The sequence below is a fragment of the Rhizobium sp. Leaf306 genome (assembly GCF_001423425.1).
GTDB classification, from domain to species: domain Bacteria; phylum Pseudomonadota; class Alphaproteobacteria; order Rhizobiales; family Rhizobiaceae; genus Neorhizobium; species Neorhizobium soli.
On sequence record NZ_LMNX01000001.1, the window covers coordinates 397,190 to 624,180 of the forward strand.

Consider the following 226,991-nt stretch of genomic DNA (forward strand, 5'->3'; position numbering starts at 1 on the left):
GGTTGCGAGAGCCGACCAACACCCGCATCCTGCAGAACCACGATGGCATCCCACTGCCCGCACACTGTCCGAAGACTGAAACCTACCCCTAAGTTTCGCGCGCGAAGCCGATCATAAATACCACCGGACATTGTTTACTTCGGACAATTCCCGCATAGGCACACAATTCTGAGACGTATTGTGCATTTTACACGAGAAATAATCCGCAAGAGAACAATTTCAGGGTTCTACTGCACCTGAATTAGCATCCGGACCCCCAAAATCCAACTGCGAAATCTAGTAATGCCGATCGAATTCTGATGGTAAAGCCGGGGGAAGACCTGATAACTGATAGTGTATCGAAAAAAGACGCCTTTATGACGGGCTTATAGCTCGAACTGCGGCCTCTATATTGATTCTTCGTGCGCTTTCATCTCATCGTGGAGCGAATGTTCGCTCATCGGATAGCCGGCGCGGCGGGCAGCGACGGCCAGAAGATGCGCCGAAACCGGGGCCGTCAGGACGAAGAACAGAAAGCCTGCAATTGCGCGGGCAAGGACCGGCAGATCCCCGGCATAGACCCCGACAGCGAGCAGCAGCAGACCCGAACCGACCGTGCCGGCCTTCGAGGCTGCGTGCATGCGGGTATAGAGATCCGGCAGCCGGTTGATGCCGATCGCGGCAATCAGCGAAAAGCAGGCGCCGGCGAGGACGAGGACGGAGACGACAAGCGCGACGACGAGATCCATCAGCGTTTCCTCCTTTGCACGCGTGTCTTGCCGGATGTCGCTGGATCTTTTGCGGCATCGGTGACGCGCGGCATGATGAAGCGGGCAAAGGCGACGGTCGACAGGAAGCCGACGAGGCCGAGCGCGATGGCGATATCGATATAGAGGTTGAAGCCGGTTCGGATGGCAATCAGCGCGATAAAGCCGATGACGATGCCGACCAGCATGTCGAGCGCAAGCACACGGTCCGGCAGCGTCGGTCCCGCCACCACCCGCCGGATGGTCAACAGGAACGCGACCGACAGGACCGCCATGGCAAGCCAGGTGGAGACAGACAGGATCGTCGCGGCCATTGACGGATCGGACACGGTCATTCGAATGCCTCCAGGATCTTGCGCTCGAAACCGTCCGCGATTTCCCGCTTGGTCGCGTCGATATCGGAGGCGTCAAGCGCGTGCACGAAGAGGAACTTGCGGTCGGCCGAGACATCCACCGACAGCGTGCCCGGCGTGAGCGTGATGAGGTTGGCAAGCAGCGTGATCTCGAAATCGCGGCTGACCGTCAACGGAAAGGCGAAAATTCCGGGTTTGACGTCGAGCCTCGGCCTCGTGACAAGGACCGCGACCTTCCAGGCCGACATCGCCAGTTCCCTGATAAACAGGACGAGGAGCGAGAGCATCCGGCCTATCCGCATCTTACGGCTGGCGCGGTCGATCTCGCCACGCACGACCCAGAGCGCGAGCGCTGCGACGGCAAAGCCGAACACAAGGTTGAGGATGGTGGCGCTGCCCGTGATCGCCACCCAGATGACGGCAAAGACGCAAGCGCGGATGAATGACGTCATCTTATGCCTCCCGACGGCAGGGCGTCCGGAAAGACCGAACGGATATAGGCGGACGGGCCGGCAAGTCCCTCGGCGGCCGATTGTGTGAGCGACAGGAGACGTTCCGGAAACAGGCCGAAACCGGCGAGCAGCAGAACAAGCGCGCCAAGCGGTAGCGAAAGACGCCAGTCGCCGCGAACTGCGGTCTGTCGCTCAAGGCCGGCTTCCGGTTCGAGCCCCTGCCGCCAGTAGGCGAGAAGCACGATCCGGCCAAGCGTGAGGGTGACGAGAAAGGAAGAGACGAGAATGGCGGCGGCAAGCCACCATGCGTTGATGTCCATCGCGGCTTTCAGAAGCATGATCTTCGGCCACAGACCCGACAGCGGCGGCAGGCCGGCGACGGCGAGGAACACGAGAAGCGACACCGCCGTGAAACCCGGCGACGACCGGTAGAGCCCGCCGAGCGTATGCAGCGACCAGCGGTTTGCTTGGTTTTCGTCCCCGGAAAGCAGGCTTGCGCGGCGGGCCGCCTCGCCGACCACGAGATAGAGCGCCGTCATCGCCACCATCGAATGCAGCGCGTAGAAGATGGCGCCGGAAATGGCGGCCGGAGACCCGATCGCCACGCCCGCCAGGATGTTGCCGATGCCGGCGATGACAAGGTAGCCGGCAAGTTTGCGGATATCGCTCTGCGCCAGCGCACCCAGGGCACCCGTTATCAGGGTCAGAATGGCGAGTGTGGCGATGGCGGGGCTCAGCACCTCTCGCTCCACCGGCAGAAGCATGACCGTGACGCGGATCAGCGCGTAGATGCCGACCTTGGTGAGGAGCGCGCCGAACAGGGCAGACACCACGATGCGCGGCGTGTGATAGGAGGCGGGAAGCCAGAAGTTGAGCGGAAAGGCCGCCGCCTTCATGGCAAAGGCAAAGGTAAACAGCGCCGTCAGCGTGACGAGCGGTGCCGTGCCCGAGAGGTCGCCGGCCTTCAGCGCAATATCGGCCATGTTGAGCGTGCCGAACAGCGAATAAAGATACCCGACCGAGATCAGGAACAGCGTCGTGGCGATCAGGTTCAGGACCGCGTATTTGAGCGCGCCATCGATCTGTTCGGGTCGTGATCCCAGGATCAGAAGGCCGAACGAGGAAATCAGCAGGACCTCGAACCAGACATAGAGGTTGAAGATATCACCGGTGAGGAAGGCACCCGAGACGCCCGCCATCAGCAGCATCAGAAAGGGATAGAAACCGTAGCGTCGTCCGGAGCCATCGATATCCCTGAGCGCGAAGATGCCGGCGGCGAGTGCCACGAGCGAGGCCGTCAGTGCCATCGTGGCACCGAACAGATCGGCCGTGAAGGCGATGCCGAACGGTGGCAGCCAGCGGCCCATGACCATCGTCACCGGGCCGTTTTCGATCACCCGCAAAAGCAGGCTTCCATTGACGAGGACGAGCAGAAGCAGCGCTGCAATGGCGATCCCGCCGTGGAGGCGGACGGACTTGCGCACCATCAGGAGAATTGCGCCGGCGCCGATCATCAGCACGACGGGCAGGATCACCAGCCAGTCGCCGAGCGGCGGCGGGGTGAGGACCAGGGCGGCTGCGAGATCAACGGGGGATGTTGCGGGGGATGCCATCAAACGTCCTCAATATCCCATCGGCGGCGATGGTTCGTCGCGGGGTTCCGCCAGTCGCATCTCGTCGGAATTGTCGCTGCCGAGATCCTGAAAAGCGCGGTAGGTGAGCACGAGGAGAAAAGCGAAGAACGAAAACGAAATCACGATAGCCGTCAGGATCAGCGCCTGCGGCAGCGGGTTGGCGGCGGTATGGGACAGCGTGTCTGCGCCCGCCGGAATGATCGCCGGGACCGAACGCGTCAGGCCGCCGGCGGTAAACAGCAGCAGGTTGACGCCATTGCCGAGCAGCACGACGCCAAGGAGAATACGGACGGTGAATTTCGACAGCATGAGATAGATCGCGGCCGAAAAGAAGAGGCCGATCAGGATCGCGAGCGGCGTTTCCATCAGCGTTTTCCTCCCGATTTGCGGCGCTTCTTCTTCGTTACCGGATCTGGCGCGCCCTCTCTTGCGAACGCAGCCGTTTCGGCGCGCCGCGACGTCGTGCCGCGCAATGCCGGAGCGGGAAACTCAGGACCGGGTTCCTGTTCCAGCGCCAGCACGATCGAGGTGATGGCGCCGAGCACGACGAGGTAAACGCCGACATCGAAGGATATGACCGTCGACAGCGGAATGTCCGTGCCGAACAGGCTCGGCGTGATCCACAGCCCGGTCATGAAGGGCACGCCGGCAAAGATCGACACGAGGCCCGACAGCATGGCGATCAGTAGTCCTGCCCCGGCGATTGCCATCGGATGAAAGCGCAAGGCCCGGCGCACCGCACCGGTTCCGAACGCAATCCCGTAGATCGCCAGACCCGACACAGCGATCAGACCGCCGATAAATCCGCCGCCCGGCTCGTTATGGCCGCGCAACAGAACAAAGACCGAAAAGAGCAGCGTCAGTGCAGTGACGACCGGGGCGACGGTGCGAAGAATGATGGTGTTCATGGCAGGGCCACCTGTTCGAAGCTTTCTGTCACCCGCCGCTCGTTCCTGTGGTTCAGCCTTGCCGTATTCCCGTGGCCCAGCCGTCCAGCACGACTGCGCTCCGCCCTGCCAGCGCGACGTTGCTCCACACTCCCCTCATCTCTGTGCTTGTCACAGAAATCCAGCGCACCCAAGTCCTTGGGTGCGGGAGAGGCGGTCGCGCGAGACGCGTCATTCACGGCGCAGACGCGCCGGGGCTGGGTTCCTGTGACAAGCACAGGAATGAGGGACGTTGGGGGAAGTGTCCGGGCTTTGATCATCGGTCTGGTCTCCCGGTCGATGGTTTGGCCTGCGGGGCTTTGGTGGTCGGGGCTTTGGCCGCTGTCTTTCCAATTGGGATAGCTGTCGCCGTCCGTTTCGCGCCCCCTGCCCCAAGTTCCGTCTTCGTCCCGGCCCGGACCCGGACGAGCGCCAGAACCGCGAGGCCGGTGATCATGACGACGGCGATTTCGCCCAGCGTGTCGACGCCGCGGAAGTCGACGATGATGACGTTCACGACGTTGGCGCCGTGGGCGATGACCTTGGAATAGGCGTTGAAGAAATCCGTCAGCGCGTTGTCGAACGGCGTCTCCACGGATTTCAGCAGCAGCAGCGTAAAGCCGGTGCCGCAGGCGAGCGCTATCGTGCCGTCGAACAGGCGCTGGAGGAGCGGCCGGTGATCGGACGGCGTCAGACGGAGGCGCGTCATGACCAGCGCCAGAATGACGACCGAGAGCGTTTCGACCATGAACTGGGTGAACGACAGATCCGGCGCGCCAAACAGGAGGAAGAGAACGGCGATGGCAAAGCCCTGGATGCCGAGCGCGACGATTGCCGTCAGCCGGTCGGCCGCGCGCAGCACCGCCGCAACACCGATCACGGCAATGCCGAGAAACACCCATTCGTGCAGGGCAACGGTCTGCGGGAACGCCGGCATGGCAGGGAATTCATTGAACAGGAAGGGCGGCACCAGCAGGGTAAGCGCCAAAAGGATGAAGGTGGCGGTGACATAGATTTCCAGCCGGCCGGGCTGGAGAATGCGGGTCAAGACGACTGACAGGCGGATGAGGCCTTGAACCGCATGGTCGAAACCGCGATCGGGCCCGGGACCGAGCGCATCGAACAGTCTTCGCATCAACCCGCGTGCCGTCTCCAACTGCAACAGGACCAGACCCGCAAGAATCAGGGTGAGGACCGAGAGGAGAAGCGGCAGGCCGAGATGCGGCACGGTGGAGATGTCGATGACCGTGTTTTCATGCAGCACGGCGCTTGCCATGGGCGTCGAAAAATACTGGTGCGCGGTGCCCGAGAAAACGCCCGCTAAAAGTCCGAGCAGCGCGAGAACGACGGGGCCGAGCCACAGACCCCATGGCCCTTCATGGACGGGCCCAAGATCCGGGCGGTTTGGACCGAGAAAAGGTTTGAAACCGATCGCCAGCGCCAGCGCTCCCATCAGCGCGTTGCCGATGACGGCGAGGCAGAGAAAGAAGATCGCTCGCGGATTGCCGTCGACGAGCGCCAGATAGATTTCTTCCTTGGCGAGAAATCCGAAGAACAGCGGCAGGCCGGCCATGGAGAGGGCCGCAAGCGCTGCCGCTGCAAAGGTGACGGGCATCGCCTTGCGCAGGCCGCCCAGTTTCGAGATCTCGCGCGTGCCCGTCTCGTGGTCGATGGCGCCGGCCACCATGAACAGCGCGCCTTTGAACAGCGAATGGGCGATGAGATAAAGCACCGCGGCCTCGATCGCATGGTCGGAGCCGAACCCGGTCAGCATCACCATGAGGCCGAGCGAGGCCATCGTCGTATAGGCGAGCATCATCTTGAGGTCGGTCTGCCTCAACCCGAGAAGCGCGCCGGAGATCAGCGTGATGCCGCCGAAGAAGGGAAGCAGGATTTCCCAGGCGGGCGTATCGCCGAGAACCGGCTGCAGCCGCATCAGGAGATAGACGCCGGCCTTTACCATGGTTGCCGAATGCAGATAGGCCGAGACGGGCGTCGGCGCCTGCATGGCGTTGGGCAGCCAGAAATGGAACGGAAACTGAGCCGATTTGGTAAAGCAGCCGGCGAGAACCAGAAGAAGAATGGCGAAATACTGGGGGCTGGCGCTGAGCGGTAGGCCCGAATGCAGAAGAAGCGACAGTTGGGTGATGCCAGTGACGTTCCAGAGGAGAACGAGGCCCGCCAGAAGCGCCAACCCGCCGCCGCCGGTGACGACCAGCGCCTGCAGCGCAGCCCTTCGTGCCTCTGCCCGGTCGTGATCGAAGCCGATCAGCAGGAAGGAGGCGATCGAGGTCAGTTCCCAATAGACGAACAGCATGAGAAAACTGTCGGAGACGACCAATCCCAGCATGGCACCCATGAAGAACAGGATGAAGGCGAGGAAGCGGCCCTGCTGTGGGTGGCCCTTCATGTAGGCGCCGGAATACAGCACGATCAGCGTGCCGATGCCGGTGATCAGCAGCGCGAAGGTGAGCGACAGGCCGTCGAGAAACCAAGAGAAGGACAGGTTGAAACTCGGCACCCAGACATAGCCGCCCGTGGCAGATTCTCCGGCGGCAATTTCCGGAAGGAAGCTCAGGAAATGCAGGCAGGCCAAGGCGGGTGCAAGTGCGAGAACAAGCGCTGCGCGATGGCCCATCAGGCGCGAGAGCATGGGGGCAAGAAGTGCTGCAAGAAACGGCAGCATGAGTGCCGCGAAGGTCAATGCCGGCGTGGTGGCGGCCATGGTCCCCTCCCGTTGAGTATCCTCGCAAATCCCTGCCGAGCGGCAGCGCCCCACGGTTTCTAAGGGAAACCCGTCTGTCCCTCAAGCATTGACGGGCAAGAAACACGGCACCGTGACCTTTATCGACAGGCTGAACGCACCTATCTATGGCTTACAATGAAAGGATGGTTCAGATGTCCGACGTCATCACCAAGAAAGTCCAGAAGACAGATGCAGAATGGCGCGAAGAGCTGACGCCCGAGCAGTATCAGATCTTGCGCCAGGCGGGCACGGAGCGTCCCTTTACCGGGCCGTACTGGAACGCCAAGGATAAAGGCATCTACAGCTGCGCCGGTTGCGGCACGGATCTGTTCGTGTCGGATACCAAGTTCGACAGCGGCTGCGGCTGGCCGAGCTACTTTGAGGCTGTCAGCCCCGATGCGGTGACCGAACTGCGTGATACCACGCACGGCATGGTGCGCACCGAAGTCCGCTGCGCCACCTGCAACGGCCATCTCGGGCACGTCTTTCCAGACGGCCCACCGCCGACCGGCCTGCGCTACTGCATCAACGGCCACTCGATGAATTTCCGCCCGGCAGATTAGTCAGCGGGACGGCTGTCACCAAAGTACCGACTTGAAATTGACAGCGGCCCCATCCGGGCCGCTGTTTTCGTTTGGCTTACCCCGGCAACTCGACCGTGAATGCAAATCGCGCGGTTTGCCCTGCGGGCAGCATGACGGTGTAGGGACGCGATTCGAGATCGGCACTGGTCCCGTTCTGGGCGGCCGTTCCGTGCCAGGGCTCGATGCAGAGGAAAGGGCCGTTGAGCTTTTGCCAGAGCGCGAGGTTTGGCAGGTTGTCGAAGGAAAACTTCAGCTCCAAGCCGCCTTCCGCCGCATAGGTCAGGCCCGTTCCGGCACCTTCTGCGAAAATCATCGCGTCTTCATCGAACATGTCGTGCGACAGCGTCAGCTTGCCGGACGTGAACGGCGAGGCAAGTGGCGTGGGGTCGATCAGCCCGCCGGACAGGCGCGTCATCGCCGGTTCGCCACCGTTGTCGAGCGTAATCGTATGGGCGTGGCCTTCTCCACCCGGCAGCGGCCAGAGGAAGGCGGTGTGGAAACCGAGGCCGAAGGGCATGGGCCGGTCGCTGCGGTTTTCCACCTCCGCCGAAATCGTGAGTTTCGAACCGTCGACCGAATGGGTGACGGCGAGGCGGAAATCGAACGGGTAGACGCTGCGGGTGGTATCGGATGATGCAAGCTCGAAGCGGCAGCTGGTCTCCTCGGACGCGGCGAGCGTGAAGGTCGAGCGGCGGGCAAAACCGTGCTGCGCCATCGGATAGGGTTTGCCTTCGATCATCACGGTATCGGAGGGCGCCTTGCCGACGATCGGGAAGAGGATCGGCGAGCGGCCGGCCCAGAAGGCGGGATCACCGTTCCAGAGAAAGTTGCGGCCATCCGCCGTCTTCAGCGACTGCATTTCCGCACCGAGGGGGGAGATTTCAACGGAGATACGATCGTTGGCGATGCGGGTCACGGTATCATCTGATGCAGCGGACATGCGGCTCTCCTGGCAAATTTTAGGCTTGAGGCGCAGGATTGCCTGCCCTGCGCGTCGGTTAGATGACGATCAGACGGTTTCCGGGGGAATCGCATATTGATCGTCGCTGACAGCCTCCATCCAGTCGGCGGTCTTGCCGTCGAGCGCTTCCCCGATGGCAATATGGGTCATGGCCGTCTGCGACGATGCGCCGTGCCAGTGCTTTTCGCCCGGCGGAAACCAGACGACGTCACCGGCGCGGATTACCCGGACCGGGCCACCCCAGGTCTGGGTGAGGCCGGAACCCGAGGTGACAACCAGCGTCTGGCCGAGCGGATGGGTGTGCCAGTTGGTGCGGGCGCCGGGTTCGAACGTGACCGATGCTGCAACAACGCGGGCCGGTGCCGGTGCGGAATTCAGTGGATCGAGGCGGACTGTGCCGGTGAAATACTCTGCCGGCTGCTTCTTGGAGGCCTGCGAGCCAACACGCTTGATATCCATGGAAAGATCCTTCGTCGTCATGCGATTGATGCGAATGCGATGTCAGCCAGCATATAGGCCGTTCGGACGGAAGTGCCATGAGAAAGCGAAGGACGTCAGCCCGCGACCCTGAGCTCCATGCAGGCAAGATCGAGCCAGCGGCCGAACTTGATGCCGACTTCGGAAAACGTGCCGGTCAGGCGGAAACCGAGCCTTTCATGCAGACGGATGGAGGCGGCGTTGCCCGCTTCGACGCAGGCGATCATCACATGAATGCCATTCGACGCGGCGCGGGTGATCAGCTCGCGCATCAGCAGACGGCCGATGCCCTCGCCGCGGGCCTCGCGGTGCACATAGACGGAATGTTCCACCGTATGACGGAAGCCCTCGAAGGCGCGCCAGTCGCCGTAGGAAGCGTAGCCTTTGACGACCCCGTCCTCGTCGGCGACCAGAACCGGAAAGCCCCTTGCCCGGCGTGCAGCAAACCAGTCGCGACGGTTGGCGAGATCGACCAGCGTCTCGTTCCAGATCGCCGTCGTATTGGCGACGGCGTCGTTATAGATCTCGAGGATCGCCGGCAGGTCGGCTTCGGTGGCATCGCGGATCAAAGGGGGCACTGGCTATCGTCCATTATAGTGATTGCCCGTCCACTTTATCAGACGGCCGCAGTGTGTAAAGCGGGCTGGCGTCTTGTGGACACGATCGGTCAGGCGCTGGCCGACAGGCTGAAGCAGGTCATGACTGCACTATAGTGGACGGCAGCCGCCGCGACGACGAAGGAATGCCAGATGGCATTCTGGAAGCGCAGTCTTTCCCACACGTGGAAGATGACGCCGAGCGAATAGATCAGGCCGCCTATAACGATCAGCAATGCGGAGATCGGCGGCAGGTAGGCCGAGACAGGTTCGGCAACCATCAACCCGCTCCAGCCCATGGCAAGATAGAGGAGGATGGTCAGCCGGTCGAACCGGCCGGGGAAAAAGCATTTGATCAGAATGCCGAAAATCGCTGTCGCCCAGATCGCGATCAGCATCCCGAAGATCCACGGGTCGGAGGCGCCGCGCTGGAGGAATGGCGTATAGGTGGCGGCGATCAGGATGAAGATCGCCGAATGGTCGAACCGCCGCAGCAGCCACTTGGTCGGCGAGTGCGGCCATATATTGTAGGTAAACGAGATCGACAGGCAGAGGATCAGCCCGATCCCGTAAATCCAGGCGGCAACGATCTCGCCATGGCTCGACCACATGGTAGCGTAAAAGATCAGGGCCGTGGCACCGATCAGGGCGAAGACCAGTCCGATGCCATGGACAATCCCATCCGCGACGATCTCGTGAAAATCGTAGTTTCTGCCAAATTTGAAGAGATCGCTCATTACCCACCTTCCATACCGGTCCCAAGAATGGGGCCGAGCGGAAAGCTTGGCAAGACTGCGCGATTCACAATAAATTTCCGATGGTTTCAACTCTTGGTCATGAGCCTAAAACTGTGGCCGCACGAGCCGGTTCCGGATGGTGCGGGAACGGCGGCAATCAAGCCTGTACGGCTAGAGGCCGCCGCCCGAGCGTCAATAAATCGAGAACAATCTATCGCCGAACCACTCACTAGCGTGAACGATCGAGGGCGCGCATAACATGTGGAAAGATTGCGCATGGCGCGTCGTCATTTCGATCCCGTTGAAAGCTGGAGGACAGATCATGACAGAACAGCAGCAGCCGTTTGCACTCAGCCGCCCGCTGCATGTCGGGCGGGCGCATCTCGTCGTCAACGATCTTGCTCGCGTCTCCGGTTTCTACCAGAAAATCATCGGGCTTTCGGTGCTTGAAAAGACGCCGAGCGGTGAGGTTCTGGGCGTCGCCGGCGTGCCGCTTCTGACGCTGACGACGGGCGGCAACGTGGCCCGCGCGCCGCGCAATGCGGCCGGCCTCTTTCACACGGCCTTTCTGGTGCCCGGTCGCCTTGAGCTTGCCCAATGGCTGGCCCATGCAGCGCATAACAATATCCAGCTCGAAGGCGCATCGGATCATCTGGTGAGCGAGGCGCTCTATCTTTCCGATCCCGAAGGCAACGGCATCGAGATCTACCGCGACCGCACGCCCACGGAATGGACCTACCATCAGGACGGCACCGTGGCGATGGCGACCGACCGGCTGAACCTTCAGGAGCTTTATAACAGCGCGCCCCAGGCGGCATTTGCCGGAATGGCTGAGGGTACAGCGCTCGGTCATATCCATCTTCAGGTCGGCGACATTCCGCAGGCGGACGCCTTTTACCGCGACGTGCTGGGCCTGAAGATCATGGCGCGGTATCCCGGTGCGAGCTTTTTCGCGACCGGCGACTACCATCACCATATCGCTGCCAACGTTTGGAACAGCCGCGGCGCCACGACCCGGCTTGAAAACATGACCGGGCTTTCCGATTACACCGTGAAGTTCAACGATCAGTCGGCCCTGGCGAACGCGCTTTCCGCACTGGAAAAGCATGAAATCGCGACAACCAAAACCGCCGAGGGCTGGGCTCTCAGAGACCCGTGGGGCATCGGCCTGACGCTTGCTGCGTAACGCGCGCTGAATTCCTGATCGTTGCGATCGTAAACCTGAGCAGTATTCCGGAACCGGAACACTGTTTTTGCGTTGATCGCGACAACGAGGACATCAGACAATTCATGGCCATGACGAGCACGCGCGCAGCCAATCCTAAAAAACGGCTGATCGACTTTGCCGCCAACCGGTCTGCGCATCGCAAGGATGCCGTCATTTCCGGCCTGGAGAGCGAAGACGCCGATGAGAGCCTCGTGCTGGGGCGCGAGGCGCTGGAAGTCGCCAAGGCCTGGGCCGTGATCGGCATTTTCGCGATCGTGTTCTTCGCCATCGTCCACATGATGTCGCTGGTGCTTATCCCTGTCACGCTTGCCGTCGTCGTCGGACTGATTCTCGGTCTGGTCGCGGACAAGCTTGGCCGCCTGGGCGTACCCAAATTCGGCATTGCGATCATCCTCTCCAGCGCTGTGTTCGCCGCGGTCTTTCTGGTCGTCAACGCGCTGGCCGAACCGTTTGCCATGATGATCCAGGAAGGTCCGAGCTTTCTGCAACGCATGATCGACCGGATGATGCCATTTCTGCAGCGCCAGGAATGGCTGAACATCTCGCCGGCCACGTTCGAAACCGGGCCGATGTCGATGCAGGCGCTGTTGGAGAATTCCGGCAACATCCTCAGCGTCGTTACCGCCAATCTGACGCCGGCCGTCGTGCAGGGCATGATCTTCTTTGCGGCGCTGCTTCTGTTTCTCTACGGCAGGCTCAGACTTCGCCGTACCCTCATCCTCGCCTTTCCGCGGCGTCACCAGAGGCTGATTGCGATCCGTGTGCTGAACGCAATCGATCAGGTTCTCGGCTATTATTTTGCGACTGCGAGCGTGCTCTATCTCGGTCTCGGCATCGTGATGATCGCAATCGCCTATTTCGGCGGCCTCAGCATGCCGCTTCTCTGGGGTCTGTTCGCATTCCTATCGAGCTTCATCCCGTTTCTCGGGATCACGATCATGACCCTCGCGGTTGCAGCAGGTGGCATCATCACGCACGATACCCTTCTCCTTGGACTGCTGCCCGCGATCGTGTTCTTCTCGGTGCACTTGCTGATGGAAAACCTGATCTTCCCCGCGATCATGGGCCGGCAATGGGAGATCAATCCCTTTGTCGTTTTCGTCGCCATCCTGTTCTGGACATGGATGTGGGGCGCCGTTGGCGCCATGCTGGCGCTGCCCCTGTCGCTGATCATGATGACCGTGCTGTCGGAACTGTTTCCAGAAAAGAAGACCGTTCCGCATCTGCCGGGCTAAAGCCCGGCGATGTCAGCGACCCGTCAGTCGTAAAGGTAGTACTTGTCCCATTCCTCACGCGGTATCTTCGATCCGACCTTGTAGTCGAAGGCGGTGACGCTGAGCCCTTCAGCGTTGGTCTCGCACTTGAATTTCAGCTTGAACCAGTCACCGCCGCTGCGGAACGCTGCGCCGGTTGCCTTGAGGCCGTTGTCGTTCCCGACCGGGTCTGAAAACGTGTAGGCGATCACCTTGTCGGGGCGGAAATCGCCTTCCTTGCGCAGGCGATCCATCGCCTCGAGATCGCAGCGCTGTTCGACTCTTTCTTCCGGTGCAAGGGCGTTCAGCTGGCGAACAATGCGGCCGTCGAGCGCGTGGGCAGGCAGGGTGGAGGCGGCGCAAATCAGGAGAGCGCCTGTCATGGATGCCCGGGCGGGCAGCAGTATCGTCATGGAATCCTATCCAAAGTGACTCGGACGGGGCGGAAACTAGAAGACGGATTCGTCATTGACCACCTACCAGAGCGGGAATTATCCTGACGAGTATTCTTTAGGTGGTCGGGACCGGAATCGGCATCATGCAAAGCGGACTGAACAGATGACAGCCGAACTGGCGATGGTATTCCTGATGAGTGGCATTGGGCTATCACTGGTCGTCGCCTTCATATTCTGGCAGCAGCACCGTGACCTCGCACCTCTCGCCAAGTCCCGCGAGCCTGAGAAGAAGTAGGCTCACGCGGCTTGCCCGCTTGCCTCATGGTCCGGCCGCCCCTATCTCTGGCACTCCTTTCATGACTTCGGAGTGCTTCCTTGGCCCCCTCCCCGAAAATGCCGTTCGAAAATCTGCCCACGCCTCCGGTCGCGGCCAAGAAGCCGGTGACGGATACCCGTCACGGCATCACCCGCACCGACGACTATGCCTGGTTCCGGGCCGACAACTGGCAGCAGATGTTCAAGGATCCGTCGATCCTCGACCCCGAGATCCGCACCCATCTGGAGGGCGAGAACGCCTATATGGAAGCGGCGATGGGCGACACGGCCGCATTGCAGAAGACGCTGTTTGCCGAAATGCGCGGTCGCATCAAGGAAGACGATTCCTCCGTGCCGATGAAGGACGGACCGTTTGCCTACGGATCGCTGTTTGTGACCGGCGGCGAGCAGCCAAAATATTTCCGCACCCCGCGCGACGGCGGCGATCAGACGATCCTTCTCGACGGCGACAAGGAAGCGACGGGCAAGGATTATTTCCGTCTGGCCGGAATCGACCATGCGACGGACCATTCCAAGGGCATCTGGGGTTACGACGACAAGGGTTCGGAATATTTTACCCTGCGGGTTCGCGATCTCTCGACCGGCGAGGACATGTCAGACCTCCTGGAAAACACCGCCGGTGGCGGCGTCTGGGCGCCCGATGGCAAGAGCTTCTTCTATACGCTGCAGGACGAGAACCACCGCCCCTCCAAGGTCTTCCACCACATTCTCGGTACGCCGCAGTCGGATGACCGGCTGGTGTTTGAGGAAAAGGATCCGGGCTTCTTCATGGGCGTCGGCGGATCGCTGCTGGACGACGTGATCTATCTCGACATTCACGATCACGAAACGTCGGAATACCGCCTCATCCCGACCTCGGACCTGACCGCCGAGCCGAAGCTGGTGGCGGCGCGCGAGGAGGGCATCGAGTATTCGATGACCGAAGGCGGCGATGTCTTCTACATCCTGACCAATGACGGCGATGCCAAGGACTTCAAGATCGTCGAGGCGCCGTTTGCGGCACCGGGCAAGGAAAACTGGAAAGAGATCGTACCGCACGAGCCCGGCCGGCTGATCATTTCGCACATGGCCTATGAGCAGCACCTGATCTGGCTGCAGCGCAACCAGGGTCTGCCGGAGATCATCATCCGCGACCGGCGGACCGGCGAGGAACATTCGATCGCGTTTGCCGAAGAAGCCTATTCGCTGGGGCTTTCCGGCGCTGCGGAATATGACAGCACCGTTATCCGCTTTTCCTATTCGTCGATGACGACGCCGACCCAGCTCTACGACTACGATATGGTGAGCCGGACGCGCACGCTTTTGAAGACGCAGGAGATCCCCTCCGGCCACAATGCCGCAGATTACGTGACCCGCCGCGTGATGGCCCCGTCCCATGACGGCGAGCTGGTGCCGGTGTCGCTGCTTTACCGCAAGGACACGCCGCTTGATGGCACGGCGCCTTGCCTGCTCTACGGCTACGGCGCCTATGGGATGACCATCCCCGCATCGTTCTCCACCAACAACCTGTCACTGGCGGATCGTGGCTTCATCTATGCCATCGCCCATATCCGCGGCGGCAAGGACAAGGGTTTTGCCTGGTACGAAGACGGCAAGATGGAAGCCAAGGAAAACACGTTCAAGGATTTCATCGCCGCTGCCGACCACCTCGTGGCCGAGGGCTTTACGTCCTATGAGAACATCATTGCCGAAGGCGGCTCGGCCGGCGGTATGCTGATGGGCGCGATCGCCAACATGGCGCCGGAAAAGTTCGCGGGCATTATCGCGGCCGTTCCGTTCGTCGATGTGCTCAACACCATGCTCGACGATACGCTGCCGCTGACGCCGCCGGAATGGCCGGAATGGGGCAACCCGATCGAGAGCCTGGAAGAGTACCAGTGGATCGCCGCCTACTCGCCTTATGACAACGTGGGTGCAAAACCCTATCCGCCGATCCTTGCGATTTCCGGCCTCACCGATCCACGCGTGACCTACTGGGAACCGACCAAGTGGGTGGCGAAGCTTCGCGAATTCTCGACCGGCTCGGCACCGATCCTGCTCAAGACCAACATGGCTGCCGGCCATGGCGGAAAGTCGGGGCGTTTCCAGCGTCTGGAAGAGATCGCCTTCGAATATGCATTCGCGATCAAGGTGGCCGGGAAAGCCTGACCGGGCGGATCGCCGCAGAATCGGTCACCTCCAATGACAATCGCCGCAGTGCCTCGATCGGGTGCTGCGGCTTTTTTTGTGGGAAAAATCGTTTTGGATATGCGGAAACGCGCATATGCCCTGGCGGCGTTCGGTTTTCCCCTCAGATCGCTGATTTTTCGACAGAAATGGCGGCGGCGCGAATATGTCCCATGCGCGCTGTCAAGCCCCAAAACCGGCCGGAAATCTCCCAGCGCAAGCTTCGCACAAGCTTCAGGCGTTAACTCTTGCTTAACCCAAGCGAGATCGAGGCGGTGCCATGAAGATCGATAGTGGCCTCAGCGGCTACAACTACCCCCAGCGGGCGGTCGACATCGATCGCAAGCAGGACGAAACCCAGCAGCGCGACACACCTGCGTCTACCCGTTCCAGCGGTTCGCTGACCGGCAGCAGCACACTGTTTGCAAGCTCGCTGGTGAGCGCCCTGTGGGCCCTCGATGCCGGCGACGACAGCGCTTCGACCTTTGCCACCAGCGGCGGGACCGCTCCCGTGCAGCAGGCCTGGGTTCAGGACATCTACCAGGAATTCTCCTGATCAACGTCTGATCGATCATGGCCCGTCACCGCGGTGACAATCCCCGTTCAGGGTTAACATTCCCTGAAGCCGCCCTTCAAGCCAACACGCTGATCCTTGTACCTGTGGTGAATGCGTCCTATCTCAACCTCCAGACATTAGAGGTTTGAGCCTGCCATGCTATCGATCGGCGATCTTTCCAAACGAACCGGCGTCAAGGTGCCGACCATCCGCTATTACGAGCAGATGGGCCTGCTTGCCGCCGCCACGCGATCCGAAGGGAACCAGCGGCGCTACGAGCGCAGCGATCTGGACCGGCTGGCCTTCATCCGCCACGCCCGCGATCTCGGCCTCGACATTTCCGCGATCCGCGAGCTGATCGCGCTCGGTTCGCATCCGCAACAGCCCTGCGGCGATATCGACCGGATCGCAGCGGAGCATCTTTCCGGCGTGCGCGAGAAGATCGCCAAGCTGAAGAAGCTCGAAGAGGAACTCGAGCGCATCGTGTCCCACTGCGACGGCAACCACGCGATCAAGGACTGTTACGTGATCCGCTCACTCTCGGATCACGGGCTTTGCGAGGGGGAGCATTGAGGGGTTAGAGGCGGTTGCGCAGTATGTCATCGCTCACCAGACGGCCACTGAAGAAGAGACCGAGGATGATCACCTCGGAAGAGCGCACGACAAAGGCTATGCTGACACTGCGCCGATAGCCGATGATACGGATGCCCGGGACCTCGCTCTCGCGCACTGTTCCTCGCTCCGGAAAATCAGCGAGACCATTGAGAAAAGCACGCAGTTTCGTCACATAGGTCCAGGCGACGGTCGGGCCGGCACGGTCAGCGACGTAATCGTAGAACTCTGCAACTTCACGCTCGGCTTCCGGATGCAAGATGATCGCATACCGGTTCCCCATGGACCTTATCGGCCTTCGTCGGCAGATTTCGCTTCGGCGGCAAGGCGGGCGCGGTGCCTGTCTTCCAGACGCGAGAAAGCATCGTCAATCGAAACGCCGTCAGCCCTGCCGTCGAGGAGGTCATCATAGCGGCCTGGAATTTTGTTCCGGAGCCATTCCTCCAAGGGCTGCTCGTTGCATTCGAGCAATTGGAGGCCTGCATCGATGACCTCATCGGCATTCTCGTAGCGGCCGGACTCGATCTGTTTTCTGATGAAACGCTCTGCGTCCTTGCTCAACGCGATGTTCTTCATCACGGCCCTCGCTTTCAAGACAGCACTGACTGTAGCACTCCTCACGCCACCGAGACAGTCATCAACACCCGCTTGACAAGCATTTTATTCCGGCGCAGAAAGTTGTCATGATGATTACGTGCACCACCACCGCCGCAACGTATTTTTGGGCCTACCTGTAAAGGGCGGCTCGACAGTTCATCATGTCAACAAGCCGCCGTCAGGCGGCTTGGTTGTTTCTAAGGGCACCTGACGGCACGACAAGACCGAAAAGGAATGCCGGAATGCCCCCGATTTCGATCGAAGACAGCGAGATCTCACTGCCGCGCCCGGCCGTGGTGACGATCCGCGCCGCCAAACGCCATGATCTGCCGCAGTTGAAAGAGATGATCGCAGCCCTTGCCGCGCATCACAACGATCTGGCCGACATTACCCCGGAAATGCTGGAACGCGACCTGTTCGGCGACCTGCCCTGGATCACCGCACTGGTTGCGGATGCGGGCGACGCCCTGATCGGCTACGCCATTCTGGTGCCGCTCTACCGCGCGCAGGAGGGGAGCCGCGGCATGGACCTGCACCACCTGTTCGTGCGCGACGGTCACCGTGGCCACGGCATCGGCCAGCATCTCGTCTCGCGCGCCCGCGACATGGCCCGCAATGCAGGCTGCGGCTATCTCTCGGTCAGCGCCGCCACCGGCAACTTTGCCGCCCACAAGTTCTACGAACAGATGGATTTCAAGCCACGCCCGGTGACGGGCATGCGGTATATGCAGACGTTGGTGTGAGGCTGGGACACGGCAATACCCTCCGAATGAGCGGGACAGACCATACTGTCAGTGCAGCGCAACCACGTTATTCCGACGCGGGATCGATCGCGCTGACCACACGAGCGACGATGTCATCCATCGTCGCCTCGTCCAATGTCTCGATGTATTTCGCGGTCTTGGCCAGTATTCTGGCCGGTATATCGAAGCTGCGAACCTGATTACAGACGGCGATCCCCGTCGTATCGTGGCCGGTGACAACGACGGCCAGACCGACGTCCCGGGTCAAGGCGCCACCGGTGGTGATCGGCACCGTCATGCTGACTCCCAATGCGTTGATCGCCCGCGGGGTGATCACGACGAACCGATGCCTGTTCTTCATCTCCCGGCCCGCGACAGGGTTGGGATCGATCCAGAAAACATCGCCGCGATTGGGGACGTTGCTGCGGACCATCATGAAATTTCGTGCCCGACGGGGTCTCCCTCCATCACCCAGGCCATGTCCGCATTCAGGCTGGAGACGACCTCGCCGCCTTCGAGCAACTCGCTAAGCTTATAGCGCCGCTGGGTCTTTCTGATCGGCTTTACGACGAGTTCACCGTCGTGCATTTCCAGCGACAGCTGATCGCCGACCTGCAGTTCCATCGTCTTGAGAATGGCAGGCGGAATTGTCACGACGGCTGCCCCGCCCTGCCGCCTGATCGTGGTAATGATGGTCATGTCTCACCTCGTATGTGCTATAAATATAGCACAACAACGTCGTGCGGCAAGCACGCCAGCCTTACCTTGCCGGCACCGCCTTCAGATAGGCGGCGATGGCCTGCAAGTCGCTTTTCGGCAGATGCGCGATGTTCTTCTGAACCTCCACCATGGATCCGCCGACGCTGTCGAAATCGGGGGTGAAGCCGGTCGAGAGGTATTCGGTGATCTCGTCTTCACTCCAGGCGCCGATGTCCTTTGAGCCGGGGGTGATGTTGGGAATGCTGCCCTGCCCTTCCGGGTTGGGACCGCCGGCCAGCCACTGGCCTTTTTCGAAGCCGCCGAGCGCGTTGCGGGGCGTGTGGCACTCGCCGCAGTGGCCGGGGCCTTCGACGAGGAACTGGCCGCGTTTGACCTTATCATCGGCGGAAGCGAGTTCGACGCGTGGGCCGTCGTCGAAATAGAGGAGTTTCCAGCCGCCGACCGCGAGCCGCTGGTTGAACGGAAAGCCCAATTCGTGCGGCGGCGCGACATTGCTGCTGTGCGGCAGGGTCTTCATGTAGCCGTAGAGGTCGTTGACGTCGGCTGCCGACAGGCGCGCGTAGGAGCCGTAGGGAAAGGACGGGTAGAGATGCTCGCCCTTCGGGCCGACGCCTCTCGTCATCGCATCGCCGAATTGGGCAAGCGTCCAGAAACCAATGCCGGCTTTGGGATCGGGCGAGATATTGGGGACGTGGAAGGTGCCGAACGGGCTTTTCAGCGCCAGTCCGCCGGACAGGATCTTTGCGGCGTCGCCTTCGGCACCTTCAGCTGCATGACAACCGGCACAGCCGCCCGCCCAGAACAATTGTTCGCCCTTGGCAAGATCGGGCTGACCGACGCTCGACCAGTAGCCTGCCTCATGCGGCTGCGGCTTTGTCAGTGCCCAGCCGGCAACGGCACCGGCGGCGATAATGACCACGCCGATGCCCAACACTTTTGCCCATCTTGCGGCCATCGCCAACTTTCCTCCGACATTGATGCGCAACGGAACGGCTGCCTTTGCGACAGCCGTTCAAGCATGCAGGCATGCGCTACTTCTTCAGGCGGTAGGTCTCGTGGCAGGAGCCGCAATTGGCGCCGAGCGTCCCAACGGCCTTCTGGACGCCTGCGGCATCCGTCGGCATCGAAGCGAGGATCATGTCGGCATCGGAGGCGAGCTTGTTCGCTTTGGCGCGGAAATCGGCTTCGTTCTTCCAGATCGCCGGCGATGCTTCCGAATTGGCTTCGGATCCGATAGGGAACTGGTCCGGGAAGGCCTTCATATTGGTGCTGATCGTGGTCAGCGCGGTCTTGATGGCATCGGCGTCGTAGGGTTTGTCGCCTTTGGCGATGTTGCGCATGGCTGCCGTGGAGGCGGCCACCTGCTTCATCATCTGTTCGCGCTTCTCGACCACCGCATCCTGCGCAAGGACAGCGGTGAAGCCGAGACAGAGTGCCGCGGTCGTCATGGCGATAGTTCTGAATTTCATTTCCGGCTCCGATCCCTAAAACGATGTGATGTCTGCGTCTCACATCATCAACGCATTCGCGTGATGATGATGGCAAGCTTACATGACCGAAAGAAGTCACGATTTCGTAATTTAGCGCTCGATTCTAGAAGCCGTCAAACCCAATGCAAAGTCATGTTTTTCAAGCGCTTCAGATCGACCGCGCGTGGGCGGACAGCGGCGCCTGACGATAGCCAGGCTTGATCAGACATCGGTTGATCGGAAATGCAAACACCCAGCGCCTTGCGGCACCGGGTGTCTGGCAAATCAGCAATTGATTGAGCTTACTTGGAAGCGGCTTCGTAGCGTTCCAGCACGTAATCCCAGTTGATCAGGCTATCGACGAAAGCCTCGAGATACTTCGGGCGGGCGTTGCGGTAGTCGATGTAATAGGAATGTTCCCAGACGTCGACGCCGAGGATCGGCTCTGCGCCGTGGACCAGCGGGTTTTCGCCGTTCGGGGTCTTGGAGATGACGAGCTTGCCATCCTTGACCGAAAGCCAGGCCCAGCCGGAGCCGAACTGCGTGGTGCCGGCTGCAATGAAATCAGCCTTGAACTTGTCGTAGCCGCCAAGATCAGATGCGATCGCGGTTTCGAGCTTGCCCGGCAGCTTGTTTCCGCCGCCGTCCTTCTTCATCCACTTCCAGAAATGGACGTGGTTGTAATGCTGGGCAGCATTGTTGAAGAGGCCCTGGTTGGTGCCAAAGGACTTCTTGACGACGTCCTCGACCGACAGGTCAGCCATGCCGGCTTCGGCCGCAAGCTTGTTGCCGTTGTCGACATAGGCCTTGTGGTGCTTGTCGTGGTGGTATTCCAGCGTTTCCTTCGACATGAAGGGTGCAAGGGCTTCGTAATCGTATGGAAGTTCGGGAAGTTCGAAAGCCATTGGTATACTCCTTTTGGCAAACACCGTTGGTGAAGGTCGTGCTGGAACATAGGAGCGCGATGGGGAAGAGGCAACGGTGAACCTTTCAAAAACAACCGCTCAATCGACAAGAAATTGCTGAATTTTCCAAGCATTAGCGAGAGGAATCAATCGCTTTCGCACCGAATGCAGAAACCGGAGAAAATTGACGATGAAAAACTTTGTGGCACCGATCGTCCTCGTTTGCGCAACCACCGCCGTGACGGCCCACGCAGCTTCCGACGATGCGTGGACGACGTTTCAAGCTGACGTCGGCAAGGCGTGTGTGGCGGCCTCGAAAGACCTGATCGAGAAAGGAAGGGCCGTGGTCGATCCGTTCGGAAGCCAGTCCTATGGGCTTGCGGTCGTCACCGGCAAAGCCAAAGGCGCCAAGGTCAGGATCAGCACGATCTGCGCCTACGACAAGAAGACCAAAAAGGCCGAAGTGGGTGGCGAGATCTCCGCCGACATGCTGAGGGCAAAACCTAGCAAGTAACATCCGCGACCGCGCGGGCGGCAGCGTTTGGGAACTTTTCCACCACGGCAGACTTTTCCGGGCATGAAACACTGCCGGGAGGGCTGCCGTGTTTGATTTCTTGACCTTCGACTTTCTGACGTCCGATTTCGTGATCTTCGTGGCAATCGGCTTTTTCGCGCAGATCATCGATGGCGCGCTCGGCATGGCTTTCGGCGTTCTCACCACCACTAGTCTGCTTGCTTTCGGCGTTCCGCCGGCAGTCGCCAGCGCCATGACGCATGTGACCGAGTGTTTCACGACGGCTGCATCCGGCGCCTCGCATCTCTACCATCGCAACGTCGACTGGCGGCTGGTCAAACGACTGGCGCCGGCCGGCATGATCGGCGGCGCGATCGGCGCCTATCTCCTGTCCAGTATCGACGGCAAGGCGATCGAGCCGTTCGTCTCGGTCTATCTGATGCTGGTCGGATGTTACATTCTTTACAAGGCCTTCCGCCCGGCCTTCAGGCGCGACATCCATGACCGGATCGTGCCCTATGTGGGCGGTGCGGGCGGCGTGCTCGATGCCATGGGCGGCGGCGGATGGGGGCCGATCGTCACCAGCTCGCTTCTCGGCCGCGGCCATGAACCAAAGAAGGTGATCGGCTCCACGAACCTCACCGAATTTGCGGTAACGACGGTGATCTCGGCGACCTTCATCGCCACGCTCGGCTGGTCCGAACTGTCGTCGGCGCTCGGCCTCATCCTCGGCGGCGTGCTGGCGGCCCCGTTTGGAGCGCTGATCGTCAAGAGACTGCCGACCAAACCTCTGATGGTCGCGGTCTCCCTGATCATCATCGGTACGGCTGCGGTGCGGATCATCTAAGGGCGATGCTCTCTAACCTTCCAGCCCGTCGCAACATCCCACATCCGCTGCCCTGCACCTGTCCCTTTGGCGGCTGGCGCGCTAGATAACGGGTATCGCGGTTTCCTCCGGGGGCCGTAGCGGAGTGTTCTCCGACGTCTGATCCTCATCTGCAAAGGTATGTCTTCCATGGCCGAAACGAACAGCCCGAACCTTCTCGTCATCCTCTTGCACGGTGTCGGCTCCAGTGGCGACAATCTGGCGCCGCTTGGGGAGGAATGGGCGGGGACGCTTGGCGATGCCGTCTTCGTTTCGCCCGATGCGCCGGAGCCTTCAAGCTTTGGTGCCGGGTACCAGTGGTTCAGTGTTGCGGGCGTCACGCCGGAAAATCGCGGCGCGCGGATTGCGGCGGCACGGCCGGGGTTCGATGCCTTGATCAACGGTATCATCGCGGACAACGGCTTTGCCGAGAGGCTTGATCGCGTGGCGCTGGTGGGTTTCTCGCAAGGGACGATCATGGCGCTCGACGCGATCGCAAACGGACGGTTTGGCGTGGGTGCGGTGGTCGGTTTTTCCGGCCGGCTGTCTTCGCCCGAGCCGCTGTCGCCCTCCACGAAGATGCCGGTGTTTCTGGTGCATGGCACTGCCGACGACGTCATCCCGTCATGGGAAAGCGAACAGGCGGCCGACACGTTGGCAAAGCATGGTTTCGACGTGGAGACATCGATCGAGCCCGGGCTCGGTCACACGATTTCCGGCGCCGGTGCTGGCCGCGCCGTGGAATTTCTGGCGAAAGTGTTTGGATACGAAGCGCTTTAACGCGGCAGAACAAGGTTGAGGGACGGCGCCCGGACCGGGTGCCGTCCCTCGTCAATCAGACGTCTTCGCCCTTGGTCGAGCGTGCCCAGTCCATATAGAGTTCGAGCGCCTTGCGGGCGACAGGACCTTCCTGCAGGGAGCGGTCCTCGAACCGGTTCACCGGGGCGATTTTCGAGTAGTTGCCGGAGGTGAAGATTTCGTCGGCATTGGCGAAATCGGCAGCAGTCAGCGTGACTTCGCGCACGTCGAAGCCGGCGCCGCGCAACAGGGTCAGCACGCGCGAGCGGGTGATGCCGGCCAGAAACGTGCCGTTGGCGATCGGCGTCATGACCACGCCGTCCTTAACCATGAAGATGTTCGAGGATGCGGTTTCGGCGACATTGCCGTTCATGTCGAGCGCGAGCGCATTGTCGAAGCCGCGGCTCTGCGCCTCGACGATCATGCGGCCGCTGTTGGGATAAAGGCTACCGGTCTTGGCGGCCGTCATGGCCACCTCGGCGCTCGGGCGGCGGAACGGCGACACGGTGAGCGACGATGCCTTTGCCGTGTGCATCGGAGCTTCGAACAGGCAGAGCGCAAACCGGGTCGATTCCGGATCGGCGGCGACGACGCTGGTGGGAAGACCGTGTTCGGCCCAGTACATCGGCTTGATGTAGATCGCCGTCTTGCCGTCGAACTTCTTGACGCCTTCGAGCGCCAGCCGCTCGATCTCCTCGGCTGCCATGACCGGCTTCATGCCCATATTGATGGCCGAGCGGTTGACGCGCTGGCAGTGCATGTTGAGATCCGGCGAGATGCCTTCGAACCAGCGGGCGCCGTCGAACACGGTCGTGCCCAGCCACATGGCGTGCGAGGTGGGTCCGATCAGCTTCGGATTTCCTTCCACCCACTCACCATCCACGTAGGTCCAGGTGGTGGAGCGAGGGGATGTGTCGACGGCCATGATATTCTCCTTCGGGTCTTCAAAGCTTGGCGGGGGTCGCTAAAATTTGGCGTGAATGAAATCCCCGAAGCCCTCAAGGTCAAGCGACAATCCGAGATGATTCATCACAAATATTGATGGCACGCCGAATTGCCGCCGTCCGATGGTCAGGGCGCTCGCTGCGGTGCGGGTGCCGGAAGAAGCGGCGAGTCCGATGGCTGGCGCGGACTGCCCGGCGCTCCCTGCAACAGGTTATCGCTACCCAGCTGACGACTGTCGTTCTGCATCAGGGTGATTGACAAAATGACGGCCACCAGCAGGCCAAGGACAATGAGAAACAACCAGCGCATGTATCGAAAACTCCCTCTCACGCAGAATAACGCGAACATTTCCGTCTGAAACGTTGCGTGATCCCTTCGACCAGAACAGTGGGGCCACTCTGCGGCAACGCAGCAAATCCTTCACAAACGCGGCCCAAAAACGTTGACAGCAGCCGTTCAGGCTTGCAGTCTTGCGCCTCACCTCCCGTTTACGCACTCATTTTTTTACAACGCAGAGGCCATGTCCAGCTCCGGCGCCCTCACCTCAACGGCTCTCAAGTCATCGTCCATGTCGCTGACGCAGGACCTCGTCGACCTGTGTTTTCGCGACGAGATGGATCCGGGCGCGCCACCAACATGGGAGCCGCTGACGGATGCCGACTATGCCGAGATTACCGAGCGGCTGGTGGAGGAAATCGGCGATGAGCCATTGTGGATCTTTGCCTATGGCTCGCTGATCTGGAAGCCGGGCTTTGATTCGATCGCCTGCCAGCGGGCGACGGCCTATGGCTGGCATCGGTCGTTTTCGCTCCATATCGAACGGGGCCGCGGTTCGCCCGACCAGCCGGGGCTGATGATGATGCTGTCGCGCGGCGGTCGTTGCGACGGCGTGATTTACCGGGTGGCCGATACGGAAAAGCGCGAGCAGATCGACAAGGCGCTGCGCCGCGAGGTGAGCCACAAGGACAGCCTTTCGACCTTCCGTTTTCTCCCCGTGCGGACGCAAGGCGGCGAGACGATCCGGGCGCTGACTTTCTGGGCCGGCGGAAAGAGCCCGCGGATCATCAGGCCGCTTCCGCCGCTTCAGGATGTGGCGCCGGTTCTGGCGCGCGCCTGCGGCCACCGCGGTTCCTGCGCCGAATATCTCTATAATACCGTCGTACATCTGGCCGAATTCGGCATCCGCGACCGCAATCTCTGGCGGCTGCAGGAGATGGTGGCACGCGAAATCGAAGCGATTCACGCTTAAAAGCGTGATGCCGCCCGTCGGGGCCGGCAGTGCGAAATCTGGCACTCTCTCATAAAAGTTGAGGACGGCGGGCTCGATCCGTGTTTGAACGCTTTCGGGGGCGCGTGCGACCCCCATCGCGATGACCGGTACCGTGCCAGCGAGACCCATGACGACTCTAGCCACCATAGTGTACCTGACGGTAGCGACCGCGTTCTTCGGGATGACGTTGGCCGAGGGTGTGACACGACGGCTTCCCTGGAGCTTCGACAGGATCATGGGACTTTTGCTGTCGTGCCTGTGGCCGCTGATCCTGATTGCGATCGCGGTCAGCAGTCATCGCGATCGCAGAAATGCAGGATGACGCGGCTGCGCATTGCTCGACCGATCCTTGTATATTTCCCGTAGAAGCAGCGCGGTGCTGCCCTATATCCTCGATAACCGAAAAGACGAAGACTGGGGCGACTGGATCGATGCAAAGCATCCTCAACGAAGGCGACACGTGCTGGCGGATTGCCAAGGCGGACAGACTTTCCATCATCATCGATGCAGCCGATTTCTTTCGCTTCGCCAAGCGCACGATGACGAAGGCGAAAAAGTCGATCTACCTGATCGGCTGGGATTTCGACACGCGCATCCAGCTGGAGCCGGGCAAGAAGGATGGCAAGGCTGACAAGAGCGCGAAGGAGGAATGGCCCGACGAGCTTGGCAAGTTTCTGAACGCGCTCGCCGAGCGAAACAACGGGCTCGATATTCGCATTCTCAAATGGGATATCGGGCTGATCAATTCGATCACTCGCGGTGAAACGCCGTTTTATATTCTCAAATGGATGTTCGACAAGCGCATCCATCTGAAGCTCGACGGCGCGCATCCGGCGCTGTCGGCACATCACATGAAGCTTCTCGTCATCGACGACGAAGTGGCATTCTGCGGCGGGATCGACATGACCGTTGGGCGCTGGGACAGTCGCGACCATTCGGAAGACGAGCCGTTGCGCAAGTCGCCGATGGGATTTGCGCAAGGGCCCTGGCACGATGCCACCACCTGCCTTTCCGGCGAGGCCGCACGGGCGCTCGGCGAGGTCGCACGGCGGCGCTGGAAACTGGCAACCGACGAGACGCTCGATCCGCCCGACGAGAATACCGCCACGGAGAACGATCCCTGGCCGGACGAGCTGGAGGTCGGGTTTCGCGACATCTCGATCGGCATCGCCCGAACCGCGCCTGAATACGAGGGGCGCAGCCAGATCGTCGAGATCGAGACCGCCAAGCTTGCGATCATCGGTTCGGTGAAAAAGACGCTTTATGTCGAGAGCCAGTATTTCGCCTCGCGTCGTATTGCAGAGGCCATGGCGGAACGGCTGAAGGAGCCCGACGGACCGGAAATCGTGCTGATCAATCCGGAGGGCTGCGAAGGCTGGCTGGAAGCCAAGGCGATGGACAGCGCCCGCATTCGGCTGATGAAGATGGTGAAGGACGCCGATGTTCATGATCGCTTCCGGATCTACTACCCTGTCAACGAGGCCCGCACGTCGATCTATGTGCATGCCAAGATGATGTTTGCCGACGACCGGATCGTGAAAATCGGCTCGGCCAATCTTAACAACCGCTCGATGGGCTACGATACGGAATGCGACCTCATCCTCGAGGCGCAGCCGGGTGAGGACACGCTGAGCGAAAAGATCGTCAGTACCCGCGACGATCTCATCGCCGAACATCTTGGGCGCGAACCGCAGGAAGTGCGTGACGCGGTTGCAGCGCATGACGGGTCGATCATCGCGGCCATCGAGGCGTTGAACCGACAGAGCGGCCGAGGTCTGCTGCCGGTCAAGATGCGGGAGCTGAGTGCCGACGAGGAATTGCTGGCTGAATCGGACATTGCCGATCCCGAGCGACCAAGCGGCGTGCGGTACCGGACATCAAACTTTCTGAAACAGCGGTTCGGTCGAGTCGCGAGACGGGCGAAACGGGCGCGCAAAGAGACCTGACGAGGTGGATTGCGCGGCCTCCGAGGCCTTCTTCGAGCCGATTTGTCGCATCCGGTGGAGTGATCCTGGGCCGGTCTCTGCTTGATCGCCGGAATTCACGGCCCATCTAGAGTGTGCCTCTTCTTTGCCCGGCTCCCCGTCGGGCCCCCTTTTCCAAGGAGCACATGATGCAAACCGTCAACGCCAACGGCGCCCATATCCCAGCTCTCGGTTTCGGCACGTTCCGCATGCCCGATGCGGATGTTCATCGCATTCTGCCGCAAGCCCTCAAACTCGGCTTCCGCCATGTGGACACTGCGCAGATCTACAAGAACGAGCAGGCTGTCGGCGACGTCCTTCGTCAGTCGGGCATTCCGCGCGACGACATCTTTCTCACCACGAAAGTCTGGGTCGACCGCGTCGGTCACGATGCCTTTATCGCTTCGGTGGACGAAAGCCTTGCCAAGCTGAAGACAGATCACGTCGACCTTCTGCTTCTGCACTGGCCGCAGAGCGAAATGCCGCTGGCCGACCGGATGGGGGCACTGAACGAGCTGAAAACCGCGGGAAAGGTCAAGAATATCGGCGTTTCCAACTTCTCGACCGCGCTGATGGCCGAAGCGGTCAAGCTGTCCGATGCGCCAGTTGTCAACAACCAGGTGGAGTATCACCCCTATCTCGACCAGACCAAGGTGCTGATGGAAGCGCGCAAGACCGGCATGTCGGTGACCGCCTATTACCTGATGGCCGATGGCGCGGTGCCGAAGGACGAGGTGTTGAAGGAGATCGGCGCGAAGTACAAAAAGACCGACGCTCAGGTCGTGCTGCGCTGGGCCGTGCAGCAGGAGGACGTGATCGCGCTGTCGAAGACCGCGACCGAAAGCCGGCTGCCGGAGAATTACGACATCTTCGACTTCTCGCTGTCGCCGCAGGAAATGGAAGCGGTGTTTGCGCTGTCGCGGACAGACGGACGCATCGTATCGCCGGTGCATCTCGCGCCAGAATGGGACTGATCCGGTCCGAGGCTTCGGTCTCGGACAATGGTCCGTTTGGGTCGCTTCCCACACACTCCCGCCGTGGTTTGTGTGGGATCCCGCCCAATTGCCCGGCGAGCCTCCCCCACGCGGCAGCCGAGGCCACGTCTTCTCTTGCCTCTCCCAGCCAGAACCATAGGTCTTGTCACGGGCTGGAAGAGGAGGAGTTTTCATGCATTTCAGAACGATATTGATGTCCGCGGCGGCGATGGTTGTTACCGCCCTGCCCGCCAGCGCGCAGCAAAAGCCTGCGGACCCCGCGCCGAAGGACTGCCCGAGTTCGATGCCTGCCGGGACCGAGTGCTTCGCGGGCGAGGATCTGCACGGCGCCTATTACTGGATCGCCAAGCCGAAGGACTGGAACGGCACGCTCGTCGTTCATGCCCATGGCGGGCCACGCACCGCAAAGCCTACGCCGGACGATCCGGTCGAGGATCTCGAGCGTTTCGCGGTCACCGTTCAGGAGGGCTATGCCTGGGCCGGTTCCAACTATCGCCGCGAAGGCTATGGCGTGCGGATGGCGGCGTCCGATACCGACACTCTGCGCCAGATCGCGATCGCGCTTCTCGGGGAGCCGAAGCATGTCCTGCTGCACGGCCAGTCCTGGGGCGGCAATGTGGCGGCAAAGACTGCCGAACTCTACGCACTCGACTGGCGGGGCCGCAAAAATTACGACGGCGTGGTGCTGACCAGCGGCTTGCTCGCCGGCGGCGGCCATGGCTATGACTTCCGCGCCGATCTGCGGGCCGTCTACCAGTATTACTGCAAGAACCATCCGCGCGCCGACGAAGTGCAGTATCCGGTCTGGCAGGGCCTGCCCAAGGGCGCGAAGATGTCGCGCGACGAGCTGCAGCAGCGGGTCGACGAATGCACCGGCATCTCGCTTGCGAAGGACAAGCGGTCGCCAGAGCAAGCGAAGAACCTCGCCAATATCCTCGCCGTCACCAAGGTGCCGGAAAAGACGCTGGTGGCGCATCTGGCCTGGGCGACCGGGTTGTTTTCCGACATCGTCTGGCGGCGGATGGACGGAAAGAATCCGTTCGACAATTCCAACGTTCAGTACAAGGGATCGGACGACGACGCGGCGCTGAACAAGGGTGTCGAGCGGTTCAAGGCGGACCCGCAAGCGGCTCGGCTGATGGCCTATGATGCCGATCTGACCGGCCAGATCGTCGCGCCGACCATCACCCTGCACGCAAAGAACGATCCTACCGTGTTTGTCGATCACGAGGCGATCTATCGCCAAACGGTGGACAAGGCCGGCAATGGCGAGCTGCTGGTGCAGAACTTTTCGGACGAGGCGGAGCATTCCAAGCTCTCGACGCCGCAATATGCAGCGCTGTTTTCCGCCATGCTGAGCTGGATCGACAAGGGCGAGAAACCGACGCCGCAGACGGTGGCAGCCCTGTGTGAAAAGAAAGCCGAGATCTACAAGGAGCCCTGCAAGCTTCTGCCGGATTTCATGCCACAGATCCAGGAACGCTAGAGCGCGTCTTGCCGCCTAGATCAGACAAGGACGGGCGGAGCAGCCGTGCTCCGCCCGTCTTGGTTTGTGATTACAGCCAGCCCTTGCGGCGGAAGTAGAGATACGGCAGCGCCATCGAGACGATCATCAGGCAGAGTGCCAGCTGATAGCCGTAATGCCACTGCAGTTCCGGCTGGTTGGCGAAGTTCATGCCGTAGACCGATGCGACGAGCGTCGGCGGCAGGAACACGACGGACGCAACCGAGAAGATCTTGATGATCTGGTTCTGCTCCAGATTGATCAGCCCCAGCGTCGCATCGAGCAGGAAGTTGATCTTGCCGGACATGAAGGCCGAGTGATCGCCAAGCGAGGTGGCATCGCGCTGCAGCAGTTTCAGGCGCTGGCGCATTTCCTTGGGCAGCTTGCGATCGACACCATCGAGGGCGGCATAATAGGCGACGACGCGCGAGACGCTGACGAGGCTTTCGCGCACGACGGTGATGAACTCGCCCTTCTGGCCGATCGCCCGGATCAGTTCCTGCAGGTCGCGCGTCTTCTTGTTGACCTTGGAGGCCTTCGCCGCAAAGATATCGCGCGAGATCTGATCAATATCGTTGCCGAGCCGCTCCAGCGTATCCGCCATGCGGTCGATGATCGCCTCGACCAGACCGGTCATGATCAGTTCGCCGGTTGCCGAATGGAGGCCGAGCCCGTTGCCCTTGCGGGCACGCGCCATGAACGCATCGAAGGGACGCGGCTCGGAATAGCGCACGGTAACGAGAACCTGGCCCTTGACGATAAAGGTGACGGGAACCTTGTGCGGCGTACCGGCATCCGGGCGCGTCAGCACGGTCATGGTCATGAACTCGGCGCCGTCTTCCTGGTAGAGCCGGGAGGACAGTTCGATATCCTCCATCTCGTCCTGGGTGGGAATGGTAACCCCGAGGCGAGAGCCGACATCGCGCTCTTCCTTGGCCGTCGGGTTGATCAGGTCGTACCAGATCACAGGCGGCTGCGGAGCAACAGACGTCGCATCGGCGGCTGCACTGGCGATTACGGCGTCGGCCGCGACAAGGCGGTCGTGATCATAGGCATGGATACGCAGCATGACGGCTCCTATTCCGGACCATTGAGGTCCCCGGAGCGCATCACCGATATGAACGGTTCAGAGCCCCGAAGCGGCAGGTCTATCTGTTGACGTCGAACTTCGACTGTCGGGGTTCATCTCGGTTTGTCCTTTGAAAGAGCGGCACCCGAACGGGTAGCGCTTTGCGCGTGAAATGGAGCGAATACGGTGGAAAGTCAACTCCCCGGAGCGCAGCATTGACCCGTCCTTTGCGCTTCTGTAGCAAAGCCGCTCCGACCAAGAGGTATCCCCCCATGCTGCCCTGGATCCAGCTCGACCGCGCAACCATTCCCGGCGCCCTGCCCGGCGAGGAAGGCGAGCTGCGTCTGAAGCAGCGCGGCCAGGAATTTTCCATCATGCTCGGCACCAACGAGCTGATGAACAGCCGTCTCAGCGGTTCGGAAGAAGCGCTTGCAACGCTTGCGAACGAGAAGATCGGCAAGAGGGCGAAGCCGTCGATGCTGATTGGCGGGCTCGGCATGGGTTTCACGCTGAGGGCGGCACTTGCCGTTCTGCCCGAGGATGCGCAGGTAACCGTGGCCGAGCTGGTGCCGGCGGTTGTCGACTGGGCACGCGGGCCGATGGCGCCTGTCTTCAAGGGCTGCCTCGACGATCCGCGCGTGGCGATTTTCGAGGGCGATGTCAGCGAGTTGATCCGCCAGTCGACCGGTGCCTTCGATGCCATCCTGCTCGATGTCGACAATGGGCCGGACGGGTTGACCCGGGCCTCGAACGACCGGCTCTACACGATGAGTGGTCTCTACGCTGCACGTTCGGCGCTGCGGCCCGGCGGGGTTCTCGCCGTCTGGTCGTCAGGGCCCGATCAGGGCTTTACCCGGCGGCTGAAGGAAGTAGGATTTCAGGCTGATGTGGTGAACACGCGCGCCAATGGCAAGCGCGGGGCAAAGCACGTGATCTGGCTGGCCGCCAAGGGCTGACGTTCGGCCCTCATGCGGAGGCTGCGAAACCGATCTGATCGACTTGGCTCAGACGCCCGGGGGTGGGCTGCCGGCGAACTGGAAATAGAGGAATGCCAGGACCAGGCCCGCGATAATGGCGACCCAGAACAGCATGCGCTTCACACCGGGCGCCATGTTCTTGAACGGCGACTTGCGCGGTGGCTTGACCGGTTTCGGACGCTGGAACTTGATGATGTTGTCGCTCATCGCCGACCTATAGCATAGCTGATGATTTAGAAAAGCCGCCGGCGATGGAGCCAGCGGCTTTCGATTCACAAGTTGAGATCACACGAACTGGCTGAGGCCGGGCACCGATGCGATGACCGTATCGACGGTTTCGTCACCGGCGTGTTCGCGTGCTACGGCCATGGTTTCCTTGGCAAGTGCAGTGATTTCGCCCATGCCGAGGCCCTGCGACATCAGCTGCTGGCCGAGCGTCATGATGCCGCCGCCGCCGAAGCTCGACATCAGGCCGCCGAGCAGACCGCCGCCACCGGCACCTTCGCCGTTGAATTTGCCGACCAGTTCCGGTGCGCCGGGAATGGCTTCGATCATCCGCGCCACGGCAGCGTCATCCGCCTCGCGCTGCAGGAAGCCCAGCATCATGCCGATCGCCTTTTCGGCCGCATCAGGTGCAAGACCGACGCGGTCGGCAACGCGGGTAACCATCTCGTTCATCAATATCTCCTCAGTTTTGACGTTCACGTCAAGGTCATACATAGACTCGTGCCGGATGCCAACAGGCGTGTTCCAACTGGTGCCACGCAGCCCGGGTTGGCGCAACCGGCGGCTTATCAATCCTCGGCCGCAGCACCCACCGTATCGGCCATTTCAGCGCCGCGTGCCCCCATCGGCTTCGGATGGCCGGTGGTGGAATCGACCGAGGTCTGGTGCTCGAGCTCGGCATTGATCTCGGCGCCGACGACCACGATGATGACGGATACCCATGTCCAGACCATGAAGCCGATCAGCGCGCCGAGCGTGCCATAGGTGGCATTGTAATCGGCGACGTTGGCCAGATAGTAGGACACGCCGAGCGAGGCGAGAAGCCAGAAAATGGTGGAAAAGGCAGCACCCCAGGTCAGCCACTGGATCTTCGCCGGCTCGCGGCTGGGGCCGAACCGGTAGAGCGCCATGATGCCGAGCGTGACGAAGACCATCATCAACGGCCAGCGGGCGATGCGGATGATCATTTCCGACCACTGGTCGAGCCAGAAATATTTGAGCAATGCCGGCACCACGCCCATGGCAAACAGGATGACGATGGCAATCAGCATCGCGCCGAGCGTGAAGAGCAGCGACATCAGGTTGAGCTTGACGATGCCGCGCTTTTCCTGCTCGCCGTAAGCGACATTCATGGCCTCGAACAGCGCCTTCATGCCGTTGTTGGCGCTCCAGAGCGCCAGCGCCAGACCCGCGATCAGGCCGATCGACAGTGTAGCGCCGCGTTCGCTTGAAAGTGCCCGGACCTGATCGAGAAAGATGTTCAGCCCTTCGGCGGGCATGATCGTGCTCAGAAACGCGATCCGATCGGCTATCGTCACGGGATCGGCGACGAACCCGTAGATCGACACGAGCGCGCTTGCGGCGGGAAACAGCGCCAGCAGCAGGTAATAGGTGACGCCGGCGGCGATCAGCGTGATGCGGTCTTCGGTCACGCCGGCATAGACGCGCCAGAACACGTCTTTGAGGCCGCGGGCTGGAATGCCCATCGGGCCATCCGCATGGCGACCCCTCTGCGCATCGCGCACGCCTTGCGCATCGAGTGTCCGAGTTCCCGCCGGTCCGGCTGTGTCCGTCATCGTCACGTATTCACCCCTCTTCTGCCGCCTCTCGCGCCAGTTTTCACTTGGCCGATTTTCAGCCGTTGCCCGGCTCTTCAGCGCGTCCTATAAAAGCCACAGATTGAACGCGTTTAGGGAGCGCATAGTTGCATGGCGAATATTGATGCGGACGATCAGGCGAAACTCTTTATCGGCGGCAGTCGCAACCCTGACGACACGTTGAACAAGGCCGAATTCCTCGACATGAAATTCGGCAACCGCCACGGGTTGGTAACGGGCGCGACCGGCACCGGCAAGACCGTGACGCTACAGGTTCTGGCCGAGGGCTTTTCGCGGGCCGGCGTTCCCGTTTTTGCATCCGACATCAAGGGCGATCTTTCCGGCGTCGCGGCCAAGGGCGAGCCCAAGGATTTCCTCGCCAAACGCGCCGAGCAGATCGGCTTTGCCGATTACGAGTTCGAACAGTTCCCGGTGATCTTCTGGGATCTCTACGGCACCAAAGGGCATAGGGTTCGCACCACGATCGCCGAGATGGGGCCGCTCTTGCTGGCCCGTCTGATGGATGCATCCGAACCGCAGGAAGGCGTGCTGAACATCGCCTTCAAGCTGGCCGACAAGGCCGGGCTGCCGCTGCTCGACCTCAAGGACCTGACCTCGCTTCTGAATTACATGGCCGAGAACGCGTCGGAACTATCCAAGGAATTCGGCCTCATTTCCAAGGCTTCGGTCGGCTCGATCCAGCGGGCGCTGCTCGTTCTGGAACAGCAGGGTGCGGAGCATTTCTTCGGCGAGCCGGCGCTGAAAATCACCGACATCATGCGGGTGAACCCGAATTCCGGTTACGGCCAGATCTCGATCCTTGCCGCCGACAAGCTGATGATGAACCCGCGGCTCTACGCGACGTTCCTTTTGTGGCTTCTGTCGGAACTGTTCGAGGAACTGCCCGAGGTGGGCGATCCGGACAAGCCGAAGCTGGTGTTCTTCTTCGACGAGGCGCATCTTTTGTTCGACGAAGCGCCGAAGGTTCTGCTCGACCGCGTCGAGCAGGTGGTGCGGCTGATCCGCTCCAAGGGCGTCGGCGTCTATTTCGTCACCCAGAACCCGCTCGACGTGCCGGAAAGCGTTCTCGCCCAGCTCGGCAACCGGGTACAGCACGCGCTGCGCGCCTATACGCCGCGCGAGCAGAAGGCAGTGAAGACCGCCGCCGACACGTTCCGCCCGAACCCGGCCTTCGATTGCGCGACCGCGATCACCCAGCTCGGCACCGGCGAGGCTCTGGTCTCGACGCTCGGTGGCAAGGGTGCGCCGTCAATGGTGGAACGGACGCTGATCCGCCCGCCATCCGGTCGGATCGGTCCGCTGACCGATGCGGAGCGGCAATCGGTGATGGATCGCAGCCCGGTTCTCGGGATCTATGACGAGGATCTCGACCGCGAAAGCGCCTTCGAAATGCTTGGCGCCCGGGCAAAGCAGGCCGCCGATGCAGCCGCTGCCCGCAAGGCAGAGGATGAACTCGATCCCGCGCCGCCCGCAGGCTCCGGCGAGACGACCGGATGGACCCTGCCCGGCTTTGGCAACAAGGACGAAGACGAACCCAAGGGCCGCAGAACCGTTGGCCGCTCGGGCTACCAGCGCGAGACGATCATCGAGGCTGCCATGAAAAGCGTGACGCGCACCGTCGCCACCCAGGTGGGCCGGGCGATCGTGCGCGGCATTCTGGGCAGTCTGAAACGGTGACCGGGCGGATGCACAGAGCGGCAAGGACAGGGCTCTGCGCCCTCGCCCTTGTCGCGCTCGCCTTTTCCTCGACCGCGCAAGCGGCGGATGCCGGCAACGGCAAGCGCGTGTACCAGAAATGCGTCGCCTGTCATGTGGCCGACCGGGAGACCAACCGGTTCGGCCCGCATCTCAAAGGCGTCGTCGGGCGACCGGCAGCGCAAGTTCCCGACTACAAGTATTCGCAGGCGATGAAGGATGCGGCCGCTGCCGGTCTCGTCTGGGACGACGCGGCGCTTTCGGCCTTTCTCTCGAGCCCCAAAAAGAAAGTGCCGGGAACCAGCATGCGCTTCTTCGGCCTTTGGACCCAGGCCGAGATCGACGATGTCATCGCTTACCTGAAGACGACCGCGCAAGAAGAGTGACGGCCGGGAACGGTCGTCAGCCGTTCGGGTAAGCAGCCGAGACGGGCACGAATTCGTCGTCGCGGACGGATGCGACAGGGGCTGCTTGCGAGCCTGCAAGCGCCGTTTCGCGCCAGGTTTCCAGGAGCCAGGCGAGCTGGGCGAAATCGAGCCCATAGGCATCGTGCAGGCCGGAATTGCGGCCGGTCGCATCGCGGCTCATGCGGATCAGGGCGGTTTCCGGAAGCGTCAGATCGTCGAACACGACCATCTTCATCTCCAGCTTGGGCAGGAACCGCACGGAGATTGGCGTCATCGCGCCGGCCTTGAAGCCCTCGACATCCTGCCAGCGCCAGAATTTGCGACGCCCGAGCGTGACCATGGTCAAGCTCTCGCCATCCAGTTCCAGCCGCTGGCCGACGAGGACGCCCGCCATCATGACGGAGGCGCAGAGCGACAGGAAACCGACGCCCAGCCAGAGAATGGCCTGTCGCAACGCCGGCATTGGCGGTTCGGCGGGGTCGATATCCAGCAGCAGAACCAGAAGCAGGACGGCGAAGGCTGCGCAGCCGACGGCCAGCGAAAAATAGCGGACGCGGCTGGAATAGAGGGTGACCGGACCGGGAAAGCGGGCAATCAGCGTTGCGGCATCCTGCCGCCTTCGGTGGAAGGTTTGCGGCCAGAGCATATGGGCGAAGACGAAGGCGCCTGCCCCGAACAGGGCCAGCACCGGCCAGCCGCCCCTGAAACCCGTCAGGATCATGACGATGCCGGACAGGGCCAGGAATGTGCTGATGCTAAAGAATGCAAGGCTCAGCGGACGGGGCAATGGATGCATGAGTGGGTCCTCCGGCCTTATGCGTGAAGGTGCAATTAGGCCTGACGAGGACAGGTTCAAGGTTTCGGGGATCAAGAGCGCTTCGGAGCGACGAGGCAGAAGAAGGCGCCCTGAGGATCGGTGGCCTGGACGATCCAGCTTCCGCCGGGCACTTGCATCGGCCCGAACACGACACTACCGCCGCCGGCCGTGATGCGCTCGATGGCCGCGTCAATCGCCTCGACGTTGAAGTAATAGGACCAGCACGGCGCAGGCACCGTGTCCGGTTTCGTCATCATGCCACCGATCGCCTGGCCGGGATGGCCGTCATAGGCAAAGATGCGGTAGACGCCCCTCTCGCCCATGTCCATGTCATGGTCCTTCGCCCAACCGAACACGCTTCCATAGAATTCGAAAGCCTCCTCGCCGTTGCCCGCCATCAGCTCGCACCAGCCGAGATTGCCGGGATCGGCGGGGCCGAGCTGGCGGGGCGGGTTTGCCGGCGGGATCGGCGTCATGATGCAGAGAACCGCCCCATGCGGATCGGCCACAACAGCAAACCGGCCGACGCCCGGGATATCCTCCGGGTCGCGCTGGATGCGTCCGCCAAGGGAAACGAAGTCACTTGCGGTTTCATCGACATCGTCGACGGCAACATAGCCGGTCCAGTTCGGCGGCATCTTGCCTTCAAGCTCCGGCGGAAAGTGCATCATGCCGCCGATGCCGGGGCAATTCTCGCCCTCGCCCATTTCGAACAGGTAATAGGACGGCATATCAGGCATGGCGAGTTCGCGGACATTCCAGCCGACCACCGAGGCGTAGAACCTGCCCGCCGCTGACGTGTCTGACGTGATCAGTTCGCACCAGATGAATTTTCCATGCGTGTCCGAACGGGATTTCGAAACGATCTGCAGCATGCCCATCTCCCTCTTGTGTGTGTTGAACGGACCCGGCGACAAGCTCTCAATGGCAGCAGGATGACGCCTGTTGCTCGGGCTTTGCCGCATATTCGTCGTGGCGCTTGAGGAAACTCATCGTCTTGTCCTCGTTGCGGCCGAGCGGCGCGCGGTCGAGCAGCATCAGCGTGCCGATCACCTCCTCCGGGCCGCGGGCATAGGTGGAATAGGTATGGAAGATCTCGCCGGCCTCATTCCTGTAGAAGGCTGACAGGCCCGGAAGCTCCTCGAAACCTTCGCTCGCGGGCATGGCGCGGAAATTGTAGTTGATCGTCTCGCCCTGCATCTCTTCTTGCGTGAAGGAAACGCGATAGTCGTGGTTGAAATCCGTGGCGTAGGACGAGACCCAGGGAAACTGCCAGTTCATGCGGGCCTTGTAGGCCTCGATTTGCTCCAACGTGCCGCGCGAGACGGCGACCAGCGTGACGTCGTGATGATTGAGATGGGCAAGCGTGCCGTCGAAATGGTCGGCCATGAAGGAGCAACCGACACAGCCTTCGCTCCAGTCGGGTCCGAACATGAAGTGATAGATCAGCAGCTGGCTGCGACCGGCAAAAAGATCGGACAAGGCCTTGCCGCCCTCCGGCGTGTCGAAGACGTAGTCCTTGTCCACCCTCACCCAGGGCAAGGCACGGCGGGCGGCGCGGACCTTGTCACGCAACCGCGTCTCCTCCTTCTCGAGCGCCAGAAGCTCGAGCCGCGCCTTCAGCCACTCTTCTTTCGACAGGACGGCATTTGTCGGGAATGCGCTGACATCCATAAGAACCTCCCCTTTCTTGACAGAATAGGTTGATATCAACATAATATTTCCATGCTGTCAAATCCCGATTCGGTTCCGTTTTCCGCCACGCTTCATGTCCGCGACACCTGTCTTTGCCTGCATGTGCAACGGGCAGCGCGGGCCTTAGCGCGAACCTTCGATACGGCGCTGAAGCCGGTTGGATTGAACAATGGCCAGTTCTCGCTGATGATGTCGCTCAACCGCCCACAGCCGGCGACGATGAAATCCGTCTGCGACCTGCTTGCCATGGACCGCACGACGCTGACTGCGGCCCTGAAAGTTTTGCACGCTCGTGGCTGGATCGGCAGCGCCGTTGACCCGAAGGACAAGCGCGGACGGCTTTTGACGCTGACGCAGGATGGCCGCGCGGTTCTGGCGAAAGCCTTGCCGATCTGGGAAGCGACGCATGCAGAGCTTGATGCCGCGCTGCCCGGCGGCAATGCGGACCAGCTGCGGGACTCGTTGAAGGTTGTGAGCTGAACGATGTCGGCTGAAATCTCGCGCAAACAAAAAGCGGCCGAAGCCGCTTTTCGCCGTCGCGCACGGGCAGTCCGAGAACCGAACTGCCCGCCGGACCATTGTTTTAAAGCTTTACTCGACGGTCACCTGAACTTCGGTCGAGGTGCGCATCGCGTGGCTGTAAGGGCAGACGATATGCGCCTTGGCAACCAGATCTTCGAGCTGGGCGCGTTCGATGCCGGGGGCGTTGACCGACAGCGAGACTTCGATGCCGAAGCCGCCACCATCTTCGCGCGGGCCGATGCCGACCGTTGCGGTGACCTTGGCCTCGTCCGGGATCTTCACCTTTTCCTTGGCAGCAACGGCTTTCAGCGCGCCGAGGAAGCAGGCGGAATAGCCGACCGCAAACAGCTGTTCCGGATTGGTGCCGGTGGCGCCATCGCCGCCGAGTTCCTTCGGAACCGTCAGCGTGACGTCGAGCACGCCGTTGTCGGAAGCACCGTGGCCGGAGCGGCCACCGGTTGCGGAACCCTTGGTCGTGTAAAGAATGGGCATGGAGTAACTCCCTTGGTGATAGGTATAGCCAGATCATCACGCACGCATTTCACGGCACGAAACTTGAACCGGCATCAGTCCAGCGACATGGTCGCTAGGCAGGAGATAGGGCACGATGGCCCGAAGTCAGGGTCGGGGCGGGAGATAGTGAACGGGGAACGGGGAGAGAAGTCAGCCGATGGCGCCATTGCCGAGGGATGGATGGTCACCGGATGCAAAAAAGGCTGCCGTTCTCCCGCAGCCTTTTCGTCGTAGATCAAGAAGATGCTTACTGCCAGACGACGACGCGGGCCTTGTTGGGGACGCGCTCATAGAGGTCGATGATGTCCTGGTTCATCAGGCGGACGCAGCCTGAGGAGACGGCTTTGCCGATCGAGTTCCATTCCGGCGAACCGTGCAGGCGGTAGAGCGTGTCCTGGCCGTTCTGGAAGATGTAGAGCGCGCGGGCGCCGAGCGGGTTTGTGAGGCCCGGAGGCATGCCGCCGTTTGCGATCGAATACTTGACCAGTTGCGGCTGACGCGCGACCATTTCGTCCGGCGGGGTCCATTTCGGCCACTTCTGACGCCACTGGATGACACCTTCGCCGCTCCAGGCAAAGCCATCGCGACCGATGCCGACGCCGTAGCGCATGGCCGAACCGCCGGGCTCGACCAGATAGAGGAAGCGCGACGGGGTGTCGACGACGATCGTGCCCGGGCGTTCGCCTGTCGGATCGACAACGCGCTGGCGATAGTAGCGCGGATTGATCCGCTCATAGGGGATGGCCGGGATGAGATAGCCACCATCTTCGACGGCGCCGTACATCATCGCGGCTTCGGGATCGCCGCCAACCGGCGGAAGGCCGTCGTTGCGGAGGGCGACGCCGTCACGGTAGGTGACGATATTGCCGGAAGGACCCGGCGCAGTCGATGCACAGCCAGCGAGCGTCGAGGCAGCGCCGACACCCAGCATGGACAGGAAGCCCCGTCGGGAGAAAGAAGAGTTGGAAATCATGTTCGGAAAGTCACCCTAGAGGAACGCGTCACTGCAAAAGCAAATTTTAACGGCAATCGAACCGATTGGTTCCATGCCTGATGTTTTGCTCCACTATCACATAACGCGGCCAGCTTCATCGACCATTCACGAGGTTGACACACACCATCACAGGGATGCGACACAGCCTGTGTCCCCTGCGCAACAGCGTGATCACTTCACTGTGTGTGACGGCAGATACGAGGCCCGGGGGATTGACGCGCGAGATGCAAGCTTGCCGTGGGCAGTTTCACCACGCGCTAGCCGTCAGAGAACGAGGATCGGGGTGCCGTTGGGCACGCGGTCGAACAGGTCGATGACATCCTGATTGAGCATGCGCACGCAGCCGGATGAGGTTGCCCTTCCGACGGACTGCCAGTCCGGCGTGCCGTGAACGCGGTAGAGCGTATCCTTGCCGTCCTTGTAGATATAGAGCGCGCGGGCGCCGAGCGGGTTGTTCAGGCCGGGATCGGCGCCGCCGGATGCTGCTGCGAACTGGCGCAGTTCCGGCTGGCGCGAGACCATTTCGCCTGATGGCGTCCAGCGCGGCCATTTCGCCTTGCGCTGGATGACGCCGCGGCCGGACCAGGCAAAGCCCGCCTTGCCGAGACCGACGCCATAGCGGATCGCCTTGCCGCCGGGCTGCACGAGATAGAGGAAGTTGGCACGGGTATCGACCACCAGCGTGCCGGGTGCTTCATTGGTCTGGTAGGACACATCCTGGCGTAGAAAACGGTTGTCGATGCGCGAATAGGGAATGGCCGGCAGCGTGTGGCCGTCGTCGCGGATCACCTCGTACATCACCCGGTGCACGGGGTTGGAGACCGGCATGCCGTAGGTCTGGTGGAACTGCGTCTGATAAAGCTGACGCTTTTGCGGAATAGCCTCCTTCTGGGGAAGAGGCTGCGGCTGGACCGGCTCGTTATAGGCCGGCTGATAGAAGACCGGCGTGGTTTCGCGGGCAAACACGGCCGGGTCCATGCGGGTCGTATCGGTGACGAAGGGCACCTGGCAACCGGTGAGTGCCGTCGTCGCCACAAGAACGGCCGCAAGACCGGAGGTCCGGCTGAGCGATAAGGCTTTGTTTTGCATGGCAGTCCCGCTTCGGCATTGATGACGTCGGGGGCAATCTGTCAGGCAGCGCTTTCGCGAGGCTGGAGCGGTGGCGACTGGATAAGGCGGATCACGTGAACTGATTGAAGAAGCGGATGCTTTCGACCACTGCACCGGGCACGACGCCGCTGTGATTGCCGGGCAGCAGCTTTTTGTCGATCGTCACACCGGCAGACCGGGCACGATCGATCAGCAGCTGGTGGTCGGCATCGAAAGGGCGTTCTTCCGAGCCGCGCAAAAGCAGTGTCGGGCATTTGAGGCTCGGCCCGAAACAGGCAGACGAGCGCATCACGAACTCTTTCGGATCGGCCGCATCGAAGGGCACTTCGTTCGAGTATCGGGTAAAGAAGCGCCAGGAATTGACGCCGGCGGAAATTGGAACTGCGGCCCTGAACCGGCGCGTCATGCCAGATAGAAGCGACAGCGTGCCGCCATTGCTGTGGCCGGCGATGAAGATCCGGCTGCGATCGATGCCGGGCAGGTTTTCCAGATAGGTGGCGGCTGCCAGCGCATCGGAGGTTTCGTCGTAGAAGCCGGAGAAATTGCCGGCCTGGCCGTTTTCGCCGCGAAAGGATGGATGCAGGACCACGAAGCCCGCTTCCCAATAAGCTTTCATCAGTTCCCAGTGGCCGTCGCCGGTGGCATTGCCGCCGTGCAGGAAAAGCACGGCCGGTTTCGGCTTGCCCGAGGCTTCGTAATGCGAAAGCCAGGCGATCAGTTCGAGCGAGCCATCCGGACCGCCGCGATACATAACCTTTTGCGAACCCGGCGGGGTCCCGAGCGGTGGCGAGGCTTCGGGTGACGGACCATGCTTCAGAAGATGGGTTCGGAAGCGGCGCCGCGCTTCGGCATAATCTTCCTTTTCCAGCGGCAGGGTTTCGGGGACGGGAAAGGGCGCGGCCAGGGCCTGGGGTGCAGCAAGGGAACCAAGTGCACCGAGTGCCAGACCGGTCATCAGCATGCGGCGGGTGATTGACATGGAACGACCGTCTATAAGGATATGAGTAGTCTCAGATATCGGGATTGAGCGTAAACCCGACGGTTCAGAACGCAAGCGGGCCAGCGGTCACATCTTCGCGTCCGCCGTTTTGGCATCGATCATCGCGGTCAGTGTTTCCAGCCGGTCGGCATCGCGCGGCAGCTTGTCCATCCGCAGCCTTGCAATGCGGGGAAAACGCATGGCGACGCCGGACTTGTGGCGCGTCGAGCGGTTGATGCCCTCGAAGGCAACTTCCAGCACGAAGCCGAAATCCTTGTCGGCGCGCACCGCCCTCACCGGCCCGAAACGCTCCACCGTGTTGTCGCGCACGAACTTGTCGAGGACTTCCAGTTCCGCATCGGTAAAGCCAAAATAGGCCTTGCCGACGGGCACGAGATGATCGCCATCGGGGCCATCCGTCCACACACCGAAGGTGAAATCGGAATAGTAGCTGGAGCGCTTGCCGTGGCCGCGCTGGGCGTAGAGCATGACCGCATCGACGTTATAGGGGTCGCGTTTCCACTTGAACCACGGGCCTTTCAGCCGGCCGGCCTGATAGACACTGTCGCGGCGCTTGATCATGACGCCTTCGATGACCGGATCCGGCGGATCACGGCGCAGGGCTTCGAGCTCATCCCAGGTGGTGAACGGCACGAGATCGGACAGGTCGAACCGGTCATGCGGGGCGTGGCCGATCACCTCGGACAGGCGTTCGCGGCGCTCGAGGAATCCTTTTGCACGCACATCCGCCTCGCCGTCGAACAGGATATCGTAGGCGCGTACGAAGGCGGGGTAATCCTCCAGCATCTTCGCGTTCACCGTCTTGCGGTTGAGGCGCTGCTGCAGGTCGGAAAAGGTGCGGGTGGGATTGTTGGATCGCATCGTGCCGCCGACGAGAAGCTCGCCGTCGATGACGCCATCGAAATTGATCTGCTCGACGATATCGGGAAAGGCACCGGTGATATCATCGCCGGAGCGGGAATAGAGTTTCTTCGTGCCGCCATGGGCCGACATCTGGACGCGGATGCCATCCCATTTCCATTCGGCGGCGTAATCGGCGGGATCGAGCTTTTCGAGATCGCCGCTTTCGACCGGGTTGGCGAGCATGACCGAATGGAAGATCGCCGGCGTCGCCAGAACCGGCTTGTCGGCCTGGCCTTCCAGCCAGGCAAACAGCGACACATAGGGCGGCTCCAGCCCGTGCCAGAGCGTCTCGATCTCGGTCACGTCCTTGCCCGACATTTCCGACAGCGCCTGCTTTGCAAGCCTCGCCGAAACACCGATGCGCAGCGACCCGGTGACGAGCTTCAGGAACGCGAAACGGCCGGAGGGATCGAGATGATCAAGCAGTTCGCGGACGGCTGAGCGCACTTCCGTGCGGCCGAGCGAGTTCATGCGGGCGACGACTTCGGACAGAAGCGGCTGCTCGGCATCGGTGGTGTCGTCCTTTTCGAGGCCATCCCAGACCAGCGCAATGGTTTCGGCGAGATCGCCGACATAGTCATAGGAATACTGGAACAGAACCGCATCCATGCGCTCCAGCACCAGCTCGCGCAGCATGGCGGGCTTGACGCTTTTGAGATCGAGCGCGCTCGCCAGCGCTGCCAGCCCATAGCCGCGATCGGGATCGGGCGTGGTGCGGAAGTAATCGACCAGCAGGGTGATCTTGCCGTTGCGCGAGGGGGTGAGAACGAGGCGATCGAGGAGTGTGGCGAAGGGTTTCATGGGCGCAGCACTCTTCGAAAAACCCCCTCTGGCCTGCCGGCCATCTTCCCCACAAGGGGGGAGAAAACCAGCGGCACGGAACTGGTCCTGTTGTGCGACAGCGGCGCGACGAGCTCTAGCCCTCCCCCTTGTGGGGAGGGTGGGGAGGGTTGGGAGGGGCCTTTTTTCAGCAGCAAATGCATCATCGATCCCCCTCTGGCCTGCCGGCCATCTCCCCCGCAAGGGGGGAGAAAACCAGCGGCACGGAACTGGCCCTGTTGTGCGACAGCGGCGCGACGGGCTCTAGCCCTCCCCCTTGTGGGGAGGGTTGGGAGGGGTCTTTCTTCAACAATCCACGCATCATTCATTCCCCTCTGGCCTGCCGGCCATCTCCCCCGCAAGGGGGGAGAAGATCTGGGGCACGGCACAGCCCCTGGTGTGCGACAGGGGCGCGACGGGCTCTAGCCCTCCCCCTTGTGGGGAGGGTTGGGAGGGGTCTTTTTGCAGCAATCCACGCATCATCAATCCCCCTCGTCCTCATAGCCGACCAGGTGCAGCGGCCGCGCTGGAATGCCCTTCAGTTCGCACCAGCGTACCAGCGCTTCTTCGCGGCCGTGGGTGACCCAGACTTCGGAGGGAGCGACCTCGTTGATGGTTTCCAAGAGTTCGGGCCAGTCGCAGTGGTCGGAAATGACCAGCGGCAGCTCGACGCCGCTTTGTTTGGCGCGTTGGCGCACCATCATCCAGCCCGACGCAAAGGCGATCAGGGGTTCGTTGAAGCGGCGCGCCCAGCGATCCTGGAAGGCCGAGGGCGGGCCGACGACGACGGCGCCCTTGAACAGGTCGGGGCTGCTCTTGTCGATCGTGGCGGGGCGGATTTCGCCGAGCGCGATGCCCTGGCTTTCGTAATAGTCGCAGAGTTTGGCGAGCGCGCCGTGGATATAGATCGGTTCGTCATAGCCGCTGTCGCGGATCAGGCGGATGACCCGCTGCGCCTTTCCAAGCGCGTAGGCGCCGACCATGTGGCTGCGGTCGGGAAACTGCTTGAGCGAGGTCAATAGCTTGCCGATTTCCTCGCGGGGGTGGGGATGGTGGAAGACCGGAAGGCCGAAGGTTGCCTCGGTGATGAAGACATCGCAGTTGACCGGCACGAAGGGTGCGCAGGTGGGATCGACGCCGCGCTTGTAATCGCCTGATACGACGATGCGCAGTTCCTTATGCTCAAGCGCGATCTGCGCCGAGCCGAGCACATGGCCGGCTGGATGGAAGCTGACATTGACGCCGCCGACATCGATCACCTCGCCCCATGCAGCCTCCTGTTCGGAGGTGCAGAAGTCGTCGCCGTAGCGGATCTTCATGATGTCGAGCGTCTGGCGGGTGGCGAGCACATGGGTGTGGCCGGCGCGGGCATGATCGGAATGGCCATGGGTGATCAGCGCCCGCTCGACGGGGCGCACCGGATCGACATGGAAGCCGCCGACGGGGCAGAACAGGCCGGCCGGTGTGGGATGAAGCAGTGCCTCGGGTTTCATAAAACGAGAGATAGGCGGGGAAAGCCCGCTTGGAAGAGCCTTACGGGGTGGGCAGCTTGTTTTGTTGTGCGGCGGCCTGGACTTGCGCAGTCGGCAGGCGTTTGGGCTTGAGGAAAAGGGCGGCGACAAGGCCGATGGCGGCGATCACGGCGGCGGCGAAGAAGAGCGGCGTGAAGGCAGAGAAGTAGACGGATGCCACCGCCTCGCGCGAGGCTTGCGGCAGCTGGTCGAGCACTTTCGGGGTGAGTGCGCCGATATCGGCAACGCCTGGAATGACGACGCCGCTGCCCTTGACCGACGAGCCGATTATTGCGCCGTAGAGCGAAATGGCGATCGACGCGCCGCCCATCCGCATCAGCGTCACGGCACCGGTGGCAGCTCCCATATCTTCCCGCGGTGCGGAATTCTGGACGCCGATGATCGGGGCCTGCTGGCCGAAGCCGACGGCAAGACCCTGGAGCATCAGCAGAATGGCGACGAGCCAGAGCGGCGTAGCTGACGTCACCTGCGACAGAAGCAGAAGAGCGCCGATGCTCATGACCAGGCCTAAGACGGCGAACGGCTTGTAGCGGCCGGTGATGGAAATCAGCCGTCCCGCCGACATGGAGCCGACGACGATGCCGCCGGTCAGGCCGATGAAGAACAGGCCGGCCTGCGACGGCGACAGGCCCGTCGTCGTCTGCAGGAACAGCGCGTAATAGTTGACCATGCCGATACCGACGGCGCCGGAGCAGAGCGTGATGATGAGAAACAGCGAGAAGGTGCTGTCCCTGAACAGTTTGAGCGGCACAATCGGTTCGGGAACCCGGCTTTCAACGAACACCCAGAGGCCAGCGCAGGCCATGCCGAAACCGAGAAGGACAAGCGACTCGATTGCCATCAGCGAGCCGAACAGCTGGTGGCTATCGGCAAAGGTGACGAGGCTCGCAATCGTCAGCGCCAGCACGACGGCGCCGGCATAATCGATCTTCGGCTTGCGCTGCGGGCGGCGATAGGGAAGCAGCAGAGCAAGGCCGGTCACGACGATGACGCCGAGCGGCAGGTTGATCAGGAAGATCGAGCGCCAGCCGAACAGATCGCTGAGCGTGCCGCCGAGCACAGGGCCGATGCTTCCGGCGGCCATGATCATAAGGCTGGAATAGCTCTGGTACTTTGCGCGTTCGCGCGGTTCGAACAGATCGGCATTGATCGAGAAGATCGACACCATGATGCCGCCGCCGCCAAGGCCCTGGAAGACGCGGGCCGCAATCAGCGAATTCATCGACCAGGCAAAGCCGCAGAGAACCGAGCCGAGCGTGAAGAGAACGATGGCAAACAGCATCACATATTTGCGGCCGAACAGATCGCCCAGCTTGCCGTAGATCGGCATGACCGCGCTCATGGCCAGAAGAAAGGCCGAGGACACCCAGCCGAAACTCTCCATCTGGCCGAACTCGCCAACGATGGTGGGAAGCGCTGTGGAAACGATGTGATTGTCGAGCGCCGCCATAAACAGCGCCGCCATCAGGAACCAGAAAACGAACAGACGCTGTCGTTTGTCGGCAACAAGCGGGGTCTGGGCCGGGCGTGACATATCCATGGCATACTTCCTGAAGGGTCGACGAATTTATGTGACTTCAGCATATAATTGTCAACAGCAGGCAGATGCACTCTGCAACAATTTCGTTGAAACAACCCGGCACCTGCTGATAAGTTGCAGCGATGACGACCATGATTTCTGCATCAGACCCTCAGCCCTCGACCGAAACCGCCGCATTTGCGGAGGGTCTTTCGCGTGTCAGCGACAACCTGACCCGGATGCGGCATCTGATGGGGCGCCGGATGATTGCGCGCACCGCGATTGCCAACACGGTTCCGGGGCTGGAAACGGCGCATCTCGACGTGCTTGATGTGATGGGCCGGATCGAGGGCGAAATCACCGTGGGCGCGATTGCCGAGACGATGCGGATCGACCCGTCGCGCGGCAGCCGTCTGGTGACCGATCTCGTGTCGCGCGGTGTTCTCAGGCGTGATGCTTCGCAGGAGGACGGGCGGCGCTCGCTGCTGGTCAGGACCGAACTCGGCGATGCGTTGCTGACCGAGCTACAGGCGGTCAAGCGTTCGCTGCTGGTGAATGTGCTGGGCGACTGGCCGGAGGAAGAGCTTTCGGCGTTTTCGCATCTGTTCGAGAAGTTCATCTCCGGCTTCGAAGCGGTCTATCCCGGCGGCGCTGGCCGTCCCTCTCCGACCTGACCGCTCTCGCCTCCCGTCCCGAAACCACACACTTCCGCTGGCACGATAAATGCGTGTTCGAAGGGGATGATGGAGACGGCTGAATGATTTCGAGACGCAAAATGCTGGGCTGGAGCCTGAGGGGCGCTGCGGTTGCAGCACTGCCGCTGCCAGCGTTTGCAGCGCCCGCCAGTGTTTCGACCGTCGACCTCCGCGGTTCGATCGACGCGCGCGACCATGGTGTGCCGCCTGATGGCGGCGATGTTTCCAGCCGCAAGCTGCTGGCGCTGATCGAACAGGCGGCGAGGCAGAACAAGCCGGTCTATCTGCCGCCCGGCGACTACCGCGTTTCCGGCCTCGATCTTCCCGACAATACAAGGCTGGTCGGCGTATCAGGCGCTTCCAGGCTCGTCTATTCCGGCGACGGATCGTTTATCCGCGCAACCGCGGCAAGGCGGATCGAGCTTTCCAATCTGGTGATCGACGGCGGCAATCGCTGGCTGGATGATCAGACCCCTGCCCTTATCCATTTCTCCGGCATTCCCGATATCTCGATCGACAATTGCGAGATCCTCGGCGCGCGCAGATCCGCGATCCAGCTGGAGCGATGCGGCGGGCGCATCGAGCACTCGAAGATATCGGGCGCTGCGGATTACGCGGTCTATGCGGTGGAGAGCACCGGTCTTTCGGTGACCGGCAACAGCGTGTTCGATTGCGGCAATGGCGGCATCCTCATCCATCGCTGGGAAAAGGGCGTCGATGGCAGCATCGTCACGGCTAACCGCATCTTCCGGATCGGCGCCAGAAACGGTGGCACCGGGCAATATGGCAATGCGATCAACCTGTTTCGCGCAGCCAACGTGATGGTGAGCGGCAACCACATCACCGACTCTGCCTTTTCCGCGATCCGCGCCAACAGCTCCTCCAACGCGCAGATTTCCGGCAACCAGTGTTTTGGATCCGGCGAGACGGCGATCTATGCGGAATTCTCGTTCGAGGGCGCTGTTATCTCGGGCAATACGGTGGATGGCGCGGCAAACGGAATTTCCGTTGTCAATTTCAACGAAGGCGGCAGGCTTTCGACCATTTCAGGTAATATCGTCCGCAACCTTTCGGCAACCGGCCCCTACAAACTCGACGGCGCAATCTTCGGCGTCGGCATCAGCGCCGAGGCCGACACGGCGATCACAGGCAACGTGGTGGAAAACGCCGCCCTCTGGGGCCTGGCCCTCGGCTTCGGCCCCTACCTGCGCAACGTCGTCGCCGCCAACAATATCGTGCGCGGCGCCAACGTGGGTTGCGCCGTCAGTGTAGCCGAGGGCGCCGGTTCGACTGTGATCACCGGCAACGTCTTCCAGGACGTGAACGATGGCGGCGTGATCGGCTATCGCTGGACGCAGGCGGCGACGGAAGAGTTGGGCGGGTCGGGCGATGCGGCGGCGGCGTTTCCGCATTTGACGGTTATGGGGAACCGGGTGGGTTAGGTTTCGGGGTCGGGAGCTTCGGGGTCGAAGTCTATGTTGCGGCCGTGGTGGAAGATGCGCAGGATGATGACGGTGTCGCCCTTGATCATGAAAGCAATCGTCGCCTTCTTGCGGTAGCCGACAAGGCGCACGCCGAGTTTGCTTTCCAGGCGAGATCCCCGTTCCGGAAAGAGCTCGAACGAGTGGCAGTGGTCGACGATTTGGTCGACATAGCGCCGGGCAACCCGTTCTCCGGCACGTGGCAAGAGATAGGTCAAAAGTTCGATCACATCGTCTTCGGCCGCGTCAGAAAAGCGAACCGTGTAGTTCATTTTCCGTCGCCAACCATCCGGTCGATCCTGGCGTGCAAACGCTTGCGTGTCTCCTCCAGCGGACGGGTTTTAATGGTTCCCGCGTCGATGGCCTGAAGCGTCGGCACCACCTCGTCCCTCAGCCACTTCTCGATCGCCGCATCGTGTGCTGCCATCGGGCGCAGGCCCTCGGCGATCACGTCGCTTTCCGAGGCGTATTCGCCGGAGGCGACCTTGGCTTCGACCATGTCGGCGATCTCGACCGGCAGGGTGATGCTGAGCGAACGGGTGGCGCGCATGGGGTTGGCCCTTGGAAAGATCAGAATGCTGATGACTATACCGAAAACTGAAGCGGACGTCCAACCGGTCGATTTGAGGGGGCTGCATCTTCCGTTCGGGGCCGAAGCACTCTAGCGTCGCCCGCGACACACAATGGGAGATACGCATGCTGAAAATCTATGGCGTCTATCGTTCGCGCGCGACGCGGCCGCTCTGGTTGATCGAGGAACTGGGATTGCCGTTCGAGCATATTCCTGTCATCCAGGCCTATCGGCTGGATGACGCTTCGGTCGATGGCGCGCCTGTCAACACGCGGTCGCCGGAGTTTTTGAGCGTCAATCCGATGGGCTCGATCCCGTCGATGGACGATGACGGGTTCGTGCTGCACGAGTCGCTTGCCATCACGCTCTACCTTGCCCGCAAGCATGGCGGCGAGATTGCTCCAAAGACGATCGAGGAGGAAGCGCAGATGGTGCAGTGGTCGCTGTTTGCGGCAACCAGCGTCGAGACCGCGGCCCTGACGATCCAGTCGTCCAGCGCGTCGACCGACGAGGGCAAGGCGGCGATCGAGGCTGCAGCACGCACACTTTCGCGGCCGTTCGATGTGCTTGAAAAGCATCTTTCCGAAGACGGGTTCATGGTGGGCAAGCGGTTTACGGTGGCCGATATCAACGTGACGGAGATCGTGCGTTACGCGCGCAGCCATGCCGCCCTGTTCGACGGCCGCCCGGCGCTGAAAGCTTGGTATGACGGCTGCGTCGCCCGGCCCGCCTATCAGGCGATGTGGGCAAGGCGTAACGCTGAGCCGGCCTGACGATCAGGTGGCGGGTTTCGCCGCCGCTTCTTCCGCCAGCACCCTTTGCACCGCCGGGCGCATCTCGATGCGCCGGTAGTGGGCGGCGACCTTCGGGAATTCGGCCATGTCCACATGGTCGCTTTCCAGCCAGCCGGTCATGACGAAGAGATAAGCGTCGGCGACCGAAAACGTTTCGCCGAGCACGAATTGGCCTTCGACAAGACCATCCTCGATCAGAGCGAAGCTGTCGCGCATGGTCTGCGGCACCTTGGCGATCATGTCCGCATGCGAGGCGGCATTATCGGCCCAGCGCGCGCCGCGGCGGCCATGGGCGTGGTTGATGTGGACGGTGGAGGAGAGATAGGCGTTGAAGGCCTGCATTTTTGCAAACAGGAAGGGATCGTCGAGCGGTGCGAGGTTCTTTTCCGGCACAAGCTGGGCAATGTAGGGAAGCAGTGCGACGGTTTCCGTCAGCACGCCCTTGTCCGTTACCAATGCCGGCACCCGGCCCTTGGGGTTGACCTTCAGATAAGCTGGTGATCGCTGCTCGCCCTCGGCAAAGCGGATCAGCGAGACCTGATAATCGAGGCCCGACTCGGCCAGCGCGATATGGCTGGCGCGTGAGCAGGTGCCGGGCGTGATGTAGAGCGTCAGCATCGATCCGTATCCCTTCGTCGGTATCAGGCAAACAGTGCGTCGGTGACGCGGACTTCGCCGACGGTGAGGCCGTTCCAGTTCTTCATCGTGCGGTTGGCCATCGCCATCAGCTTTTCCTGCGTTTCGCCGCCCTTTTCGAAATAGCGGGCGATGAGCGCGAAGATCATCGCTTCGGCGGCGCGGGTCGTACCGTCCTCGCATTTGACCGCCATGGCAATGCCCTGATCGGGAAGTGCCGCGACGAAGACGCCTTCGGCACCGGTCTTGGCAAAGATCTTGCCCGGCGCCAGTTCCATCAGCTTGGTGCAGGCGCGGCCAGTGCCGGCGACGTAGAAGGGTTCGGCCATGCAGGCATCCATCAGCCGGCGCGATGCTTTCGCCCGTTCGTTGGACAGGCCGGTGCCGGTCAGCATTTTCGCAAAGCCGTGGGCGAGGCCCTTGAGCGGCACGGCATAGGTCGGGATCGAGCAACCGTCGATGCCGCAATTGTCTTCAGCCAGAACCGCACCCGTGAGGCTACCCATCACGTCGCGGATTTCCTTCTGCAGCGGATGGTCGTAATCGACATAGCCCTTCAAGTGCGTGCCCGAATGGACGCAGGTGCAGACGAAGCCGGAATGTTTTCCGGAGCAGTTGTTATGCAAAGCCGTTGGATATTCGATGGTGCGGGCCTGGTGGATGAGCGAGGCCTGTTCGGATGCCCAGTGGGCGCCGCATTCCATGTCGTCGACACTCTTGCCGGCCTTGGCGAGCATCGAGGCGGCCATGGCCACATGCGCGTCCTCGCCGGAATGGGAGGCGCAGGAAAATGCCAGTTCCTTGTTGCCGAACCCATAGGCATCGGCTGCACCGCTTTCGATCAGCGGCAGCGCCTGCATGGCCTTGCAGGAGGACCGCGGAAACACGCCGGCTTCCGCATCACCGAAGGAAAACAGCGTCTTGCCTTCGCCATCCACGACGACGCCGAGGCCGCGATGGCGGCTTTCGACGAGAGAGCCGCGGGTCACTTCAACGGTCACGGGATTTTGCATCGGTCAGTCCTGAATTTGCCGGCTTCTATTGCTCATTCGGCTTAAACGCCATTTCGGCGGCGTTGATAGCCGTTTCGGCGATTTGTTGCACGGGAATGTTTATGAAATCGGTAAAGCGACTGCTGCTCCTTATCTTCGTCGTCTACCTTCTTCCCACCTTCGCTTCCGCCGGCCTTTGGGCGATGCGCGAACACCCGTCCGGCTGGAGTGCCGCGCGCTGGTCGTCGGCCGGCATCCTTCCCAAGGCGAACGAAAGCAACGATGCGGCGATCTATATTTTCTCGGCGATGACGGGCGGATTGAAAGGTTCGGTGGCAAGCCATGCCTGGATCGTGACCAAGGCAAAGGGTGCGGCCACCTATACCCGCTATGACAAGGTTGGCTGGGGCAACCCGATCCGCCGCAACCACCGCGATCCGGATGCCTTCTGGTATTCGAACCCGCCGCAGCTGGTGACATCGATCACCGGATCGAAGGCGGAGCTGCTGATCCCCAAGATCGAAGGCGCGATTGCCGCCTACCCTTACGCCGAGCCCGGCGGCTACACGATCTGGCCGGGGCCGAATTCCAATACGTTCGTGGCCTATGTGCTGCGCACCGTGCCTGAGATCGGCGCGGTGCTTCCGCCGCATGCGGTGGGCCGCGACTATCTGCCGGATGGGGAATTCGTGCATCTGGACGAGGACAGCCGCGACCTGCATGTGACGCTGCGTGGACTGTTAGGCTTTTCGGTGGGGGTGCGGAGCGGCATCGAGGTCCATTTCCTCGGTCTCGTCGCGGGCCTCGATCTCGCCCGGCCGGGCATCAAGGTGCCGGCGCTCGGACGGATCGGCATCTAGCCGGGAGAGCAGTGCCGCGATGCATGGGAGCCATGCATGAAACGCAAAACGCCCGCAGACTTGCGAGCGTTTGCAAACATTCGGATTATACGATCAGAAACCGATCAGAAGCCGACGGCAGTGCGTGCGACACGACGGATATCGCTACGGTCGATACCGAGGTCGTGGAGTTCGCGCGAGGTCATACGGTCCAGTTCGGTGACCGTCTGACGATACTTGCGCCAGTTGTTGATGGTGCGTGCTACGTTCATGATGATCCCCTTTCCTGAGGCTTTCGAAGCTTCAGCTGCCAGATGCTGGCGCTTTCTCTTGCTTCGATGACCTCGTTATACGCTGCCCAAGGATGAAGCAGAAGCACTGAAGCGTCAGGCCACCCATGCGCGCCATGCATGTCTTTCCAGGGTGCATGTCAGGGAATTGGTCATCATTGCCAGGCAGGATGGAAGACCATCGAAATTTGCGACCGGCAGACATGGAAAAGGGCCGCTTGAGCGGCCCTTCCATGAGTTTGGTCCGGTTGAACGAACCCGGGCTGCAATCATGCAGTCCGAAGGAAGATGTCATTCAGGCCGAGGGCTGCCCCGTCAAGACCAACAACTTTCCATTGCCCGCTACACAGACCGAAATCTCATTAGACATTGGACCACCTTCCTTTCATTACGTTGATGATGATCAGAAGGTAGGTGCGATCTGCGGCGCTTGCAAGGCAAGTTATGTAAACAATCGAAGATATTATTTAGTTGCGGATCGGCGGCGGTTCGACCACTATTCGCGCAGCCGGCGGCGGGGTGCCTTCCGGGCGATGCCCAAGGCCACCCCTGCCCCCACGTTTCCTCACCCCAGCTTCATCACGATCTTGCCGATATGGCTGCTGGTTTCCATCAGCCGGTGCGCCTCGACCACGTCGTCAAACGGCACCACGGAATGGATGACGGGTGAGACCTTGCCGGCCTCGAGAAGCGGCCAGACCTCGCTCAGCAGTTCGTCGCGGATTGCCCGCTTTTCGTCAGCGGTGCGGGGCCGCATGGTCGATCCTGTCACCGTCAGGCGCTTGACCATGATCGGCGAGAGATTGACCTTTTCCGCCATGTTGCCGCCGAGAAACGCGATGATCGACAGGCAGCCGTCCTTGGCAAGGACCGAAAGGTTCTTCTCGAAGTAGGATGCGCCGATCATGTCGAGCACCACATCGACGCCCTTGCCGTCGGTCTCGGCCTTGATCACCTCGGCAAAGTCCTCGGTCTTGTAATTGATCGCCTTGGTCGCACCGAGCTTTTCGCAGGCCTCGCATTTATCCTTCGAGCCGGCGGTCGCATAGGCCGTCGCGCCGAATGCCTTGGCGAGCTGGATCGCGGTCGTGCCGATGCCGCTCGAGCCGCCATGGATCAGCACGGTCTCGCCTCCGGTCAGGCCTGCCATCTGGAAGAGGTTGGCCCAGACGGTGAAGAAGGTTTCCGGCACGGCTGCGGCTTTCACCGCATCATAGCCTTTCGGCCATGGCAGCGCCTGGCCAGCCGGCACGACGCAATATTCCGCATAGCCGCCGCCATTCGACAGGCCGCAGACCTTGTCGCCGATTGCAAATTCGGTCACGCCCTCGCCGAGCGCCACCACTTCACCGGCGACTTCGAGGCCAAGGATCGGGCTTGCATCCTTCGGCGCCGGGTAGTTTCCCTGGCGCTGGGCGACGTCGGGCCGGTTGACGCCGGCGGCTTCCACCTTGATCAGAATTTCGCCTGATCGGGCCGACGGGCACGGGCCGGTGGCATGGGTCATTACATCGGGCGCGCCGAAGGACGGCAGGTCGACGAAACGCATCTGGGACGGCATGGACATGGGTCTACTCCTGTCAGTATCTGACGACTGACTTAGGACAGTGCCCCCTGCTTGGAAAGGCGGAGGTTGGATGCATGCATCCGGTTGAGCCGGTGTGGCGCTACTCTGCCGCATCACCATAGCTTGCGAAGACGAGGCCTCGGTCGCTCTCCTTGGCGGCCACCTTAACCGTTGCGATCTCCGTTCCGATCCGGGCGATATCGTCGAGGATCAGGCCCTGCGGCAGATGCACGACGCCGATCGAGCAGCGCAGCAAAGGGAAATCGCGCTCCACGCCGGTGCGGTCATGGCCACGGATCCGGCCTGCCGCCCGCTCCTCTTCCGAATAGAGCGCAACGGCGTCATCGTGGAAATCCGACAGCAGACGCTCGAGGATTTCCTCCAACTCGTCGCGGGACCAGTCGCGAATGCCGATAAAGAAATCGTCGCCGCCGACATGGCCCAGAAAATGTTCGTCGGAGAAGAAGTAGCGCTTCATCAGCGCCGCAAACAGCGAGATTGCGTGGTCGCCCATCTGGAAGCCGTAATGATCGTTGAACGGCTTGAAATGGTCGAAGTCGCAATAGCAGAAGAAGCGCTGCTCGTCGTCATCGCGGCCGGCCTGGTACATGAAGTCGCGGATGGCCCGGTTGCCGGGAAGACCCGTCAGCGGGTTCTGGTCCTGGGCGATCTTCAGCTGCTTTTCGTTGACCACCTTGATCAGCGATGCCGCCGAGACGACGCCGGCATAACGCATGTTTTCGGTAAGGATGACGCAGGCGCTGTTTTCCATGTTGGCAAACAGGCTCATCAGCTCTTCCGCCTCGGCATCCAGACCGATGATCGGCGCGCGCTCGACGAAATGGGCGATGGTGCGCTCATAGACCTTGTTCTTTAGGAGATCGCGGCCGAAGGGCTGATAGATAAATTCCTTGAGGTGATATTCGTTGATGACGCCGCGCGGTTCGCCATTGGCGTTCAGCACCGGAAAGAAGGCCTGGCGCGGATTGCGGCGAAACAGTTCAAAGACGCTGTCGATGCTCTCGTTCTCGAACACGGTCGGCAGTTTTTCGATCTGCTTGCGGATGAGGATTTCGTCGAGAGACTGGCTGGAGCGGCGCGACAGACCGATTGCGGCCAGATGCGGATAGGCCGGCTGCAACTCCGTGACGAAGCTGGTGGGTCTTGCGATGAAATAGCCCTGTACCAGATCGACGCCGTATTCACGGCAGGCCAGAAATTCGGCCTCGGTCTCGATGCCTTCGGCAATCACGCGGATGCCGAGCACATGGGCAATATTGACGATGTTCTTGACGAGATGCCGTTTGCGCGGATTGACATCGATATCCGAAATGAAGTGCCGGTCGATCTTCAGGTAGTCGACCGGGTAGTCGCAGAGCAGCTTCATCTCGCCATGGCCGACGCCGAAATCGTCAATCGCCAGCTTGAAGCCTGCCTTGCGCATCTCGCTCATCAACTCGGCAAATTCCGGCACCGAGGTGTTGTCGAACCGCTCGGACAGCTCGAAGCAGACCGAGGACGGTGCGACGCCTGCCTGGCGCAGGTGCTGGACGATCTTTTCAAGGAAAAGCTGGCCGTCGCGGATCATCCGGACATCGAGATTGAGAAACAGCGTCTGGCTGGAGAAATCCGGAAGGCCAGCGAATTTGGCAAGTGCCCGGTGGGCGACCATCTGTTCGAGCGCCAGAAGCTGGCCGCCGTCATGGGCCTGGTCGATCAGTTCGAGCGGCGAGGCAAAGCCGAGACGGTCATGGCCGCGCAGCAGCGATTCATAGCCGAACACGGACCCGGTGGCGACCTCCACGATCGGCTGGAAGGCGTTCTCAATGACAAGCTTTGCCAGCGGCAAAAGCTGATCGCTGGCATAGCGACGGAAAACGCCCGGTTCCAGAACGGCCGCAGACGACATGCAATTCACCCCATTTACTGCGTGGGCGAGATCCGCCCGGCGCCTTATTCACGGGCGCCACCTTTGCCTCCATTGGTCAAAAATACCTTTCCCGCAAATGACAGTTCGATGAAACTTCCATGACAGTAATTTATGTTTCTAATACAATGAGTTGTAAATATTACATCGTCTGGCTTGGGCAGGTGCGGTCCCGCGTCAACGCCACGAGCCAAGCTTAAGCTTCCACAGGGATTTCCCCCACAGTCCCCGGCCGTGCGTTTTTGAGACAGCGCTGTTCGCAATCCCTGCTTGATTGCGCGGCCAATCGAAAATAACTCATTCTGGCGGTCTTCCTCATCTCCAAGAAAAGCAGCCCGGTCATGTCCCGTCCGAACATTCTCATCATCATGGTCGACCAGATGAACGGCACGCTGTTTCCGGATGGGCCGGCGGACTGGCTGCATGTGCCGCACCTGAAGGCGCTGGCTGCACGTTCGGCCCGCTTCCAGAACAACTACACCTCGTCGCCGCTTTGCGCGCCGGCCCGCGCCTCGTTCATGGCGGGGCAGCTGCCGAGCAGGACCGGGGTCTATGACAATGCCGCCGAATATGTCTCGTCGATCCCGACCTATGCGCATCACCTGCGCCGCGCCGGCTATTACACGGCGCTGTCGGGCAAGATGCATTTCGTCGGACCGGACCAGATGCACGGGTTCGAGGAACGGCTGACCACCGACATCTACCCGGCCGATTTCGGCTGGACGCCGGATTACCGCAAGCCGGGCGAGCGGATCGACTGGTGGTATCACAACATGGGTTCTGTCACTGGTGCTGGCGTTGCCGAGATTTCCAACCAGATGGAATATGACGACGAGGTGGCCTTCCTCGCCAACCAGAAGCTCTATCATCTCAGCCGCGACAACGACGACGAAGACCGCAGGCCCTGGGCATTAACGGTGTCGTTCACGCATCCGCACGACCCCTATGTGGCACGCCGGAAGTTCTGGGACCTGTATAACGACTGCGAACACCTGATGCCCGAGGTCGGCATGCTCGCAGAGCAGGATCCGCATTCGGCCCGCATCCTCAAGTCCTGCGACTATCCGGCTTTCGAGATCACCGACGAGCATGTGCGGCGGGCGCGCCAAGGCTATTTCGCCAACATCTCCTATATCGACGAAAAGGTCGGTGAGCTGGTCGACACGCTGACCCGGACACGGATGCTCGATAACACGTTCATCCTGTTCTGCTCCGACCATGGCGACATGCTGGGCGAGCGCGGATTGTGGTTCAAGATGAACTTCTTCGAGGGGTCATCCAGGGTGCCGCTGATGATCGCCGGTCCTCAGATCACGCCGTCGCTAAACTCCGCGCCGGTTTCCAATCTCGACATCACGCCAACGCTTTGCGATCTCGCCGGCATCTCGATGGACGAGATCATGCCCTGGACCGATGGCGAAAGCCTGAAGCCGGTGATCGATGGCGGCACCCGCACCGCGCCGGTGCTGATGGAATATGCCGCCGAAGCCTCGCATGCGCCGCTGGTGGGCATTCGCGAGGGCAAGTGGAAATACGTGCATTGCGAGCTCGATCCCGAACAGCTCTACGACCTCGATGCCGACCCCCACGAGCTCAAGAACCTGGCGCATGACCCGGCGCATGCCGCCGTCATGAACGGGTTTCGCGCCAAGCGGGCGCAAAAGTGGGACATGGCAAAATTCGACGCGGCCGTGCGCGAAAGCCAGGCGCGGCGCTGGGTGGTCTATGAAGCGCTGCGCAACGGCGCCTATTACCCGTGGGATCACCAACCCTTGCAGAAAGCCTCGGAGCGCTACATGCGCAACCATATGAACCTCGACAATCTGGAAGAGTCCAAGCGCTATCCCCGCGGGGAATAGGCGCCAAGGAACGGAGAAGACCCATGAAAGCACAACCAGTCGCCAGCCATTTCATCGACGGCGAGTATGTCGAGGATACCGATGGCAGCGTCATCGAGAGCCTTTACCCGGCGACGGGTGAAGTGATCGCAAGGTTGCATGCGGCAACGCCCGCCATCGTCGAAAAGGCGATCGCCGCCGCCAAGCGCGCCCAGCCGGAATGGGCGGCAATGAGCCCGACTGCTCGCGGCCGGATCCTGAAGCGGGCAGCCGAGATCATGCGGACCCGCAACCGAGAGCTTTCCGAGCTGGAGACGCTCGATACCGGCAAGCCGATCCAGGAGACGATCGTCGCCGACCCGACATCGGGCGCCGACAGTTTCGAGTTCTTCGGCGGCGTGATCGCGGCCGGAATGAATGGTCAGTACATCCCGCTCGGCGGCGATTTTGCCTATACGAAGCGGGTGCCACTCGGCGTCTGCGTCGGCATCGGCGCCTGGAACTATCCGCAGCAGATCGCCTGCTGGAAGGGCGCACCGGCGCTCGCCGCCGGCAATGCGATGGTGTTCAAGCCGTCCGAAAACACGCCGCTCGGCGCGCTCAAGATCGCCGAGATCCTGATCGAGGCCGGCCTGCCGAAGGGCCTCTTCAACGTTATCCAGGGCGACCGGACGACCGGACCGCTTCTGGTCGAACACCCTGATGTGGCCAAGGTGTCGCTGACCGGCTCGGTGCCGACTGGCCGCAAGGTGGCGGCGAGCGCTGCCGGCAACCTCAAGCATGTGACGATGGAACTGGGCGGCAAGTCGCCGCTGATCGTGTTCGAGGATGCCGATATCGATTCCGCCATCGGTGGGGCGATGCTCGGCAATTTCTATTCGACCGGACAGGTCTGCTCCAACGGCACCCGCGTGTTCGTGCAGAAGGCGATCCGGGACGAATTCCTGTCGCGGCTGAAGGCCCGCACCGAAAAGATGGTGATCGGCGACCCGATGGACGAGGCAACCCAGGTGGGGCCGATGGTCTCCTTCGATCAACGCCAGAAGGTGATGTCCTATATCGAAAAAGGCATCTCGGAAGGCGCGACGGTCGTCACCGGCGGCGGCATTCCCAACAATGTCTCGGGCGAAGGCTATTACATCCAGCCGACGGTGTTTGCCGACGTCACCGACGACATGACCATCGCCCGTGAAGAGATCTTCGGACCCGTCATGTGCGTGCTCGACTTCGATAACGAGGAAGAGGTGATCGCGCGCGCCAACGCGACCGAATTCGGCCTCTCCGCCGGGGTCTTTACCGCCGATCTGACACGCGGCCATCGCGTCGCCGATCTTCTCGAAGCGGGCACGCTTTGGATCAACACCTACAATCTCTGCCCGGTAGAAATCCCCTTCGGCGGATCAAAACAATCGGGCTTCGGCCGCGAAAACTCGCTTGCGGCGCTGGAGCATTATTCGGAGCTGAAGACGGTCTATGTGGGAATGGGCAAGGTCGAGGCGCCGTATTGAACTTCATCTCCCCCTTGAGGGGGGAGGTCGCAGCAAAGCTGCGGGTGGGGGTGACCTTTTTTCTACCCCACCCAATTCACCCCACCCCCCCCTCAAGGGGAGGGTAAGGTTGCCATTGGCTTCTGCTCAACATGAAAGCTCGGATATGAAAAGTGCAGATTTCGTCATCATCGGCTCGGGTTCGGCGGGTTCGGCCATGGCCTATCGGCTGTCCGAGGACGGGAAGCATTCGGTCATCGTGATCGAGGCGGGCGGTACCGATTATGGTCCGTTTATCCAGATGCCGGCGGCACTTGCCTGGCCGATGAGCATGAAGCGCTACAACTGGGGATATTATTCGGAGCCGGAACTGAACCTCGGCAACCGGCGGATTACCGCGCCGCGGGGCAAGGTGCTGGGTGGGTCTTCGTCGATCAATGGTCTCGTCTATGTGCGCGGCCATGCGGAAGACTACAACCGCTGGGAGGATCTCGGCGCGACCGGCTGGTCTTATGCGGATGTGCTGCCCTATTTCAAGCGGATGGAAACGGCCCACGGCGGCGAAGCGGGATGGCGCGGCACGGATGGGCCGATGCATGTTCAGCGCGGGCCGATGACCAATCCGCTGTTCCACGCCTTTATCCGGGCGGGCGCAGAGGCCGGTTTCGAGACCACCGACGATTATAACGGATCGAAGCAGGAAGGCTTCGGGCTGATGGAGCAGACGATCCATGACGGTCGCCGCTGGTCTGCTGCCAACGCCTATCTGCGGCCGGCGATGAAGCGGAAGAATGTCGAAGTCGTCTATGGCCTCGCGCAGAAGGTCGTGATCGAGAACGGTCGTGCGATTGGCGTCGAAGTTCTGCGGAGGGGCGTGCCGGAAGTGGTGAAGGCGAACCGCGAGGTGATCATTGCCGCCTCGTCGTTCAACTCGCCGAAACTCTTGATGCTGTCGGGGATCGGGCCGGCGGCGCATCTGAAGGAGATGGGGATCGAGGTCGTGGCCGACCGGCCGGGCGTCGGTGCCAACCTGCAGGATCACATGGAGTTCTATTTCCAGCAGATCTCGACCAAGCCTGTCTCGCTCTATTCCTGGCTGCCCTGGTTCTGGCAGGGCGTGGCGGGTGCCCAGTGGCTGATGACCAAGGGTGGCCTTGGCGCTTCCAACCAGTTCGAGGCCTGCGCCTTCCTCCGCTCGGAGCCCGGCCTGAAACAGCCGGATATCCAGTATCACTTTTTGCCTGTTGCGATTTCATACGACGGCAAGGCGGCGGCGAAGAGCCACGGGTTCCAGGTGCATGTGGGCTACAACCTGTCGAAGTCACGCGGCGCGGTAACGCTGCGATCCTCCGATCCGAAAGACGATCCTGTCATCCGCTTCAACTACATGAGCCACGAGGAAGACTGGATTAAGTTCCGCCACTGCGTGCGGTTGACGCGCGAGATCTTCAGCCAAAAGGCGTTCGACGATTATCGCGGGCCGGAGATCCAGCCGGGCGAACAGGTTGAGAGCGACGAGGAGATCGATGCCTTCCTGCGCGAGCATCTGGAAAGCGCCTATCATCCCTGCGGCACCTGCCGGATGGGCCGGGCCGATGATCCCATGGCCGTGGTCGATCCGGAATGCCGGGTGATCGGCGTCGAGGGGCTGCGGGTAGCCGACAGTTCGATCTTCCCGCATGTGACCTATGGCAACCTCAACGGCCCGTCGATCATGACCGGCGAGAAGGCGGCGGATCATATTCTGGGCAAGCAGCCCCTGCCCCGCAGCAATCAGGAACCCTGGGTCAATCCGAGAGCGGCGATGAGCGACCGCTAAGGTCGTGCGGCGTCAGTGGTAGTCGTCCTCGCGCTGGTGGCGGATGGCGAGAACGGTGACGGTTTGATCGTCAATGAGCTTGAAGAGAATGAGGTAGCCGGAAGAACCAAATGGCACGACCAACTCCCGGACGAGGGGATCTTCCCTGGAAGCACGCCTCGCCATCAGTGGAAAGTCAATCAGGATAGCAAGTGCTTTCTTTATAGCCGTAATCGCCCGGATCGCTTGATCAGGATCTCGCTCAATGAGGAAATCCGCCAGCCTGTCCATATCCTCAAAGAATGCTGCGGTGTATACCAGCCTGACGGTCATCGAGTTTCAACGGCTTTCCTCGCCCTCGCTTTTTCCAGCTTGCTTTCCAACATGTCGAGTACGTCTTGATGGCTGTAGTAAACACCGGTGCGCTCAGCTTCGGCCAGACCTGCCAGCCCCCTGGCGATGAACTCCGCCTGGGTCTTTCGGTAGTCGATCTGTCTCTTCAGCGAGTCCTCGACGAAGGCGGATAGCGTTTCGCCTTCCTTCAGCACGCTTTCGGCAGCCGCGCGGAGTTCCGGGTCGACGCGCAGCGACGGGATGGTTGCGGTTTTCATTAGCATCACCTCATGCGTTGCAAGTGCGATGCATGATGCGCCTGGAAGCTTATTCTGGCAAGTGGATCCGGATCACATCGCGGGCGACGACAAAGCCTTGATGCGGTCCACGATCAGCCGGTTGAGGGCGCGGTAGTCGCCATCGAAATGGTGGCCGCCGGGGCGTGAATGGATGAGTGTGCCGGGGGTGTCCTCGACAGCAGGACAGGCCGTGTCTTCCTCCTCCGTGCCGTAGATGCACTGGATCTTGTGCGGCTCGACCTCGGCGATGTCGTCGACCGGATCGCCCTGCTTGGCGGCCCCTGCCCAGCCGAGCCAGCCGGTGACGGCGATCTCGAAATCGGCCTGGTGCGAGAGGGCCAGAAGCGAGAGCAACGAGACGGCCTGTCTGTCTGCCTCGGGCAGCAGTCGATAGGTGGCCGGCAGGATGTTGGCGCCGAAGGAATAGCCGATCAGGACGACGTTTTTGACGTTCCAGCGCTGGCGGTAGGTGGTTATGATGCGGGAGAGATCGTCGGCCGTCTCCTGCGGTGATTTCTCTGTCCAGAAATAGCGCAGCGCATCGACGCCGACGACCGGAATGCCGTCTTCCACGAGGTAGGCGGCGAGCTTCTGGTCGATATCGCGCCAGCCGCCATCGCCGGAATAGATGATCGCCAGCGTATCATGCAGCGGCACGACCGAGGTCGGAACGATCGGCAGGCCGAGCGGCGACGATGACTGGCGAAGGCGGGCAAGCGTTGTGGAAACGGTTTGCAGCAGCAGGGTTTCCGCAGTTTCGTCCCAGGCGGTGATCTCGATTGCCGGATGAGTCTGCTTCAGTGCATCCGAGTGGGCTTCACCTGCCGGATCTGCCTGCGGCGTCAACAGAATGCGCACCGGTTCCGGAAGCGGGCCTGGCGTGAGCCCGTAGGCGACGCCGCCGTCGACCACCGTCTTTGGTGCCGGGGTGCAGAGGATCTTTTCGACGGGAATGGAGGCCAGCGGATCGATGGCGATCGTTTCTGCGATCGTGGAGGCCGGGGTCTGGGCGGCGATCGCGAGGGCCAGGGCGCCACCGCCGCCGATGCCGGCGATGACCGGCGGGAGGTAGGCGGCGATCTCCTGCTCGCGGTGGATCCGGCGGCTCAGTTCCTCGATATCGGAGACGAGATAAAGGCAGGTGCGCTCTTCTTCGCGCTCCAGCGCCTCGTAGTAGTCGGGCAGATCGACGCCGACGACCACGGCGCCGTCGGCAGCCAGTGCATCGGAGACCGTCTGTTCGCGGTCCGACCAGCCTTCGGTGCCGGACAAGAGGAGAACGATGCCGGATGCCTTTGCGTCGGGATAGGCGATGCGGTCGGTCGGCAGGCTTCGAATGCCGGGGCCGGCCCACCACTCAAACGCATTCACCGCGGCGGCGACCACGGTGATGCCGGCAACGATTGCTGGCAGAAGCTTCATCGGCGAAGGATGCCTCTCAGGCCGCCGGCAATCAGCTTGGTCACGTCGAACAGGGCCACGAGCGGCATGCCGCGGCCGGAAACGGCAAGGTAGCGCGGCTGCCATTCGGGATCGAATTTCGACTTGAAAGCATGAACGCCGCGGAAATTGTAAAAGCGTTCGCCGTTTTCGAAGATGCGGTTGCCGATATGGTTCCAGAGCGGCGCGCGGCGGTGGGTGGCAAGACCTGAAAGCGGTGCCATGCCGAGATTGAGCGTGCGATACCCTTCCGCCTTGAAGTGCTCCATGATGCGCACGAAGAGCAGATCCATCATGCCGCGATGGGTGTTGGGCACATGCCGCATCAGGTCGATAAAGGCATCGCCGTTGGAACTCGTCGCATGGATATTGGCGAAGGCGACGATGCGGCCTTCGAGACGGATGACGGCGACAGGTCCGGCGGCCACATAGGCAGGCTGGAAGGTGCCGAGCGAAAAGCCCTTTTCGGCGGCGTTATGGGCGGCAAGCCAGGCGCGGGAAACGCCAATAAGCTCGTCCATCACGCCGGGCACGGCTTCGGCCGGCAGCAGCGAGAATTCCAGCCCGTCGCGTTCGGCACGGTTGATCGAGCGGCGCAGTTTCAGCCAGGCGCCGCCTTTCAGATCGAAATCGGTCAGGTGGACAACGGCCTGTTCGCCGAGCTTGTAGGGCTTCAGACCCGCCTCGACTGCGCAGGGCAGAAACTCGGGCGAGACCTGGTAGAACACGGCGCGGCAGCCATCGCGACGCGCGGCGTTCATGAACTTGACGATCAGTCCCGGCCACGCCCTGCGGCAGCCGACCGGATCAAACAGCGCCGCCCAGGACCGGCCGGAGCGGGCATACATGACGAAGGCATTGCCGCAATCGGAAAACAGCACCTTCTTGTCGCCGAGCCGCACGAGGCCGGCGCTGGCATTGGGCTGGAGCGCCAGGATATCGAGCGCTCTCTGCAGGTCTTCGCCGGATGGAATACGGGAGACGGGCCGCGGAATGCGCAGGTGACGGCTGGCGGCGAGCGTGCCGACGAAAGCGACAGTAACGAAGCCGGCCGAGACGCGGGTCGTGACATCGCCGATGATGAGATGCCAGGCGACTGCGAGCAGGTTCTCTTCCAGAAATACGTAGAGTGACAGCGCCACGGTGAAGGCGATCAGCGCGAAATAGAAGGCAAGGCCGCGATTGCCGAGAATCTCCGCCAAGCGCTCGGCGAGAAATCTGCCGATCTGACCCGCAGCGGAGACCGCTCCACCCTCCGCAACGGCGGGGGCCATCGTTTCATGCGCAATATCTGCCATAGGGGACCTGTCGGACTATCGAACTGCGAGCTTCATAGCGCGTTTTGATTTACCGAAGCTTACGCGCGCAGGCTGCATATCAGCATCCGATGCCGCCGAAATTGATGGGGATCAATTTAAAGTTGGAAAAGCTGGTACCTAAGCGGTACCAGCCCCCCTGTCATCGGCCGAATATCTTCCAGCGGGTCGGACGGAACCTTGCTTCGGAGCCGAGCTCGATCGGTGCGTGCAGCGGCACCTCGATCTCCACATGGAATGGCTCGTGGTTGTTGCTTCCACCGGGGTTGGAGATATCGATCTCGGCGATGCGGGTGCCGGCCAGACGGCGCGAGGCGGTGACCTTGCCGAACAGCGCGTCCCGCTCCTGCGTCAGTTCCACGTCTTCGGGGCGGAAATACAGATCGCCAGAACTGTTCGCCTCTCCGGAAACGCCGATCGGCTCGCCCTGGAACAGCACGGTGCCGTCCTTTACCTCGACCGGCAGATGCGAGGATTCACCGATGAAGGAGAACACGAAGGGCGATCCCGGCCGATCATAGACGTCGTCCGCCGAGCCGACCTGCTCGATCTTGCCCTGGCTCATGACGACGACGCGGTCGGCGAGCTCCAGCGCTTCTTCCTGGTCGTGGGTGACGAAGACGGTGGTGTGGCCGGTGCGATCGTGAAACTCGCGCAGCCAGCGGCGCAGTTCCTTGCGGACTTTTGCATCGAGCGCGCCGAAGGGTTCGTCGAGCAGCAGGATGCGCGGCTCGATCGCCATGGCGCGGGCCAGTGCCACACGCTGGCGCTGGCCGCCGGAAAGCTGGTTCGGATAGCGCTTTTCGAGCCCCGAAAGCTGGACCATATCGAGGAGGTCAGAGACGCGCTTGCGGATCTCGGTCTTGGACGGGCGGCTGGCGGAGGGGCGGACCTTCAGGCCGAAGCCGATGTTTTCGGCGACCGTCATATGCCGGAACAGGGCGTAATGCTGGAACACGAAGCCGACATTTCGATCCTGCACGGAATGATGCGAGGCATCTTCGGCGCCGAAGAAGATCTGGCCGGCGGTTGGAAAATCCAGCCCGGCGATCAGCCGCAGCAGCGTCGTCTTGCCGGAACCGGACGGACCGAGCAGCGCGATCAGTTCGCCGGACGCGATTTTCAGCGACACGTCGTTCAGCGCGGCGAAGCGGTCGAATTCCTTGCGGATATTGTTGATGCTAACTTCCATAGAGCGGGAGCCTTTAATGTCTGCCGCCGGCCGAGCCGGCACCGAACCGAAGTTCGAGAAGGGTTTTGAGAGCGAGCGTGACGAGCGCCAGAAGTGCCAGCAGCGAGGCCACCGCGAAGGCTGCGACCATGTTGTACTCATTGTAGAGTATCTCCACATGCAGCGGCATCGTGTTGGTGAGCCCGCGGATGCGGCCTGATACGACCGAGACGGCACCGAATTCGCCCATGGCGCGGGCATTGCAGAGAAGCACGCCATAAAGCAGGCCCCACTTGATATTCGGCAGCGTCACATACCAGAAGGTCTGCCAGCCGGTTGCGCCGAGAGACAGCGCCGCCTCCTCGTCGCCGGTACCCTGGTCCTGCATCAGCGGGATCAGTTCGCGGGCGATAAAGGGGAAGGTGACGAACACGGTGGCGAGCACGATGCCGGGCACGGCAAACAGGATCTCGATGCCGTAGCTCTTCAGCCAGGGTCCGAGCACGCTGGCACTGCCGAACAGAAGCACATAGACGAGACCCGAGATGACCGGCGAGATCGAGAACGGCAGGTCGATCAGGGTGATCAGAAAAGCCTTGCCCTTGAATTCGAACTTGGCGATGGCCCATGCCGCCGCAAGGCCGAAGACGAGGTTGAGCGGCACGGCGATGGCAGCGACCGTCAACGTCAACCCGATCGCGGCCCAGGCATCGGGTTCGACCAGCGCTTCCTCATAAGCACCCCAGCCATCGCGAAACGCCTCGACGAAGACCGAGACGAGCGGCAGGAACAGGAAGAAGCCGAGGAAGACGAGCGACACCCCGACGAGGACCAGCTTGGTGGTGAGGCTTTCATCGGCGGGGCTGCGGAAACGTGTGATGCGGGTGGACTTAGACATAAGACAAGACCCTCTCTGCCCTGCCGGGCGACCGGGGACGAGCCACAGGTCTCGCCCCGTCCTTCGGCCCTCCCACGAGGGCGGAGAACCGACGTGGCAAGCGCTGCGTTCCTGCATCAGAAGGTGCGGCTGGGTTAAGCCCTGCCCCTTGTGGGGAGGGTTGGGAGGGGTTCTTTTTCAAGGCAGCTCTGAAAACTTCAAACATAACCATACCTCCTGCGGCTCCAGGCCTGGATGAGGTTGATCACCAGCAGCATGGCAAACGAGATCAGCAGCATGATCGTGGCGATCGCGGTGGCGCCGGCGTAGTTGAATTCTTCCAGCCGGATAACGATCAGGAGCGGCGCGATTTCCGAGACGTAGGGAATGTTGCCGGCGATGAAGATGACCGAGCCGTATTCGCCGACGCCGCGGGCAAAGGCGAGTGCGAAGCCGGTGAGGATGGCGGGCGCCAAGCCCGGCAGCAGAACCTGGAAGATGGTCTGGAACCGGTTGGCGCCGAGCGTTGCCGCCGCCTCTTCCACCTCGCGGTCGATCTCTTCCATGATCGGCTGCACGGTGCGCACGACGAAGGGAAGACCGATGAAGATCAGCGCGATGACGATGCCGTAGGGCGTAAAAGCGATGCGGAACGGCATGAACAGCGAACCGATCCAGCCATTCGGTGCATAGAGCGAGGCGAATGCGATGCCGGCGACCGCCGTCGGAAGCGCGAACGGCAGATCCACCATGGCATCGATCAGCCGGCGACCGGGAAACCGGTAGCGGGTCAGAACCCAGGCGAGCAGCGTGCCGAACACGACATTGATGAGTGCCGCCGCAAAGGCCGTGCCGAAGGAAACGGTGAGAGCCCGGATCGTTCTTTGATCCGAGAGGATGGCGAAGAAGCCTGACCAGCCGAGCTCGGCCGTGCGCCAGAGCAGGCCTGCGATCGGAATGAGGATGATAAGCGACAGGTAGGCGAGCGAAAAGCCGAGCGTCAACCCGAAACCCGGGATGATGCTCGGCTGTTTTACCCGCCATCGTGCCGACGTGGCAGCGGTGGATGAGGTCATTCTGGTTCCGACTTATTTGCCCGGCTTGTAGATCTGGTCGAAGATGCCGCCATCGCCGAAATGTTCCGGCTGGGCCTTTTTCCAACCGCCGAAGATCGGATCGTCGATGGTGACGAGCTTGATATCCGGCAGCTGTTTCAGCAATTCAGGCTTTACCACATCGCGTCTGGACGGACGATAGAAGTGCTTGGCCGCGATGTTCTGGCCTTCGTCGGAATAGAGATACTGAAGATAGGCTTCGGCGACCTTGCGGGTGCCCTTTTCATCGACCGTCGCGTCGACCACCGCAACCGGCGGCTCTGCGAGGATCGAGATCGGTGGCACGACGATGTCGAATGCGTCCTTGCCGAATTCCTCGCCGGCGAGATAGGCCTCGTTTTCCCAGGCAAGCAGCACGTCGCCGATCTGGCGCTGCGCAAACGTCACCGTGGAGCCGCGGGCGCCGGTGTCGAGGACGGGAGCGCGCTTGTAGAGATCGGCGATATAGGCCTTGATCTTGTCCTGGTCGCCCTTGAATTCTTCATTGGCCCAGGCCCAGGCTGCCAGATAGTTCCAGCGGGCGCCGCCCGAGGTCTTCGGGTTCGGGGTGACGATCGAAACGTCGCCCTTGACCAGATCGCCCCAGTTCTTGATGCCCTTCGGATTGCCCTTGCGCACCAAAAAGACGATCGTCGACGTGTAGGGCGAGGAATTGTTCGGCAGGCGGGAACGCCAGTTTTCCTTGATCTTGCCGGCCTTCTGGATGGCGTTGATATCGCTTTCCAGCGCCAGCGTCACGACATCGGCGCCGAGACCATCGATGACGGAGCGGGCCTGCGCGCCGGAACCGCCATGCGACTGGCGAATGGCGACATCATCGCCACCTTCGGCCTTCCAGTGCTTGGCAAAGGCGGCGTTGAAATCCTTGTAGAGCTCGCGCGTCGGGTCATAGGACACGTTGAGGAGCTGGGTGGCTGAAAAAGCCGGCGCCACGCTGCCGGCGGCCAGCGTCACGCCGAGCGCCAGTGCCAGAAGCCGCTTCGATATCCCATCGGTAAAACTCAGCATGAATGTCTCCCCTGTGATCTGCCCCAAACTCTACTGACCGGGTCGTCTTAGTCAATCGATGGCGAAACCAAGGCAAAACTGTTTCCCTTTCGCAGGCTGCGGCGACAAGGGCGCGCTCCCGCGAGGCCAAGAGGCGAAACGGCAGTGCTGGGAAAAGCGGAGGACGGGGTAAGGCAATCCGGGAGGTTGGTCGGGTTTGGGTGAAATCCAGACACAATCTTCGGTTGATTTCATTGTGGGGGCAGCAGAGAGTGGCATCTCGGGGCGTCAACTATACCCGCTTGATTTGATACCTTCAAAGATATATATTGGGCGAGGCCAGATGTCCTATCGTGTCACGTTTCATTCGGACTTCGTGCCGGAATGGAAGCTTCTACCGCTCGAGCTCAAGGAACTGGTCGGAGAATTATTGGACCACATCGAAGATGACGGGCCGTTCCTTGGTCGCCCTGATGTCGACACTCTCAGAGGATCGAAATACGCCAACATGAAGGAAATCAGGGTTCGATTTGCCCGGGAGGTCTGGCGGTTCGCGTTCGCATTCGATCGCAATAAGGCCGCCGTCGTCCTGTGCGGCGGCGCTAAGCAGGGAACAAACGAAACCCTGTTCTACAAGCAGTTAATCGCGAAGGCCGACGCCCGGTTTGACGCGTGGTTGAGGAGAGGAATGCAATGAGCGTTGACTGGCAAGACCTGCGCGGAGAACTGCCGGATGAGGTGCGCGCAAGGCTCGACGACAAACGAGCGGAACGCCGGCTTGGTCGAGCTCTGGCGGATATCCGCAAGGCGATGGGGCTAACCCAGCAGGATGTCGCCAGTGGCGCGACAATGACGCAGAACACCGTATCCAAGATCGAACATGCCGACGACGTACTCATCTCGTCCATCGTTCGCTACATGCATTCGATTGGCGGCGGTGTGGAACTGGTTCTCAAATCTCCGGACGGAAAGACGCAGCGCGTGGATTTCGATCCGCATCTCTACGTGAAGACCACAGGCGAGCAGTGAGGCGAAAAGGCCGGCTCAGGCCGACAGCAGTTCGCGCACCTGTTCGGCCTCGGCCTTCGCACCGTCCGCATCCACGGCGGCCACTTCGACCCCTGCCCCTTCCACCGCATCGGCGATGGTGGTGCTGAACAGAACGTCGCGGGTGGCGTCGGCGACGCGGGCGAAGACGTGGCGGATTTCGCAGAGGTGTTCGCCGTCGCAATCGTCGCATTTGCGGTAGGCGGTCTGGGACAGGCACGGCAGAGGCGCGATCGGTCCGTCGACCAGACGCAGCACTTCGCCGAAGGTGATGGCGTCGGCGGGCCGCAGGAGAAGATAGCCGCCCTGCTTGCCGCGCCGCGACACGACGATCCCCGAACGTTTGAGGTCGAGCAGGATCTGCTCCAGAAACTTTTTCGGAATGCTCTGCTGAACCGCGATCTCGGAGATCAGCATCGGTTCTTCAGGATCCGCCTGCGCCAGGGCCGTCAGGGCTCTCAACGCATATTTCGCCTTCTGGGATATCATACCGCGACCACTAACAGCAGCGCCGCCGCAAGGCCGAAATCGGTCTCACGTCGCCGCTTATTTTTCCTCTGGGCATCCACGATGAAGCCGCAACCGGCATTCGCGAGGAGCAGGCCGGCACGCGGCGATGCCGCAATGCGAAACCTGGTCCTGGGATAGCGCAAATGGCAAGAAATTACAAACCAATGGCCGCATTGGCGGGCAAAAAAGGCTCACATTTGGTTAAGGCGTCGGGTTTTCTGTGTAGGCGAAGCTTTGGAGAGATATTTGCTCCCGCAGTCCGAAGGTTGAAACGGCTTTTCCTGTCTTTCCGCAACGGGTCCGACAATAATCTTGCCATTGCTTACGGAAGATGACCGATGACCTTTCAGGACGTGGCAAGGCTTGACCATCAGGCACTTGCAGCAAATCTCGATACTCGCCTTGCAGGCCTCGACCTTGCCGGCCGTCTGTCGCTTGTGGCAGGGCTCGGCCGCGCCGTGTTCACCACGTCGCTCGGGATCGAGGATCAGGTGATTACCGCTGCGATCGGCATGCATCGTATGCCGATCGAGGTATCGACGCTGGAGACCGGCCGGCTGTTTCGCGAAACCGTCGACCTGATCGCCGAGACCGAAGCGCGCTACGACCTCGAGATCATCAGGTTCTACCCTGATAAGGACGATGTCGATGCGTTTGTCGAGACCTACGGCATCAATGGTTTCTATGACAGCGTCGAAGCCCGCCACGCCTGCTGTCGTGTGAGGAAGCTGGTGCCGCTCGCTCAGGCACTGTCCGGCGCCGAGATCTGGATCACCGGGCTTCGCCGCGGACAGTCCGGCAACAGGGCGACGACGCCGTTTGCCGAATTCGACGCCGAGCGCAACCTGATCAAGATCAATCCGCTGGCGGACTGGGACATCGACCGCATCAACGCGCATGTCGCGGCCGAGCATATTCCGATCAATCCCATGCACGCCCGCGGCTATCCGTCGATCGGCTGCGAGCCCTGTACCCGCGCCATCAAGCCGGGCGAGCCCGAACGGGCCGGCCGCTGGTGGTGGGAAAACGACGAAAAGCGCGAATGCGGTCTGCATGTTTCGGAAAGTCACGCGTCTGACGCGCAGGCCTCCGAAGACCCCGCGGCCCGCTCCTCCACCATTCAAGGGGCAAGCGCCATCGGATGATCCGTCCGGATCGCAGCGCCTGCCACCCTTGCCATCTATGTTGTGTCTTTAAGAATACCGGAGACTGAAATGCCCCTGTCAGTACAGGAAACGGAAATCAAGAACCCGCCCGTTTCCCGCCCGCCGCTTGATCCTCATCTCAAGGCCCTGGAAAACGAAGCGATCCACATCTTCCGGGAGGTGGCGGCCGAATTCGAAAACCCGGTCATGCTCTATTCGATCGGCAAGGATTCCTCCGTCCTGCTGCATCTCGCCCGCAAGGCCTTCTTCCCGGGTCGCGTGCCCTTCCCGCTTCTGCACGTGGACACGACGTGGAAGTTCAAGGAAATGATCGCGTTCCGCGACAAGGTCGCAGAGGACTACGATCTCGACCTCGTGGTCCACAGCAATGTCCGCGGCAGGCAAGAAAACATCACGCCGTTCACCCATGGTTCGTCCTTCTATACCGACGTGATGAAGACCGAGGCGCTGAGGCAGGCGCTGGATGCCGGCGGTTACGACGCAGCCTTCGGCGGCGCGCGACGCGACGAGGAAGCAAGCCGCGCCAAGGAACGGATCTATTCGTTCCGCACGCCGGACCATAAATGGGATCCGCGCAACCAGCGGCCGGAACTTTGGAACGTCTATAACGGCATGATCCGCAAGGGAGAAAGCGTGCGCGCCTTCCCGCTGTCGAACTGGACCGAAGTGGATATCTGGCGCTACATCCAGGCGGAAAACATTCCGCTGGTGCCGCTCTACTACGCTGCCGAGCGCCCTTACGTGGAGCGCGACGGAATGATGATCCTTGCCGAAGACGAGCGGCTGGAACTGCTTCCCGGCGAAGAGATAAAGCATGGCTCGATCCGGTTTCGCACACTCGGCTGCTTCCCGCTGACCGGCGCGATCCGCTCGACGGCCTCCAACCTCGAAGAAGTCATCGCCGAACTGGAAATCGCCACCGTTTCCGAACGGCAGGGCCGCGCCATCGACCGCGATCAGTCGGGTTCGATGGAAAAGAAGAAGCGTGAAGGATATTTCTGAGATGAGCGTGACAGCAACATCCACCGCCGCTTCGGCCACCATTTTACCCTTCGCGGAATCCGCTGCCAAGATCACCCGTGACGTGCGGCCGCTGCGGCTGATCACCTGCGGTTCCGTCGATGACGGCAAGTCGACCCTGATCGGCCGGCTTCTCTGGGATACCAAGGCCGTCAAGGAAGACCAAGCGGTGACGCTTGCCCGCGATAGCGGCGGCCAGAACGATCTCGGCCTGCCGGATTTCGCGCTGCTTCTCGATGGTCTCCAGGCGGAGCGCGAACAGGGCATCACGATCGACGTCGCCTATCGCTATTTCTCGACCGAGAAGCGTTCGTTCATCGTGGCCGACACGCCCGGCCACGAGCAGTATACCCGCAACATGGCAACCGGCGCCTCGACGGCCGATCTCGCCATTCTGCTTGCGGACGCCCGCGTCGGGCTTCTGGAACAGACCCGTAGGCATGCGACGATCGCATCCTTGATGGGCATCCGGCAGTTCGTTCTCGCGGTCAACAAGTTCGACCTCGTGAACTACGACCGCGAGATCTTCGACCGCATCAGCCATGAATTCCGCGAATTCGCGCTGTCGCTCGGCGTTCGCCAGATCACCGCGATCCCGATGTCGGCGCTGAAGGGCGAAAACGTCGTCTATCCCGCAACGTCCACGATGCCGTGGTATGAAGGCCCGACGCTGGTCGACGCTTTGGAACTGGCAACGACACGCTCCACGCAGACCGGTGGCTTTCGCCTTCCCGTCCAGCGTGTCTCGCGTCCCGGCGAAAGCTTTCGCGGCTATCAGGGCACGGTTGCGGGCGGCTCGATCAAGCCGGGCGACAGCGTCGTCATCCTGCCGTCTGGCACGATCGCCAACGTCAAGCAGATCGTCACCTTCGACCTCGTGCGCAACGCAGCTGTCGCCGGCGACGCGATCACGCTGGTGCTCGACCGACAGGTGGATGTCGCGCGCGGCGACGTGATCGCTTCGCTCGACGGCCAGCCGATGACCGGCGTCAGCTTCGAGGCGCAGATGGTGGCGTTGCAGCCTGGCGGCATCGAGCCCGGCAAGCGCTACTGGCTGAAAAGCGGTTCGCGCCGCCAGCGCGTGGCGGTGGAGCCGATCTCGCAGCTCGACCTGCAGTCGGGCAGCTGGGCTCCGCATGCGTCCGGCCTCGACATGAACGCGATTGGCAAGGTGCGCCTGTCGTTCGAAGAGCAGGCGGTGTTCGACACCTACGAGCAGAACCGCTCGACCGGTGCCTTCATCCTGATCGACCCGGATACGCTGAACACGGTCGCCGGCGGCATGATCACAGCCAAGCGCGGCGAACTTGGCGGCATCCGCCGCGGCGAGCCAGTGCAGGGCGACCGCGTGATTCTCTCCCTGCCGGCCGATCTTGCCGAACTGCTGATGGCAACCGACGCGTTTGCCGCCCGCCGCGACGACGTGGACATCCGCCGGGTGAGCGGCGCGGAAGCTGCCCAAATCCTGACATCGGGCGACAAAGACCGTTGATTTAAAACAGGAATTTTCAAACACTGATGGGCCGGGTGCAGAACCCGGCCCTTAGCCATCCCGGCAGGTTTGCCACACTTGGCGGCGAACCAATCGCCTAATCAAGCAGCATCGTGCACGAGACGTTTGCACAAGCGGCGGATCCACCTATATCATGCCTCCCTTCACCCTTCCGGGAGGCGCGCTGTGCAATCCAGCCTCGGGAACTGAGATCCGTTGCCGATGGAAAAACATCTACTTCGTTATATCTGGAATCATACGCGACCGCAGCAGTTATGGGTTCTCGCGATCGTTCTGATTTCGATGATTCCGTACTTCCTTGCGTTCGACCTTCCCAAGCAGATCATCAACGGGCCGATCCAGGGCGAAGGGTTCGAGATGGCGGCCGCAACCCGGCCCTTTCTCGCGTTCCAGTTCACCATTCCTTTGACGCAGTGGTCCTTCGGTTTCGAAGGCTTCGAGCTCAACCGGCTGGCGACGCTGATGGCGCTTTCGGGCGTTTTCCTGCTGCTCGTCATCGTCAACGGGTTGTTCAAGTTCTACATCAACACCTATAAGGGACGCCTGGGCGAACGGCTGCTGCGCCGTATCCGCTACGAGCTGGTGGACCGTCTTCTGCGGTTTCCGCCAAGCACGATGCGGCAGATCCGCGGTGCGGAAGTCTCCAGCATGGTCAAGGACGAGGTCGAGCCTTTCGGCGGCTTTACCGGTGACGCTTTCGTGCAGCCGGCCATGCTGGGTGGACAGGCGATCGCCGCCCTCACCTTCATTCTTTTGCAGAACCTGTGGCTTGGGCTGATCGCAGCCTTCATGGTGGCGATCCAGGTCGGCATCATTCCGAAGATGCGCCGTCGCCTGATCGATCTTGGCCGTCAGCGGCAGATCACCGCCCGGCATCTGGCCGGCAAGGTGGGCGAGATTGTCGAGGGCATGGACACGATCCACAGCTACGACACCAGCAATTACGAGCGTGCCGATATTTCCGACCGGCTGGGGCAGATCTTCCAGATCCGCTACGACCTCTATCGGTGGAAATTCATCGTCAAGTTCGTCAACAATTTCCTGTCGCAGCTGACGCCGTTTCTCTTCTATTCGATCGGCGGTTATTTTGCCTTGCGCGGCACGCTCGACGTCGGCCAGCTGGTGGCCGTCATCAACGCCTACAAGGACCTGCCGGGCCCGCTGAAGGAGCTGATCGACTGGGACCAGGCACGCCAGGACGTTCAGGTGAAATACGAACAGGTGCGTGAACAGTTTGAGCCGGGCGTCCTGATCGCGCCGACGCTGCATGCGCTCGCCCACGATGTGCCTGACCATACGCCGTCTCCCCTCGCCGCGCTCAACCTCACCATCGTCGATGGCAGCGGCGCCCATATCGCCGAAAACGTCACGCTCAAGATCGAGCCCGGCGAGCTGGTGGCGATGATAGACAATGCCGGCATCGGCGCCGAAGCGACGGCGGAAGCGTTTGGCCGCATTACCTGGCCGGCATCGGGCCGCGTGATGCTGGGCGAGGTTGACCTTCTGGAACTGCCGGAAGCGGTGACCGGGCGTCAGGTCTCCTATGCGTCGGCCGACAGCTACTTTTTCCACGGGACGCTCAAGGACAATCTTCTCTACGGGCTCAAGCACGCGCCGGCCGTGCAGGAGAAGTCCGCAGACGAACCCAAACATAAGAAGCTGCGGCGGCGCTGGAAAATGAGCGAAGCCGAACGCGCCGGAAACACGACGCACGATCCGTCCGTCGACTGGATCGACCGTCGATCCACCTCCGTATCGGAAGGCGGCGAAGACGATGTCAAGCAGTCGGTCTTGAGGGCCCTCGATGCGGTGCAGCTGACAGCCGACGTGATGGAACTGGCCTTGCATTCCTATCTCGACCCGGCCGAACACGAGGAACTGACCGGTCGTGTCGTCGAGATGCGGTTTGCCCTGCGCGAGGAACTCGCCAGTCAGGGGCTTGGCAATCTCGTCTCCTATTTCGATTTCAGCGCCTACAACACCGAAGCGACGGTGCGGGAAAACCTGCTGTTTGCGGCGACGCGCCAGTCGGCGGAACTGGATATGGAACTGGCCGAGGGAGAGTATGTCTTCGAAGTGTTGAAGACGGCCAATCTGTTCGACCTGTTCTACGACATGGGACTTTCGATCGCAGAAAACCTGTCGGAAATCTTCCAGGGCCTGCCGCCGGAACATCCGCTGTTCCAGCAGCTCGAGCATATCACCACCGACGATATCGCGTTCTACGAGCAGCTTTTGAAGCGCAAGCGCAGCCGACGGGACTTCAAGCCCAGCGAGGACGACCGGCGCGCGGTGGTCAAGCTCAGCCTCTACTATATCGAGCCACGCTACCGCTTCGGCGTCCTGACCGCCGAGATCATGAACCAGATCGTTGCCACGCGCGACATCTTCTATGCCAACCTGCCGGCATCGCTGCGCAGCCGCATCGAGCGCTACGATCCGCACAAATACATGGGCTCGGCGACGCTTCGCGAAAACATCCTGTTCGGCAAGCTGTCGCAACGCAACGCCGACGCGCCGACCAAGATCCGCAACGTGGCGGGCAAGTTGCTGCGCGAAATGGGTCTCTATGAAAGCTTTATCGGCATCGGGCTGGACTACGACATGGGCGCCAGCGGCCGGCGGCTGACACTGGTCCAGCGCCACAAGCTGAGCCTGGCCCGAGCGCTGGTGCGGCGCTCCAATTATTACATCTTCAACAAGCCCCTTCCGGGCCTCGATCGGAGGGCTCAGGAAGAAATTGTTAAGAATGTGCTTCACTTCCTCGCTCAGCAGGACAATAATCCTTCTGTGGCGTGGGTTTTGTCGAATACTGCCCTGTCACGATTGTTTCATCGTGTTATCGTATTCGACAAGGGATCCGTGGCCGAAGACGACTCTTTTGAGGCTCTGGATACAAAGAGTGGTATTTTTAAATCGTTGGTGGCATAATATCGCAGCCGCCAACAAGATGACCAAATGGTGGAAACCATGTTGCTCAACGATGAAGTGCAGTTGCTGAAGAAAGTTCCTTATTTTTGCCGGGTCGATCCGTGCAAACTTAAGCTGCTTGCCTTTACCTCCGACCGCGTTCTCTACGAACCGGGGCAGGATATTTTCTCACAGGGTGACAGCAGCGATGCTGCCTACGTGATCCTGTGCGGAAAGGTCGACATGATCAGCGGTTCGGCGAATTCCGAGACCAAGATCGGTGAGGCCGGGTGCAATTCCATTATCGGCGAGATGTGCCTTCTCTCCAATTGCTCGCAGGCCGTGACAGCACGTGCCGTGACTGAGGTCGATGTTCTGCGCATTACCAAGGATGCCTTCTTCAAGGTGATCTCCGACAATCCGCGCATGAGCATGGAAATCAGCCGGACGCTCGCCGAAACGATCCGTGGTGCCCGCATGGACGACATGCGCCGGGACCGTCAGCACGCCTGATTGCCCGTCATCGGCCGTTATCCACAGGTTATCCACAGCCTTTCCCTCGGCTCATCCGCTGGTCTTTGAGCGCGCAAACGATGCCATTTGCGCGCCTTGGACACTCGGTCAGCGATGCTGACGACAGGTTTTCTCTGACCTGATTTTGTGGCGGAACACGGGCGTGGCGCTGGTCCTCACGCCCGTTTCACGGCCTGTTTATCGCTTGCGATAATAGAAGTAGCGACCCTCTTCCACACTGGGCAGCCGCGGCAGTTCTTCAAGATCGGGGTGGTCGAGCGGCAGGCCGCTGACGGCATAGGCGCCTGACGCGAGCATGCCAGCCGCCATTTGCGGCAACCACTGCAAGGTTCTCGCATCCGCATCCGGATAGCCGGTGCCGATATCCGCATGCACGAGGGCAGCGTTCTTGCCGACATAAGCCTGGCCGGTATCCTTGATCTCTCCCAGCACGACGTCGTCTTCGGACGGCGCTTCTGTGCGGTGGGCGCCGTTGGAGCGGTCGAAGGCGAGGATGCGGCGGTCGGCGAACAGCTCGCGCAGATGGCTATAGGTGCGGCCGTTGCCGATGCCGACCTCGTAGACATCACCCGAAGCCGGCAGGCCGAGATCGTTCTTGATGTGATTGAGGATGTCGCGCTGCGCGGTCATCCGGTTGATGAAGCTGTCCAGTCTGCTCATTGCTTTCCCTTTTCCGGCGATCAAGCGTTGAGATAGGGCACGGTTACGCCTTGACGATGGTTTGCGACGTGATGCCGCGATTGGCCATCGCATTGCGGGTATCGACGACCAGCGGCGCACCATCGGCAATCGCCTGGTAGTCGAAACTGTCATGATCGGTGGCGATGACGACGGCATCGAAATCGCCGAGTTGATCGAGCGGGACGGACTTGCGACCCATCAGGTGACCGTATTCGCGGGTGCGCGGCACTTCGGAGACGTAAGGGTCGTGATAGGCCACGTCGGCACCGCGTTCCAGAAGCAGTTCCATCAGCCGCAGCGACGGGCTTTCGCGGATATCGGGCACGTTCTTCTTGTAGGCGAGACCGAGGATGAGAACCCGCGAACGGCTGAGCGCCTTGCCAAGCATGCGGTCGAGCGCTTCGGCCAGCCGGTCGACGACATAGCGCGGCATCGCCGTGTTGATCTCGCCGGCAAGTTCGATGAAGCGGGTCGGCTGGTCGTATTCGCGTGATTTCCAGGTGAGGTAGAACGGATCGATCGGGATGCAGTGACCGCCGAGGCCCGGGCCTGGATAGAACGGCATGTAGCCGAACGGCTTGGTCTTGGCGGCGGCAATCACCTCCCAGACGTCGATCCCCATCCGCTCGTAGACGATCTTCAACTCATTCACGAGCGCGATATTGACGGCGCGGAACACGTTTTCCGTGAGCTTCACCGCTTCCGCCGTGCGGGTGCCGGAGACCGGAACGATGGTTTCGACGACGGCGCCATAGAATGCGGAGACCATGGCGGAGGCCGCTTCGCCATCGCCGGCAACGACCTTCGGAATGGTCGAGGTCTGGAAATCGCGGTTGCCGGGGTCTTCGCGTTCCGGCGAATAGCCGAGGAAGAAATCCTCGCCCGCAACCAGCCCGGTCTTTTCGAGGATCGGCTTCATCACCTCTTCGGTGGTGCCGGGATAAGTGGTGGATTCGAGCACGACGAGCTGGCCCTTGCGCAGGGTGCTGGCGATCTGTTCGCAGGTTTTCGCGACATAGGAGAGGTCCGGTTCGCGGTGGCGGGTGAGCGGCGTCGGCACGCAGATGGCAATCACGTCGCATTCGGCAAGGCGTGCGAAATCTGTGGTCGCTTGGAACCGGCCGGCGTTTCGCTCGGCGGCCAGCACGTCGTCGGGCACGGCCTCGATATAGCTCTTGCCCGCTTCTATCGCGGTCATCTTGGCCGGATCGATGTCGAAACCGGTGACCTTGAAGCCGGCACGGGCGACCGTCATGGCGAGCGGCAGGCCGACATAGCCGAGGCCGATGACGCCGATCATTGCGCGCTTGTCTTCGATGGCGGACAAAAGATCCGCCGCCTGTGGCGATTGCTGGTTCAAGGATGGCACTCCGGAGGCATTCGAACTGGGAAGCCATCAGGTGAGCCCAACGACTGGCTCTGTCAAGAGATCGGGCTTTTCACGCTGGCGTGACGGATGCTATCCCACAGCATGGACATCGCCTTCTACGCGCCGCTGAAATCGCCGAACCATCCCGTTCCCTCAGGCGACCGGCTGATGGCGCGCCAGTTGATCGAGATCCTTGGGGTCAAAGGACACAAGGTCGATCTGGTTTCGGAGTTCCGCGCGTTTCTGCCCGAGCAGACCTCGTCGACTGGGGAACGCGATGCGCAGGCGGCGCACGAGGTCGAGCGGATTTCGACTGAGTGGGAAAGACGACTGGCACTCGGCGAGAGACTGCCGGACCTGTGGTTTACCTACCACCTTTATTACAAGGCGCCGGACCTGATCGGCCCTACCCTCTGCCGTCGTTTCGACATTCCCTATGTGACGGCGGAAGCCTCCTATTCGCATCGGCGCAATTTGGGGCAGTGGGTGGAAGCGCAGGAAATTGTAGTGGATGCGGTCGCACTGGCGGCGACCAATATCTGTTTCACCGGTCGCGACGGACGCGGGCTTGCAGAGGTGGTGCCGGATGCGAAGCTTTCGCGGCTGTTTCCGTTTATCGATCCGACGCCCTATCTGGCCCGCGCGCCATCGCCCGAACCGGGGCGGCTGGTGGCTGTCGGCATGATGCGGCCGGGCAACAAGTTTGCCTGTTATGCAGCGCTTGCCGAGGCGCTGAAGCAGATTGCCCATCGTGACGACTGGCACCTCACGGCGATCGGCGACGGGCCGATGCGGGCTGAGGTGGAGGCTCTCTTTGAGGGGGCGCTTGCCGGGCGTGTGGAGTGGATGGGCTTGCAGAGCGCCGAGGAGGTTGCAGCGCTGCTTTCGACCGCATCGATGCTGACATGGCCGGGGGTTTCGGAAGCCTACGGGCTTTCCTATCTGGAGGCGCAGGCATCCGGCGTGCCTGTCGTGGCGGAAAACGGCGCCGGCGTGCCTGAAGTGGTGACGGACGGGATCGGCGGCATTCTGACGCCACCGGGAGATGCGGCCGCCTATGCGGCGGCCATCGAGCGGTTGCTGGACGACGAGACGGAACGGCTGCGGCTCGGCCAAGGGGCGCGGGATTTCGTCGTGTCGCAACGGTCGATCACCGCTGCGGCCGGGAGGCTCGACGAGATCATCACCACGATTGGCGCAAAGGAATGAGCATGACCGAAAACGACCTGAGGCTGGCGCTTGATCGGCTCGCCGACGACGGACGGCGGATCGATTTCTGGCTGCGTGACGACGATGCTGTGGAACCGACGGAACAGCTGGCAAAGCTTGCGACCATGACCGATGCGTTTTCGGTGCCAGCGACGCTTGCTGTCATCCCCGAAAAGACAGGCGCTGATCTCGCATCCTATCTCGACACCCAGCCGCATCTCGACGTCGCTGTGCATGGCTGGTCGCATCGCAGCTATTCGGGTCCCGATGAGAAGAAGCAGGAACTGGGGAGCCATCGCCCCCTGCCCGATATCGTGTCCGAGCTGAAGCATGGGTTCGACAAAATGGCAGAGCTGCACGCCCCCCGGTTCGTGCCGATGCTGGTGCCGCCGTGGAACCGGATCTCACAGGAACTGATCGAAAAACTGCCAGAGCTTGGGTTTGCGGCGCTATCGACCTTCGGGCCGGAAAAGACGGCGCCGGTTGCGATGCTCAACAGCCATGTTGACATCATGGATTGGCACGGAACGCGCGGCGGAAGGCCGGCTGCCGATCTGATCGCGGAAACGATCGCGCTGATCGAGGCACCGGACCGGGCGCCTGTGATCGGCGTGCTTGGCCATCATCTCGTACATGACGACAGTGCCTGGCATTTCCTCGACCTGCTGTTCGGCGTGACGGCGGATCACCCCGCTTGCCGCTGGCGCTCGGCCCGGGTCTTGCTGGGGCTCTAACCCGACGCGTTACTGATCGCTTCGAGCCTACCAGCTCTTCCAGGCGACCAGCAGGCCCTCTCCGGACGCAACCGCGTCCGCGCAGGCTTTCTCGACTTCTGCAATCGGTGCGCCGCGCTTTAGCGAGGCGGCGACGAGGCCGAAGGGGGCGAGGAACACATTGGTCTGCCGAAACAACATGGTCATGATCAGCGGACCTGTGGACCACCAGGCGGGCGCCTGCGGCAGCGCCGCCATCACGTCGGGAAACACGGCAAGCATCTTTGCAAAGGCGGGATGGCCGGGCGGTGTGGCGATGAAGGAATTGGCAAGAAGAAGGCTTCCCGCCCCGACATCGCGCGCCACATCCTCGGCGATGGCGCCGAGACCGATCAGCGGCAGGAGATCGCCAAAACCGATATCCTCGCGGGTCGGATACCAGTCGCAGTCGAGATAGATGCCGCCATGCTCCAGCAAAATGGCATAGCGGGCGACATCGACGGCGCCCGGATAGTCTCCGTCTTCAAGCATGGCAAGATAGGCGGGATGGCTTGCGATGCCGAGCTGTTCGAGATCCGCCTCGCGCCACAGGCGGTATTCGAAGCCGGTCGCCTTTGCATGGCTTTCCCAGCGCGCGACGGCTGGCGGCAGCGGCAGCGTGCCGATCCAGATCTGGTGGATAATGCGCGGCACCGGCTTTCGCCCAAGCTCTGCCATCAACCGTTTCTCGTCTGCATCGAAGGTGATGAACGGCGCCATCACGGCGGGATCGGGGACGAGGCCGTGCTGCAGACCGACGCGGCCGATTGCGTCGCCCTCCGCCTTCGCAAGCTTCAGCCATGCGGAGTGAAGCTTGCGCGGCATTCCGAGAGCCGTGCGCTCGCCCAGAACATCCGTCGTCATCACCGTTTTGTCGGCGGAAAGTGCTGTTAGAGCGGCCTGCGCCTCCTCCAGTTTTCCGGCCTCGATCAGGGCGCGGGCATCGGTGATTTTGCGCTTATAGGTTTTCTGGTCAGACTTTTCGGCTGGCACGTGTAATTTCACCTCGCTGTCACGCAACGCTCCTAGGGGATATGCGTTTAACACTCGAATTTCTCGATCTCCGCCAAGAGGTCAGGCTTATTGGCGCAGATGTCAACCGACATGCAGGGGGGCGCATGATAGGGACGATCGGCAGCGGGGTTGCTGCAATGGACAGGTGCACGAGCGTGCGCTACCGTGTTTTGCAATCGATCAATCTTACCTCTCTGCTCCAATCTCCGGGAGCCGGACTTCATTGATGAACCCACCGAAGGAAGTTCTCCGCATCGAAGGATTGAACGTGTCGTTCCCGGTCTGGGGCGGCGCGATCCAGGCGGTCCGGAATCTCAGCATGCGGATACGCCCGGGCCAGGTCACGGCACTGGTGGGCGAAAGCGGTTCCGGCAAGTCGGCTCTCGGCCGCGCGATCATGGGGATCGAGACCGACGTCGCCAAGATTTCCGGGCGCGCGGTGTTCGACGATCCAGCGACCGGCCAGTCCGTCGATCTGATTGCGCTGCCCCGCGACGGGCGGCAGATCCGCGCCATCCGCGGCAGCCGCATCGGCATGATCTTTCAGGAACCGATGACCTCGTTCTCGCCGATCCACACGGTCGGCAACCAGATCGAGGAAAGCCTGAAAATCCATACGGCGATGTCGCCTGCCGAGCGGCGCGAGGCGAGTGAGGAGACGCTGTCTCTGGTCGGCTTCGACAAGCCTGCCCGCGTGTTCGATATGTATCCATTCGAACTGTCCGGTGGCATGCGCCAGCGTGCGATGATCGCCATGGCACTAGTCTGTCGCCCGGCGCTTCTGATCGCCGACGAGCCGACGACGGCGCTCGACGTGACGATCCAGGCGCAGATCCTCAAGCTGCTGCAGGAGTTGCAGGCCAAGCTCGGCATGGCGATGCTCCTGATCACCCACGATCTCGGTGTCGTCGCCTCGATGGCCGATGAAGTGGTGGTGGTCTATCGCGGCGAGGTCATGGAGGCTGGCTCCGCCTCGGACATTTTCCGCAATCCGCAGCATCCCTATACGAAGGGGCTGATGGCAGCGGTGCCGGATTTCGACAGGCCACGCGAGGAACGCCTGAAGCCGCTGCGCGAAATCAAGGTTGATACGGTCGGCCTCATGGGACGGCGCAAGAGCGAAAAGGTCCTTCCCGAGGTACTGTTGTCGGTCAACCACGTCACCAAGAGCTTCGTCACGAAGAAGGGTGCAGGCTTCGGTTTCGGGGCAAAGCCCGATCGGACGGTGGCGGTCAACGATGTCAGCTTCGAGATCCGCCGCGGCGAGACGCTCGGGCTCGTGGGCGAAAGCGGCTGCGGCAAGACCACGCTCAGCAAGATCCTGATGCGCGGACTGTCGGTCGATCACGGCAGCGTCGTCTATAACGGCGAAAACGGTCCGGTCGACGTGCTCAACTGCGAAGGCGAAGTGCTGGACGATCTGCGGACCCGTCTGCAGATGGTGTTCCAGGATCCGGTCTCATCACTTTCGCCGCGCATGCCGGTTCGCAGCATCATTCGCGAACCGCTCGACATCCATGACCGCGGCCCGCTCGCCAAGCGGCAGGAAGCGGTGCGCCGGCTGATCCATGCGGTGGGCATGCCCGAAAGCGCGCTGATGCGCTATCCGCATTCGTTTTCCGGTGGCCAGCGCCAGCGCATCGGGATCGCGCGGGCGCTTGCTCTCGGGCCGGATCTGGTGATCTGCGACGAACCGGTTTCGGCGCTCGACGTGTCGATCCAGGCGCAGGTGCTGAACCTGATGAAGGACCTGAAGTCCGAACTCGGGCTGACCTATCTGTTCATCTCGCACAATCTGGCGGTCGTGAACTACATGGCCGACCGGGTGGCGGTGATGTATGCGGGGCGGATCGTGGAGATTGGCCCCTGCGAAACCATCATGCGGGCACCTGTTCATCCCTATACGAAGAAACTGCTGGCCGCCGTGCCTCTGCCGAGCCTCGACCACAAGCTGGATTTCGAGACGATCGGCACGCCGACGGCATCGGCCATGAAGATCTGGGGCAAGCAGTTCCTCGACGAGAAGGATAGCGACCAGCTGACCCATGTGGATCTCGGCGGCGGGCATCTGGTTCTTGCCCGCACCAATGTCGATGCGCGGGAGCTTGTGGCAGGATGACGATTTCCAGACGGCATATGCTGGCCCTGTTGGGCTCGGTCGCGGGTGCAACCGCAATCCCGGCGCGGGTGTTTGCGGCCTTTAGCCAGTCCGACTATCTGGCGCAGATCCCGACCGAGACGCCGCTGCCGCCCATAGAGGAGCGTCTGCCGAAGACGCCGCGCGTCCTCAACCTTGCAGAGCGCGGGCTCAAACCCGGACGTTACGGCGGTTCGATGCGGATGCTGATCGGCGGTCAGCGCGACATCCGCTTCATGCCGATCAACTGCTACAGCCGGCTTGTCGGATACAATTCCGACCTGAAGCTGGAAGCCGATATTCTGGAAGCCTACGAGGTCGAGAACGACCGCGTCTTCACCTTCCATCTGCGTGAAGGCCATAAATGGTCGGACGGAAGCCCGTTCACGGCGGATGATTTCCGCTATGTCTGGGATGACGTTTTTCACGAAAAGAAGCTCGCCAAAGGCGGACCGCCGGCCGGGCTGATGATCAACGGCAAGCCGCCGCGGTTCGAGGTGATCGATGCGCGCACCGTGCGCTACAGCTGGGACGATCCCAATCCAGATTTCCTCGCCGACCAGGCTTCGCCTTCGCCAACCCGTCTGATGTTCCCCGCTGCCTACATGAAGCAGTTCCATATGCGCTACCAGACGAAAGAGCTGCTGGCACAGCATATCGCCCGCGAACGGGTGGACGACTGGGCGGCGCTGCACCAGAAGATGTCGCGCGTGGTGCGGCCGGAAAACCCGAACCTGCCGACGCTGGATGCCTGGCGCAACCGCACGGCGCCGCCGGCCGAGCGCTTCGTGTTCGAGCGCAACCCCTATTACTACCGCGTCGACGAAAACGGCCTGCAGCTTCCCTATATCGACAAGGTGATGCTGGACGTCTCCTCCGCGGACCTGATCGCCGCAAAGACCGGCACCGGCGAGAGCGACCTGCAGGTGACCAACCTCGATTTTGCCGATTACACGTTCCTGAAGAATGCCGAGCAGCGCTACCCGTTGAAGGTGGATCTGTGGAAGCGGACGCAAGGATCGCGCATGGCGCTGTTTCCCAACCTCAACTGCAAGGATGAAGGCTGGCGCAACCTCTTCCGCGACGTGCGCTTCCGGCGTGCGATGTCTCTTGCGATCAATCGCGGCGAAATCAACAAGGCGGTGTTCTATGGTCTTGCGACCGAGAGCTCCAATTCGATCCTACCCGACAGCCCGCTGTTCAAGCCGGAATACCAGAAGGCTTGGGCGGCGTTCGATCCTGATCAGGCGAACCAGCTGCTCGACGAGATCGGTCTTGCCATGGATGATAGTGAGGGCATGCGCCGCCTGCCCGATGGCAGGCTGGCAAAGATCATCATCGAGATTACCGGCGAGAGCACGTTCGAGACCGATGCCTTGGAACTGATCGGCGACCAGTTGCTGCAGGTCGGCATCAAGATCTACCCGCATGTCGCCCAGCGTGAGCTTCTGCGCCGGCGGGTGAAGGGCGGCGATGCGATTATGTCGGTCGGCGGCGGCCTCGACAATGGCGTACCAACTGCCGACATGGCGCCGAAGGAACTGGCACCGACCAGCGACGACCAGCTGCAATGGTCGATCTGGGGACTGCATGCGCTTTCCGGCGGCAGCGATGGCAAGGCGCCTGATCTTCCCGAGGCAAAGGCGCTGCTGGACCTTTACAGTGAATGGCGTAAGGCAGAGGGCTTCGATCAGCGAACGGATGTCTGGCACAAGATGCTGGCGCTGTTTACCGACCAGGTCTTTACGATCGGCATCGTCAACGCCACGCTGCAGCCCGTCGTGCAATCGTCCAAGCTGCAAAACGTGCCGTCGAAGGCGCTCTACGGTTTCGACCCCACATCCTATCTCGGCGTCTATCTGCCGGATGCATTCTGGTATGACGAGGAAACTGCCTGATGTTCCGCTACATTATCTGGCGCATCCTCGTGATGATCCCGACGCTGGTGCTGATCTCGATGCTGATCTTCACGATCATCGAGCTGCCGCCGGGTGACTACTTCGAAAGCTATGTCGAACAGCTGAAGGCGATGGGCGAAAAGGCCGATCTGCAGGAGATCGAAGACCTGCGTGCCCGTTACGGTTTCGATCAGCCCGAGCCGATCCGCTACCTCAACTGGGTGGCCGGCATGATGACCGGTGATTTCGGCTATTCGTTCGAATACCGCATGCCTGTCACGGACGTGGTCGGTGACCGGGTGTGGCTGACGATCCTCGTTTCCACCTTGACCATCATCATCACCTGGGTTCTCGCCTTCCCGATCGGCGTCTATTCGGCCACCCACCAGTATAGCTGGGGTGATTACGGGCTGACGCTTCTTGGCCTGATCGGTCTTGCCGTTCCCAATTTCGTGCTGGCCCTCGTTCTCATGTATCTCGCCAACATCTATTTCGGCACGTCGATCGGCCATCTGATGGACGCGCAGTACATGTCGGAATCGATGAGCTGGGCGAAGTTCAAGTCGATCCTCGAGCATATCTGGATCCCCGTGCTGATCATCGGCACCGCCGGGACAGCCGGCATGGTGCGGCGGCTTCGGGCCAATCTTCTGGATGAGCTGCACAAGCAGTATGTGATGACCGCGCGTGCCAAGGGCCTGCATCCGTTCAAGGTTCTGACCAAGTATCCGCTGCGGATGTCGCTTAACTTCTTCATCTCCGATATCGGCTCGATCCTGCCCTCGATCATTTCAGGGGCTGAAATCACCGCGGTCGTGCTTTCGCTCGAAACCACAGGTCCGATGCTGATCCGCGCCCTGCAGAGCCAGGACATGTATCTTGCCGGCTCGTTCCTGATGTTCCTCAGCTTCCTTACTGTTATCGGCGTGCTGATTTCAGACATTGCGCTTGCGATGTTCGACCCGCGCATCAGGCTTCGCGGCGGGAGAACCAAATGACGGTGATCGACAGCAGCGACGCGGGCAAGCTGCCGCATTATGTCCGCGAGGGCGCCTTCGACCCTTACGAGATCGAGCGCGATGCCGATGGCGGCGCGCTGAAGGTTCACGAGGCGTCGCAGCTGCAGCTGATGTGGTGGCGCTTCAAACGGCACCGGCTGGCGCTGATTTCCGGCATCCTTCTGCTCATCGCCTATCTGATGATCGTGGTCGTCGAGTTCCTGGCGCCCTACAAGGTGCATACCCGCAATATCGATTTCATCTACGCGCCGCCGCAATCGGTGCATCTGTTCCACAAGGGTAACTTCGTCGGTCCTTTCGTCTATGGCCAGAAGATGGACCTGGACATGACGACACTGCGGCGGAACTATTCCGACGACACGGCCGATGTGCAAAAGCTGCGCTTTCTCTGCCAGGGCGATCCCTACCGGTTCTGGGGCGTCGTCGAGATGAGCACGCATCTGGTCTGCCCGGCGGAAGGCGGCCAGTTCCATCTGCTCGGCACCGACCGGCTCGGCCGCGACATGCTGTCGCGCATTCTCTACGGCGCGCGGATCTCGCTGACGATCGGCCTGCTCGGCGTGGCCACCAGCTTCATCCTCGGCATCGTCATCGGCGGCATCGCCGGCTATTGGGGCGGCTGGTTTGATACGGTGACCCAGCGCATCATCGAGGTACTGCAATCGATCCCCAGCATTCCGCTGTGGCTGGCGCTTGCAGCCGTGATGCCGGCCGACTGGAGCCCGCTCGTCATCTATCTCGGCATCACCTTCATCCTCGGTCTGCTCGACTGGACAGGGCTTGCGCGCGCGGTGCGCTCGAAACTGCTGTCGTTGCGCGAAGAGGACTACGTGCTTGCCGCACAGCTGATGGGCGCTGGAAGTACCCGCATCATCGGGCGGCACCTGATCCCCGGTTTCATGTCTCACCTGATTGCCAGCGCGACGCTGACAATCCCGGGCATGATCCTTGGCGAGACGACGCTGAGCTTCCTCGGCCTCGGTCTTCGCCCGCCGATCACAAGCTGGGGCGTTCTTCTCACAGAAGCGCGAAGCGTCAGCGCTATCGCACTTTATCCTTGGCTGCTGCTGCCGGTCGTGCCAGTGATATTCGTCATACTTGCCTTCAATTTCCTCGGTGATGGTCTTAGAGATGCGGCAGATCCATATAAATAGTGACTGCTGCTTCAAGCCGCTTTGTCAGCCACTTCGTTGCCGGTAGGAGTTTCGGGCATGCCGCGACATCTGAATAATGCCCGTATTCTCATGTACAGCCATGACACGTTCGGGCTTGGGCATTTGCGCCGTTGCCGCACCATCGCTCACTCGCTGGTGGAGAATTACCGCGGCGTGCAGGTGCTGATCATTTCCGGCGCGACGATTGCCGGTGCCTTCGATTATCGCGCCCGCGTTGACTTCGTGAAGATCCCCAGCGTGATCAAGCTGCACAACGGTGATTATACGTCGATGGACCAGCATATCGATCTGGCCGAGACGCTGAAGATGCGCCATTCCAGCATTCGCCATACCGCCGAAAGCTTCGAGCCCGACATCTTCATCGTCGACAAGGAGCCGCTTGGCCTTCGCGGCGAAGTGGAGGACACGCTGGTCTATCTGAAGACCAAGGGCACACGTCTGGTGCTCGGCCTTCGCGACGTGATGGACGCGCCGCATCTGCTCAAGGCCGAATGGGAGCGCCACGATACGCTGCGCAAGATCGGCCAGCTCTATGACGACGTGTGGGTCTATGGCCCGCCGGAGTTTCATGATCCGCTCGAAGGGCTGGATGCGCCGGCATCCGTGCGCAAGAAGATGCATTTCGTCGGCTTCCTGCAGCGCAAGGTGACCTCCGGTGCCGTGCCGGAAACGGATGCGGACGAGGATTACCTGCTGGTGACGACCGGTGGCGGCGGCGATGGCGCAGACCTGGTGCGCGACGTGATTGCAGCCTATCAGGCCGATCCGGCGCTGACCTACAAGACGGTGATCGTGCTTGGGCCCTACATGCCGGCCGAGCAGCGCGCCGTGTTTACCGAAGCCTGCAAGGACGATCCGCGCCTTGAGGTGATCGAGTTCGACAACCGCATGGAAGACCGGATCGCCGGCGCCAAGGCGGTAATCGCCATGGGCGGCTACAACACCTATTGCGAGATCCTGTCGTTCGACAAGCCGGCGCTGATCGTGCCGCGCACGCAGCCGCGCGAAGAGCAGCTGATCCGTGCAACGCGCGGCGCGGAGCTCGGTCTCGTCGACATGCTGTCTGCCGACGACAGTGCCGATGCCACGAAATTTGCAGCCGCGATCAAGGCGCTGTGGCAGCGCGACCCGCCCTCGGTGACGGCACCCGGCTTGCAGATGGAAGGCCTGCCGCATATCGGCGAGATCGTCGAAGGGTGGATGAAGAACAAGGGACGCCACCTTGCGATTGCGCAAGGCTAACACGCCCTCTCCTGACCGGACGCAGTGCCGCCGCCAAACGGCCCAAGTGGAAACCCGCTGCGCATTTCTGCTGGAACTGCTTTGACATGACCAACAAGACCATCGTCGTGCTGCTGAAAGGTTATCCGCGGCTCTCGGAAACGTTTATCGCCCAGGAGCTGCTGGGGCTGGAACGGGCAGGCTTTACCCTGAAGCTGGTGGCCATGCGCCGCCCGACCGACAAGAAGCGGCATCCGGTGCATGACGAGATCAAGGCGCCGGTCAGCTACCTGCCGGAATACCTGCATGAGGAGCCGGTGCGGGTGGCTAAGGCGCTCATGAAGGTCGTGACGCTGCCCGGTTTCGGCTCGGCGCTCAAGGCGTTTTTCCGCGACCTGCCGCGGGACTTTTCCCGCAACCGTTTCCGGCGTTTCGGCCAGGCTGCTGTTCTGGTGGCGGAATGGCCTGATAATGCCGGCTGGCTGCATGTGCATTTCATTCACACGCCGGCAGCCGTTGCCCGCTATGCGAGCCGCATGAGCGGCATTCCCTTTACCGTTTCGGCGCATGCCAAGGATATCTGGACCTCCGAGGCGTGGGATCTCTCCGACAAGCTCGACGAGGCCGACTGGACTGTGACCTGCACCAAGGCGGGGCATGAGCGGCTGCAGAGCCTTTCGGCACTCGACAACGTGCATCTGAGCTATCACGGACTGGATCTCGACCGGTTTCCGCATTTTTCCGGCAGCCGCCCTGCCCGCGACGGCGGTGATCCGGACGATCCGGTGAGGATCGTCAGCGTCGGCCGGGCGGTGAAGAAAAAGGGCTATGACACGCTTCTGCGCGCGCTGGCGCTGCTGCCGAAGGAGCTTGCCTGGCGCTTTACCCATATCGGCGGCGGCGACGAGCTTGTGCCCCTCAAGGCACTTGCCGAATACCTCTCGATCGCGTCGCGCATCACCTGGAAGGGTGCGCTCGACCAGCGCGAGGTGCTGGAGCATTACCGCGACAGCGACCTATTCTCGCTCGCATGCCGGATTACAGCCGACGGTGACCGCGACGGCCTGCCCAACGTGATGGTGGAGGCCGCAAGCCAGAACCTTGCCGTGGTGGCGACCAATATATCAGGCATTACCGAGCTCTTCGTCGATGGCGAAAACGGACTGCTGGTTGCGCCGGAAGATCCGGTAGCACTGGCGGAAGCGCTCGAAAAAGCGATCCGCGAGCCTGCCCTTCGCCAACGTCTGGGTCAGGCTGCCGAGGCAAAGGTGCGCCACGACTTCGACCATCATACCAGCATCGCCGACCTCAAGCGGCTGTTCACGCAGAGCTTTGCGAGCCAGGAGACAAGTCGATGAGCAACGGTCCCTCAATCGGCAAAGGCCGGCGCGTTCTGTTCTATGTGCAGCACCTGCTGGGCATCGGTCACATCGTTCGGGCAAGCCGCGTGGCGTCCGCCCTGCAGGAAGCCGGGTTCGACGTGACGCTGGTGACGGGCGGCACGCCGGTGAAAGGCTTTCCGCCTGAAGGCATGGCGCATGTGCAGCTGCCGCCGGTGGTCGCCTCCAATAGCGGATTTTCATCGCTTAGCGATGCCACGACCGGCGAGCCAGTGGACGAGGCTTTCCAAGCCCATCGCACCGGCCTGCTGCTCGATCTCTTTCACGACCTGAAGCCTGACGTGGTTATCACCGAGGCCTTTCCCTTCGGTCGCCGGCAGATGCGGTTCGAACTTCTGCCGCTGCTGGACGCGATCAGGTCTGCCGAGCCAAAGCCGCTGCTTCTTGCCTCCGTGCGCGACATTCTGCAGGAAAACCGCAAATCCGGCCGCGACGACGAGACGATTGCCCTGATGCGCGACCATTTCGACGGCGTGCTGGTGCATGGCGATGCGGGCTTCGTGAAGCTTGAGGAGACGTTTCGCAGGGCGTCGGAGTTTGCGGGCAAGATCCATTATACCGGTCTCGTCGCACCCAATACGCCCACCCCCTCGCCCGACCGGTTCGACGTGCTGGTATCCGCCGGCGGCGGCGCCGTCGGTGCGGGGCTGATCGGCGCGGCCCTGGAAGCCGAGCGCATTCTCAACGACGGCCGCAGCTGGTGCGTCATCACCGGGCCCAATCTTCCCGCGGAGGATTTCGACCGTATTTCGGCAGAGGCCGGCTCCCGCGTGACGGTCATCCGTTTCCGCCCCGACTTCCCGTCGCTTCTGTCAAATGCCCAAATCTCTGTCTCGCAGGCCGGCTACAACACCGTCTGCGACCTGTTCCGCACCACCTGCCGGCCAGTCCTCATCCCGTTCGCGACCGGCGGCGAGACCGAACAGACCGCCCGCGCCGAAAAGCTCAAAGCGCTGGGACTTGCGGAAGTGGTGGATGAGGCTTCGCTGACCGGTGAAGCGCTGGCAGAGGCCATCCGTAGGGCGAGCGGGATCACTGGCGTTCAGGAACTGCCGTTTTCGCTGGATGGCGCAGAGAAGTCGGCGGCGATCGTGGCGGAGATGCTGGATGGGCGTGGATGAAACGCGCTCTTGTGAAGTGAGCTTTTTCGGGAAGGAGCCTTGCGGGACAAGGGTCAAACTGGTCGGAGTGAGAGGATTTGAACCTCCGACCCCGTCGTCCCGAACGACGTGCGCTACCAGGCTGCGCTACACTCCGTGACCAGTGGCGCCTCTATAAACCGGCATTTTCCGTTGCACAAGCGTGTGCTTTGAAAAAATATGAGGTCTCGTGCAGGCCTGATCATCGCTTGCAACACCCTGTGTAACAGGCGTTGCAAAAAAGCGGCTCGGATGAAAATTGAGAGCTGTTTGGAAAGATGATGTCGCGACAGGCAGCGGAAATCTGTTAGTGCGAGATCAAAGCTTTGCCCATCTCAAAAGCCCTGCCTGGCAGGCATTGTCTGGGGCGATCACCACATGCAAGAGGATTTGTTGAAGATTATGAGCCGCCGCCTGTTCCCCTTGACCGCCGTTCTCGCGGTAGCGCTTTCTGCATGCACCACTGTCAGCGTTGCCAGCAGCCCGATCAACACCTACTGGACCGGCCGTTCGGCTGGTGAGTTCTTCGCCAAGTTCAGCCCACCCTTGAGCGATGTCGATAGCGGCAGCTCGACGATCTACAACTGGCGCGGCGGCTATACCCGCATCAAGCTTGCAAACGGCAAATCGGTAAGCGTTAGCTGCTCGGCCAAGGTTACTGTTTCCGAAAGCTACACGATCCGCGACATCACCATCACCGCAGATCGTCCCGGCTCCACTGGCCCAAGCTATTGCGAAGAACTGCTGCTGCCGAAGAAGTAAATGGAACGGGCATCGCCGTCACTCGGCGATGCCCGCTCAACGGCTCTCCCCATCGAGGGGATAGAGGATCCGTCCGAGGCGTCTCAGCCACGGATTGGATAGCTCGCGGAAGAACAGGATCGGGTTCCGGCGGAAATCGCGCGCATCCTGCTCGGACCCCGCCAGTTTGATCAACCAAGCAATCGGCACGGTCAGCAGATGCCGCCAGCCGAACAGGCCATAGGCGCCCCGCATCGCGAAGCCCGGCCGCGCCGGCATCGGCACTTCCCTGATTTGAGTTTCCGGCATGCCCTTTTCGCGCCACTGGAGCGCCAGCGCCAGACAGGTTTCGAAATCGATCTGGGTTCCATCGACCGGATTGAAATAGCGCGGATAGAAAAGATAGGCCGCGGCGAACAGCTGTTCGATAGTAAGCCTGCGGCCCCGCCGCGGGTTCGGCTGCCGATCGTCGGTCAGGCCCCACCCGGCATAGAACGGACATCCAGCCACCGTCACGGGAAGGCCCCGCAGCAGCGCTTCGAAGCCTGCGAGCGACGTGATGGCGTAGACATGATCGGCGCGCGCGAGAAGCTCCGGGAGCGACACCGGCGCGGTGACAATTGTTGCGAGATCGGTGACGTCGGACGGATCGGACCGCTGCGCCCGGACACCGTTCAGAACATCGGGATGCGGCTTGTAAAGGATTTCGGCATCCGGGTTTTCCGTGGCTGCCAACCGCACGAGGTCGTTGTTGGTAAACGGACGATCGCAACCGAAGCGGATCGACGCGTCGTCCTCCACCTGGCCGATAACAAGGATGCGGCGTTGCGCCTGCACCACAGCATCGGCCGGTACCGCTTTTCCCGCCAGGACATCTGCTCCTGCGCCTTGTCGGGCAGCGGAATTGTATTTGCTGAGGCCGGACCGGAGCAGAAGATCGATGCCGGCCCTTGCCCGCTCCATCAGATCAGGGTCGGCATCGAAATCATAGCTGTTCAGGATACCTTCGAGATCGGAGGGCTGGCGGCTATCGAAATAGGGCGTGCGGCTATCAAGTGTGAGCGAGAACGGCAGGCTCTTGCTGGCATTGCCGACCAGCGAGCGGATAAACCCGTCTTCCAGAAACACGACCGGGATATGGTTGGAATGCGCGAATTCCAGGATGGCATCCGAGACATTCCGGCTCCAGACCAGCAGGGTCGCGCCGGGTGTTGCGAGGATTAAGTCCTGCCAGTCTCGAACAAACGTGAGATCGCTCAGGTAAAGCGGCAGATACTGAAAGCTCGAATGCGGAAAATAGGCCTCCAGCATCCCCCGCTTCCAGCGGCGGATATGCACCGCAAACACGTGTCGTCCGTCAAGACCCGGCACTCCAGCGGCAATCATCCTCGACTGTCTTCCTTGTTCAAGCCTGTTTGTATCGGCGACATCGGAGGTTTTACGGCAATGGCGGGCGTCCGTCACGTGATTGCTAGGGAGACCTGAAACCGCTTCCGCAGCGCGGTCAAAAGCGGGGCAGGTTCTGAGATAAAAGCGCTGGCGACTGGAGTGTCAAGCGACAGCGCTGACCACATGGACGCAGCGGCTGCGATCGTTTTCGCCGAAACACGGGAAGGTGACGACGACGCCGAGGCGTGGACTTCATCCTCTCAAGCTTCGATAGCGGGGTGACGGTTGCCAGATAAGACGTTCTCACGTCCCACGCCCTCAAAGCGACTATGAATACATAGTTAAAAGTGCGATCGCGAGCAATTCCGGAGGGTTTAGGGGCAAACTACAATCTGCCTGCCGTGATATTCTTGCATCGCCAGTAAAGCGATCCCGGGAAAATCGTACGCGTTATTGATGGATACGCATATCCCGAAGCGCGCGCTCAAGAGCCAGTCCCAAGAGCAGAACAGCGCAGGTCCACCCGATGATGTAGGGAACCGACAGGAGGTGGGTCGGATACGTCGGGTAAAAGCCCAACCTAAACAAAGCTACAAAATGCATGATCGGGTTGTAGGCGAGGATCTCCTTCACCTGCGGGGCCATGTATTCCGGAATAAAGAATACGGCGCTGAAGAAGATCTGGACACGCGAGATCATGGACCACGCGAATTTCCAGAGAGGAAAAAGAGCGATCAGGAAAGAATTGACGAGCCCCACACCGAAAGAAAAAAGCGCAATCATTATGCCGAATTCTACGATCGCACGGAAATCGTATGGAATAGCGAACTTCGAGAGCCCGAACGCTGCAATCATAGCGAAGAATAAGATAAACATGATCGAGAACGATAAAAACTCGACGAACGTTCGGGCGATTGAATAATCGATTGCCTCTATATACGGAATTGTCGTCACAGATTTCGCGGAGGCTATCGCCGAAGCCGCACGAATACTCATGGTTCTAAAGAATAGAACCGGAAAAATTCCAGTGGTGATGAAGAGCAGAAGACTGTCGCCGATCAGTAGTCCTCGATGCATAAAGGTGAAGATCACCCAATGCACGAGAATGAACACAAGTGCCTCCAAAAGATCAAAAAGCTGCATGAACGCATGCTTGCTATTTCGCAGCCGGACTTCGCGGATGGTGAGGGCCGTGACGACCCGCACCTGACGCTGCAGGCCCAGCGCAACCGTGTTGACCAGCATATCAGACGTGATCCCTGATACTGTAGTAAACTAGCGTCAACACAACCCAGATGCCACAGGCTGAGAGGAAGACAAGGAAGGTATCGAAGAATACCTTCGGATAGGATGCAACCTCAGGCAACCCCGGCTGCACATAGGTCGCAAGATAGATCTGGTTGTGGCTCGCTTGTGCTCTAGCCGATTCGTAGTTCGTAAGAGCCGACTGATAGAGTTTTGTTGCGATCTCGACATCCGTTTGGATTTGGTCGTAGCGTGTCAGCACCTGTGCATTGATCATTTCGCTGCCGCCACTTCCACCCTGCATGTTGCTGCCGACCTGGTCCTGAAGCTGTGCGACCTGCTCCTTGGTCGCGTTGATCTGGTTCCTCATCACAGACAGACGTGGCGACTTCGGGTCCATATATTGCGTCAAACTGTCGTACTGCGCCTGCAGGCTGGCGAGTTCGCTGCGCAGCTTCAAGTTCAGCTGAAGCCGACCGTCGGCCTCCTTGCGCGCATCGATCGACTTTTGGGTCGTGCGCAACTCTGTCTCTTCGCGACGAACATCCTTCAGGCGCGACTCGGCACGGGCCATCTCCGTATGCGCAAAATCCATCTGGCTCTTGCGGGCTTCGTCAGAAATCTGGTTGACCAGCCTCTCGCAAAGAACCTTAATCGCGTTGGCGATCTTTCGGGCGTCGGCTGGCGTGAACGCCGAGACTTCCACGACGTTGATACCGGTCGTGATATCGTAATTCGTATGGATCGACGAATTCCAATATTTGACGAGCGTTTCCAGCGAAGCCGCAGGATCAAGTCGGCTCATGTAATCAACGGCACCGCTGGAATATATCTGTCGAAGTCCGACAGCTTCCTCGAGCGCGACGACCGCATCGCGGCTGCCCACGTAGTCAGACACGATATAGCTGTTCGACATGATTAGCAGAGAGTCAGCCGACGACGAGCCCGCCCCCGCGCCAAGGTTTGGCCGCACGGAAAAGCGAAATTCCGAAACATACTGGGGCGCCGCAAAGAACGCGTAATAGACACCGGCGATGATCGTTGGGATAATTACGGCGATCAGGAAGAAAATCCATTTACCCCAGGTCTTGAGTCCGCCCTCCGAGGGCGCTCCGCGAACCTTGTAGGTAACTACGCTCTTCTGGCTGGGCGGAACTAAAGTGGGCTTCAGATCGGGGGTTCTTGCCGGAAGGTTGGCTGAAGACGGCTGCCGGCGGGCAAGGCCTGTCCCTCCAGGACGCACCTCATCCAGCCGCCTGAGCAGTGAGCCGTCTGACTTCATCCGATCGCCCTTTGTCAAATATGTTTGCTATGAAAAGTAACATAACGAAATGTCAGTCACCAAACAACCCAGCGCTCCACGTCTCGACCAGAAACGGGATCGTGAGCGCGTGTTAAACAGCGATATCGGCTTTTCGAAGGCTTAAAAGCGCTCGGCTTACAATCCGTTCACAGTCGAGGCTACACCCGCGCCCTGCGTGACAGGGGAAACAGTCGTGCTGACTAGGGTAGAGAACTTACGAAGCTCCGCAAGCGATGAGTTGGCAATATAAACCAGATCGCCGTTATTGACCTTGAAGCTCTTGAGGACGAAGAAGCCGCTCGGGTCCTTCAGATCGATCTGGTAGATGACGTTGACTGTTCCATCCGAATGCATGGCGCGCGCCGACGGATTGAAGCGACGAACCTCCGCGAGAGGTTCTCGACGATAGATGAAGATCCCCTTTGCGTTGGCGCGTTCATCGTTGAGACCACCTACCTTCGCGAGAGCCTGATTAAGGAAGAGCTGCGACTGGTCGAACGGCACGGATGCGTTGGCTGTCGCGGCGCCGAACACCGTGAAACTGCGCGGCTGACGGATCAAAGCGATGACGTCGTTAGCCTGCACATAGATGTTCTCGCGCGGGCTGGAGATCAATTTCTCCATCGGCATCGTCTCTGTCCGCATACCGCGCGAGATCTGGACAGCCAGCTGATGCGATTCCATGCGAGGTCCGCCGGCAGCGGCGATGACGTCCAGAAGACGTCCGCCGCCCGCGGTCAACGGAATTCGCCCGCTGGAGGCAACTTCGCCTGTCACAGTCACAGCGTTCGCATTGTTCTTTGCGACGTTGACGAGCACTTGTGGCTCGACTGCCATGCCGGAAAGAGCCTTCTCAATATCGGCCTTGACTTGCTGAGGGCTGCGTCCAGCGGCGCGGATCGTGCCGGCATAGGGAACGACAATCATACCGCTTTCAGAAACAGGCTGCTCAGGAATCTGTGCACCACCCTGCCGTCCTGCGCCTGCGGAGAACAGGCCGTTCTCAGACGCTTCCCAAATCGCGACGGTGACGACGTCGCCGACGCCGATAAGGGATGTACTCGCGCGGCCGGAGTTACCAAAGGCAACTGACAACGGCTTCTCATCAGAAACGGAAAGAAGATCGGCAACTCGCTGCGTGACATTGATCAGAACGTAGGGTGCTTCGACAGAACTTGAACCCGATTCGATCTGACCAGCACTCGGGCCGGAGCTCGGAATAACGGAACATGACGTTGCAAATGAGCAAAGGGCTACCGCCGATGCGGCCAAAAGTCGTCTATGGGACTGCATTCACTTTTACTCTTCGCAATGGCTGCAACACTCCCCTGAGGAGCGCCAGCATCAGTAAACTACCGAGCAATCTTGTTCAACTGCGAATCCGGATATGAAACAGATTTGCAGAGGTATTTCCTTGTAAAAGGATTGGCTTAACAATTTCTTCTAAAGTGGAATCTGGGACAGAATCGCAGGGGGTATCTCCCACTCTGCTTCACTGAGATCCACGTGCTTCCTCAACGGAAAAGCGTCAAAAAGACCAGTGGAATCATAGCTGAGAGGTTCCCAGTTTTCGTCAAGAAAGCGAATCACATTCTCCCAATCCGTGTGGTGATCGAGCGGCTGAAGATAGCTTAAAACGGTGTCGCGGTCGGCGCCGCTGTAAAAGTCCTTCATCCGGTGATCGATCGGCTGGCTGCCATCGATCGCGAGCGATCCGGACTCGCCGCCATAGGTCGCAAACCAAGCACACGGTATACCGTAGGTCTCGGCAATCACGAGACCATGCAAACTTGTGGACAGGATCCGCCGACAGGCAAGAATTTCCTCCGTTTTCGATCGGAGCCCGTCAATAGTCGCTGGTGTGTAAGTGTTGATGATATGCACGCGCTCCGCCAGGTGCGGCGGAATTTGGTACCGCGCAATCGCCGCTTTTACCAGCGCGTTGGCATTTGGTGCTTCGAGTTCGGATATGTGGACGATTACGCCGAGATCCCATTTCTTCACGTTTGGATCCGGAAAGATTTTGGGTAGGAACCAGACGGGATCACCGTAGGCTTCTGGTACGACAATACCCTTTGCGCGGAGCGCTGCGGCGGTTCTGCGGCCGCGCACCGCGTGGACGACAAGTTCGGTGTCATCTGGAATCTGGTAACCGACAAGGCCGCCCGTGCGATCGCGCTGCATGTCAAATCCGGTACCCCAGAGATGCACCTTGCCGAAATGCAGGGCATGTCCGATCGTACCGACAGCAGCCAGGCGCTCCTTCTTGGCACTGAAAGGTGCTCTGAGAATTGGCAGCCGAGACATGGCTGCAACGACGACTGCACTCAAGGCATCGCCGAGGTTTGCGTCGTAATGCGTGTCCGTTGTCCAGACCCAGGTGAACCTGAGCGAGCGCGGACGGCCGAGCCTTGGCCGTGTCACAGCTCCGCTGGCGGGATTTTTTTCACGGCTGAGAAACCGCTTTGCGGCACTGAGTGGCATGGAGCTCTCGCTTACCGAAAGTGGGAAATGACGCGTTTAAAAAGCGAGGAACCGACGTTCGTCGATGGCTCCGGCTTTGGCGGGATCATCCGGCTCAATGAGGGATGATCGAACGCACTTCCTGTCGGCCCCTTACTCATAGGCGCGACCTGAAGCGGAAACGCTTCAATGAGTGCATCTTCATCAAGCGTCTTCGGGAACCAGACGCTGTCGATCGCGCGGATCAACTCACCCCAGTCCGTAGGCTTGGAACGGGGCTGATACCAGACATCCAAAGCCGTTTGACCGAGCCCCCTGTAGAGATCGTTGAAACGCAGATCGATCACATCCGGCTCAGAAAAATCGATTTTTCCAAGCCCAGCACGGGACGCCCGCGGGGAGAAATACAGACAGGGAATACCGTAAGATTCGGCGAAAACCATGCCGTGCAAGCTGGTCGACACGATACGCTTGCAGGACAGAATATCGTCGAGGCGCTCGCGAAGCGCGGCTGTGGTGGGAGCGGTTACGGTATTGATCAGCTTGACGGATGTCTCGTCCGCCCCGGACAACCGATAGCGAAGATACTCGCTCTTCGGCGTAGCGACGTAGTTGCGGTCAGCGAGTTCTGAAAGGTGCAGGATGACACCCAATTCAAAGCGCTTTTCCTTCGGCGCCTCGTGAAAGCGCGGCAGCAGCCACAGCGGATCTCCGTAGATAGCCGGGCCGGCCTGATCGAGTCCGAAGACCTCGCGCGTGAAGGGGCCCCGCGTCGCATAGGTCGTTATGGTCGTATCCTGCGGGCGAGAATAAGGAACCTTTTCCTTCGGTGCGTCGTGTGGGTTGAGATGGGGAGACGTACCAGTACCCCAGAAGGAGACATCGCCTCCCCTGAACATGTGACCTATCGTTCCGACGGCTGCCAGGCGCGTCTCACGGGATTTCGCAGCGACGTGTTTTACAGGCAGCCCCGATAGAAACGATACGATGACCGGCGACAGGGCGTCACCGAGATTGAAATAAGACTGTTTGGCCGATTGCCCCACCCAAGACAGAGGAATGGTGCCGGTCGAGGCCACAACCTCCTTCAAACTGTTTGACATCTCGTCCCATTCTCGTGTTGGAAATATACGTCTAGGTCTTGCGCCAGAGTGGCGCAATCGGTCTTATCACTAGGCCTTAAAGCAAAACGCCACCGTTTTTCAATCGCCCCGCTGCCGTCACGTGCATAAACATTGCGGCACCAATCTGACAAGAGTATCAGAAGAGCCAGATGTTCAAGCTGCAGATGCCACCAGTTCCGATCGAAACCAGCCAGGTACTGTTCGATCTCTCACGGTTGTTGCGCAGCCGTAACAGGGCGTTTGCAACCGGTGTCGATCGCATCGATCTGGAGATCGCGCTCGATCTTGCGGCTCGGTTTAAAACGTCATGTTATTTTCTCTATGCCGGAGCAGCTGGCGTAACTATCTTGCGCCACGAGACTGGAATGTCCTTGCTTCGCGCCCTCGACGCGCGGTGGAACGGTAAGCAAAGCCCTAACGAACGCGCTCGAAGTACCCAGTCGTACACAGCCGAGATTGCATATGGGTCGGTCACGAGACGTGACCGGAGAACGGTTGTCACCTCCGACACGACCTATGTCGTTGCATCGCATTCGGGACTTGGAAAAATCAAGGGGGGGATCGGTCGACTCGATCCCCTGAAGGCGATGAAGAGGGTCATCTACATTCATGACATCATCCCTTTGGAGATGCCGGAGTATCAGCGTCCGGAAACTCGCCCGGCTTTCGAAAATTATCTGGGCGAGTTAATGGATGCGCCGGTGACCATAGCATCGAACTCGCACGACACCGATACGCGCTTTCGCCAACTGGCCGGGACAAAGGGGTGGACGGTCGAGAGGTTTATCGTCCTTAAACCGGCGCTGGTCCCAACCACGGCTGCACGGCTTCCGATCCGCACCGAAATCGAGACCTTTATCTCTCGCCAACGTTCATTTTTTACCGTCATCGGTACGATTGAACCGCGAAAAAACCATCTTTTGCTTCTGAACCTATGGCGGCAGATGCTGGAGCAGCAAGAAGACGCGCCGCATCTCTGCATCATCGGTAAAAGAGGCTGGGAGAACGAGAACGTCTTGGATATGCTGGACAGGTGCGTGGCGATCAAAGGTAGCGTCACCGAATTCGGCGACCTTTCGGATGGAGAAGTGCAAGCCGTGATGAAAGCATCGACTGCGCTGCTGTTTCCGTCCTTTGTCGAAGGTCTTGGCATCCCACTTCTGGAAGCTGCAGCCCTTGATCTGCCCTGCATCGTTTCCGATATTCCCGTTTTTCGCGAGATCGCTCCGACAGGTACGGTGTTTCTTGATCCGCTCGATGGTCCAGGTTGGAAGCGCGAGATCATTTCGCGGTCGCTCCCTCCTGCCCACGACATAACAAGACAGGTCGGATAGATGTCAGTCGTTTTTGAAAACGTCTACAAAACATTGAAGCAGAAAAACAAGAAAACGAAAGTTTTCGAAGCTGCCGATGTGACGTTCAGCCCCGACAGGATCACCGGCATCCTGTCGCCCAGCGGCGCCGGCAAAACCACGGCGACCGATCTCACCACCGGTAAACTGCGGCCAGATTTCGGGCGCGTCAAACGCAGTTCGCTGGTTTCCTTTCCCGTCGGTGGTGGCGGTGTGTTCAACAATCTCCTCACGGGCCGCGAGAACCTTGCGTTCCTCTGCCGGGTCTTCGGGTTCGACCCGCGCCCGATCATCCAGTTCGTTGTCGATTTCGCCGATCTCGGTAAGACGATTGACAAGTCGTTCAAGCTCTACAGCAGGGACGAGCGTACCAAGTTCATCTTTGCCTCAAGTTACGCCATCCCCTTCGACACCTATGTGGTGGACGACTCGCTGATTGGTGGGCGCGGACCGTTTCGCGATCAGTGCACGAGCCTTGTCAGAGAAAGAATGGAGACGTCCGGCTTCATCATCTACACCTCCTCTCCGACGGTCATTCGCAAATATTGCAACGAGTTTTACGTCATAGACAGAATGAGTATCCAGCAGACAGATACTGCCGATGAAGCGATCGCTCTACTCGGTGAAGCGACGTTGCGCGATGGAGACGGGACTAGCGAAGACGCCACTGGAGGTGAAATCCAGTTGGTCAATCCAGGATAGCCTTGAGGAGATCAGTGATGCGCCGGGCTCAACGGTTGCAAATTTAGGCTCGATCCCGCAATTAGGGTCGACGACAACAACTCGGGCTACAAACTTCTCCGATACGTGCAAAACAGCGAAAGTCCAGCAAGAGACATCATGACCAACAGACGCATTATGATTGACGGCTACAACCTTGCTCTGGAAAGAGGCACGGGAGTTGCCACGTATTCGCGCAATCTTAGCCTGGAACTGTCAAAGCTCGGACACAAGATTGATCTGCTCTACGGCCTGCGGACGTCAACCGGTACGAACCCTCTGCTTAACGAAGTAAACTTCTTCGATCCGGTGACGAAATCGCCGAAGACCATGGACGTGGCAAAAACGCTCCTGCGATCACCGATGGGATTGAAGGCTCGCGAAGTACCCATCACCGGCAAGGTCATTGCGAGGCACCCGACGAGGATATTGCCCCCGTACGACCGCATCTTCAACTACCAGCACCTCTTCACCGTCGCTCGTTGGCATTTCAAGGTCTACGGCAAGTTCATGGAGACCTCGTATGAGCGCCCCGCTGAAATTGCCCACTGGACTTACCCGCTTCCCATCCGCCTGAAGCACGCCCAGAACATCTACACTATCCACGATCTGGTCCCGTTGCGCCTTCCCTACACAACACTCGACAACAAGAAGGAATATTTCCGCGTTGCGCGCGATATCGCCCGTGACGCCGATCATATCGTGACGGTATCCGAAGCGTCCAAGCGCGATATTGTCGATCTTCTTGGCGTACCCGAGGAGAAGGTTACGAACACCTATCAATCGGTCAGCTTGCCGAGTGCAATTCTGGAGCGGCCATTCGACGAAGTTGCGACAGAAGTCGAAGCGATCTTTGGTCTCGAACCCAAGAAATATTTCCTGTTCTTTGGTGCGATTGAACCGAAGAAGAATGTTGGCAGGATTATCGAAGCCTATCTCGCGAGTCAGTCAAGATATCCGCTGGTCGTGGTAGGGCAGTTGACGTGGAAGGATGCCAACGATCTGCGTCTCCTCGGCGTCTCCGGACAAAGCGGCGGTAAAAAGACCGTCGATCCGTCGATCAGCGCTGTTTCACGAGCCCAGCAGATTATCCGTCTAGAATATCTGCCGCTCAACATGCTCGCCTCGATCATAAGGTGCGCGCGCACCGTCGTGTTTCCTTCGCTTTACGAGGGTTTCGGCCTGCCTATCCTCGAGGCGATGCAGCTTGGCACAGGCGTGATTACAGGGACGGAGGGATCGAACCCGGAAGTATCGGGCGACAGCGCCTATCTCGTCGACCCATATGACGTCGGGGCGATCGCACGGGCGATCCGTGACATGCAGAACGATGACGACATGGTTGCGCATTACGAGGCAGCGGGGCGAGAACGCGCCAAGCTGTTTTCGCCAGAGCGCTACTCAGAACGACTAACTGAGCTTTACAAGAAGCTAAAATGAGCCGCATATTCAAAATAACCGAGGCTATAGGCCTAAGGAAAAGGGGATTGGACATCAGCGAAATTGCCTCAAATGCTGAGCCGCCCCGCAACGACGACCTGCTCGGACAGGCTCGCGATCTCGCAGCGCAGGCTCCCGATGCGCCGTCCTCTGCACTTCTGCTGGAACTTTGCGCGGCTATTGAAGCAGGTCCGCGCGACATTGCGGAGATTAGACGAGAGATTTTTCGAGATGCCGTGAAGGGCATCGCCAACGTCATTCGTAACGGACAGCTGCCCGCGGAACTACCTTTAGCTAAAATGGTACCCGGCGGATACGGTTCACCCGAATTGCTGGCTCAGGAGATCGAAAAAGCGAACGCGACCAAGCCGATCACTATTGGCGAATTACGAAGCATTCGCGGAAAGGTGAAGGCGGCTGAGGAAGCAAGCGAGGCCATCGACGATCTTGCCAAGCGCATCTACTATGCCAAGATCTTCGACACGAACCCCTCGACCGAAGATATCCTGCCGCCGGGCTCGCCGTCTCGGTCGCTAGACCTGATGTCCATGATCATTCAGAGAGTGCTCCCGAATGGCTGGTGGACATTGGGTAGCAACGGCGAAAACCTCAGTGACCCTTCGGTCGCGAAGGTCGGCACTTGGGCTGGTGACGAACCGAAGCCTGAGTCGGCTCCTACCCCTGCCCTGGCTTTGCTGAGTGCGTTTATCCTCACCCTCATCGAGACGGCAAAGAAAGACGCCTGATGTTGCAAGGCACCCGCCGCCGTAGCAGTGGGTGCGTTACGCCGTGCGATCACGCGCGTTTTTTCGCGGCTCGGTTGATCTCCTTGACGTCATGCTGGAAAATCAGGTTGTTTAAGACCGGATGTTCCCAAATGGTCGTTCCCGCCGCGGGTATGATCGGGTCATAGTCAACCGGGAAGGCGTCGATGAGCGCCTGTTCATCGAGGCGCCTCGGTTGCCATGCCTCGTCAATGGACTTCGTCAAGTCATGCCAGTCTGTCTGCTCGCCATGCGGCTGCGTATAAACCGGCAGACTGGAAAGACCCAGACCGCGGTAAAGATCGACAATGCGAAGGTCGAGGACCTCGTCCGAGTGCAGATCTCGCACACCCAGGCCGCTCTCTGCGCCGGTCGACGGGAAATGGAGGCAGGGTATGCCGTAGCTTTCCGCAAACACCATTCCATGAAGGCTTGTGGAGACGATGCGCTCACATGCTAGGATTTCGTCGATCTTGCCGCGTATGCCCTGGATGTCGATCGCGCTCACGGTATTGATGATGCGGATGTCGTCCCGCATTTCTAGGGGGATTTGATAACGGAGAAGCTCGGCCCGCAAATGCGCCTCCGGATCGCGATCGGAGAGCTCCGAAAGGTGAACGATCACCCCAAGCTTCCACTTCTTCTCGACTGTCGGATTGTAGAAACGTGGTAGCAGCCATACAGGATCGCCGTAAACCCCGACTGTTCCCTCTCCGCGGCCGGTCAAAATGCTTTCGGACACGGGGCCGCGCGTGGCAGTCACCATGAAGCTGGAATCGGGCGTGATCTCAAACTCGCGGCGCTCCGCCGCGGGCGCAGAAGGATTTGTCCATCTCGAAGATCCCGTGCCCCAGAAAAACACCTCACCGCCGGAAAAGCCGTGGCCGATGGTCCCGACGCAACCCATCCGAAGCGCTTGGGTTTTCGTTGGAAGGCGCTGTACATCTTGACCGGACATGAGAGCGACCATGACGGGGCTCAGCGCGTCACCGATGTTGAGGTAGTCCATTGCCATTGTGGAACCAGCCCACGCGAGCGGCACATAGCCGCTCGTACGGGCGAACTGGGCAAGCGCATTTGTCTTCATAGATACCTACTAATTAGGAGATTGCATGCCCTTGGGTGCAATCGTTGTTACCAGCCAGAACCATCGCCAACGGCCCATGCTCTATGCCGGTCAGCCTGGACAGGCGTTGCTCTTACAATACTGTGACGTGGCTTGGAAAGCCTCTCAGCGCGGCGCTCCGTCTGCCTCAGCCGCCGCCGCTCTTCGCACTCCCCGATCGTCGTTATCCATTTGTCCATTGACCTTGCAAGAGCGGCGTCCTCTTTTGCCTGCTGCCGATGCGCGACCGCAAGCGTCCTGATGGCGAGCAAGATACCTGCGATCGTCAAAAGAACGACTGCGCCGATTGTAGATATAAAGATCATCGCGATACTCATGTCGAGCATATGTGTTGCCGCAGTCGGCTATGCAACATAGCGGCCGGTATCGACTCCGTGATCAGGCCGGCACGCCACGCTGCTCAACGCCAGTAGATGTCATTGGCAAGTCCGTTGATCGATTTGATATAGTCCATCTTTGGGGCAGCCGGCGATGCGTTGGTGTAGTCCTCGCATAGCGTCATGTACCACACATGGCTTTCGCCAGAGCTCGGGTCGGTTACTAGACGGCTGTAGACGTTCGGTTCAGAAGAAACACCCGACACCTGTAAGTTGGCGTTATATCTAACAGCCGCCAATTCTGGCCTGCTGCATCGACCCGCCGAGACAAGCCTCTGTGCCAAGTCCGCAGCAGACTTCTGAGACCGCGGATGAACCCAGTCCTCACGAGCCCACTTTTCCCAGCGAGAGAGACCAAATTCCCTTGTCCAGTAAGTCTGCTCGACTTGCATTGCCTTCCCGGGTCCCTTGCCATCCTCGCCGCTACGCGAGTAGTGGCTTGAGACAATCGACAACAGACGACGGTCTGACTTGTAGGTGAAATCATCAACAGCCCAGGTGGTGAGGCCGCGATTGTAGCGCGTTGCGCAGGCTACCGGCAGTTCGGAAGGCTGACCGTTGTGAAGCTTGCTTGGAAACACGCCATATCCGCTTTCGCCTCTCGCCGGAACAGTTGCCGGTGCGATCACCCATCCTCGGAAAAAGCGGCGCGACGTACCGCCGCTATCGGCGCACTGGTCCGATTCAAATGTCGACAAGGCAACGGGGCTATAGCTTCCCATCAGGAAACCATACCCTTTGTCGTACCACTGGATGGAAAGTCCATTGTCTTCGGCCCCTTCGACATCGTCAACCGATTGGGGGCCAGCGCACCCTGCCTTGAAAGTAGAGCTCGTGATGCGCGTATTTGCCCCGATGGTGACGGGTATGTTTACCTTGGTGACGGCGCCGCCGGCGCACTTGGATCTTGGTCCAGAGAAGTTCTGCAGGATATAGGTAGGCTGTTCACCAGGCTTGATGTTGCGCCGACTGCTGCAGTCCGGCGAGCCAGGGATCTTACCCATCGCAACGGAGCCATCCGACTGCGTGCACACGTCCATTGTCATGAAGTCCGAGATGGGCCCTGAGCCTTCGGCCGCCTGAAGCGCCTGTGGCGACAATGAGACGAGTGCTGCGGCAACTCCGCCCAAAACGTTGGAACGGGAAAAGCAGGACCGACGCAAGGCGCCATGCGAGCGAGTATACATCATCAATCTTTCTGAGCTCCGGCGCGATTGCGGCACTGTCAGCATTCTCAATAACTAAGGCGACAATGCGGTAACGCGTCTGCTATTCTTCCGAAAGAAAAGCAGTCTCGTTCCACGAGTTTTGGATGGTTTCCCTCTCCACACTTTCCGTTCTGGTTGTCATCGGTGCAGTCGTCCTGTTTACGGTTGCCGGGATCGGCTTTCATCGGAAGGTGCAGGAACAGGAACGTCAGCGTGCCGAGTATCGTAGGCGCGCCGAGGTTAAACTGCGTGCTAACGCCCTAAAAGCGAAATGGCGGTCAATACTCAGACCCCTGGGGATGAAGGGTATTGCACTGGAACATTATCGGACCATGAAGTCGGTTGACCACCGGCGCCGGATCAATCTGCACGCCGATCTGGATAGTGGCCCAAGGCAGTAGGATTGATTTGCAAGCACGGTTTCACTTCAAGAAAACCCGGCAGTCTACAAGAGGGTGATAACCGAAACTGTTGAATTGACTCAACCAAATTGCGATGTTGTGTCGACCTCCGATTGGCATGCAATGTTTTGGGATGGATGACGTTAATGAGTTTGCACCAGGCTGCACTCACGGAAATGACTGCTCGTGCCGATCGTTTGCGTGACAATAGACAATGGCTGGCTGCGGCCACGCTCTATGGCGAAGCACTCGAACACGGCACACCATCGGCGGAAGGCTGGGTCCAGTACGCGCACATGCTAAAGGAGGCAGAGCTGTTCGAGGCGGCGATCCGAGCCTACGAGTTCGCCATCCACTGCGACGGAACTTACCCCGATGCCCGCCTCCACCTTGCTCATCTTTTCAAGCGCCTAGGTCAGTTGGCCAACGCACTTGCTACCTTTGAAGCCCTAAGCGCCCTGCCGCTGTCACCACCTGTCGAGCAGGAGATCGCTGGCCTGCGCGTTTCTCTAATGCAGGCAGGACCGAATGCGCCGACTGACCTCGGTACACGGAATGAGGGCATGGAGACCGCTACGTGCCTTGCTGGTTTTTTCAGGCTGCAAGGCCGTGAGGAGATCCGGATTGCGGAGATCAATGAGCGCAACGGCCAACGGGATGGCGAAGCCACGCCGTTCGGTTTGTCCATGGTTGAGATATTGAGACTCGCGAAGGAACGGTCGTTGCAGGCTCGCCTCAATCCGAAGGCTCACCTCGTCATCCGCGACAACAAGTTCGTCGCGACAACGAAAGAACCGCAGTTTTCGGTCGTCGTGGAAGGTGAGCAACTTCGTCCCGGCTGGTTTTCGATCGAGCTTGAGGTGTCGGGAACGGCGATGGTTTTTACCCCGGTTCTGTACGTCGAACATCGTGCGGAATGGTCGAGATTTTCTACATTCAACCTGCGACCCCAGGGCAATGGAAAGTTTCGTGCCGTTGGCTTGCTTGAAGACGCGGTGTTACGCCTTCGTCTCGATCCAGCGAGCACCGAAGGAAGCTTTGTTGTCAACGCATTCTCGCTTCGACAGATTGGTATGGCAAGCAGCTTTAGGCATGCTCGCAGGATAGACCGTGATGCGGCGCGCGCTGCTTTGACGGACCTCAGGACACACCGCTCCTCAAACCGGTTCGCCCACGATCTGGCAAAAATACTGTCTTATCCCGGACGCGACACCTACGAAACCTGGATCGCCGAGCACGATACCGTAAGCGATGAGGACCTCGCGCGGTTCAGGCGGGCGGTCGATCGCTGGCGAACACGCCCGATGATCTCGGCCGTCGTTTCAATCAGTTCAGAGACGGCCGAGCGCGGAGAAGAGACACTCAGATCGCTGAAGCGCCAGATCTACGAGAACTGGCAACTGCATGTCGTTTTGGCTCGAGATGTTCCGCAAAATAGCCAGGATGCGATCACGAGCCTTCAAGAGAACGACACAAGGTTTATCACTACCTTTGCCGAAGAGGATAAGACCGCGCAGTCCCTACTCAATGCTTGCGACGGGCGCTTTGTAATTTTCCTGTCGGCAGGAGACATACTGGCCCCAATCGCGCTCTATAAGCTTGTCGAGCACCATATCGCCAAACCCATGTCGAAGCTAATCTACAGCGATGAAGACGCAATCGAGAACCAGCGTCGGCATTCTCCGCTTTTCAAGCCGGACTGGGATCCGGATTATTTCTATGCAACGAACTATGTGGGACGATCGGTTGCGTTCGAGACCGGTCTTGCACAAAGTTGCTGCCCTTCTTTCGGCAAGCTCGCGAACCTCGATACGCAAGAGCTCGTGCTGCGAGCGGCCGAAGTGCTGTCCCCGGACGAGATCACGCATATTCCGCGTGTGCTCTACCACCGAGGAAGTCCAGCAAAGACGAGTGGCAGTCCCTTGCTGCCCTATCCAATGACGGAGGCCCGGCGTCAGGCGGTTGAGGACAGTCTCCGTAGGCAGGGCCGACGAGCAAACACTTCAACCCTGCCTGGAAATCTTTGCCGGGTCATCTGGCCAGTTCCCGATCCTGCGCCGCTGGTGACGTTGATTATTCCCACGCGCGACTACGCCGATTTGCTGCGAGCCTGCATCGACTCCATTTTGGACCACACCGACTATCCCGCTTTCGAGATCGTCATCGTGGACAATGGCAGTGTGGAACAAGAGACCCTTGCTTACTTCGATACTCTGCGCAGCAGACACAACATTCGCATCCTAGCGGCGCCGGGGCCATTCAATTTCTCCAGACTCAACAACCGCGCCGTCGAAAACGCACAGGGCAGCATGCTCGCCCTGATCAATAACGATATCATTGTGACTGATGGCGGCTGGCTTCGAGAAATGGTTTCTCAAGCCAGCCGTCCTGAAATCGGCGCTGTCGGAGCCAAGCTTCTCTACGACACGGGACACATCCAGCATGCGGGCATCATCTGTGGTATCGGTCTGGTGGCCGCGCATCCCCACAAGTTTCGCGGTGGCGATGATCCAGGCTACATGGGACGGATTGCGGCGACCCAATCGCTGTCCGCCGTCACCGCGGCCTGCTTGATGGTCGAAAAAGCGAAGTATTGCCAGGTAGGCGGCATGGATGAGGACAACTTGAAAGTGGCTTTCAACGACGTCGATCTGTGCCTTAAACTCGACGCGGCTGGCTACCGCAATCTCTACACTCCTCACGCTACGCTCATTCATCTTGAAAGCATCAGCCGTGGCCTCGATACATCGTCACAAAAGGCAGAGCGCTATCGCGCCGAAGCGGCTTTCATGCTGGCAAAGTGGGGCGACAAGGTCAGACGCGATCGGTTCTACAACGTGAACCTCACTGCGGAACGAGAGGATTTTTCATATAGAGACTGATAAGCGGAGAGAAGTCGAGCCGGCTACTGCTGCAGAGGAAGTACGGTTGCTTGTATCTCCCGATCTCCGGAACTTCGCTCGTCAACTGCTAAGCATCATCCTCGGGCTGTGAATGTAGTGCGCAGGAGGAGGCTCGAAGTCTGCCCCATGCTCATCCGCATACCGAATGCCATTGCCGCGAAGAACCGCCTTTCCAAAATGCTGCAAGCGCCCCTAAGCGAAAGTTGACCTGCGTCAATTGAGGGGGAAACTACGGAGCGTCTGGGAGCAACCTCTTAAGGCTGCACTCATATCTTCTTCATCAACGCAAGAAGAGAGGGCATCATGAGTGTAGCCAAGCTCCAGTACGGGGACCGTTTCGGTGACGACGTAAAGAAAATCTCGCGCACGGCGTTGTCCCCCTCAAGTTCTAGCGATGCTGCGCTCCCATCAGCGAAATACACACGCTGGTTTCATGGCGAAGCGGGCGAGCCGGAACCGATGGCAACCTCAGCCAAAAAGTTTCGACGGCTCGCCGCAGACATGGTTCTTTCAGAAGTCATCGCTGTCACGAAGGAGAACCTGTCGATCCTCGGCGACGATGCCAATCACCTCTTCGCCTCTTCGCTTCCGACAGGGCACCGGATGCGCAAGGCAATTCGTGCGTCGATTCTGCAGTCTGTCCCGCATCTTGGAGCCTGCAAGTTCGGGGAAGTCGTAACCGAGCACGGCCCCAACGCCATCGCCGTCACGCAGATGTTCATCGCGAATTTCGACGGCGAGATCAACACGTCCGCAGGCGGCACAGATCTTTACAAGCCGCGAAGCCAGGACTTCGACCAGATGTTCTTCGGCCTCCACGTACTCCTCGACCGCAATGGCAATTTTCTAGGCTTCAATCACCGGCTCGGCGAAAATGGTCTGGCCTTCCAGACCAAGAATATCTCCACTGCCCTCTACAATGTCGCATCGACAAGTACCGGATTGTCGCTTGAGGCTCTCCGGGAAAGAGCTGCCATCAATCGGGTTGTAAACCGGTAACCGAGAGCGTTTCCCAGCGAGAGTAAATCATCCTGCCGGCGCAGGATTTCGGACAGGCAAGGCGAAGGGCATATCTCTGGGTACGTCAAAGCCGATCGGCTTTGATCCTGGCGAAAGGCTGCCCGGCCCATCGGGTTGGCTGGATCGGGAGGCCTGAGCGCCCGGCCGACTTGACCGTCGGATGTGGCTACGACGGGCGCCGACCGGGCAACCATCTGCAATCGTTCGAGCCAACAGAATGCTTCAACCTTGCCAAGAAACGCTCTAGGGCTTCTCTCTTTCCCGATGACCCATCTGCGTGGCGACGAGCTTTGCCACCAGGTGCACGAGGTTCTTGGCTTCGAACCGACCCTTCAGCTTGTCGATGCGATGCTCGATCGTTCTTGGCGAGAGGTGAAGGTCTTCGGCGATTTCCTTGGTCGTCTGCCCCTCGATCAGCAGCTGGATGATGTTGTCATCCGTCATGTCGGTCTTTGCTTCTTTCGACGGCGGAATAAAGAACCGGCCTTCGACCAGACTGATACACCAGTTCGGCCTTCCCTCGCACTTTTGAGGAAGCAGCAGTCGCTCGTAGCCGATCCTGACCCCGAGAACCTTCGTTCTGACAAGCTCAAGCGTCGGGCGCCCGACCTGCAGACAGCGGGAATAGGTTGGGATGATGGCCTCATCGACGAAGCCTCGATCGAGATCCCGAAGGTTGGCATCGGGAAATTGCAGCCTCAATTGACCAAGCAAATGGCTCTTGAACCCGAAGTCCCTCACCCGCCGAAACCGCCAGTCATACGGGTCTTCGTCTCCCGTTGCGACAACGGACAGCGCCATCTTGATGGAGAGGCTGGAGACGAAGCTAGAATACACGCTTTCCGGGTCTGCCATCTCGCTCGACCGCAGCCAAACATCGATAAGGCTTTGAGAGATTGTATTGAATGAACTCATTAATGCGACACAAGAACCAATTTCTTCCTGTTCGCATATGCAACTCTCAAGGGTTTCAAAAGAATTACATTCGTCTAAAATAAACTACGTCGTCAGTTATGGAAAACACGGGAGACCACAGGATCTGAGGACCATATGCGGCCAGGCGCTTCTCGGTCACTTGTTGGAGGGTTTGCACGAAACGTGCGTAGCACGGGAGCCCGGATTCCGGGCACGCCTTTCGCTCAACCTTGAGCTCTCGGGTCGGGAGGCCGCAGGGCCTCTCCGAACCGATGCATCTTTCGTCCGAAGAACGAACGTTGAAAGATCTTCTGTAAAGCAGTTCACTGACAAGCGCCGTGTGTGTCGCCTCGCTAGTCTCCGGCGCGCCCCAGTTGCCGCGGCGCGCCGAGTAATTTTCAGTTCTACCAGCTTACCACCGCATTGGCGGCCGTGAGCTTTCTTCGCAGTATCTTGGTATCGACTTTGCCGACATCGCCCTTGACTGCAAGGGCTGCTGCCGCGCCCGCAGCCTGCCCGAGCACCATGTAGGTCGGCTCGACGCGCACGGAAGTGTAGGCAACATGGCTAGTCGACAATGCGACTGGAACGAGCAGGTTCTTTACTTGGGTCGCCTTCGGCAACATGGCGCGGTAAGGAATTTCATAGGGGCCGCCAGATGAAACGCTCTGCCGCGTGTCGTCGACTACGACACCATTGAGCACGGTGCGCAGCATGCCGTGCTGGTCCATGGAATAGTATCCCAAACCGATCGAGTCCGCGAATTTCGTTTTGTTGAGGATGTTGTTCTCCGTCAGCACGAATTGACCCACCAGCCGGCGTGCCTGACGGACGTAAACCTGATAGGGAAAATTGCCGTTATCGACGAACTCGTCGGCGCAGTATCCGAACTTTGCAGTTTCGTCACGGACAGCCTGCGGCAGGCGCGGATCAGTGCGGCCGAAATAGAAATACCCCATGGTATAGGAACGTATCTTCTTCCTGATCTGTTCGCGCTGGGCTTCCGTTCCATTCACGTAAGCTGCCCCGAGGTGAAAGACATCGGTCGAGAACCAGGGGTTCGAGTTGACGTCATATTTGTCCAGCACGGTAGTACCGTTGCCGATGAAGTAGCGGGGCGATAGGCCCCGACCCGACGTCAACAACTCGTTGGTAAAACGTGCAACGCCCTCATACTGCATAACATCGTAATCAGAAGGGCGCGAGAATGGCACCTGCTTAGCTGGGTTGTCGGTTACGCAGATGCGATAGTTATAGGCCATCAGATTGGTATCGGCCGATCCGACCGGTTTCTGCTTTTCGGTGATCACACCCGGAATCAGGCCGGTGGAAGGATTGCCTGGAACCACGTAGGGGTCGATCGTAATGGCGGTGCCGTCACCGAGTTCCGGTTTTTCAAGCAATTGGGCGCCGGCATCCTTCTCCGCATATTGCGTGCGACTTTCGCGCCCGAGCACTGTGCTGACGCGCGCCTTAAACATCAGGTCGCCTTCATAACTGGCGTCGATAAACACGCTTCCGCAGAAATTGCGGCCGGACGTCATGGTAATTCGCTTGATGAAGGTCGTCTTGACAGTGCTGAGGATGCGCTGGCCATAAACGACGTTGACCTTGGCACTTGCCAGAAGCGCCTTGAACGTCGCTTCAGCCCATTTCGATTCGAAGTAGGTGCTTTCCGGCCCTGTCTGATTGTAGTGTTTAGCAGATCGGGCAAAAAACTCTTGAGCGATGCCGCCATAGACAATCCTCGCGCCCTGCCGCGGAGAGGCATCCGTCTTATTCAGGCCGCTCGACATCATGCCGCCAACATGCTGCGTCGGCTCCAGCAGGATGACAGATTTCTTCATTCGCCCCGCCTGGATCGCTGCCGCTATGCCGGCTGGCGTACCGCCATAGACGACGATATCGGCGGTCGCGCATTCGACAGCGAGCGTCTCCCGCGGCATCAAGCTGCCGAGGAGGACGAGTATCGATAAGGTGAGCTTAGTTTCCGCTTTCATGGCTGTTCCCGTCCCCGTGTCGCACTTGGCCGTCATCCAGCCCGTGCCTTGCCCATATACCCTGCCGATCGACCTTGGCGCTCAACTCGGCTACCAGATAATTCTTCACCACCGGCCGGCCGTTTTCTCCGAGTGCAGCAAAGCCGTAGCCGCCGGCAATCAACGCCATCCCGAGATCGAATTTATCGTCGCCCAATTCAACGACGCAGATGACTGGCACGACACCGACATCGATAGCCTTATCGACTGCCCGGCATGTGACGCCAGCAGTCGAAAACAATGCGGCAAGCCGCGCGGTGGCAAGCACGCGGCACTCTTCCGTCCGCACGACGTCACCGTTCATCGCCCTGCCCTGCTCGCAGGGGCCAACGCCGTAAAGCTCGAATGTTCTGCCGCCTTCGACCCAACGGTGGCCGTCAAGAATGTGCGAAGGGCGCATTGTCCAGATATCGCTGGGGGATGCGGCTTCGTTCGCCGCGGCAAGGGTGGCGTGAAAAAGACTGACCAGCGTCACGACGAACGGCAATCCAGTTCGCATACCCCTGCCTGCATCGTGTTTTGCCGGGAAATAATCGGCTTGATTCTGCACCCAGTCTATACACGAATAGCCGAGCAAAATTCAACTGTTGATAGTACAAGACTTCTGTTGACGGTGGTCTGGCTCGCTCAATAATTAGGAAGCGATATTCAGGGCGGGTGAGTTGCGGTGAAATCAAGCATGGTAGCGGTTGTCGCCGCCTTGAGCTTCTGGCCTTTAGAAGGCAGCGCCCGCGATGCGCGTCTGGCTTATGCCTCGCCTCAGACTTCCGGCAAGATTGAAGACCGAATTCGTCTTGCCTTCCTGCCGGAGGCAAATGCCGGCACGCAAGCGCATGTTATCAACTCGACCATCGAGTTGCCGGCAACTGTCGCTGAGCGCTGTGCTGCTGTGGATCCACAGCAAGTCAGCCTGATCGTTCGCAGCCTTGCTGCCGCCGAGGGCCTTGATCCAGATCTCGTCGATGCCGTTGCATGGGTGGAAAGCGGCTACGGTGCCAATTCCGGCCCCTCCTCCAGCGGCGCTCTCGGTATCATGCAGTTGATGCCGGCGACCGCAAAGGACCTTGGCCTTGTGGATCGCTGCAATGTCGAGCAAAATGTGCGCGCCGGCGTCCGGTACATGAAGCAGCTCTATACCGAATTCAAAGATCCGCTGCTGATGCTGGCGGCTTATAATGCCGGGCCGGCGAAGGTTCATGAAAAGAAGGGTATCCCCCTCTACCGGGAGACAAGCGACTATATTGTTCGCGTGCTCAACCGCTGGAAATATTCGACCATGGTCGGGCAGCACGACCAGTCTATAGCCCAGGTCAAGCAGGTTCAGGAGCCCGCTAAGGACGAGGGTGACAGCAATAAAGCCGAGGTGGGCTGGAAGGACGGGCATGTCATTGAATTGCAGTAAGGCGCTCAGATCCGCCGTCGTGATTGGTCTGGTAGCCGCGATGCTTCCAACCCTTGCCTACGCGCAGGACGCCGCCCCGATCCAGGGAGCGCTGGATTGGCTGGTGTCTCTCCTGCAGGGCGCGATCGCCCGTTCCGTCGCCATCATCGCCGTCTGCTTTCTGGGCTTCCTCGCCATGACTGGTCGTCTGGTCTGGGGCCTGGCCGGATCGATCATCATCGGCATCGCGCTCGTCTTCGGCGCGACGACGTTGGTCGATTCGCTGCGCTACGCGGTTCGCTAGCCCATGGAGGACGATCTCCCAGCCGTCGAGCCGGTGAGCCTTGCCTTCACGAGGCCGCCGACGAAATGGGGCGTCCGCTATGAAATCTTCGCGCTGAACGGCATGATCGCGGTTGTGATTTTCATCGCCACCAGCAGCTTTCTCCTGCCCATCGTGCTTGCCTTCGTCATCCATCTGATGGCGATGTATCTCTGTCAGCGCGACCCATTCATCTTCCACATCCTCGAACGCCTGCTCGGCATGCGGCGCGCCATCCGCAACGCATCGTTTTGGGGCGGGCGGAGCTATTCGCCGTGAGCCTCAACGACAGCCTGAAGTTCGGGCGGCAGCGCCGCTATGAAATGGGGGTGAAGGAGCACATTCCCTATCTCAGGCATGTCAATGACCATGTCGTTTCGACAAAACTGGGATTTCTGGTTTCTGTCATAAAGCTGGAAGGACTGCCGTTCCAGACCATGGATCAGGCCGAGCTCAATGCCCGGATGCGCAACCGCAATAACAGCTTCCGGCTTCTCGGATCGTCGCGCTTCTCACTCTACACCACCGTTATTCGTCGCAAGAGTGCGGTTGCAATCGACGATGATTTCGACATGCCTTTCGCGGCCGAGCTCAATCGTCGCTATCGGGAGCATCTCAGCCAGAAGAACCTTTTCGTCAACGATATCTACCTCACGATCGTACGCCGCCATATGCTGGGCAAGATCGGCTGGGTTGACCGTGCTTTGTCCGCCTTCAGCCATGGCGCAGGCGAGAGCGAAAGCCGCACTGAGGCGCTGCGCGAGCTGGAAGAAGCAACGCTCGCCATGGTGCAGGACTTTGCCCCCTATGGCGCAAGGCGGCTCGGGGTCGCCGAACGGCGGGGCTCGGTGTTTTCGGAGCCGGCGGAATTTTTCGCCAAGATCGTCTCCGGCGGCGATCCGGTGGAAATGCCCCTTCCCCGCATGAGCCTAGCCGAGGCAATCCCGACCGCCCAGCTCCTGTTCGGGCGCAATGCGCTCGAAATCCGCGGCAGCGGGGAGATGCAGTCGAAGGTGGGCGCCATGGTGTCGATGAAGGAATACCCACCCTTCACGGCGCCGGGCGGGACGGACGGGCTGCTGCGCCTGCCCTACGAATTCATCCTGACACAGTCGTTTGCCATCGAAGACCGGGCTGCCGCCATGCAGATCATGCGCCGCGTCGGGAATCAGGTTGCCACCTCCGACGTCGGCGGCACGCAGATGGAAGCCTCCGTGCATCAGGGACTGGACAAGCTAGCGCAGGGCGAGGTCGTGTTCGGCTATCACCACATGTCAATTTGCGTCTTCGAAAGCTCGGTGTCGCGACTGAACCGCGCCGTGTCCGACGTGCAGTCCGAACTGTCGCGGATGAGCGTCGTGCCGGTGCGCGAAAGCCTCAACATGGAGCCGGCATTCTGGGCGCAGCTTCCGGGCAACTTCAGCTATATCGCCCGGCGAGGGTTGATCTCGTCGGCGAATTTCGCAGGGCTTTTCTCCGGCCACAACTTTCCAAGCGGCGACACGCAAGGCCTGCACTGGAAAAAGCCGATCGCGATCGTCGAAACCGCCAACCAAACTGCATATAATTTCAGCTTCCACGTCAACGATAGCGGCAACTTCACCATCGTCGGGCCGACCGGCTCTGGCAAGACGGCGGCGATGGCCTTCCTGATGGCGCAGTCGATGCGCATCCGCCCGCGGCCGCGTTGCATCTATTTCGACAAGGATCGCGGCGCTGATATCTTTATCCGTGCGCTCGGCGGCCATTACGAGGTGCTGGAGCCCGGCACGCCCACGGGCTTTGCACCGCTGCAGATCGACGACACGCCCGCCAACCGGGCGTTCGCGAACACGCTTCTATCCTATCTTTTGAACCCGACTGATGGCGCGCTGTCGGCCTCGGAGAAGATCGTCATCGCCGATGCCGTGGGACTGCTCTTTGAGTTTCCTCGCGAGCGCCGCAGCCTGAAGATGCTGACGGAAGTGCTGCGAGGTAGGTTGCAGCCGGGTGAAAACGATCTGGCGCGACGTCTCGAACCTTGGCTCGACCCGGCAAACAAGGGATGGCTGTTCAACAATCCCGTCGATCGCCTGAATTTTTCCTCCCAGGTCATCGGCTTCGACATGACCAGCGTGCTGGACGACCCGGAAACGCGCACCGCAGCATTGATGTATCTGTTCCACCGCATCGAGGGCGTGTTGGACGGCACGCCGACGATGATATTCCTCGACGAGGGCTGGAAGCTTCTCGACGACGCCGTATTCCCGGGCTTCCTGCGCGATCTCCTGAAGACGATCCGCAAGAAGAACGGTATCGTCGGTTTCGGCACCCAGTCTGCGGCCGATATTGTCGAATCGAGCATTTCGTCGGCGATTATCGAACAGACCACATCCAACATCTTCCTGCCGAACGCCAAGGCGAGTGCGGCAGTCTATCGCGATCACTTCCTGCTGTCGGCGAAGGAGTTCGATTTCATCAAGACGGCACCGCCGGAAAGCCGGGCAATGCTGGTCAAGCGCGCCAACGATTCCGTCGTCGTCAAGCTCGACCTTTCCTCGATGCCAGACCTGATGAAAGTCCTGTCCGGCCGCATCGAGACCGTGCGCGAATGCGAAGCACTGCGCGCCCGCTACGGCGACGATCCCGCCGAGTGGCTTTCGCGCTTCACTGAATACGATGCGTAGATACAATCAAACAAATGTGGATAACTGCGAAGGCAATCAGAGATTTAATGACGGGCGGCATGCCGACATAGGCTATGGTTGGAGAGTATCTCCTCGAGAAATCCGCCAGGTCGTCATGAGAGTGTGCGTGCTATCTTTTCTGCTGTCGGCATCCGCTGCCAATGCCGCGGGGATGGCTGTACTGGATATCGAGAACTTGGCAGTCGCCCAGCAGAACGCGCGGCAGACTCGCGAAATCCTTGCAAACGACAAGGAACTGAACGCCAAGACTGACCAGATCGCAAAAGCGCTGACGGGATCGCGCGACGGCTCGCTCTCGCTGCCGCCCGATGGGCTCGGCCGTGGGGTCGCGATCGCTGGCGCGCCCTCCTTGGGGCAGTTTGTTCAGGAAGACCGGATGAACCTCGGTCGCATCAGCCCAGAAGCACGCCGCGCTGCGGCCTTCATGATCAACGGCCTGATGCTGGCTGTGACGCTTCAGCAGCAGGCGCGCATCGATGGCCGCACTGACGCCGTCAACCAAGTTCACAGAACCAGGGTTAGAGGAAGCGTTCTACTGGCAGCCCTTGGCGAGCAGGCCTCGCGCAATGCCGCGGTTCGCGAGCAACGGATATCGGGCGCCGCCATCGCCGTCGGTCGCTCCGAGGACATCAAGGGCGCGGTGGACGAGAACACCCGAGTGGGACTGGAAACGACGCGTGCGGTCAACGAACTGATCGCCATGCAGGCTGTGGTTCTTTCCACGACAAGCAACGAGCTTGCCTCGGAGGCAAGCCGCTCGACAGAGGTCAAAAAGCTCCTCCAATACCGGGACGTCAATCCGTTCCGCACAATCGGCAGGGGCAGCAGCAATGGCAACTAGATTAGGCGCCCTTTTTGCCTTGGCCATTCTATCATCGGCCTGCAGCAGCACTGACCGGCAGATCAAGGCTCCCTGCGGGCCGCTCACCAGTTTCGTCGAGGCATCGCATTGCGGCGAGCCGCAGCCTGTCAACCCGTTTACCCAGATCATGGTAGAGTAGCCGCATGGAACAGGCCGTGTCGTCTGCCGCCTCCGACCTGCTTCTCAGCGTCGATGTTCTGGGAACGACCTTCATCCGTGAGGTCTACCAGTCGCTTGGCCGCGTGCTGCAGCCGATCTTCTTCACGATGCTGATCCTTTACGTGATCTGGTGGGGCTTCTCGTTAATGACCGGGCGCTCCTCACTGTCGCCGATCGAGGCGATGGAGCGACTGCTGCGCGCCGTCGTCATCTACTGGCTGGCGACAAGCTGGGGCGCCTTCTCCGGCACCATCTATGTGGCGATCCAATCGATTCCCGATGTCGTGGGCTCGCGCATTATGGCGGGTATTGCGCTCGCCACCGGCCGGCCGGCCTACACCGACGTGTTGCATGCACTCGACATGGTCTATGCGGCCTCGATCCGGATCGCCGGCCAAATTTATATTGGCAGCGTCATGGACGGTCTTGCCGGCCTGCTTTCGGCGCTGGTGATTGTATTCTCCGTCGCCTTTCTCGGCATCGCGATCGCCTCCGTCTTCGCCGCTAAGTTCTTTTTGCAGATTATCGTTGCGATGGGGCCGCTGTGGATCGTGCTCGCCCTTTTCAAATACTCGTCGCGTTATACGGACGGATTCAGGACGATCGTCGTCCGGCTTCTGATCCAACAGGTTCTGATCTTCGCCTTTCTCGGATTCTATAGCAGCATAATCGGGCTCGCGATCGGCGCCATGGAAATTCCGGCCTCCGCGGACGTGACGCTCGGCATATCCCACATCATGCCGTTGCTTCTGGCCGAGGCGGTCGGATGCTATCTGCTGTTACAGGTTCCCGGTATCGCGCGTACTGTCGCCAGCGGAACGGTGATGGTGGCGAGCCGCTATGATGCCGGCACGGTCAACCCGATCAACTCGCTCTTCCGCACCGGCACCCAGCGCGTGACCATGCTGGCCGGCCAGACCGACGATGCCATGCGAAACATCCAGAGGGAAACGGCGCGCAACGCGACCGTTCGGCTCTGATGGAAAAGCAGCAGGAGATGGTCGACAAGCGTTACTACCAGCAGGGCGCGACATGGGAAGACGAGATCCACCGCAACCTGCGCCGGTCGCGAACGCTCGCCTGGATCGTTGCCTTCGTCTCGCTGGCGATCGCGCTCCTGTCGGTTTCCACACTCGTCCTGATTCTGCCGCTCAGGCAGTACGAACCCTATGTGGTCGAGGTTGACAAGACGACGGGATACCTCGAAATCGCTCGTGCCTTGAAGCCCGGCGGGTTAGCCTCAGACGAGGCGGTGACGACGGCCAATATCGTTCGCTACATCCGCGCGCGCGAGACCTACGATCCGCATCTCCTGAAGGTGAACTTCGATCTCGCGAGCCTGTTATCGGCGGATGCGGCCGTGCAGGATCTGGTGCATGACTTCTCGCCTTCCAACCCTCGTTCGCTCGACAAGGTCAATGGCGCTGACACCACAATTTCGGTCACGGTTAAGTCCGTCTCCTTCCTCAACAACCAGACCGCCAGCGTGCGATTCTCGACGGAAAACAGCCGCAACGGCCAGATCCGGCAGAACCACTGGGTCTCGGTCTTGAGGTTCCGCTACACCACCAAGCCGATGCGCAACGAATACCGGTTCGACAATCCGCTTGGTTTTGAGGTCGTCACCTATAGGCGCGATCAGGAAAGCGTGTCGACGACGCCCCCGGCAAGTGAGGCGAACCCGTGAGGCCGGCCACTGCGATCTTCCTGTGCTGCGTCTGGTCGCTCGTCGCTGTTTCCGCGGTAGAGGCAAAGGATCCGCGTATCCGCTACGTGACCTTCGACGACGACAACGTGACTACCGTTCAGGCGGGCCTCGGCGTTTCCACAATGATCCAGTTTGGCAGCGACGAGATCATACAGACGGTGTCGGCGGGGGATACCAAGGCATGGTCGATCGTGCCGAAGAAGGATTCGGCCATCATGTTCATCAAGCCGCTGCTGGAGCGGGCGCAAACGAACGTGAACGTCGTAACGAGCAAGCGTACCTATTCGCTGCTTCTCGCTGTATCCGACAATCCCAAGGTGATGACCGCGTTCCAGGTGCGGTTTCGCTATCCGGATGAGGAAATCGGCGCGCACATGCTGGCGCAGGCGAAGGAAAACATCTCCTCTCCCTCGCTCAAGGTCCTCAATCCCTACGGCCTGAACTATGACTACGTGTTCCGCGGAGATGGGGGGATGAAGCCACGCACGGTGTTTGACGACGGCACCAAAATGTTCCTGCAGTTCGACGGCGACATCCCGGCTGTGTTCGTTGTGGAGAGCGACGGCCGCGAATCCTTCGTCAACACGCGCACCGAGGGCAATTACATTGTTGTCGACAAGGTTGCCGCGCAGTTTACTCTCAGGGCCGGACAGCGCACGCTGTGCCTCTACAATCGTAGGGCATCGCCGTCGGCCGGGCTGTCAGCCGCCGCGCCGAGAACGGCAAGCCAGCCACGCGGGAGCGATCACTGATGAGCCGCTTCGACTACGACCATCTTGACGGCGTTAGCCTGGTTGCGGCTAAGCGCTCGAATTTCGCCCGCAATGCCGGCTTTGTCGCACTCGGACTTCTGATGGTTGGCGGGCTGGTGCTGGTCAACTGGCCCAGCCAGCGGCTCGGCGGGATCAGCATGGTTCCGGGCGAGACTGCCGGCGAGGAACGCTTCGACCCGCCGGCCTTCCCTTTGCAGCGGCAATCGCTTCCGCCCGCCGACCAACCTTTACCTCCTGCGACAGTAACGGTACCCGAGGAACCCGCGCCTGAGCCGCTTGTCGAAGAAGCGCCACCGAGCGATGTCTCCGATCAGGCCGATGCGAACCGTGACCGCGAGGAACTGGAACGGCAGATGCGCGAGGAAGAAGCCGCAAGACAGGCGCAGGAGGAGGAAACTGCCCGGCAGGCTGCGCGCGATGCCATGCAGGAACGTTTACAGTCCGACCAAATGATCACCATTGAGGCCGACGGCGGCGGTCAGGACGGCGATACCGTGGCAACCGATGCCGACAACCAAGTCGTGCAGGTGCCCGGCTCCGACAGCGATCCGAACAAGGCCTTTCTTGCGCAGTCAGAGCAGAACCGGATTACGCCGGCCATCGCCTCAAGAAACGCGCGGCCGGACGCGCTGATCGCGCAGGGAACCCTGATCCGCGGTTTTCTGGAAACCGCCATCAACAGCGATCTGCCAGGCATGGTTCGCGCCGTCGTGCGCGAAAACGTCTATTCGCTGGATGGCCGTCGCATTCTCGTCCCGAAGGGCTCGCGACTCGTGGGCGAATATAAGTCTGGCCTATCTCGGGGCCAGAAGCGCGTCTTCGTGGTCTGGAACCGCATTGTGGTGAGCGACGGCACGCAAGTCGACATCGCCTCGCCCGGCGCAGACAATATCGGTCAGGCTGGTCTCACCGGCAAAGTCGATACGCATTGGGCCGAGCGCGTCGGTTCCGCCATGTTCTTCTCCATCCTCGGCAGCGGTGCGCAGATTGGCACCGCGCTGGCGCTCGACAACGGCAACGAAACTCCACGCACCATCACCTCCACCGACCCGGCGACCGGCATCACCACCACCACCACGCTCGATTCGTCCGGCAATGGGCGTGACGGCGTGATGTCGGCCGTTACCCAAGGGACCAGCGGCTTCACACAGCTTGCAACCGAATCTGCACAGAATTCAGAAAACATTCCGCCCACCGTGCATGTCGATCAAGGCGCTGACGTCACCATCTTCGTTCGCCGCGACCTCGATTTCTCGAAGCTTTATGGCGATCCCCTGCAGGAAGAGCTTCGCAGGATACGCAGGGGTATCGCTGTCCCGCGGGGTTCTGCTTCGTCCTCCACCGGATGGTATCCGCCGCCGCCAGTATACAAATGACGATCCCCGCAAGCAGGCACGACGCGCATCATTCGCTGTGGCAGGATTTTCCGGTCCTTCATCGGGCGCTTTCCCCTGTGATCCGCTATCTCGAAGACCCTGAAGTCGGCGAAATCGCCGTCAACCGACCGGGCGAAGCCTTCGTCGAACGGTTGAAGACCGGCGCAATGGAGCGGATCGACGACCCGCGCCTGACGCAGCGGTGGTTGATCACTGTCGCCACGCTTGTTGCCAGCGCCACGCGGCAGGTCGTCAATGAGGAGCGGCCTCTCCTCAGCGCGTCGCTGCCAAGCGGCGAGCGCGTACAATGCGTGCTGCCGCCTGCCGCCCCCGATGGCGGCGCACTGTCAATCCGCAAGCATGTCGTGCGCGACCTGACGCTCGAAGACTACGCCAACGCTGGCGCCCTGCGGAACACCCGCATGAGTGCAAGGCTTGAACTTTCAGCGCCGGAATTGCGACTTGTCGATGCGATCGAGCGTAACGATGCAATGGGCTTTCTGTCGCAGGCGGTCCGTGGCCGACTGTCGATGCTCATCTCCGGCGGCACCGCGTCGGGCAAGACCAGTCTGCTTAACACACTGATGAAGCTGATAGACGACGAGCGGATCGTGACGATCGAGGACGTGCGCGAACTCGTCACACATGCACCGAACACTCTATCGCTCATGACCTCCAAGGGCGGCCAGAGCGCCTCGCTAATTACACCGCAAGACCTGCTGGAGGCCTCTCTGCGCATGCGGCCCGACAGGATCATGCTGGGCGAGTTACGCGGCAGCGAGGCCTACACCTTCATTCAGGCCGTCAACACCGGCCATCCGGGCTCTATGGCAACGATCCATGCGAATTCGGCAGCCTCGGCCTATGAACGGCTGGTCTTCATGGTGCACCAGTCCCATCCGGGCCTGTCGCATGACGCGATCCTCAAATATCTCGAGGAGGCGATCCCGGTCGTCGTCCACGTCGCCCGCGACCGCCAAAATGGCGGCTTTGCTGTGGACGAGGTGCTCTTCGCAAAGGCTGCCCGCGCCTGACGCAACCGTTGTGATGATCGTCACACCGGGATGATGCGACAAAATTGGCTGGTGTTGCGTCGTTATGGCGGATGCGGGAGGCTGGTGGGCCTCAGCAGCATAGTTATACCATGCCGTGCGCCTTCTCGTTATGGAGCCCCTCATGCAGTTGCAGACCGGCAAACCAACCATAGGATCAAAATGACAGCGGCGGCGCGAACGGCAGCAAAGGCGCCACAGGCAGCAGTTCCACCGCTATGAAGTCGAATACTTCATCCGGCAGGAATACCCAGGATGTCCCGAGTTTGCGGTTGTCCGCTTCGCGAGCCAGATCTGCACCGAACCGAAGAACTGGCGTGATGCCACGATAGCCGACGCCGTTGATCACACCATCCAGAACACACTTCGGCATGAGTTGACTGAATATGACCATCTATTGCGTGTCGGCGTTCGCCGAGGGGAAGCCCGGCGACGGGTGCAGCCCAAGATTAATGCGATGATTGCGAGTTGGAAGAGCCAACACTCCCGCTGATGATGCCGACCGATCAGCATAGACGGCGATAGGCGATTTCTTTGGGTAGACCTCTGGCGAGGACGACAGAATGCGCGCTCCATTCTTCACGAAGAAAGCTGCGGGGATGATGTGGGCTCTGATGAGCGGCTTATCCTCATCGCAGAATTTGCAGCGCATTGACTCCATTCGTAAATGAGAACAAAATAGGAACCTATACCAGTCATAAGGAGAGGCGACCATGCCCGCACCAGCCCGTCAAATCGACCATGACCAGCCGGACGACAGCGCAGAAGTCATCCTCGACGTGTATGCCGGTAACGCGCTTTCCGCGCTCCTCAGCATCATCGCAGACGTGGACGTCCTATGCGACAGACTTGAGACGGCGTCCTTGCAGCTAAGTTCTGGCGTCGCGCGGACTGGAAACAGAAGTTGCGGCATGAATTCCGAGGTGCAGCGGTTGGATTGCGAGTCTCGGCCGTAAAATACTGCATGGCTGGGGCGCCAGGATTCGAACCTGGGATGCCGGTACCAAAAACCGGAGCCTTACCGCTTGGCGACGCCCCAACAGGTCGGGGGCAAATCATTGCTGGCCCGGACCGGAAGTGGCCTTGCTCTAGCAAAGCTTTGCCGCCCTCTCAACGGCAAAATTCGGGATTGTCACGAATAAACGCGGGGTTTCGGGTTTACGGGCGTTGATCGGGTGCTAAACCTCGGGGAGATGACAACAAGCGCCCTTGGCGGCAGGACAGTTTTTGAGCATGCGGGAAGACCTTGATTTCGATCTGACCTTTTCGCCCTCCTATGGCGTGCCCGTGACGATCGCGGCAGGGGTGCAGCGGTTGACGGTGAACAATCCCTCGCCGTTTACCTTTCATGGCACCAACAGCTATATCGTCGGGACATCGTCGGTGGCCGTGATTGATCCGGGGCCGGAGGACGAGGCGCATTTTGAAGCCTTGATGGCGGCGCTTGAGGGGCGGCGTGTCAGCCATATCTTTGTCAGCCACACGCATCGCGACCACTCGCCGCTGGCACGGCGGCTGAGCCAAGCGACCGGGGCGTTGACGGTGGCGCAGGGGCCGCACCGGGCGTCCCGTTCCCTGCACGCGGGCGAGATCAATCCGCTCGCTGAAAGCGCTGATACCGATTTCGTGCCCGATATCGCGGCCGGTGATGGTGAGACGATCGACGGTGAAGGGTGGGCGATTTCCGTTCTGCACACACCCGGCCATACCGCCAACCACTCAGCCTTCGCGCTTGAGAATTCGGGCATCCTGTTTTCTGCCGACCACGTGATGGCCTGGGCGACGACGATCGTTGCGCCGCCGGATGGGTCCATGGCCGACTTCATGGCGTCGGTCGAAAAGCTTCTGGCGCGCGGGGACGAAGACCGGATCTTCTTTCCCGGACATGGCGGACCAGTGACCGAGCCCGCCTCTTTTCTGCGCGGCCTGCGGACGCACCGGCGGATGCGCGAGCGTGCGGTGCTGGAGCGGATCCGCGCCGGCGACCGGTTGATCCCGGACATGGTGACGGCGATCTATGCGCGCACGGATCCGCGTCTGCATGGTGCGGCCGCCCTTTCGGTGCTGGCGCATCTGGAAGACCTGATCGGCAAGGGACAGGTTGCGACGGACGGACCGCCATCGCTTTCAGGCATCTATACGCTGGCTTGACGGGCACTTAGCCGCCGGTGATGCCGAGCAGTTCGTTATCGAGACGATCGAGGAAATCCTGGGCAATCGCAGCCCCGAGGCCGAGATCATGCGGGCCGAAGCGCGAGACGACGCGCAGATCCACGGATGTCGTCTCGGCATCTTCACGCAACCGGATCACGATATCGAAGCGCAGGCCGAGCACCAGCGTGCGGGTCTCGCCCTGAAGCAGCACATCGCCGGCGGTGCCGATCGTCGGCTCTAGCGTGAGTTCAGGCCGGCGCAACGGCACCGGCGCCACATCCGGCACCGGCGCCTGCTCGTCGCGGGGCGCGGCACGGGTGAGGATGTCGGGCTCCACAAGCTCCAGCCCCTCTGTCTTGACGATGCCGATCCGGGCGGACCGTAGCGCCTTCTGGACGCCTTCGTAGACGCGGTCGACGGCCCCTTCGTAACGTCGTCCGGTGAGGCGCGGATAGGCGGCAAACTGCGCGCGGCGCTCAGTGGGCGTGACCATCGGCGGGCGCTGCGGCAGGAAGCGCTGGTCGGCTGTCGGTTCGAAGACGAAGGCAGGCGGATCGGCGATATCGGTGGAGATGTCGTAAAGCGGCGGCAGCGTGAGATAGGACACGGTTCCCATCACCACGACGGCAAGCGGGACGGCTGCAAACACCAGCCCGTGGGCAGCAGCAACGCCTCCTCTTGCACCGACACTCCAGAGCCGCGCGAGACCCAGCAGCGACAGCGGTACCGAGGCAGCCGCAATGGTTGCGGAACACAGAACAAGTGCCACGAAATCCGGCTCGTTCAGCGGCCCGAACCGATGCGCGACGGCTGAAACCACGAATAGAAGAAAAGCGCAGAAGCCGAGCCTGCGCCCGAAATAGGCGGCGCGGGAAACGGGCCGGACAAAGCGGACGGTCATTGTGTGAAAGCGGCTCCATGCAAAGTCTCTTTCCTTCTGTAGAACAGCGCGGCGGGGAATGGAATCCTTGCAGATTATTAGTCGCGGATCACTCGGCTTTCCGTCACGTTCCCAGATTGAGACAGGCGCATCACGAGCCATTCGGAGTCTATGGACAAGAAGCCGCGTTCATCGCCGAGGTGATAGACGAGATCATAGTCCGTGAACTTGGCTGTGGGTGGTGGCGGTCCGAGTTTCGCCAGGACCTCGCTACGGCTCAAGCCTTTCAATGCGCCTGTCATCACGAGCCAGTCGGCCATGCGGTGGCGTTTGGAAAAGCGGTCGTGCGGATCGTCATCTGCAGCGTGCCACCAAGCCTGCACAAAAGGAAATGGAACGCTGGTTATCATATAGAACGCGAATAGGGCGGCGATGATCGCCCATGCAACAATGCCTGCCTTCTTCATTCGGTCACACGAGTGCCGGGCCAATCCAACCTCCACTGGTGACAGGCTTTGACATGTCTGGAGCATTGCGTCGTTATAGGTTTGGTGCCGAGTTGGGATCCGCGAAAGCGACCTCCGGGTGCCGCAGCCATCATCTGGAGCCCGTCATGCGTTTTGCCCTTCTCGCCACACTGGCCGTCATCGGAACGGCACTCACTTCCTGCCAGACCATCACACCGGAGGAGCGGCGGGCGGCGGATCAGCAGTCCTGCGCGCGCTTTGGGTTCCGTCCCGGGACCGATGCCATGGCGCGCTGCCTGCTCGACCTCGAGCTCGACCGCCGCGCCGAGCGACGCGCATGGCGGGCAGAAAGCGATGCGATGATGGGACGCCCGCCGATCGTGGTGACGCGGCCGGTTTATATTCACCGCCACTGACCGGTCAGCTCTTCGTCCGCTCGATCGCTGCCTGGGCGGCGGCGAGCCTTGCGATGGGGACGCGGAAGGGGGAGCAGGAGACGTAGTCGAGATCGGCGTTTTCGCAGAAGCGGATCGAGGCCGGGTCGCCGCCGTGTTCGCCGCAGATGCCGAGCTTCAGGTCTGCCCGCGTCTTGCGGCCGCGCTCTGCTGCAAGCTGGATCAGTTCGCCGACGCCATCGAAATCGAGCGAGATGAACGGGTCGTGCTCGATAATGCCCTTGCGCTGATAGGTGGGAATGAAGGCCGCGGCATCGTCGCGGGACATGCCGAAGGTGGTCTGGGTCAGGTCGTTGGTGCCGAAGGAGAAGAACTCGGCAGTTTCCGCAATCACATGGGCGCGCAATGCTGCACGCGGCAATTCGATCATCGTGCCGGCCAGATAGGCGATCGGCACGCCGGTTTCGCGGGCGACGTCTTTCGCCACGGCATCGATGACGCCCTTCACGTAATCCAGTTCCTTGCGCAGGCTGACGAGCGGCACGAGGATTTCGAGTTCGACCGGCTCTCCGGTGGTCTTTCCGGCCTCGACAGCCGCTTCGAAGATCGCCCTCGCCTGCATCTCGGCGATTTCCGGGTAGGAGATCGCAAGCCGGCAGCCGCGATGGCCGAGCATCGGGTTGAACTCGTGCAGCGCATCGATGCGTCTTGCGAGAAAGGCCGGCGGCATGCCCATGGCGCGGGCGACGTCGTCGATCTCGGCCTCGGTTTTGGGCAGGAATTCATGCAGCGGCGGATCGAGCAGGCGGATCGTGACCGGCAGGCCGTGCATGATTTCAAACAATTCGGTGAAATCCGACCGCTGCATCGGCAGAAGTTTGCTAAGCGCCGCGCGGCGGGCCTTCTCGGTTTCTGCCAGAATCATCTCGCGCATGATGTGGATGCGGTCGCCTTCGAAGAACATGTGCTCGGTGCGGCAGAGCCCGATGCCCTCCGCCCCGAACGAGCGGGCGGCGCGGGCGTCCTGCGGCGTATCGGCATTGGTGCGCACGGTCATGCGGCGGGTCTTGTCGGCCCAGGCCATCAGCTTGCCGAAATCGCCAGACAGCGCGGGCTGGGTCATCGGCACGGAGCCCTTCAGCACCTGGCCGGAGGAGCCGTCAATGGTAATGATTTCGCCGCGCCTAAGGCTGACGCCGTTTGCGGCAAGAAGAACCTCGTTGCGCAGGTCGACGCGCATGGAGCCGGCACCGACGACGCATGGAATGCCCATGCCGCGGGCAACGACGGCCGCATGGCTGGTCATGCCGCCGCGGGTGGTCAGGATCGCTTCGGCGGCGTTCATGCCGTGGATGTCTTCCGGGCTGGTCTCGATGCGCACGAGGATGACCTTGCGGCCTTCCTTGTCAGCCTCGACGGCCTCCTCGGCTGTAAACACGATCTCGCCGGTAGCAGCGCCCGGCGATGCAGGCAGGCCGGAGCCGATCACGTGGCGTTCGACGCGCGGATCGATGGTCGGGTGCAGCAGCTGGTCGAGCGAGGGCGGATCGATGCGGCAGACGGCCTGGCTTTCGGTGATGACGCCTTCCTCGACCATGTCGACGGCGACTTTCATGGCGGCACGGGTGGTGCGCTTGGCGTTGCGTGTCTGCAGCATCCACAATTTGCCGCGCTCGATGGTGAATTCCACATCCTGCATGTCGCAGTAATGGGCTTCGAGCCGGTCGCAGATCGTGCGGAACTCGGCGAATGCCTGCGGCATCAGCTTTTCCATCGAGGGCTTGTCGGAACCGGAGGCGAGCCTGCCTTCCTCGGTGATCGATTGCGGTGTGCGGATGCCGGCGACCACATCCTCGCCCTGCGCATTGACGAGGAACTCGCCGTACAAGGCTTTCTCACCGGTCGACGGATTGCGGGTGAAGGCAACGCCTGTGGCCGATGTCGAGCCGAGGTTGCCGAACACCATGGCCTGGACATTGACCGCGGTTCCCCATTCCTCGGGGATCCGGTGCAGCATGCGGAAGGTTTGCGCGCGCGGGTTCATCCAGCTCGCGAACACGGCGGCGATCGCTTTCCAGAGTTGCTCGTGCGGATCCTGCGGGAAACCCGTTTCCAGTTCCTCCCCGATCAGCTGCTTGTAGAGCGAGACGAGGTGCTGCCAGTCGGCGGCGCAAAGTTCTGTATCGTATTCGTGGCCCAGCCGCGCCTTCTCGTCTTCGAGGATCTCCTCGAAGATCTCGTGGTCGAGGCCCATCACCACATCGGCATACATCTGGATGAAGCGGCGGTAACTGTCCCAGGCGAAGCGGGCATCGCCGGAATCTTCAGCGAGCGCCTGCACTGTCTGGTCGTTGAGGCCGAGATTGAGGACGGTGTCCATCATGCCGGGCATGGAGGCCCTGGCGCCGGAGCGGACGGAAAGAAGCAGCGGCTGCACGCCTGCGCCGAAACGGCGGCCGGTGATTGCTTCCATGGCGGCGATGCCATCGAGGACTTCGGCCTTCAGACCGTCGGGCAGCATGCGGGCGTTTTCGAAATAATGGGTACAGGCATCGCAGACGATCGTCAGTCCGGGCGGCACCGGCAGGCCGAGGCTTGCCATTTCCGCGAGGTTTGCGCCCTTGCCTCCAAGACGGATGCTGTCACGAGAGCCTCCTTCCGCCTTGCCATCGCCGAAGCGATAGACCCATTTCGCCATTTCGCATCTCCACCCAGTCTTCTCAAGCATTTACAGCGTTTATGATCGTTTGGGAATTATGCGTCAGGATTATGTTGCACCGCAGCAAAATCGTCGAGTTGTCATGCCTGACAGGAAAGTGACGTGCGGATGTTCTAGCGCGTCTCTATAACGCCGCCGGAACCTGCAGGGCCTTCGATGACCATCACGAGACGGAATGCTTTGAAACTGGCGGGTGTCGTGTCTGCGACGGCCGCCCTTAACGGCGCGCTGCTGGCGGAAGGAACGAGCGCGGCGGTGGCTGCACCTGCCCTGCCCTTTGCCGTGACGACGCCTGTCCATGTGGATCAGGCGGCGCTTCGGGTGCGGGACCTCAAATCCATGACCGCGTACTACCAGGGCATGCTCGGGCTCGAGATCATCGAGCAGGATGATGTTTCCGGCGATCGCGTCGTGCTGGGTGCGGGGGGATCGCCGCTTCTGCATCTCGTCCGTTCGGCAGAGGCCGCCTTCGAGACGCCGGGGTCTGCCGGTCTGTTTCACATCGCCTACCTGATGCCGGACCGCGGCGATCTCGCCCGCTGGCTGGTGCATGTGGCGCAGCGGCAATTTCCGATCACAGGATTTGCTGATCACAGCGTCAGCGAGGCGGTGTATCTGACCGATCCCGAAGGAAACGGCGTCGAGGTCTATTGGGATCGGCCGCACGAAATGTGGACATGGGAGGGCGAGGTGGTGACGATGGGCACCAATGCGCTCGACGTGGACGATATCGTCGCCACTACCGACATCAACCGCGACACCTACACAAAAGCGCCCGCCAACCTCAGGATCGGCCATATCCATCTTCGGGTCGGCGAGATCGACAAGGCCCGGGCCTTCTATGGCGATCTGATCGGCCTGTCATCGACCCGGGGCACCAGAGACGACTCAGGCTTCTTCTCGTCCGGCCATTACCATCACCACCTCGCCTTCAACACGTGGCAGAGCGCCGGTGCGGGAATGCGGGAAGAGACGCAAACCGGGCTCGACTGGTTCTCGCTGGAATTTGCGGAAAAGAGCGACCTGCTGGCGCTGAAGGACAAGCTGAAACAGGCGTCGGTCAGCTTCACGAGGGCTGTCGATCATATCGACATTCTCGACCCCTGGGGGACGAATGTGCGGCTGACGGGGCTGTAAGGACGCCTGCGGCGCGGATGTCGGAAAGAGATGAAAACGCTTTGCGGGGCCGGATCACATCGGCCCCGCAAAGCCTTCCGCACAGGACAGGAAAACCCGTGCGGGGGGTCTCTATATCGGCGGTACTTCGATGCTGAACTTGCGGCATCGAGGCACCACACGTCAATATGATTTTAGTTAAATTACACTACGCCGAGACGATGATGTCCCATATGAGTAAATTGACGTAGGTAGAAATACGGAGGCCGCGACCGGTTGACCGGGAAAGCGCTGGCTTAGCTGGCTTCGCGCAGCAGTTCCGCTGTCTGCAGATCGACCGAGACCAGCTGCGACACACCCTGCTCCGCCATGGTCACACCGAACAGACGGTTCATGCGGGCCATGGTGATGGGGTTGTGGGTGATGATGATAAACCGCGTCTCGGTCGATGCGGCCATCTCGTCCATCAGGTTGCAGTAACGCTCGACATTGTGGTCGTCGAGCGGCGCATCCACTTCGTCCAGCACGCAGATCGGTGCCGGGTTGGTGAGGAAGACGGCAAAGATCAGCGCCATCGCCGTCAGTGCCTGCTCGCCACCTGACAGAAGCGTCATCGTCTGCGGCTTCTTGCCCGGCGGGCGGGCGAGGATTTCGAGGCCGGCTTCGAGCGGATCGTCGCTCTCGATCAGCTGCAGCTCTGCCGTGCCGCCATTGAAGAGATGCGTGAACAGCCGCTGGAACTGCTTGTTGACCACATCGAAGGCGGCCAGCATGCGCTCGCGTCCTTCGCGATTGAGGCTCTGGATCGCGCCACGCAGTTTGCGGATGGCGTCGATGATGTCGTCGCGCTCGTGGATCAGAGCGCTGAGCTTGTCGGAAAGCTCCTTCTGCTCTTCCTCGGCGCGCAGGTTGACGGCACCGAGCCGCTCGCGCTCCATCTTGAGGCGGTCGACTTCGCGTTCGATCTCGCGGATGTCGGGAAGCGTGGCACCGGACGCGATGCCGGCGATGCGCATCACGTCATGCGGCTCCACATTGAGCGCCTCGCGGATGCGCAGCTCGCCCTCGTGGCGCTTTTCGGCGGCGGAGACCAGACGCTCTTCGGCACGGCCGCGTTTCTCGCGGGCTTCGGCGAGTTCGGACAAGGCCGTGGCGGCGATCCGGTCGGTCTCGCGCTGGCGGGTTTCCGCCTCGACCAGCCGATCGGAAGCGGCCTTGCGGGCTGATTCCGCCTTTTGCAATTCGTTGATCAGTGCCCGGCGGCGCTCGTCGAATTCTTCAGGTGCTGCTTCGAGATCGACGATCTCGTCGCGCGCCTCTTCCTCGCGCTGGCGCAGGCTGCCGATATGATCGGCGGCGCTGGCGATGCGGGAGACCCAGGCGGCGCGTTCCTGGGCGAGGGCGGCGATGCGGCGCTTGCGCACCTCGATCTCGCGGCTCTGGCCCTCATAGGCGGCGCGCGCTTCGGCGAGACGACCCCGATCGGTGGCGACGACGCTTTGCTGGTTCAACAGCTTGGCATCAATGGCGGAGAGATCCGGCGCATCCTCGAGCTCGATGCGCGCATCTTCTTCCTGGACACCGAGATCCTCGATCTGGCCGGTCAGCTGGCTGACCGCTTCCGCAACTACATCGCGGCGACGGGTGAGATCGCCGGCTGCCCGTTCGGCTGCGGCAAGCGCATCGCGGGCATCGCTCAACTGGCGGGCGGCAAAACGGCTGCGGTCGCGCGCTTCGGCGAGCCGTTTTTCCTCAATCGAGATGGCGGAGCCGGCTTGCGCCAGCGCATCCTCGGTTTCCGAGAGGATATCGCGCGCCTCTTCGATCTCGCCTTCCAGCTCCGACAGACGGTTTTTCTGGGACAGGCGAAGGGCAGCCGCACCCGGCGCTTCGGAGCCCGAGATATGGCCATCCCAGCGATAGACGGCACCCTCTCTGGTCACGAGGCGCTGGCCGGGACGCAGCAGCGGCATCAGCCTGTCGGCGTCGTCTTGCGAGATCACGCCGATCTGCCCGAGCCGGCGCGCCAGTTCCGGCGGCGCCGTGACATAGGACGACAAGGGCAGCGAACCCTCGGGCAGGCCGGGATCAGCGGCGCCATCTCCATTGATCGACCAGTGGGCGGAGGCAGAGGCATCGACAGGTGTTTCGAGATCATCGCCGAGGGCTGCACCAAGCGCTGCCTCATAGCCACGATCGACGCGGATCATTTCGGCAACGGGAACGAAGCCACCGGACAGGGCGCCGGCCGCCAGCATGCGCGAAATCGTGCGCTTTTCGGTTTCGAGCGCGTTCAGCGCCGATCGGGCAGATTCCACCGGGCCGCGGGCCATGAGTTCGTTCGAGCGCGCATGGGCGAGCGCCGACTCGACTTCTTCGGCCGCGATCGTCGCATCTTCGACGGCAATTTCGGCGGCTTCCACCGCGTCCTGCCGCTCGGCCGGGTTGTCGAGGCCATCAAGCTTTTGTCCGATCGCGTCGAGTTCGCCCGTCGCATCGGCCATCTGCCGGTCGAGGCGCTGGCGTCGTTCGGCGAGATCGCGGATCAGCCGGTCGAGCGCGTTGCGTCCGGCGGAAGCTTCGGCACGTTCGGCGGTCACCGCGGCAAACAGCTTTTCGCTGTCGGCAAGCGTTGCAGCGGCTGCCTCGAAGGCCTCGCGCAGGTCCTCGGCTTCGGCGCCTGAATCCGCCAGCGTCTCGGTCAGCTCGGCTTCTTCGCCATCCAGCTTGTCGAGGAAAGCGGTATTATCGGCGGCAAGCTGTTCCTCGCGTCTGATGTCTTCGGCAAGCTGCGACAGTCTTCGCGTCAGTTCGTCGCGACGCCGCAGCAGGCGGCCGGCTTCTTCTTCCAGCTGGCCGCGGGCGATCTGCAGGCGCTGCAGGGCGGCACCGGCTTTCGCCTCGTCCTCGCGCAATTCCGGCAGTCTGAGGCTGGCAATCGCCTGCGCCTTTGCCGCTTCCATCTGCCCTTGCGCCTTTTCGGCGACGATGTTGGTAGCCTGGTTGAGCGCGGTTTCGGCCTCCGCCTCCGCCTCGCGGGCCTGGACGAAGCGGATATGCAGAAGCATCGCCTCGCGGGCGCGGATATCGGCCGAGAGCATGCGGAAACGGTTGGCCTGGCGGGCCTGGCGCTTCAGGCTTTCGATCTGGCTTTCCAGCTGGGCGACGACATCCTCGAGACGTTCGAGATTGGTTTCGGCGGCACGCAGGCGAAGCTCGGCCTCATGGCGACGCGAATGCAGGCCGGAAATGCCGGCGGCTTCTTCGAGAAGCTGGCGACGGGCCTGGGGCTTGGCATTGATCAGCTCGCCGATCCGGCCCTGTCCGACCATGGAGGGCGAGCGTGCGCCGGTCGAGGCATCCGCAAACAGCAGCTGCACATCCTTGGCGCGGGCTTCCTTGCCGTTGATGCGGTAGAGCGAGCCGTTCTCGCGCTCGATGCGGCGCGACACCTGGATCTCGTCGGCATCGTTGAAGGCAGCGGGTGCCGTATGATCGGAATTGTCGAGATAGAGGCCGACTTCGGCGCTGTTTCTTGCCGGACGGTTGCCCGAGCCCGAAAAGATCACGTCGTCCATGCCGGACGCGCGCATGTTCTTGTAGGAATTTTCGCCCATTACCCAGCGCAGCGCCTCGACAAGGTTGGACTTGCCGCAGCCATTGGGGCCGACCACGCCGGTCAGCCCTCGCTCGATGATGAATTCCGTCGGCTCGACGAAAGACTTGAAGCCAACGACGCGCAGCTTGTTGAATTTCATGCTGCGCCCTTTCTCCCGCCGACGGGTCCCCTACCCGCCGGGGTGGCGATCTTACAGAAGGCTGTCGAAAAGCTTCGACATGGAGTCAACCGTCATATCTCCGGAGTATTTCTTGCCGTTGATCAGGAAGGTCGGTGTGGAATTGACGCCGAATTCCTCGTTGCCCCGCTTAACGACGGTATTAATGTCGTCGAGAAGCTTCTGGTTCGTCAAGCAGGCTTCGAAACTCTGCTGTGAGTAACCTGCAAGCTTGACCGACTGCAGGAGAGCGCCGCGCACATCCTTGTCGGCAGGGGCTGCCCAGGCGCGCTGCTGCTTGAACAGCATCGACACCATCGGGTAATACTGCGCCGACGTTGCAAGTTCGGCCGGGTTCTGCGGGTTGCAGCGGGCCAGCATGAAGGCCGCGGTCGCGACCGGATCGAACGGGAATTCGCGGATGATGAAGCGAACCTTGCCAGTATCGATATAGTTCTTCTTGATCGTCTCGAACGTGGTGTTGTGGAAGTGTGCGCAATGCGGGCAGGTCATCGACATGTATTCGATGACGGTGACCTTGGCGTTTTCTTCGCCGAGCGCCATTTCCGGCAGGGTGCCAGGCTTCAGCGCCGCCGCCATATCCACATCGCCCTGCGATTCCGGAAGTGCCTGGGCAAAGGCGTCGGACATGCCGAGCGGCAGCGACAGGCAAAGCGCCGTGACCGCCACTCCGCCGAGAAGCGCGCGTCTGGTGATGGTCTTATCGTTCAACTGCATGGAACACCCGTGTTCGAGATTTGAAAAAGTTTGATATTCCGTATCGTGGCGTCCTGGCCCCGACAAGCGGTGGAGTGTTAAATCCCTTCAAAGAATTGTGACGAAATGGCGGTGCGAGGGATAGTTCGGTGTATTCCTCGGCCTTTTCCGCTCTGTTGCGTCACGATGCGTATGCTAGTCGGAGGGAACCTGGCCCTGCGATGAAAAGAGTTATTTCAGCCCAAGGACTTGGGCTGGCTGGATTCCTGTGACGAGCACAGGAATGAGAGTGGCGGGGGTCATGGAACTCTCATTTGCGCTTCTGCTGGAGAACGGCGGTGCCGAGCCTGGCGACGGCTTTCTTGAGCGCTTCGCTTTCGATCCCTTCCATCATGCCCTCCAGCCGTTTCGCCGCATCGCCTTTGAGCGGCTGCAGTTTGCGCGGATGCTTGAACGTCTGCGATACCGCCTTCTGCACGATGCGGATCTGGCGCACGGCCGGAAAGCCGAAAAACCCGTTGATGCGGGCGATCAGTTCGCCCTGGGCATGGCCGAGGAACAGTGCGCGAGACCCTTCGCAGGCGATAGTGAGGACACCAGGCTGGTGGCCTCCCTCGCTATAGCCATCGTTATAGCGCGACCAGGCGATCTTTTCCGGCCGCGTGCAATCGGCGAAATCCTCGCCGGCGATCGCGTCCCAGGAGCCGAGCAGCGAGGTGGATATGCCGGCGCGGCGTGCCAGCACCGGATCGATGATGCCGTTCGCCACTTCGGAGATCTGCAGCGCGCCTTTGCGGCGGAACGGAGGTTTCGGTGCATTCATCGCTGGATAACTGGCCGCCTGAGGTTGTGCCGTCCTTGATGCCGGCGCATTGACGCATACCTATAGGCCATTCCAGCGGCAAACGGCAAACGATGCTCCAGACGCTTCCCAAGACGACGAATTCGGCCGATGGCCCAACCGATGGCCCGACCCACGCGGAAAGGCTTCTCGCCTGGTACGACCGGCACCACCGCGAGCTGCCCTGGCGCATCAGCCCAACGGCTGCCAAAGCCGGGATCAGGCCTGATCCGTACCGTATCTGGCTATCAGAAGTGATGCTGCAGCAGACGACGGTGCAGGCGGTCAAACCGTATTTCGCAAAGTTTCTCGAGCGCTGGCCGAAGGTGACCGATCTTGCCGCAGCCCCTTCCGACGACGTGATGGCGGCCTGGGCGGGGCTTGGCTACTATGCCCGCGCCCGCAACCTGAAGAAATGCGCCGAAGCGGTCGCAGCCGATCATGGCGGGGTGTTTCCCGATACGGAAGAGGGCCTGCGCGCCCTGCCCGGCATCGGCGACTATACATCGGCGGCCGTTGCCGCGATCGCGTTTAACCGGCAATCGGCCGTGATGGACGGCAATGTCGAGCGGGTCATTTCGCGTCTCTATGCGATCAACGCGCCGCTGCCGAGGTCCAAGCCCGTGATGAAGGCAAAGGTCGTGAAGCTGACGCCATCGGACCGGCCGGGCGATTTTGCCCAGGCGATGATGGATCTCGGCGCGACGATCTGCACCCCGAAACGTCCCGCCTGCGCGCTCTGTCCGTTCCGCGACGACTGTCTGGCGTTGGCCAGCGACGATCCCGAGCGGTTTCCGGTGAAGGCCGCGAAGAAGGAAAAGCCTGTTCGCCAAGGCGCTGCCTTCGTGGCGGTGACGCCCGATGGCGAGGTGCTGCTTCGAAAGCGCATCGAGACCGGTCTTCTGGGCGGCATGACGGAAGTGCCGACGACCGCATGGACGGCGCGGCTCGATGGCGGCACGACGATCGATCACGCGCCGATCCCGTCTGCCGACTGGCAGGCCTGTGGTACGGTCATTCACGTCTTCACCCATTTCGAGCTGCGGCTTTCGATTTTTCGCGCGAAGGTGACCAAGGTGGCTGTGGACAATGGCTGGTGGGAACCGGTGGAGAGCCTGGAGAACCAGGCCTTGCCGACCGTCATGAAAAAAGCAATCGTCCAGGCTATACCACTCGCCTTCGCAAAAGCTCCAAACTGACAGCAGGAAACATCCTCTATGGCGGCCAAGATTGATCACATCGTTTTCGACATCGGCAAGGTTCTGATCCACTACGATCCCAACCTTCCCTTTAGCCGGATCATTCCCGACGAGACCGAACGCAAGTGGTTCTTCGACAACGTCTGCACCCACGAATGGAACCTGGAACAGGACCGCGGCCGCAACTGGCATGAGGCCGAAGCGCTGCTGCTCGAGCAGCATCCGGAACAGGAAGCCAATATCCGCGCCTTCCGCCAGCACTGGCACGAAATGGTGCCGCATGCCTATGACGGCTCCGTCGCCATCTTTGAAAGCCTGATCGAGAGCGGTCGCGACGTAACCATGCTCACCAACTTCGCCGCCGACACGTTCGTTGAAGCCCGCCGGAAATTCCCGTTTCTCGACAAGCCACGCGGCGTTACAGTGTCGGGCGAGATCGGCCTGATCAAGCCGGATGTGGCCATTTACGAAAAGCACGCCCGTGATTTCGGCCTCACCCCCGAAGCCTCGATCTTCATCGACGACAGCTATCCCAACGTCGAAGGCGCGCGGGCAGCGGGCTGGCACGCTGTGCATTTCACGGATCCGGAAACGCTGCGCAAGGATCTGAGGGATCACGGTATCGAGGTGTGAGGTTTGGGGGTGGTAGCCGGTATGCTGACGATATAAGTTCCCGGCCCACCCACCTCGTTTTGCAATCGACCTCACGTTAAGACGGCACCCCTCATGGCAATTCCATTCGCTCCCGTCGGCATTGATCACATCGTTCTTCTGATCAACGACATGAAACGTGCGCTTACGTTCTACACGGATGTCCTAGGGTGCCGGCCTGGCTATTCCTATCCGGCACTGGGGATGGAGCAGGTCTGGTTCGGCTCGTCATTGATCGTCTTGTGGGATGTAACCCACCCGGGCGGAACGAAAGCAGCGCCTCCGGTGACCGGTGGGCGCAATGTCGATCATGTCTGTCTTGCGACCAGCCCTTTCGACCATGACGAACTGCGTACGCATCTCAATAAGCACGGGGTCGAGATCGTCCAGGAAGCGTTTCATGGGGGTGCCCGGGGCATGGGGCACTCGTTCTACATCCATGACCCGTTTGGCAATAAGATCGAGATCAAGGGGCCTGCAGAATACCCGGATGGACGGCAGGCAACCTAGCCGGGTGATCGGCGGACGGGCCGAAACATTCTAATTCGGAGGTGTTCAGGGTTACTCTGGTCGGAGCCTGCGTCGTTGCGGCCCCGAAATCATTGCATTTGCCCCATAAAAAAGATGACGCCCGGAGCCTTCAAACTCCGGGCGTCACATGATCCTCTTCCGGGACTAGAGGTACAAAACCGGAAGAGGAAGCTCGCGAGCTGACATGGGATCTGGTCCCGGGACTGGTGGCTCAGTCCGCTTTTGGCAGGCCGTTGCGAATGATGGTGCGAAGGTCGTCGATCGGTTTCAGAACGCCGGCCTCCTCGTAGTGCCAGAAGGTCCAGCCGTTGCAGGCATCAAAGCCCTGAACCTTGGCGCCGAGGCGATGGATCGATCCGGCGTCGCCGTTCGAGGTCAGCGTGCCGTCGGCGCGGATGATGGCGCTGTGTCGGCGGCGGGCGTCGGTGAGGATCTGGCCAGGCTTGACGAGACCGCTTTCGACCAGTGAATTGAAGGCGACACGCGGTTCGGCGCGCTTGCCGGTCATGACCGTCAGTTCCGTCTTGCCGAGCGGTTCGACCGACGCGATGCGGGCGGATGCGGCGTCGATGTAATCCTGCTCGCGTTCGATGCCGACGAAGTTGCGGCCGAGACGCTTGGCGACAGCACCCGTGGTGCCGGAACCGAAGAACGGGTCGAGCACGACATCGCCGGGCTTGGTGCAGGACATGATGATGCGGGCGAGCAGCGCTTCCGGCTTCTGGGTCGGATGAACCTTCTTGCCGTCGTCACCCTTCAGGCGTTCGCCGCCGGAGCAGATCGGGAACAGCCAGTCGGAGCGCATCTGCACGTCGTCGTTGGAGGCTTTGAGCGCTTCGTAATTGAAGGTGTAGCCCTTGGCCTTGGCATCGCGGCTGGCCCAGATCATCGTTTCGTGGGCGTTCTGGAACCGGCGGCCCTTGAAGTTCGGCATCGGGTTGGTCTTGCGCCAGACGATATCGTTGAGGAGCCAGAAATTGAGGTCCTGCATGATCGCGCCGACGCGAAAGATGTTGTGGTAGGAACCGATCACCCAGATCGTGCCGTTCGGCTTGAGCACGCGGCGGCAGGCAAGCAGCCAGGCGCGGGTGAAGGCATCATAGACCTGGAAGGAGGCGAACTGGTCCCAGTCGTCATCGACGGCATCGACCAGGCTCTGGTCGGGGCGATGCAGGGCGCCGCCGAGCTGCAGGTTGTATGGCGGATCGGCAAAGATCGCATCCACCGATTTATCCGGCAGCGCCTCGAGGGCTGCCACGCAATCGCCCTTGATGATGGAGTTCATCCAGGCGTGAGGACGGGCCTGTTTCTGGAGGTCGATCAAAGGAAGGACTGCGGCCATGAGACACTCGCTACGCTGTACTGGATACGAATTTACTGACTGTTATGGTTACTCATTTTGGTTACCAAAGACTGAAGCCGGTGGCCTGTTTCTGGAAAAAAGCAAAATGATGGGAAGCGGCGCGAAGATGCGCTAGGCTACAACTCATGAAAAAAGCAGAGGCGATCGAGAAGCTGAGACGGCAGGCCGACGCGATCAGGGCGCTCGGCGCGACCTCGCTTTATCTGTTCGGCTCGGTTGCCCGCGACGAAGCCGGACCCGACAGCGATCTCGATCTGTTTATCGATTATGACGAGAGCAAGAAGTTCTCTCTGCTCGATCTTGTCGGGATCAAGCTGTTTCTCGAGGATGAACTTGTCGTGCCTGTAGACGTCACGACGCGGGACAGCCTTCATCCGATCCTGAAAGATCGGATAGAACTTTCTGCAACGCAGGTGTTCTGATGGACGAATTTATCTGGGACGTCATCGCGCATGACCTGCCGCCGCTCAACTCCGCGATGCTGGCCCTACAAGAACGGCTGAGCCGGTCCTAAAGGTCGCACCACCCTTCCCGGCTCTTGCCTCATCCATTCCCATTTCCTATTCAGGCCGGAACCGGAACGGATAGGAGCGACACCATGGAAAGCATCACCATTGCCCTGGTCCTGCTTCTCGCCGTGGTTCTGAGCGGTACGCTGGCAAGGCTTTCGCCTGTGGGCATTCCGCTGCCGCTGGTGCAGATCGCGCTCGGGGCCGCGATCGCCGGCGTGACCGGATCGGCCGTGCAGCTCGATCCGCATTTCTTCTTTCTGCTGTTTCTGCCGCCGCTGCTGTTTCTCGATGGCTGGCGCATTCCCAAGGAAGGGCTGTTCCGCGACAAGGCGGTGATCCTGGAGCTGGCGCTTGGGCTTGTCATCTTCACGGTGATCCTGATCGGCTTTCTGGTCCACTGGATGATCCCGGCGATACCGCTTGCGGTCGCATTCGCGCTCGCCGCCATTCTCTCGCCGACCGATCCGATCGCCGTCTCGGCGATTGCCGCGCGGGTGCCGATCCCGGGGCGCCTGATGCATATTCTGGAAGGCGAATCGCTGCTCAACGATGCGTCCGGCCTTGTCTGCATGCAGTTTGCGGTGGCCGCCGTGCTGACTGGCGTGTTCTCGCTGGCGGATGCGGTGGGTACGTTCCTGTGGGTGGCGATCGGCGGCATCCTGATCGGCTTTGGCACCACATTCGTGGTCATGAAGGCGAAGTATTACGTGTCGCGCAAGCTGGGCGAAGAACCCGGTGCGCAGATCCTGATCAGCCTGCTCATTCCGTTCGGCGCCTATCTTCTGGCCGAACACCTCCATTGCTCCGGTATTCTGGCAGCCGTTTCGGCCGGTATCACCATGAGCTTTGCCGAGTTGCGCGGCCAGACGATGGCTGCCACCCGTATGCGGCGCTACGCGGTTTGGGATACGGTGCAGTTTGCGCTGAACGGCATTATCTTCGTGCTGCTGGGCGAACAGATGCCGGGCATCGTCTCGGGCGCCGCCCGGATCGTGACGGAAACGGGCCACCTCCACCCGATCTGGCTGATCGCCTATGTGGCGGTCATCACCACCGCACTCGCGGCCCTGCGCTTTGCCTGGGTGTGGGTATCCTTGCGCTTTACCCTGTATCGCGCCGCGCGTCGCGGAGAGGCGATCCGCAAGCCGCACTGGCGGCTTCTGGCTGCGATGTCGCTTGCCGGCGTGCGCGGTGCAATCACGCTTGCGGGTATCCTTACCCTGCCGCTTGCCATGAACGACGGCACATCGTTTCCGGCGCGCGATCTGGTGATATTCCTGGCAGCCGGGGTGATCATCCTGTCGCTGACGGCGGCCAGCATCGGTCTTCCGTATCTCCTCCAGAACCTCGAACTGCCGCCGGAACCTGACCACCTCCAGGAAGAGGATATTGCCCGGATCGCGGCGGCAGAGGCGGCGATCCGAATGATCGAGAAATTGCAGCATGCGATGAGCGAAGGCCGGACCGATGCCGATCTTTACGGCGAGGTCGGCACGCGGCTGATGGAACTCTACCGGCAGCGGATCGAGGGCCGTTCCAAGCTCGGAGATGAGGCAGAGCTGTTGCGCAAGATGGAGGAGGTCGACAAGCGGTTCAGGCTTGCGGCGCTGCGTGCCGAACGCGACGAGCTGTTCCGGCTTGGCCGCCGGCGCAAGATCTCCGAGGAAATCGCACGAAAGCTCGTTCGCGAGATCGATCTTGCCGAGGCGCGCTACGGTTTCTGAGGCGCGCCGTGTTGTCGCCGCTTTGCCGGTAGAGGAAATCGCCCTCCGCATTGTTTCCGGCGCTGCCCTCGTGTAGATCGCCCTCACCTTCTTTCATCAAAGAGTATCCATCATGAGCGGCTTCGACCTCATCATCTTCGATTGCGACGGCGTGCTCGTCGATTCCGAAATCATCGCGGCACAGGTCGAATCCCGGCTGCTGACGGAAGCGGGCTATCCGATCAGCGTCGAGGAAATGGGCGAGCGCTTCGCCGGCATGACCTGGAAGAACATTCTTCTGCAGGTCGAACAGGAAGCGGATATTCCGCTGTCGGCGTCGCTGCTCGACAAATCGGAAAAGCTGCTCGACCAGCGGCTGGAACGCAGCGTCAAGATCATCGACGGCGTTAAGTTCGCGCTGGCGCGGCTGACCACGCAGCGCTGCATCTGCTCGAATTCGTCCAGCCAGCGTCTGGACATGATGCTGACCAAGGTGGGGCTGAAGCCCTATTTCGAAAACCATATCTATTCCGCCAAGGACCTCGGTCCCGACCTGGTGAAGCCGAAGCCGGATATTTTTCTGCACGGGGCAAAGCAGTTCGGCGTCGAGCCTGACAGGTGCCTGGTGATCGAGGATTCCACCCATGGCGTCCATGGCGCACGCACGGCCGGCATGCGGGTGGTGGGCTTTACCGGCGCCTCGCATACGTATCCGAGCCATGCCGACCGGCTGACGGATGCCGGTGCCGAAACGGTGATTTCGCGGATGAGCGACCTGCCGGCGGTGATTGCCGCACTCGGTGAATGGGGCGGGATCTAATCTAGAACTGCACTGCGAGGCTGGCGCTGGCGGCATGGCTCGTCAGCGAATGGGCAAATTCGCCGGAATAGCTGAGCTTCAGCCGCGCAGATTTTGAGACCTGCGCCGTGACGGAGGCTTCGACGACGGCCGTGTCACGCGGCAAAGCCACGCCTTCCAGCATGAACGGACTGCCGCCGCTGGCAAAGGCGAGCCGGGATGCGGGCGTCAGGTCGCCCATTGCATGACGCCAGCCGAGCATGCCGGAGACGGTGAGCGGCAGGTCCTCGACCGGCATTTGCGCCGACCAGCGAAGGCCGAATGTGGAAAGGGCGATATTGTCGGTTTCGCCATTGCCGGTCAGAGCGGCCGCCCCGCCCTTTTCGCGAAAACCATCGGTGTCGAGATTGATATAGGCGAGGCTAGCGAAGGGCTGCAGCGTCACGGGACCGGACGTTGTCTTCCAGGACAGGTCTGTGAACAGCTGGCGGGTGGCGCCTCTGTAATCGGCTTGAAGATCGTCGGTGAACGTGCCGAAGTCGACGCTGCGCGACGTGGAGATCCGGTTTTCCGAATAGACCGCGCCGGATGTGAGGGCAACGTCACCCCATTCTGCGGCGGCGTAGAGCCCGGCATGATAGCTTTCCCAGTCCGCCTCGCTGCCAGCGGAAGCATTGCTGTAGCCGAACAATCCGCCGAGCCGCCAGTGATCGGATGCCTGCCCGTCGAAGCCCGCGATCAACCCCGCCGCATGGCTGTCGATGCCGGCCGCGTTGCCGTCGCTGCGCAATTGCCCAGTTGCTGCGATGCCGGTTGCCCAGAAGCTGGTCGCACCATCGGCCGATGAGCGGATCGGGACTGCACCGTTGACGCGGTCGACGATGGCGTCCCGAATGAGCCGGCTGTCGCTTAGAAGCTGGGTTTTCAACGAGGCATGGCTCTCGCCGCTGAGCTGCGAGAAGGCATCGCGAGCGCCATCGGCGTTTTGCTGGAGAACGCCGAGGAAAACGTCGTTTTCAGTTCCGAGCGATTGGACGGCTGTAGCGGTTGCGCGCGTGTTGGCGGTGTTCGCGACATCGGCGAAATCGACATCGTTGCGGTAAAGGCTCAGCGTCATCTCGTCGGCGCCATAGGCAAGGATGGGCGACAGGAAGGCGAGATCGCTGGTGACGTCGTCGAAGGCACCGGTAACGCTTTCGCCTGTGATGATCGTGTAGGCCGTAGCAGGTGAATAGGTGCCGCTGCCTGCGAGAACCTGGACCGTGCCGCCTTCGATCGTGACGGACCCGGTGGCGGCTAGGCTGTCGGACGTGCCGTCGGCTTCCGTTTCCACCTGATAGGTCGAGCCGGTCTCGAAGGTGACGTCGCCGTTGACGGCAAGCGTTGCGATACCCGGGCCGGGCGACAGCGTGCCGCCTGACCCGACGGTGAGGCCACCGATCTCGCCTGTGCCTGACAGCATGCCATCCGTGCCGATGTCGATCGCGCCGCCGATCGTGCCGTCATTGACGAGCAATCCTCCTGTCACCGTCGCATCGCCGCTGATCTGGCCGGTGTTGGAAAAGCTGCCACCGGTATTGGTGAGCGAGGCGATGGTGCCGTCGTTGGATGAGGTCCCGGCGTTTGTGACATCGCCGGCGGCCGCGCCTGAATTGTTGACGAAGCTGCCGGAAGCCGCGACATCCACGTCGGTGACGACGAAATTGTTGGTGACCGTGCCGCCTGTCACGGTGGTGCTTCCGGTGATTTCGCCGCCGTCATTGTTGGTGAAGGTGCCGCCGCTATTGGTCAGCGAGGCGATCGCGCCGGCGTTCGAGGCATTGCCCGAGTTGGAGACGTCGCCGGCCGTGGCACCTGAGTTGTTGACGAAGATCGCGGCCGCCGCGACATCGACCGTCGTCACCACAAAATTATTGGTGAGCGTGCCGCCCTCGACTGAGGTTGCGCCTGAAATGGTGCCGTTATTGGTAAAGCTGCCGCCGGTATTGGCAAGCGATGCCACAGTGCCGGCATTGGACGCCGTGCCCGCGTTGGTGACGGCTGCCGCCGAAGCGCCTGTATTGTTGACGAAACTGGCTGTTTCAGCGACATCGACGTCGGTGACGACGAAGTTGTTGGTGACGGTGCCACCCGAGACCACCGTATCGCCGGTGACCGTGCCGCCGTCGTTGTTGGTGAAGGATCCGCCGGTATTGGTGAGCGACGCGATCGTTCCGGCGTTGGAGGTGGTGCCCGCATTGGTGACGGCACCGGCCGTTGCGCCGGAATTGTTGACGAACCGGGCCGTCGCTTCGACATCGACATCGGTGACGACGAAATTGTTGGTCATCTGCGCATCACCGGACAGCGTCGTTTTGCCGTCGATCGTGCCGTCGTTGACGATCTCGCCACCCGAAGATGCAAGGTCGCCGTTGAGCGTGCCCGAGTTGGAAAGAGAACCTGATGACATCGTGACGTCTGATGAAAGTGTGCCGCTTTGCGAGATCTCGATGCGGCCCATGTCGAACAGCGTCGTGCCGCCATCAGCTGTCAGATCCGCATCGACATGAAGCGTGCCGCCGGACACAGCGAGCGTATCGACGGCCGTGTCTGTTGCGACCGTCGGCGCGCCGGAGCCGATCGAGGCTGCGTCCGATGGGCCTGGGGCATCCGGGGCCGTTGTCCAGTTTGCGCCGTTTGCGAAATCGTTGTCGGAGGCTCCGATCCAGACCGATTGCGCCGATGCGCCACCGGGCGCAAGCGCTGCCAGCGTGACGATAGCGGTGCAAAGCCGCAGACGCCGCTTCGCGTCCGCCACGATAGCTGGAGCAATCATCCCAAACCCTGTCTCGAATGGTCGCGGGCGACGCGCCCTTGACGATCTTCACATACTGGGTACGGATTTATGGTTAACCGAAGATTAAACGGGCGCCGTCAGCGCCCGACCGGAGTGGCCGCAGGCTTAGCTGCGGCGTGCGGGCTTCTTGCCGGGTGCGCCATTGTCGAAACCGACGCGGACGCGGGTGAAGCGCGATGCGCCGCCCTGCGCGTTCGGGATCTGCACATCCGCCTTCTGGAAGATGAACTGCGTGCCGCCGGCCGGAAGATCGACCGGATAGGCGACCTTTTGCGAGTAGATCGTGTTGTCGCCATCGACGACCTCGACCAGGATCGGCAAAGTAACGCGGCCCGGCGCACCGACAGGTCCGTCGACGAGGCGGCCCTGGACGACGACATTGATGGTCATCGTCGTTTCGTTTGCCGTGCACTGACGCGTCGCGTCGGCCAGCGATGCCTGGTAGACGAGCTTCTGCGGATCATCCTGACCGCCGCGTGCGTATTCCTGGCGTATCGCCGTCTGTTCGCGCAGAACGACCTGCGGGCAATAGGCCTGCACCACCGCCGGGGTTTCAGCCTGTGCCGTCGGCGCAAGGCCACCCGCCGGAGAGGACGAGTTGCAGCCGGCGAGCGCCGTCAGGAGGGATACCGTTACGAGACCATGGGAAATCTTGCCAAACACAATACTCAACCTTGTTCCATCCCTTTTGACCGGCTTGCCGCGCCAAACATGCTCATGGCGTAACGCAGCGCCGTTTTCCAGTCTTTCACCGCAGATTTCAATCGTCTATACCAGCGGCGCGAATAAAAATCGATTGGGGATTATCGGTCGTGGACTACATTTCTACCCGGGGCGAAGCGCCCGCTCTCGGCTTTCGTGATGCACTGCTGGCCGGCCTTGCCCGCGACGGTGGTCTTTACCTGCCGCGCCACTGGCCGCAGCTGTCCAAGCGGGACATCCGCAATCTGCGCGGAAAGTCCTATGCGGAAGTGGCTTTCGAGATCCTCAAGCATTTTGTCGACGGGGAAATTCCGGACGACAAGCTGAAGACCATGATCAACGAGGCCTATGCGACCTTCCGTCATCCGGCGGTCGTACCGCTCGTGCAGACCGGCCCGAACGATTTCGTTCTCGAGCTTTTCCACGGCACGACGCTTGCCTTCAAGGATGTGGCGATGCAGCTGCTGGCGCGGCTGATGGATCATGTTCTGGCCGAGCGCGGCGAGCGCGCGACGATCGTCGGCGCGACATCGGGCGATACGGGCGGTGCGGCGATCGATGCCTTTGCCGGGCGCGACCGGACCGACATCTTCATCCTCTTTCCCGAAGGCAAGGTATCGCCGGTGCAGCAGCGCCAGATGACCTCGTCGACCGCATCCAACGTGCATGCGGTGGCGCTCAAGGGCAATTTCGACGACTGCCAGAACATCGTGAAAGAGATGTTCAACGATGTCGCCTTCCGCGACCGGGTGAAGCTTTCGGGCGTCAACTCGATCAACTGGGCCCGCATCATGGCGCAGGTGGTCTATTACTTTACAGCTGCTGTTTCGCTCGGCGGACCGGATCGCAAGGTATCGTTCACGGTGCCGACAGGCAATTTCGGCGATATTTTTGCAGGCTACGTGGCCAAGAAAATGGGCCTGCCGATCGACCGGCTGGTGATCGCCACCAATGACAACGACATTCTTGCCCGCACGCTGAAGACCGGGCGCTACGAGATGCAGGGGGTGATGGCGACCACGTCGCCGTCGATGGATATCCAGATCTCGTCGAATTTCGAGCGGCTTCTGTTTGAAGCCTATGGCCGCGATCCGAGCGCCGTGCGCTCATCCATGGCGAGCCTGAAGCAATCGGGTGCGTTCGAAATCAAGCCGGAAGCGCTGAAGGCGATCAAGCGCGAATTCCGCGCCGGCCGCGCCACGCAGGAGCAGGTTGCCGAGACAATCCGCGAGACGCTTGAAGCCACCGGCTACCTGCTCGACCCGCATACAGCGACCGGTGTTTTCGTGGCTCAGAAGAACGCGCGACCCGGCAGCCCGATGGTGACATTGGCCACGGCCCACCCCGCCAAATTCCCGGCGGCGGTAAAATCCGCTTGCGGAATTGATCCGGCACTTCCATCATGGCTCGCTGATCTGATGCACAGGGAGGAGCGCTTCGATACGCTGGACGCCGAGCTGAAGGCCGTTGAAACATTCATCGGCGACCACGCACGGGCCAATTGAGCCAGTTATCGGCAGTGCCGGAAAGACGCGAAGACGTGAATATGAATGTTGAAATCACCCGGCTCCCCTCCGGGCTCACAGTCGTGACCGAGACCATGCCACACCTGGAGAGCGTCGCGCTCGGTGTGTGGATCAAGTCCGGAGCCCGCAACGAGACCGAGAACGAGCACGGCATCGCGCATCTTCTCGAGCACATGGCGTTCAAGGGCACAGCGAGGCGCAGTGCCCGCGATATCGCCGAGCAGATCGAGGATGTCGGCGGCGAACTCAATGCCGCGACTTCGACCGAAACCACATCCTATTACGCAAGGGTGCTCAAGGACCACGTGCCGCTCGCGGTCGATATCCTTGCCGATATCCTGACGGAATCGGAATTCGACGAGGAAGAGCTGCGCCGCGAAAAGCACGTCATCCTGCAGGAAATCGGCGCGGCCAACGACACGCCCGACGACGTGGTGTTCGACCGCTTTTCCGAAGTCGCCTATCGCGGCCAGACGATCGGGCGCGCCATTCTCGGCACGCCGGAGACGGTAAAAGGGTTCACGCCGCCGCAGATCCGCGGCTATCTCTCGCGCAATTATACGACCGACCGGATGTTCATCGTCGCGGCCGGCGCTGTCGACCACCAGGTGTTCTGCAAGCAGGTCGAGGAGCGGTTCGCAAGCCTGCCGACCATGCCGAGTGCGACGCCCGTTCTCGAGCCCGCCCATTATATCGGCGGCGACACCCGCGAAGACCGCGACCTGATGGATGCCCAGCTGCTGATCGGCTTCGAGGGCAAGGCCTATCACCAGCGGGACTTCTACTGCTCGCAGATTCTCGCCAACATCCTCGGCGGCGGCATGTCCTCGCGGCTGTTCCAGGAAGTGCGCGAGCGTCGGGGCCTTTGCTATTCGGTTTATGCATTCCATTGGGGCTTTTCCGATACGGGCATTTTCGGCGTCCATGCGGCGACCAACGGCGACGAGTTGCCGAACCTCGTGCCTGTCGTCGTCGAAGAGCTGCGCAAGGCGTCCGAGACGATCCATCAGGCGGAAATCGACCGGGCACGTGCGCAGATCCGTGCCCAGCTTCTGATGGGCCAGGAAAGCCCTGCCGCCCGCGCCGGCCAGATCGCCCGCCAGATGATGCTCTACGGCAAGCCGATCCCCAATGACGAGATGATGGAGCGCCTGGAGGGGATCACGACCCAGCGGCTGACCGATCTTGCCGGACGTCTGTTCTTCGACACGGTGCCTACGCTTTCGGCGGTCGGTCCGATCGCACAACTGCCGTCGATGGAAGAGATCGCGGCGTCGCTTTCCTCACCAGGCGTGACAACCAAAAAGGCGGCCGGCTGATCAAGCCGCCTGCCCTGCCCGGAGCACACAAGCACCATGGCCAAGTCCGTGTTTCGGTTCCTATCGCGACATCCGGACACACCGGAGATCTCAGGCGAGCGCCACATCATGCGCCTGCCGCTTTATGCCGACTACAAGGCCTGGATGACGCTGCGGTCGCAAAGCCGGGCGTTCCTGCAGCCGTGGGAGCCGACCTGGCGCCCTGACGAGCTGACGGAATCGGCGTTTCGCGCTCGCGTGGTGCGCGCCACCCAGGAACATGCGTCAGGCGTTGCCATGCCGATGCTGCTTTTCCGCCGCGACACGATGGAGCTTTTGGGGGGCCTGACGATCGGCCATATCCGCCGCGGCGCGTCGCAGAGCTGCATGGTCGGCTACTGGATGGGCGAGAAACATTCGGGCCAAGGCCATATGTTGGCCGCATTGGAGATGGCTATCCCCTACATCTACGGCGGACTTCAGTTGCACCGGATCGAGGCAGCCTGTATTCCGGACAATTGGAAAAGCATCCGGCTTCTCGAAAAGGCCGGATTCGAGCGGGAAGGTCTTTTGCGGAAATATCTCAAGATCAATGGCGAGTGGCGCGACCACGTGATTTTCTCCCGACTGCCAGAAGATGGTGAATTTGCGAAAATGCTGAACACATGATGCTGCGTCACATGAGTTTCTCGGCCATGCCGCGCCTGCCGTCGGTTCTCGGAATTGTTTCCGCTGTCTTGATGTTTCTTGCGGCGGCGACGTTTGCACAGGCGGCCGAGCCGGTGAAAATCTCGCGCGACGACACCGCGCTCGACCTGACCCGCACGACCGACATCTACGCCAACCAGGGCGAGGCCTTTCAGGTTTCCACGGCCGCTGCTGCCGACGGTATCCGTCGCCGCATCGAGGTGCGCGCATCTTCGCCGTCGCACCAGGGCGACTGGGCGGTGTTTGCGCTTTCCAACGTTTCCGAGGAGCAGCTGGAGCGGGTAATCGTCGCGCCGCATTTCCGGCTGGTGAATTCCAAGGTTTTCTGGCCGGATCTCGGCTCGCAGCGCATCATCTCGATCACGCCATCGGAAGGGTTTGCGCTCGACCGCATTGCCAGCCCCGATGCCGACGTGTTTCGCATCACGCTCAATCCGGGCGCGACCATCACCTTCGTTGCCGAGCTCTCGACGCCGTCGCTGCCGCAGATCTATCTGTGGCAACCGGACGCCTACAAGGATTCGGTCAACTCGTTCACGCTCTACAAGGGCATCGTGCTCGGCATTGCCGGCCTGCTTGCGGTGTTTTTGACGATCCTGTTCGTGGTCAAGGGAACCTCCATGCTGCCGGCGGCGGCGGCACTTGCCTGGGCGGTGCTTGCCTATATCTGCGTCGACTTCGGGTTTCTCGATAAGCTGATCAGCGTCACATCGTCGGACGAGCGAATATGGCGCGCCGCAGCCGAAGTGGCGCTTGCCTCGTCGCTCGTGATCTTTCTGTTCACCTATCTCAATCTCAACCGCTGGCACGTGCATCTGGGCTATGCGACGCTTGCCTGGGTCGCGGGTCTCGTGCTCCTCGGCGGCGTGGCGATCTACGATCCGTCCGTCGCATCGGGTATCGCCCGCCTGTCCTTTGCGCTGACGGGCAATGTCGGCATCCTCCTGATCGTCTATCTCGGCTTCAATCGCTATGACCGCGCCATTCTTCTGGTGCCGACCTGGGCGCTGCTGCTGGTCTGGCTGTTCGGCGGATGGCTGACGGTCACCGGCCAGCTGGACAACGACATCGTGCAGCCGGCGCTTGGCGGCGGACTGGTTCTGATCGTTCTCCTGATCGGCTTCACCGTGATGCAGCACGCCTTTGCCGGTGGCGCTTACCAGCAGGGACTGTTTTCCGATCTGGAGCGGCAATCGCTGGCGCTGACCGGATCTGGCGACACCGTCTGGGACTGGGACGTGGCGCGCGACCGCGTGGTGACCACGCCCGATATCTCGACGCGGCTCGGCCTTGAGCAAGGCTCCATGCACGGACCGGTGCGCAACTGGCTGCCGCGTCTTCACCCCGATGACCGCGATCGTTTCCGCGCCACGCTCGACGTGCTGCTGGAACATCGCCGCGGGCGCCTGAACCACGAGTTCCGGATCCGTGCCGAAGATGGGCATTTTCACTGGCTGCAGATCCGCGCACGGCCGGTGCTCGGCTCAAACGGCGAAATCATCCGCTGCGTCGGCACCGTCATCGATGTGACCGAGCAGAAGAACTCGATCGAGCGTCTGCTGCAGGACGCGATGCATGACAACCTGACCGGGTTGCCGAACCGCCAGGTGTTCCTCGACCGTCTGCAATCGGTACTGACGCTGGCACCCGGCGACGGGCATCTGCGCCCAACCGTCATGGCGATCGACATCGACCGCTACAAGCAGGTCAACGACTCGCTCGGAATTGCCGCGGGCGACAACATTCTGATCGCGCTGACGCGGCGTCTGCGTCGTCTCTTGAAGCCTCAGGATACGCTGGCACGGCTTGCCGGCGACCAGTTCGGCCTCATCCTTGTGTCCGAGCGGGACCCGGGCAAGGTCGCGGATTTCGCCGATGCGGTGTCCAAGGCAATCATGGTGCCGATCAACTTTGCCAACCGCGAGATCGTGCTCACCGCCTCGATCGGCCTAGCCTCCTGGGTAGATCAGCAGGAAAGCGCCCCGGGACTTCTCGCCGATGCGGAACTGGCGATGTACCGGGCCAAGCGCGCCGGCGGCAATCGCGTCGAACCGTTCCGTCCGGCATTCCGCTCGACCGGTACAGATCGTCTGCAGATCGAAACTGACCTTCGCCGCGCCATCGAGCGACGCGAACTGACACTCGCCTATCAGCCGATCATCAGGCTTGTGGATGGCGAGATTGCCGGCTTCGAAGCGCTGATGCGTTGGGAACATCCCAAACGCGGCAGCATTCCGCCCTCCGAATTCATTCCGATCGCCGAAATGTCGGACCTGATCGGCCCTCTCGGCCTCTTTGCGATGGAACGGGCGGCCTCAGACCTCACGTCCTGGCAGGCACAAACCGGTTCGCTGCCGATCTTCGTATCCGTCAACGTCTCGAGTGCGCAGCTCCTGAACGCCGATCTCTACAATGACGTCCGGGCATTGCTGCAGAGGACGCAGGTGGCACCGGGCCAGCTCAAGCTGGAGCTGACGGAGTCGCTGATGATGGAGAACCCGGAGCAGGCGCGTCTTGTTCTGGCCAAGCTCAAAGAGACCGGCCTCAGCCTCGCGCTCGACGACTTCGGTACCGGATACTCTTCGCTCGGCTATCTTACGCAGTTCCCGTTCGACACGATCAAGCTCGACCAGTCGTTGGTGCGCGATGCCACCGACAAGCGCGCAGTGCTTCTGCGCTCGGTCATCGCCATGGCGCGGGCGCTCGAGATGGACGTGGTGGCTGAGGGCATCCAGACCGACGAAGACGCGGCGGAACTTGCCAAGATGGGCTGCCATTTCGGCCAGAGCTACCTGTTCGGCCCGCCGGCGACGACGGATGCGATTGGCCGACTGCTGAAAGAACGGTTTCCGCTGACGAAACGGGCTTGAGTTCCGACTTCCTCATCTTGCCTTGTGGCGAGGATGAGGGAGACCGGCTATCGCTCTCGTCAACCAAGCCTCACCAGTGTTTCGAGCAGCCTGACAGGCCTGATGTCAGGCCCGTCCGCGTGAATAGAGCCTGATCATACAGCCGTTGCCATCGCGGCGCCGCTCATGGCTTCCCAAGTCGCGCCCGGATGCTGACGGCGGTTTTCCTGGATCATGTCGTGGATGAACTGCAGCTTTGTGGTGACCGCCGGGGCGAGGATGAACGGATAGAGATCCGGCACACCCATGGCGCGGTGGATGCTGTTCAATGCCATGCTGAACGGAATCCACGCCCGAACGAGCTGCTCGGCGCTCGCTGCCTCGTAGGGCTGGAACGCAACTTCTGCCGCCAGTTCGCCGTGGCGTCTCGGATCGATCGACAGGCCGTAGGCGCGTGCCATTTCCAGCGTATCGACGATATGGATGTAGTGGGCGAAGGTTTCGGCAAAATCCTCCCACGGATGCGAGCTCGCATAGGTGCTGATATAGGACTGTTGCCAGCCAACCGGCGGGCCTTCTTCGTAGTTGCGGCGCAACGCGTCGGCATAATCCATCGTCTCGTCGCCGAACACGGCGCGGAATGCATCGGTCCTGCCGCCGTCGCGGATTAGCTTGTCCCAGATGTAGTGGCCGGTCTCGTGGCGGAAATGGCCAAGCATCGTGCGATAAGGCTCGTTCATGGATATTCGGATCTGCTCGCGCGTCGCGTCGTCGGCTTCGGCAGCGCGGATGGCGATGAGGCCGTCTTCGTGGCCGGTCATGGCGGGCTTCACCGTTCCATCCGGCTGGATCTCGTCGATCAGGAAATCGAAGACGAGGCCGCCCTGCGGATCTTCTTCGCGGTTGGTGCGCGGCAGGTTCCATTTCATCAGCGAATAGAACAGATGGCGCTGCGCCTGGCTGATGCGGCGCCACTGGTCCAGCCCCTCCTCGGTCGAGGCGTCAGGCACCAGGCGGTTGTGCCGGCAAGCCGGGCAAAACGGGTTCGGGTCCTCGGCAACGACCGTCCAGTTGCAGATATCCAGGCTGCTGTTGGCACAGAGCCTCACCTTGCTGTCGAGGTCACCGAACAGGTGCCAGGTCGGATCCGCCACGGGGGCGTCGGGACCCGCAACCATCTCGTCCTGCTCCAGAGCCATGATGGCGAGCTTTTCCGGAACGAAAGCCAGTTTGTAACCGCAGTGGACGCAGTTGCGATTGTCGAAATAAACCGGTTGGCCGCAGTGATCGCAGTCGAAGAGGCGCATGGACAGATCCGCTAGACGAAGTGGAAGTTGGGGTGAACTGAATTCTGGATGATAAAAAACCTGCCCCGGTAGGACCGGAACAGGTTTCTGGATTTGGCGGATTCGGATCGCTTAGGCGCGATCAACGATGTCCTTGCCGGCTTCCTTGATCTTGCCCTTGGCCTGCTGGGCTTCGCCCTTGGCTTCCTGGGCAGCGCCCTTGGCTTCCAGCTCGTGGTTGTCGGTCATGTCGCCGACAGCCTGCTTGACCTTACCGGAGACTTCATTGCCCATTCCGGAAATTTTATCGCTGGTGCTACCCATAGTGTTTCTCCTTGAGCTTAGCGGCATCGTTTTCGATGTCTTGCAATAGGAGAACTCCGAGCCTTGGCAGTTCGTTCCGGCATCGCTCAAGAATTTCAGAAATTCAGGCGTGGCCGGCGTCGGAGGACAGCATTGCGGGCGTCACGCCCATCGAGGCGAGCGCGCGCTCGTACTTGTCTTCCAGCGTCGTACCGAAGATCAGATCTTCGCTGGCCGGGCAGTTCAGCCAGCCGTTGCTGGAAATCTCCCGCTCCAACTGTCCTGCACCCCAGCCTGCGTAACCGAGCAGCATGGTAGCGCGTGATGGCCCCCTGCCGTCACAGATGGCGCGGATGATATCGAGCGTGGCGGTGAGCGAGATATCGTCGCTGACGGGAATGGAGGACTCGCTCGAGAAGTCGTCGGAATGCAGCACGAAGCCGCGACCGGTTTCCACCGGACCTCCAGACAGGATCGGGAACTCACGGCATTCGTGCGGGAGGGCAATGATCTCGTGCTCGTCCAAGAGCTTGAGGTGCCGCAACACTTCCGTGAAGGAAATTTCCTGGGAGCGGTTGATGATAAACCCCATGGCGCCGGCCGGAGAATGGGCGCAGACATAGATGACCGTGCGGGAAAAATTGGTATCCTGCATACTCGGCATCGCAATCAGGAACTGTCCGTCAAGAAAGCCGCGTTCGCGACCGCCCTTGCCGCCGTCGTCCTGAGCACCCGAGAGAAGCGAAAAAGCCATCATGCCTCCACCTGCAGCGCTTTGAAACCTATTCTAGCAAAACTGCGGCCGTTTGAAATGTCTGTACTGACTGTCTTTGAAGGCCGGGCCCGCCTGGTTGTGAGAGCGTGCCGTGGCTGCTGCTTCACAGCAGCGTTCCTGAAACATGGGGCACGAACCGTGGCGATCAACGGAAAATGATCCTGTTTTTCGAAAGCGCTGCTGGTTCGTTCAACATTTAACGGTTAATCCCTGAGCGATGAGGAGCCTGACCCCAATTCGAACCACAACCGCAAACCTGTTGCTTGGTGCTGCCGTCTGCCTTGGATTGCAGACGCCGGCGGCCGATGCTCTGGCGGAAATGACGCCCTGGGCCACCAACGAGGGCGGCCGCATGCGGATCGTCACCATGCCTCCAGAGCCCGATGGAACCGTGCGCGGGGCTCTGCAGATCGAGCCGAAGGATGGCTGGATCACCTATTGGAAAGAGCCGGGTGAAGCGGGCATTCCGCCGCAACTGACATTTTCGCGCGAAAGCGGGATCACCTCCCAGACGATGTCCTATCCGGTTCCAAAGCTGATCACCAACGGTGACGTTACCGACATCGGCTATGATCGCGCCGTGGCATTTCCGTTTGCGCTGAAGCTCGACAAGCCGACCAAGGCGGGGCAAGCCTCACAGGTCTTGCCGTTGGGGGCGGCAAGCATCGACGTTTCCGCGTTTATCGGCATTTGCCGCAATATCTGCATACCCTTCCAGGCCGAATTCTCTCTGCCGATGAAAGCGGTCCGGGGCACGCCGGTGGAAGAGGCAATGATCCTCAACGCCGCCAGCGCCGCACTCCCCTCGCCTCCGGCCAACGATTTCACCGTGACTGATTATGCGATGGTGAAGGGCGGGAAGGTTCTACGGCTGACGCTGCGGCTGCCGGACAGTGCGACCGCGCCGCCGCAGGTGGTGGTGACCGGTCCCGAGGGGCATGTGCTATTTGAAAGCGTCGATGCGAAGCGGCAGGGTCATGCCTATACGCTGGATATGCCGGTGGGAAAATTGCCTGACAATTACGACATCAGCGGCAAACGGTGGGGCATTCTGGCGACCAGCGGCAGTCGGTCCATGGAGACGTCCATCGTTTTCGACTGAACCTCCTCCCGTCTTCGCTTGCCTCTTGCCGACCGCGACCTATAGTTCCGCCGAACGGCAAACTTCAAGCCAACAGGAGATCCCATGACCATCGCTATCGGTGAAAAACTACCCAGTGCCACCTTCAAGGAAAAGACTGCTGACGGCCCGGTCGAGATCTCGACGGACGCGCTGTTTGCCGGCAAGAAAGTCGTGCTGTTTGCGGTACCCGGCGCCTTCACGCCCACCTGCACACTGAACCACCTGCCCGGCTATCTCGACAATCGCGACGCGCTGCTTGCCAAGGGTGTCGACGACATCGCCGTCGTTGCCGTCAACGACTGGCATGTAATGGGCGCCTGGGCACAGCAGACCGGCGGCATGGACAAGATCCATTTTCTGGCCGACTGGGACGGTGCCTTTACCAAGGCGATGGGCCTTGATGCCGATCTTTCCGCCGGCGGGCTTGGCGTGCGCTCCAAGCGCTACGCGATGCTGGTCGAGGACGGTGTGGTGAAGTCACTCGACATCGAGGAAAGCCCTGGCCAGGCCACCGTCTCGGGTGCCGACGCGATGCTGGAACGCCTCTAAGTCAATTAGTATTCCATGAGATCGTTTGAGGGGCTCATGCCCCTCATTCCCATTGCGCATGAGACGCTGCGAGGGGCTAGAGCCCGCCTCGAACCATTACACTGCCATATCGAAAACCATCAGGCCCGACACGCCGCCATCGGATGCGGCGACAATTCGTTCGGCGACGGTAATATGGTCGGGATGGACGAGATAGGCGTCACGGCTTTCCAGCGTGTCGAAGGTGACGATGAAGCCGTCGAGGAAGCCGCCGTTCAGGCCTTCCGATGAGGCGTTCGGGCCGGACTTCACATCGACAATGCCGGGAATGAGCGTTTTGAGGCCGTGAACGGCGTCGTAGATTTCCTGCTTCTCTGCCGGCTGCAATGCAGTCTTGAAGCGCATGAAGACGCAATGAAGGATCATCGGTGGGTCCACCCTATGGCTGTTCTGTATGGCGCGAAATCGTCGTGGAGCCTGCTTCAACGCTATGCCCGACGGGAAACCGCTTCGCACCTTTGCTGCAAACCACCCTCAAGAGCAACCGCTACTTTCTCTTGAACGGCGCCATGCCGGTGCGGGCCAGTTCGTCGGCGCGTTCGTTTTCCGGATGGCCTGCATGGCCCTTGACCCAGTGCCACTTGACCTTGTGGCGCTGGTTGGCGACATCGAGCTGCTGCCACAGTTCACCGTTCTTCACCGGCTTCTTGTCGGCCGTCTTCCAGCCGTTTTTCTTCCAGCCGAAGATCCACTTGGAAATGCCGTCCATCACGTATTTGCTGTCGGTGTGAAGATCGACCTCGCACGTGTCCTTGAGCGCGTTGAGGGCGCTGATGGCCGCCATGAGTTCCATGCGGTTGTTGGTCGTTTTGGCCTCGCCGCCGGACAGTTCCTTGGTGGTTTCGCCGTAACGCAGGATAGCGCCCCAGCCGCCCGGGCCGGGATTGCCGGAACAGGCGCCGTCGGTGAAAATGTCGACCTGTTTCATGATGTCAGTCCATAATCTGCAGCAGAGGAAATGCCGCGGTGGAACCGCAGCTTGTGGAGGTATTCGAGCGGATCCTTCTTGACCACCAGCGCGCCCTCGGGCGTCGTCAGCCAGTCATAGAGCCGGGTGAGGAAGAAGCGCAGGGCCGAGCCGCGGGCAAGCACCGGCAATGCGGCGATCTCCGCATCAGACAGTGGCCGGACGCTGCGATATCCTTCCAGCATCGCCATACCCTTCTCAACGTTATAGCTGCCGTCCGCTTCGAAGCACCAGGCATTGAGGCAGATGGATACGTCGTAGGCGAGCAGGTCGTTGCAGGCGAAATAGAAGTCGATCAGGCCCGACAGTTCGTCGCCGAGGAAGAAGACGTTGTCCTGAAACAGATCCGCATGGATGACACCCGCCGGCAGATCCTTCGGCCAATGGGCGGCGAGAAATTCCAGTTCCGAGGTGATCTCGTCCTGCAGCCCCGTTTCGACCTCATCGGCACGGTCTGCGGATTTCTCCCACAGGACCTTCCAGCCGTCGAACGACAGTGCGTTGGGGCGCTTGATCTCGAAGCCTTCGCCGGCCAGATGCATCTGCGCCAGCGCCTTGCCGACCTCGCGGCAGTGCCTCGCCTCCGGCCGTCTCAGCCACATGCCCTCGAGAAACGAGATGAGGGCCGCCGGCCGGGTCGAGAGTTCGCCTAGCAACTGCCCGTCGCGGCGTGGCAAAGGCAGCGGGCAGGACAGACCCCGATCGGCCAGGTGCTGCATCAGGCCCAGAAAGAACGGCAGGTCGGATTTCTCGACGCGCTTTTCATACAGCGTCAGGATCAGCGGCTCGCGGGTTGTGTGCAGCAGGAAATTCGAGTTCTCGACGCCCTCGGCAATGCCCTTGTAGGACGTGAGCTCCCCGACATTATATTCGGCCAGGAACCGGTTCAGGTCGATTTCGGTGATATCGGTATAGACGGCCAAGATTTCGTCCCGCTGATGATCGTTGCGCTGGATCTCTTCCTAGAGCGTTTACTGGCCAGATTGAAGCCTGCTGTTGGCTCAAAAGGGGTCGAATGGTCGCCTTTGCCCTGATGAAAATCTGCCCCGGCAGATCGCTTCAATCCGGGCCGTGAACTCAAAAACGGCTATCGGTACCGATGAAACCATCGATAGATGCGGTGTCAGACATTTTGCAGACATATCCCCAAATTCAGGTCGGGAAAAATTTACGCCGACAATGCTGGCGTAGACAAACAATATAGCGAACCATCGACCGGTACTGCTTAAAATCGGAAAAATTGGCGAGTGATTCGATGTTGATCCCGGGTCTGACTAACGTCTATCTTATCGGAATAGTCGGACTAGAATTTCTAACGATATGCGCTCGAGTGCTTGGCTATGGCCCCGCATTTGCTGCCTTTGGCAGCATGGCTGTTGCTGCCGTCGCATACTTTCATCTGACGCTGGTAAAGACCAAAGTCCGCCCTTTTGTCGGAAGCTTGCGTGATGAGGATCGTCGCGCGGAGATGAGATGGCTGGTCGTCATCGCTCCGATTTTCATCATGTGGATCAACTCGGTTCCTATCTCCGGAAAATTCCCGATAGATTACGCGGTCGATATCTGGAAATCGGTATTCTTTATAGCGGTAATGGTCTGGTGTCTTGTTGAGGGCGCAATCAGGATCCGCTTCTAGTGTCCACGCCGACTTGGCCGGTGCTTCGCTAGAGCCGGAAGCGGTTCATCCAGCGGAGAGAGGGCGCTCGCCGTTGACCCAGGCCATGTCTTCGATGGTGAGGGGGACGGAGCGGAGTTCGCGGTTGACGAGGAAGTTTTCGGTTTCCTCGGCGGTGATCGCAAGCTCGATTTCGGCCGAAAACCTCTGCTTGAAGGCTTCGATGATTTCGTCGACGATGACTTCCGGGGCAGAGGCGCCGGCGGATAGGCCGAGCGTCTGGATCTGGCCGATCTCATCCCAGTTCAGCTCGGAGGCGCGCTGCACCAGGATCGAGCGTCTGGCGCCGGCCCGCAGAGCGACTTCGACGAGACGCTTGGAGTTCGACGAGTTCGGTGCGCCGACCACGATGAAGAGATCGCAGCCGGGTGCTGCCTCTTTCACCGCTTCCTGGCGGTTGGTGGTGGCGTAGCAGATACTGTCGGCGGCCGGTGCCGTCAGGTTCGGAAAACGTTCCTGCAGCTTGGCGATGACGCCCGCGGTATCGTCCACCGACAGCGTCGTCTGGGTGACGTAACCGAGATTGTCAGGATCGGCGGGGATATAGGCTTCGGCATCGGCGATCGTGTCGACGAGCGAGACTGTGCCTTCCGGCAACTGGCCCATTGTGCCGATCACTTCCGGATGTCCAGCATGGCCGATCAGCACCACATGGCGGCCAAGCCGCTGGTGGCGCATCGCCTGCTTGTGGACTTTTGAGACGAGCGGGCATGTGGCATCGAGATAGAACAGGTTGCGGGCCTGCGCATCCTCGGGCACCGATTTCGGCACGCCATGGGCGGAAAACACGACCGGCTGCTGGCGATGCTCGGCCGGGATCTCGTCCAGTTCCTCGACGAAGACGGCGCCCTTGGCTTCCAGTCCTTCGACGACATAGCGATTGTGGACGATCTCGTGGCGGACATAGACCGGCGCGCCATAGGCTTTCAGCGCCAGCACGACGATCTGGATTGCCCGATCGACGCCGGCGCAAAAGCCGCGCGGACCGCAGAGGCGGATCGTGAGAGCCGGTTTTGTGACCTGGATGTTCATGTCGCTTCCGTAAGCCGTTGCAGCCCCCCATATAGGCGAGCCCGCTTCGCGACGCCAAGAAAAAAGTGACGGCTATGGCGTCGCAGGCTTGGCACGGCGCCACCATGCGCCGATGACGACCGCCACCAGTGCCGCTGCGAGCCCGTACCACGTGAAGGCATATTGGAGATGGCTGTTGGGGAGATAGAACTGGGTGACGCCGCCCTTCGGCCAGCCGCCGGGATTTTGAACCTGGGCATCCACATCGACAAAGAACGGCAGGGTTTTGGCCGGATCGAGACCTGATGACGACGCCATGACGTCGAGATCCTTCCAAAAGAAGATGTTCTTGGCGATATCGTTGTCGGGCACGATAGAAGATGGCTTTTGCGCCAGACGGCTGCGGGCATAGCCGGTCAGCCGCTGCTCGCCCGTGACTTCGCCGGCCGTGCGCGTCGATACCTGTTTCATCTCGTAGGGAATGAAACCGCGATTGACGAGGATTGCGCGGCCATCGGAAAGGATTAGCGGCGTGTAGACGTAAAAACCGGTCTGGCCCTGGAACGTGGCGAAGAAATGCCGCTCTTTCGTGTGGTCGAATGTGCCAGACAGCGCGACGCGGCGGTATTCCATATCGCCGCCACTTGCGGCGAGCCGTTCGATGTCTGCAAGCGGCACAGGATCCGCGCTGCGTCGCTCGGCGATATCGGCGAGCAGGCCTTCCTTCCAGTGCAGGCGTTCCATCTGCCAGGTGCCGAGAGCAAGGAGGATGGCAAGCGAGGCGAGGATGAGGGTGATCGTGGCGATGGAGCGCACAAGACTGCGGGAGCGCCTTGAAGAGGCCGGTTGTCGCTCGGTCAACTGATGCATGCTAGACCAGCTCGATACGGAGATTGCGGCCGACAGCTGTCGCAGCACGGCGCAAGGTCAAAAGGGTGACCGAGGGATTGTTCGGGTCGAGCAATCGATCAAGCTGCTGACGGCTGGAATTCATCCGCTCGGCCATAGCAGTCTTCGTGAGGCCTTCCTGTTGCATGGCCGCCCGTAACTGGTCGGCAATCACCTGTTTCAGGGCAATCGTCTCGGTTTCCTCCAGCAGGCCATCGGCTTCAAGGAAATCGTCGAAAGTCTCTGTCCTGTCGATATAGCCCTTTTGCTCCGTCATAGTTCCACATCCCGTTTTCGTGCCAGCGCGAGGTCAAGATCCTGAGCCGGTGTCTTCTGGGTCTTCTTTTCAAAGCCGTGGAGAAGGATCATCTCACCCTCGTGAATGAAAAAGATCACCCGTGCGATGCGCCCGCCGGAGAGGTTGGTCCGAACTTCCCACAGTCCATTTCCGAGAGAGCGGCAATAGGGCATGCCCAACGGCCAGCCAAACTCGACCCTTTGGATATCGATACCGATCTGCCGCCTGTCTTCTCTCGTGAGATCCATCAGCCAATCGCGCACCGGCCTGCGCCCGTGTGCGGTCGCGTAGAACCTTCCGACGATCTTTTTCGGCAAATCCGTCATCACGGCGCATTGTACCAATTTTGGTACACTTTCGCAACAAAAAAGGGCGGCATCGGCCGCCCTTCGAAGTGTCGTTTGTTCTCAATGCGCCAGCGGTGCGCCCCAGCCGCCCCAGATGTAGATGGAGAAGAACAGGAACAGCCAGACGACGTCGACGAAGTGCCAGTACCAGGCGGCTGCTTCGAAGCCGAAGTGTTTTTCCGAGGTGAAGCCGCCGTTCATGGCTCTGATGAGGCAGACCAGCAGGAAGATGGTGCCGACCAGAACGTGGAAACCGTGGAAGCCGGTGGCCATGAAGAACGTGGCGCCATAGATCGAATTGGCGAATTCGAACGGGGCGTGGGCATATTCGTAGGCCTGCACGAACGAGAACAGCACGCCGAGTGCGACTGTCAGCGACAGGCCGGTGACGAGGCCCTTGCGATCGTTGTGCAACAGCGCGTGGTGAGCCCAGGTGACGCAGGTGCCCGACAGCAGCAGGATGATCGTGTTATAGAGCGGCAGATGCCATGGATCGAGAACCTCGATGCCCTTTGGCGGCCATTGTCCCCCGAGAACCTGTGTTCGGGACGCCTGGATTGCCTCGTTGGCATAAAGGCTTGCATCGAAAAAGGCCCAGAACCAGGCGACGAAGAACATCACTTCCGACGCGATGAACATGATCATGCCATAGCGCAGATGCAGCGACACGACGCGCGTATGGGCGCCCGCATTGCCTTCCTTGATCGTATCCGACCACCAACCGATCATCACATAGATGACGATCGCGAGCCCGATGAAGAAGACCCATGGCGTTGCCAGGTTCATGCCGAAAATGTGGAATTCCGAACCCTTCAGGTAGCGCATGTATCCGACGCCACCGAACGCCATGACGAAGGCGCCGATCGAGGCGAGAAGCGGCCAAGGGCTGGGGTCGATAATATGATAATCGTGGTTCTTCTGGTGCGCTTCTGCCATGCCTGCCCCTCCCAAGGGTGCTTACCGCAAGTGTTCCACCCGCCAAAAAACGGCGGGCCAATTCTAAAGCTTACTGCCCGTATCCTGCACTTCATTCCGCAAGGCCGCAACCGGCTTTGGCGGCGGCTCCTTGCCGGGATAGAAGGTGTAGGACAGGGTAATGGTCTTGATGTTCTTCGTCTCGTTCGCCTTGACGATCTCGGGATCGACGAAGAAGACGACCGGCATATCGATCGTCTGGCCCGGCTGCAGCGTCTGTTCCGTGAAGCAGAAGCACTGGACCTTGTTGAAATAGACCGCCGCCTCCATGGGGGTGACGTTGAAGACCGCGGTTCCAGTCGTCGCCACCGGAGAACGGTTCTTCGCGGTAAAGGACACCTGCCCGGTCTCGCCGATCTTCAGTTCCACCGGTTTCGACGGTTTGAAATCCCAGTTCAGGCCGGGCGACACGTTGGCATCGAACGTGACCTTGATGGTCTTGTCGAGGATCGTATCGGAATATTGCTCGCTGCGCTGGGTGGTGCCGTTATAGCCGGTTACCTGACAGAAGAGGCGGTAGAGCGGAACGGACGCATAGGCGGCGCCCACCATGCAGGTGACGAACACAGCGCAACCGGCAAAGATCGCGGCATTGCTGACCCGCTTTGCCTGACCATGGCCCGGCCGCTGGGCGTTGCCCTGACCATTCCCGTGAACCTCTCCTCCCATGTGCCTCCTCCTCAAGCTTTCTGGGTCAGTTGCCGACGCCGCCGACTTTGACCAGCGTCATCACGTAGAAAAGGACGACCAGCCCTGCGAGGACCAGTCCCAGCGCCACATTTCTGTTGCGGCGGGACTTTTTCTGGGCGTCGTTGAGCTTGACGGTGTCAATCATAGAAGGCTTCCGATCAGGGTCGCCACACCGGCTGCCGCGTGGTCGGCAAGCAGCGCGGAAAAGATGATGAAGAGATAGAAGATCGAGTAACCGAACATCTTGCGCGCCGGCACCATCCGCTCATCGCCCTCAGGCATGCGCAGGACAGAGATGGAACAGGCAATGAAAATCAGCCCCAGCACGCCGGCAAAGAGGCCGTAGCCGATGCTGGCAAGGCCGGTGAAGCTGGGTGCGACGCCGAGGACGGCGGTCAGAACCGCATAGGCGAGCATCTGGATCTTGGTGGAACGCTCGCCGGCAACGTTCGGCATCATCGGCACGCCGACCGAGCCGTAATCGCGCATCTTGTAGAGCGCTAGCGCCCAGAAGTGGGCAGGCGTCCAGAGGAAGATGATGAGGAACAGGATGACGCTGTCGAGCGAAATGCCGCCGGTGACGCAGGCCCAGCCGATCATGGGCGGGAAGGCGCCGGAGGCACCGCCGATGACGATGTTCTGCGGCGTCGAGCGCTTCAGCCACATCGTATAGACGACGGCGTAGAAGAAGATGGTGAAGGCGAGCAGGCCGGCGGCCAGCCAGTTGACGGCAAGGCCGAGGATCGCCACCGAAAAGACCGACAGCGTCAGGCCGAAGGCAAGCGCTTCGCTCGGCCGCACGCGACCATCCGGGATGGGGCGCTTGGCGGTGCGGGTCATGACGGCATCGATATCGGCGTCGTACCACATGTTGAGCGCGCCGGACGCACCGGCGCCCACCGCGATACAGAGGACCGAGATTGCAGCGAGAACCGGATTGAGCGTGCCGGGCGCCAGAACGAGACCTGCGAACGCCGTGAAGACGACGAGCGACATGACCCGTGGCTTCAGAAGTTCGAAGAAATCGCGTGCGCCCGCTTCAGACAGGAACAGGCCTGCGTCATTGCCGAGAGCGTCGCGATCATCGATAACTGTCATGAGACCTAAAAACCTTGCATTTTCACGGGACAGCGCGCGTCACACGCGATGTCCCTTGTTCGGAACGCTGCCTTTAGCGGATGCGCGGCAGCTGTTCCCACTGGTGGTAAGGCGGCGGCGAAGACAGCTGCCACTCGAGCGTCGTTGCGCCTTCACCCCATGGATTGTCGCCGGCAACACGCTTCTTGGCGAAGGCTTCCCAGACGCCGAAGAGGAAGACCAGAACACCCGCGAAGGAGATGTAGGAACCGATCGAGGAGATGTAGTTCCAGCCCACGAAGGCATCCGGATAGTCGATATAGCGGCGCGGCATGCCGGCGAGGCCTAAGAAATGCTGCGGAAAGAACACCAGGTTCACGCCCACGAACATCACCCAGAAATGCAGGTGTGCCACCTTCTCGCTATACATGTAGCCGAACATTTTCGGGAACCAGTAATACCAGCCGGCAAAGATTGCAAATACGGCGCCGAGCGACAGCACGTAGTGGAAGTGAGCCACCACGTAATAGGTGTCGTGCAGCGACCGGTCGAGGCCGGCATTGGCGAGCTGGACGCCGGTGACGCCGCCCACGGTAAACAGGAAGATGAAGCCGATCGCCCAGACCATCGGCGCCTTGAAGGTAATCGAGCCACCCCACATCGTCGCGATCCAGGAGAAGATCTTGATGCCGGTCGGCACCGCGATCACCATCGTTGCGAACACGAAGTAGCGCTGCGCATCGAGCGACAGACCGACCGTGTACATGTGGTGGGCCCAGACGATGAAGCCAACCGCGCCGATCGCCACCATCGCATAGGCCATGCCGAGATAGCCGAAGACCGGCTTTTTCGAGAAGGTCGAGATGATGTGGCTGACGATGCCGAAGCCGGGCAGGATCAGGATGTAGACTTCCGGGTGACCGAAGAACCAGAACAGGTGCTGGTAGAGGATCGGATCGCCGCCGCCTTCAGGCGAGAAGAACGTGGTTCCGAAGTTGCGGTCGGTCAGCGCCATGGTGATGGCACCGGCGAGAACCGGCAGCGACAGAAGCAGCAGGAAGGCAGTAACCAGAACGGCCCAGGCAAACAGCGGCATCTTGTGCAGTGTCATGCCCGGAGCGCGCATGTTGAGAATGGTGGTGATGAAGTTGATCGCACCGAGGATCGACGAGGCACCTGCAACGTGGAGTGCAAGGATCGCCAGATCGACGGCCGGACCCGGATGACCCGAGGTCGACAGCGGCGGATACATGGTCCAGCCGCCGCCCGCGCCGTATGCACCGGACGGTCCCTCGACGAACATCGACAGCATCAGAAGCAGGAAGGCCGGAATGATCAGCCAGAAGGAGATGTTGTTCAGACGCGGGAAGGCCATATCAGGCGCGCCGATCATGATCGGCACCATCCAGTTGGCAAAACCGCCGATCATCGCCGGCATGACCATGAAGAAGATCATGATCAGCGCGTGCGCGGTGGTGAACACATTGTACATGTGCTTGCCGCCATCGATCGCGGCATCACCCTCGAAACCGTAGACCATGGACGCCAGGCCGTGGAAGATCTGGATGCCCGGTTCCTGCAGCTCCATGCGCATCGCAACCGACAGAAGGCCGCCGAGGACGCCCGCCATGATCGCGAAGATCAGATAAAGCGTACCGATGTCCTTGTGGTTGGTCGAAAACAGCCAGCGGGCGGCAAAGCCCGGTGTGTGGGAATGATGGTCGCCATGCGCATGCGCATCGTCGTGAGACGTGCGGGCGTGGGCATCATGAGCATGGTCATCATGGGCGTGAGCGCCATGGGGATCCGTATGAGTGGTATGTCCGGCCATTATCGTCAGCCTCCTGATTACTTCGCAGCGACGGCAAGGCCGTCGGCGGGCTTGGCCGTGCCGGCATCGGCGACCAGTGCTTTATAAGCACCGGGAAGGTCGCTGGCGGCCTGGGCAAGCCAGGTGTTGTACTTTTCCTCGGAGACGACGTGGATGGCGATCGGCATATAGGCGTGATCCTTGCCGCAAAGCTCGGAACACTGGCCGTAGTACATCCCCTCGCGATCGGCCTTGAACCAGGTCTCGTTGAGACGGCCGGGAACGGCATCGATCTTGACGCCGAAGGCCGGCATGGCGAAGGCGTGGATCACGTCGGACGGCGCTGCCGTCACCAGCATGCGTACCGTCTTGCCGACCGGAATGATCATTTCGTTGTCGACGGCGAGCAGCCGCGGATAGCGATCGATATCGGTCTTGCCGGCGGCAGCGCGATCCGGATCCTTCAGCATGTAGCTGTCGAAGGCGACGGGCGTTTCGCCGGAACCCTCATATTCGTAGTTCCACTGCCACTGGGTGGCGGTGGCCTTAACCGTCATGTCCGCATCCGGAATTTCCAGCTGTGCGTTCAGAAGGTTGAAGGACGGGATGGCGAGGAAGAACAGGATCAGCACCGGCGCCACGGTCCAGACGATCTCGATGACCGTGTTGTGGCTGGTGCGCGAAGCAACCGGATTGCGGCTGGCGCGGAACTTGACCGCAACCATGATCAGCAGCACCAGAACGAGCAATGTCACCGGCACGATGAACCAGAGCGTATAGTGCTCGAACCAGCGAATTTGGTGCATGATCGGTGACGCGGGCGCCTGCAAATCCATCTGCCATGGCCTCGGCTGGTCCGCATGGGCCAGCGAAGCCGTGAAAAGACAGATAAGCGACGCCATTGCGGCGTAAGCTCTCAACATAACGATAAACCCTCTCTCCCATGCGCCCGAGTCCCGCGATCGAACGGCATGCGGAATTCAAGCGCCTCGTTTGGTTCAATCACAGTTTGCGGGTCGTCGCAATATCTGCGCGGCATTGCTCATGCGGCATTTTGAACCTATCGGCATGCGGCCGAGTGCCTGCGCCGTCAGGAACATGCGGCATTGCTTGACGAGATGGCGCCGCACGGTCGCAAACCTCTCAAGTCCCATTTTCGCCGTACTCGGCTGAAAAGAGAGCGAGGCCTTTCATTTCGGCGTAGGACCGCCAAGAATAGTCACACTGATTCGTCCGTTTAGAGGTCTACATGGGTCGTCCCTACCGCCTTCGCGCCTGCCTTGCCTTGATGCTTGCGGGGGCCGTCGCATTACCCGCAGTCGCGCAGCAGCCGGGACCTCGGCCGACTCCCAATACCCCATCGGCACCGGCTCCTTCCGCGCCGGCTCCTGCCCCATCGGCCCCTGCCCCATCGACTGGTGCCGCACCGAAGACCGGGCAGAATGCACAGCAGGCGCCACAGAGCCCTGCCCCCGGTTCTCCGGCACAGCCCGGCAACGTGAAGGAAAACCACGGCGCCTGGTCGATCATCTGCGACAAGCCGGCCGGTGCCTCCGTCGAGCAGTGCGCGATGATGCAGAACGTGATCGCCGAAGATAGGCCCGAAGTCGGCCTGTCCGTCGTCGTCCTCAAGACCGCCGACCGCAAGGCGCGCATCCTGCGCATTCTTGCCCCGCTTGGCGTTCTTCTGAAGGACGGCATGGAACTCTATGTCGACAGCAACAATATCGGCCGCGCCTATTTCACCCGCTGCTTCTCGGAAGGCTGCTATGTGGAAGTGGAAATCGACGACGAGCTGATGCGCATCCTTCGCGCCGGCAAGAACGCCGTGTTCGCGCTGCGCGAGTCCGCTGATCAGGACCGCGTCGGCATCCCGATCGAGCTCAACGGTTTTGGCCCCGGCTACGACGCGCTTCCGTAAAGACGCTTGTTTCGGCGGATTGCCGGAACTACATCGGGCTCCAGATATCTCGACTTGGGCGCACAGATCGTGCCCTTCGGTCCCGAATGCACTGACGTGCGCAAGCGGAGCATAGAACAATGAACACCGACCTGATCTCTCTCTTCGATTGCGACGAGACGAAGCTGCGTTCTATCCTGAGCCAGGCGCTGTCAGGCGCTGACGATGGCGAGCTCTATCTCGAGCATGCCCAGGCGGAATCGCTTTCCTTCGACAACGGTCGCCTGAAGGGTGGATCGTTCAACACCGACCAGGGTTTTGGCCTGCGTGCCGTTGCCGGCGAGGCCGTCGGTTATGCGCATGCGGGCGAGCTTTCGGCGTCCGCGCTTTCGCGTGCGTCGGATGCCGTGCGCGCCGTCACCGCCAACCATTCCGGCTCCTATGCGGCTGCGCCCCAACGCACCAACAAGAAATACTATGGCGACGAGAACCCGATCGGTTCTCCGAGCTTCGAGGCCAAGGCCAAGCTTCTGACCGAGATCGACGCCTATCTGCGCGCCAAGGATCCGAAGGTACGGCAGGTTTCGGCAAGCCTTGCCGCCAGCTGGCAGGTGGTCGACATCCTGCGCGCCGATGGGCACCGGGTGCAGGACATCCGGCCGATGACGCGCATCAACATTTCCGTCGTCGTGGGTGACGGCGACCGCCAGGAATCGGGCTCGTTCGGCACCGGTGGCCGGATCGGGTTTGGCGATTTCGTCGCGACCGGCAACTGGCAGGCAGGCGCCGACGAGGCGCTGCGCCAGGCACTGGTCAATCTCGAGGCGATCGATGCGCCTGCTGGCACCATGGACGTGGTGCTTGGCAATGGCTGGCCGGGCGTGATGCTGCACGAGGCCGTCGGCCACGGGCTGGAAGGCGATTTCAATCGCAAGAAGACATCCGCCTTTGCCGGCCTGATGGGCGAGATGGTGGCAGCCCCCGGCGTCACCGTCGTGGATGACGGCACGATCGACAACCGCCGCGGGTCGCTCACCGTCGACGACGAAGGCACGCCTTCTGCCTATAACGTCCTGATCGAGGACGGAAAGCTGGTTGGTTACATGCAGGACCGCCAGAATGCGCGGCTAATGGGTGTCGCACCAACCGGCAACGGCCGCCGCCAGGGCTATGCGCACATACCCATGCCGCGCATGACCAACACATTCATGCTGGGCGGCGACAAGTCCCCGCAAGAGATCATCGCATCGGTCAAGAAGGGCATCTATGCCGTCTCCTTCGGCGGCGGACAGGTGGATATCACCTCCGGCAAGTTCGTGTTCGGCTGCACCGAGGCCTACATGATCGAGAACGGCAAGATTGGCGCACCGGTCAAGGGTGCGATGCTGATCGGAAACGGTCCGGACGCGATGAAACGCATCTCGATGGTCGGCAACGACCTGAAGCTTGACACCGGCATCGGCAATTGCGGCAAGGGCGGCCAGTGGGTGCCGGTTGGCGTCGGCCAGCCGCATCTGCGGATGGATCAGGTCACGGTGGGCGGCACCAAGGCGTGACGCGGCACCGGTCCAACGCGCTGGTTCCCGAGCTCTCCGTCAGCGATTGGCGCAAAAGCTGCGATTTCTACTGCGAGCTGATCGGTTTCGATATCGTCTATGACCGTCCGGACGAAGGGTTTGCATTCCTGGCGCTTGGCCAGGCGCAACTGATGATCGACCAGATCGGTATCGGCCGAGATTTTGCTCTGCCCGACGGGGCGTCCCCCGCCTATCCGTTCGGTCGCGGCTTGAACCTGCAGATCGAGGTTCCGTCGTCTGGAGCGATCCTGACGCGGCTGCAGGCAGCGGGCGTGCCCCTTCAGCTCGAACCGGAAGACAAGTGGTATCGCCGCGGCGATCATGAGGTCGGCAATCGGCAGTTCATTGTTGCCGACCCTGATGGCTATCTGCTGCGGCTGTTTGAACATCTGGGAGAGCGGCCCCTGCCGCTCTGAACCCGTCGGCGTGACGGCTTGACACTTTCGGCCAAATCCCTGCAGTTGCCGGCTTTGTAACAGTGCAAGCCGATCCATGCCCTCCTCCACCCCCATTGCCGACATGTTCAGCCTCTGGCTTCCCGGCCATTCGCCGGGTGAACTCGCCTTCGTGTTCTCAGCCGCCATGATCGCCGGCCTTGCCCGCGGGTTCTCGGGATTTGGTGGCGCCCTGATCTTCGTCCCGCTGGCAGGCACGGCGATCGGTCCGAAACTCGCGGCGGCGCTGCTGCTGGTTATCGATGGCGTGATGACGCTCGGGATGGTGCCGGACGGCTGGCGAAGGGCAAACCGGCGCGAGGTGTTCACGATGATGATGGGTGCCGTCGTCGGCGTGCCCGTCGGTGCGGCGGCGCTGGCGCTGCTTCCCTCCGTCACCCTGCGCTGGATCATCTCGGTCGTCGTGTTGTGCCTTCTCGTGTTCCTGATCTCGGGCTGGCGCTACCACGGACGGCCTAAGGCGCCGCTGACCATCGGCGTCGGGGCGCTTGCCGGCCTGTTCGGCGGTGCGGCGCAGATGTCGGGACCACCGATCGTTGCCTACTGGCTTGGCGGCGCGACGGCACCGGGAGTCGTCAGGGCAAACCTCGTCCTCTATTTTGCGCTCGCCAGCGTCATCTCGTCCGTGTCGTATCTGATCGGCGGCATCCTGACGTTCGAGGTGCTGCTCATCGCGCTGATCGCAGGACCGGGCTACGGGATCGGGCTTTACGCGGGTTCACGGCTGTTCGGGCGTGCGAGCGAGGCGACGTTCCGGCATATCTGCTTTTGCCTGATCGCATCCGCCGCCCTGATCGGCCTGCCGCTGTTTGACGGCATGATTCGCTAAAACAGGTCTTCAGCAACGCTTAACGGCTGACACGGTAGGTTGCATCTCGGGGTTGAACGGGCGTGGCGACGATGGTGAATTTGAAAGCAAAGTTGCCGGCGGCATGGATCCGTGGCCTGAAACGTCAGGTCACGACGACAGGTCTAGAGGCGTCGGCAGCACTCGCACGGGCCGGCATGCTGGCGAGTGCGCGCGGTCGTGGTTCTATCTTCACGCTTCATCACGTGCGCCCAAAACAATCGCTCGCGTTCCAGCCGAGCGGTCATCTTGAGGTTACCCCGGAATTCCTGGCCGATGCGATCGAACGGCTCTCGGCGGATAGATATGCGTTCGTGCCGCTGGACGACGTGCCGAAGCGGCTTGCCAATCCGGCCGGCCAGCCGTTTGCCGCCTTCACGCTTGACGATGGCTATCGCAACAACGCCGAACATGCGCTGCCGGTATTCGAGAAATACGGCGTGCCCTTCACCGTTTTCGTCGCCCGCGGCTTTGCGGAGCGGACCCATTCGATGTGGTGGGAGACAATGGCGGACCTGATCGGTCGCGAGCGGGAGCTGAGTTTCGATTTCGGCAATGGACCCGAGCGGATCGAGCTCGGCTGTGAAGAGCAGAAGTTCAACGCCTTCGACCGGTTTGCCGATCTTGTGTTTCGCGATGACGAGGCAAGTGCCGTTTCCAGGATGGATGCGCTTGTGCGGTGCCACGGTATCGACCCGTTGCAGATGACCGCCGACCTGACGATGGATCGGGCCGAACTCCGCGAACTTTCGAGGCATAAGCTGGCAACGCTTGGCGCCCACACAATCAGTCATCGCGCCGTCGGGCGGCTGTCGGAAGCGCAGGCGCGGGCCGAGATGTCGAGTTCTGCCGACTATGTGGAAGAACTGACCGGGATACGGCCGACCACGATCGCCTATCCCTACGGCACGCGGAAGGCGGTGGGCGAGCGCGACTACCGCATCGCCCGCGACCTCGGCTTTTCGGTCGCCGTCACGACCCAGCCGGGCACGATCTGCGAGAAATGGCTGACCCGGCTGACGGGTCTGCCGCGGATTTCGCTGAACGGCCATTACCAGCGGGCGCGCTATGTGTCGGCGCTCGCCTCGGGCATTCCCTTCAAGCTTGCGCGCTAGGCGCAAGCTCTCATCGGTCGCTCACGGATACATCCGCACCTTTCCCCAGGCACCGTCTGGCGTATCGCGGCGGAATTCGATCCGGTCATGCAGGCGGAACGGTCGATCGTGCCAGAACTCGATCGACACGGGACGGATGCGGAAACCCGACCAGTGCGGTGGCCGCGGTATCTCGCCGATCGCAAATTTGGCGGTGTATTCGGCTACGGATTTTTCCAGCGCGAAACGGCCTTCGAGCGGCCGTGACTGTTTCGAGGCCCAGGCGCCGATTCGGCTTCCGCGTGGCCGCGTCGCATAATAGGCATCCGCTTCGGCATCGCTGACGATCTCGACAGGGCCGCGCAGACGCACCTGACGTCTCTGCGACTTCCAGTGAAAGACCATCGCAGCCTTTTTCTGGCCGAGAATTTCCTCGCCCTTCTGGCTTTCGAAATTCGTATAGAATACAAACCCGTCCTCGTCGTAGCCCTTCAGCAGGACCATTCGCACATTGGGAAGCCCATGTTCATCGACGGTCGCAAGCGCGACGGCGTTCGGATCGTTGATCTCGCTGGATTCGGCATCCTTCAACCACGACCCAAATAAGGTGAAGGGTTCACTTTCCTGCGTGAAGTCACCGCTTGTTAACCCGTTTTCCGACATATTGACTAAAGTGCTCCCGATCTGATGAACATGCCCGAGACACTTGGCCGGACAGGATGCAAGGTGATTGTGATAGCAAATTCGATGTGCCGTACAAAGAGCCTGAATGGCGCCAGCCTGCGAATCATCGCGATGGTCGCACTGTGCGGTTCGCTTGGCAGCTGCACCAGCATGGATGTGTTCGGCGGCGCGGACAAGGTCGATCGTAGTATCTCGACGAGCAGCATTCCCAGCAAGCCAAAAGCGGGTGATCCGCAATCGGACGAAGCCACCGTGCGCAATGCCGTGACCTCGGCCGATCTCGCCAAGGTGGGTGCGAACCCCCTTCCCTGGGCAAATTCGGCGACCGGCAGTGCCGGTGTCGTCTCCTCGATCCACGAGGTCCGGAGCGCCGGCCTACTCTGCCGCGCCTTCACCACCAGCCGCCATTCCTATGAGGGAATATCGCTGTTTTCCGGTCAGGCATGCCGGACCGAAACGGGCGACTGGTCGCTCACGGCATTTGACCGCCAGTAGTGTTAAGGCCAGCACTGTACGGTAAACGTTTTGTTTACCGTAACATGCATCAACCTTCTCTCCGTAACCTCTGATTCAGCAATTCCTCCATACGGTTACTGCCTGTGATCCGGCCAGCCTCGGGGCATGAGGAACCGAAGGCTGCCGCGAGAGTTGTTGAGTTACGGGGGGTCCGGAATTGGATACGCGACCCACCGCCCCAAGCTTTACGGGTGGTTTCAAAATGCGCGATCCCTACTCTATTCTCGGCGTCAATCGGAGCGCCAACGCTGACGAGATCAAATCGGCGTGGCGTTCGAAGGCAAAGACAATTCATCCCGATCAGAACCAGGACGACCCTGATGCCGGCGAGCGATTCGCCGAGATGGGGCAGGCCTATGAAGTGCTGAAGGATCCCGAGCGGCGCAAGCGCTACGACCGCGCATCCGCTCTTCAACAGACATTCATGCAGCAGCGCCAGGCAGCCCGCGAAGCGGAAATGCGTGCCAAGGCTTCCCGCGAGCGCGCGGCAAAAGTGATGGAAGAGCTTGCCCGTGCCAGCGCCAAGCGGGCGCAGGCCGAAGTACTTCAATCCCAGGCGCAGCAGCAACAGCAGAACGGCAAGGCCCGTGGCGATGCTCCGCCAGAACCGGCCGAAGACATGGTTGAGCGTATCTTCGGCGTCTCGCCAGACGGCCAGACCGCCGACTCCGGACAGAAGAAAACCACAGACGAGGCGTCGGCCGCGCAGGCCGCTCGTCCATCGTCGAAAAGCGACGCGACAGGAGCCGATGCAGCGGATGAGGGACCCGGCAGCCGCCCGGCCCCGCCGACCACCGGCATGGGTTCCGGTCTTCTCAACACGCTGCTGCGGCGCATCCGCGGCGAAACCGTGACCGTTCTCGAAACGGCGCCGGATCTTCTGGCCGAAGCGGTCGTGACGATCGAAGACCTTCTCAACAGGGGTTCGGTCATCGTGCATTCCAGCGACGATCGTGACGTGCGCGTTTCGCTTTCCGCGGGCATGACCGAGGGTCATGTTGTGCGGCTGAAGGGCCAGGGGCTGAAGCTTCCCGGGATGAAGCAGGGCGATCTCGTGGTGACCCTGAAAGTGGCCAAGCATGCGGATTTCCGGGTGAGCGGTTTCGATATCCACACCATTTTGCCGATCTCTCTCGAAGACGCCGTTCTCGGCGCCGAGCCGATGCTGAAGACGCCTGAAGGCGAGCAGACGATCGCGGTTCCCGCATGGTCGGGGTCCGATCAGGCAATCCGGCTGGAAGGCATGGGGCTCTACAACGATGCAGGCGGCCGCGGCGATCTGGTGGCGGAACTGCGCATTGTGCTTCTCGAAAAGCCCGACCCGAAGGTGACCGATCTGATGCGCCACATGCGCCACGGGCTGTATCTGTAAGACATCGATCCCCAACCGGCTCCGGCGACAGCTGAAACGTTGGCCTCCCCGTTCGCCAAAGAGTGGGCGTATGAGTTGGTATCCGCAAGCTTGAACCGTTGCCCTGCCTATGTCATAGGCAAGGCCAAATCGAGTTTCCAGGGGATATTCATGGTTCAGGCTTCCGGCCTCATGTCAGGCAAACGCGGCGTCGTCATGGGTGTCGCCAACAATCGCTCCATTGCATGGGGCATTGCCAAGGCCATTCACGATCAGGGTGGCGAAGTTGCTCTGACCTATCAGGGCGACGCCCTGAAGAAGCGGGTCGAACCGCTCGCTGCCGAAATCAACGCTTTCATGGCCGGCCACTGCGATGTGAGCGACGAGTCGACCATCGATGAGGTGTTCGCCAATATCGAGAAGAAGTGGGGCAAGATCGACTTCTTCGTGCATGCGATCGGCTTCTCCGACAAGGATGAGCTGACCGGCCGTTATGTCGATACGACGCCTGACAACTTCGCCAAGACGATGCAGATCTCGGTCTACTCCTTTACGTCGGCCGCACGCCGCGCCGAAAAGCTGATGACGGACGGCGGCGCCATGCTGACGCTGACCTATTACGGTGCCGAGAAGGTGATGCCGAACTATAACGTCATGGGCGTTGCGAAGGCGGCACTTGAAGCCAGCGTCAAATACCTGGCCGTTGACCTCGGACCGAAGAATATCCGCGTCAACGCGATCTCGGCCGGCCCGATCAAGACGCTTGCTGCGTCCGGCATCGGCGACTTCCGCTATATCCTCAAGTGGAACGAGTATAACGCGCCGCTTCGCCGCACGGTCACGATCGAGGAAGTGGGCGATGTCGGCCTTTATCTTCTGTCGAACCTGTCGCGCTCCGTCACCGGTGAAATCCACCATGCGGATAGCGGCTATCACGCCATCGGAATGAAGGCCGTCGACGCGCCTGACATTTCCGTCGTGAAGGACTGAGCGCCCCGTGCTTCTCTACGTCATCCGTCACGGCCAGACGGACTGGAACGCTGAAGGCCGGCTTCAGGGTCAGAAGGATATTCCTCTGAACGATACGGGCCGCCTTCAGGCTACCGGCAATGGTGAAGCGCTGAAAGAACTGCTCGGCGACGATGTCGCCGATTTTGACTTCGTGGCAAGCCCGCTCTCTCGCACCCGCGAGACGATGGAGCGGCTGCGCACAGCGATGGGGCTCGATCCCCTCGCCTACCGGACCGACGACCGGCTGGTGGAAGTTTCGTTCGGCGACTGGGAAGGCCAGACGCTGGCCGAAGTCAAAAAACTCGAGCCCGAGCTGCTGAAGGAAAGAAAGCGCCAGAAATGGAGCTTCATTCCGCCGGGCCAAACTGCCGAGAGCTACGAAATCCTGTCATGGCGCATCGGCGCCTGGATGCAGTCTCTGACCGGTCCGACCGTGGCGGTCGCCCATGGCGGCGTCATCAGGTCGATCTTTCGCCTGATCGGCGGCGTGGGAGAAGAAGAAGCATCGTCCATCGCCATCCATCAGGACCGTATCCTGAAAGTGGAGCCGCTCGCCGGCCGGATGGAATGGCTCTGAGCCGCTAAGGCCCGGTTCCGGCCCTTACTGTACGATTTCGAGATCGTCCACGACGCGGTTGCCATCGACGACCGTGTAGAACACCAGAACCTTGACGCCCGCCTTCAGGCCCTCGAAGTTGAACTCTTCCGGCACCTTGTAGGTCTTGCCGTCGTCCAGCGTCAGGCTGAGCGACTTGGCGTCGATCGTCTTGATCGTCGCCTCGACGTCCACGCTCTGCGCCCAAGTGCTCAGCGGCGAGAAAACACCGGCGGTCGCAAGCAAGGCAGCAATGAGGATACGCATGATGAAGATCCCTGGAACAAACGGTCTGTACTAATTCGGTGCAAGATAGCCTGCCGATTGTGGCGAAAATTGCTCGCCAGCATGACATTTTCGCTACAAACAACAGTTTGATTATTAACCATATTCTTCCGAATTCAAGACGTCTCAAGACCAAATCGAACGTTTAGTGACCGCGTTTACCAACTATTTGCAATAAAACGCAGCTTCACAGCTCTAAGGCGGATGTGGAATGGGAAATTAACTGCGCCACAATACAGTTATACCCGGTCACAAGAGTTAACGAGAAGGTGTTCAGTTTTGGCGCTCTGGCGTTCCTCCATTACCGAAAGGTTTCGCCCTTTCAGCAGTGCATGCGCGCCTGCCGTCGCAGCCTTCCTCGTTTCGCTGACAGTTATCGTCACCGCCGTGGTCCTCGATCACCGATTCGTGCAGAAACATCGCGATGATATTCACGCCGCCACGACACGCGCGGCCGGCACGGCGGCCCGTCAGATCGCTTCGCGGCTGGAGCTTGATTTCGCGGTCGCCGATAGCCTGCGCAATGCGTTGATCGGTCAGGCAGGATACAAGCCCAACGATATGCAGACCGCTGCTCGTCAGGCACTCGCCGACCTGCCGCACCTTTCCGCAGTGATCGCGGCACCGGGATTCACACCAACGACCTTCTTCCGCCGCGACAGCTTGGCCGGTGAGACCGGTATCGATCTTGCTGGTCTTAAGGCGGATCTCGACCGGGCCGGCAACAAGGCGCGCCCAAGCGTGCTGACCGGATCGCAGACTGGCAGGCTTACCCTCATCATGCCGGTGCCTTCCGCCAGCGGACAGGAAGCCGGGCTCTGGGGCGCTCTGGTTCTCGTCCTCGATGTCGCCGATCTGCTTGATCCCGCGACACGCCCTCAGGTTGGCGACGCGGCACAAACGTCCGAGACGGTCTTCGACTGGCTCGATCTCGCGCTCGTCGACAACAGTCGAGCCGACCAGGCCGTGTTTTACGGCAATGAAGCGGTAAAGGGCGGCGATCCGGTCCGGTGGTCGATCACCGTCAAGGGTACGGACTGGCAGATCCTTGCGGCGCCGCGCGTCGGCTGGAATGCTTCGCCCGCCGGTCAGATGCGGTTCCGGTTGATCCTGGCGCTGGCATCGCTTGCGATCGTCTTGCCGGTGCTCATTGCGACCTCGCTGATTTCGGAACGCAACCGGCATATCGAGACGCTGCGGCTGCGCGAAAACAAGCTGTTTGCACTGTCGCGACGGTTCGGGCTTGCCATGGAAGCTTCGATGATGGGCATCTGGGAAGTGACTGATGAGGGTGTGCAGCTCTCCTGGGACGATCGCTCCGCCGCTCTCCACGCCAATCCGTCAGCCACCACCGGCAACCGGTTCGATGACTGGATGGCATCGATCGCGCCTGAGGACAGGGCTGTCGCGGAAGCGCATCTCTTTACAGTTCTCTGCACCGACAGCCCATCGACCGAGACCTATCGCCTGATCCTGCCCGGCGGCGACATCCGGCATCTTCGCTCCGCCGGCGCGAGGGTCCAGAACGAGCGCGGCATCCAGGCGACCGGCATCGTCTGGGACGTCACCGCCGACGTGACGATGGCACAGACCCTGCGCGACGCGAAAGACAATAGCGAGGTCAAGAATGCCGAGCTCGAACTGGCGCTCGACGAATTGTCGGACCGGGAGCAGGAACTGGAAGGTCTGTCGCGCAAGCTCGACCTCGCACTCGGTTCCTACGGATGCGGCGTCTGGGAATATGATCCGGCAACCGGCAGCGAGATATGGGACGCTCGCATGTGCCAGCTTTATGGCGTTGCCCCGATTGCCGGCCCCCTTCCCCACGACTTCTGGCTGTCTCTGCTGGTTCCGGAGGATCGCCAGAGTGCTCTTGACGCGGCAATGCGTTACCTTTCCGGCGACGTCGAGGAGGCTCTGATCGTTCGCGTGCCGCAGTCTGACGGCAGCCTCCGCTATATCCGGTCCGTCGGTCAGCTGGTGATCGGTCGCGACGGTTCCCGCAAGCTTATCGGCCTCGCCTTCGACGTGACCAAGGACGCGGTGATGACGACCGAGCTCAAGTCTGCGAAAGCGGAATCGGATGCTCGCAATGTCGAGCTTCAGATGGCCAAGACCCGCATCGAGCACAATGCGCTGCACGACCCGCTGACGATGCTTGGGAATCGCCGCAAACTGGACATGGAACTCGACCACCTCTCGCGTGCAAGCCAGGTGGAGCGGCAGAAGTTCTTCATCCTCCATCTCGACCTCGACCGGTTCAAGCAGATCAACGACACGATGGGCCATGCCGCCGGTGACGCGATGCTGGTGCATTCATCCCGGATCCTGTCGCGCAACGTGCGTGACGAGGATATCGTTGCGCGGATCGGCGGCGACGAGTTCGTCATCCTGATGAACAATTCCGCATCCATCGAGGACGTGGCCGAGCTTTCGCAGCGGATCATCGCCGAGTTTCGTCAGCCCTTCGACTTCGACGGCTTTTCCTGCCGGTGCGGCGTTTCGATCGGCATTGCGCAGGCAACCGGTCTCAATGTCGATGCACGACGCACGCTGGTCAACGCCGACATCGCGCTCTACCGAGCCAAGGGCCTCGGCCGCAACCGTTTCGAATTCTTCACGCTCGACCTGCAGGAAGAGATCGTCAGCCACAAACGGACCGCCGACGAAGTGCTCTCGGCGATCGACAACGGCGAGTTCGTGACCTGGTACCAGCCGCAGTTTTGCGCCAGAACCGGTGAACTGACCGGGGCCGAGGCGCTGCTGCGCTGGAACCATCCGCATCACGGCATCCTCGCGCCAGCGCGGTTCCTGAGGATCGCGGAAGACCTCAACGTGTCGGCGGTGCTCGACCAGATCGTGCTTGAGACGGTGCTGAAGGACAAGATGCGCTGGACCGCGCTCGGCCTCAAGGTGCCGAAGGTCTCCGTCAACGTCTCGTCGAAGCGGCTGCATGACGAAAACCTGATCGCCAACCTCGAGTCGCTGTCCATCACACCCGGCGAGATCTGTTTCGAGCTGGTGGAGTCGATTTTCCTCGACGACGGCGACGTGTCGGTATCGGGCAATATCGAACGCATCAAGGGAATGGGCATCGACATCGAGATCGACGATTTCGGGACCGGTCATACCTCGATCGTCTCGCTGCTGAAGCTGAAACCGAAGCGGCTGAAGATCGACCGGCAGCTGGTGATGCCGATCCTCGAAGCGCCGCAGGAGCGGACCATGGTTCGCTCGATCGTCGACATTGCCCGCTCGCTTGGCATCGACACGGTGGCGGAAGGTGTGGAGACGATGCAGCATGCGGAATTGCTGCGCGAACTCGGCTGCGACCTTCTGCAGGGCTATGCCTTTGCCAAGGCCCTGCCCTTTGACAAATTCGTTGAGGCGGCCAGAGCCGACTGGCTCAAACAGGCGGCATGAATGGCACCAAATGGCCGGCCGTGCATCCATGTCCGGGATCGACAGCCCGATATGGGGCAAGAAGGGCTTGTCGCCCGCCGACCTTTTCCATAAGACATCCGCGTCAAAGTTTGACGTCCAAGATTGACGGAGGCGGCCCCTCCGAAGCCGGTTAGTGAAATGTCGCACAATACTTTCGGTCATCTTTTCCGTGTCACGACCTGGGGCGAAAGCCACGGGCCGGCGCTCGGCTGCGTCGTGGACGGATGCCCTCCCGGCCTGCGCTTCACGCTTGCCGAAATCCAGGCCTGGATGGACAAGCGCAAGCCCGGACAGTCGCGTTTCGTGACCCAGAGGCGCGAGGACGATATCGTCAAGATCCTCTCCGGCGTGATGATGGATGCCGACGGCGAGACGATGATCTCGACCGGCACCCCGATCTCCATGCTGATCGAGAATACCGACCAGCGCTCCAAGGACTACGGCGAGATCGCCCGCAGCTATCGCCCCGGCCATGCGGATTTTGCCTACGACCTGAAATACGGCATCCGCGATTACCGCGGTGGCGGCCGTTCATCGGCCCGCGAAACGGCAGCGCGTGTCGCTGCCGGCGCGATTGCCCGCAAGGTCGTGCCGGGAATGACCGTGCGCGCAGCCCTGGTGCAGATCGGCAAGCACAAGATCAACCGTGACAACTGGGACTGGGGCCAGGTCAACGAGAACCCGTTCTTCTGCCCCGACCCTGAGATGGTGCCTGTCTGGGAAACCTATCTCGACGGCATCCGCAAGGCCGGATCGTCGATCGGCGCGATCGTCGAGGTGGTGGCGGAGGGCGTTCCCGCAGGGCTTGGCGCACCGATCTATGCCAAGCTCGACCAGGAGATTGCTTCCGGCCTGATGTCGATCAATGCCGTGAAGGCCGTCGAGATCGGCGATGGTTTTGCCGCCGCCGAGCTTTCCGGCGAGGACAATGCCGACCAGATGCGGATGGGCAACGATGGCCAGCCTATCTTCCTCTCCAATCATGCCGGCGGCATCCTCGGGGGCATTTCGACCGGCCAGCCGATCGTTGCCCGCTTCGCCATCAAGCCGACCTCGTCGATCCTGAGCGAGCGCCAGTCGATCGACGCTGATGGCAACAATGTGGATGTTCGCACCAAGGGTCGCCACGATCCTTGCGTCGGCATCCGCGCCGTGCCGATCGGGGAGGCGATGATGGCCTGCACGATCGCCGACCATTTTCTCCGTGACCGGGGTCAGACCGGTAAAACCCGCTAGGAATCATCACATGCCCTACGATCAGAAGCGCGTCGTCGACGCCATCCGCGCCTTCGAAGCCGGCGAAATCGTCGTTGTTACCGATGACGACGGACGCGAAAACGAAGGCGATCTGATCGTCGCTGCGGTTCACTGCACGCCGGAAAAGATGGCCTTCATCGTGCGCCACACATCCGGTATCGTCTGCACGCCGATGCCGCGCAGCGAAGCCAAGCGCCTGAACCTCAACGCCATGGTGGCGGAAAACGACAGCGCGCATACGACCGCCTTCACCGTAACGGTGGATTTCAAGCACGGCACGACGACCGGCATCTCCGCCGACGACCGGACGCTGACGGTGCGCAACCTTGCCAACCCGAATGTCGGCCCGGCCGACTTCGTGCGTCCCGGCCACATCTTCCCGCTGATTGCCCGCGAAGGCGGCGTTCTGATGCGGTCCGGCCATACGGAAGCGGCCGTCGACCTGTGCAAGCTCGCCAACCTGCCGCCGATCGGCGTGATCTGCGAACTCGTCAACGACGACGGCACGGTGACGCGCGGTCCTCAGGTGACGGAGTTTGCGATCACCCATGGCCTGAAGCAGGTGTCCGTTGCCGATCTCATCGCCTATCGCCAGCGCAAGGAAACGTTGATCGAGCTGCACGGCACGTTCGACATCGAGACCCCGAAGGGCAAGGCCAAGGCACACGCCTACTCCCTGCCCTGGGAGACGATGCAGCACGTCGCCATCGTGTTCGGCGACATCAGGGACGGCGTCGACATTCCGGTCCGCCTTCATCTGGAAGACGTGGCGCGCGATGTGTTCGGCGCGGCGCGCTCCGTGGACCGTTACATGGCAAAGATCGCCGACGAGGGTCGCGGCGTCATCATCTATCTGCGCGAGGGTTCGGTTGGCGTCGGTGCCAGCACGACGTCGCGCAAGGTCCGCTTCGGCGAGGAATCGCACGCGGAGGCCAAGGTCCGCGACAGCGAGTGGCTGGAAATCGGCCTCGGCGCCCAGATCCTGCGCGATCTCGGCGTGTCTTCGATCAAGCTTCTGACCAGAAGCGAACGTCATTACGTCGGCCTCGAAGGGTTCGGCATCCAGATCGCCGAGACCGTGATCTGCTAAACGGCCACTGAGCGGAGCGTGTTTCCGTGCTGACCTTTTGAAATAGAGGTTGTCGCGGGAACATCGCATTTGCGCACGGGTTCAGTCTCAGGACGTTGCTGGAAAATGCCGGCGACGTCCGACAGACGCAACCGTGCAAGGATCAAGTCCGTGACCCGAAGCCTGAACATCGTTCCACCAGCCCTCGACCCCGCCGGCTCCGCTGGAAGGACGACCGTCGAGAGCATGACGTTTCCGCCGAGCGGCTTCGTGCCCAACCACCCTCACCTTCCGGCTCTGATCTACCGCAACGCCCTTGCCATCGACCCTCTGGTCGGCGACCCGGCCAGCCTGTTCGAAGACCTTTTTGCGAAAAACGGCTGGCAGGGCATCTGGCGCGATGGCGTATTCGATTATCAGCACTACCACACGGGCGCCCACGAGGTCCTCGGCATCGCAAATGGTCGCGGCCTGCTGCTGATCGGCGGTCCGGATGGCACCGAAATCTCAGTCCATGGCGGCGATTGCATCGTGTTGCCGGCCGGCACCGGGCACATGCGGCTGGAGGCCAGCCGCGACTTCGTGGTTGTCGGCGCCTATCCGCCAGGACAGCGTGCGGATCTTCAGACCGGACCCGCGGATTCTGAGGGTCTCAGCCGAATTTCGAGCCTTCCCTTGCCGCAGACCGATCCGCTTCGTGGCCGCGACGGCCCCCTCCTTCGGCACTGGGTCCGTTAGGGTTTATTCATGTACATCTAATGCGTGCGCAAAAATCCGATAGGCACAATTTTATCGGAACAAGCACAGCAGCCTTGCAGTTACCCCGCTGATCGCCACCCGCTCTACGGCCCGGCAACCCAAGGCTATAAAGATGAACACGCGTCCTCAATTCGCCTCGTCCACCCCGCTGTCAAAGCTCCCGCCGCAAATCTACTACGTGCATCCTCTCATGCTCAAAGGCTTTCAGGATTGGCGCCAGGTTTTTGCCCATGCGAAGGATCTCGGCTTCGATACGGTCCTCAGTGCGCCGCTGTTTGCACGCGGCGCGGACACGAGCATTTTCGTCAGCGGAGACCTGGACAGGCTTGATCCGGCGCTGGGACTTGGGGAAAGCATCGACGACGGCGTGAAGGCACTGGCAGGTGCCGCTAAAGAGCATGGCATCAAGCTGATGCTCGACATTGCCGTCGATCGTATCGCCGATGCGTCAAACCAAGGCAGCGCCGTCGTATTCGACCCGCGTCGCTCACCGCAGGAAAGCGGCAGCCGCACGATCGATATCACTCATGAAACGCAGCTGCTTGATGACTGGCGCCGCCGACTGGCGCGGCTGGCCGGGCTTGGCATCGCCGGCTTCCGATGCATCGGCATTGGCAAGGTCGCGCCCGACGTCTGGAAGGGCCTGATCGCTGCGGCCCGCAGTGCCGTCTCTGACACCGTCTTCCTTGCCTGGACGCCCGGCACCAGTTTTGAAGATCGCAAGGCGCTCAAGGGCGTCGGCTTCGACGGCAGCTTTTCGTCCTTTGCCTGGTGGAACATGGAGGAACGCTGGATCCTCGACGAATACGAGGTGCAGCGCGAACTCGGCTACCAGATCACCTTTCCGGAAGCCCCGTTCGGCAAGCGCATGGCGCATGGCATTGACGGAACCGAAGTGTCGGAGCGCCGAGCGGTCCGGGCCCTGAAGCTCGCGTCGACCTTCGCCAGCGGCCTCATGGTGCCGATGGGCTTCGAATACGGCTCATCCATCCCGCTCGACCCGCTGACCGGTGACGGAATGGGTCTGCGTGGGCTCAAGGACCAGGGCGTGTTCGACCTGTCGAGCGACATCCGAGCCATCAATGCCGCGCCGAACAAGACATCGGCCGGGTTTGGCCGCCAGCCGCTGAGGTTGATTTCCACCAGCCAGACTCAGGCTGTGGCGCTCTTGCAGACCGACCATGAGGATATCCGTGCGTCGTCGAAGATCCGCGTCGTGATGCTGAACCGCGATTTGCGCAGGGTTACCAAGGCTCCGTTCAATGTGCTGCGTGAAGCAGCCTCCCCTTTCCTGCCGCTGACGGCGCCGGGGAATGACGCCGACATTTTTGCGCCCGATCTCATGCTGAAGCCGGGCGAACTTCGCGTTTTCGAAGGCCATGCCTCGCAGCCGATCATCGAAGCTGTTGTGGTTTCCACCGCAGCAGAGGCCGCGGCCACGCCGCGGCTGGCGATCGAGAAGATCACGCCGTCGGTGGACGGCGGCCGTTTCGTGGTGAAGCGTGTGGTCGGCGAGACGGTCAAGGTGGAAGCCGACGTGTTCGGCGACGGGCACGATCCGCTGTCGGCGTCGGTGATGTGGCGTGCGGCCGACGAGGACCAGTGGACCGAAGTGCCGATGACGCTTGTCACCAACGATCGTTGGGCGGCAGAATTTCCTCTGAAGCGGATGGGTCGCCACGAGTTTGCGATCGAGGCCTGGAAGAACCCCTTTCAGATCTTCCGCTACGAATTCACCAAGAAGCACGAGGCGCGGCTCGATCTGCGGCTGGAGATCCAGGAAGGCATCAATCTGGTGCTTGATGCGCTGGATCATGCCACGGGTGACCTCAAGACCGAACTGAAGGTGCTGTTCGACAAGCTGACGGCGCAGGACGATCCGAAGCGGACCGAAACGCTACTGCTGGCCGACACGGCCGAGCTGATGGTGGAAGCCGACCGCCGCCCGCATCGGGTTCGCTCGACCTCGATCCCGGTCGATGCCGAGCGGACGGCCGCAGCGTTTGCGAGCTGGTTCCAGGTGTTCCCGCGCTCCCAGAGCGGCGATGCGAACCGTCACGGCACGTTCGACGACGTGATCGCACGGCTGCCGGCGATCCGGGAGATGGGCTTTGATGTCCTCTACTTCCCGCCGGTGCACCCGATCGGTTCGACCAACCGCAAGGGCAAGAACAACACGCTGACGCCGGCCCCTGAAGATCCAGGCAGCCCATATGCGATCGGCTCGGAAGATGGCGGCCATGACGCGATCCATCCGGAGCTCGGCACGTTCGAGGATTTCCGCCGGCTGGTGGATGCGGCCAAGGAGCACGGGCTGGAGCTCGCTCTCGACCTCGCGATCCAGGCCTCGCCCGACCATCCGTGGCTCAAGTCCAATCCCGGCTGGTTCGACTGGCGGCCTGACGGCACGATCCGCTATGCCGAAAACCCGCCGAAGAAATACGAGGACATCGTCAACGTCGATTTCTATGCCAAGGACGCGGTTCCTTCGCTGTGGATCGAGCTGCGCGACATCGTGCAGAAGTGGGTCGATAACGGCGTCAAGCTGTTCCGCGTCGACAATCCCCATACGAAGCCGTTCCCGTTCTGGGAATGGATGATCGCCGACATCCGCTCGCGCCATCCAGACGTCGCCTTCCTGTCGGAAGCGTTTACGAAGCCGAAGGTGATGTACCGCCTCGCCAAGGTCGGGTTCTCGCAGTCCTATACGTACTTCACCTGGCGCAATGCCAAGTGGGAGCTCGAGCAGTATATGCGCGAGATCACGACCGAAGAGCCGAAGGAATTCTTCCGTCCGCACTTCTTCGTCAACACGCACGATATCAACCCGGATTTCCTGCAGAACGCACCGCGTCCGGCCTATCTGATCCGTGCGGCGCTGGCTGCCACGCTGTCGGGCCTCTGGGGCGTCTATAACGGCTTCGAGCTTTGCGAGGGCCGCCCGGACGCCAAGCGCAAGGAATACGCGGACTCCGAGAAGTACGAGATCCGTGCCTGGGATTACGACCGTCCGGGTCACATCAAGGGCGAGATCGCCCTTCTCAACCGCATCCGCCGCGAGAACCCGGCGCTGCATTCGCATCTCGGTCTGCAGCTCCTGCCCGCCTGGAACGACAACATCATGTTCTTCGAAAAGGCCAGTGCCGGCCGCGAGAACGTGCTGCTGATCGCCGTCAATCTCGATCCGCACAACGCACAGGAAGCGGATATCGAACTGCCGCTGTGGTCGTTCGGCATTCCGGATCACGGAACCCTCGACCTCGAAGACGTCATCGGCGGCGATCGCTTCTCATTGACCGGCAAGGTGCAACGCATCCGCCTCGACCCTCACTCCGGCCTGCCATTCTCCATCTGGCGCGTCCGTTAAAGACAAGAATGGGAGGAGACATCATGGACATCACGAGCGGCCGAAACCAGGGCCAGGACCAGAATCAAGCGATGAACGACGATCCACTATGGTACAAGGATGCAGTTATCTATCAGCTGCATATCAAGTCGTTCTACGACGCCAATGGCGACGGTATCGGCGACTTTCAGGGGCTGCATGAGAAGCTGGATCACGTCGCTTCGCTTGGCGCCAACACGATCTGGCTGCTGCCGTTCTTTCCGTCGCCGCGTCGTGACGATGGATACGATATTGCCGATTATACCAGCGTCAGCCCGGACTATGGCACGGTGGACGAATTCAAGGCGTTCGTGGCTGCCGCCCATGCGCGCAATCTGCGTGTGCTGATCGAGCTCGTCATCAACCACACGTCCGACCAGCATCCGTGGTTCCAGCGGGCACGTCATGCGCCTCCCGGTTCGCCGGAGCGCGATTTCTACGTGTGGTCGGATACGGACCAGAAATTCCCGGAAACGCGGATCATCTTTCTCGATACGGAAAAGTCCAACTGGACATGGGATCCGGTTGCCGGCGCCTATTACTGGCACCGCTTCTATTCGCACCAGCCCGACCTTAACTTCGACAACCCAGCCGTTCTCGAAGAGCTGTTCGAAGTCATGCGTTTCTGGGCCGATACGGGCATCGACGGTTTCCGCCTCGACGCCATCCCGTATCTGATCGAGCGCGAAGGCACGATCAACGAGAACCTGCCGGAAACCCACGACATCCTGAAGAAGATCCGCGCGGCGCTCGACAGCACCCATCCCGGCAAGATGCTGCTGGCGGAAGCCAACCAGTGGCCGGAAGATACGCGCGAATATTTCGGCGATGGCGACGAGTGCAACATGGCGTTCCACTTTCCGCTGATGCCGCGCATGTATATGGCGATCGCCAAGGAAGACCGCTTCCCGATCACCGATATCATGCGCCAGACGCCTGAAATCCCGGACAATTGCCAGTGGGCGATCTTCCTGCGCAACCACGACGAGCTGACGCTCGAGATGGTGACCGACGAAGAGCGCGATTACCTCTGGAACATCTATGCCGCCGACCGGCGCGCCCGCATCAATCTCGGCATTCGTCGCCGTCTTGCGCCGCTGATGGAGCGCGACCGCCGCAGGATCGAGCTGATGAACGGCCTGCTGCTTTCCATGCCCGGAACTCCCGTCATCTACTACGGTGACGAAATCGGCATGGGCGACAACATCTATCTGGGCGACCGCGACGGCGTTCGCACGCCGATGCAGTGGTCTCCGGACCGCAATGGCGGTTTCTCCAAGGCCGATCCGGCGCGCCTCGTGCTGCCGCCGGTCATGGATCCTCAGTACGGCTATGAGGCGGTGAATGTCGAAGCGCAGGGCGCCGACGCACATTCGCTGCTGAACTGGATGCGCCGGATGCTTGCGCTGCGCAACAAGCATGCCGCATTCGGCCGCGGCACGCAGCGTTTCCTGACGCCCGGGAACCGCAAGATCCTTGCCTATCTTCGCGAATACGAGGGTGAGACGATCCTGTGCGTCGCCAACCTTTCACGCCTGCCGCAGGCGGTGGAACTGGATTTGTCGCAGTTTGCCGGCTGGGTGCCGATCGAGATGTCCGGCATGTCGCCGTTCCCGCCGATCGGTCAGCTGACCTATCTGCTGACGCTGCCGCCCTACGGCTTCTTCTGGTTCCAGCTGGTGGAAACTTCCGACGGCCCCGTCTGGCGCAAGGAGCCACCGGAGCAGATGCAGGACATGGTGACCATGGTCGTTCGCCGTGACCTGCAGGAGCTCGGCGAAGACTCGCCGCTGTCGAAGATGTTTGCCAAGGATATCCTGCCGCCATACCTCTCGAAACGCCGCTGGTTCGGCTCCAAGGGCTCGATCCTCAATTCGGCGCGGCTTGCCAACGTGACGCCGATCGCATTTGCCAACAACATCCTGCTCGGCGAGCTAGAGGTCGATGTTGCCGGCAAGTTGGATACCTATCTCCTGCCGCTCGCCATCGCCTGGGATGAAGCCCAGCCTTCGGCGCTTGCCCAGCAGCTGGCGCTTGCGCGCATCCGTCAGGGTCGCCGTGTCGGCTTCCTGACCGACGGCTTTGCGATGGAAGGGCTGGCGCGCGGCGTGATCCGCGGACTGTCCGAACGGGCCGTGATCTCGGGCGTTTCAGGCGCCCTTGAATTCGTCGGCACCGACACTCTCGACCAGCTCAACTTCAACGACGACATGCCTGTGACATGGCTTTCGGCCGAACAGTCGAACAGCTCGCTGATCATCGGTGATCTCGCCATGGTAAAGCTGATCCGTCACATCTTCCCGGGCATCCACCCGGAAGTGGAGATGACGCGTTATCTCACCAATGTCGGCTACCAGAATACGGGACAGTTGCTCGGCGAAGTCGCCCGCACCTCGCCGGAGGGCAACCGCTACACGATGATCATCGTGCAGCGCGCGATCCGCAATCAGGGTGATGCCTGGAACTGGATGCTCGGCAACCTGCGCCGCGCAATCGACGAGATCGTGGTGACCGGGCTCGAGGGCGAAGGTATCGACGAGCACTTCAAGCCGCTCGTCAATCTTTCGGCCACCATCGGAACACGGCTTGGTGAGCTGCATGTCGCACTGGCCCAGCCGACCGATGACGAGGCATTCAGCCCGATCTGGGCTGGCGATGCCGATATCTCGAGATGGCGCGCGGGCGTAACGGCTCAGATCGACCAGAGCCTGACCATGCTCGAACTGAACAGCGAGGGACTGGAAGGTCGCGCCGCAGAAGACGCACGCATGATCCTCAGCCGTCGCGAAGACCTGTTCGGCCTTGTCGAGACGCTGTCCGGCTTTGCCATTTCGACGCTGATGACCCGTACCCACGGCGACTTCCACCTCGGCCAGATCCTGGTGGCAGAAGGCGACGCCTATATCATCGACTTCGAGGGCGAACCAGCCCGCGATCTCGAGGAACGTCGTGCAAAGTCCAACCCGCTGCGCGATGTGGCCGGCCTCTTGCGGTCGCTGAGCTATCTCGCAGCCTCGGCCGATCTCGATCGGGAGGTCGTCAGCGAAGTGGACGACGCCCGTCATCCGGAGCTCGTCAGCCGCTTCATCGACAAGGCGGAACCGGCATTCCTGCAGGCCTATTTCGATGCTGTGGAAAAGTCCGACTCGCTCAACATCCCGCACGAGAAGCGGTCGAAAATACTTGACCTCTTCCTGCTGGAAAAGGCCGCCTACGAGATCGCCTACGAAGTGCGCAGCCGGCCGAAGTGGCTGCCCCTGCCGCTCGCAGGTTTTGCGACCATCGCGGCGCGACTTCTCGACACCGACAGCAATTCCACCCCTGATGCACCCAAGGGAGAGACAGAGTGATGCGATACGAGCGCACGGACCTCATCATCGGAACCGTTGAGGAGGGCCTCCAGGCCCTCGTCGACGGCCGTCATGGCGATCCCTTTTCCATTCTCGGCCGCCATCAATACGGCGAGCTGACAGTGGTGCGGGTGCTGCTTCCGGGCGCACTTTCGGTGGAGGTCGTGGAACGGGATACGGCCAAGGTCGTGGCCGAACTGGACAGCATTCATCCCGGCGGCCTGTTTGCCGGCGTGACCAAATCGACTGCGCCCTATTTCCTGCGCATCGAATGGCCGGAAGCGATCCAGGAAACCGAGGATTCCTACTCGTATCCGCCTCTGCTTGGCGATCTCGATCTTCACCTGATCGGCCAGGGCACTCATTATGATCTCGGCCGCACGCTCGGCGCGATCCCGATGGAAGTGGATGGGGTTTCCGGCGTGCGTTTCGCCGTCTGGGCACCGAACGCCACGCGCCTTTCGGTCGTGGGCGATTTCAACGCCTGGGACGGACGCCGTCACCCGATGCGGCTGCGGCCGCAGGCCGGCGTCTGGGAACTGTTCGTTCCTCGGCTGACCCATGGCGAGCGCTACAAGTTCGAAATTCTCGACGCTCACGGCAATATGCTGGCGCAGAAGGCCGACCCGATCGCGCGTGCCTCAGAAGCGGCGCCGTCGACTGCCTCCGTCATCGCTTCGTCCAAGCCGTTCCGCTGGACCGATGGCGACTGGATGGCGGCACAGGCTAAGGACCGTGCCCGCGAAGGCGCGATGTCCGTCTACGAGGTGCATCTCGGTTCCTGGGTGCGGATTGCCGAGGAAGGCAACCGGACGCTCGACTGGGTGGAACTCAGCCAGCGCCTCGTGCCCTACGTCAAGAAGCTCGGCTTTACCCATATCGAAATGCTGCCGATCATGGAGCATCCGTTCGGCGGATCCTGGGGCTACCAGCCGCTCGGCCTGTTTGCGCCGACCGGACGCTACGGCACGCCTGAAGACTTCGCCTATTTTATCGATCGCTGCCATGCGGCCGGGATCGGCGTCATCCTCGACTGGGTGCCGGCGCATTTCCCGACCGACGTCTGGGGTCTGGCGCAGTTCGACGGCACGGCGCTCTATGAGCATGCCGATCCGCGCGAAGGGTTCCACAAGGACTGGAACACTCTGATCTACAATCTCGGTCGCAACGAGGTGAAAGGCTTCCTGATCGCGTCAGCGCTGGAATGGCTTGACCATTTCCATATCGATGCGCTCCGCGTCGATGCGGTGGCCTCCATGCTCTACCGCGATTACAGCCGCGAGCAGGGCGAATGGATCCCCAACAAGTATGGCGGACGTGAAAACCTTGAATCCGTTGAATTCTTCAAGCACCTGAACAGCATCATCCATGAACGGTGCCCGCATGCCTTTACGGTGGCCGAGGAATCGACCGCCTGGCCGGGTGTGACCGAAAGCGTCGAGCACGGCGGGTTGGGCTTCGACTTCAAGTGGAACATGGGCTGGATGCACGACACGCTCCATTACATGGAGGAAGATCCGGTCTATCGCAAATACCAGCACGGAAGCCTGACCTTCGGCATGGTCTATGCCTATTCCGAACGCTTCATGCTGCCGCTGTCCCATGACGAAGTGGTGCACGGCAAGGGCTCGCTGTTTGGCAAGATGCCGGGCGACCACTGGCAGAAGATGGCCAACCTTCGGGCCTATTACGGTTTCATGTGGGGCCATCCCGGCAAGAAGCTGATGTTCATGGGTGGCGAAGTCGCTCAGGTGACCGAGTGGAACCACGACGCGTCCGTTGTCTGGGATCTGCTGGACAGCCCCGATCATGCGGGCATGCAGCGCTTGATCGCCGATCTCAATGCGCTCTATTCGGCCGAGCCGGCGCTTCAGTATGGCGATCTCCATCCTGAAGGCTTCGAATGGGCCGTGTCCGACGATGCGGAAAACTCCGTCACCGCGATGCTGCGCCTGTCGCAGGACCGGCAGTCGGCGATCATCGTCGCTTCCAACATGACGCCTGTGCCGCGGCATGGCTACCGGATCGGCGTGCCGTTCGAGGGACGCTGGGAAGTGGTGCTGAATACCGATGCCGCAATCTACGGCGGCACCAATTTCGGCCAGACGGAAGCCTGGACGGAAAACCAGTCGGCGCATGGCAAGACGGCGTCCGTCGCTCTCGACATTCCGCCACTGGCGACGGTGTATCTGCGGTGGCGGGGTTAAATCCCCGGCATCACCCGGATTGAGCGCTTCCAAGAGATGAAACGGCTGACGGGACCTAGTCCCGCCAGCCGTCTCGATAGACGACCGTGTCCACGCCGGCAAACCGCCCCACCCGCTGCAGCTCGGCATCGAGCTTGGCCAGCCTGCCTGCGGATGCCCGAACACCCTTTTCCAGCCACAGCCGCCTGACATCGAGCACGCCGGACTTGCGCTCCGCCTTCATGTCGATGCGACCGATCATGCGGTCACCCTCCAGCAGAGGAAAGACGTAATAGCCGTATTGCCGCTTCGGCTCCGGCACAAATACCTCGATACGGTAGAAGAAATCGAACAGCCGCACCGCACGGTCACGGTTGCGCAGGAGCGGATCGAAGGGGCTGAGCACCCTCACCCGAGCCGGCGGCTCTGGAATATCGCCGAGATTTTCGGGAAAGCCTGAAAACGCGAAGCAGGCGCGCGGACGGCTGCCGTCGGCGGTTTCGATCAGGACTTCGACGAGTTCATCGCGATGGGCTTTCACCCAGTCCCTCGCCTCTTCCGGCGTGACGATATCCCAGAAGGCAGCGAGTTCTCCCGATGTGGCAAAGCCGAGCTTTTCCATCGCGCTGCGGCAGGCCCAGTCGATGAAGTCCTCGTGGCTGACATCCGGTTCGTGATGGTGGGCGGCAATAACGCGCTCGGTCAGATCGTAGATCTTCTGGAAATTCACCCGGCCTGCAATCGAAAGCTTGCCGGTGTGCCAGTAATATTCGAGCGCCGTCTTGTTCGGGTGCCAGTTCCACCAGCCGCCGGATTTGTGATCCTCCATCTTCATGTCGCGCGACATGATCGCGCCGTTTTCCGAAATGTGCCGGAACGTGTCCTCGAAGGCGGAATCGAAACTCTCGCCATGCCATTTGCGCCAGCGGTCGGCCAGGATCGGTTCGCGGCGGCGGAAGCGATGCTTCCAGTAGCGGAACAGACGCGCCGGAATGATCGAGGCGTCGTGGGTCCAGTGCTCGAACAGCTCGCCGTCTTTTTCCAAGAGCGACGTCAGATGTTCGCGCCGATAGGTCTGGTTGCGCGAAAACAGGATCATGTGATGGGCGCGCTCGACGGTGGCGATACTATCCACCTGCACGAAGCCCAGATCGTCGATCAGTTGCAGAAGACCGGCCTTGTTGAGCGCACGGGTCGGCGGTGCGGAAAGCTGCTGCCGTTCGATGAAAATCCGTCTTGCCCGGGCATTGTCGATCAGAATCGCCATGGCAACGAGACTAGGGCGACAGTGGACCGGATGCAATGTTCACTTTTCATTCCGCCTTCCCGCTCTGCTCCCGCCGCGATATAGACCGTTCAGCAACCGAGGACCGGCATTGGACATCCATTTCGACAAGGCCGAAGCTCGCTTCGAGGGGCGTGTCACGCTGCATCCGCTGACGGTGCGGCTGACCGAGCGCCGCATCGGCGTGATCGGCCTTAACGGCTCCGGCAAAACGACGTTTGCGCGGATGATCAACGGGCTGGTTTCTCCCGCTAGCGGCACTGTTGTGGTCAACGGCTTCGATACCAAGGCCGACACCGACCGCGCCCGCAGCCAGGTGGGTTTCATCTTCCAGAACCCGCAAAACCAGATCATCCTGCCGATCCTGAAGGAAGACATCGCGCTCGGCCTCACGCCCCGCAAGCTTTCGAAAGCCGAGATCGAGGCCCGAACGACGGCGATCCTCAAGCGCTTCGGCATCGGACATCTTGCCGACCGTCGCTCGCACGAGCTTTCCGGCGGCGAATTGCAGCTTGCGGCCTTTGCCTCGGTTCTGGTGACGGAACCGGACATTTTGATCATGGACGAGCCGACCAACCAGCTGGACCTGAAGAACCGCAACCTGGTGGCCCGCACGATCAGCGAGCTCACCGAAAACGTCATAGTGCTCACCCACGATCTCGATCTCATCGCGGGCTTCGAGCGGGTTCTGTTGTTTGACAACGGCCGGCTTGCCGGCGACGGAAACGCTGCCGAGATCATTGCCCGTTACCGCGAGCTTGCCGCATGAAGACGCTTTACGTGGACGGCAGCGGCTTTCTGCACCGGCTTTCGGCCCGGGCGAAGCTTGTGCTGCTGGCTGCCGCAAGCCTTGCTCTGTTCCTCATCCAGTCGCCGTTAGTACTTGGCGTCGGTGCGGTCGCCAGCGGCCTGCTTTTCGGTTCGCTGCGAATCGGATGGCGGCAAACATGGCTGCGGCTGCGGGTTCTTTTCCTCACCATCGCAGCCGTTGCGCTGTTCACGCTGGTTTTCAACAGCCCTGTGGAGGCCGTCAGCGTGTTTTTCCGGCTCTCGGCGCTGGCGCTTCTTGCGTCCGCGGTGACGGCCACGACTACTACCGGCGATTTTATTACCGAAGTGACATTTGCGGCTTTGCCGCTTGAAAAGCTCGGGCTTGTAAAAGCTGCGGATATCGGCCTGTCGATCGGCCTTGTGCTGCGCTTCATTCCGGAAATCCTGCTGCGTCACCAGGCCATCCGCGATGCCCATATCGCGCGAGGGTTGCGCCCTCGAACCCTCTCCATCATCGTCCCGCTGATCATCCTCACATTGAAGAATGCCGACGAGATTGCCAGCGCAATTGACGCCCGGGCAATCCGTGCGCAGAAGTGATACAGATTCAGTCGTCAAGGAATAGCTATTTGCCTACTCGTGATCTCGTTCTGGCCGCCCTGTTTGCCGCTATCATCATCGTGCTGGGACTGGTGCCGCCGGTCATGCTCGGTTTCATTCCCGTCCCCATCACGGCGCAATCGCTCGGCGTGATGCTGGCCGGCGTTGTGCTCGGCGCCAAGCGCGGCACGATCGCGGTCCTCCTGGTCCTGGTGCTTGCAGCGATCGGTCTGCCGGTTCTGTCCGGCGGCCGCGGCGGCCTTGCCGTCTTCATGGCGCCGACGACCGGTTATCTGATCGGCTGGGTGTTTGCCGCCATGGTAACTGGCTATCTGTCGCAGATCATGGTGGGTCGCGACCAGGCGGGGCTGGTGCAGGGCGTGAACTTCTTTATCGCAGCCCTGATGGGCGGCGTGATCGTGCTTTACGGGATCGGCATCACCTATCTGGCGCTGATCACCGGCATGGGCTTCGTCAAAGCGTTTCTCGGCTCGCTCGCTTTCATTCCGGGCGACGTCCTGAAGGCTGTGATTGCGGCGCTCGCCGGTCGGGCCGTGATGGCAGGCTATCCGCTGCTGCCGCAGCGCGCGTAAGCGGTCAGTCGAGGAACTGATACAGCCAGTCGCGCAGGTCTTCGGGCAGCGCGGCCGGCGTCCGGGTTTCCGGATCGCATGCGGACCAGACGATTTCGGCTTCGGCCACCTCATCGCTGCCGCGCGTGAAGCGGACGATAAAGCCTGCGGACTTGCCGCCGATCTTGCTCACTCCGACATGGGTATGGACGAGATCGCCGAGCTTCAGCGGCATGTGATAGGTGCAGGAGATCTTGCCGACCGCAAAGAACGGGTCATCCGTTGCCGGCTTGCGGCGGTGCCAGAATTCCGTGACCGCCTGTTCCGCAAGGCCGATATAGGCAGCGCGAAACATTTCGCCGTTAAGATCCACATCGCGATAGGCAACGCGAAAATCATGGGTCTTGCCGATATCCTTCGCCATTCCTGCCCGCACTCCAAAAAACGCCTAATGCGCCTACTTCACGGCAAATCCGGTGAAGAGCAAGGGGTATGCGCTTGAAAACATCGCCGTTCTGCGCCATGTCCGAGCTCAACATACCTCACGAGGCCGCCCAATGACCACGCGCCTTTACGAAAACTCCATATTTCTCGAGCATGCGACGCCGGAAGGCCATCCTGAACGGGCAGACCGGCTGCGTTCGCTCAACATCGCGCTCGAACACCCCAATTTCGACAAGCTCGACCGCAAACAGGCACCACAGGCCAAAGAAGACACGGTGCTTCTGGCGCATCCGGAAGAACACCTGCGTTGGGTGATGCGCAAGATCCCCGAGGAAGACACGATCCTGCAGATCGAGGCCGATACGCATGTGGGGCCGAAGAGCCTGCAGGCGGCGCTGACCGGCATCGGCGGCGCGATCGCGGCCGTCGACGACGTGATGACCGGCAAGGTGGACAACGCATTCGTTGCCTCGCGTCCGCCGGGACATCACGCGGAAAAGACCAAGGCGATGGGCTTTTGCCTGTTCAACAACATCGCCATCGCCGCCCGCCATGCGCAGCAGACCTATGGCGTCGAACGTGTCGCGATCGTCGACTGGGACGTGCATCACGGCAACGGCACGCAGGACATCTTCTGGGACGATCCGTCCGTTTTGTTTTGCTCGACGCACCAGATGCCGCTTTATCCCGGCACAGGCGCCAGAGACGAGACGGGCACGAAGAACACGATCGTCAACGCGCCGCTTTCGGCCAATGACGGCAGCGACCATTTTCGCGATGCCTTCAAGAGCCGCGTGTTGCCGGCACTCGAAAACTTCCGGCCGGACCTGGTGCTGATCTCGGCAGGCTTCGATGCGCATCACCGCGATCCGCTGGCGCAGATCAATCTTGTCGGCGACGATTTCGACTGGGCGACCGGCCGGTTGATGGAAATTGCCGGGAAATACGCCGGCAACAGGGTCGTCAGCCTGCTCGAGGGTGGCTATGATCTGGAAGGGCTGGCGGAATCGGCCGGCCTGCATATCTGCAGACTGATGAGAGGATGAAGGACATGACCGAAGCCCCAGGCGAGCCGAACGCTCCGATCGACGTCACCGGTTATTCCTTCGAAAAGGCCGTTGCCGAGCTGGAAAGCATCGTTGCGCGGCTGGAACGCGGCGACGTGGCGCTTGACGAATCCATCGCCATCTACGAGCGCGGCGAAGCGCTGAAGAAGCATTGCGAAAAGCTGCTCAACGCTGCCGAAAGCCGGATCGAAAAGATCCGCCTCGACCGCAGCGGCAAGCCGCAGGGCGTGGAGCCGCTCGACGGCGAGTGAGGCCTTCACTCGCATGAAGCCCTGAGTTGCATCTCGACTGAAATCCCGACCTGCGCTATAGTCTCCCCATGGACAAGGACCAGGTCATCGCCAAGCTTCGGGAGCACGAGGCCGAACTGCGCGCCGCAGGCGCGGAGCAGATGTCGATATTTGGCTCGGTAGCGCGTGGCGAGGCGACGGACGAGTCAGATCTTGATGTTCTGGTGACGTTTTCAGAGCCGGTCATACAGTCTGGCTGGGGGTATTTTACGGCCGTCGAAGAGCTACGTGCCCTGATCGTTGGCATTACTGGTGTAAGGAGCGTTGACATAGTTCCCGAACCGTTGCGCCGGAAACGTTTCAGCCGGAGCGTGGAGAGGGATAGGGCGATTGCCTACTAAGCGTCCTCTGATCCGTTTCCGAGACATTGTCGAGAACGGTCAATCCATTCTCGAATATACACACGGTATGGATTTCGACGCGTACTCTGTCAGCAAGATTACACGGGATGCGTCTGAGCGATGTCTAGCACGAATTTCCGAAGCCTCTTTCAAGCTTGGCTCGACGGCAGAAGAAATCTTTCCAAGCCACAACTGGGGCGCCATCAGGGGTTTTGGAAACATGCTCCGGCATGAATACGATGATATTCTTGATGAAACCACTTGGGCAATTGTCACACGGCACCTCCCGCCCCTCCTTTTCGAACTCGAAACCTTCCTCGCGCGCTACCCTGAAGATCAGGAAACGCTGTAGGAAGGCCGACATCATTCTTCCCGGGCATCGATCCCTTCCGGATGATGCATCTGCCTGCGATGCGGTTGAAACGCTGATCATGCCTTGGTCCTCCGACATCGTACCTGATGACGACCAGGAGTTCGTGCCGTTGGCGACAACCTCCCTTCCCCGAGTCCCTCCCCTTGCCCGTCAGCTGAAATCGATTAAAACCGCGGCAAGGTTGTCTCCGTGGACAACTTGAAAAAGCCGGTTTCATCCTCATGTTGGGGTGATAGTTGCTTTTGAGAACAAAAGAAGAGAAAGCCAGCCTCCGTGACACCCCTGCCCGAGACGCCGCTGCTCGACACCGTCAAGCTTCCCGCCGACCTTCGCAAGATCGATGACCGCGACCTGCCGAAGCTTGCCCGCGAATTGCGTGACGAGATGATCGACGCCGTCTCCAGGACCGGCGGACATCTGGGTGCCGGCCTCGGCGTCACGGAACTGACGATCGCCATCCATAAGGTGTTCAACACGCCTGACGATCGGCTGATCTTCGATGTGGGACACCAGTGCTATCCCCACAAGATCCTGACCGGTCGCCGCGATCGCATCCGCACGCTGCGCCAGGAAGACGGTCTCTCGGGCTTCACGCGCCGGGCGGAAAGCGAATACGATCCGTTCGGTGCAGCGCATTCCTCGACCTCGATTTCGGCCGGCCTCGGCATGGCAGTGGGTTCGGATCTCGCCGGTTCGAAGCGCAATGTGATCGCCGTGATCGGTGATGGCGCGATGTCGGCCGGCATGGCCTATGAAGCGATGAACAATGCGGGTGCGCTCGACGCGCGGCTGATCGTCATCCTCAACGACAACGACATGTCGATCGCGCCGCCGACCGGCGCCATGAGCGCCTATCTCGCGCGCCTTGCTTCCGGCCGCACCTATATGGGCATGCGCGAAGTGGGCAAGAAGCTGACCGGCTATCTCGGCAAGAACATCGACCGGGCGATCACCCGTGCGGTCGAACACGCCCGCGGTTATGTGACCGGCGGTACGATGTTTGAGGAAATGGGTTTCTATCACATCGGCCCGATCGACGGTCATTCGTTCGAGCATCTTTTGCCGGTGCTGCGCAATGTGCGCGACAATGCCAAGGGTCCAGTTCTGATCCATGTCGTGACGCAAAAGGGCAAGGGTTATCCGCCTGCCGAAGCTGCGGCCGACAAGTATCACGGCGTCAACAAGTTCGACGTCATCACCGGCGCACAGGCCAAGGCCAAGCCGAATGCGCCGTCCTATACCAGCGTTTTCGGCGACGCACTCGTTCAGGAAGCCGGCTTCGACGACAAGATCGTCGGCGTCACTGCCGCGATGCCGAACGGCACGGGGCTGGACAAGCTGCAGCTTGCCTTTCCCAACCGCACATTCGATGTGGGCATTGCCGAACAGCATGCCGTTACCTTTGCGGCAGGCCTTGCGACGGAAGGCTTCAAGCCGTTCTGCGCGCTTTATTCCACCTTCCTGCAGCGCGGCTACGACCAGGTCGTGCATGACGTGGCGATCCAGGGTCTGCCGGTGCGTTTTCCAATCGACCGCGCCGGTTTTGTCGGCGCTGATGGGCCGACCCACGCCGGTTCGTTCGACACGACCTTTCTTGCCACGCTGCCCGGCATGGTCGTGATGGCCGCCAGCGACGAGGCTGAACTGAAGCATATGGTGCGCACCGCCGCAGCCTATGACGAAGGCCCGATCTCGTTCCGCTATCCGCGCGGCGAAGGCGTCGGCATCGAGCTGCCGGAACGCGGCCAGATCCTCGAGATCGGCAAGGGCCGCGTCGTCAAGCAGGGTTCGAAAGTCGCGCTTCTGTCGTTCGGCACGCGCCTCAAGGACTGTCTGCTGGCGTCGGAAGATCTCGATGCCGCCGGTCTGTCGACAACGGTGGCCGATGCCAGGTTTGCCAAGCCTTTGGACCATGACCTGATCCGCCAGCTTGCCCGCCATCACGAAGTTCTTGTCACCATCGAGGAAGGCGCCGTCGGCGGCTTTGGCAGTCATGTGCTGCAGTTCCTCAGCACCGAAGGCCTGCTCGATCACGGTGTGAAGGTTCGCTCGCTGGTGCTGCCCGATGTGTGGATGGAACAGGCAAGCCCCGACGTGATGTACGCCAAAGCCGGCCTCGACCGCGCCGGCATCGTCAAGACGGTGTTCAATGCGCTGGGCAAGACCCAGGTTGGTGTTGGCGCTGCGGGGTAAAGGCCTAAGCCTCGCTCTCATTGCCCGTCCGTCTCGTGACTTAGATGTCGTGCTAGCACTCGGCAGGGCGAGATGAAGACGTTCGTCCGGGCGAGTTTGTTCGTTACTCCCCCGCCGTCAGAAACAGAACATGCAGGTCCTTCTCCGGCGTGAAATCCTCGGCGGTCATCTCGAAGGTGGTCGGGCCGGTTTTCTTGATGTTGTTGCCGCAGAAGCTGACGTAATCCTTGGGGTTGCCCTTGTCGATTGTCAGACGGAACTTGCCGATGGGGCCGGACCAGTTGGCGCCCGTGGTCAGCACGTAGGATAGCCATTGTTCGGTATAGTTGGGGCCGCCTTTGGTGGCTGCGGTTTCTAGCTTTGCTGATGTTTTCATGAAGCTGTCGTCGATGCAGTAGCGTTCGACATAGCGCGCGTGCTCGTTGGCCGGCTTGCCGTTTTCGATGAAGCTCATCGCCACCGTGCCGCCGACGCTCGGTTTGTAGCGGTGGCTGACCTTGACCGGCTTCTGCGCTGGGAACGTCGTCTTCCACCAATAGGCGGAGCGGAGCGTCCATGCCGGCGTGATGTCCTCCTGCCAGCCTTTTCCGGCATCGTAGCGATCGATCCGGACCAGGCCCTTGGCAAGGAAGTCGGCCTTCACGTCATCGGGCAGGGTCTTGAGGGCCTCGGTGGTTCTGTCGCTATAGGGGAGAAGCGGTACCTTGTGGGCGACGAGGTCTTCGGTGCGGTCAATGCCGGTGGCAATGATGCGTTGCTGGAGCTGCGGCTTGATCTCGCGGCCGTCCTGCAGGACCGTGAAGCCGAGGAAGTTGTCGGCTTCCGGGTCGCCATAGGCTATGTCGCTCTCAGCGCCGCCTGTAATATCCGGCATCGGAAAGGCGATGACGCTTTCGACATCCTTGTCGGTGTCGTTCCTGAAGATGTAGTCGACCCGGACTTCCTGACGCGAGAGCTGAAGATGCTCTTCGACCATGGTGACATCGGAGGTCTGGACATAGACGAGGCCGCCGGTCGTCAGTTCCGCCGTCGTATCATTGGCGAAAAGCGGCGGTGCAGCCAAAAGCAGGCCGGCCGTCAGCGTGGCCCCGAAAGCGATTGTCCAGCGTCTCATTCATTCCCCTCCCGGTTGGCGCGCCAACAATAGGCAGAAGACGCGAACTATAAAAGACCGGCTGAGGCTTGTCCGGCAGGTCGAAACGCGTTTTTGTCTTGCGTGCGGGGCTCGCCCGCGTCATGGGAAGGCATGTCATCCATTCAGCAAAGACTTGACCAGCTTCTGGTCACCCTCAACCTCGTCGACAGCCGCTCGCGCGCGCGCGACGCGATTGCCCGCGGCACCGTCAAGGTCGACGGTCGCACCATTACTAAATCCGGACAGATCGTGTCCTCGACCGCGCAAATCGAGATGGACGATCCGGCGAGCGCCTATGTGTCGCGCGCGGCGCTGAAGTTGGTTGCCGCACTCGATCATTTCAAGCTCGATCCGACCGGCTGCGAGTGCCTTGACGTCGGCGCCTCCACCGGCGGCTTTACCGAAATCCTGCTTGCCCGCGGCGCAGCGCATGTGACGGCGCTCGATGTCGGCCACGCGCAGATGCATCCGCGGATTGCCGATGATCCGCGCGTCAGCAATATCGAGGGGGTCAACGCCCGCTATCTCGAGGCCGACGATATCGACGACCGGCCGATCGATTTCGTCGTGTCGGACGTGTCCTTCATCTCCATCAAGCTTGCCCTGCCGCCGGCGCTGGAACTGGCGCTGCCGGGCAGCTATTGCGCGCTGCTGGTCAAGCCGCAGTTCGAGGCCGGCCGCGATGCGATCGGAAAGCGCGGCCTTTTGAAGGAGCCGGACACGGCGCCGGCGGTGGCAGCAGAACTGGAACGCTGGCTGGTGGAAGACATGGGCTGGGAAAGCCTTGGCCTGATCCCCTCGCCGATTGCCGGCGGTGATGGCAACGAAGAGTTTCTTCTGGCAGGACGGAAGCCGGAATGAGCACGGTTCACGTCACCATCAACCGTCTCGGCGCACAGGGCGACGGTGTCGCCAATGGCGAGGACGGGCCGGTCTATGTTCCCTATGCTCTTCCGGGCGAAACGCTGGCGATCGCCCGCAATGGCGACCACGGCACGGTCATGTCAACGGGCAACCTTTCGCCGGACCGGATCGAACCGGTCTGTCGCCACTTCGGACCCGATGGCGATGCCTGTGGCGGCTGTTCGCTGCAGCATCTCGCCAAGGCGCCGTATAATGACTTCAAGCGCCAGCTCGTCATCGACGCGCTGAAATCCAAGGGCCTGACGCCCGACGTCAAGGAGACGGTCGAGTGTCATCCGGGCGAACGGCGGCGCACGGTGTTTTCCGCGCGCAAGACGGAGAAGGAGCTTCTGCTGGGCTACAACCGGGCAGAAACGAACCATATCATCTCCATCGTCGAATGTCCGATCGCCGCGCCCGGCATCGTGGCGCGGCTTGATGCGATCCGCGCGATCGGCATGGCGCTGGCAACCGGCTCGGAGACGTTCCGCATTTCGGTGCTCGAAAGCCTCTCCGGTCTCGATATCGCGGCCGAGGGGTTGAAGCCGCTTTCGGACAAGCAGCGCCGCAAGGTGACCGAGACGGTTCTGGCGCTGAAGGGCATCGCCCGTGTTTCGGCCAATGGCGAAATCGTGCTGGAGCCGCAAAAGCCGGTGATCGATTTCGGTGGCGTCAAAGTTTCTCCTCCGCCCGGTAGCTTCACGCAGGCGACGAAAGAGGCAGAGGAAGCCATGGCGACGCTGGTGCATGGCCATACGGGCAAGGCCAAGCGGGTGCTGGACCTGTTTGCCGGCTCGGGCACATTTGCGCTGCGACTGGCGAGAACGGCACGCGTGCACGCGGTGGAAAGCGACGACAAGGCACTGAAGGCGCTGGACCATGCGGCCCGCAACAGCCAGGGGCTGAAGCCCGTCAGCATCGAGAAGCGCGATCTCTTCCGCCGGCCGCTGATCCCGATGGACCTGAAGCACTTCGATGCGGTCGTCTTTGACCCGCCGCGGGCGGGTGCCGAAGTGCAGGTCAAGGAACTGGCGCGCTCGAACATCAAGACGATTGCTGCGGTCAGCTGCAATCCCCTGACGCTCGCACGCGACCTGAGGATCCTGGTCGATGCGGGATACCGGATTGTCTCGGTCACCCCGGTTGACCAGTTTCTCTGGTCGCCGCATGTCGAAGCCGTCGCGCTGCTCAGCAAAGTTTGACGCTAGTCTTGACAGAACGCAATTCGGTTGTGCAACCTTGGTTTACAACCTAGCCTTAGAGGCGTAGCTTTCCCGTGTCGCATCCAAGGCGGCAAATGACTTGCCGCCAGTGCGATCTCCAAGGGGGGAAAGCATGGCACAGATCGCAATGCATGGGCATGGCGTGCGCGGCATGAAGCCGGAAACGCTGCATTCTTTCGACGGCATCGGTGATCCCGGGAAATTCGGGATCATGTTTCCCAATCTCTTACCGTTTTCGGCAAGCGACGATGCGCTTGCCGCCCTGGCCAAGTCTATGGCGGATAAACTGCTCGACGACGGCAACCCGGAACCGGGCAAGGACAACCCGAACATTCCGGCCGGCTACACCTATCTTGGCCAGTTCATCGACCATGATATCACGCTCGACACGACGCCTCTCGACCAGCAGCATGCCGACCCGAAGGCGACCACCAACTTCCGGACACCGGCGCTCGATCTCGATTCGCTCTACGGCGATGGGCCGGGTATCCATCCCTATCTTTACCAACGCGACGTCGAAACGCTGCAAACTTCCGGCAAACTGTTGATCGGACGGGCAGCGGCGTCATCGGATCAGCAAGGCGCTGCGATCCCGGATCTTCCCAACGACCTTCCGCGCAACCAGGAGGGCCACGCGCTCATCTTCGACGAACGCAACGATGAGAACCTGCTGGTGGCACAGACGCATCTGCTGATGCTGAAGTTTCACAACAAGGTGTTCGACAAGGTCGCAGCGGAAAGGCCTGACCTTAAGGGTACCGCGCTCTTCAAAGAGGCTCGGCGGATCGTCACCTGGCACTACCAGTGGATTGTGCTGTTCGATTTCGTGGAACGTCTGACCGAGCCCGGCTTGATCCATAAGATCAAGAAGGAGGGTCGGCGGTTCTACCGGTTCAAGCAGCGGCCCTATATGCCCGCCGAATTCGGCGCCGCGTGCTACCGGCTCGGCCATTCGATGGTGCGGGAAAGCTATAGCCACAACCGGGTGTTCAACCCTACAGCCGATAGTCTTGCGAACGCGACGCTCGACCTCCTGTTCCTGTTCACCGGAAAGTCCGGGAACATTACCGGCGAGCTCGCCAACGACCCGGGCGTCGGGTTTGCCGCGCTCCCGTCGAACTGGGTCGTCGACTGGCGGCGGTTCTACGATCTGGATACGCCCGAAGGCGAGAAGGAGACCAATTTCGCCATCAACCACAGCCGGCGATTGGACCCGTTCATCACACCCGCCCTGCACACCCTGCCCGGCGGACCTGGTGATGGCTCGGTTGCATCGCGGGAATTTGACCTTGCCTTCCGCAACCTGCGTCGCGGCGTACAGATCGGACTTCCCTCCGGGCAAGCAATCTGTCGCGCCATGGGTCTTCAGCCACTGACGCCCGAGCAGATTGCCACGGGTCCGGACGGCAAGGCGGCCAAGCAGCACAAGATGCTCGAGGAAACACCTCTGTGGTATTACGTTCTCAAGGAAGCGGAGGTCTTCAACAAGGGAAGACGGCTCGGGCCGATGGCATCCACCATCATCGCCGAGACATTCCTCGGCATGGTGCATGGCGACCACGAGTCGTTCCTGTGGCTGCGCTCCGACTGGAAGCCGGAACTGCCGAGCGACACGCCCGGCCACTTTACGATGGCCGATCTCGTCAAGTTCGTCGGTGACGTCAATCCTCTCGGTGCGGCTGTGCCGCAACCCGCAGAAGAGAAGGTCGACGGCTGACGGGTGGAGGACATGCTCTAGTCGTCGAGATCGAGCCTGCCGGTGCCTGTGACGCCGGAGCAGCGGCAGGTACCGCCGACCCGACCTTCATCGGCCCGGCAGACATAGGGACGGTCGCGGTCGTCGCTCTGGCGCGGCTGCACCACGCAGACATAGCGCTGACGGCGTCGGTCGCGCCGGTCCGTCTGCTCGGAAAGACTTTGCTGGCTCTGTATCAGGGTGATCGGCGCGTTCGCTGCATTGGCGGACGCGGCAAATGCCGGCCCAGCAGCGGCGGGCAGGCAGGAGAGGCCAAGAGTTGCAAGAGAAAGCAGGCCGGTCAGGGCTGTACGCATGATGTCCTCCTCGTTTGAGGAGTATCTAGCCACGCTTGCCTTGCGAATGAAGGCGCAGCGCGGCGTGGATGGAACTTTGATGCAACTCAGCGTTAACGCCGCATGAAGGCCTCGAAAGCGGCGCGAGCTTCGGCGCTTTTCAGCCGGGCAGAGAAATGCGTCAGTTCCTCGTCCATCCGGGCGAGCACGTCGTCGCGGGGGCCGCGCACCAGATCGCGGGCGATTTTTAAGGCCTGCGGTGGTTTTGCCGAAAGTTTAGCGGCGAGAGCCAGCGTTTCCGCCTCGACGGCCTGCGGCTCGACCACCTTCCACACAAGGCCGGCCTCGTGGGCGGCATCGGCAGAGAACCCCTCGCCGGCAACCAGCATTGCAAAGGCGCGCTGGTGGCCCATAACCCTTGGCGCCAGAAGGCTGGAGGCTGCTTCCGGCACGAGGGCCAGATCGACGAAGGGTGTCTTGAACAGGCTGCGGGACGAGGCGATCGTCAGGTCGCAGTGGAGGTTGAGCGTGGTGCCGATGCCGATCGCCAGGCCATCGACGCCTGATACCATCGGCTTTTCGGCAAGGGCCAGCGCCCGGATGAAGAGGGCTGCGGCCGGCGGTTCGTCCGTGCCCGACACTGCGTGGGCGAGAAAATCCGCCATGTCGTTGCCGGCGGAAAAGCAGCCTTCGGTGCCGAGAAACACGACGGCGCGGATGGTGTCGTCGGTATTGGCATCCACAAGCGCCGCCGTCATGCGGTGATACATGGACGAGGTGATGGCGTTCTTCTTTTCCGGCCGGTTGAAGCGGATCGTGAGCACGCCCTCGTAGTCGGCAGGGCGTTCGATCAGGACGTGGTTGTCGATTGATAGAGGGGCGTGGCTCACGGCATTCTCCTCAGGCAAGCACGATGCGTGCGGCTTCCAGGCTCTCGGCACCGCCGATGACGCGGTCCTTCAAGGCTGCGGTTTCCGACAGCATGTTTTCGGCCGCAAACCGGCAGAGCGATACGCGCTTCTCGCCCGATCCATCTTCCGATGCGACAAGCGCGCCCTTGGCGAGATAGGCTCCGGTCAGAACAAGGCCGAACAGACGCTGGTAGGGCGTGGCACCCGCAAGGGCTTGCGCCACGCGGCCAGCGGCCTGCGCCTCCAGCAGCCAGTCGGTCGAGGCTTGCAGGTCGTCGATCGATGCGTTCAGCCGTTCCGCCGTGCTGCCGAAGCCGGGGGCGTTGAGGCTTTCGACTCTCTGCGCGATGTCGCGCAGTTCACCGATGAAGGTCCGCACCTGCGCGCCCTTGGAAAGCGGCAGTTTGCGCAGCACGAGATCAATCGCCTGGATGCCGTTGGTGCCCTCATAGATCGGTGCGATGCGGGCATCGCGCAGATAGCGCGCGGCACCGGTTTCCTCGATATAGCCCATGCCGCCATGCACCTGGATGCCGAGCGAGGCGACATCGACACCGCAATCGGTGGCGAAGGATTTGGCAATCGGCGTCAGGAGTGCGGCACGCTCGACCCAATGGGTGGCCTGATCGCCTTCGAGGTGATGCGACATGTCGATCGCGTGGGCGCAGGCAAAGCAGATGGCGCGCGACCCTTGCGTCAGCGCCTTCATGGTCAAAAGGGTGCGGATGATATCGGGGTGCTGAATGATCGGGCTCATCTGCGGACCAGTCGACCCGGGCGCCCTGCCCTGGGTTCGATCGGACGCGTAGGCGACCGCCTTCTGGGTCGCAGCTTCCGCGATCGCGACACCCTGCATGCCGACGGCGAGACGTGCGTTGTTCATCATCGTGAACATGCAGGCGAGGCCCTGGTTTTCTTCCCCGATGAGATAGCCGATCGCGCCGGTGCCATCGCCGAACTTGCCGTCGCCATAGATCATCGTGCAGGTGGGCGAACCGTGGATACCGAGCTTGTGCTCGATCGAATGACAGAACACGTCGTTGCGCGAACCCAGCGATCCATCCTCACCGACCAGGAATTTCGGCACCAGAAACAGCGAAATGCCGCGCGTGCCGGCCGGCGCATCGGGGAGACGTGCGAGGACGAGGTGGATGATATTGTCGGCGGCGTCGTGTTCGCCCCAGGTGATATAGATCTTCTGCCCGAACACGCGGTAGCTGCCATCGGCGTGGCGTTCGGCGCGGCTCTTCAGCGCGCCGACATCGGAGCCCGCGTGCGGCTCCGTCAGGTTCATCGTGCCGGTCCATTCGCCCGAGACCATCTTTTCGAGATAGGTGGCTTTCAACGTGTCGCTGCCATGGGCAACGAGCGCCTCGATCGCACCCATCGTGAGCGTCGGCGCGAGCGCGAAGGCCATCGAGGCGGAATTCCACATTTCCAGCGTCGCGACGTTGAGCATATGCGGCAGCGCCTGACCGCCGAACGCTTCCGGTGCCGTCAGGCCGTTCCAGCCGCCTTCGCGCCACTGGCGATAAAGTTGCGGCCAGCCATCTGGCGTCTTCACCACGCCGTTCTCAAGCCGCGCGCCCTGGCGATCGCCGATGTCGCCCAGCGGCGCCATTTCGTCGCTGGCAAAGCGACCGGCTTCCGCCAGGATCGCATCGACGAGATCGGGGGAGAGGTCGCCGAACCGGCCGATCTCCAGCGCGTCGGCGAGACCCGCTACATGGTTCAAGGTGAAGGCAATCTCCTCCACGGGTGCCTTGTACATGTCGCTTCTCCCAAATCCCAAGTTTCTTCCGATCGATGACGCAGGTGCGATCACCGAACTCCCTCTGGCTTTTTACGTAAACGTAAACGTGGTTGTCAATCGGTCCCTCCGGGTTGTTCGATGAGGATACGGATAAATCTGCGTTGCAACAGGTGTCACAGATAGCGCCTAATGAGGAGCGTCATGCTTGCAGGTCTTCAGTCCATGCCTCCGATAAACTCTCCGATTATTCCCGCCACGCCAGGGCTTGTCTGGGCCTATCATTTCCGTCCCGGCGAGGCTGGCACATGCTCAAGGCTTTCGCTGGAGGCGACGCCGTCGGACCTTGCGATCGACACCGGTTTCCTGTGGCTGCATCTCAACCTTGCAGACCTGCGGGTCGGCGCCTTTCTGGAGAATTTTCCAGGCCTTCCGGCGGCCGCAGCGGTCGCGCTGACCACCCATGACACCCATGCGTCGATCACGCTGGACGAGCAGTCCGTCTATGGCACGCTGATCGATTTCCAGCGGGAGTTCGACAGCGACACGCGCGATATCGGCTGGCTGCATTTCTTCGCCTCCGACATGGTGATCATCACCACCCGGCTGCAGCCGCTGCGTTCGGTCGATCGGGTGCGGGCCGCGATCGAGAAGAATGCCGGTCGCTACAAAAGGCCGCTCGACCTGTTCGAGACGCTGGTGGCCGAATTCCAGCGCACGATGATTGCGATGGTGATGGAATTTACCGAAGAGCTGAACCTGATCGAGGATTTCGTCTATGACAACGTGCCGCGCGACGAACGCCGGCGGCTTGCTCCCGTGCGACGTATGGTGGTGCGTCTCCACCGGCACCTGCGCACGACCCTTTCGCTGATGCGGCGTGCGGCGGCAGCCGACGATGAGGATATGCCGCCCGGGTTCGACGATATCGCCTCACGGCTGATCGGCCGGCTCGAAGCCGTCGACCACGACGTCTATGCGCTGCAGGAGCGGGCCCGGCTGCTGCACGAGGAAATCGATTCCAAACAGGCATCGGAGACCAACCGGCACCTCTACATACTCTCGATCATGACCGCCTTCCTGCTGCCGCCATCACTGGTCACCGGCTTTTTCGGCATGAACACGTCGTCGCTGCCGTTTGCCGAGGGACTGCACGGCACGGCCTTCGCGCTGGGTTTCATGGTGCTTTCGGCGGCAATTGCCTGGTGGCTTCTGAAGCGGACGGGAATTTTCTGAAAGAATGGCAAAACGAAATCAGCCCGCCCGGGCATGCCGGACGGGCTGTCTTGTCGTGCACGGTTTCGCCGGATCAGGCGACGGCGTGGAGCTTCGCCTGATCGCCCTGGAGGCGATTGGTCATGAAGTTCGCGTACCATTCCACGAACTGCATGACGCCGCCTTCATGCGCTTCCGAATAGGGACCCGGCTCATAGGCCGGCGACCGGATGCCGAAGGCATTTTCCTCGACGATCTGGCGGTCCTGGTCGTTGGTCATGTTCCAGACGTGGGTCAGTTCCTCGACCGTATAGTCGACGCCTTCAACCGCATCCTTGTTGACGAGCCATGTGGTGGTGACGGCCGTTTCTTCCGGCCCGATCGGAATGACGCGGAAGGAGATCGCGTGATCGACCAGCATGTGGTTCCAGGTGGTTGGATAGTGGAACATCAGCATGGTGCCGATATGGGAGATCGTCACGTCCTCCGACAGCGCCTTGGCGACTGCCGGCCGGCCGTTCATCGTGTAGCTTTCGGCATCCTCGATCAGCGGCATGCGGGCGACGCGGTACTGGCCGTCCGTCGACATGTTGAACGTGCTTGGCAGGTTTGCCGCCTCGCAGCGCTGCCAGTGCTCGGAAATGAACGGATCGTCGCCGGCGCCCTGCACGCCGGTCGCCGTCGGCGCTTCCGGATAGGTGCGGCAGAGTTCCGGATGATTGGCGGCGCAGTGGTAGCACTCGCGATTGTTCTCCCAGACGAGCTTCCAGTTGCCCTTTTCGATGATCGTGTTCTTGGCAGCGACCTTCGTTTCGGCCAGCCGATGCGGCGCCATATAGGGCTGGATCGTCGCGCGGACGGGCGCGAAATCGGGCGCCTCGTTGGCAAGGCAGACGAAGATATAGCCAGCGACGGATTCGCAGTGAACAGGCTTCAGGCCGAACTGCTTCTTGTCGAAATCATCGCCCATATGGCGCGCCGACATCAGCGTGCCGTCGTGCTGGTAGGTCCACTGGTGATAGGGACAGACAAGACGGGTCGCAGAACCGCTATCCTTGGTGCAGACGCGGTGACCGCGGTGGCGACAGGTGTTGTGGAAGGCGCGGATCTCGCCTTCGCGGGTGCGCAGGACGAGGACCGGATAGTCGCCGATCTGCAGCGTCACGTAATTGCCGGCCTTCGGGATTTCGCAATCATGGCCGACGAAAAGCCAGTCGCGATACCAGATCATTTCCAGATCGAGCTTGTAATAGTCCGGATCGATGTAAAAGGGCTGTTCGAGGCTGAAGCCTTCGCGGCGATTGTTGAGCTGCCGTAGAACCTGGCTGTGAATGTCCATCGTGTCTTCCTCGTCAATTCCACTAGCGAAAGACTTGGGGGGTCATGCGGACAGACCTCCTGCCCCCAATCCTACCCCGAACGTCCACCGCGATCGGTCGTCAATCACGTCCCCAGACTGGCACCGGATCGGCCGAGGGTTCTCGTCACGCCTGCCGGCTTCCCAATTTAACGCCGTCCCTAGCCGAGGCGACTCCATGAGTTTCGCCGATTTAAGCACTCGCGCTGCCTGTCGCACAGGCGACATTGCGACATCGGAAAACGCATTGACGACGATGGCTCACATGACGGCTCGGGTTTTCCGCTGGCAAGTGGCGGACAGGGTGCTTCTCGCGGTGCGTTGAGACGTAAACCGGCTGTTAAACCGCTCCGGCTAGACTTCTTCTTGCGCGAAGGGGCCAGCCGCATGCAGACGACCGGAAAGCTACGCTATTACGACGCGAACCGGCCGCCACCGCCGGTGTCGGCGCAGGCGCCGACGAGCGCGATCGGGCATTCCGAGTTCCTGCGCACAGGCCGTATCTCCAGGACACAACCGCTGTGGCTGCCCAAGGAGCGCCGTTATCTCACCTATGACGAAGTGGCAGAGCGGACCGGGTTCAAGCTGGAGTCCGCCGGCGAGCGCACGCATCAGCGGATCAACGGCTTCCATCACTCGATCCAGTTCCCGAAAATGGTGTTCCACCGCACGCTGGAGCAAACCCCGCATCTCGGCTATTGCCATGTCACCGCCGCAAGCACCCTGTTTTCGCCGAAGGCGAAGGTGAAATGGTCTTTCTACATCGCCAATTTCCTGGCCGAGATCGGCGATGAGGACGAGTTCTTCAAGCGGGTCAACACCCAGTATTCCCGCATGTATTTCGCGGTGGCGACCGAAAGCGACCCGGATCAGTCGATGAAGATCGACCGCAGCATCCGCAAGAACGGTCTTCTGTTTCGGACCACCGACCCGAAGGAAGCGCTGAAGAACGTGCTGATGCTGGGTGCGCCCGACCAGGCCGTGCGAGCGATCATCAAATCGCTTTAACGCGGTCTCAGTCCGCGCTATGCACAGCGGGACATGACGGCAGAGATCATCGACATCAGGACGGACAGGAACGGCGCGCTTGACCAAGCGTGCGCCGTGCTGTCGCAAGGCTTTCCGGTCGCCATTCCGACGGAGACCGTGTACGGGCTTGCCGCCGACGCCACGAACCCTTCGGCGATCACCCGCATCTATGAAACCAAGGGGCGGCCGCGCTTCAACCCGCTGATCTGCCATATGGCCGATGTCGCGATGGCGGAGCGGTATGCATCGTTCGATCCGATCTCGCGTCGGCTGGCGGAAGCCTTCTGGCCGGGGCCGCTGACGCTGATCCTGCCGCTCATTCCAAAAAGCGGTATCCATCCGCTCGCAACTGCAGGGCTCGATACGGTCGGCATCCGCCTGCCATTCGGCTTTGCCGCCGATCTCATCCGCTCCTTCGGCAAGCCGCTGGCAGCACCGAGCGCCAACACGTCCGGCAAGGTCAGCCCGACCAGTGCCGGCCATGTCGCTGGTGATCTCGGGAGCAAGCTGAAACTGATCCTCGATGGCGGCGCGTCGTCGGTCGGCGTCGAATCGACCATCATCCGCGTCGAGGGCGAAACAGTCCGGCTGCTGCGTCCCGGTGGCGTTGCCGCTGAAGAGATCGAGGCGCTGATTGGTCGTGCGGTCATTCGTCCGGAAGGACCGGCGGCGATCATCGAAGCGCCCGGCATGCTCGCCTCGCATTATGCGCCATCGGCAGCCGTGCGGTTGAATGCGACCCATGTGGCGCCGGGCGAGGCGTTGATCCGGCTGGGATCGGATCCGATCGAGGGCATCGAGCAGGCGAAGGCAGTGTTCGACCTCAGCCCCTCCGGCGATCTTGCCGAGGCAGCCGCCAATCTGTTCGATTATCTGAAGAAAGCCGATGCGGTGGGGGCGACGCGCATTGCAGTCACAGCCATTCCCGATACCGGGCTTGGAGAAGCCATCAACGACCGGCTGGTCCGAGCGGCCGCGCCGCGGGAATAAAACAAGCCCAGGAGAAAACGCCATGGACATGCCTCTCCCTTCCCCGGATCTACTTGCCCGGTTTACGGCGATCGTCGGCGCTGCGCATGCGGTCAGCGATCCGGTGGAGCTTGCGCCGCATCTCGTCGAAAACCGCGGGCTCTACAGGGGCGCGTCCCCTCTCCTTCTCAAGCCAGGCACGACGCAGGAAGTTTCGGCGATCCTGAAGCTTGCCAGCGAGACCGGGACGGCCGTCGTGCCGCAGACTGGCAATACGGGTCTTGTCGGTGGCCAGACGCCACGCAGCGGCGGATCCGACATCATCATCTCGCTGGAAAGGATGAACCGCATCCGCGAGATCGACCAGATGGCAAACGTGATCGTTGTCGATGGCGGCGTCATCCTTGCCGAGGTGCAGAAGGCGGCGGAGGAGGTCAACCGGCTGTTTCCGCTGTCGCTCGGGTCGGAAGGCTCATGCCGGATCGGCGGCAACCTTTCCACCAATGCCGGCGGCACGGCCGTGCTTGCCTATGGCAACATGCGCCAGCTCTGCCTAGGCCTGGAAGTGGTGCTTCCGACCGGCGAGATCTGGGACGGGCTGCGCAAGCTGAAAAAAGACAATACCGGCTACGACCTGCGCGACCTGTTCATCGGCGCCGAAGGCACGCTCGGGATCATCACCGGCGCGGTCTTGAAACTTTATCCGCGGCCGGTCGGACACCAGGTGGCGCTTGCCGGGCTTGCCTCGCCGGCCGATGCGCTCTTGCTGTTTCAAAAGGCATCGAACCTCTGCGGCACGGCGCTGACCGGGTTCGAGTTGATGCCACGGATCGGCATCGAGTTCACCACGCGGCATATCGAGGGCGTGCGCGACCCGCTGTCTGAGCCCTACCCATGGTATGCGCTGATCGACATCTCGACATCGGACGCTGCCGAAACCGCCGACACGATGGTGCAGGCGCTGCTGGAACAGGGGTTCGAGGCCGGACTGGTCATCGACGCGGTGATCGCCTCGTCGGTCGCGCAGCAAAAGGCGCTGTGGCACATGCGCGAAAGCATGTCGGATGCGCAGAAGCCCGAGGGCGGATCGATCAAGCACGACGTTTCGGTGCCGATCTCGAAGATCCCGCATTTCATGGAGGAAGCCGAGCAGGCTGTTCTCGCCGCCGTCCCCGGCGCCCGCATCTGCGCCTTCGGCCATCTCGGCGATGGCAACATCCATTACAACATCTCCCAGCCGCTCAGCAACGACATGGCCGGCAACAAGGCCGCCTTCATCGATCGCTGGCGGGAGGTGAATGCGATCGTCCACGGGATCGTGCTGGATGCCGGCGGCTCGATTTCCGCCGAACACGGGATCGGCCAGCTGAAGCGCGACGAGCTTGCGCATATCCGCCCGCCGATCGAGATGGAGCTGATGCGGCGCATCAAGCACGCCTTCGATCCGGCCGGGATCATGAACCCCGGCAAGGTCGTGGCATTGCCATGAGCAAGCCGGCACCGGACCGGCCGACCATGACGATCCGCGTCGATCTGGAAAACGGCGTCCGGCTGGGGCCCGGCAAGGCGCAGCTTCTGGAACTGATCGCCGAACATGGTTCGATCCGGGCCGGCGGCGCTGCGATCGGCATGTCCTACCGGCGTGCCTGGCTGCTGGCAGACGAGATCAACCGGATGTTTCTGGAGCCCTCGATCTCGACCCGGCATGGCGGCAAGTCGGGCGGCGGTGCGGGGCTGACCGAATTCGGCCAGCAGCTTCTTGGCCGCTACAGGGATATGGAAGCAAAAAGTCGGGCTGCAGTGCAACCCGACCTCGATTGGCTTGATAGTGTGACGGACCCGCAATTCCGGGCCGCCGGTAGCGACAAGGCCGACTGAGCGATCAGCCCGCCCGGCGCATCCGTTCACCCATGCCCTGCAGAGCGCCCGGCTGACGCCCGGTGCCGCTGACGCGGAAGCTGCGGATGAGGTTGAGCAGTTCTTCCGTATCGGCAGACAAAGCCTCGGCGGAGGCAGTCGTCTCTTCGGCCATCGCGGCATTGTGCTGGGTGGCCTGGTCGAGCATGTTAAGCGACGAGGAGATCGAGCGCAGCGTCGTATCCTGTTCGGCTGCCGAATGGGCGATGCGGCCGACGATGTCGCTTGCCGACTTCACCTGATCGGAAATCCGCTTCAGGGCCTGGCCGGCCTCGCCGACGAGGCGGACGCCGTTTGCGACCTGGCCGGACGAGCGGGAGATCTGTTCCTTGATCTCCTTGGCGGCGGCGGCCGAACGCTGGGCCAGTTCGCGCACTTCCTGGGCGACGACGGCGAAGCCCTTGCCGCTTTCGCCGGCGCGGGCCGCTTCGACGCCGGCATTGAGGGCCAGAAGGTTGGTCTGGAAGGCGATCTCGTCGATGACGCCGATGATCTTGGTGATCTCCGCGGACGACTGTTCGATGCCGCTCATGGCGCCGATTGCTTCCTCGACGACGGCGTCGCTGCGATTGGCTTCGGTGCTGACAGCCGTGACGCGCTGGGCGGCGTCGCGTGCACCGTCGGCGGTCTGGCGGACGGCGACGGTCAGTTCGTCAAGTGCGGCGGATGTTTCCTCGAGGTTGGCGGCCTGGCGTTCGGTCCGCTGCGACAGTTCGTTGGAAGCGCGGCGGATTTCCTCTTTCGAGCCGCCGATATCGATACCCTTGTCGTTGACTTTGGACATCGCAGCTTCGAGATGACCGAGCGCTTCGTCGAAGTTGTCGCGCAGACCGGCGTAGCGGGTGCCGAGATCGCCGCAGCGAACCGTCAGATCTCCCTTGGCGAGCTGTTCGAGCGCCGAGCCGATCGTCGAGACGACGCGGGCCTGAAGCGCTGCTTCGTCGCGCTGCATGTCGAGATTGTGCTGGCGTTCGCCGTCGAGCTCCTCCTGCTGGCGCTGCTGGCTTTCCTGCATGGCATGGCGCTCGCGCACCTTTTGCTGCAGCGCCTGGGTGGCACGGGCCATCAGGCCGACTTCGTTTTTCATGTCCGTGTGCGGGATCTGCATCGTCACGTCTTCGTCGGCGACGGCGTTCAGCGCCTGACGGATCGCACCGAGCGGACCGGAGATGTTGCGGATTACGACGAAGGCCAGCAGCGAGCCGAGGACCAGGATGACGAAGCCGAAGGACAGCGCCTTGAAGACTTCGCTGCGGATCTGCGCCTGGAGATCGTCGACGTAGACGCCGGTGACGAGAACCAGCTGCCAGGGCTCGAAGGCAAGCGCGTAGGAGCTCTTCAGGAAGGTATCGCCTTCCTGACCAGGCTTGGGACCGAGAAAATCCACGGTGCCGCCGCCGGCGCGTCCGACCTTGACCAGTTCGTCGCGATACATGAAGCCCTGGCTGTCCGGCTTGCCCTTGAAGCTCTGGCCCAGCCGCTTCGGATCCGGATGGACACGCATGTTCACATCGTAGTCGTAGGCAAAGAGGTAGCCGTCCGGGGTGAAGGTCATGGCCGACACGGCTTCGAACGCCCGCTTCTGCGCCTCTTCGCGACCCATCGCACCGGAGGCCTCGAGAGCCTGGAAACGCTTGAAGATACCGATGCCGGATTCCACCTGCGTGCGCAGCATGCCGTAACGTTCGGCGTAGATCGCCTGGGTGGACGTGCGCAGCTGCATGTATGTGGCAGCGGCAAAGCCGGCGATCAGCAAAAGCACGAGCAGCAGCAGCTGGTGGGAGATTTTGAGATTCTTCATGGTCCGCTCACCTGTGACCGGCAGCGACCGCGCAGGCCGCACCTTGGGAAAAATGATGTTTGTGGGAGGCGGCACATTCTGCACCATGTCGTCTGCAATGATTGCAGTGCAACGACCATATGAGCGATGCATAAATAATTATTTAATCACACAATAACGCAGAAAAACGTATGGCCGCACAGTAACTGCGCGACCTTTTCTTGCCTGCCTGCAACGACTTGCTGACTGTTTATTCAGCCCGTTTCAGCCTGAGGCTGAAGTCTCCGAAAGTGATCGGTTTCGCCGAGGTTTCCGCAACTTGAGGGGCTGGCGCAACAGCGCTCGTGGTGGCCTCCAGATCGATGCCATCGCGCGGCGGTGGCGCATTCTCGATCATCTCTTCGAACGAGGTGGAGGTCGGCGCTGGCACATTCGCAATGGTTTTTCCGGCATCCATCCAGGCCGGGACTTTTCCGACGAAGACGACGGGCGATCCGCCGAACCATGCTTCGGTGCGGACAAGACGCTTTTCGCCGTTGATTTCGATGATCTCGGTCTTCTGTGTGCCGGGCTCGAGGACCGGAACCTTGTAGTTGGACAGATCGGGCTTTGCGGCCGGAGGCTCGCAGTCGCTGCAATGCCACGATACGATGCTCGAGGATTTCTGACTGCCATTGGTTGCGGTGACGGACGACGCCTGTGCGCCGCCGGCCAGCAGTGCTGCGGCTATCGTTGCTGCCGTGATCAGAACGCGATGCATCGCCGGACTCCCGAGTTTGGTCCGACAATCTATAGCAATGCTTCGTTTCCAACCCGTCAGGAGAATTGGTAAATTTTGAACGAAACCGCGGCTGCTGAACCGTCTCTAGCGGGTTTCGCGCTCGATGGCGCGCCAGCCGATGTCGCGACGGCAGAAGCCGTTTTCCCAGTCCACCGCGTCGACCAGCCGGTAGGCGTTTGCCTGGGCTTCCGCAACCGTTCTGCCTGTCGCGGTGACGTTGAGTACGCGGCCGCCGGTTGCGACCAGCGCGCCATCCTTCATCGCCGTGCCGGCATGGAAGATCTTCTCGCCCTCGCCTGCTGATGGCAGCGAGGCGATCGGCGTTCCCTTGTCATAGGCGGCCGGATAACCTTTCGAGGCCATGACGACGGTGAGTGCCACATCGTCGCTCCATTCCGCCTTTACCTCGTCGAGCGTGCCGGTGGCGGCGGCGTAAAGGATCTCCAGCAGATCGCTTTTCAGCCGCATCATCAGAACCTGGGTTTCCGGATCGCCGAAGCGGACATTGTATTCGATCAGTTCCGGCCCCTTGGCCGTGATCATCAGGCCTGCGAAGAACACGCCGGTGAACGGATAGCCGCTTTCCGCCATGCCGCGAATGGTCGGCTCGATGATCTCCTTCATCGTCCGCTCGACCATATCTTGCGTCATCACCGGGGCCGGCGAATAGGCACCCATGCCACCGGTGTTGGGGCCGGTGTCGCCATCGCCGACGCGCTTGTGATCCTGCGCGGTTGCCAATGCCAGCGCCGTCTTGCCGTCGGAGAGGCAGAAGAAGCTTGCTTCCTCGCCATCGAGATAAGCTTCGACCACGACCTCGGCACCGGCCGCACCGAAGGCGCCATCGAAACAGTCGTCGATCGCCGCCAGCGCTTCGTCCACGGTCATGGCGACGGTGACGCCCTTGCCGGCCGCCAGACCATCGGCCTTGACGACGATCGGCGCACCCTGCGCCTCGACATAGGCCTTGGCGGCGACGCCGTCCGTAAAGCGCTGGTAGGCGCCGGTCGGGATATTGTAGCGGGCGCAGATATCCTTGGTGAAGCCCTTGGACCCTTCGAGCTGGGCGGCGGCGGCGGACGGGCCGAAGACGGCGATGCCCGCCTGCCGGATGCGATCGGCAATGCCGGCGACCAGCGGCGCTTCCGGGCCGACGACCACGAAATCGATGGCCTCGCTGCGGCAAAATGCAAGGACCGCCTCATGGTCGTCGACATCGAGCGCGACCAGTTCGGCATTTTCGGCCATGCCGGGATTGCCGGGAGCGGCAAAGAGTTTCGTCAGTTTCGGTGATTGGGCAAGCTTCCATGCCAGCGCATGTTCGCGACCGCCCGTGCCGATAAGAAGAACCTTCATCTGCCGCCCTCGATTTATCATCTGTGCTGGCGGTTAAGGCGAGGGACGGAAAAGGTCAAGTCTCGCTGGCAAAAGCGGCATTCAAGACGGCCGGTCCGGTTGCTGACGAAAACTGTCGCTGCGCAATCTCAACGTTGCTTTGAATATCACTTTGTTACGAAAGGCCAGAAATGGGACAGGCTCGTTGCGCCGCGCCGCGTCCTGCAGTTTTTCGTCGAGATAGATGATCGCCGCCTCCAGTTCTTCGGAGCCAACGGCATCGTCGGACGCCAGTATATGGGCTATTTTGCTAGGCATTCATACCTCCTTACACGCCAAATCATGTGGCAGGAGCAACTATAGGATTCTGGCACAATGCGAGAAGGTGTCATCTCTTTTTCCACCGGTTCGCGGTTACCGACCGGTAAATGACGCCCCATTCCGAGACGACTGCCTGGGTAAACTGTGAACCGTTCCGATGGTCGGTTGTCTTGCCGCAAAGTTTGACTATGGTCTCGCCTCCTATCCAACGAGGACTTGCATGGCCGTCGAAAACCGCCTTCTCGCCGCCGTGATCGCCGCGGAAATCAACGCCCGCCCGGACCAGGCCATTGCCGCAATCGGGCTTCTGGACGAAGGCGCAACCGTGCCCTTCATCGCGCGCTACCGAAAGGAAGTGACCGGCGGACTGGATGACACCCAGTTGCGCAACCTTGCCGAACGGCTGATCTATCTTCGCGAACTGGAAGCACGCCGCGCATCGATCGTCGATTCGATCAAAGGCCAGGACAAGCTGACCGACGAGCTTGCGGCCAAGATCGGCAAGGCGGTGACCAAGGCCGAACTCGAAGACCTCTATCTTCCCTTCAAGCCCAAACGCCGCACCCGCGCCGAAATCGCCCGCGAGCGCGGTCTTGGTCCGCTGGCCGATGCGATCTGGGCCGACCGCACGCTCGATCCGGCCAAGCTAGCCGAGACATTCGTCAAGGGTGAAGTGACCGACGTGAAGGTTGCGCTGGATGGCGCGCGCGATATCGTCGCCGAAGCATTCTCGGAAAATGCCGACCTGTTGAAGCGGCTGCGCCAGCACATGCGCGACGGTGCTGTGCTGAAAGCCCGCGTGGTTGCCGGCAAGCAGGAGGCCGGCGCCAAGTTCTCCGACTATTTCGAGCATACGGAGCGCTGGGCCACCACGCCGGGACACCGTGCGCTTGCCATGCTGCGCGGCTGGAACGAGGAATTCCTGACGCTGACGATCGAGGTGGATGCAGACGACACCTCGCCGATCAAGCCGGCGCAGCGGATCATCGCGCTTGCTTTCCATATCAGCGACAAGGGTGCCGCCGACCGCTGGCTGATGGAAGTTGCCGGCTGGACATGGCGGGTGAAGCTTTCCGTCTCCCTCTCGCTCGACCTGATGCGGGAAATGCGTGAACGCGCCGAGCAAGAGGCGATCCATGTGTTTGCCCGCAATCTGAAGGATCTGCTGCTGGCCGCTCCCGCCGGTTCGCGCGCGACGATGGGCCTCGATCCGGGCATCCGCACCGGCGTCAAGGTGGCGATCGTCGATGCAACCGGCAAGCTTCTCGAAACCACCACCGTCTACCCCTTCCCGCCCCGCAACGATGTGCGCGGCACCCAGGCGGAACTCGCAAGCCTGATCGCCAAGCACAGAATTGAGCTCATCTCGATCGGCAACGGCACCGGCAGCCGCGAGACGGAAAAGCTGGTGGCCGACATGCTGGCCAACCTGCCGGGAGCCAAACCGACCAAGGTGATCGTGTCGGAGGCCGGCGCTTCGATCTATTCGGCATCCCAGGCGGCAGCAGACGAGTTCCCCGGCCTCGACGTGTCGCTGCGCGGTGCCGTGTCGATTGCCCGAAGGCTGCAGGATCCGCTGGCCGAACTCGTCAAGATCGAGCCGAAATCGATCGGCGTTGGCCAGTACCAGCACGATGTCGATCAGAACAAGCTGTCGCGTTCGCTCGAAGCCGTGGTCGAAGACGCGGTGAATGCCGTCGGCGTCGATCTCAACATGGCATCGGCACCGCTTCTGTCGCGCGTGTCGGGCCTCAGCAAATCGATTGCCGAGGCGATCGTTGCGCATCGCGACCAGAACGGTGCCTTTACCACGCGCCGGGAGCTCCTGAAGGTCGCAAGGCTCGGCAACCGCACGTTCGAACAGGCGGCCGGCTTCCTTCGCATTGTCAACGGCAAGGAACCGCTCGATGCGTCTTCCGTGCATCCGGAAGCCTATGGTGTCGCGAAGAAGATCGTTGCCGCCTGCGGCCGCGACCTGCGTTCCCTGATGGGTGACAGCGCAGCACTCAAATCTGTCGATCCGCGCCAGTTCATCGACGACACGTTCGGTCTGCCGACGATCAAGGACATTATCGCGGAACTGGAAAAGCCCGGTCGCGATCCGCGTCCGAGCTTCAAGACCGCGACCTTTGCGGACGGGATCGACGAGATCACCGACCTCAAGCCCGGCATGCAGCTGGAAGGCACCGTCACCAACGTGGCGGCGTTCGGCGCCTTCGTCGATATCGGCGTGCATCAGGACGGGCTGGTTCATGTCTCGCAGCTGGCGGACAAGTTCGTGAAAGACCCGCATGAGGTGGTGAAGGCCGGCGACGTGGTGAAGGTTCGCGTCGTCGAGGTGGATGTGAAGCGCAAGCGCATCGCGCTCAGCATGCGCAAGGACGGCGGCGACGCCCCACCTCCGGGCCCCCGCGGCGGTGATCGCGACAAGCCCGTCAATCCGAAGTTTGCAAAGACGGACAGCAAGCCATCTCAGGGCGCATTCGGTGCAGCGCTTGCCGAAGCTATGAAGCGCCGCTGAGCCTGCGACGCCCTGGATAACCTCGAAAGCACTCCGTTGAGCACTGGCTCGACGGAGCTACTTCCAGTTGTTTTTTTTCTGCGCTTGCAGTTGGATTGAAAGACGGTAGATTTTGATAATCAGCAAGGCATCCATCGTGTTCAGGAAGTGGGTCCATGACCTTGTCCCTTCACAGACTGCTTTCCAAGATCATCAGAAATGGCACTCTCATCGTCCGCGGCTCGGGCGGGGAAACCTATTACGGCAGCGGCGGCGGACGGACCGTTGCAATCCGCTTTACCGATGAAGCGGCCGAAAAGGCGCTGGTTTCCGATCCGCAACTGCAGCTCGGCGAACTCTATATGGACGGCCGGATCATCGTCGAACGGGGCGACATTTACGAGTTCCTGGCGCTCATCAAGGACAACACGCTGAAGGAAGGACTGACCTTCCAGATCCTCATGCGCAGCCTTGGCAGAATAATCGCATCGCAGTTTCGCAATCGTGTGCCGATCAACCACAACCGCCGCAACGTCGCCCACCATTACGATCTCGACGAACGGTTGTTCGCGCTGTTTCTGGACGAGGACTGGCAATATTCCTGCGCCTATTTCAACCCGCCCGATATTTCGCTGGATGAGGCCCAGATCGCCAAGAAGCGTCATATCGTGGCAAAGCTTTTGGCAGAACCCGGGCACAAAGCCCTGGAGATCGGCTCCGGATGGGGCGGCATGGCGATGTATCTGGCGGAATCGTCCGGCGTCGACGTAACCGGCATCACGCTTTCCACCGAACAGCTGAAGATTTCCAAAGAGCGTGCGGCACGACGCGGGCTTGCTGGCAGTGTGCGCTTCGAGCTGCAGGACTATTATCACCTTCCCGCCGACCAGCGCTACGACCGGATCGTCTCGGTGGGCATGTTCGAGCATGTGGGACGGCTGAACTACCGAAAGTTCTTCAACAAGGTCACCGACGTGCTGTCCGACGACGGCGTGATGGTGCTGCATTCGATCGGCCAGCCCTACCCGGCGGTCTATAACAATCCCTGGATGGACAAATACATCTTTCCGGGTGGCTACATTCCCTCGCTTTCGGAAGTTCTGCCGGCGATCGAGAAAGCGGGACTTCTGGTTTCCGACATCGAGATCCTGCCGATGCACTACGCTTATACGCTGCGGCACTGGCGCGAGCGCTTCATGGCGAACCGGGACAAGGCAATCGCGCTCTATGACGAACGCTTCGCGAGAATGTGGGAGTTCTATCTGGCCGCGTCGGAAATGGCCTTCACCCATGAGGCCTTTCACATTTTCCAGATCCAGATCGTCAAGAAGCGGACGGCCGTGCCGGACAATCGCGACTATATCTATGAGCGGGAGGCCGAGCTCTACGCATTCGAACAGGGCCGCATGCCGCTCGAGCAGATTGCAGGGTGAGGCTGGACGCGCTGAGCGGGGTCGATGGGGAAGATCATAGGCTGGAAGAGACGGCTCGCGGCGGGTCGCACCACCCTGTCCGGATCCTCCCGCTTGACGATTTCCACCACTGGGGGCATGACATCGGCCATGACCGAGAAACCAAATTCCGATGCTTTCGGCGGCCGCGTTTCAGACGCTCCATCCGACAATTTCGTCTATCAGGTGCTGCCGCGCGCCGCCTGGCCCTATGCGCAGCTGGCCCGCTGGGACCGGCCGATCGGCTGGCAGTTGCTGATGTGGCCGTGTTTCTGGTCGGCCGCGCTTGCCGCCAATGCGGCGATGGACGAAGGCATGTTCCAGCCCTGGCAGCTGATCTCGCATCTGGTGCTGTTCTTCATCGGGGCCGTGGCGATGCGCGGCGCCGGCTGCACCTATAACGACCTGATCGATCACGAGATCGATAATGAGGTGGCGCGCACCCGCTCGCGGCCGCTGCCCTCCGGCCGGGTGTCCCGCTTCGAGGCGAAGGTGTTTTTGGCGGTTCAGGCGCTGGTCGGGCTTGTCGTGTTGTTGCAGTTCAATACGTTTTCCATCCTGCTCGGCATCGCGTCGCTTCTGGTCGTCGCGATCTATCCGTTTGCCAAGCGGTTCACCGACTGGCCGCAGTTCTTTCTGGGACTGGC

216 protein-coding genes, 2 tRNA genes and 1 pseudogene (1 of these 219 cut by a window edge) are annotated in these 226,991 nt (G+C 61.1%); 114 read left to right on the top strand and 105 right to left on the bottom strand.

What is annotated here, in order from left to right; all coding sequences use genetic code 11:
* Window positions 1-386: 386 nt before the first annotated feature.
* The 7 genes and pseudogenes from mnhG to ASG19_RS01920 all read right to left on the bottom strand — a co-directional run bounded on the left by mnhG (window position 387) and on the right by ASG19_RS01920 (window position 6,836).
* Window positions 387-731 (bottom strand): monovalent cation/H(+) antiporter subunit G, encoded by a 345-nt coding sequence (mnhG, locus tag ASG19_RS01885; protein ID WP_175487268.1) that lies wholly within the window; start codon window positions 729-731, stop codon window positions 387-389.
* Window positions 728-1,081, bottom strand: coding sequence for a cation:proton antiporter (locus tag ASG19_RS01890; protein WP_244476062.1), 354 nt, complete (start codon window positions 1,079-1,081; stop codon window positions 728-730). The genes mnhG and ASG19_RS01890 overlap by 4 nt, the downstream gene beginning before the upstream one ends.
* Window positions 1,078-1,551: a Na+/H+ antiporter subunit E gene (locus ASG19_RS01895; protein WP_062453485.1), complete on the bottom strand. Its 474-nt coding sequence runs from the start codon at window positions 1,549-1,551 to the stop codon at window positions 1,078-1,080. The genes ASG19_RS01890 and ASG19_RS01895 overlap by 4 nt, the downstream gene beginning before the upstream one ends.
* Entirely contained in the window at window positions 1,548-3,164 is a 1,617-nt protein-coding gene (locus ASG19_RS01900; RefSeq protein WP_062453486.1) for a Na+/H+ antiporter subunit D, read from the bottom strand. Before ASG19_RS01900 ends, ASG19_RS01895 begins: the two co-directional genes overlap by 4 nt.
* Window positions 3,165-3,173: 9 nt before the next feature.
* Window positions 3,174-3,551 carry a Na+/H+ antiporter subunit C gene (locus ASG19_RS01905; RefSeq protein WP_062453487.1) on the bottom strand — a complete coding sequence of 126 codons (378 nt, stop codon included), beginning with the start codon at window positions 3,549-3,551 and terminating at the stop codon, window positions 3,174-3,176.
* A gap of 134 nt (window positions 3,552-3,685) precedes the next feature.
* Window positions 3,686-4,093, bottom strand: a pseudogene (locus tag ASG19_RS01910) (Na+/H+ antiporter subunit B); the annotation flags it as partial.
* A gap of 295 nt (window positions 4,094-4,388) precedes the next feature.
* A complete protein-coding gene (locus tag ASG19_RS01920) occupies window positions 4,389-6,836 on the bottom strand; it encodes a putative monovalent cation/H+ antiporter subunit A (protein WP_082476154.1) in 2,448 nt (815 codons plus the stop codon).
* A 173-nt stretch (window positions 6,837-7,009) separates the two neighbouring features.
* On the opposite strand from ASG19_RS01920, the gene msrB reads away from it, so the two are divergent.
* Entirely contained in the window at window positions 7,010-7,420 is a 411-nt protein-coding gene (gene msrB, locus ASG19_RS01925; RefSeq protein ID WP_062454782.1) for a peptide-methionine (R)-S-oxide reductase MsrB, read from the top strand.
* A 76-nt stretch (window positions 7,421-7,496) separates the two neighbouring features.
* Here the strand turns inward: msrB and ASG19_RS01930 are convergent, their stop codons facing one another.
* From ASG19_RS01930 to ASG19_RS01945, 4 genes are all read right to left on the bottom strand, one after another.
* Entirely contained in the window at window positions 7,497-8,381 is an 885-nt protein-coding gene (locus ASG19_RS01930; protein WP_062453489.1) for an aldose 1-epimerase family protein, read from the bottom strand.
* A 69-nt stretch (window positions 8,382-8,450) separates the two neighbouring features.
* Window positions 8,451-8,861 carry a cupin domain-containing protein gene (locus ASG19_RS01935; RefSeq protein WP_062454784.1) on the bottom strand — a complete coding sequence of 137 codons (411 nt, stop codon included), beginning with the start codon at window positions 8,859-8,861 and terminating at the stop codon, window positions 8,451-8,453.
* 95 nt (window positions 8,862-8,956) lie between these two features.
* Window positions 8,957-9,457: a GNAT family N-acetyltransferase gene (locus ASG19_RS01940; RefSeq protein ID WP_062453490.1), complete on the bottom strand. Its 501-nt coding sequence runs from the start codon at window positions 9,455-9,457 to the stop codon at window positions 8,957-8,959.
* 89 nt (window positions 9,458-9,546) lie between these two features.
* Window positions 9,547-10,212 (bottom strand): hemolysin III family protein, encoded by a 666-nt coding sequence (locus ASG19_RS01945; protein WP_062453491.1) that lies wholly within the window; start codon window positions 10,210-10,212, stop codon window positions 9,547-9,549.
* A gap of 322 nt (window positions 10,213-10,534) precedes the next feature.
* Between ASG19_RS01945 and ASG19_RS01950 the strand changes: the two genes are divergently transcribed.
* Together ASG19_RS01950 and ASG19_RS01955 are read left to right on the top strand one after the other, a co-directional pair.
* The gene (locus ASG19_RS01950) at window positions 10,535-11,398 is read left to right on the top strand and encodes a VOC family protein (protein ID WP_062453492.1); all 864 of its coding nucleotides are present in this window, start codon (window positions 10,535-10,537) and stop codon (window positions 11,396-11,398) included.
* Between the two features lie 104 nt (window positions 11,399-11,502).
* Complete coding sequence (locus ASG19_RS01955) at window positions 11,503-12,675, top strand: AI-2E family transporter (RefSeq protein WP_062453493.1); 1,173 nt, start codon at window positions 11,503-11,505, stop codon at window positions 12,673-12,675.
* Window positions 12,676-12,698: 23 nt separating this feature from the next.
* On the opposite strand, the gene ASG19_RS01960 is transcribed toward ASG19_RS01955, so the two are convergent.
* Window positions 12,699-13,076: a DUF930 domain-containing protein gene (locus ASG19_RS01960; protein WP_062454786.1), complete on the bottom strand. Its 378-nt coding sequence runs from the start codon at window positions 13,074-13,076 to the stop codon at window positions 12,699-12,701.
* 175 nt (window positions 13,077-13,251) lie between these two features.
* On the opposite strand from ASG19_RS01960, the gene ASG19_RS24585 reads away from it, so the two are divergent.
* The 4 genes from ASG19_RS24585 to ASG19_RS01975 all read left to right on the top strand — a co-directional run bounded on the left by ASG19_RS24585 (window position 13,252) and on the right by ASG19_RS01975 (window position 16,719).
* Window positions 13,252-13,383 (top strand): hypothetical protein, encoded by a 132-nt coding sequence (locus ASG19_RS24585; RefSeq protein WP_274598265.1) that lies wholly within the window; start codon window positions 13,252-13,254, stop codon window positions 13,381-13,383.
* Between the two features lie 98 nt (window positions 13,384-13,481).
* Entirely contained in the window at window positions 13,482-15,572 is a 2,091-nt protein-coding gene (locus tag ASG19_RS01965; RefSeq protein ID WP_062453494.1) for a S9 family peptidase, read from the top strand.
* A 298-nt stretch (window positions 15,573-15,870) separates the two neighbouring features.
* Window positions 15,871-16,146, top strand: coding sequence for a hypothetical protein (locus ASG19_RS01970; RefSeq protein WP_062453495.1), 276 nt, complete (start codon window positions 15,871-15,873; stop codon window positions 16,144-16,146).
* A gap of 156 nt (window positions 16,147-16,302) precedes the next feature.
* A complete protein-coding gene (locus ASG19_RS01975) occupies window positions 16,303-16,719 on the top strand; it encodes a helix-turn-helix domain-containing protein (protein ID WP_062453496.1) in 417 nt (138 codons plus the stop codon).
* 4 nt (window positions 16,720-16,723) lie between these two features.
* Here ASG19_RS01975 and ASG19_RS01980 read toward each other — a convergent pair whose 3' ends face one another.
* Together ASG19_RS01980 and ASG19_RS01985 are read right to left on the bottom strand one after the other, a co-directional pair.
* Entirely contained in the window at window positions 16,724-17,041 is a 318-nt protein-coding gene (locus ASG19_RS01980; RefSeq protein ID WP_062453497.1) for a type II toxin-antitoxin system RelE/ParE family toxin, read from the bottom strand.
* A gap of 5 nt (window positions 17,042-17,046) precedes the next feature.
* Complete coding sequence (locus ASG19_RS01985; RefSeq protein WP_062453498.1) at window positions 17,047-17,334, bottom strand: type II toxin-antitoxin system ParD family antitoxin; 288 nt, start codon at window positions 17,332-17,334, stop codon at window positions 17,047-17,049.
* 182 nt (window positions 17,335-17,516) lie between these two features.
* On the opposite strand from ASG19_RS01985, the gene ASG19_RS01990 reads away from it, so the two are divergent.
* Window positions 17,517-18,098: a GNAT family N-acetyltransferase gene (locus ASG19_RS01990; protein ID WP_082476155.1), complete on the top strand. Its 582-nt coding sequence runs from the start codon at window positions 17,517-17,519 to the stop codon at window positions 18,096-18,098.
* A gap of 67 nt (window positions 18,099-18,165) precedes the next feature.
* On the opposite strand, the gene ASG19_RS01995 is transcribed toward ASG19_RS01990, so the two are convergent.
* The 5 genes from ASG19_RS01995 to ASG19_RS02015 all read right to left on the bottom strand — a co-directional run bounded on the left by ASG19_RS01995 (window position 18,166) and on the right by ASG19_RS02015 (window position 21,192).
* Window positions 18,166-18,534, bottom strand: a complete 369-nt coding sequence (locus ASG19_RS01995) for a type II toxin-antitoxin system PemK/MazF family toxin (protein WP_113165201.1) — start codon at window positions 18,532-18,534, stop codon at window positions 18,166-18,168.
* Window positions 18,531-18,797, bottom strand: a complete 267-nt coding sequence (locus tag ASG19_RS02000; protein ID WP_062453501.1) for an AbrB/MazE/SpoVT family DNA-binding domain-containing protein — start codon at window positions 18,795-18,797, stop codon at window positions 18,531-18,533. Before ASG19_RS02000 ends, ASG19_RS01995 begins: the two co-directional genes overlap by 4 nt.
* Before the next feature lie 61 nt (window positions 18,798-18,858).
* A complete protein-coding gene (locus ASG19_RS02005) occupies window positions 18,859-19,773 on the bottom strand; it encodes a cytochrome c (protein WP_062453502.1) in 915 nt (304 codons plus the stop codon).
* A gap of 76 nt (window positions 19,774-19,849) precedes the next feature.
* Window positions 19,850-20,287: a cytochrome c gene (locus ASG19_RS02010; protein WP_062453503.1), complete on the bottom strand. Its 438-nt coding sequence runs from the start codon at window positions 20,285-20,287 to the stop codon at window positions 19,850-19,852.
* Between the two features lie 302 nt (window positions 20,288-20,589).
* Window positions 20,590-21,192 (bottom strand): superoxide dismutase, encoded by a 603-nt coding sequence (locus ASG19_RS02015; protein ID WP_062453504.1) that lies wholly within the window; start codon window positions 21,190-21,192, stop codon window positions 20,590-20,592.
* A 190-nt stretch (window positions 21,193-21,382) separates the two neighbouring features.
* On the opposite strand from ASG19_RS02015, the gene ASG19_RS02020 reads away from it, so the two are divergent.
* From ASG19_RS02020 to ASG19_RS02030, 3 genes are all read left to right on the top strand, one after another.
* Window positions 21,383-21,706, top strand: a complete 324-nt coding sequence (locus ASG19_RS02020; RefSeq protein WP_062453505.1) for a hypothetical protein — start codon at window positions 21,383-21,385, stop codon at window positions 21,704-21,706.
* A gap of 115 nt (window positions 21,707-21,821) precedes the next feature.
* A complete protein-coding gene (locus ASG19_RS02025) occupies window positions 21,822-22,553 on the top strand; it encodes a sulfite exporter TauE/SafE family protein (RefSeq protein WP_062454788.1) in 732 nt (243 codons plus the stop codon).
* A gap of 168 nt (window positions 22,554-22,721) precedes the next feature.
* Window positions 22,722-23,351, top strand: a complete 630-nt coding sequence (locus ASG19_RS02030; protein ID WP_062453506.1) for a dienelactone hydrolase family protein — start codon at window positions 22,722-22,724, stop codon at window positions 23,349-23,351.
* Between the two features lie 55 nt (window positions 23,352-23,406).
* Here the strand turns inward: ASG19_RS02030 and ASG19_RS02035 are convergent, their stop codons facing one another.
* Window positions 23,407-24,294 (bottom strand): branched-chain amino acid aminotransferase, encoded by an 888-nt coding sequence (locus tag ASG19_RS02035; RefSeq protein WP_062453507.1) that lies wholly within the window; start codon window positions 24,292-24,294, stop codon window positions 23,407-23,409.
* 540 nt (window positions 24,295-24,834) lie between these two features.
* Between ASG19_RS02035 and ASG19_RS02045 the strand changes: the two genes are divergently transcribed.
* From ASG19_RS02045 to ASG19_RS02065, 5 genes are all read left to right on the top strand, one after another.
* Window positions 24,835-25,563 carry a gamma-glutamylcyclotransferase gene (locus tag ASG19_RS02045; protein WP_244476063.1) on the top strand — a complete coding sequence of 243 codons (729 nt, stop codon included), beginning with the start codon at window positions 24,835-24,837 and terminating at the stop codon, window positions 25,561-25,563.
* A gap of 148 nt (window positions 25,564-25,711) precedes the next feature.
* Window positions 25,712-25,906 carry a hypothetical protein gene (locus tag ASG19_RS02050; RefSeq protein ID WP_062453509.1) on the top strand — a complete coding sequence of 65 codons (195 nt, stop codon included), beginning with the start codon at window positions 25,712-25,714 and terminating at the stop codon, window positions 25,904-25,906.
* Between the two features lie 109 nt (window positions 25,907-26,015).
* Window positions 26,016-27,530: a phospholipase D-like domain-containing protein gene (locus ASG19_RS02055; RefSeq protein WP_062453510.1), complete on the top strand. Its 1,515-nt coding sequence runs from the start codon at window positions 26,016-26,018 to the stop codon at window positions 27,528-27,530.
* Between the two features lie 167 nt (window positions 27,531-27,697).
* Window positions 27,698-28,522, top strand: a complete 825-nt coding sequence (locus ASG19_RS02060) for an aldo/keto reductase (protein ID WP_062454794.1) — start codon at window positions 27,698-27,700, stop codon at window positions 28,520-28,522.
* Between the two features lie 193 nt (window positions 28,523-28,715).
* Window positions 28,716-30,029, top strand: a complete 1,314-nt coding sequence (locus ASG19_RS02065; protein WP_062453511.1) for a hypothetical protein — start codon at window positions 28,716-28,718, stop codon at window positions 30,027-30,029.
* A 70-nt stretch (window positions 30,030-30,099) separates the two neighbouring features.
* On the opposite strand, the gene ASG19_RS02070 is transcribed toward ASG19_RS02065, so the two are convergent.
* Window positions 30,100-31,116 carry a magnesium transporter CorA family protein gene (locus tag ASG19_RS02070; RefSeq protein WP_062453512.1) on the bottom strand — a complete coding sequence of 339 codons (1,017 nt, stop codon included), beginning with the start codon at window positions 31,114-31,116 and terminating at the stop codon, window positions 30,100-30,102.
* A 272-nt stretch (window positions 31,117-31,388) separates the two neighbouring features.
* Here ASG19_RS02070 and ASG19_RS02075 point away from each other — a divergent pair, with 272 nt between their 5' ends.
* A complete protein-coding gene (locus ASG19_RS02075) occupies window positions 31,389-32,072 on the top strand; it encodes a hypothetical protein (protein WP_062453513.1) in 684 nt (227 codons plus the stop codon).
* Between the two features lie 48 nt (window positions 32,073-32,120).
* Here the strand turns inward: ASG19_RS02075 and ASG19_RS02080 are convergent, their stop codons facing one another.
* The 3 genes from ASG19_RS02080 to ASG19_RS02090 form a co-directional block, all read right to left on the bottom strand.
* A complete protein-coding gene (locus ASG19_RS02080) occupies window positions 32,121-32,300 on the bottom strand; it encodes a hypothetical protein (RefSeq protein ID WP_062453514.1) in 180 nt (59 codons plus the stop codon).
* 78 nt (window positions 32,301-32,378) lie between these two features.
* A complete protein-coding gene (locus tag ASG19_RS02085; RefSeq protein WP_062454796.1) occupies window positions 32,379-32,771 on the bottom strand; it encodes a hypothetical protein in 393 nt (130 codons plus the stop codon).
* A gap of 116 nt (window positions 32,772-32,887) precedes the next feature.
* A complete protein-coding gene (locus ASG19_RS02090) occupies window positions 32,888-33,895 on the bottom strand; it encodes a YihY/virulence factor BrkB family protein (RefSeq protein ID WP_062453515.1) in 1,008 nt (335 codons plus the stop codon).
* Between the two features lie 132 nt (window positions 33,896-34,027).
* On the opposite strand from ASG19_RS02090, the gene ASG19_RS02095 reads away from it, so the two are divergent.
* Complete coding sequence (locus tag ASG19_RS02095) at window positions 34,028-35,614, top strand: helicase HerA-like C-terminal domain-containing protein (protein WP_062453516.1); 1,587 nt, start codon at window positions 34,028-34,030, stop codon at window positions 35,612-35,614.
* Window positions 35,615-35,622: 8 nt separating this feature from the next.
* On the top strand, window positions 35,623-36,018 hold the full coding sequence (locus ASG19_RS02100) for a cytochrome c family protein (protein ID WP_062453517.1): 396 nt from the start codon (window positions 35,623-35,625) through the stop codon (window positions 36,016-36,018).
* Window positions 36,019-36,034: 16 nt separating this feature from the next.
* On the opposite strand, the gene ASG19_RS02105 is transcribed toward ASG19_RS02100, so the two are convergent.
* From ASG19_RS02105 to ASG19_RS02115, 3 genes are all read right to left on the bottom strand, one after another.
* The gene (locus tag ASG19_RS02105; protein ID WP_062453518.1) at window positions 36,035-36,835 is read right to left on the bottom strand and encodes a hypothetical protein; all 801 of its coding nucleotides are present in this window, start codon (window positions 36,833-36,835) and stop codon (window positions 36,035-36,037) included.
* 71 nt (window positions 36,836-36,906) lie between these two features.
* Entirely contained in the window at window positions 36,907-37,731 is an 825-nt protein-coding gene (locus ASG19_RS02110) for a VOC family protein (protein WP_062453519.1), read from the bottom strand.
* A gap of 46 nt (window positions 37,732-37,777) precedes the next feature.
* Window positions 37,778-38,530, bottom strand: coding sequence for a thioredoxin family protein (locus tag ASG19_RS02115; RefSeq protein WP_062454798.1), 753 nt, complete (start codon window positions 38,528-38,530; stop codon window positions 37,778-37,780).
* A 54-nt stretch (window positions 38,531-38,584) separates the two neighbouring features.
* Between ASG19_RS02115 and ASG19_RS02120 the strand changes: the two genes are divergently transcribed.
* Entirely contained in the window at window positions 38,585-39,031 is a 447-nt protein-coding gene (locus ASG19_RS02120; RefSeq protein ID WP_062454800.1) for a MarR family winged helix-turn-helix transcriptional regulator, read from the top strand.
* Window positions 39,032-39,142: 111 nt separating this feature from the next.
* Here the strand turns inward: ASG19_RS02120 and ASG19_RS02125 are convergent, their stop codons facing one another.
* The 7 genes from ASG19_RS02125 to ASG19_RS02155 form a co-directional block, all read right to left on the bottom strand.
* Window positions 39,143-39,565: an organic hydroperoxide resistance protein gene (locus tag ASG19_RS02125; RefSeq protein ID WP_062453520.1), complete on the bottom strand. Its 423-nt coding sequence runs from the start codon at window positions 39,563-39,565 to the stop codon at window positions 39,143-39,145.
* 268 nt (window positions 39,566-39,833) lie between these two features.
* Entirely contained in the window at window positions 39,834-40,559 is a 726-nt protein-coding gene (locus ASG19_RS02130) for a L,D-transpeptidase (protein WP_062453521.1), read from the bottom strand.
* Window positions 40,560-40,844: 285 nt separating this feature from the next.
* Entirely contained in the window at window positions 40,845-41,669 is an 825-nt protein-coding gene (locus tag ASG19_RS02135) for a L,D-transpeptidase (protein ID WP_062453522.1), read from the bottom strand.
* A 91-nt stretch (window positions 41,670-41,760) separates the two neighbouring features.
* Window positions 41,761-42,669: a prolyl oligopeptidase family serine peptidase gene (locus tag ASG19_RS02140; protein WP_062453523.1), complete on the bottom strand. Its 909-nt coding sequence runs from the start codon at window positions 42,667-42,669 to the stop codon at window positions 41,761-41,763.
* Between the two features lie 87 nt (window positions 42,670-42,756).
* Window positions 42,757-44,394: a cisplatin damage response ATP-dependent DNA ligase gene (locus ASG19_RS02145; RefSeq protein WP_062453524.1), complete on the bottom strand. Its 1,638-nt coding sequence runs from the start codon at window positions 44,392-44,394 to the stop codon at window positions 42,757-42,759.
* A gap of 500 nt (window positions 44,395-44,894) precedes the next feature.
* Window positions 44,895-45,905: a ligase-associated DNA damage response exonuclease gene (locus ASG19_RS02150; protein ID WP_062453525.1), complete on the bottom strand. Its 1,011-nt coding sequence runs from the start codon at window positions 45,903-45,905 to the stop codon at window positions 44,895-44,897.
* Window positions 45,906-45,945: 40 nt separating this feature from the next.
* On the bottom strand, window positions 45,946-47,484 hold the full coding sequence (locus ASG19_RS02155) for an MDR family MFS transporter (protein ID WP_062453526.1): 1,539 nt from the start codon (window positions 47,482-47,484) through the stop codon (window positions 45,946-45,948).
* Between the two features lie 131 nt (window positions 47,485-47,615).
* On the opposite strand from ASG19_RS02155, the gene ASG19_RS02160 reads away from it, so the two are divergent.
* Both ASG19_RS02160 and ASG19_RS02165 read left to right on the top strand, forming a co-directional pair.
* Window positions 47,616-48,137: a MarR family winged helix-turn-helix transcriptional regulator gene (locus ASG19_RS02160; RefSeq protein WP_062454802.1), complete on the top strand. Its 522-nt coding sequence runs from the start codon at window positions 47,616-47,618 to the stop codon at window positions 48,135-48,137.
* A gap of 83 nt (window positions 48,138-48,220) precedes the next feature.
* Window positions 48,221-49,600 carry a TIGR03808 family TAT-translocated repetitive protein gene (locus tag ASG19_RS02165; protein WP_062453527.1) on the top strand — a complete coding sequence of 460 codons (1,380 nt, stop codon included), beginning with the start codon at window positions 48,221-48,223 and terminating at the stop codon, window positions 49,598-49,600.
* Here the strand turns inward: ASG19_RS02165 and ASG19_RS02170 are convergent.
* Together ASG19_RS02170 and ASG19_RS02175 are read right to left on the bottom strand one after the other, a co-directional pair.
* Window positions 49,597-49,911, bottom strand: coding sequence for a type II toxin-antitoxin system RelE/ParE family toxin (locus ASG19_RS02170; RefSeq protein WP_062453528.1), 315 nt, complete (start codon window positions 49,909-49,911; stop codon window positions 49,597-49,599). The two genes, ASG19_RS02165 and ASG19_RS02170, sit on opposite strands and share 4 nt — an antisense overlap.
* Entirely contained in the window at window positions 49,908-50,189 is a 282-nt protein-coding gene (locus ASG19_RS02175; protein ID WP_062453529.1) for a type II toxin-antitoxin system ParD family antitoxin, read from the bottom strand. Before ASG19_RS02175 ends, ASG19_RS02170 begins: the two co-directional genes overlap by 4 nt.
* 146 nt (window positions 50,190-50,335) lie before the next feature.
* Here ASG19_RS02175 and ASG19_RS02180 point away from each other — a divergent pair, with 146 nt between their 5' ends.
* Window positions 50,336-50,983, top strand: a complete 648-nt coding sequence (locus tag ASG19_RS02180; RefSeq protein WP_062453530.1) for a glutathione S-transferase family protein — start codon at window positions 50,336-50,338, stop codon at window positions 50,981-50,983.
* 3 nt (window positions 50,984-50,986) lie between these two features.
* Here the strand turns inward: ASG19_RS02180 and ASG19_RS02185 are convergent, their stop codons facing one another.
* Both ASG19_RS02185 and ASG19_RS02190 read right to left on the bottom strand, forming a co-directional pair.
* On the bottom strand, window positions 50,987-51,622 hold the full coding sequence (locus ASG19_RS02185) for a glutathione S-transferase N-terminal domain-containing protein (protein WP_062453531.1): 636 nt from the start codon (window positions 51,620-51,622) through the stop codon (window positions 50,987-50,989).
* Window positions 51,623-51,645: 23 nt separating this feature from the next.
* Window positions 51,646-52,653 (bottom strand): asparaginase, encoded by a 1,008-nt coding sequence (locus ASG19_RS02190; protein ID WP_062453532.1) that lies wholly within the window; start codon window positions 52,651-52,653, stop codon window positions 51,646-51,648.
* Between the two features lie 101 nt (window positions 52,654-52,754).
* Here ASG19_RS02190 and ASG19_RS02195 point away from each other — a divergent pair, with 101 nt between their 5' ends.
* A complete protein-coding gene (locus ASG19_RS02195; protein ID WP_062453533.1) occupies window positions 52,755-53,492 on the top strand; it encodes a DUF3750 domain-containing protein in 738 nt (245 codons plus the stop codon).
* A 104-nt stretch (window positions 53,493-53,596) separates the two neighbouring features.
* On the opposite strand, the gene ASG19_RS23375 is transcribed toward ASG19_RS02195, so the two are convergent.
* From ASG19_RS23375 to ASG19_RS02205, 3 genes are all read right to left on the bottom strand, one after another.
* A complete protein-coding gene (locus ASG19_RS23375; RefSeq protein WP_082471856.1) occupies window positions 53,597-53,743 on the bottom strand; it encodes a DUF1127 domain-containing protein in 147 nt (48 codons plus the stop codon).
* A 583-nt stretch (window positions 53,744-54,326) separates the two neighbouring features.
* Window positions 54,327-55,328 (bottom strand): NAD(P)H-quinone oxidoreductase, encoded by a 1,002-nt coding sequence (locus tag ASG19_RS02200; RefSeq protein WP_062453534.1) that lies wholly within the window; start codon window positions 55,326-55,328, stop codon window positions 54,327-54,329.
* A 100-nt stretch (window positions 55,329-55,428) separates the two neighbouring features.
* Window positions 55,429-57,237 (bottom strand): EAL domain-containing protein, encoded by a 1,809-nt coding sequence (locus tag ASG19_RS02205; RefSeq protein WP_062453535.1) that lies wholly within the window; start codon window positions 57,235-57,237, stop codon window positions 55,429-55,431.
* Window positions 57,238-57,596: 359 nt separating this feature from the next.
* Between ASG19_RS02205 and betC the strand changes: the two genes are divergently transcribed.
* The 3 genes from betC (at window position 57,597) to betA (ending at window position 62,399) form a co-directional block, all read left to right on the top strand.
* On the top strand, window positions 57,597-59,114 hold the full coding sequence (gene betC, locus ASG19_RS02210; protein WP_062453536.1) for a choline-sulfatase: 1,518 nt from the start codon (window positions 57,597-57,599) through the stop codon (window positions 59,112-59,114).
* 23 nt (window positions 59,115-59,137) lie between these two features.
* On the top strand, window positions 59,138-60,601 hold the full coding sequence (gene betB / locus ASG19_RS02215) for a betaine-aldehyde dehydrogenase (protein WP_062453537.1): 1,464 nt from the start codon (window positions 59,138-59,140) through the stop codon (window positions 60,599-60,601).
* A gap of 145 nt (window positions 60,602-60,746) precedes the next feature.
* Window positions 60,747-62,399, top strand: a complete 1,653-nt coding sequence (gene betA / locus ASG19_RS02220) for a choline dehydrogenase (protein ID WP_062453538.1) — start codon at window positions 60,747-60,749, stop codon at window positions 62,397-62,399.
* Between the two features lie 12 nt (window positions 62,400-62,411).
* On the opposite strand, the gene ASG19_RS02225 is transcribed toward betA, so the two are convergent.
* From ASG19_RS02225 to ASG19_RS02260, 8 genes are all read right to left on the bottom strand, one after another.
* Window positions 62,412-62,711, bottom strand: a complete 300-nt coding sequence (locus tag ASG19_RS02225) for a type II toxin-antitoxin system RelE/ParE family toxin (RefSeq protein ID WP_062453539.1) — start codon at window positions 62,709-62,711, stop codon at window positions 62,412-62,414.
* Window positions 62,708-62,989: a YlcI/YnfO family protein gene (locus ASG19_RS02230; protein WP_062453540.1), complete on the bottom strand. Its 282-nt coding sequence runs from the start codon at window positions 62,987-62,989 to the stop codon at window positions 62,708-62,710. Before ASG19_RS02230 ends, ASG19_RS02225 begins: the two co-directional genes overlap by 4 nt.
* Window positions 62,990-63,061: 72 nt before the next feature.
* The gene (locus tag ASG19_RS02235) at window positions 63,062-64,432 is read right to left on the bottom strand and encodes an AcvB/VirJ family lysyl-phosphatidylglycerol hydrolase (RefSeq protein ID WP_062453541.1); all 1,371 of its coding nucleotides are present in this window, start codon (window positions 64,430-64,432) and stop codon (window positions 63,062-63,064) included.
* Complete coding sequence (locus ASG19_RS02240; protein ID WP_062453542.1) at window positions 64,429-65,748, bottom strand: phosphatidylglycerol lysyltransferase domain-containing protein; 1,320 nt, start codon at window positions 65,746-65,748, stop codon at window positions 64,429-64,431. Before ASG19_RS02240 ends, ASG19_RS02235 begins: the two co-directional genes overlap by 4 nt.
* Window positions 65,749-65,908: 160 nt before the next feature.
* On the bottom strand, window positions 65,909-66,958 hold the full coding sequence (locus tag ASG19_RS02245) for a sulfate/molybdate ABC transporter ATP-binding protein (protein WP_062453543.1): 1,050 nt from the start codon (window positions 66,956-66,958) through the stop codon (window positions 65,909-65,911).
* Between the two features lie 13 nt (window positions 66,959-66,971).
* A complete protein-coding gene (gene cysW / locus ASG19_RS02250; protein ID WP_062453544.1) occupies window positions 66,972-67,835 on the bottom strand; it encodes a sulfate ABC transporter permease subunit CysW in 864 nt (287 codons plus the stop codon).
* A gap of 197 nt (window positions 67,836-68,032) precedes the next feature.
* Entirely contained in the window at window positions 68,033-68,890 is an 858-nt protein-coding gene (gene cysT, locus ASG19_RS02255) for a sulfate ABC transporter permease subunit CysT (RefSeq protein ID WP_062453545.1), read from the bottom strand.
* A gap of 12 nt (window positions 68,891-68,902) precedes the next feature.
* Window positions 68,903-69,937, bottom strand: a complete 1,035-nt coding sequence (locus tag ASG19_RS02260; RefSeq protein ID WP_062453546.1) for a sulfate ABC transporter substrate-binding protein — start codon at window positions 69,935-69,937, stop codon at window positions 68,903-68,905.
* A 322-nt stretch (window positions 69,938-70,259) separates the two neighbouring features.
* On the opposite strand from ASG19_RS02260, the gene ASG19_RS02265 reads away from it, so the two are divergent.
* Both ASG19_RS02265 and ASG19_RS02270 read left to right on the top strand, forming a co-directional pair.
* Window positions 70,260-70,613: a type II toxin-antitoxin system RelE/ParE family toxin gene (locus tag ASG19_RS02265; RefSeq protein ID WP_062454804.1), complete on the top strand. Its 354-nt coding sequence runs from the start codon at window positions 70,260-70,262 to the stop codon at window positions 70,611-70,613.
* Window positions 70,610-70,945, top strand: coding sequence for a helix-turn-helix domain-containing protein (locus ASG19_RS02270; protein ID WP_062453547.1), 336 nt, complete (start codon window positions 70,610-70,612; stop codon window positions 70,943-70,945). The genes ASG19_RS02265 and ASG19_RS02270 overlap by 4 nt, the downstream gene beginning before the upstream one ends.
* 15 nt (window positions 70,946-70,960) lie before the next feature.
* Here the strand turns inward: ASG19_RS02270 and ASG19_RS02275 are convergent, their stop codons facing one another.
* On the bottom strand, window positions 70,961-71,452 hold the full coding sequence (locus ASG19_RS02275) for an Rrf2 family transcriptional regulator (RefSeq protein WP_062453548.1): 492 nt from the start codon (window positions 71,450-71,452) through the stop codon (window positions 70,961-70,963).
* A 359-nt stretch (window positions 71,453-71,811) separates the two neighbouring features.
* Between ASG19_RS02275 and ASG19_RS02280 the strand changes: the two genes are divergently transcribed.
* From ASG19_RS02280 to ASG19_RS02300, 5 genes are all read left to right on the top strand, one after another.
* Window positions 71,812-72,618 (top strand): phosphoadenylyl-sulfate reductase, encoded by an 807-nt coding sequence (locus ASG19_RS02280; RefSeq protein ID WP_062453549.1) that lies wholly within the window; start codon window positions 71,812-71,814, stop codon window positions 72,616-72,618.
* Between the two features lie 69 nt (window positions 72,619-72,687).
* Window positions 72,688-73,641: a sulfate adenylyltransferase subunit CysD gene (gene cysD, locus ASG19_RS02285; protein ID WP_062453550.1), complete on the top strand. Its 954-nt coding sequence runs from the start codon at window positions 72,688-72,690 to the stop codon at window positions 73,639-73,641.
* 1 nt (window position 73,642) lies between these two features.
* The gene (gene cysN, locus ASG19_RS02290) at window positions 73,643-75,151 is read left to right on the top strand and encodes a sulfate adenylyltransferase subunit CysN (RefSeq protein ID WP_062453551.1); all 1,509 of its coding nucleotides are present in this window, start codon (window positions 73,643-73,645) and stop codon (window positions 75,149-75,151) included.
* Window positions 75,152-75,373: 222 nt separating this feature from the next.
* Window positions 75,374-78,103: an ABC transporter transmembrane domain-containing protein gene (locus ASG19_RS02295; RefSeq protein WP_062453552.1), complete on the top strand. Its 2,730-nt coding sequence runs from the start codon at window positions 75,374-75,376 to the stop codon at window positions 78,101-78,103.
* 39 nt (window positions 78,104-78,142) lie between these two features.
* Window positions 78,143-78,595: a Crp/Fnr family transcriptional regulator gene (locus ASG19_RS02300; protein ID WP_062454806.1), complete on the top strand. Its 453-nt coding sequence runs from the start codon at window positions 78,143-78,145 to the stop codon at window positions 78,593-78,595.
* A gap of 198 nt (window positions 78,596-78,793) precedes the next feature.
* Here the strand turns inward: ASG19_RS02300 and ASG19_RS02305 are convergent, their stop codons facing one another.
* On the bottom strand, window positions 78,794-79,276 hold the full coding sequence (locus ASG19_RS02305; RefSeq protein WP_062453553.1) for a class I SAM-dependent methyltransferase: 483 nt from the start codon (window positions 79,274-79,276) through the stop codon (window positions 78,794-78,796).
* 43 nt (window positions 79,277-79,319) lie between these two features.
* Window positions 79,320-80,597, bottom strand: coding sequence for a nucleotide sugar dehydrogenase (locus tag ASG19_RS02310; protein ID WP_062454808.1), 1,278 nt, complete (start codon window positions 80,595-80,597; stop codon window positions 79,320-79,322).
* Window positions 80,598-80,768: 171 nt separating this feature from the next.
* Between ASG19_RS02310 and ASG19_RS02315 the strand changes: the two genes are divergently transcribed.
* Both ASG19_RS02315 and ASG19_RS02320 read left to right on the top strand, forming a co-directional pair.
* Complete coding sequence (locus ASG19_RS02315) at window positions 80,769-81,875, top strand: glycosyltransferase family 4 protein (RefSeq protein ID WP_062453554.1); 1,107 nt, start codon at window positions 80,769-80,771, stop codon at window positions 81,873-81,875.
* Window positions 81,876-81,877: 2 nt separating this feature from the next.
* Window positions 81,878-82,609 (top strand): polysaccharide deacetylase family protein, encoded by a 732-nt coding sequence (locus ASG19_RS02320; RefSeq protein WP_062453555.1) that lies wholly within the window; start codon window positions 81,878-81,880, stop codon window positions 82,607-82,609.
* Window positions 82,610-82,636: 27 nt separating this feature from the next.
* Here ASG19_RS02320 and ASG19_RS02325 read toward each other — a convergent pair whose 3' ends face one another.
* The gene (locus ASG19_RS02325; RefSeq protein ID WP_062453556.1) at window positions 82,637-83,620 is read right to left on the bottom strand and encodes a glycosyltransferase; all 984 of its coding nucleotides are present in this window, start codon (window positions 83,618-83,620) and stop codon (window positions 82,637-82,639) included.
* Window positions 83,621-83,867: 247 nt separating this feature from the next.
* Here ASG19_RS02325 and ASG19_RS02335 point away from each other — a divergent pair, with 247 nt between their 5' ends.
* The 7 genes from ASG19_RS02335 to ASG19_RS02365 all read left to right on the top strand — a co-directional run bounded on the left by ASG19_RS02335 (window position 83,868) and on the right by ASG19_RS02365 (window position 93,612).
* Window positions 83,868-85,760 (top strand): ABC transporter ATP-binding protein, encoded by a 1,893-nt coding sequence (locus ASG19_RS02335; RefSeq protein WP_062453558.1) that lies wholly within the window; start codon window positions 83,868-83,870, stop codon window positions 85,758-85,760.
* Complete coding sequence (locus ASG19_RS02340; RefSeq protein WP_062453559.1) at window positions 85,757-87,676, top strand: ABC transporter substrate-binding protein; 1,920 nt, start codon at window positions 85,757-85,759, stop codon at window positions 87,674-87,676. The genes ASG19_RS02335 and ASG19_RS02340 overlap by 4 nt, the downstream gene beginning before the upstream one ends.
* A complete protein-coding gene (locus ASG19_RS02345) occupies window positions 87,676-88,674 on the top strand; it encodes an ABC transporter permease (RefSeq protein ID WP_062453560.1) in 999 nt (332 codons plus the stop codon). Before ASG19_RS02340 ends, ASG19_RS02345 begins: the two co-directional genes overlap by 1 nt.
* Window positions 88,671-89,849, top strand: a complete 1,179-nt coding sequence (locus tag ASG19_RS02350) for an ABC transporter permease (RefSeq protein ID WP_062453561.1) — start codon at window positions 88,671-88,673, stop codon at window positions 89,847-89,849. The genes ASG19_RS02345 and ASG19_RS02350 overlap by 4 nt, the downstream gene beginning before the upstream one ends.
* Window positions 89,850-89,906: 57 nt before the next feature.
* Window positions 89,907-91,112 carry a glycosyltransferase family protein gene (locus tag ASG19_RS02355; RefSeq protein ID WP_062453562.1) on the top strand — a complete coding sequence of 402 codons (1,206 nt, stop codon included), beginning with the start codon at window positions 89,907-89,909 and terminating at the stop codon, window positions 91,110-91,112.
* 86 nt (window positions 91,113-91,198) lie between these two features.
* Window positions 91,199-92,449, top strand: a complete 1,251-nt coding sequence (locus tag ASG19_RS02360; RefSeq protein WP_062453563.1) for a glycosyltransferase — start codon at window positions 91,199-91,201, stop codon at window positions 92,447-92,449.
* Window positions 92,446-93,612 (top strand): glycosyltransferase, encoded by a 1,167-nt coding sequence (locus ASG19_RS02365; RefSeq protein WP_062453564.1) that lies wholly within the window; start codon window positions 92,446-92,448, stop codon window positions 93,610-93,612. Before ASG19_RS02360 ends, ASG19_RS02365 begins: the two co-directional genes overlap by 4 nt.
* 59 nt (window positions 93,613-93,671) lie before the next feature.
* Here the strand turns inward: ASG19_RS02365 and ASG19_RS02370 are convergent.
* Window positions 93,672-93,748 (bottom strand) — tRNA-Pro (locus tag ASG19_RS02370).
* Window positions 93,749-94,032: 284 nt separating this feature from the next.
* Here ASG19_RS02370 and ASG19_RS02375 point away from each other — a divergent pair.
* The gene (locus tag ASG19_RS02375; RefSeq protein ID WP_062453565.1) at window positions 94,033-94,392 is read left to right on the top strand and encodes a hypothetical protein; all 360 of its coding nucleotides are present in this window, start codon (window positions 94,033-94,035) and stop codon (window positions 94,390-94,392) included.
* Window positions 94,393-94,428: 36 nt separating this feature from the next.
* Here ASG19_RS02375 and ASG19_RS02380 read toward each other — a convergent pair whose 3' ends face one another.
* The 6 genes from ASG19_RS02380 to ASG19_RS02405 all read right to left on the bottom strand — a co-directional run bounded on the left by ASG19_RS02380 (window position 94,429) and on the right by ASG19_RS02405 (window position 101,850).
* The gene (locus tag ASG19_RS02380; RefSeq protein WP_062453566.1) at window positions 94,429-95,757 is read right to left on the bottom strand and encodes a cell surface protein; all 1,329 of its coding nucleotides are present in this window, start codon (window positions 95,755-95,757) and stop codon (window positions 94,429-94,431) included.
* 453 nt (window positions 95,758-96,210) lie between these two features.
* On the bottom strand, window positions 96,211-97,005 hold the full coding sequence (locus ASG19_RS02385; protein ID WP_062453567.1) for an ABC transporter permease: 795 nt from the start codon (window positions 97,003-97,005) through the stop codon (window positions 96,211-96,213).
* A 1-nt stretch (window position 97,006) separates the two neighbouring features.
* Window positions 97,007-98,287: a hypothetical protein gene (locus tag ASG19_RS02390; protein WP_156466388.1), complete on the bottom strand. Its 1,281-nt coding sequence runs from the start codon at window positions 98,285-98,287 to the stop codon at window positions 97,007-97,009.
* Window positions 98,288-98,443: 156 nt separating this feature from the next.
* Window positions 98,444-99,580 (bottom strand): polysaccharide biosynthesis/export family protein, encoded by a 1,137-nt coding sequence (locus ASG19_RS02395; RefSeq protein WP_062453569.1) that lies wholly within the window; start codon window positions 99,578-99,580, stop codon window positions 98,444-98,446.
* A gap of 171 nt (window positions 99,581-99,751) precedes the next feature.
* Entirely contained in the window at window positions 99,752-100,792 is a 1,041-nt protein-coding gene (locus ASG19_RS02400; protein ID WP_062453570.1) for a polysaccharide pyruvyl transferase family protein, read from the bottom strand.
* An 11-nt stretch (window positions 100,793-100,803) separates the two neighbouring features.
* Window positions 100,804-101,850, bottom strand: coding sequence for a polysaccharide pyruvyl transferase family protein (locus tag ASG19_RS02405; RefSeq protein WP_244476064.1), 1,047 nt, complete (start codon window positions 101,848-101,850; stop codon window positions 100,804-100,806).
* A gap of 194 nt (window positions 101,851-102,044) precedes the next feature.
* Here ASG19_RS02405 and ASG19_RS02410 point away from each other — a divergent pair, with 194 nt between their 5' ends.
* The 4 genes from ASG19_RS02410 (at window position 102,045) to ASG19_RS02425 (ending at window position 106,153) form a co-directional block, all read left to right on the top strand.
* A complete protein-coding gene (locus ASG19_RS02410) occupies window positions 102,045-103,229 on the top strand; it encodes a glycosyltransferase family 1 protein (protein ID WP_062453572.1) in 1,185 nt (394 codons plus the stop codon).
* Window positions 103,230-103,949, top strand: coding sequence for a hypothetical protein (locus ASG19_RS02415; protein ID WP_062453573.1), 720 nt, complete (start codon window positions 103,230-103,232; stop codon window positions 103,947-103,949). It begins immediately after the preceding gene.
* A gap of 138 nt (window positions 103,950-104,087) precedes the next feature.
* Window positions 104,088-105,407: a glycosyltransferase family 1 protein gene (locus ASG19_RS02420; protein ID WP_244476065.1), complete on the top strand. Its 1,320-nt coding sequence runs from the start codon at window positions 104,088-104,090 to the stop codon at window positions 105,405-105,407.
* Between the two features lie 47 nt (window positions 105,408-105,454).
* Window positions 105,455-106,153: a hypothetical protein gene (locus tag ASG19_RS02425; protein WP_156466389.1), complete on the top strand. Its 699-nt coding sequence runs from the start codon at window positions 105,455-105,457 to the stop codon at window positions 106,151-106,153.
* Window positions 106,154-106,202: 49 nt separating this feature from the next.
* On the opposite strand, the gene ASG19_RS02430 is transcribed toward ASG19_RS02425, so the two are convergent.
* Together ASG19_RS02430 and ASG19_RS02440 are read right to left on the bottom strand one after the other, a co-directional pair.
* Complete coding sequence (locus ASG19_RS02430; protein ID WP_244476066.1) at window positions 106,203-107,258, bottom strand: polysaccharide pyruvyl transferase family protein; 1,056 nt, start codon at window positions 107,256-107,258, stop codon at window positions 106,203-106,205.
* 439 nt (window positions 107,259-107,697) lie between these two features.
* Entirely contained in the window at window positions 107,698-108,864 is a 1,167-nt protein-coding gene (locus ASG19_RS02440) for a hypothetical protein (protein WP_062453576.1), read from the bottom strand.
* A 122-nt stretch (window positions 108,865-108,986) separates the two neighbouring features.
* Here ASG19_RS02440 and ASG19_RS02445 point away from each other — a divergent pair, with 122 nt between their 5' ends.
* The 3 genes from ASG19_RS02445 to ASG19_RS02455 all read left to right on the top strand — a co-directional run bounded on the left by ASG19_RS02445 (window position 108,987) and on the right by ASG19_RS02455 (window position 113,185).
* Entirely contained in the window at window positions 108,987-109,283 is a 297-nt protein-coding gene (locus tag ASG19_RS02445) for a hypothetical protein (RefSeq protein WP_062453577.1), read from the top strand.
* A gap of 146 nt (window positions 109,284-109,429) precedes the next feature.
* Window positions 109,430-112,165, top strand: coding sequence for a glycosyltransferase (locus tag ASG19_RS02450; protein WP_062453578.1), 2,736 nt, complete (start codon window positions 109,430-109,432; stop codon window positions 112,163-112,165).
* A gap of 324 nt (window positions 112,166-112,489) precedes the next feature.
* The gene (locus tag ASG19_RS02455; protein WP_156466390.1) at window positions 112,490-113,185 is read left to right on the top strand and encodes a DUF6656 family protein; all 696 of its coding nucleotides are present in this window, start codon (window positions 112,490-112,492) and stop codon (window positions 113,183-113,185) included.
* A gap of 264 nt (window positions 113,186-113,449) precedes the next feature.
* Here the strand turns inward: ASG19_RS02455 and ASG19_RS02460 are convergent, their stop codons facing one another.
* The 3 genes from ASG19_RS02460 to ASG19_RS02470 form a co-directional block, all read right to left on the bottom strand.
* Window positions 113,450-114,061 (bottom strand): helix-turn-helix transcriptional regulator, encoded by a 612-nt coding sequence (locus tag ASG19_RS02460; protein ID WP_162238115.1) that lies wholly within the window; start codon window positions 114,059-114,061, stop codon window positions 113,450-113,452.
* Between the two features lie 464 nt (window positions 114,062-114,525).
* On the bottom strand, window positions 114,526-116,157 hold the full coding sequence (locus ASG19_RS02465; RefSeq protein ID WP_082476159.1) for an FAD-dependent oxidoreductase: 1,632 nt from the start codon (window positions 116,155-116,157) through the stop codon (window positions 114,526-114,528).
* Window positions 116,105-116,659: a hypothetical protein gene (locus ASG19_RS02470; protein WP_162238116.1), complete on the bottom strand. Its 555-nt coding sequence runs from the start codon at window positions 116,657-116,659 to the stop codon at window positions 116,105-116,107. Before ASG19_RS02470 ends, ASG19_RS02465 begins: the two co-directional genes overlap by 53 nt.
* A 201-nt stretch (window positions 116,660-116,860) precedes the next feature.
* Between ASG19_RS02470 and ASG19_RS02475 the strand changes: the two genes are divergently transcribed.
* The 11 genes from ASG19_RS02475 to virB11 all read left to right on the top strand — a co-directional run bounded on the left by ASG19_RS02475 (window position 116,861) and on the right by virB11 (window position 126,462).
* Window positions 116,861-117,562 carry a lytic transglycosylase domain-containing protein gene (locus ASG19_RS02475; protein ID WP_210168441.1) on the top strand — a complete coding sequence of 234 codons (702 nt, stop codon included), beginning with the start codon at window positions 116,861-116,863 and terminating at the stop codon, window positions 117,560-117,562.
* A gap of 40 nt (window positions 117,563-117,602) precedes the next feature.
* Window positions 117,603-117,845, top strand: coding sequence for a TrbC/VirB2 family protein (locus ASG19_RS02480; RefSeq protein ID WP_062453584.1), 243 nt, complete (start codon window positions 117,603-117,605; stop codon window positions 117,843-117,845).
* 3 nt (window positions 117,846-117,848) lie between these two features.
* On the top strand, window positions 117,849-118,142 hold the full coding sequence (locus ASG19_RS02485; RefSeq protein WP_062453585.1) for a VirB3 family type IV secretion system protein: 294 nt from the start codon (window positions 117,849-117,851) through the stop codon (window positions 118,140-118,142).
* Window positions 118,139-120,529, top strand: a complete 2,391-nt coding sequence (locus tag ASG19_RS02490; protein ID WP_156466392.1) for a VirB4 family type IV secretion system protein — start codon at window positions 118,139-118,141, stop codon at window positions 120,527-120,529. The genes ASG19_RS02485 and ASG19_RS02490 overlap by 4 nt, the downstream gene beginning before the upstream one ends.
* A 127-nt stretch (window positions 120,530-120,656) precedes the next feature.
* Window positions 120,657-121,391, top strand: coding sequence for a hypothetical protein (locus tag ASG19_RS02495; RefSeq protein WP_062453586.1), 735 nt, complete (start codon window positions 120,657-120,659; stop codon window positions 121,389-121,391).
* Window positions 121,381-121,551: a hypothetical protein gene (locus tag ASG19_RS23780; RefSeq protein WP_156466393.1), complete on the top strand. Its 171-nt coding sequence runs from the start codon at window positions 121,381-121,383 to the stop codon at window positions 121,549-121,551. Before ASG19_RS02495 ends, ASG19_RS23780 begins: the two co-directional genes overlap by 11 nt.
* 4 nt (window positions 121,552-121,555) lie before the next feature.
* Window positions 121,556-122,551 carry a type IV secretion system protein gene (locus tag ASG19_RS02500; RefSeq protein WP_062453587.1) on the top strand — a complete coding sequence of 332 codons (996 nt, stop codon included), beginning with the start codon at window positions 121,556-121,558 and terminating at the stop codon, window positions 122,549-122,551.
* Window positions 122,551-123,258, top strand: a complete 708-nt coding sequence (locus tag ASG19_RS02505; RefSeq protein ID WP_062453588.1) for a type IV secretion system protein — start codon at window positions 122,551-122,553, stop codon at window positions 123,256-123,258. The genes ASG19_RS02500 and ASG19_RS02505 overlap by 1 nt, the downstream gene beginning before the upstream one ends.
* The gene (locus ASG19_RS02510) at window positions 123,255-124,031 is read left to right on the top strand and encodes a TrbG/VirB9 family P-type conjugative transfer protein (RefSeq protein ID WP_062453589.1); all 777 of its coding nucleotides are present in this window, start codon (window positions 123,255-123,257) and stop codon (window positions 124,029-124,031) included. The genes ASG19_RS02505 and ASG19_RS02510 overlap by 4 nt, the downstream gene beginning before the upstream one ends.
* The gene (gene virB10, locus ASG19_RS02515) at window positions 124,031-125,428 is read left to right on the top strand and encodes a type IV secretion system protein VirB10 (RefSeq protein ID WP_062453590.1); all 1,398 of its coding nucleotides are present in this window, start codon (window positions 124,031-124,033) and stop codon (window positions 125,426-125,428) included. Before ASG19_RS02510 ends, virB10 begins: the two co-directional genes overlap by 1 nt.
* Window positions 125,425-126,462, top strand: coding sequence for a P-type DNA transfer ATPase VirB11 (gene virB11 / locus ASG19_RS02520; protein WP_062453591.1), 1,038 nt, complete (start codon window positions 125,425-125,427; stop codon window positions 126,460-126,462). The genes virB10 and virB11 overlap by 4 nt, the downstream gene beginning before the upstream one ends.
* Before the next feature lie 175 nt (window positions 126,463-126,637).
* Here virB11 and ASG19_RS24375 read toward each other — a convergent pair whose 3' ends face one another.
* Window positions 126,638-126,853: a hypothetical protein gene (locus tag ASG19_RS24375; RefSeq protein WP_062453592.1), complete on the bottom strand. Its 216-nt coding sequence runs from the start codon at window positions 126,851-126,853 to the stop codon at window positions 126,638-126,640.
* Between ASG19_RS24375 and ASG19_RS23380 the strand changes: the two genes are divergently transcribed.
* Complete coding sequence (locus ASG19_RS23380) at window positions 126,773-126,973, top strand: DUF2293 domain-containing protein (protein WP_244476107.1); 201 nt, start codon at window positions 126,773-126,775, stop codon at window positions 126,971-126,973. The genes ASG19_RS24375 and ASG19_RS23380 overlap by 81 nt on opposite strands.
* A 472-nt stretch (window positions 126,974-127,445) precedes the next feature.
* Here the strand turns inward: ASG19_RS23380 and ASG19_RS02535 are convergent.
* Window positions 127,446-127,519: transfer RNA gene (locus tag ASG19_RS02535), tRNA-Gln, on the bottom strand.
* Between the two features lie 194 nt (window positions 127,520-127,713).
* Between ASG19_RS02535 and ASG19_RS02540 the strand changes: the two genes are divergently transcribed.
* A complete protein-coding gene (locus ASG19_RS02540) occupies window positions 127,714-128,631 on the top strand; it encodes an MBL fold metallo-hydrolase (protein ID WP_062453594.1) in 918 nt (305 codons plus the stop codon).
* 7 nt (window positions 128,632-128,638) lie between these two features.
* On the opposite strand, the gene ASG19_RS02545 is transcribed toward ASG19_RS02540, so the two are convergent.
* Both ASG19_RS02545 and ASG19_RS02550 read right to left on the bottom strand, forming a co-directional pair.
* Entirely contained in the window at window positions 128,639-129,535 is an 897-nt protein-coding gene (locus ASG19_RS02545; RefSeq protein WP_062453595.1) for a DUF1499 domain-containing protein, read from the bottom strand.
* 77 nt (window positions 129,536-129,612) lie between these two features.
* Window positions 129,613-129,981, bottom strand: a complete 369-nt coding sequence (locus tag ASG19_RS02550; RefSeq protein WP_062453596.1) for a hypothetical protein — start codon at window positions 129,979-129,981, stop codon at window positions 129,613-129,615.
* Between the two features lie 146 nt (window positions 129,982-130,127).
* Here ASG19_RS02550 and ASG19_RS02555 point away from each other — a divergent pair, with 146 nt between their 5' ends.
* A complete protein-coding gene (locus ASG19_RS02555) occupies window positions 130,128-130,397 on the top strand; it encodes a hypothetical protein (RefSeq protein ID WP_062453597.1) in 270 nt (89 codons plus the stop codon).
* Window positions 130,398-130,401: 4 nt separating this feature from the next.
* On the opposite strand, the gene ppdK is transcribed toward ASG19_RS02555, so the two are convergent.
* On the bottom strand, window positions 130,402-133,074 hold the full coding sequence (gene ppdK / locus ASG19_RS02560; RefSeq protein ID WP_062453598.1) for a pyruvate, phosphate dikinase: 2,673 nt from the start codon (window positions 133,072-133,074) through the stop codon (window positions 130,402-130,404).
* Window positions 133,075-133,251: 177 nt separating this feature from the next.
* Here ppdK and ASG19_RS02565 point away from each other — a divergent pair, with 177 nt between their 5' ends.
* A complete protein-coding gene (locus ASG19_RS02565) occupies window positions 133,252-134,232 on the top strand; it encodes a VOC family protein (RefSeq protein WP_062453599.1) in 981 nt (326 codons plus the stop codon).
* Window positions 134,233-134,507: 275 nt separating this feature from the next.
* On the opposite strand, the gene ASG19_RS02570 is transcribed toward ASG19_RS02565, so the two are convergent.
* The 3 genes from ASG19_RS02570 to ASG19_RS02580 all read right to left on the bottom strand — a co-directional run bounded on the left by ASG19_RS02570 (window position 134,508) and on the right by ASG19_RS02580 (window position 139,527).
* Window positions 134,508-137,969, bottom strand: a complete 3,462-nt coding sequence (locus ASG19_RS02570) for a chromosome segregation SMC family protein (protein ID WP_062453600.1) — start codon at window positions 137,967-137,969, stop codon at window positions 134,508-134,510.
* A 51-nt stretch (window positions 137,970-138,020) separates the two neighbouring features.
* On the bottom strand, window positions 138,021-138,725 hold the full coding sequence (locus ASG19_RS02575) for a DsbA family protein (RefSeq protein WP_062453601.1): 705 nt from the start codon (window positions 138,723-138,725) through the stop codon (window positions 138,021-138,023).
* 289 nt (window positions 138,726-139,014) lie between these two features.
* Window positions 139,015-139,527: a DUF721 domain-containing protein gene (locus tag ASG19_RS02580; RefSeq protein ID WP_062453602.1), complete on the bottom strand. Its 513-nt coding sequence runs from the start codon at window positions 139,525-139,527 to the stop codon at window positions 139,015-139,017.
* 92 nt (window positions 139,528-139,619) lie between these two features.
* On the opposite strand from ASG19_RS02580, the gene mutY reads away from it, so the two are divergent.
* The 3 genes from mutY to ASG19_RS02595 all read left to right on the top strand — a co-directional run bounded on the left by mutY (window position 139,620) and on the right by ASG19_RS02595 (window position 141,905).
* Complete coding sequence (gene mutY / locus ASG19_RS02585; protein ID WP_062453603.1) at window positions 139,620-140,744, top strand: A/G-specific adenine glycosylase; 1,125 nt, start codon at window positions 139,620-139,622, stop codon at window positions 140,742-140,744.
* Between the two features lie 18 nt (window positions 140,745-140,762).
* Complete coding sequence (locus ASG19_RS02590; protein ID WP_062453604.1) at window positions 140,763-141,377, top strand: HAD family phosphatase; 615 nt, start codon at window positions 140,763-140,765, stop codon at window positions 141,375-141,377.
* Window positions 141,378-141,470: 93 nt separating this feature from the next.
* A complete protein-coding gene (locus ASG19_RS02595; protein ID WP_062453605.1) occupies window positions 141,471-141,905 on the top strand; it encodes a VOC family protein in 435 nt (144 codons plus the stop codon).
* Window positions 141,906-142,137: 232 nt separating this feature from the next.
* On the opposite strand, the gene ASG19_RS02600 is transcribed toward ASG19_RS02595, so the two are convergent.
* A complete protein-coding gene (locus ASG19_RS02600; RefSeq protein ID WP_062453606.1) occupies window positions 142,138-143,268 on the bottom strand; it encodes a site-specific DNA-methyltransferase in 1,131 nt (376 codons plus the stop codon).
* A gap of 146 nt (window positions 143,269-143,414) precedes the next feature.
* On the opposite strand from ASG19_RS02600, the gene ASG19_RS02605 reads away from it, so the two are divergent.
* From ASG19_RS02605 to ASG19_RS02615, 3 genes are all read left to right on the top strand, one after another.
* Window positions 143,415-143,711 carry a nucleotidyltransferase family protein gene (locus ASG19_RS02605; RefSeq protein WP_062453607.1) on the top strand — a complete coding sequence of 99 codons (297 nt, stop codon included), beginning with the start codon at window positions 143,415-143,417 and terminating at the stop codon, window positions 143,709-143,711.
* A 176-nt stretch (window positions 143,712-143,887) separates the two neighbouring features.
* Entirely contained in the window at window positions 143,888-145,525 is a 1,638-nt protein-coding gene (locus ASG19_RS02610) for a Na+/H+ antiporter (protein ID WP_062453608.1), read from the top strand.
* Between the two features lie 112 nt (window positions 145,526-145,637).
* The gene (locus ASG19_RS02615) at window positions 145,638-146,324 is read left to right on the top strand and encodes an HAD family hydrolase (RefSeq protein ID WP_062453609.1); all 687 of its coding nucleotides are present in this window, start codon (window positions 145,638-145,640) and stop codon (window positions 146,322-146,324) included.
* Between the two features lies 1 nt (window position 146,325).
* Here the strand turns inward: ASG19_RS02615 and ASG19_RS02620 are convergent, their stop codons facing one another.
* Window positions 146,326-149,118 carry an autotransporter domain-containing protein gene (locus tag ASG19_RS02620; RefSeq protein ID WP_062453610.1) on the bottom strand — a complete coding sequence of 931 codons (2,793 nt, stop codon included), beginning with the start codon at window positions 149,116-149,118 and terminating at the stop codon, window positions 146,326-146,328.
* 126 nt (window positions 149,119-149,244) lie between these two features.
* The gene (locus ASG19_RS02625) at window positions 149,245-149,802 is read right to left on the bottom strand and encodes a hypothetical protein (protein ID WP_062453611.1); all 558 of its coding nucleotides are present in this window, start codon (window positions 149,800-149,802) and stop codon (window positions 149,245-149,247) included.
* A 149-nt stretch (window positions 149,803-149,951) separates the two neighbouring features.
* Here ASG19_RS02625 and thrC point away from each other — a divergent pair, with 149 nt between their 5' ends.
* From thrC to ASG19_RS02645, 4 genes are read left to right on the top strand one after another with little or no spacing between them, the layout of a single operon-like run.
* Complete coding sequence (thrC, locus tag ASG19_RS02630; RefSeq protein WP_062453612.1) at window positions 149,952-151,346, top strand: threonine synthase; 1,395 nt, start codon at window positions 149,952-149,954, stop codon at window positions 151,344-151,346.
* Between the two features lie 41 nt (window positions 151,347-151,387).
* On the top strand, window positions 151,388-152,686 hold the full coding sequence (locus tag ASG19_RS02635; RefSeq protein WP_062453613.1) for a pitrilysin family protein: 1,299 nt from the start codon (window positions 151,388-151,390) through the stop codon (window positions 152,684-152,686).
* 36 nt (window positions 152,687-152,722) lie between these two features.
* Window positions 152,723-153,334 carry a GNAT family protein gene (locus ASG19_RS02640; RefSeq protein WP_062453614.1) on the top strand — a complete coding sequence of 204 codons (612 nt, stop codon included), beginning with the start codon at window positions 152,723-152,725 and terminating at the stop codon, window positions 153,332-153,334.
* A gap of 11 nt (window positions 153,335-153,345) precedes the next feature.
* The gene (locus ASG19_RS02645) at window positions 153,346-156,243 is read left to right on the top strand and encodes an EAL domain-containing protein (protein ID WP_062454815.1); all 2,898 of its coding nucleotides are present in this window, start codon (window positions 153,346-153,348) and stop codon (window positions 156,241-156,243) included.
* 134 nt (window positions 156,244-156,377) lie between these two features.
* Here ASG19_RS02645 and ASG19_RS02650 read toward each other — a convergent pair whose 3' ends face one another.
* The 3 genes from ASG19_RS02650 to ASG19_RS02660 all read right to left on the bottom strand — a co-directional run bounded on the left by ASG19_RS02650 (window position 156,378) and on the right by ASG19_RS02660 (window position 158,565).
* Complete coding sequence (locus ASG19_RS02650; RefSeq protein ID WP_082471851.1) at window positions 156,378-157,529, bottom strand: putative zinc-binding metallopeptidase; 1,152 nt, start codon at window positions 157,527-157,529, stop codon at window positions 156,378-156,380.
* Window positions 157,530-157,640: 111 nt separating this feature from the next.
* Window positions 157,641-157,832: a CsbD family protein gene (locus ASG19_RS02655; RefSeq protein WP_062453615.1), complete on the bottom strand. Its 192-nt coding sequence runs from the start codon at window positions 157,830-157,832 to the stop codon at window positions 157,641-157,643.
* A 103-nt stretch (window positions 157,833-157,935) separates the two neighbouring features.
* On the bottom strand, window positions 157,936-158,565 hold the full coding sequence (locus tag ASG19_RS02660; protein ID WP_062453616.1) for a YqgE/AlgH family protein: 630 nt from the start codon (window positions 158,563-158,565) through the stop codon (window positions 157,936-157,938).
* A 280-nt stretch (window positions 158,566-158,845) separates the two neighbouring features.
* On the opposite strand from ASG19_RS02660, the gene ASG19_RS02665 reads away from it, so the two are divergent.
* Both ASG19_RS02665 and ASG19_RS02670 read left to right on the top strand, forming a co-directional pair.
* A complete protein-coding gene (locus tag ASG19_RS02665) occupies window positions 158,846-159,688 on the top strand; it encodes a protein-disulfide reductase DsbD domain-containing protein (RefSeq protein ID WP_062453617.1) in 843 nt (280 codons plus the stop codon).
* Between the two features lie 84 nt (window positions 159,689-159,772).
* On the top strand, window positions 159,773-160,258 hold the full coding sequence (locus tag ASG19_RS02670; RefSeq protein ID WP_062453618.1) for a peroxiredoxin: 486 nt from the start codon (window positions 159,773-159,775) through the stop codon (window positions 160,256-160,258).
* 96 nt (window positions 160,259-160,354) lie between these two features.
* Here ASG19_RS02670 and ASG19_RS02675 read toward each other — a convergent pair whose 3' ends face one another.
* From ASG19_RS02675 to ASG19_RS02685, 3 genes are all read right to left on the bottom strand, one after another.
* The gene (locus tag ASG19_RS02675; RefSeq protein ID WP_062453619.1) at window positions 160,355-160,663 is read right to left on the bottom strand and encodes a Dabb family protein; all 309 of its coding nucleotides are present in this window, start codon (window positions 160,661-160,663) and stop codon (window positions 160,355-160,357) included.
* A gap of 121 nt (window positions 160,664-160,784) precedes the next feature.
* Entirely contained in the window at window positions 160,785-161,228 is a 444-nt protein-coding gene (gene rnhA / locus ASG19_RS02680; protein ID WP_244476108.1) for a ribonuclease HI, read from the bottom strand.
* On the bottom strand, window positions 161,222-162,187 hold the full coding sequence (locus tag ASG19_RS02685) for a homoserine kinase (protein ID WP_062453621.1): 966 nt from the start codon (window positions 162,185-162,187) through the stop codon (window positions 161,222-161,224). Before ASG19_RS02685 ends, rnhA begins: the two co-directional genes overlap by 7 nt.
* Before the next feature lie 407 nt (window positions 162,188-162,594).
* On the opposite strand from ASG19_RS02685, the gene ASG19_RS02690 reads away from it, so the two are divergent.
* A complete protein-coding gene (locus tag ASG19_RS02690) occupies window positions 162,595-162,900 on the top strand; it encodes a hypothetical protein (protein ID WP_156466394.1) in 306 nt (101 codons plus the stop codon).
* A gap of 45 nt (window positions 162,901-162,945) precedes the next feature.
* On the opposite strand, the gene ispH is transcribed toward ASG19_RS02690, so the two are convergent.
* From ispH to coxB, 10 genes are all read right to left on the bottom strand, one after another.
* On the bottom strand, window positions 162,946-163,971 hold the full coding sequence (gene ispH, locus ASG19_RS02695) for a 4-hydroxy-3-methylbut-2-enyl diphosphate reductase (RefSeq protein ID WP_062453623.1): 1,026 nt from the start codon (window positions 163,969-163,971) through the stop codon (window positions 162,946-162,948).
* A 72-nt stretch (window positions 163,972-164,043) separates the two neighbouring features.
* Window positions 164,044-164,820, bottom strand: a complete 777-nt coding sequence (locus ASG19_RS02700; protein WP_156466395.1) for an SURF1 family protein — start codon at window positions 164,818-164,820, stop codon at window positions 164,044-164,046.
* A 1-nt stretch (window position 164,821) separates the two neighbouring features.
* On the bottom strand, window positions 164,822-165,115 hold the full coding sequence (locus ASG19_RS02705) for a helix-turn-helix domain-containing protein (protein WP_062453624.1): 294 nt from the start codon (window positions 165,113-165,115) through the stop codon (window positions 164,822-164,824).
* Window positions 165,112-165,462: a type II toxin-antitoxin system RelE/ParE family toxin gene (locus ASG19_RS02710; RefSeq protein WP_062453625.1), complete on the bottom strand. Its 351-nt coding sequence runs from the start codon at window positions 165,460-165,462 to the stop codon at window positions 165,112-165,114. The genes ASG19_RS02705 and ASG19_RS02710 overlap by 4 nt, the downstream gene beginning before the upstream one ends.
* Before the next feature lie 81 nt (window positions 165,463-165,543).
* Window positions 165,544-166,419, bottom strand: a complete 876-nt coding sequence (locus tag ASG19_RS02715) for a cytochrome c oxidase subunit 3 (protein WP_062453626.1) — start codon at window positions 166,417-166,419, stop codon at window positions 165,544-165,546.
* 63 nt (window positions 166,420-166,482) lie between these two features.
* The gene (locus ASG19_RS02720) at window positions 166,483-167,127 is read right to left on the bottom strand and encodes a cytochrome c oxidase assembly protein (RefSeq protein WP_062453627.1); all 645 of its coding nucleotides are present in this window, start codon (window positions 167,125-167,127) and stop codon (window positions 166,483-166,485) included.
* 25 nt (window positions 167,128-167,152) lie between these two features.
* On the bottom strand, window positions 167,153-167,293 hold the full coding sequence (locus ASG19_RS23785; RefSeq protein ID WP_062453628.1) for a hypothetical protein: 141 nt from the start codon (window positions 167,291-167,293) through the stop codon (window positions 167,153-167,155).
* Window positions 167,290-168,246 (bottom strand): heme o synthase, encoded by a 957-nt coding sequence (cyoE, locus tag ASG19_RS02730; protein ID WP_062453629.1) that lies wholly within the window; start codon window positions 168,244-168,246, stop codon window positions 167,290-167,292. The genes ASG19_RS23785 and cyoE overlap by 4 nt, the downstream gene beginning before the upstream one ends.
* 73 nt (window positions 168,247-168,319) lie before the next feature.
* Window positions 168,320-170,056, bottom strand: a complete 1,737-nt coding sequence (ctaD, locus tag ASG19_RS02735) for a cytochrome c oxidase subunit I (protein ID WP_062453630.1) — start codon at window positions 170,054-170,056, stop codon at window positions 168,320-168,322.
* Window positions 170,057-170,073: 17 nt separating this feature from the next.
* Window positions 170,074-170,958 carry a cytochrome c oxidase subunit II gene (coxB, locus tag ASG19_RS02740; RefSeq protein ID WP_062453631.1) on the bottom strand — a complete coding sequence of 295 codons (885 nt, stop codon included), beginning with the start codon at window positions 170,956-170,958 and terminating at the stop codon, window positions 170,074-170,076.
* 326 nt (window positions 170,959-171,284) lie between these two features.
* On the opposite strand from coxB, the gene ASG19_RS24380 reads away from it, so the two are divergent.
* The 5 genes from ASG19_RS24380 (at window position 171,285) to ASG19_RS02765 (ending at window position 175,929) form a co-directional block, all read left to right on the top strand.
* Complete coding sequence (locus ASG19_RS24380) at window positions 171,285-171,956, top strand: invasion associated locus B family protein (RefSeq protein ID WP_062453632.1); 672 nt, start codon at window positions 171,285-171,287, stop codon at window positions 171,954-171,956.
* A 119-nt stretch (window positions 171,957-172,075) separates the two neighbouring features.
* Complete coding sequence (gene tldD / locus ASG19_RS02750; protein WP_062453633.1) at window positions 172,076-173,491, top strand: metalloprotease TldD; 1,416 nt, start codon at window positions 172,076-172,078, stop codon at window positions 173,489-173,491.
* Window positions 173,488-173,928, top strand: coding sequence for a VOC family protein (locus ASG19_RS02755; RefSeq protein ID WP_062453634.1), 441 nt, complete (start codon window positions 173,488-173,490; stop codon window positions 173,926-173,928). Before tldD ends, ASG19_RS02755 begins: the two co-directional genes overlap by 4 nt.
* Before the next feature lie 76 nt (window positions 173,929-174,004).
* Window positions 174,005-174,796 carry a sulfite exporter TauE/SafE family protein gene (locus tag ASG19_RS02760; RefSeq protein ID WP_062453635.1) on the top strand — a complete coding sequence of 264 codons (792 nt, stop codon included), beginning with the start codon at window positions 174,005-174,007 and terminating at the stop codon, window positions 174,794-174,796.
* 71 nt (window positions 174,797-174,867) lie between these two features.
* Window positions 174,868-175,929 carry a polysaccharide deacetylase family protein gene (locus tag ASG19_RS02765; protein WP_082476163.1) on the top strand — a complete coding sequence of 354 codons (1,062 nt, stop codon included), beginning with the start codon at window positions 174,868-174,870 and terminating at the stop codon, window positions 175,927-175,929.
* Between the two features lie 21 nt (window positions 175,930-175,950).
* Here the strand turns inward: ASG19_RS02765 and pdxH are convergent, their stop codons facing one another.
* Window positions 175,951-176,571 carry a pyridoxamine 5'-phosphate oxidase gene (gene pdxH / locus ASG19_RS02770; RefSeq protein ID WP_062453636.1) on the bottom strand — a complete coding sequence of 207 codons (621 nt, stop codon included), beginning with the start codon at window positions 176,569-176,571 and terminating at the stop codon, window positions 175,951-175,953.
* Between the two features lie 63 nt (window positions 176,572-176,634).
* On the opposite strand from pdxH, the gene ASG19_RS02775 reads away from it, so the two are divergent.
* The 4 genes from ASG19_RS02775 to ASG19_RS02790 all read left to right on the top strand — a co-directional run bounded on the left by ASG19_RS02775 (window position 176,635) and on the right by ASG19_RS02790 (window position 180,047).
* The gene (locus ASG19_RS02775; RefSeq protein WP_244476067.1) at window positions 176,635-177,087 is read left to right on the top strand and encodes an RT0821/Lpp0805 family surface protein; all 453 of its coding nucleotides are present in this window, start codon (window positions 176,635-176,637) and stop codon (window positions 177,085-177,087) included.
* Between the two features lie 223 nt (window positions 177,088-177,310).
* Complete coding sequence (locus ASG19_RS02780) at window positions 177,311-178,480, top strand: DnaJ C-terminal domain-containing protein (RefSeq protein WP_062453637.1); 1,170 nt, start codon at window positions 177,311-177,313, stop codon at window positions 178,478-178,480.
* Between the two features lie 150 nt (window positions 178,481-178,630).
* A complete protein-coding gene (gene fabI, locus ASG19_RS02785; RefSeq protein WP_062453638.1) occupies window positions 178,631-179,449 on the top strand; it encodes an enoyl-ACP reductase FabI in 819 nt (272 codons plus the stop codon).
* A 7-nt stretch (window positions 179,450-179,456) separates the two neighbouring features.
* Window positions 179,457-180,047, top strand: a complete 591-nt coding sequence (locus tag ASG19_RS02790; protein ID WP_062453639.1) for a histidine phosphatase family protein — start codon at window positions 179,457-179,459, stop codon at window positions 180,045-180,047.
* A gap of 24 nt (window positions 180,048-180,071) precedes the next feature.
* Here the strand turns inward: ASG19_RS02790 and ASG19_RS02795 are convergent, their stop codons facing one another.
* Entirely contained in the window at window positions 180,072-180,332 is a 261-nt protein-coding gene (locus ASG19_RS02795; protein ID WP_062453640.1) for a DUF1344 domain-containing protein, read from the bottom strand.
* A gap of 297 nt (window positions 180,333-180,629) precedes the next feature.
* Between ASG19_RS02795 and ASG19_RS02800 the strand changes: the two genes are divergently transcribed.
* The 7 genes from ASG19_RS02800 (at window position 180,630) to glgB (ending at window position 195,821) form a co-directional block, all read left to right on the top strand.
* On the top strand, window positions 180,630-183,773 hold the full coding sequence (locus ASG19_RS02800; RefSeq protein ID WP_062453641.1) for an EAL domain-containing protein: 3,144 nt from the start codon (window positions 180,630-180,632) through the stop codon (window positions 183,771-183,773).
* A gap of 159 nt (window positions 183,774-183,932) precedes the next feature.
* Window positions 183,933-185,030 carry a chorismate synthase gene (gene aroC, locus ASG19_RS02805; protein ID WP_062453642.1) on the top strand — a complete coding sequence of 366 codons (1,098 nt, stop codon included), beginning with the start codon at window positions 183,933-183,935 and terminating at the stop codon, window positions 185,028-185,030.
* Window positions 185,031-185,040: 10 nt separating this feature from the next.
* A complete protein-coding gene (gene ribB, locus ASG19_RS02810; protein WP_062453643.1) occupies window positions 185,041-186,141 on the top strand; it encodes a 3,4-dihydroxy-2-butanone-4-phosphate synthase in 1,101 nt (366 codons plus the stop codon).
* A 225-nt stretch (window positions 186,142-186,366) separates the two neighbouring features.
* Window positions 186,367-186,858 carry a cupin gene (locus ASG19_RS02815; protein WP_062454823.1) on the top strand — a complete coding sequence of 164 codons (492 nt, stop codon included), beginning with the start codon at window positions 186,367-186,369 and terminating at the stop codon, window positions 186,856-186,858.
* A 133-nt stretch (window positions 186,859-186,991) separates the two neighbouring features.
* Window positions 186,992-190,246, top strand: coding sequence for a maltotransferase domain-containing protein (locus ASG19_RS02820; RefSeq protein WP_062453644.1), 3,255 nt, complete (start codon window positions 186,992-186,994; stop codon window positions 190,244-190,246).
* A gap of 23 nt (window positions 190,247-190,269) precedes the next feature.
* Window positions 190,270-193,614 carry a maltose alpha-D-glucosyltransferase gene (treS, locus tag ASG19_RS02825; protein WP_082476166.1) on the top strand — a complete coding sequence of 1,115 codons (3,345 nt, stop codon included), beginning with the start codon at window positions 190,270-190,272 and terminating at the stop codon, window positions 193,612-193,614.
* Window positions 193,614-195,821: a 1,4-alpha-glucan branching protein GlgB gene (gene glgB, locus ASG19_RS02830; protein ID WP_062453645.1), complete on the top strand. Its 2,208-nt coding sequence runs from the start codon at window positions 193,614-193,616 to the stop codon at window positions 195,819-195,821. The genes treS and glgB overlap by 1 nt, the downstream gene beginning before the upstream one ends.
* A gap of 55 nt (window positions 195,822-195,876) precedes the next feature.
* Here the strand turns inward: glgB and ASG19_RS02835 are convergent, their stop codons facing one another.
* Window positions 195,877-197,067, bottom strand: a complete 1,191-nt coding sequence (locus ASG19_RS02835) for a winged helix-turn-helix domain-containing protein (protein ID WP_062453646.1) — start codon at window positions 197,065-197,067, stop codon at window positions 195,877-195,879.
* Window positions 197,068-197,176: 109 nt separating this feature from the next.
* Here ASG19_RS02835 and ASG19_RS02840 point away from each other — a divergent pair, with 109 nt between their 5' ends.
* The 3 genes from ASG19_RS02840 to ASG19_RS02850 are packed head-to-tail and all read left to right on the top strand — an operon-like array spanning window position 197,177 to window position 199,049.
* Entirely contained in the window at window positions 197,177-197,854 is a 678-nt protein-coding gene (locus ASG19_RS02840) for an energy-coupling factor ABC transporter ATP-binding protein (protein ID WP_062453647.1), read from the top strand.
* Entirely contained in the window at window positions 197,851-198,456 is a 606-nt protein-coding gene (locus ASG19_RS02845; protein ID WP_062453648.1) for an energy-coupling factor transporter transmembrane protein EcfT, read from the top strand. The genes ASG19_RS02840 and ASG19_RS02845 overlap by 4 nt, the downstream gene beginning before the upstream one ends.
* 29 nt (window positions 198,457-198,485) lie before the next feature.
* Complete coding sequence (locus tag ASG19_RS02850) at window positions 198,486-199,049, top strand: biotin transporter BioY (protein WP_062453649.1); 564 nt, start codon at window positions 198,486-198,488, stop codon at window positions 199,047-199,049.
* Window positions 199,050-199,053: 4 nt separating this feature from the next.
* Here ASG19_RS02850 and ASG19_RS02855 read toward each other — a convergent pair whose 3' ends face one another.
* Window positions 199,054-199,452: a thioesterase family protein gene (locus ASG19_RS02855; RefSeq protein ID WP_062453650.1), complete on the bottom strand. Its 399-nt coding sequence runs from the start codon at window positions 199,450-199,452 to the stop codon at window positions 199,054-199,056.
* A 133-nt stretch (window positions 199,453-199,585) separates the two neighbouring features.
* Here ASG19_RS02855 and ASG19_RS02860 point away from each other — a divergent pair, with 133 nt between their 5' ends.
* The 5 genes from ASG19_RS02860 to dxs all read left to right on the top strand — a co-directional run bounded on the left by ASG19_RS02860 (window position 199,586) and on the right by dxs (window position 203,736).
* Entirely contained in the window at window positions 199,586-200,518 is a 933-nt protein-coding gene (locus ASG19_RS02860; RefSeq protein ID WP_062453651.1) for a histone deacetylase family protein, read from the top strand.
* 5 nt (window positions 200,519-200,523) lie between these two features.
* Window positions 200,524-200,790 carry an exodeoxyribonuclease VII small subunit gene (locus ASG19_RS02865; protein ID WP_062454826.1) on the top strand — a complete coding sequence of 89 codons (267 nt, stop codon included), beginning with the start codon at window positions 200,524-200,526 and terminating at the stop codon, window positions 200,788-200,790.
* Window positions 200,791-200,858: 68 nt separating this feature from the next.
* A complete protein-coding gene (locus ASG19_RS02870) occupies window positions 200,859-201,170 on the top strand; it encodes a nucleotidyltransferase domain-containing protein (RefSeq protein ID WP_062453652.1) in 312 nt (103 codons plus the stop codon).
* A gap of 67 nt (window positions 201,171-201,237) precedes the next feature.
* Complete coding sequence (locus ASG19_RS02875) at window positions 201,238-201,522, top strand: DUF86 domain-containing protein (protein ID WP_062453653.1); 285 nt, start codon at window positions 201,238-201,240, stop codon at window positions 201,520-201,522.
* A gap of 294 nt (window positions 201,523-201,816) precedes the next feature.
* On the top strand, window positions 201,817-203,736 hold the full coding sequence (gene dxs / locus ASG19_RS02880; RefSeq protein WP_062453654.1) for a 1-deoxy-D-xylulose-5-phosphate synthase: 1,920 nt from the start codon (window positions 201,817-201,819) through the stop codon (window positions 203,734-203,736).
* A gap of 103 nt (window positions 203,737-203,839) precedes the next feature.
* Here the strand turns inward: dxs and ASG19_RS02885 are convergent, their stop codons facing one another.
* On the bottom strand, window positions 203,840-204,850 hold the full coding sequence (locus tag ASG19_RS02885) for a DUF4424 domain-containing protein (protein ID WP_062453655.1): 1,011 nt from the start codon (window positions 204,848-204,850) through the stop codon (window positions 203,840-203,842).
* Between the two features lie 132 nt (window positions 204,851-204,982).
* On the opposite strand from ASG19_RS02885, the gene ASG19_RS02890 reads away from it, so the two are divergent.
* The 3 genes from ASG19_RS02890 to ASG19_RS02900 all read left to right on the top strand — a co-directional run bounded on the left by ASG19_RS02890 (window position 204,983) and on the right by ASG19_RS02900 (window position 208,714).
* Complete coding sequence (locus ASG19_RS02890; protein ID WP_062453656.1) at window positions 204,983-205,732, top strand: TlyA family RNA methyltransferase; 750 nt, start codon at window positions 204,983-204,985, stop codon at window positions 205,730-205,732.
* On the top strand, window positions 205,729-206,976 hold the full coding sequence (locus ASG19_RS02895; RefSeq protein WP_062453657.1) for a class I SAM-dependent RNA methyltransferase: 1,248 nt from the start codon (window positions 205,729-205,731) through the stop codon (window positions 206,974-206,976). Before ASG19_RS02890 ends, ASG19_RS02895 begins: the two co-directional genes overlap by 4 nt.
* A 133-nt stretch (window positions 206,977-207,109) precedes the next feature.
* Window positions 207,110-208,714 (top strand): heme peroxidase family protein, encoded by a 1,605-nt coding sequence (locus tag ASG19_RS02900; protein WP_062453658.1) that lies wholly within the window; start codon window positions 207,110-207,112, stop codon window positions 208,712-208,714.
* 17 nt (window positions 208,715-208,731) lie between these two features.
* Here the strand turns inward: ASG19_RS02900 and ASG19_RS02905 are convergent, their stop codons facing one another.
* The 3 genes from ASG19_RS02905 to ASG19_RS02915 form a co-directional block, all read right to left on the bottom strand.
* Window positions 208,732-209,049: a hypothetical protein gene (locus ASG19_RS02905; RefSeq protein ID WP_062453659.1), complete on the bottom strand. Its 318-nt coding sequence runs from the start codon at window positions 209,047-209,049 to the stop codon at window positions 208,732-208,734.
* A gap of 92 nt (window positions 209,050-209,141) precedes the next feature.
* Window positions 209,142-209,897, bottom strand: a complete 756-nt coding sequence (locus ASG19_RS02910; protein WP_062454828.1) for a crotonase/enoyl-CoA hydratase family protein — start codon at window positions 209,895-209,897, stop codon at window positions 209,142-209,144.
* 31 nt (window positions 209,898-209,928) lie between these two features.
* The gene (locus tag ASG19_RS02915; RefSeq protein ID WP_062453660.1) at window positions 209,929-211,710 is read right to left on the bottom strand and encodes an acyl-CoA dehydrogenase; all 1,782 of its coding nucleotides are present in this window, start codon (window positions 211,708-211,710) and stop codon (window positions 209,929-209,931) included.
* 204 nt (window positions 211,711-211,914) lie between these two features.
* On the opposite strand from ASG19_RS02915, the gene ASG19_RS02920 reads away from it, so the two are divergent.
* Entirely contained in the window at window positions 211,915-212,925 is a 1,011-nt protein-coding gene (locus ASG19_RS02920; protein ID WP_062454830.1) for a transporter, read from the top strand.
* Between the two features lie 73 nt (window positions 212,926-212,998).
* Here ASG19_RS02920 and ASG19_RS02925 read toward each other — a convergent pair whose 3' ends face one another.
* Window positions 212,999-214,243, bottom strand: a complete 1,245-nt coding sequence (locus ASG19_RS02925; protein WP_062453661.1) for an aromatic ring-hydroxylating dioxygenase subunit alpha — start codon at window positions 214,241-214,243, stop codon at window positions 212,999-213,001.
* A 405-nt stretch (window positions 214,244-214,648) separates the two neighbouring features.
* Here ASG19_RS02925 and ASG19_RS02930 point away from each other — a divergent pair, with 405 nt between their 5' ends.
* Genes ASG19_RS02930 through ASG19_RS02945 form a run of 4 tightly spaced genes read left to right on the top strand, consistent with a single transcriptional unit; the run spans window position 214,649 to window position 218,137 of the window.
* On the top strand, window positions 214,649-215,269 hold the full coding sequence (locus ASG19_RS02930) for a DUF6656 family protein (RefSeq protein ID WP_062453662.1): 621 nt from the start codon (window positions 214,649-214,651) through the stop codon (window positions 215,267-215,269).
* Between the two features lie 33 nt (window positions 215,270-215,302).
* Window positions 215,303-216,280, top strand: a complete 978-nt coding sequence (locus ASG19_RS02935; protein ID WP_062453663.1) for an L-threonylcarbamoyladenylate synthase — start codon at window positions 215,303-215,305, stop codon at window positions 216,278-216,280.
* Window positions 216,281-216,302: 22 nt separating this feature from the next.
* The gene (locus ASG19_RS02940; protein ID WP_062453664.1) at window positions 216,303-217,748 is read left to right on the top strand and encodes an FAD-binding oxidoreductase; all 1,446 of its coding nucleotides are present in this window, start codon (window positions 216,303-216,305) and stop codon (window positions 217,746-217,748) included.
* Entirely contained in the window at window positions 217,745-218,137 is a 393-nt protein-coding gene (locus ASG19_RS02945) for a hypothetical protein (protein WP_062453665.1), read from the top strand. The genes ASG19_RS02940 and ASG19_RS02945 overlap by 4 nt, the downstream gene beginning before the upstream one ends.
* 4 nt (window positions 218,138-218,141) lie before the next feature.
* Here the strand turns inward: ASG19_RS02945 and ASG19_RS02950 are convergent, their stop codons facing one another.
* From ASG19_RS02950 to ASG19_RS02965, 4 genes are all read right to left on the bottom strand, one after another.
* Window positions 218,142-219,977 carry a methyl-accepting chemotaxis protein gene (locus tag ASG19_RS02950; RefSeq protein ID WP_062454833.1) on the bottom strand — a complete coding sequence of 612 codons (1,836 nt, stop codon included), beginning with the start codon at window positions 219,975-219,977 and terminating at the stop codon, window positions 218,142-218,144.
* Between the two features lie 229 nt (window positions 219,978-220,206).
* Window positions 220,207-220,716, bottom strand: a complete 510-nt coding sequence (locus ASG19_RS02955) for a plant virulence effector HPE1-like domain-containing protein (protein WP_062453666.1) — start codon at window positions 220,714-220,716, stop codon at window positions 220,207-220,209.
* A 105-nt stretch (window positions 220,717-220,821) separates the two neighbouring features.
* The gene (gene purD, locus ASG19_RS02960) at window positions 220,822-222,093 is read right to left on the bottom strand and encodes a phosphoribosylamine--glycine ligase (RefSeq protein WP_062453667.1); all 1,272 of its coding nucleotides are present in this window, start codon (window positions 222,091-222,093) and stop codon (window positions 220,822-220,824) included.
* Between the two features lie 81 nt (window positions 222,094-222,174).
* Entirely contained in the window at window positions 222,175-222,390 is a 216-nt protein-coding gene (locus ASG19_RS02965; RefSeq protein ID WP_062453668.1) for a hypothetical protein, read from the bottom strand.
* A 223-nt stretch (window positions 222,391-222,613) separates the two neighbouring features.
* On the opposite strand from ASG19_RS02965, the gene ASG19_RS02970 reads away from it, so the two are divergent.
* The 3 genes from ASG19_RS02970 to ubiA all read left to right on the top strand — a co-directional run.
* Entirely contained in the window at window positions 222,614-224,914 is a 2,301-nt protein-coding gene (locus ASG19_RS02970; RefSeq protein ID WP_062453669.1) for a Tex family protein, read from the top strand.
* A gap of 155 nt (window positions 224,915-225,069) precedes the next feature.
* Entirely contained in the window at window positions 225,070-226,326 is a 1,257-nt protein-coding gene (locus ASG19_RS02975) for a cyclopropane-fatty-acyl-phospholipid synthase family protein (RefSeq protein ID WP_062453670.1), read from the top strand.
* A gap of 129 nt (window positions 226,327-226,455) precedes the next feature.
* Window positions 226,456-226,991, top strand: the 5' portion of a protein-coding gene (gene ubiA / locus ASG19_RS02980; RefSeq protein ID WP_062454835.1) for a 4-hydroxybenzoate octaprenyltransferase. The gene runs 424 nt beyond the window's last position; the window shows 536 of its 960 coding nt (coding positions 1-536); the start codon lies at window positions 226,456-226,458; its stop codon lies beyond the right edge, outside the window.

Excerpts from the sequence above, each read along its gene's own strand:
- ASG19_RS01890 (WP_244476062.1), bottom strand. The coding sequence starts at position 1,081 with ATGACCGTGTCCGATCCGTCAATGGCCGCGACGATCCTGTCTGTCTCC.
- ASG19_RS01895 (WP_062453485.1), bottom strand. The coding sequence starts at position 1,551 with ATGACGTCATTCATCCGCGCTTGCGTCTTTGCCGTCATCTGGGTGGCG.
- ASG19_RS01900 (WP_062453486.1), bottom strand. The coding sequence starts at position 3,164 with ATGGCATCCCCCGCAACATCCCCCGTTGATCTCGCAGCCGCCCTGGTC.
- ASG19_RS01905 (WP_062453487.1), bottom strand. The coding sequence starts at position 3,551 with ATGGAAACGCCGCTCGCGATCCTGATCGGCCTCTTCTTTTCGGCCGCG.
- ASG19_RS01920 (WP_082476154.1), bottom strand. The coding sequence starts at position 6,836 with ATGGCCGCCACCACGCCGGCATTGACCTTCGCGGCACTCATGCTGCCG.
- msrB (WP_062454782.1), top strand. The coding sequence starts at position 7,010 with ATGTCCGACGTCATCACCAAGAAAGTCCAGAAGACAGATGCAGAATGG.
- ASG19_RS01930 (WP_062453489.1), bottom strand. The coding sequence starts at position 8,381 with ATGTCCGCTGCATCAGATGATACCGTGACCCGCATCGCCAACGATCGT.
- ASG19_RS01935 (WP_062454784.1), bottom strand. The coding sequence starts at position 8,861 with ATGGATATCAAGCGTGTTGGCTCGCAGGCCTCCAAGAAGCAGCCGGCA.
- ASG19_RS01945 (WP_062453491.1), bottom strand. The coding sequence starts at position 10,212 with ATGAGCGATCTCTTCAAATTTGGCAGAAACTACGATTTTCACGAGATC.
- ASG19_RS01950 (WP_062453492.1), top strand. The coding sequence starts at position 10,535 with ATGACAGAACAGCAGCAGCCGTTTGCACTCAGCCGCCCGCTGCATGTC.
- ASG19_RS01955 (WP_062453493.1), top strand. The coding sequence starts at position 11,503 with ATGGCCATGACGAGCACGCGCGCAGCCAATCCTAAAAAACGGCTGATC.
- ASG19_RS01960 (WP_062454786.1), bottom strand. The coding sequence starts at position 13,076 with ATGACAGGCGCTCTCCTGATTTGCGCCGCCTCCACCCTGCCTGCCCAC.
- ASG19_RS24585 (WP_274598265.1), top strand. The coding sequence starts at position 13,252 with ATGACAGCCGAACTGGCGATGGTATTCCTGATGAGTGGCATTGGGCTA.
- ASG19_RS01965 (WP_062453494.1), top strand. The coding sequence starts at position 13,482 with ATGCCGTTCGAAAATCTGCCCACGCCTCCGGTCGCGGCCAAGAAGCCG.
- ASG19_RS01970 (WP_062453495.1), top strand. The coding sequence starts at position 15,871 with ATGAAGATCGATAGTGGCCTCAGCGGCTACAACTACCCCCAGCGGGCG.
- ASG19_RS01975 (WP_062453496.1), top strand. The coding sequence starts at position 16,303 with ATGCTATCGATCGGCGATCTTTCCAAACGAACCGGCGTCAAGGTGCCG.
- ASG19_RS01980 (WP_062453497.1), bottom strand. The coding sequence starts at position 17,041 with ATGGGGAACCGGTATGCGATCATCTTGCATCCGGAAGCCGAGCGTGAA.
- ASG19_RS01985 (WP_062453498.1), bottom strand. The coding sequence starts at position 17,334 with ATGAAGAACATCGCGTTGAGCAAGGACGCAGAGCGTTTCATCAGAAAA.
- ASG19_RS01990 (WP_082476155.1), top strand. The coding sequence starts at position 17,517 with ATGTCAACAAGCCGCCGTCAGGCGGCTTGGTTGTTTCTAAGGGCACCT.
- ASG19_RS01995 (WP_113165201.1), bottom strand. The coding sequence starts at position 18,534 with ATGATGGTCCGCAGCAACGTCCCCAATCGCGGCGATGTTTTCTGGATC.
- ASG19_RS02000 (WP_062453501.1), bottom strand. The coding sequence starts at position 18,797 with ATGACCATCATTACCACGATCAGGCGGCAGGGCGGGGCAGCCGTCGTG.
- ASG19_RS02005 (WP_062453502.1), bottom strand. The coding sequence starts at position 19,773 with ATGGCCGCAAGATGGGCAAAAGTGTTGGGCATCGGCGTGGTCATTATC.
- ASG19_RS02010 (WP_062453503.1), bottom strand. The coding sequence starts at position 20,287 with ATGAAATTCAGAACTATCGCCATGACGACCGCGGCACTCTGTCTCGGC.
- ASG19_RS02015 (WP_062453504.1), bottom strand. The coding sequence starts at position 21,192 with ATGGCTTTCGAACTTCCCGAACTTCCATACGATTACGAAGCCCTTGCA.
- ASG19_RS02020 (WP_062453505.1), top strand. The coding sequence starts at position 21,383 with ATGAAAAACTTTGTGGCACCGATCGTCCTCGTTTGCGCAACCACCGCC.
- ASG19_RS02030 (WP_062453506.1), top strand. The coding sequence starts at position 22,722 with ATGGCCGAAACGAACAGCCCGAACCTTCTCGTCATCCTCTTGCACGGT.
- ASG19_RS02035 (WP_062453507.1), bottom strand. The coding sequence starts at position 24,294 with ATGGCCGTCGACACATCCCCTCGCTCCACCACCTGGACCTACGTGGAT.
- ASG19_RS02045 (WP_244476063.1), top strand. The coding sequence starts at position 24,835 with ATGTCCAGCTCCGGCGCCCTCACCTCAACGGCTCTCAAGTCATCGTCC.
- ASG19_RS02050 (WP_062453509.1), top strand. The coding sequence starts at position 25,712 with ATGACGACTCTAGCCACCATAGTGTACCTGACGGTAGCGACCGCGTTC.
- ASG19_RS02055 (WP_062453510.1), top strand. The coding sequence starts at position 26,016 with ATGCAAAGCATCCTCAACGAAGGCGACACGTGCTGGCGGATTGCCAAG.
- ASG19_RS02060 (WP_062454794.1), top strand. The coding sequence starts at position 27,698 with ATGCAAACCGTCAACGCCAACGGCGCCCATATCCCAGCTCTCGGTTTC.
- ASG19_RS02065 (WP_062453511.1), top strand. The coding sequence starts at position 28,716 with ATGCATTTCAGAACGATATTGATGTCCGCGGCGGCGATGGTTGTTACC.
- ASG19_RS02070 (WP_062453512.1), bottom strand. The coding sequence starts at position 31,116 with ATGCTGCGTATCCATGCCTATGATCACGACCGCCTTGTCGCGGCCGAC.
- ASG19_RS02075 (WP_062453513.1), top strand. The coding sequence starts at position 31,389 with ATGCTGCCCTGGATCCAGCTCGACCGCGCAACCATTCCCGGCGCCCTG.
- ASG19_RS02080 (WP_062453514.1), bottom strand. The coding sequence starts at position 32,300 with ATGAGCGACAACATCATCAAGTTCCAGCGTCCGAAACCGGTCAAGCCA.
- ASG19_RS02085 (WP_062454796.1), bottom strand. The coding sequence starts at position 32,771 with ATGAACGAGATGGTTACCCGCGTTGCCGACCGCGTCGGTCTTGCACCT.
- ASG19_RS02090 (WP_062453515.1), bottom strand. The coding sequence starts at position 33,895 with ATGACGGACACAGCCGGACCGGCGGGAACTCGGACACTCGATGCGCAA.
- ASG19_RS02095 (WP_062453516.1), top strand. The coding sequence starts at position 34,028 with ATGGCGAATATTGATGCGGACGATCAGGCGAAACTCTTTATCGGCGGC.
- ASG19_RS02100 (WP_062453517.1), top strand. The coding sequence starts at position 35,623 with ATGCACAGAGCGGCAAGGACAGGGCTCTGCGCCCTCGCCCTTGTCGCG.
- ASG19_RS02105 (WP_062453518.1), bottom strand. The coding sequence starts at position 36,835 with ATGCATCCATTGCCCCGTCCGCTGAGCCTTGCATTCTTTAGCATCAGC.
- ASG19_RS02110 (WP_062453519.1), bottom strand. The coding sequence starts at position 37,731 with ATGCTGCAGATCGTTTCGAAATCCCGTTCGGACACGCATGGAAAATTC.
- ASG19_RS02115 (WP_062454798.1), bottom strand. The coding sequence starts at position 38,530 with ATGGATGTCAGCGCATTCCCGACAAATGCCGTCCTGTCGAAAGAAGAG.
- ASG19_RS02125 (WP_062453520.1), bottom strand. The coding sequence starts at position 39,565 with ATGCCCATTCTTTACACGACCAAGGGTTCCGCAACCGGTGGCCGCTCC.
- ASG19_RS02130 (WP_062453521.1), bottom strand. The coding sequence starts at position 40,559 with ATGATTTCCAACTCTTCTTTCTCCCGACGGGGCTTCCTGTCCATGCTG.
- ASG19_RS02135 (WP_062453522.1), bottom strand. The coding sequence starts at position 41,669 with ATGCAAAACAAAGCCTTATCGCTCAGCCGGACCTCCGGTCTTGCGGCC.
- ASG19_RS02140 (WP_062453523.1), bottom strand. The coding sequence starts at position 42,669 with ATGTCAATCACCCGCCGCATGCTGATGACCGGTCTGGCACTCGGTGCA.
- ASG19_RS02145 (WP_062453524.1), bottom strand. The coding sequence starts at position 44,394 with ATGAAACCCTTCGCCACACTCCTCGATCGCCTCGTTCTCACCCCCTCG.
- ASG19_RS02150 (WP_062453525.1), bottom strand. The coding sequence starts at position 45,905 with ATGAAACCCGAGGCACTGCTTCATCCCACACCGGCCGGCCTGTTCTGC.
- ASG19_RS02155 (WP_062453526.1), bottom strand. The coding sequence starts at position 47,484 with ATGGATATGTCACGCCCGGCCCAGACCCCGCTTGTTGCCGACAAACGA.
- ASG19_RS02160 (WP_062454802.1), top strand. The coding sequence starts at position 47,616 with ATGATTTCTGCATCAGACCCTCAGCCCTCGACCGAAACCGCCGCATTT.
- ASG19_RS02165 (WP_062453527.1), top strand. The coding sequence starts at position 48,221 with ATGATTTCGAGACGCAAAATGCTGGGCTGGAGCCTGAGGGGCGCTGCG.
- ASG19_RS02170 (WP_062453528.1), bottom strand. The coding sequence starts at position 49,911 with ATGAACTACACGGTTCGCTTTTCTGACGCGGCCGAAGACGATGTGATC.
- ASG19_RS02175 (WP_062453529.1), bottom strand. The coding sequence starts at position 50,189 with ATGCGCGCCACCCGTTCGCTCAGCATCACCCTGCCGGTCGAGATCGCC.
- ASG19_RS02180 (WP_062453530.1), top strand. The coding sequence starts at position 50,336 with ATGCTGAAAATCTATGGCGTCTATCGTTCGCGCGCGACGCGGCCGCTC.
- ASG19_RS02185 (WP_062453531.1), bottom strand. The coding sequence starts at position 51,622 with ATGCTGACGCTCTACATCACGCCCGGCACCTGCTCACGCGCCAGCCAT.
- ASG19_RS02190 (WP_062453532.1), bottom strand. The coding sequence starts at position 52,653 with ATGCAAAATCCCGTGACCGTTGAAGTGACCCGCGGCTCTCTCGTCGAA.
- ASG19_RS02195 (WP_062453533.1), top strand. The coding sequence starts at position 52,755 with ATGAAATCGGTAAAGCGACTGCTGCTCCTTATCTTCGTCGTCTACCTT.
- ASG19_RS23375 (WP_082471856.1), bottom strand. The coding sequence starts at position 53,743 with ATGAACGTAGCACGCACCATCAACAACTGGCGCAAGTATCGTCAGACG.
- ASG19_RS02200 (WP_062453534.1), bottom strand. The coding sequence starts at position 55,328 with ATGTCCATGCCGTCCCAGATGCGTTTCGTCGACCTGCCGTCCTTCGGC.
- ASG19_RS02205 (WP_062453535.1), bottom strand. The coding sequence starts at position 57,237 with ATGTCGTCTGCGGCCGTTCTGGAACCGGGCGTTTTCCGTCGCTATGCC.
- betC (WP_062453536.1), top strand. The coding sequence starts at position 57,597 with ATGTCCCGTCCGAACATTCTCATCATCATGGTCGACCAGATGAACGGC.
- betB (WP_062453537.1), top strand. The coding sequence starts at position 59,138 with ATGAAAGCACAACCAGTCGCCAGCCATTTCATCGACGGCGAGTATGTC.
- betA (WP_062453538.1), top strand. The coding sequence starts at position 60,747 with ATGAAAAGTGCAGATTTCGTCATCATCGGCTCGGGTTCGGCGGGTTCG.
- ASG19_RS02225 (WP_062453539.1), bottom strand. The coding sequence starts at position 62,711 with ATGACCGTCAGGCTGGTATACACCGCAGCATTCTTTGAGGATATGGAC.
- ASG19_RS02230 (WP_062453540.1), bottom strand. The coding sequence starts at position 62,989 with ATGAAAACCGCAACCATCCCGTCGCTGCGCGTCGACCCGGAACTCCGC.
- ASG19_RS02235 (WP_062453541.1), bottom strand. The coding sequence starts at position 64,432 with ATGAAGCTTCTGCCAGCAATCGTTGCCGGCATCACCGTGGTCGCCGCC.
- ASG19_RS02240 (WP_062453542.1), bottom strand. The coding sequence starts at position 65,748 with ATGGCAGATATTGCGCATGAAACGATGGCCCCCGCCGTTGCGGAGGGT.
- ASG19_RS02245 (WP_062453543.1), bottom strand. The coding sequence starts at position 66,958 with ATGGAAGTTAGCATCAACAATATCCGCAAGGAATTCGACCGCTTCGCC.
- cysW (WP_062453544.1), bottom strand. The coding sequence starts at position 67,835 with ATGTCTAAGTCCACCCGCATCACACGTTTCCGCAGCCCCGCCGATGAA.
- cysT (WP_062453545.1), bottom strand. The coding sequence starts at position 68,890 with ATGACCTCATCCACCGCTGCCACGTCGGCACGATGGCGGGTAAAACAG.
- ASG19_RS02260 (WP_062453546.1), bottom strand. The coding sequence starts at position 69,937 with ATGCTGAGTTTTACCGATGGGATATCGAAGCGGCTTCTGGCACTGGCG.
- ASG19_RS02265 (WP_062454804.1), top strand. The coding sequence starts at position 70,260 with ATGTCCTATCGTGTCACGTTTCATTCGGACTTCGTGCCGGAATGGAAG.
- ASG19_RS02270 (WP_062453547.1), top strand. The coding sequence starts at position 70,610 with ATGAGCGTTGACTGGCAAGACCTGCGCGGAGAACTGCCGGATGAGGTG.
- ASG19_RS02275 (WP_062453548.1), bottom strand. The coding sequence starts at position 71,452 with ATGATATCCCAGAAGGCGAAATATGCGTTGAGAGCCCTGACGGCCCTG.
- ASG19_RS02280 (WP_062453549.1), top strand. The coding sequence starts at position 71,812 with ATGACCTTTCAGGACGTGGCAAGGCTTGACCATCAGGCACTTGCAGCA.
- cysD (WP_062453550.1), top strand. The coding sequence starts at position 72,688 with ATGCCCCTGTCAGTACAGGAAACGGAAATCAAGAACCCGCCCGTTTCC.
- cysN (WP_062453551.1), top strand. The coding sequence starts at position 73,643 with ATGAGCGTGACAGCAACATCCACCGCCGCTTCGGCCACCATTTTACCC.
- ASG19_RS02295 (WP_062453552.1), top strand. The coding sequence starts at position 75,374 with ATGGAAAAACATCTACTTCGTTATATCTGGAATCATACGCGACCGCAG.
- ASG19_RS02300 (WP_062454806.1), top strand. The coding sequence starts at position 78,143 with ATGTTGCTCAACGATGAAGTGCAGTTGCTGAAGAAAGTTCCTTATTTT.
- ASG19_RS02305 (WP_062453553.1), bottom strand. The coding sequence starts at position 79,276 with ATGAGCAGACTGGACAGCTTCATCAACCGGATGACCGCGCAGCGCGAC.
- ASG19_RS02310 (WP_062454808.1), bottom strand. The coding sequence starts at position 80,597 with ATGATCGGCGTCATCGGCCTCGGCTATGTCGGCCTGCCGCTCGCCATG.
- ASG19_RS02315 (WP_062453554.1), top strand. The coding sequence starts at position 80,769 with ATGGACATCGCCTTCTACGCGCCGCTGAAATCGCCGAACCATCCCGTT.
- ASG19_RS02320 (WP_062453555.1), top strand. The coding sequence starts at position 81,878 with ATGACCGAAAACGACCTGAGGCTGGCGCTTGATCGGCTCGCCGACGAC.
- ASG19_RS02335 (WP_062453558.1), top strand. The coding sequence starts at position 83,868 with ATGAACCCACCGAAGGAAGTTCTCCGCATCGAAGGATTGAACGTGTCG.
- ASG19_RS02340 (WP_062453559.1), top strand. The coding sequence starts at position 85,757 with ATGACGATTTCCAGACGGCATATGCTGGCCCTGTTGGGCTCGGTCGCG.
- ASG19_RS02345 (WP_062453560.1), top strand. The coding sequence starts at position 87,676 with ATGTTCCGCTACATTATCTGGCGCATCCTCGTGATGATCCCGACGCTG.
- ASG19_RS02350 (WP_062453561.1), top strand. The coding sequence starts at position 88,671 with ATGACGGTGATCGACAGCAGCGACGCGGGCAAGCTGCCGCATTATGTC.
- ASG19_RS02355 (WP_062453562.1), top strand. The coding sequence starts at position 89,907 with ATGCCGCGACATCTGAATAATGCCCGTATTCTCATGTACAGCCATGAC.
- ASG19_RS02360 (WP_062453563.1), top strand. The coding sequence starts at position 91,199 with ATGACCAACAAGACCATCGTCGTGCTGCTGAAAGGTTATCCGCGGCTC.
- ASG19_RS02365 (WP_062453564.1), top strand. The coding sequence starts at position 92,446 with ATGAGCAACGGTCCCTCAATCGGCAAAGGCCGGCGCGTTCTGTTCTAT.
- ASG19_RS02375 (WP_062453565.1), top strand. The coding sequence starts at position 94,033 with ATGAGCCGCCGCCTGTTCCCCTTGACCGCCGTTCTCGCGGTAGCGCTT.
- ASG19_RS02380 (WP_062453566.1), bottom strand. The coding sequence starts at position 95,757 with ATGATTGCCGCTGGAGTGCCGGGTCTTGACGGACGACACGTGTTTGCG.
- ASG19_RS02385 (WP_062453567.1), bottom strand. The coding sequence starts at position 97,005 with ATGCTGGTCAACACGGTTGCGCTGGGCCTGCAGCGTCAGGTGCGGGTC.
- ASG19_RS02390 (WP_156466388.1), bottom strand. The coding sequence starts at position 98,287 with ATGAAGTCAGACGGCTCACTGCTCAGGCGGCTGGATGAGGTGCGTCCT.
- ASG19_RS02400 (WP_062453570.1), bottom strand. The coding sequence starts at position 100,792 with ATGCCACTCAGTGCCGCAAAGCGGTTTCTCAGCCGTGAAAAAAATCCC.
- ASG19_RS02410 (WP_062453572.1), top strand. The coding sequence starts at position 102,045 with ATGTTCAAGCTGCAGATGCCACCAGTTCCGATCGAAACCAGCCAGGTA.
- ASG19_RS02415 (WP_062453573.1), top strand. The coding sequence starts at position 103,230 with ATGTCAGTCGTTTTTGAAAACGTCTACAAAACATTGAAGCAGAAAAAC.
- ASG19_RS02420 (WP_244476065.1), top strand. The coding sequence starts at position 104,088 with ATGACCAACAGACGCATTATGATTGACGGCTACAACCTTGCTCTGGAA.
- ASG19_RS02430 (WP_244476066.1), bottom strand. The coding sequence starts at position 107,258 with ATGAAGACAAATGCGCTTGCCCAGTTCGCCCGTACGAGCGGCTATGTG.
- ASG19_RS02440 (WP_062453576.1), bottom strand. The coding sequence starts at position 108,864 with ATGATGTATACTCGCTCGCATGGCGCCTTGCGTCGGTCCTGCTTTTCC.
- ASG19_RS02445 (WP_062453577.1), top strand. The coding sequence starts at position 108,987 with ATGGTTTCCCTCTCCACACTTTCCGTTCTGGTTGTCATCGGTGCAGTC.
- ASG19_RS02450 (WP_062453578.1), top strand. The coding sequence starts at position 109,430 with ATGAGTTTGCACCAGGCTGCACTCACGGAAATGACTGCTCGTGCCGAT.
- ASG19_RS02455 (WP_156466390.1), top strand. The coding sequence starts at position 112,490 with ATGAGTGTAGCCAAGCTCCAGTACGGGGACCGTTTCGGTGACGACGTA.
- ASG19_RS02460 (WP_162238115.1), bottom strand. The coding sequence starts at position 114,061 with ATGGCAGACCCGGAAAGCGTGTATTCTAGCTTCGTCTCCAGCCTCTCC.
- ASG19_RS02465 (WP_082476159.1), bottom strand. The coding sequence starts at position 116,157 with ATGACGGCCAAGTGCGACACGGGGACGGGAACAGCCATGAAAGCGGAA.
- ASG19_RS02470 (WP_162238116.1), bottom strand. The coding sequence starts at position 116,659 with ATGCGAACTGGATTGCCGTTCGTCGTGACGCTGGTCAGTCTTTTTCAC.
- ASG19_RS02480 (WP_062453584.1), top strand. The coding sequence starts at position 117,603 with ATGCTTCCAACCCTTGCCTACGCGCAGGACGCCGCCCCGATCCAGGGA.
- ASG19_RS02485 (WP_062453585.1), top strand. The coding sequence starts at position 117,849 with ATGGAGGACGATCTCCCAGCCGTCGAGCCGGTGAGCCTTGCCTTCACG.
- ASG19_RS23780 (WP_156466393.1), top strand. The coding sequence starts at position 121,381 with ATGGCAACTAGATTAGGCGCCCTTTTTGCCTTGGCCATTCTATCATCG.
- ASG19_RS02500 (WP_062453587.1), top strand. The coding sequence starts at position 121,556 with ATGGAACAGGCCGTGTCGTCTGCCGCCTCCGACCTGCTTCTCAGCGTC.
- ASG19_RS02505 (WP_062453588.1), top strand. The coding sequence starts at position 122,551 with ATGGAAAAGCAGCAGGAGATGGTCGACAAGCGTTACTACCAGCAGGGC.
- virB10 (WP_062453590.1), top strand. The coding sequence starts at position 124,031 with ATGAGCCGCTTCGACTACGACCATCTTGACGGCGTTAGCCTGGTTGCG.
- virB11 (WP_062453591.1), top strand. The coding sequence starts at position 125,425 with ATGACGATCCCCGCAAGCAGGCACGACGCGCATCATTCGCTGTGGCAG.
- ASG19_RS24375 (WP_062453592.1), bottom strand. The coding sequence starts at position 126,853 with ATGCCGAAGTGTGTTCTGGATGGTGTGATCAACGGCGTCGGCTATCGT.
- ASG19_RS02540 (WP_062453594.1), top strand. The coding sequence starts at position 127,714 with ATGCGGGAAGACCTTGATTTCGATCTGACCTTTTCGCCCTCCTATGGC.
- ASG19_RS02545 (WP_062453595.1), bottom strand. The coding sequence starts at position 129,535 with ATGACCGTCCGCTTTGTCCGGCCCGTTTCCCGCGCCGCCTATTTCGGG.
- ASG19_RS02550 (WP_062453596.1), bottom strand. The coding sequence starts at position 129,981 with ATGAAGAAGGCAGGCATTGTTGCATGGGCGATCATCGCCGCCCTATTC.
- ASG19_RS02555 (WP_062453597.1), top strand. The coding sequence starts at position 130,128 with ATGCGTTTTGCCCTTCTCGCCACACTGGCCGTCATCGGAACGGCACTC.
- ppdK (WP_062453598.1), bottom strand. The coding sequence starts at position 133,074 with ATGGCGAAATGGGTCTATCGCTTCGGCGATGGCAAGGCGGAAGGAGGC.
- ASG19_RS02565 (WP_062453599.1), top strand. The coding sequence starts at position 133,252 with ATGACCATCACGAGACGGAATGCTTTGAAACTGGCGGGTGTCGTGTCT.
- ASG19_RS02570 (WP_062453600.1), bottom strand. The coding sequence starts at position 137,969 with ATGAAATTCAACAAGCTGCGCGTCGTTGGCTTCAAGTCTTTCGTCGAG.
- ASG19_RS02575 (WP_062453601.1), bottom strand. The coding sequence starts at position 138,725 with ATGCAGTTGAACGATAAGACCATCACCAGACGCGCGCTTCTCGGCGGA.
- ASG19_RS02580 (WP_062453602.1), bottom strand. The coding sequence starts at position 139,527 with ATGAATGCACCGAAACCTCCGTTCCGCCGCAAAGGCGCGCTGCAGATC.
- mutY (WP_062453603.1), top strand. The coding sequence starts at position 139,620 with ATGCTCCAGACGCTTCCCAAGACGACGAATTCGGCCGATGGCCCAACC.
- ASG19_RS02590 (WP_062453604.1), top strand. The coding sequence starts at position 140,763 with ATGGCGGCCAAGATTGATCACATCGTTTTCGACATCGGCAAGGTTCTG.
- ASG19_RS02595 (WP_062453605.1), top strand. The coding sequence starts at position 141,471 with ATGGCAATTCCATTCGCTCCCGTCGGCATTGATCACATCGTTCTTCTG.
- ASG19_RS02600 (WP_062453606.1), bottom strand. The coding sequence starts at position 143,268 with ATGGCCGCAGTCCTTCCTTTGATCGACCTCCAGAAACAGGCCCGTCCT.
- ASG19_RS02605 (WP_062453607.1), top strand. The coding sequence starts at position 143,415 with ATGAAAAAAGCAGAGGCGATCGAGAAGCTGAGACGGCAGGCCGACGCG.
- ASG19_RS02610 (WP_062453608.1), top strand. The coding sequence starts at position 143,888 with ATGGAAAGCATCACCATTGCCCTGGTCCTGCTTCTCGCCGTGGTTCTG.
- ASG19_RS02615 (WP_062453609.1), top strand. The coding sequence starts at position 145,638 with ATGAGCGGCTTCGACCTCATCATCTTCGATTGCGACGGCGTGCTCGTC.
- ASG19_RS02620 (WP_062453610.1), bottom strand. The coding sequence starts at position 149,118 with ATGATTGCTCCAGCTATCGTGGCGGACGCGAAGCGGCGTCTGCGGCTT.
- ASG19_RS02635 (WP_062453613.1), top strand. The coding sequence starts at position 151,388 with ATGAATGTTGAAATCACCCGGCTCCCCTCCGGGCTCACAGTCGTGACC.
- ASG19_RS02640 (WP_062453614.1), top strand. The coding sequence starts at position 152,723 with ATGGCCAAGTCCGTGTTTCGGTTCCTATCGCGACATCCGGACACACCG.
- ASG19_RS02645 (WP_062454815.1), top strand. The coding sequence starts at position 153,346 with ATGAGTTTCTCGGCCATGCCGCGCCTGCCGTCGGTTCTCGGAATTGTT.
- ASG19_RS02650 (WP_082471851.1), bottom strand. The coding sequence starts at position 157,529 with ATGCGCCTCTTCGACTGCGATCACTGCGGCCAACCGGTTTATTTCGAC.
- ASG19_RS02655 (WP_062453615.1), bottom strand. The coding sequence starts at position 157,832 with ATGGGTAGCACCAGCGATAAAATTTCCGGAATGGGCAATGAAGTCTCC.
- ASG19_RS02660 (WP_062453616.1), bottom strand. The coding sequence starts at position 158,565 with ATGGCTTTTTCGCTTCTCTCGGGTGCTCAGGACGACGGCGGCAAGGGC.
- ASG19_RS02670 (WP_062453618.1), top strand. The coding sequence starts at position 159,773 with ATGACCATCGCTATCGGTGAAAAACTACCCAGTGCCACCTTCAAGGAA.
- ASG19_RS02675 (WP_062453619.1), bottom strand. The coding sequence starts at position 160,663 with ATGATCCTTCATTGCGTCTTCATGCGCTTCAAGACTGCATTGCAGCCG.
- ispH (WP_062453623.1), bottom strand. The coding sequence starts at position 163,971 with ATGAACATCCAGGTCACAAAACCGGCTCTCACGATCCGCCTCTGCGGT.
- ASG19_RS02700 (WP_156466395.1), bottom strand. The coding sequence starts at position 164,820 with ATGCATCAGTTGACCGAGCGACAACCGGCCTCTTCAAGGCGCTCCCGC.
- ASG19_RS02705 (WP_062453624.1), bottom strand. The coding sequence starts at position 165,115 with ATGACGGAGCAAAAGGGCTATATCGACAGGACAGAGACTTTCGACGAT.
- ASG19_RS02710 (WP_062453625.1), bottom strand. The coding sequence starts at position 165,462 with ATGACGGATTTGCCGAAAAAGATCGTCGGAAGGTTCTACGCGACCGCA.
- ASG19_RS02715 (WP_062453626.1), bottom strand. The coding sequence starts at position 166,419 with ATGGCAGAAGCGCACCAGAAGAACCACGATTATCATATTATCGACCCC.
- ASG19_RS02720 (WP_062453627.1), bottom strand. The coding sequence starts at position 167,127 with ATGGGAGGAGAGGTTCACGGGAATGGTCAGGGCAACGCCCAGCGGCCG.
- ASG19_RS23785 (WP_062453628.1), bottom strand. The coding sequence starts at position 167,293 with ATGATTGACACCGTCAAGCTCAACGACGCCCAGAAAAAGTCCCGCCGC.
- cyoE (WP_062453629.1), bottom strand. The coding sequence starts at position 168,246 with ATGACAGTTATCGATGATCGCGACGCTCTCGGCAATGACGCAGGCCTG.
- ctaD (WP_062453630.1), bottom strand. The coding sequence starts at position 170,056 with ATGGCCGGACATACCACTCATACGGATCCCCATGGCGCTCACGCCCAT.
- coxB (WP_062453631.1), bottom strand. The coding sequence starts at position 170,958 with ATGTTGAGAGCTTACGCCGCAATGGCGTCGCTTATCTGTCTTTTCACG.
- ASG19_RS24380 (WP_062453632.1), top strand. The coding sequence starts at position 171,285 with ATGGGTCGTCCCTACCGCCTTCGCGCCTGCCTTGCCTTGATGCTTGCG.
- tldD (WP_062453633.1), top strand. The coding sequence starts at position 172,076 with ATGAACACCGACCTGATCTCTCTCTTCGATTGCGACGAGACGAAGCTG.
- ASG19_RS02760 (WP_062453635.1), top strand. The coding sequence starts at position 174,005 with ATGCCCTCCTCCACCCCCATTGCCGACATGTTCAGCCTCTGGCTTCCC.
- ASG19_RS02765 (WP_082476163.1), top strand. The coding sequence starts at position 174,868 with ATGGTGAATTTGAAAGCAAAGTTGCCGGCGGCATGGATCCGTGGCCTG.
- pdxH (WP_062453636.1), bottom strand. The coding sequence starts at position 176,571 with ATGTCGGAAAACGGGTTAACAAGCGGTGACTTCACGCAGGAAAGTGAA.
- ASG19_RS02780 (WP_062453637.1), top strand. The coding sequence starts at position 177,311 with ATGCGCGATCCCTACTCTATTCTCGGCGTCAATCGGAGCGCCAACGCT.
- fabI (WP_062453638.1), top strand. The coding sequence starts at position 178,631 with ATGGTTCAGGCTTCCGGCCTCATGTCAGGCAAACGCGGCGTCGTCATG.
- ASG19_RS02795 (WP_062453640.1), bottom strand. The coding sequence starts at position 180,332 with ATGCGTATCCTCATTGCTGCCTTGCTTGCGACCGCCGGTGTTTTCTCG.
- aroC (WP_062453642.1), top strand. The coding sequence starts at position 183,933 with ATGTCGCACAATACTTTCGGTCATCTTTTCCGTGTCACGACCTGGGGC.
- ribB (WP_062453643.1), top strand. The coding sequence starts at position 185,041 with ATGCCCTACGATCAGAAGCGCGTCGTCGACGCCATCCGCGCCTTCGAA.
- ASG19_RS02815 (WP_062454823.1), top strand. The coding sequence starts at position 186,367 with ATGACGTTTCCGCCGAGCGGCTTCGTGCCCAACCACCCTCACCTTCCG.
- ASG19_RS02820 (WP_062453644.1), top strand. The coding sequence starts at position 186,992 with ATGAACACGCGTCCTCAATTCGCCTCGTCCACCCCGCTGTCAAAGCTC.
- treS (WP_082476166.1), top strand. The coding sequence starts at position 190,270 with ATGGACATCACGAGCGGCCGAAACCAGGGCCAGGACCAGAATCAAGCG.
- glgB (WP_062453645.1), top strand. The coding sequence starts at position 193,614 with ATGCGATACGAGCGCACGGACCTCATCATCGGAACCGTTGAGGAGGGC.
- ASG19_RS02835 (WP_062453646.1), bottom strand. The coding sequence starts at position 197,067 with ATGGCGATTCTGATCGACAATGCCCGGGCAAGACGGATTTTCATCGAA.
- ASG19_RS02845 (WP_062453648.1), top strand. The coding sequence starts at position 197,851 with ATGAAGACGCTTTACGTGGACGGCAGCGGCTTTCTGCACCGGCTTTCG.
- ASG19_RS02855 (WP_062453650.1), bottom strand. The coding sequence starts at position 199,452 with ATGGCGAAGGATATCGGCAAGACCCATGATTTTCGCGTTGCCTATCGC.
- ASG19_RS02860 (WP_062453651.1), top strand. The coding sequence starts at position 199,586 with ATGACCACGCGCCTTTACGAAAACTCCATATTTCTCGAGCATGCGACG.
- ASG19_RS02865 (WP_062454826.1), top strand. The coding sequence starts at position 200,524 with ATGACCGAAGCCCCAGGCGAGCCGAACGCTCCGATCGACGTCACCGGT.
- ASG19_RS02870 (WP_062453652.1), top strand. The coding sequence starts at position 200,859 with ATGGACAAGGACCAGGTCATCGCCAAGCTTCGGGAGCACGAGGCCGAA.
- ASG19_RS02875 (WP_062453653.1), top strand. The coding sequence starts at position 201,238 with ATGGATTTCGACGCGTACTCTGTCAGCAAGATTACACGGGATGCGTCT.
- ASG19_RS02885 (WP_062453655.1), bottom strand. The coding sequence starts at position 204,850 with ATGAGACGCTGGACAATCGCTTTCGGGGCCACGCTGACGGCCGGCCTG.
- ASG19_RS02890 (WP_062453656.1), top strand. The coding sequence starts at position 204,983 with ATGTCATCCATTCAGCAAAGACTTGACCAGCTTCTGGTCACCCTCAAC.
- ASG19_RS02895 (WP_062453657.1), top strand. The coding sequence starts at position 205,729 with ATGAGCACGGTTCACGTCACCATCAACCGTCTCGGCGCACAGGGCGAC.
- ASG19_RS02900 (WP_062453658.1), top strand. The coding sequence starts at position 207,110 with ATGGCACAGATCGCAATGCATGGGCATGGCGTGCGCGGCATGAAGCCG.
- ASG19_RS02905 (WP_062453659.1), bottom strand. The coding sequence starts at position 209,049 with ATGCGTACAGCCCTGACCGGCCTGCTTTCTCTTGCAACTCTTGGCCTC.
- ASG19_RS02915 (WP_062453660.1), bottom strand. The coding sequence starts at position 211,710 with ATGTACAAGGCACCCGTGGAGGAGATTGCCTTCACCTTGAACCATGTA.
- ASG19_RS02920 (WP_062454830.1), top strand. The coding sequence starts at position 211,915 with ATGCCTCCGATAAACTCTCCGATTATTCCCGCCACGCCAGGGCTTGTC.
- ASG19_RS02925 (WP_062453661.1), bottom strand. The coding sequence starts at position 214,243 with ATGGACATTCACAGCCAGGTTCTACGGCAGCTCAACAATCGCCGCGAA.
- ASG19_RS02930 (WP_062453662.1), top strand. The coding sequence starts at position 214,649 with ATGCAGACGACCGGAAAGCTACGCTATTACGACGCGAACCGGCCGCCA.
- ASG19_RS02935 (WP_062453663.1), top strand. The coding sequence starts at position 215,303 with ATGACGGCAGAGATCATCGACATCAGGACGGACAGGAACGGCGCGCTT.
- ASG19_RS02940 (WP_062453664.1), top strand. The coding sequence starts at position 216,303 with ATGGACATGCCTCTCCCTTCCCCGGATCTACTTGCCCGGTTTACGGCG.
- ASG19_RS02945 (WP_062453665.1), top strand. The coding sequence starts at position 217,745 with ATGAGCAAGCCGGCACCGGACCGGCCGACCATGACGATCCGCGTCGAT.
- ASG19_RS02950 (WP_062454833.1), bottom strand. The coding sequence starts at position 219,977 with ATGAAGAATCTCAAAATCTCCCACCAGCTGCTGCTGCTCGTGCTTTTG.
- ASG19_RS02955 (WP_062453666.1), bottom strand. The coding sequence starts at position 220,716 with ATGCATCGCGTTCTGATCACGGCAGCAACGATAGCCGCAGCACTGCTG.
- purD (WP_062453667.1), bottom strand. The coding sequence starts at position 222,093 with ATGAAGGTTCTTCTTATCGGCACGGGCGGTCGCGAACATGCGCTGGCA.
- ASG19_RS02965 (WP_062453668.1), bottom strand. The coding sequence starts at position 222,390 with ATGCCTAGCAAAATAGCCCATATACTGGCGTCCGACGATGCCGTTGGC.
- ASG19_RS02970 (WP_062453669.1), top strand. The coding sequence starts at position 222,614 with ATGGCCGTCGAAAACCGCCTTCTCGCCGCCGTGATCGCCGCGGAAATC.
- ASG19_RS02975 (WP_062453670.1), top strand. The coding sequence starts at position 225,070 with ATGACCTTGTCCCTTCACAGACTGCTTTCCAAGATCATCAGAAATGGC.